This is a genomic window from Pseudomonas sp. IT-P100 (assembly GCF_949767185.1).
Classification (GTDB): domain Bacteria; phylum Pseudomonadota; class Gammaproteobacteria; order Pseudomonadales; family Pseudomonadaceae; genus Aquipseudomonas; species Aquipseudomonas fluorescens_B.
Map to the genome: position 1 here is coordinate 227605 of NZ_CATKQK010000022.1, position 227435 is coordinate 455039.

Here is a 227435-nt window from a genome sequence, read left to right on the forward strand (position 1 = left end):
ATGTGCGGCAAGCCGCGTGAGCAAGTCACGGATTTGCGAACCACCGTTGACGAGCAGGCTCGACGTCGCATCCCGCACATTGAGTTGCGGGTTGTGTTGCATGGTCTGGATGAAATCCAGCTCATCCTGGGTCAGGAGTGCGTCGCGTTGCATGATCTGCTCGAATGAAATAGTTACAAAGTCACCGGTGATTGTAGTTAATGACAATCAATTCTTGGATTTGTTTTCGCCGTTCGTCGCTTTTAGCGCGGCAAGCTCTTTTTCAAGCTCGGCGACTTGCGCCTCCAACTGTGTAACCCGCTGCTGCGCCTTGACCTGAACAGTCACGTCTTTTTGCACGCCGACAAAATAAGTCTGGCCGTCGCTCGGGTTTTTCACCGTCGAAAGCGACAGCTCATTCCAGAAGGGGGTGCCGTCCTTGCGGTAATTTCGCAGGATTTCCCGGCAGGAGCCGCCACTGTCCAGCGCCTCGCGAATCAACTGCAGTGCGTCCTGATCGCGGTCGCCTGACTGCAGGAAGCGGCAATCCTGGTAGAGGATTTCTTCGCTGGTGTAACCGGTCAGGCGTTCGAATGCCGGGTTGACGTAAATCAGAATGTTGTCTTGCTCGCCTTCTTTTTCGGCGATCACGATGCCGTCATTGGAGGCGTTGATGACCATTTGAAGCAATTGCGCGTTGATCATTGAAGAATCCCTTCCTGATTGATTGACGTTCTGCATTCTAAAAGAACAATGAGGTCTGTGCTGTTAATATCCCGGTCTTTTAAGCTTCAGGATCAGATTGATGAAAGTCGCCATCCTTTCCGGCTCGGTGTACGGCACGGCTGAAGAAGTCGCCCGCCACGCCGCGAACATTTTGAAAACTGCGGGATTCGAAACCTTTCACAACCCGCGTGCGAGCCTCGCCGATGTTCAGGCATTCGGCCCCGATGTCTTTCTGGCGGTGACGTCGACCACCGGCATGGGTGAACTGCCGGACAACCTGCAATCCCTGTATTTCGCCATTCGCGATCAGTTGCCAGCGGCCTGGCGTGGTTTGCCCGGTGCTGTCATCGGTCTGGGTGATGCGAGCTATGGCGACACGTTCTGCGGCGGCGGCGAACTGATGCGTGAACTGTTCGGCGAACTGGGCATCCGCGAAGTGCTGCCGATGCTGCGCCTGGATGCCAGCGAAAGCGTTACACCGGAAACCGATGCCGAGCCTTGGCTGGCGGAACTGGCCACGGCCCTGCGCGGCTGACTGGCCGTTCGCCCAGCCTTATAAGGCTCGGATTTTATGACGGTGAGGAGGGGGCGTTGTAGAGGCTCGCTGCGCCTTTGCTGGCGTCGGTACCTTGACATGGATCCATGCTTGTTCGCGCACTGACTCGTTAGGCCATCAAGCTGGCTGCCAATGCAACTACGCGAACCTCGAGGGCTGACTAGACTCGGTAGTCATTGGAAACACTCCATAATAAAAAAACGAGGTTCCCTGCCGTGAGCGTAGCCCCCCTCCAATCGTCCCCCAGCGTCAAGGACCAGGTCAGCGCCGCCGAGTGGCAGACCCGCGTCGATCTGGCGGCCTGTTATCGCCTGGTCGCCCTGCACGGTTGGGATGATCTGATTTTCACCCACATTTCCGCGAAGGTGCCCGGCACCGAAGACTTCCTGATCAACCCGTTCGGGCTGATGTTTCACGAGATCACGGCGTCGAGCCTGGTGAAGGTCGATCAGGCCGGCAACAAGCTGATGGACAGCCCTTACGAGATCAACCCGGCGGGGTACACCATCCACAGCGCCGTGCATGAAGTACGTCACGACGTGGTGTGCGTGCTGCATACCCATACGGCCTCAGGCGTTGCGGTTTCGGCGCAGAAGCAAGGCGTTCTGCCAATCAGCCAGCAGTCGTTGTTTGTCCTGTCCAGCCTGGCCTACCACGCCTACGAAGGCGTAGCGCTGAACCATGAAGAGAAGGCGCGGTTGCAAGCCGACCTCGGTGAAAACAATTTCCTGATGCTGCACAACCACGGCCTGCTGACCTGTGGCGGCTCCATCGCCGATACGTTCCTGATGATGTTCACCTTTCAGCGCGCCTGCGATATCCAGGTGATGGCGCAGAACGGTGGCGCGGAACTGATCGCCATCGAACCGCAGATTCTGGCGGGCGCCAAGGCGATGATCGCGGGTGTCACCAAAAGTGCACAAGGCATGGGCGGCGCACTGGCCTGGCCAGCGTTGCTGCGCAAACTCGATCAACAAGACCCGGGTTATAAACTCTGATGCCACTTGCCGAGATCCCTCTGTGTGTCTGGCGCAAACGCGGCCAGACGTTCGTGTTCCGTGGCCAGAACCTCCGTTACTGGACGGCGGGGCAGGGTGAGCCGCTGTTGCTCATCCATGGCTTTCCGACTGCCAGTTGGGACTGGCATTACCTGTGGCAGCCGCTGGCCCAGCGCTATCGGCTGATCGCCTGCGACATGCTTGGCTTCGGCGATTCCGCCAAACCGGTGAACCACGAATACAGCCTGCTGGATCAAGCCGATCTGCAACAGGCATTGCTGGCGCATTTGAATGTCGAACAGCCGGTGCACGTGCTGGCCCACGATTATGGCGACAGCGTGGCACAGGAACTGCTGGCCCGGCATTATGAATCGCGCATTCATCTTGCCAGCTGCGTGTTCCTCAATGGCGGCCTGTTTCCGGAAGCCCACCGCCCGGTACTCATGCAAAAACTGTTGCTCAGCCCGCTGGGCTGGATGATCGGCCGAGCCTTTTCCCGGGATGCGCTGGTGAAGAGTTTCCGGCAGATCTTCGGGCCGCAGAGCCGTCCTAGCGAGAGTGAGATGGATGACTTCTGGAGCCTGGTGGACAGCAATCACGGGCCCCGGATCATGCACAAGCTGATTGCCTACATTCCCGAACGTCGGGTCCAGCGCGAGCGTTGGGTCAGCGCGATGCAGCGCGGTGAGGTGCCGTTGCGGGTGATCGATGGCGAGGCCGATCCGATTTCGGGCCGGCACATGGTCGAGCGCTATCGGGAGTTGATCCCTGAGCCGGATACCGTGCTGTTGCCCGGCATCGGCCACTATCCGCAGACGGAAGCGCCCGCGCAGGTGCTGAAACACTATCTGGCGTTTCGCGACCGGTTGATTTCGCTGCCGTTGAAGGCGGCCTGCTCGTGAGTCAGGTCTGAAAAGATCGCAGCCTCGTTTCACTCGACAGCTCCTACACAACGATCCAAATGTAGGAGCTGTCGAGTGAAACGAGGCTGCGATCTTTCCCCTATCACCCCAATCCCCAGCGTCATCATCCCCCAGCCTTATCGCGCACCATTCAGCCTCCCCCGTGTTTATTGTGACCCGCGGCGCCTTGCCTGACACTCGGACTCATTGTCCCTTGGCCTGCTGGAGGTCCCCCAATGAATGAGCCTGTGCGCTTCGAAGATAAAGTCGTGATCATCACGGGAGCCGGTGGCGGCCTCGGGCGTGCCCATGCGCTGCTGTTCGCGAAACAGGGCGCGAAGGTGCTGGTCAACGACCTTGGCGGCTCGGCTCAAGGCGAAGGCGCCAACGCATCTGCGGCAGACCGTGTCGTGGCTGAGATCCGCGAGGCCGGTGGCACCGCCGAGGCCAACCATGACTCCGTCACCGAGGGTGACAAACTGGTGCAACACGCCCTCGACGCCTTTGGCCGTGTCGACGTGGTGGTCAACAACGCCGGGATCCTGCGGGACAAGACCTTCCACAAAATGGACGACGCCGATTGGGACGTGGTTTACCGCGTCCACGTCGAAGGCGCCTACAAAGTGACCCGCGCCGCGTGGCCGCACCTGCGCGAGCAAAACTATGGTCGTGTGATCTTCACGGCGTCGACCTCGGGCATCTACGGCAACTTCGGCCAGTCCAACTACGGCATGGCCAAGCTCGGCCTCTACGGCCTGACCCGCACGCTGGCTATCGAAGGCCGCAAAAACAACATCCTGGTCAACGCCATCGCCCCCACCGGCGGCACCCGCATGACCGAAGGCCTGATTCCGCCGCAAGTGTTCGAGCAACTCAAGCCGGAGCTGGTCAGCCCGCTGGTGGTGTACCTCGCAAGCGAAAACTGCCAGGAAACGTCCGGGTTGTTTGAGGTCGGCGGCGGCTGGATGGGCAAGGTGCGCTGGGAGCGTAGCCTGGGTGCAGGGTTCGATCCACGGGTCGGTTTTTCTCCGGAAGACGTCGCGGCGCACTGGCAGCAGATCTGTGATTTCGAAGGCGCGGCGCATCCGAAGGACAACATTGAAGCGCTGAAGGAAATGATGGGGAATTTGCAGAAGTACGCGCTCTGATTCCTTCGCTTTCGCCAGGGCTCGCCTGAGACCTGCCATCCCTCAAAAAACCATCGCCCATAAAAAAGGCCGCTGCAAACGCAGCGGCCAAGGTAAGACGTTGGATCAAGGAGCTACAAATCAACGTCAGTGAACACGGGGCGATGAGTCGAAACCTTCGATTCATCTGAAATCTGTCGCCAATGGGCGCGAACTGATCACACAGCTATCGCTGTGTGTCGTCAGGCCGTTTGCTGTGAAAGCCCGCGAAGAATAAGCGCTTGAACCCAAAGGAAAAATAGCGATTCCGAACATGCAGTGTTGCAGTCCGGGTAACAGTCTGGCGTTCATGCATCCGGCTGATGAGCCTCCATCCACTTCATCCATACCTCGCGCATCACTCCACGCGGCAAGGCCATTCATCCTTTAGAGGTACACAACGAATACCTCCTTCGTGCGCTTATCGCTCCCGAGCTGCGGCAGTAGGGTGGGGCCTTCTGTCACTCACCGGGGAAGACGCATGACAAAAACAACAATGCGCGCCATCTTCACACCGCAGGCGCTGGCCGCTGCGGTTGCCTTGGGTTGCTGTGCCCAGGCGCAGGCCGTTTCATTCAACATTGGCGAAATCGAGGGGACATTCGACTCCTCGCTGTCCGTCGGCGCGAGTTGGGGCATGCGTGATGCCGACAGGTCGCTGGTGGGCACCGTCAACGGCGGGACCGGCCAGGCGTCCACCGGTGACGACGGGCGGCTGAACTTCAAGAAGGGCGAAACCTTCTCGAAGATCTTCAAGGGTATTCACGACCTGGAGCTGAAGTACGGTGACACCGGGGTGTTCGTCCGTGGCAAGTATTGGTACGACTTCGAATTGAAGGACGAAGACCGCGAGTTCAAACCGATCAGCGACCACAATCGCAAGGAGGGCTCCAAGTCTTCCGGTGCGCAGATCCTCGATGCGTTCGTCTATCACAACTACTCCATCGCCGATTTGCCGGGCACTGTGCGCGCCGGTAAACAGGTGGTCAGTTGGGGCGAAAGTACCTTCATCGGCAACTCGATCAACAGCATCAACCCGGTCGACGTTTCAGCGTTCCGCCGTCCTGGTGCGGAGATCAAGGAAGGCCTGATTCCGGTGAACATGCTGTTCGCTTCTCAGGGGCTGACCGACAAACTGACGGTGGAAGGTTTCTATCAACTGGAGTGGGACCAGACCGTTCTCGACAACTGCGGCACCTTCTTCGGCGGGGACGTGGCGGCAGACGGCTGCACCACAGGCTATACAGTCGCCAGCCCGGCGATTGCGCCTTTGCAACCGATCGCTGCCGCTTTTGGCCAAGGGTTCCAGGTCGGCAGGGAAGGCGTGATCGTGCCTCGTGGCGGCGACCGCGATGCCCGCGACTCCGGGCAATGGGGCACCGCGTTGCGCTGGCTGGGCGACGACACCGAGTACGGCCTGTACTTCATGAACTACCACAGCCGCACGCCGAACGTCGGCACCACCACCGCCGGGCTGGGAACGCTTGCACGGATTCCGGCCATCGTCGGTACCGCCAACGCCATTGCCCCCGGCACCGGTTCGGCGCTGGCCCAGAGTGTGATGCTCGGTCGTGGCCAGTATTACCTCGAATATCCGGAAGACATCCGTCTCTACGGCGCGAGCTTCTCTACTACCTTGCCCACCGGCACCGCATGGACCGGCGAGATCAGCTATCGCCCCAACTTGCCGGTGCAGGTCAACAGCACCGATCTGACACTGGCCATGCTCAACCCGATTGCCGGCGGCGCGGCCTCGCCGATCGCCACGACGCCCGGCGCGGACAACAAAGGCTATCGCCGCAAGGAAGTGACGCAGATCCAGAGCACCCTGACGCACTTCATCGATCAGGTCGCGGGGGCGGACCGTCTGACGTTGGTCGGTGAAGCGGCCGTTGTTCACGTCGGCGGGCTGGAGGACAAAAGCAAGCTGCGTTATGGCCGCGATTCGGTCTACGGACAGTACGGTTTCCGTGGCGATACCGACGGTTTCGTCACCTCGACGTCCTGGGGCTACCGCGCCCGCGCAATCCTTGATTACAACAACGTCATCGCCGGGATCAATTTCAAACCCAACCTGTCGTGGTCCCACGATGTCGCCGGTTACGGCCCCAACGGTCTATTCAATGAAGGCGCCAAGGCGATCAGCGTCGGCGTCGATGCGGACTATCGCAACACCTATACCGCGAGCTTGAGTTACACCGACTTCTTCGGCGGTGACTACAACACTCTGGAAGATCGCGACTTCCTGGCGCTGAGCTTTGGCGTGAACTTCTGATCTGGCTGAGAAGGATGATTTCAATGCGCAAAATGATTCTGCAATGCAGCGTTCTGGCTCTGAGCCTGTTGGCCGTCGATGTAATGGCCGCAGTGTCGCCGGAAGAAGCCAACAAACTCGGCACCAGCCTGACGCCACTGGGCGGTGAAAAGGCTGGCAATGCCGACGGTTCGATTCCGGCCTGGACCGGCGGCCTGCCGAAAAACGCCGGTGCGGTGGACAGCAAAGGTTTCCTCGCCGACCCGTTCGCCAATGAAAAGCCGCTGTTCACCATCACCGCAGCAACCGTCGACAAGTACAAAGACAAACTCTCCGACGGTCAGATTGCGATGTTCAAGCGCTACCCGGAGACCTACAAGATCCCGGTCTACCCGACCCATCGTACGGTGGCCTTGCCAGCGGACATCTACGAGTCGGCCAAGCGCAGCGCGCTGAACGTGACGCCGATCAACGACGGCAATGGCCTGGCCAATTTCACCGGCAATCGCTACTACGCGTTTCCGATTCCGAAGAACGGCGTCGAGGTCATCTGGAACCATGTCACCCGTTATCACGGTGGCAATTTGCGTCGCACCATCACCCAGGCCACGCCGCAATCCAATGGCGACTTCACGGTGATCCGTTTCAAGGATGAGGTCGCGGTGCCTTCGCTGCTGGGGGATTTGAAACCGGGCAGCGACGAGAACGTCCTCAGCTATTTCAAACAGGAAGTGACCGCACCGGCGCGGCTGGCGGGGAACGTGCTGCTGGTTCACGAGACGCTCGATCAGGTCAAGGAACCGCGCAAGGCCTGGATCTACAACGCCGGCCAGCGTCGCGTGCGGCGTGCACCGCAAGTAGCCTATGACGGCGTCGGTACATCGTCCGACGGGTTGCGCACCACTGACAACTTCGACATGTTTTCCGGCGCACCGGATCGCTACGATTGGAAGCTGATCGGCAAGAAGGAAATGTACATCCCTTACAACAGCTACAAGCTCGACTCGCCCAACCTCAAGTACACCGATGTGATCAAGGCCGGGCACATCAATCAGGACCTGACACGTTACGAGTTGCACCGGGTCTGGGAGGTCGTCGCCACGGTCAAGCCCAACGAACGGCACGTGTATGCCAAGCGGCACATGTACATCGACGAAGACAGTTGGCAGGTGGCGCTGGCGGATCACTACGACGGTCGTGGCCAGCTCTGGCGTGTCGCCGAAGGGCATGCCCAGTTCTACTACGATCACCAGGTGCCGGCCTATACCGTTGAAGCGCTGTATGACCTGATTGCCGGTCGCTACATCGCACTGGGGATGAAGAACGAAGAGAAGCGCAGCTTCGAATTCGGTATTGATGCCAAGGCAGGTGACTACACGCCGGCAGCGCTGCGGAGTACAGGGGTAAGGTAATCATTCCTACAGCCCCTACGGAAAAAGGTGACTTTGCGGTCACCTTTTTTATAGGTGTCGATCAGCGTGTTGAATACTTCTTCAACAAGTCGTGTGGGGAGGACTAGGGTGGCGCCACAATTATAAAAAGGCGCACCACTATGACTGCCATGGCCCCGTGTCTGGACCGTACTGGACTCTTGCCCCGCTTGTCTTCCCATCACCTGACTCGCGAGCGGTTGATCGAGCCGTTACTGGCCTCGACAGCGCGGGTGAAACTGCTCTGTGCGCCGGCCGGCAGTGGCAAGAGTGCGCTACTCATCGAATGCCTGCTGCGGGCGCCCGAACCGTGTCACGTCTGTTGGCTGCCATTGGCGGGTGCGTCATTGAGTGTCGGCGAGTTTCTTCAGCGGTTGGCTCGGGCGTTGGGATCGAGCTCCGCGGACGAACAAGGATTGCTGGCGTATCTGGCGCAATTGCAAACGCCGACCTGGGTCTGCCTGGATGACTATTGCCGCACGCCCGACCCGGAGCTGGATCTTTTGCTCGACCGGCTATTGGCGATCAGTAACCCGGTGATTACCTGGTGGCTGAGTGGTCGCCGCCGCCCTCCCTGCAATTGGCCACGCCTGTTGCTCGCCGACGAACTGTACGACTGCGAGCGCGCCACGCTGGCTTTCACTCAAACTGAAATCGCCCGACTGTTGCATCACCTGGAGCCAGAGCAGGCCGCCAAGCGTGCCAGCAGGATCGTCGAACTGAGCGGCGGCTGGTGCGCGGGTGTGCGGATTGCGTTGCTGCAAAAATGCGACGGGTCGCGCAACGAGCCGCTGCATGCTCGGCCGGACACGCTGCACGATTACCTTGAGCACGAACTGTTCAGCATTCTGACCCCGGAGCTCACGGAAGCCTGGCGGGTGCTCGCCCATCTGCCGCGTTTCAATGCCCGGCTGTGCGACCACCTGTTCGGTGCGGGGGAGGGCGCGCAGTACCTGAATACGTTGCAGGCGTTGGGTTGCTTTATCGAGCCCTGGCAGGACTCGACAGACTGGCTGCAGATTTTCGCGCCACTCACGCATTTGATGCGCGAAGAACAATGGCCGGAGGGACGCTCCTGGCATCGCCGCGCCTGTCAGTGGTTCGCCGCTGAACTGGACTGGAAAGCGGCATTTGAACAGGCCTTGCTGGCGCAAGAGTTCGAAGTTGCGGTCAGCCTGTTGCAGCATTTCAGTTTCGAGCACCTGTTCGAGGAGCAGACAGTGGTGCTGTTGTTGCGTCTGCATGAACGGCAAGGCGAGGAGCTTACGCTGAGCTCGCCGCAACTGGTGGGGCTGATCACCGCAGCGTTGCTGTTCGCCGGGCGGTTCGAGCAGGCGGGCGAATGCATCGAGCACTTGTCGCGCTTCATGCCTCAGCCGTCGGCGCTCCAGCAACAGCAGCTGATCGCGCGCTGGCAAGCCTTGCAGGGTTGGCTCTTGCATTTGCAGGGGCGCATGGAGCCATCGCGGACGCATTTGCTGGAGGCGCTCAGCGAGCTCGGCCCCCCGCTGTGGGGCGCCCGGCTGATGTGCCTGTCCGGCCTGACCCAGCAAGCGTTGCTGCGGGGCGAGCTTGAGGTGGCGCAGGCCCTCAACCGTGAGGCGTTGTGCCTGGCGCGCGCGCACGATTCGCTGGTGTTCGAAGGGTTGCTGGAGCTCGATCACGCGCAAGTGCTCGAACAACGGGGAGCGCCCGGCAGGGCCGAGCACTTGCTGGCGAACATGAACGATTTGCTTGCCAAGCGGCAACCGCTGGCCGAACCGTTGCTCGGGCGGATTGCCTTGCGTCGCGGGCGTTTGAGCTTGTCTCAGGGACAGGATGCACAAGCGGCCGAGTACTTCGAAAGCGGGCTACAGATGTGCCTGCGCAGTCAGGACAAGCGCGTGCTTTATGGCTTTCTCGGCCTCGCGCAATTGGCCGCCAATCGCCAGGACTACGCGCAGGCCTTTGTCCTGCTGCGTGACGCCGAGCGGTTGATGCAACAGCGGCGGATTCCAGACTCGGTCTACCGCAGTGTCCTGCTGCAAATCAGCTGCCATTTCTGGCTACAGCAGGGCCGCCCGGAATTGGCCCATGAAGCCCTGACCCGGGTGCTGCGCCACTATCATGGTGCCCATGCACGACAGGCTCCGCCGGCGACGCTGGAGCTGATTCCCGGCCTTGAATACCTGCTGGTGCTGACCGAAGTGTATCGCGGGCAGGCGCAAGCCCCTCTGGTGCAGCTCGAGGCCCAGTTGAACTGGGCACGACAACGGGGAATGTCGGGGCTGCAAGCGCAATTGCACCTGGCACTGGCAGAAGTGGCCTGGCTGACGGGCGATACGCCTGCTGCCCGCCAGTCGTTGCAGGAAGGCCTGGCAATGGTCGAGCGTTGTAACCTTCAACAGGCTCTTCGCGACTTTCGATTACGCCAGCCACGCTTGCCGGAGGCGATGGGTCGTACTGATTCAGCGCTTACCCCTGAATCGGCGGCTTTGGGCCAGAACCGGTTAAGTCAGCGTGAAATAGAAGTCCTTGAGTTGGTTGCCCTGGGGAACTCCAATCAACAAATAGCCGATCTGTTGTTCATATCGTTACATACAGTTAAAACCCATGCGCGCCGGATTAACGGGAAATTGGGGGTTGCGCGTAGAACTCAAGCAGTGGCCAAGGCAAAAACGTTGGGTATCGTTGTTTGATGGGTGGTTATATGTTTACGAATGCATACAAGTTTTAGAGTTACTTGTGTTGTTGGAGTGTTTTATAAAGTGGGCGTCGGCCCGTCAATTTGTATTTGTCTTTTTGAATGTATCTTGGCCGATCCCTTATTTATGGAAAGGATGCTGTTTGTGAAAAATTATTTGTTGGAAGAAGTCAGTAAAAAGTTGGCTGAGGTTTTCGGTGATATGAGTATTGCGATCAATGCCGATGAAACCTACCTGAATTCGGTAGTGGTCAACGACGAAGGAAAGCAGATGGTTGATTATTCCGAGAGCTTGAGCTGGGCGATCATGGAGAAAGTGCAAGAGAATGAACTGCCGGCGTTCAATGATGAGTACGCAGGTATTTTCTTCAAGCGATGGACTTTTGATAAAAATGATCGAGTGACCGAGTTGGATATCGCCGACCTTAATAAAGCAGGTCGGGTTGTAGTCGAATCCTACCGAAACAAGTAATCGCTCCAGTAGGCGATCAACTTGATTAACCTGTGACGGCGGATGGCTCATATCCCATTCGCCAACTTACGGCCCGCGTCGTCGTCAGCAATCGCTGCGCCGCCGGGCCGTTTTCGTCGGCGTGAAACAATGATGCCGGACCAACGATGGTCATGACCGCCGCCACGTTGCCGACGGCGTTGAAAACAGGTGCCGACAAGGCATCGACGCCCGGCATCAACAAACCATGGACATGATGCAAACCGCGCTCACGGATCTGTTCGCACAGCGCGGCATACGCCTGATCGTCCGCCAGCGCATGGGGAGTAGCGTTGCGCAGTTCTTGCTCGCGCAGGTCTACGGTTTCTCGTTTCGGCAAATAGGCGCCGAACACCAATCCGGTCGACGAGCTGAGCAACGGCAACACCGAGCCCAATTGCGTCACCACCGTCACCGCGCGCACCGCCGGTTCGATATGCACCACGGTCGCGCCTTGATTGCCCCACACCGCCAAAAAACACGTCTCGTTCAATTCATCGCGCAACTCGGCCAGGGGCAGGGCGGCAACTTTGAGCACGTCCATACTGTTGAGTGCGGCCAACCCCACACGCAAGGCCTCGCGACCCAGGCCGTAATGATTGGTGGCGGTGTTCTGCTCGGCAAAACCGCTGGCGATCAAGGCCTGCAAATAGCGGTGGACCTTGCTCGCCGGCATCTGCACGTGCTCGGCCAGGCGCGACAGGGACGTCGACGGTGACAGCTCGGCCAGTGCCTTGAGAATGTCGGTGCCGACCTCGGCCGAGCGGACTTTCTGTTTGTCGTTGTTGCGCGGCGTTTCCATGGAGGCGGTCTGATTCCGGGACGAATGGGCGTCTTTATAGCTTGACGGTCAATACCAATCAAATTACGTTGTGCGTAATCGAATTACGACAAAAACAACCCAGGCGTGCCGGAACCTCTGAAACAGAGTGACAGGCCATTGCCTACTCCCTGTTCAGGAGGCTCCATGAACCTCGATTCAACGGCGCCAGCGCTGGCCTACCAGTCCGGCTTCGGCAACGAATTCAGCAGCGAGGCGTTGCCTGGCGCATTGCCCGTCGGCCAGAATTCCCCGCAGAAGGCGCCATACGGTCTCTACACCGAACTGTTCTCCGGCACTGCATTCACCATGGCCCGCAGCGAAGCGCGGCGCACCTGGATGTACCGCATTCAGCCATCGGCCAATCACCCGGCGTTCGTCAAACTGGATCGGCAACTGGCCGGTGGCCCGTTGGGTGAAGTGACGCCCAATCGCCTGCGCTGGAACCCGTTGGATATTCCGACCGAGCCCACCGACTTCATCGACGGGCTAGTGAGCATGGCGGCCAATTCGGCGGCGGAAAAACCGGCCGGAATCAGCATCTACAGCTACCGCGCCAACCGCTCCATGGAGCGTGTGTTCTTCAACGCCGATGGCGAGCTTTTGCTGGTGCCAGAACAGGGACGGCTGCGCATCGCCACCGAACTGGGCGTGCTGGAACTTGAACCGCTGGAAATCGCCGTGTTGCCGCGCGGTCTGAAATTCCGCGTCGAGCTGCTCGACCCGCAGGCGCGCGGCTACATTGCGGAGAACCACGGCGCGCCATTGCGCCTGCCGGACCTCGGCCCCATCGGCAGCAACGGCCTGGCCAATCCGCGGGACTTCCTGACCCCGGTCGCCCATTACGAAAACCTCCAACAGCCGACCACCCTGGTGCAAAAATTCCTCGGCCAGTTGTGGGGCTGCGAACTCAATCATTCGCCGCTCAACGTGGTCGCCTGGCACGGCAACAATGTGCCGTACAAGTATGACCTGCGCCGTTTCAACACCATCGGCACGGTCAGCTTCGACCATCCGGACCCGTCGATTTTCACCGTCCTGACCTCGCCGACCAGTGTCCACGGTCTGGCCAATCTGGACTTCGTGATCTTCCCGCCACGCTGGATGGTGGCCGAGAAAACGTTCCGGCCACCGTGGTTCCACCGCAATCTGATGAACGAGTTCATGGGCCTGATCAAGGGCGAGTACGACGCCAAGGCCGAAGGCTTCGTACCCGGTGGCGCGTCGCTGCACAGCTGCATGAGCGCCCACGGCCCGGACGGCGAAACCTGCACCAAAGCGGTCAACGCCGAGCTCGCACCCGCGAAAATCGACAACACCATGGCCTTCATGTTCGAGACCAGCCAGGTGCTGCGTCCAAGCCGATTCGCTCTCGATTGCCCGCAACTGCAAACCAACTACGACGCCTGCTGGGCCACGCTGCCCGCCACTTTCGACCCGACCCGGAGATAACCCATGACTCAGACTTCCATCACTCGTAGCTGGGTTGCCTCTGCCAACGGCCATGCGGATTTCCCGCTGCAAAACCTGCCGCTGGGCGTGTTCAGCGTGAAGGGCTCTGCTCCGCGCAGCGGTGTGGCGATCGGTGACCACATCTTTGATCTGGAGGCGGCACTCGATGCCGGGCTGTTCGACGGCGCGGCAAAAACGGCTGTCGAAGCCACCCGTGGCGGTCAGCTCAATGGGTTTTTCGAACTCGGTCGCGAGGCTCGCGTCGCCCTGCGTGAACGCTTGATCGAACTGTTCAAGGAAGGCAGCACCCTGCACGGCAAGATCGAAGCCCAAGGCGCGAAACTGCTGCCGCTGGCGGCAAACTGCGAAATGCACCTGCCAGCGAAGATCAACGATTACACCGACTTCTACGTCGGCATCGAGCACGCGCAAAACGTTGGCAAACTGTTCCGTCCCGATAACCCGTTGCTGCCGAACTACAAGTATGTGCCGATTGGTTATCACGGCCGTGCATCGACCATTCGCCCGTCCGGCACCGATGTTCGCCGGCCGAAAGGCCAGACCTTGCCGGCCGGTCAGACCGAGCCGACCTTTGGCCCGTGCGCACGCCTGGATTACGAACTGGAACTGGGTATCTGGATCGGCCAGGGCAACGAGATGGGTGACGCGATCGCCATTGGCGATGCCGCCGATCACATCGCCGGTTTCTGCTTGCTCAACGACTGGTCGGCCCGGGATATCCAGGCGTGGGAATACCAGCCACTGGGGCCGTTCCTGTCGAAGAGTTTCATCACCAGCATCTCGCCGTGGGTGGTGACGGCCGAAGCGCTTGAGCCGTTCCGTCGTGCGCAACCGGCGCGTCCTGAAGGCGATCCGCAGCCGCTGCCGTACCTGTTCGACAAACGCGATCAAGCCGCTGGCGCCTTCGACATCGAACTGGAAGTGCTGCTGCTCACCGAAGCCATGCGCGAGCAGAACCTGCCGGCCCATCGCCTGACCCTGAGCAACACCCGACACATGTACTGGACCGTGGCGCAACTGGTGGCGCATCACAGCGTCAACGGCTGCCAGTTGCAGGCCGGCGACCTGTTCGGTTCGGGCACGTTGTCGGGGCCGGAGAACGGTCAGTTCGGCAGTCTGCTGGAAATCACCGAAGGCGGTAAAAAACCGATCGAACTGGCCTCTGGCGAAGTGCGTAAATTCCTCGAGGACGGCGACGAAATCATTCTGCGTGCCCGTTGCAGCCGCGACGGTTTTGCCTCCATCGGTTTCGGCGAGTGCCGCGGCAAAGTGCTGCCGGCGCGTTAAGAGGATCGGGTCATGGAGCTCTATACCTACTACCGCTCGACCTCGTCTTACCGGGTGCGCATCGCGTTGGCGTTGAAGGGGCTGGATTACCAGGCACTGCCGGTCAACCTGATCGCACCGCCGGGTGGCGAACATCGCCAGCCAGCGTATCTGGGCATCAACCCGCAAGGCCGGGTGCCGGCCTTGCGTACCGATGAAGGCGAGTTGCTGATTCAGTCTCCGGCGATCATCGAGTACCTGGAGGAACGTTATCCACAGGTGCCGCTGCTGTCCAAAGACCTCGCCGCCCGCGCGCATGAACGGGGTGTGGCAGCGGTGATTGGTTGCGATGTGCATCCGCTGCACAACGTCAGCGTGCTCAACCGGCTGCGGCAGTCGGGGCACGATGAAACGCAGGTGGTCGAGTGGATTGGACACTGGATCGGCCAGGGCCTGGCGACGGTCGAGCAGTTGATTGGCGATGAGGGTTATTGCTTTGGTCCGACACCTGGCCTGGCGGATGTTTACCTGATCCCGCAGTTGTACGCGGCTGAGCGCTTTAGCATTTCCCTTGAGGCGTATCCGCGGATTCGTCGGGTGGCGGCACTTGCAGTGTCTCACCCGGCCTTCATCAAGGCTCACCCGGCGAACCAGCCAGACACCCCTTGAGTCATAAACAAGCGCAAAAGATCGCAGCCTTCGGCAGCTCCTGCCGGGTGTACACCCTCTCAATGTAGGCGCTGCCGAAGATCTGCGATCTTTTGCGTTTAATGGACGACCGAGTTGGGCGGCAGGTGGCCTAATCGCTCGGTCAGGCGAATCCGCTGAATCGGGTCGTCGCTGAGCAGCAGCGCATGCTCCAGATCGAAACGCTCGGCGTTCGGGCAGTCCAGCCGTTGATACAGGCTGGCCCGGGCCAGGTAATCGGAGGCGCTCGCGTTGCCCAGCTCCAGCACACGCTCGGCGTCGATCAACGCACCAATGTAATCATCGTGAGAAAGGTGCAACTGACGCAGGTTGCGCGACAGTCGCTGCAGCATCTGCACGGGCTCGGCGGTGAGTAAATGCTCGGCGTTGAGTTTCATGTTCGGGCCGTACTGGCGCTGCAACAGTTCACGGCAATCGTTGGGGTACAACCGGCGTCCACCGCAAGGGTCGAGCAAATGATCGGCTCCCGGAACCCGCAGCAGAAAATGCCCGGGAAAGTTGACCCCGACCATGGGGATTTCCAGGCCTCTGGCCAGTTCCAGCGCAATCAGCCCCAGTGCCAGCGGTTGCCCCCGCCGGCGTTCCAGCACTTTGTCGAGTAAGGCTGCTTGCGGGCGCAAGGGGGTAAAGTCGTCCTGGGCGAAGCCCAGGTCATTGAGGCGTCGCAGCAGCGGTTGGGCCAGTTCGCTCACGGGCAGCATCGGCAGACCGTAACTGACGCGTTGTTGCAGGTCCTTGAAATGGGCCAGGACCGCCGCTGGATTCACTTCCTTGTCATGCTCGACAGACATCCACAGCGCTGCCTCGAACAGCGCGGGCGGTGATCGTTGCAGACAATCGAAGAAGTGTTGGCGAGGCGTCATCAAAATCTCCGGGGAATGCCTCGTTTTAGCCTCGTCTGCGGCGTTCGTCCAGTGGCACGCCGGGTTATGTCCGAAAGCGCTGGATCGCGGCAATCCTTATTCCGGTGCGCTTCTGCAATTTTTGGGCGCGAGCCTATACTGGCGACTACAAGAAGTGATTCGGGAGCCCCTACGATGTTCGCTCTCATGCAAAGCACTCGCCTTGAATCGCTGCATCTGAGCGTCGACCCGGTCACCGGGTTGAAGGCGGTCATTGCCATTCATAACAGCCGTCTGGGGCCTGCCCTGGGAGGCTGTCGTTACCTTGCCTATCCCGATGACGAGTCCGCGGTCGAGGATGCCATTCGCCTCGCCCAAGGCATGAGTTACAAAGCGGCGCTCGCCGGTCTGGCGCAGGGCGGTGGCGTGGCGGTGATTGTGCGACCGGTCCATGTGGAAAACCGCGCGGCCCTGTTCGAAGCGTTCGGCCGCTGCATCAATCAACTCGACGGCCGCTACATCACGGCCATCGACAGCGGCACTTCGGTGGCGGACATGGATTGCATCGCCCAACAGACCCAACATGTCACCAGCACCACCTCGGCGGGCGACCCGGCGCCTCACGCGGCGATGGGCGTGTTCACCGGCATTCGTGCCACCGCCATGGCTCGCCTGGGCAGCGATAACCTAGAAGGCCTGCGCGTGGCCATTCAAGGCCTGGGCAATGTCGGTTTCGCCCTGGCCGAACAACTGCATGCCGCCGGAGCCGAACTGCTGGTCAGCGACATCGATCACGGCAAGGTGCAACTGGCCATGGAGCAACTTGGTGCTCATCCGATCGCCAACGACGCGCTGCTCAGCACGCCTTGCGATATTCTCGCGCCGTGCGGCCTCGGCGGCGTACTCAACAGCAATACCGTCACGCAATTGCGATGCTCGGCCGTGGCCGGTTCGGCGAATAACCAGCTGACTCATCTGGACGTTGCGGATCAACTGGAACGGCGGGGCATTCTTTACGCACCGGATTATGTGATCAATGCCGGCGGGCTGATCTACGTCTCGCTCAAACACCGCGGCGAAGAGCTGACGACCATTACCGCCCACTTGTCGAAAATCAGCTCGAGGCTGACCGAAGTCTTCGCCCATGCCCAGGCGGAGAAACGTTCCCCGGCGCGGGTGGCGGACGAGTTGGCGGAGAAAGTGTTGTACCAATGAAGGCTCACAGCGTCCTTCATGCCGCTGGCAAATTCTAGAGTCCTGACTACGCTGCAAGCGGGATGGCGCAACGCCACCCGCCCGGTTGATGAAGGCCTGCCTGCGTCTGGGGCAATCATGACTGGCGCAATGCTTTTTCGTGATTTCAAGGAGCGAATCATGTCTTCCAGTTCATCTCTCACCTGCAATTTCACGATCAACTCCAGTCTCGATATTGGCGTGTCGTTTGTCAGTGACGATAACGGCGCCAATTACGGCGGGCAGATCACTATTTTCACCCCTGGCACCGCAGGTCCGGTGAGCACCGGTTTATGGGACAGCGACGGCAACGTCTTCTTCACCCTCTACCAGTCTGAAAACCCGGCCATCAACTGCGTGATCAACTCGGGTTCGACGCCCGGTTCCTGGGACCCCTATATCGAGGTTGCCCAGCAAAACGGCCTGACCTGCACCATCACCGGCCCAGTGCCACAACCCGGTGAAAACACATTTGGCTATACCCTCGACGTAGTGCCGAGCGCCGGCGTTGGTCAGGGCCCCGTGACGGCTCAGACAGCCGGATCGCCGACGCCTCAACACGTAACGCGAATGTTGCTTCCTGCGGGCGGCAAAGAGGCATGGACGCTGATCATGCAGGGCAATGCTGCGGTGCCCGATGAAATCAGCGTTGGCTCACCGGTTGTCATGGCGTGGGCGCGGTTTGACGACGGGACACAGGTGGCCGGCGGGGTCTACAAGTCCGACACCCCGACGGATTACAACGTCAAGTTCATGTGGGTGCTGGACGCCAACGGTAATCAGTATCCCGGTTGGCCCATCGATGTCAGCGATCACGAGGACTTCCTCAACAATGGCTATCTGTTTTCACTGACGCCCGACAGTGATGAGGTCTACCTGCTGAACGTCGTTGAACGGCCATGGGTGAAATCATGACGACTACTTACACGTTCTCCGTCAGTCTGTTCGACGCGAGCGCCAACCCGAACGGGTTGCAGGTTTGGCAGAGCGGCACGTTGACGTTCGACACCGATTCGATGACGGGCGCATTGGCGCTACCGGGTTTTTACAAAGATCCGATCCCATACGAGGGAAGCGCCGTATCACCGTCAACGTCGGCAGGCACGACCATCAAGGCCTCGGGTAAAAGTACCGAGGCACAGATCACCTTCACCGTGACCTATAACTTTGATGGTTTTCTTTTCAACGGCAGCTATGTCGGCGGTTTGATCAGCATGCTCGACTACGGCGCACAAGAGACCTACCTCTACGTCATCCAGGGGCTTTCTTCGCAGGGGCCATCGGGGGCTTCATTCCGCGGAGGTTCGACAGCGGTGGACAAGAGAACCCCGCGAACGGCCTGATCCCCGGTTTTTCGCAGGCATGAAAAAGGCCCTGAGTCATTCGACTCAGGGCCTATTCAATTCGGGTGTCGCTTACTTGGGTGTCTTGGCTGCTTTAGCTGGCTTGGCAGGCTCAGCGGCTTCGACTGCTTCAACAACGGGTTCCGCTATTTCAGCCGGCGCACTCAGCAGTTCGGACAACGCATCCGGCTGGCTCTTGAATGCCTTGGCGAACACATCGCGGTTCTTCGCCATGTAGATCCCGGCTTCTTCCACTTGCTGCTCGGTCAGGGACGGAACGGCTTTTTGCAACACTTCAGCCAGCAATTCGGCCAGTTCGAGCATTTTGTCATGACGGTCAGCTTCGGCTTTATCCATGAACAAGCGCTCCAGATCTCGGCTGCTGCGGTATACCACTTCGACGGCCATTCACCACCTCACATGCCTTCACGATAGTTGTCTGTTTCGACCACTGTATTTATATACAGCGAAAAGGATAAGCGAATCCCTGCGCTTTGGGTAGTGGCTTTTTAATGTAGACCGAATTCAGGGTTTGTCAGGTGGGCCGTGGCGCTCCAATGGCGAGGGCTAGCCCCCACAGGGTGCGACCAAACGCCACGGAGCGCGTTTTAGAGCACCTCGCCATCATGTCGCAGGCGCCTCTGGCCTTTTTTCTGCATGCAGAACAACCGTCACGTCCAACCCGCATCATCCGCTCGAACCGAGCTAAGGAAGAATCATCGTGAAAATCAACTGGGCCGAGAACCTGCGGCAAAACGTGCACCAACTGGCCGAGTCCCTGGGCAATCTGTTCGTCGAGACTTTCCACTACCTGGCGCTGTTCGCCATAGGTGCAGTGACCGCGTGGGCAGCGGTGATGGAATTTCTGGGGATGATCGAAGAGGGGCACATCAAGATCGACGATATCTTGCTGCTGTTCATCTACCTCGAACTGGGCGCGATGGTCGGGATTTACTTCAAGACCAACCACATGCCGGTGCGCTTCCTGATTTACGTGGCGATCACTGCGCTGACGCGGCTGCTGATCTCCAACGTCTCGCACCACAACCCGCCTGACCTGGGCATCATTTACCTGTGCGGCGGGATTCTGCTGCTGGCGTTTGCGATTCTGGTGGTGCGTTACGCCTCGTCGCAATTCCCTTCGGTGAAGATCGAACACCCGCAACGCAAGATCGGTGCGGGTTCCGGTGAGCATCCCGAAGTGGAAAAGGGCGAGATTTAAAGGCGCATGGCGGGCCGCGGCTGGCCTTTGGCTGGCGGCGGCAGCTTGTGGTTGTCGCCGTCGGTCATGGCTTCGAGGATGGTCATGGCGCACTGGCCCTGTTCGATGGCAATGCCGAACTGGATGCTTTGCACCAAACGTTTGAGGCGCTTGGGGTCATTGCGTTGTTCGGCGCTGATCATCCGTTTGGCCACGATACGACCACTGTTGGAGAGGGTCAGCATGATGCTGCCGTCCAGACCCTGAATGCTCAGGTTGATCTGGTAATCCGGTGCAAAGGCATCGGTAATGAGCTGAAAGGGGTTGTCCATGATGCGTCACCGCCTGATTGAACGTGCAGTTGTTGACCGGCCATGGTCGGGTTGGTTCGCAATACCGGACCATCGGCAGGCGCTCGCTGAGGTTCTCAAAAAATCCTTTTTGCCTCGTCAGGGGTGTAGCAAGGGGCATGCCGGAAAAGTTGTCGGACAATGATCGCGGGATAAAAGAGGCGGGCTCTATGGCCCGCCTTCTTTTTGCCTGCCCGTTTCAGGGCATGAATGAGTCGATGATCGCTGACAGTGCAATCAGACCGATCAGCACTCCACCCAGCTGACAGCCAGGCCGCCTCGTGAAGTCTCTTTGTATTTATCGTGCATGTCGGCGCCGGTGTCGCGCATGGTGCGGATCACCCGGTCCAGGGAAATGAAGTGTTTGCCGTCGCCGCGCAGGGCCATTTGCGTGGCGTTGATCGCCTTCACGGCAGCGATGGCATTGCGCTCGATGCACGGCACCTGCACCAGGCCGCCGACCGGGTCGCACGTCAGGCCGAGGTTATGTTCCAGGCCGATTTCGGCGGCGTTTTCCAGTTGCTCCGGGGTAGCACCGAGTACGTCCGCCAAACCGGCGGCGGCCATGGCGCAGGCCGAGCCGACTTCGCCTTGGCAGCCAACTTCGGCACCGGAGATGGAAGCGTTTTTCTTGCAGAGAATTCCTACGGCTGCAGCGCCCAAAAAGAACGCCACGACATCATCGTCCGACGCGTCCGGGTTGAACTTCATGTAGTAGTGCAGGACGGCGGGAATGATCCCGGCCGCGCCATTGGTAGGCGCGGTGACCATCCGTCCGCCGGCGGCGTTTTCTTCGTTCACGGCAAGGGCGAACAGGTTCACCCATTCCATCGCCGACAGCGTCGAAGTGATGACATTCGGCTTTCCGATTTCCAACAGGCTGCGGTGCAATTTCGCCGCCCGACGCGGAACATTCAGACCGCCGGGCAGGATCCCTTCGTGGCGCAAGCCCTGCTCGACGCACTCGCGCATCACCGACCAGATATGCAGCAAGCCCTGACGGATGTCGGCTTCGCTGCGCCAGGCCAGTTCATTGGCCATCATCAACTCGGAAACCCTGAGTCCATGCTGATTGCACAGCTTGAGCAATTCGGCAGCGCTGGAGAAATCGTACGGCAGCACTACGTCGCTGGTCGGAGCGATGCCGGATTCGGCTTCGGCCGCTTCGATGATGAAACCACCGCCGATCGAGTAGTACGTTTGCTCCGACAGCTCACCGGTTTCGCCGAAGGCTGTCAGAGACATGGCGTTGGGGTGGTAGGGCAGGCTCTCATCAAGCAGCAGCAAATCGCGGTGCCAGTCGAAGGCAATGGTGGTTTGGCCGGCCAGATTCAGTTCGCCGGTCTCCAGCAATGTGTTGATGCGGCTGTCGATGCAGGTCGGATCGATGCTGTCCGGCCATTCGCCCATCAGGCCCATGACGCAGGCCCGGTCGGTAGCGTGACCGACTCCGGTTGCGGACAGGGAGCCGTACAGGCGGATTTCCACCCGACGGACGGCATTGAGCAGATTCTGCTCGATCAGTGCCTGGGCGAAGGTCGCGGCGGCGCGCATCGGGCCGACGGTGTGGGAACTGGACGGACCGATGCCGACTTTGAAAAGATCAAAAACACTGATAGCCATGCTAAAGCCTATACAAGCAATGGAAGAGAAATCGCCGCCATTTTTGTAGGACAAGCGCAATGTCAGCGATACTGCGCGTCTCGGTCCTACGTGACTAACGAAACTTCCTAAGACAGCCTTTAGCAGGACTAAACAATGAGTCGCCAATTGCACGCCCAGACTTACGTCTGGCTGCACGTGTTTTCCTGTGCCGCGCGGCACTTGTCGTTCACCCGTTGTGCCGAAGAACTGCACATCACACCGGGTGCGGTCAGTCAGCAAATCCGCCAACTGGAAGAACGGCTAGGGTTCCGACTGTTTCACCGGCGTGCGCGGGGGGTGGAGTTGAGCGCGCATGGCCAGCGACTGGCCATTACGGTCAACGAGGCTTACGGCAGCATTGACGCCGAATTGCGACGACTGGACGCCGGAATGATCAGCGGGATTTTGCGGGTGCGCTCGATTCCCTCGTTCCTGAGCAAATGGCTGACCCCGCGTCTACCGCGCTTGCAGCAGCGGTTTCCAGACATTCAATTGCGCCTGGTGGCGGAGGACAGCAGCGTGCCGTTGCACGAGGGCGACTTCGACCTGGCGATCGATCTGAACGATGGCAGCTACCCCGGCCTGTTATCCACAACCTTGCTCGATGAGCAGATCTTCCCGGTCTGCGCGCCAAGTCTGTTGCGCGGGCGGCCGCCGTTGCATGGCCCGGCAGACCTGTCGCACTTTCCGCTGTTGCACGACATCACGGCCTGGCGCGGCAGTTATGAGTACGCGGAATGGGAGTTCTATCTCAACGCCATCGGTTACGAAGGCGCGGATGTGCGGCGCGGGCACACCTTCAATCGCAACCACCTGACCATCGAGGCGGCGATTGCCGGTATGGGCGTGGCGATTGCGCGGCGCACCTTGCTGAATGATGAGCTGGAACGCGGAGCGTTGATTGTGCCGTTTGGTCTGGCGGTGCCGAATCACAAGCGTTACATGCTGCTGTATGCGCCGGGGGCGCTGAGCCATCCGGGCGTGCGTGCAGTGCATGACTGGCTGGTGGTGGAGGCGGGCGTTTTTCGAAGCCTGCACCCGCTGGCAGAGCGGCAGATGTGAGTATTTGTGACAAAGAAGTGAAGCGACCCAACTCCCGACCTTAACAGCGCTTTTGCTCCTTGTCCGGCTTTTTTTGCGAATGAAAATTTATCTTTTTTCAGGGGTTGAAATGTTCGGCGCACAGACCGATTGTGTAGGTAAGAGGTCACGGTGATGACGCCCAAGGGCCAGCCGAAGGGCCTCTCGCGAGCTAGCTGAAATAAGGGATGAACTATGCAAATCCAAGTCAACAGCGATAACCATATTCAAAGCAGCATCCGACTGGAGGAGTGGGTACGTACTACCATTGAGAGCACGCTCGAACGTTATGAAGAGGACCTGACACGCGTCGAGGTCCACCTGCGGGACGAGAACGGCGACAAGCCCGGTCCCCACGACATGCGCTGCCAGCTGGAAGCGCGGCCAAAAGGCCACCAACCGATTTCTGTTACCCACAAAGCCGCAAACCTGGAACTGGCGATCGACGGTGCGGCTGAAAAACTCGAACACGCGCTGGAACACCTGTTCGGCAAACTGCGGGGCAAACCACGTGCCGCTATAGTGCCGTTCGAAAGGCCCACTGCCGATGCGCTGCTGGAAGACGAGTTTCTCGAGAACGAACAGGCTGCACAAAACGGCTGACGCCTGAATCACTATTTGTCTTTCCACCTCTGAAAACGGGCCTGCTGATGCAGGCCCGTTCTTGTTTCAGGGGTTGGCTAATTCTCAGGTTGATCAATACCTGTGGCGAGGGGATTTATCCCCGTTCGGCTGCGAAGCAGTCGTAAATGGATATCAGGCACCCCGTGATTGCAGATTTTGGGGCCGCTTCGCAGCCCAACGGGGATAAATCCCCTCGCCACAGTGATGTTTGCCTCCAGGCATCGTTGGATCAAACGCAGGAAAAACCGGATCTTTTTTGCGTATGAGAATATTTATCATTAATATTGCGACCTTGTTGGCCCCCTGACTTTCTCGCGGCCTCACCCGTTTCAAGGTCGAAACATGAAAGCACTCCCCGTTTCCTATCGATTGGCCGTCACGTCGCGAGTGCTCGCTGCCGTGGTGGGCGGCTATATCGTTGCGGCGCTCGCCAGTGTCAGCCTGAGTCTGTGGGTGCCCATGGCCCGCGCCGACGCCGTGGTGACCGGGATGATGACCTCGTTTCTGGCCTACCTGTGCGCGGTGATCTGGTGCTTTGCCTGTCAGAGCGCGTGGCGAGCCTGGTTCGGGGTGATCGTGGCGAGCCTGATGCTGGCCGCGGTGTCAGGGCTGGCTTACTGGGTGGGCCACTCATGAAAGAAGGCTTTCGTCAGGCGATGGCCTGGCTGCATACCTGGGCCGGGTTGATCTTCGGCTGGTTGCTGTTCGCGATTTTCCTGACCGGCACACTGGCCTACTTCAAGGACGAGATCAGCCACTGGATGCAACCGGAAATTCCTGCCCGTTCGGTGACCTCCGAAGCCAGTCTGACCCTGGCGCAGAACTACCTTCAGCAACACGCCGCCGGTGCCTCGCGCTGGCTCATCGACCTACCCGATGCCCGCGAGCCCGGCCTGTCAGTACGCTGGCAGCAGACCCCGGCCAAGCGTGGCGAACGTGGCCAGTTCACGGAAAAACTCCTCGACCCGCAAACCGGCGCCGAAGTGCAGGGCCGCGAAACCATGGGCGGCGAGTTCTTCTACCGTTTCCACTTCCAACTGCAAATGCCCTATCCGTGGGGCCGCTGGTTGTCGACCATCGCCGCCATGGCGATGTTCGTCGCGCTGATCAGCGGGATCATCACCCACAAGAAAATCTTCAAGGACTTCTTCACCTTCCGTCCGCGCAAGGGCCAGCGCTCCTGGCTCGACGGGCACAACGCGGTGGGTGTGCTGGTGCTGCCGTTTCACCTGATGATCACCTACAGCAGCCTGGTGATTTTCATGTCGATGGTGATGCCGGCCAGCATTCTGGCTTCGTACAACGGTGATGTGCGGGCGTTTTTCGATGAGGTGTTCCCGGCATCTGCTACCCCGGAGCTGGCGGGCAAACCGGCTGAACTGGCGCCGCTGGCACCGCTGCTGGAAAAGGCTCGGGAGCAGTGGTCGGGCGGGCGGGTCGGGCGGCTCACCGTGAACAATCCTGGCGATGCGAACGCTTCGGTGGTGCTCGTGCGTGACGGTGCCGATCGCGTGGTCCATGACTTTGGCCGCGCGGCGACCTTCAACGGCGTGACCGGACAGTTGCTCGGCACCACGCCGGAGCAATCGCTGCCGAGGGCGATTGCCGGCAGTTTCTACGGGTTGCACATGGGCCGTTTCGCCGACCCGGTGCTGCGCTGGCTGTACTTCATCTGCGGGTTGGCCGGCACGGCGATGATCGGTACCGGGCTGGTGGTCTGGCTCGGCAAGCGTCAGCTCAAACATGCGAAAAGCGGCGTGATGCCCTTCGAGTTGCGGCTGGTGGAGGTGCTGAACATCGCCAGCATGTCCGGGCTGATGGTCGCCGTGGCCGCGTTCTTCTGGGCCAATCGCGGATTGCCGGTGGACATGGCCGGGCGGGCGGATTGGGAAGTGAACAGCTTCTTTATCGTCTGGGGCCTGAGCGTGTTGCATGCCATGGTCCGTCGTGGCCGTGCGGCGTGGGTCGAGCAGTTGGCGCTGGCGGCGCTGCTGTTTGGCGCGGTGCCGCTGCTGAACGCCCTGACCACGCCCTATCACTTGGGCGTCACGCTGGTGCAGGGCGATTGGGCGATGGCCGGTTTCGACCTGACGTGCCTGGGCAGCGGTGTGTTTTTCGCCTGGGCTGCGTGGAAAATGCAGCGCTCGGCACAGGCTGCAGTCGTCACCCGACAGCGTGCGCAACCGATCACCCTTGAGCGCGAGGCGAACTGAATGTTGCTGGCCCTGTTGCTCTGTTACGGTGGTTTCACCGCGCTGTGTTTATCGATGGACCGGCATCATGCCGAGCTGTTGGGCCGCAAGCCGTCGACCCGTCGCCGCCAACTGATGAAACTTGGTGGCTGGCTGTTACTGGCCTTGTCGCTGTGGGCGGCGGTGGCTTCGACCGGTTGGGGGCTTGGGTTGGTGGAGTGGTTTGCGGTGCTGATGCTCAGTGCATTGCTGCTGGTGCTATTGATGCCCTATCGACCGCGTCTGGTGTTGTCACTGGCCGGTCTGAGTCTGCTCGTCAGCCCTGTTGCCGCGTTTGCGCAGTATTGACCTGATGATCACCCGTCCTCCTGATTCCCACGACGAAGAGCCTCGCGGCGCGCGTGCGCATTTCCTGCAGGTGTTCTTGTCCCAGCGTTCGCAAATGGAAGCGCTGGTGAACCGTCGTGTCGGATGCCGGGCAACGGCAGCGGACCTGGTGCAGGACTTGTTTTTGCGCTTCTGGCGCCGGCCGCTGGTGCAGGTCGAAGAGCTCAGCACGTACCTGTTGCGCTGCGCCGGCAACATCGCCATCGACCACTTGCGCAGCGAGGGCGCGCGGGTTCGGGTCAATGAAGGCTGGCAACCGGATCAACCCGACAGCCATGGCAGTGAACCCCAGGCCGCACTGGAGGCCGGCAATGATTTGCGCCACGTCGAAGCCGCGTTGCGCGCGTTGCCCGAGCGCACGCGGCAGATTTTTCTGCTCAATCGCATCCACGGCCGTAAATACGCGGAGATCGCCAAGGCCATGGGGTTGTCCCAGAGTGCCGTGGAAAAACATATGATGCGCGCCCTCGAAGCCTGCAAGGCCAGCCTGCGGGATCCCGAACCGCGCATGCCAGGGAAAGCACCGTGAACCAGCTTGACCGCGTCACCCCGACGCTCGCTCAGGAGCAGGCCGCTTTCGCCTGGCTGAGTCTGTTACATGACCAGCCGAGCAGTGGCGACCAGGCCACGTTCAGCCATTGGTTGCAGGCCGATCCCGCGCATGCCGAGGCCTACGCCCGGGCGCAAGTGGTGTGGGAGTTGAGCGAAGGCCCGGCGCGCACGCTGGCCAACGAAGACGCATTCGCCTTGCAGCGCTACCTCAACAGCATGGGTCAATCGCGTCGCAGCGGTGTTCGGCGTTGGTCCGGTGCGCTGGCGATGGCGGCGTGCCTGTTGTTGATGCTCAGCCTCGGTTCAGGCTGGCAGCCGCTGCGCTGGGTCGATGATCTTGGCGCTGATTATGTGTCGGCACCGGGGGAAATTCGCACCGTCACGTTGGCGGATCAATCGCAAGTCACCCTGGATGCCGACAGTGCCATCGCCGTGGATTTCACTCGGGGCGAGCGCCGCGTCCAGTTGCGGCGCGGCGCTGGTTTCTTCAGCGTCACGCATACGGGCGAACCGTTTGTGGTTGCTGCGGAAAAGGGGCAGGCGCGGGTGCTGGGGACGCAGTTTGAAGTGCGTTTGCAACCTCACGGTGCACAAGTGACGGTGTTGTCCGGCCGGGTCGGTGTGACAGCGGACAATCACACCGAACAGCAGATTCTGACCGCCGGCCAGCAAGTGGCGTATGGCGAAGGCTCGGCGGACAAACTGCGAGCCGTGGACAGCGAAGCGCAGTTGGCGTGGCGCCAGGGCTGGCTCAATTACTACAAGGTGCCACTGGCTGATGTGGTGGAGGATCTGCGACGTTACTACCCGGGGCGGATTGTGCTGCTCAATGATGAACTGGCGGCGCGGCGCATCAGTGGCAGTTTTCCGGGCAAGGACCCGCAGGCGGTGTTGAGTTCGTTGCAGGGGGTGATGGGGTTTGAGCAGCACTCTGTGGGGCCGTTGATTATTTTGCGGTGAAGCAAAGTCAAAAGATCTTTTCAAATATTTTCAAAATCAGGGTGAGGTAAACCCGGGCGCCATCCGTGTAGTGACTGAAACTGCGAGTCATTCGCATCCGTACGGTTCTACACAGGTCATGAGCAATGAAGTCCAGGGCAAAATCGGGTTCGGTCAAACAGTGGTTGGGTGCCTCAGCACTGAGCATTTCGGCATTGGCGTTGTTGCCATTGAGCGTGGCATTGGCCGCTGAGGCCGGCACGGCGCAGCAGCGTTCGCAGTTCAATTTTGCGATGGACGCCAAACCGCTACCCCAGGCCTTGAGCGACTTCAGCCGGATTACCGGCATCAGCGTGGTCTACACCGACGAAGCACCGTACGGCATTACCGCGCCAGCGGTCAGCGGGCAGATGAGCGCCGAACAAGCGATCCAGCGTTTGCTCAGCGGTTCGGGATTGACCTTCCGTCGCACCGATGATCACACCCTGGCGCTGGAACCGCAGCCCACCGAAGGCGCGTTGAACCTGGGCGCGACCACCATCACCTCGGTGATGGATCAAACCATGAGTTACCAGCCGCCGCCCACCAGTTCGGTGATGCGCTCGTCGGCCTTGCTCCAGGAAATCCCCCAGACCGTCAACGTGATCCCGGCCCAGGTCATTCGTGATCAGGCGCCACGCAACCTCGACGACGCGCTGGCCAACGTCAGCGGCATCACCCAGGGCAACACGCTGGGCAGCACCCAGGATTCGGTGATGACCCGTGGCTTCGGCGATAACCGCAACGGCTCGATCATGCGCGACGGCATGCCGGTGATTCAGGGGCGAGGCCTCAACGCCACGGTCGATCGGGTCGAAGTGCTGAAGGGCCCGGCCTCGTTGCTCTACGGCATTCAGGACCCGGGCGGTGTGGTCAACATGGTCAGCAAGAAACCTGAACTCGAGCAGTACAACGCGTTGACCCTGCGCGGCTCGACCTACGGCGACGGCAAAAACGGCAGCGGTGGTGGCCTCGACAGCACCGGCGCACTCGGTGAGTCCGGGCTGGCGTACCGCATGGTGCTGGACCACGAAGACGAAGATTACTGGCGCAACTTCGGCACCCACCGCGAAACCCTGGTGGCGCCATCGCTGGCCTGGTTCGGCGAAAGCACCAAGCTGTTGTTCGCCTACGAACACCGTGAATTCCTGACCCCGTTCGACCGCGGAACGCTGATCGACCCGCGCGACAACCATCCGCTGGACATCTCCCGCAATCGACGCCTCGACGAGCCGTTCAACAATATGGAAGGGCGCTCGGACCTGTATCACTTCGAGGCTGACCACGAGCTCAACGACAACTGGAAAGCGCACTTCGGCTACAGCTGGAACCGTGAAACCTACGACGCCAGCCAGGTGCGCGTCACGGCCATCAACACCGCCAAAGGCACGCTGACCCGCAGCATGGACGGCACGCAAAACGCGATCAGCACCGACCGCTTCACCACCGCCAGCCTCGAAGGCAAGGTCAATGTGCTGGGCATGCAGCACGACCTGGTGTTCGGCGTCGATGACGAGTACCGCAAGATCTACCGCGAAGACCTGATCCGCCAGAAAAGCCTGACCACCTTCAGCTACCTCAACCCGGTCTATGGCCGTGAAGTCGCCGGCACCACCGTCAGCCCCGCCGACAGCGCGCAGACCGATAGACTGCGCAGCGATTCGCTGTTCCTGCAGGACTCGATCCACCTCACCGACCAGTGGATTCTGGTGGCTGGCGGCCGTTTCCAGGAGTACGACCAGTACGCCGGCAAAGGCGTGCCGTTCAAGGCCAACACCGACAGCAATGGTCAGAAATGGGTGCCACGTGCGGGACTGGTGTATCGCTACACCGACGCGTTGTCGTTCTACGGCAGCTACACCGAATCGTTCAAACCCAACTCGACCATCGCCCCGTTGAGCGGCAGCAGCACCGTACTCGACGGCAGCGTTGCGCCGGAAGAAGCCAAGTCCTGGGAAGTGGGGGCGAAGCTGGACATTCCGGGGCGTGTGACGGGTAACGTCGCGTTGTTCGACATCAAGAAGCGCAACGTGCTGGTGGCCAATTCCGAAGGACCGGTGACGATCTACAGCGCCGCCGGCGAAGTGCGTTCCCGTGGGCTGGAAGTGGATTTGACCGGCCAGCTCAGTGACCGCTGGAGCATGATCGGCAGCTATGCCTACACCGATGCCGAAGTCACTGAAGACCCGGATTACAAAGGTAAAAAACTGCAAAACGTCGCCAGGAACACCGGCTCGCTGTCGGCGGTCTACGACTTCGGCACCATTGTCGGTGGCGATCAGTTGCGGGTCGGCGCGGGCGCGCGGTATGTCGGTGAGCGGGCGGGCAACGCAGTGAATGATTTCGACCTGCCGAGCTATACCGTGGCCGATGCATTCGCCACCTACGACACCAAGGTCGAGGGGCAGAAGGTGAAGTTTCAGCTCAACGTGAAAAACCTGTTTGATCGCACTTACTACACGTCGGCGGCGAGCCGGTTCTTTGTGTCGATGGGGGATGCGCGGCAGATTTCGCTATCCAGCACTTTGGAATTCTGACCGTATACCGCGTCATCGTTCTTCGCGGGCCTGCCCGCGATGGCGGCCTCTCAATCAGCGCAAAAACGCCTGGCGATACTCGCCAGGCGTCCCGCCGAGAACCTGCCGAAACCGGTTGGTAAAGTGACTCGCACTGGCAAACCCGCAGGCCAGCGCAATCTCCCCCAACGGCTGCGATGTCGCGCGCAGTAAATCCTGCGCCCGGCTCAAGCGCCGCGCCAACACATACTGATGCGGCGGCAATCCAAAGCTCTCCCGAAACATTCGCGCAAAGTGATATTCCGACAGCGCACACAAGCCCGCCAACTGCCCCAGGCTGATGGCTTCGGCCAACTGATGGTCGATGAACTCGACCAACTGCCGTCGCTGATGTGCAGCCAAACCACCCTTGAGCCGCAAACCCTCGCGCATCCCGACCTGGCAGAGCAACACGTGGCTGAGCATCTCATGGGCCAGGCTGCTGGTGAGCAGGCGTTCGCCGGGTTCATCCCAGTTGAGCGTGAGCATCTGGTGAAAGCGTCGGGCTTGTTGCGGGTCGTCGAGAAACGTCCCTTCGCGCAATTGCAGCTCGCGAGGCTCGCGGTCCAGCAGGGTGACGCAGCCGAGGGCGAACTGTTCGGGGCTGAAATACAGGTGCGCCAGGCGAATGTCGCCGTTGATCACCCAGCCTGACTGATGGTCGGCGGGCAGGATACACAGTTTGTCCGGGCCGCCCTTGGTGCCGGGCTGGTCACGGCGAAAGGTACCGGTGCCGCCCGCGATGTAACAGGACAAGGTGTGATGGCTCGGCGCCTCGTAATCCTGGGCATCGTGATGGTTGCTCCACAAGGCTGCAGCCATGCCGTCACCGAGCTCGGCGCTGTGCTCGAGGCGAGCATTGGGCGAGCGGTTGAGGGCTTGAAAGACTTGCAGGGTTTCCAGTGCGGGCATGATCGTTTCTCCAACGCTTCGCATCCTACTCCGTAGACATTGGCCTGCCAGCCTCCGGGCCGACAAAAGCGCAAGTTTATGCAAGTGCGTGTGCGTTCGGCGCAGCACACTGGATCCTTAATCAGGCAATGCCCTGTGGCGAGGGAGCTTGCTCCCGCTTGAGTGCGCAGCACTCACAAAAAAGGGGTCGCTACGCAGCCCCGCGTCGGATCGCCGCCCGGAGCCAAGCTCGCTCGCCACAAAAGCAGACCGCATTGCACCATCCGGAGCCTTCGCCATGAACCTTTCGCTGTACCTGCTGACCGTACTGATCTGGGGCACCACCTGGATTGCCCTGAAATGGCAATTGGGGGTGGTGGCGATTCCGGTGTCGATCGTCTATCGCTTCGGCCTCGCCGCACTGGTGCTGTTCGTGCTGCTGTTGCTCAGCCGCAAGCTGCAAGTGATGAACCGTCGCGGGCACTTGATCTGCCTGGCGCAAGGGCTGTGCCTGTTTTGCATCAATTTCATGTGCTTCCTGACCGCCAGCCAGTGGATACCCAGCGGCCTGGTGGCCGTGGTGTTTTCCACTGCCACGCTGTGGAATGCCCTGAATGCGCGGGTGTTCTTCGGCCAGAAGATCGCCCGCAACGTTCTGTTGGGTGGTGCACTCGGTTTGCTGGGGCTGGGTTTGCTGTTCTGGCCAGAACTGGTTGGCCACACCGCCAGCCCCGAAACCTTGCTTGGCCTGGGGCTGGCGTTGCTTGGAACGCTGTGTTTCTCGGCGGGCAACATGTTGTCGAGCCTGCAGCAAAAGGCCGGTCTCAAGCCGCTGACCACCAACGCCTGGGGCATGGCCTACGGCGCGGCGATGCTGTCGGTGTGGTGCCTGGTCAAAGGCATTCCCTTCGACATGGAATGGAATGCACGTTATATCGGCTCGCTGCTTTACCTGGTCATTCCGGGTTCGGTGATTGGTTTCACGGCCTACCTGACGTTGGTCGGGCGCATGGGCCCTGAGCGTGCAGCCTATTGCACGGTGTTGTTCCCGGTGGTGGCGCTCAATGTGTCGGCGTTTGTCGAAGGCTACCAATGGACCGCACCGGCGCTGGCAGGGCTGGTGTTGGTGATGCTGGGTAACGTGCTGGTGTTTCGTAAACCCAAGGCGCCGATGGTGCAGGGGAACGGCAAGCTGGCGTAATTGGCCGGGCAGACGTCAACCACGTCTGCCCGTGTCAGTCAGCCTTTCCAGACTTGCGGATTGACCAGATCCTGCGGCCGCTCGCCCAGCAGTGCGCTGCGCAGATTGGCCAGCGCACGGTTGGCCATGGCCTCGCGGGTTTCGTGGGTCGCCGAGCCGATGTGCGGCAAGGTCACTGCGTTTTTCAGTTGATACAGCGGCGATTCGGCCAACGGTTCCTTCTCGTATACATCCAGCCCGGCGCCACGGATCTGATTGTTTTGCAGCGCTTCGATCAGCGCCGGTTCGTCCACCACCGGGCCACGGGCGATGTTGATCAGAATCGCACTGGGCTTCATCAACGCCAGTTCTCGGCGGCTGATCAGGTGTTTGGTTTTCTCGCTGAGCGGCACCACCAGGCAGACAAAATCGGCCTCGGCCAACAGCTCATCCAGGCTGCGGAACTGCGCGCCGAGTTCTTGTTCCAGCGCGGTTTTGCGGCTGTTGCCGCTGTAGATGACGGGCATGTTGAAGCCGAGCCGACCGCGACGGGCGATGGCCGCACCGATATTGCCCATGCCGACGATGCCCAGGGTTTTGCCATAGACGTCGGTGCCGAACAGCGGGGCGCCGACGGTCGCTTGCCATTGGCCGGCCTTGGTCCAGGCGTCCAGCTCGGCAACACGGCGGGCGCTGCTCATCAGCAGGGCGAAGGCCAGGTCCGCGGTGCTTTCGGTGAGGACATCAGGCGTGTTGGTCAGCATGATCCCGCGTTCGTTGAAATAGGCGACGTCGTAGTTGTCGTAGCCGACCGACACGCTGGACACCACTTCCAGTTTGCTCGCGTTCTCCAGTTGCGCCCGGCCAAGCTTGCGACCCACGCCGATCAGGCCATGGGCGTGGGGCAGGGCTTCGTTGAATTGAGCGTTGATGTCGCCGTTTTTCGGGTTGGGCACGATGACGTCGAAGTCCTGCTTGAGGCGTTCGATCATGTCTGGCGTGATGCGGCTGAAGGCGAGGACGGTTTTTTTCATGGGAGGAGGGCTCGTCGGGCGGGGAGAATGCCAAGCACGCTAACATTCTTCCCGGATAGTGTGCGAGTCCCCCGAAGCTACCGGGCGTCCGCAGCCCTTCATAGGCGCCAGCAAGCCGGCGCCTACGGGTGGGTGGGGTTAGTTCGCCAGTCGAGCCCCTGCCAGACTCCCGCTCAACTCATACGCCGCCAGTTCCGCCTGATGCGCCGCCAGGATATCCGGCAACGAACCGCGCAAATACTCGACCCAGGTCTTGATCTTCGCATCCAGGTACTGCCGCGAGGGGTAGATCGCGTACAGGTTCAGTTCCTGCGACCGGTAATTCGGCATCACCCGCACCAGCGAACCGTTACGCAACCCTTCAATCGCCGCATACACCGGCAACACGCCGACGCCCATGCCGCTGGTGATCGCGGTCTTCATCGCGTCCGCCGAGTTCACCAGAAACGGCGAGCTGTGGATGGTGACCATTTCCTGACCTTCAGGCCCGTCGAAGGTCCACTTCTCCAATGGGATCACCGGGCTGACCAGGCGCAGGCACGCATGGTTCAGCAAGTCGCTGGGTTTATGCGCGCAACCGTTGGCTTTCACATACGCCGGCGAGGCGCAGACGATGCTGTAGGTGATGCCCAGGCGTTGGGAGACGAATCCCGAATCCGGCAGTTCGCTGGCAAGGACGATCGACACGTCGTAACCCTCGTCGAGCAAGTCCGGCACACGGTTGGCCATGGTCAGGTCGAAGGTCACGTCAGGGTGAGTCTTGCGATAGCGGGCAATGGCGTCGATCACGAAGTGCTGACCGATGCCGGTCATGGTGTGCACCTTGAGTTGCCCGGCCGGGCGCGCGTGGGCGTCACTGGCCTCGGCCTCGGCTTCTTCGACGTAGGCCAGGATCTGCTCGCAGCGCAACAGGTAGCGCTTGCCGGCCTCGGTCAGGGCGATGCGGCGGGTGGTGCGGTTGAGCAGGCGGGTTTGCAGGTGGGCTTCCAGGTTGGAGACCGCGCGCGAGACGTTGGCCGTGGTGGTGTCGAGTTGCACGGCGGCGGCGGTGAAGCTGCCGGCCTCGGCCACGTAACTGAAGGCGCGCATGTTTTGCAAAGTGTCCATGGGGTGCTCTCGGGTGCGATGGCAAATTGTGACACAACGTTTCAGGATCTGAGACCCCGACCAAGGGATTATCGCGTGAACGGTAACAAAGATTCACAGGAATCCCGGCTTATCGCCAACAAACCCGCCCCCTAGAATTGCCCGCTCCCACAAGGTTCATCGTGCTTTCCCTCTTTCAGGAATTTTCAGCAGTGCCGCGTCGCATCAGCAGAGCGCTTCAGACGCTCAGTGTTTTGGCTTTAACCCTGGCAATCAGCGGCTGCATCGGAACCGGAGGTATTGCCCCGCAGGGCAAGGCACTGGAGGCCAATTCACTGGCCACCGACGAAGCCATCCAGAGCGCCGCGCAGGACGCTCACTGGCCCACCGCACAATGGTGGCAAGCCTACGGCGACCCGCAACTGAATCGCTGGATCGACCTCGCCCTGCAAGGCAGCCCGACCATGGCCATGGCGGCCGCGCGAGTGCGCCAGGCCAAATCCATGGCTGGCATCGCCGAATCCGCCGAGTCGCTGCAGATCAATGGCCAATCCACCCTCAAGCGCCACAACTGGCCCACCGATCAGTTCTACGGGCCGGGCGAGCTGGCCAATACGACGACCTGGGACAACAACGCTGCACTGGGCTTCAGTTACGCCCTCGACCTTTGGGGCCGCGAAAGCAATGCCACCGAGCGCGCCGTGGACATGGCGCACATGAGCGTGGCTGAAGCGCGCCTGGCCCAGCTCGAATTGCAGAACAACATCGTGCGCGCCTACATCGATCTGTCGCTGCATTACGCGCAACGGGACATCGTTGCTGCGACCCTGAAACAGCAACAGCAAATTCTCGACCTCGCACAGAAGCGTCTGAACGGCGGCATCGGCACGCACTTCGAAGTCAGCCAGGCTGAAACGCCGCTACCGGAAACCCACCGCCAGCTCGATGCCCTTGATGAGGAGATAGCCCTCAGCCGCAACCAGCTCGCAGCCCTTGCAGGCAAGGGGCCGGGCGACGGTGCGCAGTTGCAGCGGCCGACGCTGGCGTTGGCCACGGCGCTGAAATTGCCGTCGTCGCTGCCCGCGCAATTGCTCGGCCAACGCCCGGACGTGGTCGCCAGTCGCTGGCAAGTCGCGGCGCAAGCGCGGGGCATCGATGTGGCTCACGCCGGTTTCTACCCCAACGTCGATCTGGTCGGCAGCCTCGGCTACATGGCCACTGGCGGCGGAGCGCTGGAGTTTTTGACCGGCAGGAAACTCAATTACAGCGTCGGCCCGGCGATCTCGCTGCCGATTTTCGACGGTGGCCGTTTGCGGGCCGAACTGGGTGAAGCCTCCGCCGGTTATGACATCGCTGTGGCGAAGTACAACCAGACGCTGGTCAACGCGCTGAAGAACATCTCCGACCAGTTGATCCGCCGCGAGTCCATGGACAAGCAGCAAACCTTCGCCGCCGAGTCCGTGGCCACCGCGCAGAAAACCTACGACATCGCGATGATCGCCTGGCAACGCGGGCTCACCGATTACCTCAACGTGCTCAACGCCCAGACGTTGTTGTTCAAACAGCAGCAGGTGCAGCAACAGGTTCAGGCTGCGCGGCTCAGTGCGCATGCCGAACTGGTGACGGCGCTCGGCGGTGGACTCGGTACGGGCAACGATGTGCCGACTGCCGAACAGACCCAGGTCCCGAAAACCCCGAGCCTTTTACGTTGAACACACTACCTGTGGGAGCCAGCCTGCTGGCGATGAGGGGGCCACCACCAACATTGATGTCGACTGATACTCCGCTATCGCCAGCAGGCTGGCTCCCACAGGTTTTACTGAGCAGGATTCCATGACCCCCTTGCCCGCACCTCTGCGCTGGCTGTATTCCCTCGAATGGCGCCGGGGTTTCTTTGACTGGGCACGCAGTGACGGCGTGACCTGGGTCTACATTTTCAAGGTGTTGATCGCCGCGTTCATGACCCTGTGGCTGGCGATGCGTCTGGAATTGCCGCAGCCGCGGACGGCGATGATCACGGTGTTCATCGTCATGCAGCCGCAAAGCGGTCAGGTGTTCGCCAAGAGTTTCTACCGTTTTCTCGGCACCTTGACCGGGTCGGCCGTGATGGTCGCGCTGATTGCCTTGTTCGCGCAAAACACCGAACTGTTCCTCGGTTCGCTGGCGATCTGGGTCGGCATCTGCTCGGCGGGTGCCGCACGTTATCGCAACTTCCGTGCGTATGGTTTTGTCCTGGCCGGCTATACGGCGGCGATGGTCGGGTTGCCCGCGCTTGCACATCCGGACGGCGCATTCATGGCGGCGGTCTGGCGCGTGCTGGAAATCTCGCTGGGGATTCTCTGCGCCACCGTGGTCAGCGCCGCAATCCTGCCGCAAACCGCCAGTGCGGCAATGCGCAACGCCTTGTATCAGCGCTTCGGTGTGTTCGCCTTGTTCGTCACCGATGGTTTGCGCGGTCGTAGCAAGCGGGACGCTTTTGAAGCGAGCAATGTGCGCTTCATCGCTGAGGCGGTCGGCCTGGAAGGGCTGCGCAGCGTCACCGTGTTCGAAGACCCGCACATGCGTCGGCGCAACGGTCGACTCAGTCGTCTGAACAGCGAGTTCATGGGCATCACGACGCGCTTCAACGCCTTGCACCAACTGCTTGAACGCTTGCGCAGCAGCGATGCCGATCACGTGGTCGCGGCCATCAAACCGGGCTTGCAAGACCTGGCGGAAGTGCTCGACGGTTTCAGCGGTCGTGCCTTGACCAGCCCCGATGCGGCACGGTTGGTCATCGCGCTGAGCGTTTACAAGGAAGGGCTGCCGGCCAGGGTTCGCAGCCTGCGGGCGAGCTTTCAGGAGCGCAACCCGAGTGACGCCGAACTGCTCGATTTCCACACCGCGTACGAGCTGCTCTACCGTTTTGTCGACGACCTGCACAGTTATGCGCAGACCCACGCGTCCCTGGCCGATCACCGCCATGAACGCGAGCGATGGGACGAGCCATTCACCCCGCAAACCAACTGGCTGGCATCCGCCGCTTCGGGGATTCGCGCGGCATTCATTCTGGTTGTACTCGGCAGCTATTGGGTCGCAACGGCGTGGCCGAGCGGGGCGACCATGACCCTGATTGCAGCGGCGACTGTCGGGTTGTCCGCCGCAACGCCCAATCCAAAACGCATGGCGTTCCAGATGGCCTGCGGCACGTTCCTCGGCGCGCTGATCGGCTTCGTCGAGATGTTTTTCATCTTCCCGTGGATCGACGGTTTTCCCTTGCTGTGCGTGATGCTTGCGCCGGTGATCGTGCTCGGTTCGTTCCTGACCTCGCGCCCGCAATACGCCGGCGTCGGTCTCGGCTTGCTGATCTTCTTCAGCACCGGTTCGGTGCCGGATAACCTCACCGTCTACAACCCTTACGCCTTCATCAACGACTACATCGCCATGGTGCTCGGCATGCTGGTGTGCGCGGCGGCGGGGGCGATCATCCTGCCGCCCAACAGTCGCTGGTTGTGGCGTCGGCTGGAGCAGGATCTGCGTGGACAGGTGGTGTACGCGATCAGCGGCAAGCTCAAAGGCCTGGCCTCAAGTTTCGAAAGCCGCACGCGTGACTTGCTGCATCAGGCCTATGGTCTCGCGGCCGGCCAGCCGCAGGTGCAACGGGACTTGCTGCGCTGGATGTTCGTGGTGCTGGAAGTCGGTCACGCGATCATCGAACTGCGCAAGGAACAGGCGATTCTGCCGGTGCACCCGGCGTATGCCGAATCGCAGCCGTGGCGCCAGGCCATCCGCGTAATGGGCCGCTCGCTGGTGCGGCTGTTCCTGCAACCAAGCCAGAGCAATCTGGAGCGCGGCCTGATCGCGGTGGACCATGCGATCAGCCGCGTACAAGCCACCGACGAACCCTTCGCCCCGCACTTCGATACCTCGGCATTACGTCGGGTGAAGAGCTACCTGCACTTCATCCGCACTTCGTTGCTCGACCCGCAATCACCGCTCGCCGCCTACGTGAACATCCCGCCTCAAGGACTTGAACATGCCTCGTGAAATCGCCTTCCACGGCGTGTACATGCCGACCATGACGCTGATGTTTTTCATTGCCGCGGCGCTGGCCTGGGCGCTTGACCGGTTCCTGTCCGGGTTCGACCTGTACCGTTTTTTCTGGCACCCGGCGCTGCTGCGCCTGAGCCTCTTTACCTGTCTGTTCGGCGCGCTGGCGCTGACTGTCTACCGTTGACTCTCTATCACTGAAGAAGGCCCTGATGAAAAAGCTTTTCAGCCTGCTTGCGACCCTGCTGGTGCTGGCCCTCGCGCTATGGATCGGCCGGACCCTGTGGGTGCATTACATGGACACGCCGTGGACCCGCGACGGCCGGGTGCGCGCCGACATCATCAACGTCGCCGCCGACGTCACCGGTGAAGTGGTGGACGTGCCGGTGCGCGACAACCAGCAGGTGAAAAAGGGCGACCTGCTGATGCGCATCGACCCCGAGCACTACCGTATCGCGGTCAAACAGGCGCAGGCGATGGTGGCTTCACGCAAGGCGACGTGGGAGATGCGCAAGGTCAACGCCCATCGCCGCGCCGACATGGATGCCCTGGTGATCTCCAAGGAAAACCGCGACGACGCCAGCAACATCGCCGACTCGGCCCTCGCCGATTACCAGCATGCGCAAGCGCAACTGGAAGCGGCCGAACTGAACCTCAAACGCACCGAAGTGCGGGCGGCGGTGGACGGTTATGTGACCAACCTCAACGTCCATCGCGGCGACTACGCGCGCATCGGCGAAGCGAAAATGGCCGTGGTCGACATGAATTCGTTCTGGGTCTACGGCTTCTTCGAAGAAACCAAGCTGCCCCACGTGCGCGTCGGTGATAAGGCCGACATGCAGTTGATGAGCGGGGAAGTGCTCAAGGGGCATGTGGAAAGCATCTCGCGTGGTATCTACGACCGCGACAATCCGGAAAGTCGTGAGCTGATTGCGGATGTAAACCCGACCTTCAACTGGGTGCGCCTGGCACAGCGCGTGCCGGTGCGGATTCACATTGATGAAGTGCCGGAAGGGGTGCTGTTGGCGGCGGGGATTACGTGCACGGTGGTGGTTAACTGATCTTCGCACCGCCGCTCCCACACTTGACCGAGTTTTTCCTGGATAAATACGATCGAATGTGGGGGCGGGCTTGCTCGCGAAGGGCGCGATTCGGTCTCACGCCTTGCAGAAAGTTTCATGCAAATGCCGCCAAAGAATCTTGCCTTCCACCTTCTCGAACACCACGGTCGAGCGGCGATCGGAGTGCAGGCCTGTGGCATCGGTCTGTTGCTCGCGGTAACTCACGGTTGCACCACCGTCATGTAACGCGAGGCCACGCAATTCGCTCAGCTCGATCCGGAACCCGAGTTTCTTGCCGCCCGCCAGCGTGAACAACTCGTTCAACGCCGCAAAATCCAGCACCCGGCCCAACGGCGAGACCATGGAAAACTGCGGGGAAAAACGTGTCAGCAGGTGTTCAAGTTCAGTGGCATCCCGTTCTTCGGCCAGCCATTGTTCGATGGCCACATGGGCCTGGATCACTTCGTCAAAGTATTCGGTGTAGTCGGTCATGTTGTTTCCTGAAAAATGTGCAGAACCTGTTCTGACGCCATCGCCAGCCTGCTGGCGATGGCGTCAACTCGGTTTCAGAGCTGCCCACGCAACCCAAACCGCTTCATCAACCCCGACTCCAGCAACCCCTTGGGCAACAACCCCGCCAACAACGGCAACGCCCGGCTGCCATTGCCCAAACGAATCAGCCGCGGCGGCTTGCTCTGCTGCACGGCCTTGAGCAAACCGGCGGCAAATTCACTCGCCGGAGTGGGGTTGTCCTGAGACGCCTTGGCTCGCGCCCGGATGCCTTCTCGCAGTGGAAACCACGGCGACTGCTCGCTGATCAATTGCTCGGCCTCAGCCCCTGCATTCTTGGCAAAACTGGAGGCGATAGCACCCGGTTGTACCTCCATCACCCGCACGCCAAACGGCGCCAGTTCCATGCGCAACGCATCGCTCAAGGCGTGTACCGCCGCTTTCGACGCGCAATACGCGCCCGCGAACGGCGTGACCAACACGCCGGACACACTGCCGATATTCACCACGATCCCTTTGGCCCGGCGCAACACCGGAAACAGCGCGCGCGTCACGCCGACGATGGCAAACACATTGGTTTCGAACTGCCGTTGCATGGCCGGTACGCCGCCGTCCAGTAGCGGGCCCATCGCCCCATAACCGGCGTTGTTGATCAGTACATCGAGGCCGCCATGCCGTTGATTGATCTGTTCGCTCAACTGTTCGAGTGCCGCGCCATCGTTGACGTCCAGCTGCACGGCAGTGAACCCGGCGGCGGTCAAAACCGCCACGTCCTCAGCCTTGCGCGCACTGGCCCAGACTTCATAGCCGGCACCTTTGAAGGCATCGGCCAGGGCGCGGCCAATGCCGCTGGAACAACCGGTAATCAACGCAACGGGCATGGCGCGGTCCTTGTGCAGAAGAGAGAAAAGGGATCAGTCGGAGAAACTACCCTGCAAACGCTCGGCGCGAAACTCCAGGGTTTGCGGGCGATAGCCGGGGCGCAGCGGCGGCATGGGCAAACAGTCTTCCCAGTTCGCGCCGGCCTGCAATTCACCGGGACCGCGATAACGCGGCGCGGTGTATTGGTTGTCGGCCAGATTGACTGTGTCGCCCGGTGCGTACGCGGCGATGCGCCAACGCAGCTCGGTCAGCGGCACGTCGTTGCCGTTGTTCATTTTCAACAGCAGCGGGCGATCCGCCGGGCAGTGCTCCGGCGCATAAGTGATGCGCAACTCAAGCCGTGCCAGTTGCTTGACCTCGCGGTTGTCCATCCAGATCACCCAGGTGGCTACCACACCCAGTCCAATGGCGGCCGCCACCGAGACAGGCAAGGCCTTGGCCGGGTAACGCAGCAACAGGATCAGCCAGGTGATGACCAACAGGACGCCGATAAACATGTCGCACAACCTCGCAGGAGAGAGGCTCATCCTACCTAAGGGCGGGTGTGCTTGGCGATGGGCGTGGTGAGGGCGACCGTTTGTCGAGCCTGTAATTTGTGACAGTAGCCATGCGTGGGTTTTCAGCATTAGCTGGTGCAAATCGACATGAAGACGCCTGATGCGGCCTCACCTGGCTTTCATACATCGCGACACCCCAGAGATGACGGTCGTTGAACCGCGGGGGCTGGCTGTGCGTTCGGTGGATTACTACCGTGCCGTGGAGGGGGCGGATGCCGAAGCGCGGGTCAATCGCACGGTTCATGACCCGGTAGGCAGGGTGATTGCGCAGAGTGATCCGCGGTTGTTCCTGTATGCCACGGCACCGGCCAATCTGGTTACGATTCATGGACTCTCGGGCACGGCTTTGTGCACCCTCAGTGTCGATGCCGGTCTGCATGTGAGTCTGTTCGGCGAGGCGGGTCAGCCGGTTCACAGCTGGGATGGTCGGGGTTCGCAGCACTGGATGCACTACGATAATCAGCTGCGATTGACGGCGCTGTTCGAGCAAGCTGCGGAGGGCGAGGCGTTTTGCGCGGAACGTTTGACTTACGCGGCCAACGATCAGGCATTCGCCGATCACAACCAATGCGGCCGATTGATCTGCCACGAGGACCCGGCTGGGGCTGTGCTGTTCAATGACTACGGATTGAGCGGCGCGATACTCGAGCAAGAGCGGTGTTTTGCCAAGGAGTCGTCTCCCGGTTTCGCCACGCACTCACGATTCAATCCGTTGAACGATCTGCTGTCCCGAACCGATGCACAAGGTAACGAACAACGCTTCAGCCAGACCGTGGGCGGCCATTTATGCGCCGTGGACTTGCGCTTGAACAACACGCTGGAATGGCTGCCCATGGTCAGCGCCATCACCTGCAACGCCCACGGCCAGGTCGAAAGGGAAGTCGCCGGAAATGGCGTGATCACCACCCTCGAATACGGAGCCGAAGACGGGCGTCTGCAACGGCTGCTGTCCCGACTCGGTCAGGATGATCCGTTGCAGGACCTGCGTTATACCTACGACCCGGTCGGCAATGTGCGAAGCATCGAAGACGCCGCGCTGCCGATCCGCTACTTCGCCAATCAGCGCATCGAGCCGGTCAGTCATTACTTTTATGACACGCTTTACCGGCTGATCGAGGCCACAGGCTGGGAGGCCGGTTGGGTCAAACACGGCCCGTCATCGGCGATGACGGCGGACCCCGCCATGCCCGGCAACTACCGCCAGACCTACCGTTATGTCACCGGTAACAACCTGCTCGAACTGACCCACGTCGGCCCGCAAAACCACGGCCATCGGCTGGTTGCGGATGCCCACAGCAACCGCTGCCTGCCGGTGCGCGATGGTATCGAGCCGGGTGAGGAGGATTTCCGCAACAACTTCGACGCCAATGGCAACTTGCTGAAGCTGCAACCGGGGCGGACATTGCATTGGGATGTGCGCAATCAATTGTGTGAGGTCCGGCCGGTGGAGCGCGACGGTGCCGAAAGCGACAGCGAGCGCTATGTCTACGGTGCTGATGGAATGCGCGTTTGCAAGGTGCGCTCTCTGCAAACCAACGCCCGAACGGTTTTCGCCCAAACGCTCTATCTGCCCGCTCTGGAAATCCGCACCCACAGCGGCACTGGCGAAGTGCTGCACGTCATCGAGGTAGCGACCGGGCGCGGCAGCGTGCGGGTGTTGCACTGGGAGGTGGGAATACCGAATGAGATCACCAACAATCAGCAGCGCTACAGCCTGACGGATCATCTGGGCTCGAGCACGCTGGAGCTGGATCAGGACGCCAACGTCATCACCCAGGAACGGTATTACCCGTTTGGCGGCACGGCGTGGAGTAATGGCGCAGCGGTGCAGGTCAGTTACAAAACCGTGCGGTATTCGGGGAAGGAGCGGGACGCGACAGGGCTTTATTGCTATGGGTTCAGGTATTACATGCCGTGGTTGCAGCGGTGGTTGAATCCCGATCCGGCGGGAACTGTTGATGGTCTTAATTTATATCGGATGATTAGAAACGCACCGATAAATGAGATCGATGTCATGGGGTTGGCATCATCTGGAAATTTTAATGGTCTGAGAAGTACCTTTGCTAGTTTGCGTAAATGGGTTGTTTCAAAATGGAAGGGCGGGAGGGCTGACCAGTCAAGAAAGCCAAGTGCGCCAGGACCGAGTGCCTCTGTATATGACCGTGCAATCTTTACTCTTGCGCAAAGGGAGGGTAAGGCGAGCAGTATTGCGGATTTGAATGTATTTAAGGGGAATATTAACAATAACGTCGCGCAGCAGAACTTGAAGATTGAAGGTTTTCTTTATCGTAGTCACCACGTTGGTGCAATTAGTTCTACGGGGCTGATAAGAGCAAATGGAGCAGCAGAGCCAAGCGGTGACGAATTCTTTGCGCAGATTTTTCAGCACAGTGGAATGCAATCTGGGCTTGCAGGAAAGGTACTGTCTTTCACTCCTGATATTAATGTTGCTAGGCGATTCTCGAAAAGAGATGGGAATATTTTGGTTCGTGTTAATACCCGCTCGGATTCGGTAAAAGCGGGGTTTAGAACTACTGCCGATATAGTTCTGACAGACGCCGAGCGACTGATTGAAAATAGAGTAATTAGAATTCCCAGTCTGGTTAATGTGTTGGGGTATTTAGGGCAGGGGGAGATTGAGACTTTTTATATGGGAGGGGATATCCCGAGTGAGGCTGTTCAAGTTAATTATGAGGGTGGGTGGATCTCTGTTCAGGAATATGAAAATAAAAAGTCCAAGTTGTCAGCTCGGTTTGGAAAAGATTTACAAGTTGTGAAGTAAAAACTATCTACTTGGTGAGCCGTGAAAAAGCCCCCGCCCAACCCACTGCGGATAGGGAACGCAGTGGTCTGGACGGGGGCTTGTTTTTACCAACTACTTACTGCGCGATGGTTTTCACCGACACGCCGCGCTCGATCGGCGTAGACCGACCATAGATATCTTCAAACCGCTCGATATCGTCCTCACCCAGATAGCTGCCCGATTGCACTTCGATGATCTCGAGTGGAATCTTGCCCGGGTTGCGCAAACGGTGAACCGAAGCAATCGGAATGTAGGTCGACTGGTTTTCAGTCAGCAGAAACACATTCTCATCGCAGGTCACTTCGGCGGTGCCGCTGACCACGATCCAGTGTTCGGCGCGGTGGTGGTGCATTTGCAGCGACAGGCACGCGCCCGGTTTGACCGAGATGTGCTTGACCTGGAAGCGCCCGCCCATGTCGACCGAGTCGTAGGAGCCCCACGGACGATAGACTTCGCAGTGGTTCTGGGTTTCGCTGCGACCCTGTTCGTTGAGGGTGTTGACCATCTGTTTCACGCCTTGGACCGAGTCCTTGTGCGCGATCATCATGGCGTCCTTGGTTTCGACGACCACGATGTTTTCCAGGCCGATCACCGACACCAGTTTGCCATTGCCATGGATCATGCAGTTCTTGCTGTCCTGAATGACCACGTCGCCTTTGGTGACGTTACCGTTGACGTCTTTGTCATTCACTTCCCACAGCGACGCCCAGCAACCGACATCGCTCCAGCCTGCAGTGAGTGGTACGACGCAGGCGCGCTGGGTTTTTTCCATGACCGAGTAATCGATGGAGTTGTCCGGGCAGCAGGCGAAGGTGGCTTCGTCGATGGTGACCGTGTCGGCATCCTGTTCGCTGCGCTCAAGGGTCAGCAGGCAGGTGTCGTAGATGTCCGGATCGTGTTTTTTCAGCTCTTCCAGGAAGCGGCTGGCACGGAACAGGAACATGCCGCTGTTCCAGAAGTAACCGCCGGACTGGACGAACTCGGTGGCGCGTTTGACGTCAGGTTTTTCAACGAAGTGCGAGACGCGGCTGACGCCTTCAGGCAGCAGCGAGTCGTTGGTCGACTTGATGTAGCCGTAGCCGGTTTCCGGTTTGGTGGCCGGGACGCCGAACAGCACCATTTCGCCGTTTTCGGCGGCGACAGTGGCCAGGGCCAGGGCGCGTTGCAGGGCTTTCTGGTCTTCCAGGACGTGGTCGGCTGGCAGCACCAGCATCAGCTCGTCACGACCTTCATTGACCAGCATCATCGCGGTCAGGGCAACGGCCGGCGCGGTGTTGCGACCGAACGGTTCCATCAGGATGCGCTGGGTGTCCAGTTTACGGTTGGCCAGTTGCTCGTTGACGATGAAACGGTGGTCCTTGTTGCAGACCACGATCGGGGTGTCCATGCCTTCGAACACGAGGCGTTCCAGGGTTTGCTGGAACAGTGTGTGTTCGCCGGTCAGGGCGAGGAATTGCTTAGGGAACTGCTTACGGGAAAGCGGCCAAAGACGTGAGCCACTACCACCTGACAAGATCACCGGAATCATGTTGTTACTCCTTGAAAATCGTATGGGTCAGAGCTACTGCGTTCTGTCGTTTCACTCTTGTTCTTATTCCGTAGCCCGACTGACGACCCGGTCCCACAGGGGGACGGGGTCAATCAGGCAAATTTTTAGCGCGTCGAAACCGGGCGTTTTACCCAGACTGGCGACAGGCTGCTGCCGTTGCCGGTGACGTACAGCACCGCTGCTTCACCGCGTTCCAGGGCAACCGGCTTCACGTCGCCCACTTTCGTGGCGCCATCGTATAGCGCCAGGCTGACTTTGACCGGGTTGATTTCACGCTCGCCACGGCCCTTGGCGGCCACGGATGGCACCACTTCGGTCTTGCCGTCAGCGGTTTTCAGGGTCAAGGCCTTGTCGCTCAGGTTCTGCACGCGAACCAGGGATTTTTGCTTGTTCTTGAACGGCGGTTCTTCGATCAGTTGTGGTGCGCCGCTGGCGTTGTTGACCAGGGTGTAATAGTGATCACCGGCCAGTTTCACCGGCAGGGTCTGGCTGCCGACCTTGGCGCTGTAGTCGCCGCCCGGCATGAAGCTGAAGTCGGTGCTGGACAGCGGCGCGACGTCGGCCAGGTTGGTGCTGCCGACGGTGGCGCTGACTTCAGCGTTGCCGGCGTTGTAGACACGCACGAAGCTCGAGCCTTTCGGTGCAGTCGGGCCGTAGAGCGCGGAGTCACCCGCGAAGGCGGACATCGACAACACGCTCATGCCAGCAACAAGTGCAAAGGTCTTGGCGAGACGGCGAGGAGTAGTAGTGAAAGTCATGGTGTACCTCTCTTTCAGTTTTGCGCCCGGTCGGGCGTCTCGGATTTAGTGTTTGCGGCTACGTTTTGTTGGCGAGCGCCGGCTTCTTTGAGCTCTGCGACCCACTGTGGGTCGGCGTCGCCGATTTCGTTGTTCACAGGCAGATAACGTTCAGGAAACTCCCAGATCAGCACTTGTGGCGGGCTGTTCTTGAAAGCATCGCTTTTCAGGTAGCTGAGCATCGGCAGAATTGGGCCGTGGCCGTCTTCGGCGTAATTGACCACGTCGCTCTTCAGCGCTTGTTTCAACGCACCGACGAAGTTCCAGTTCGGGTTGGCGCTGTAGCTGGTGCCGATCAGGGCCACCGGCACTTCGGTGTTGGCGAACAGCGCGTCATCACCGCCAGCCTGATCGTCGGCCACCACGGTGTTGCGTTTCTGCAACGGCTCGGTCGCCGGCATCAGGTTTTCGAACAGCGGATCGAGCGGCAGGAACAAGCGCAGGTCACCCTTGTGGGTCACTGTCTCTGCCGGCTCGGTGACGAAACGTTGTGGCTCGCCGCTGAGCGGGGTTTTTTCGGCAATGGTCTTGGCCAGAGTCTCGGCGGCGATTTGTGCGCCTTCCGGGGTCCAGTGGGTGTCGGTGCGCAGGAACACTTGCTGACCGTCGAGCTTGGCCTTCAGCAACGGGCCGTACAGGTCGGGGGCGAGGATCTTGTTGGCCGCCACACGGGCGTGGAAGTCCTCATAGAGGTTGGCGTGAATGCTCGAAGGCTTCTCTTCGCCCAGGTGTTCCGGGTACAGGCGAGTCTTGGCCGGCACAATCGCCATCACCAGTTTCACGCCTTTGGCTTTCAGTGCCTGGCGTACGCCTTCGACCAGCGCGTAGTTGCCTTGCAGGTTCAGCTCTTCGTTGACGATCGGGTTGAATTCCTCATCGCTGTACAACCACTGGTCACGGCCGAGCACGACGCCCGGACGACCTTCGTTGAACAGTTTGAAATCCAGCGCGGCCCAGAGGTTGGTGCCCAGGCGCTTGATCGGGAACTCGTCGTCGTAATGCGTTTCCACGGCTTTCGCCCAGCGGCCGTTGAGCACCGTCGCGTCGGCGTTGGTGCTGAAGCCGAGGAAGCTGCGCGTCGACCACAGGCCCAGCACCAGCAGGGTCACCATGAACAAGGTGATGTAGAAGATACGTAATGAGCGGGTCATGGTCAGATCCCTCAGAACTGGAAGTAAAGGAACGGCGAGAAGCTTTGCGCCGAGAGTTTGAAAATCGAGGCGATGAATAGCACCAGTACCAGCGTGCGCATCACGTAACGCGACCAGTCCGCCGTCCAGTAGGCCGGTTGCACGGTGGCTTCAACGCCGACGGTGTAACCCGGTTCGTGGATGCTGGCCGGGTTGTCGCCCGGTACGGCTTTGATCATTCCAGGCGTCGCGGCAGCCGGGCCATCGGCCTCGACGTTCACAACAGGCTTGGTCTTCTCAGGCGGCAGGTTGCTGTAGAAGTCACGGATACCGAAGAACGCCAGGGTCATATAAGCCACCACCAGTGTCGCCACTTGCAGACCGGTGAGGCTGGCCTGGTTGAGTTCCGACAGCGACCATTCGCCAAAGCTGAACATCGCGCCGTACATACGGCCGGCGACGTGCAGGTTTTCCGAGCGGAAGATCACCCAGCCCATGACCACGAGCAGGAACGTCAGTGCCCAGCGGATCGGGTTGATGCTGCGTGGCGAGGTGTTCAGGCCCAGGGCTTTTTCAATTGCCAGCCACATGCCGTGCCATGCACCCCACACGATGTAAGTGATGTTCGCGCCGTGCCACAGACCACCGAGCAGCATGGTCAGGAACAGGTTGCGATAGGTCATCAGCGTGCCTTTGCGGTTACCGCCCAGCGTGATGTACAGGTAGTCACGCAACCAGGTGGACAGGCTGATGTGCCAGCGACGCCAGAACTCGGTGATCGACTGGCTGATGTACGGCTGCTTGAAGTTTTCCATGAAGCGGAAACCCATCATCAAGCCCAGGCCGATGGCCATGTCGCTGTAGCCCGAGAAGTCGAAATACAGTTGCGCGGTGTAGGCCAGGGCGCCGAGCCAGGCATCGCCCGTGGTCGGGTTCTGCAAGGCGAAGCAGTGGTCGGCCACCACCGCGAGGGTGTCGGCGATGAAGACCTTCTTGATGAAACCCTGCATGAACCGCGTGGCACCTTCGGAGAACTTGTCGAGGGTGTGGGTGCGGTTGTTGAACTGGTCGGCGAGGTCGCGGAAACGCAGCACCGGACCGGCAATCAGGTGCGGGAAGATCGCCACGAACGCCGCGAAGTCGATCAGGTTGCGCGTTGCCGGGGTGTCACCACGGTAGACGTCGATGATGTAGCTGATGGACTCGAAGATGTAGAACGAGATCCCGATCGGCAACAGCACATGGGTCAGGATGAACGGCGACAGACCGACCGAAGTCATCATCGCGTTGATGCTGTCGACGCCGAAGTTGGCGTACTTGAAGTAGCCGAGAATGCACAGGTCGACAGCCACGCCGAGCAGCAGCCAGCGCTGGGCCGGTTTGGTCCGAACGCCTGCGGCGCCGACTTTGAGGCCGATCCAGTAGTTCCACAGCGTGACGGCGGCGAACAGCGCGAGGAAGTCCACGCGCCACCAGGCATAGAACACATAGCTGGCGATCAGCAGCAGCAGGTTGCGATAGCGTATTCCGCTCAAGTAATACATGCCGAGAAAGATCGGCAGGAACAAGAACAGGAACACGTTGGATGAAAATACCATCCCGGTCTCTCCATGTTTAACCAACAGTCAAGGGCCGCAGCCCCCCCAAACCCCCCCATAGAATTCGGGACGGTTGTATTGCATGTTGCGCACTAGCCTGTGGCGAGGGAGCTTGCTCCCGCTGGGGTGCGAAGCGCCCCTGAACCTGATGAACGCGGTGTGTCAGTCAGTCCGCGTTTACTGGGTTACGACTGCTTCGCAGCCGAGCGGGAGCAAGCTCCCTCGCCACAGGGGAATACAGTGAACGTTAAGAGCCTTTACCTTTTTCGTTGGCCGGATCGTAGACCTTGGTCAGGTCACCCCCGAGGCGGAAGGTCTTGAATGGCTGCATCTCGTGCTTCTTCTCAAGCACATCCGGCGAGCAGGTGTAGAGCGTGCAGAACGGTTCGAGCCAGGCGAATTTCGAGTCGACCTTGAGGTCGGTCATGTCCTGTTCCTTACCGTTCTTCTTCTCGAATTCTTCCGGGTCTTTGACACCCGCGAGCACTCGGTCACCCAGGCGTTTCAATGCGCCGTTGTTTTCCTGACGCAAGTCCACACCGTTGACCTGAGCGAAACTGGCGATCATCGCCAATGGCGGCAGGGCATAGTTGTGATAGGCGAGGGCGCGTTGCTGGCGCTTGAGTTCGTTCGGCAGGAAACCCTGGGCGTCGATCTGATTGGCGCCGACCTTGAATTCCTTCACCGACCAGTCGAACAGGTCGCGGCGGTTGGTGGCGATGGACGTTGCCATCACCGACCAGGCGGACCAGTACGAGTGGTTGTTGGTTTTTTCCAGCGGCAGGTTGTCCCAGTCACTGACCACCTGATCTGCCATTTTGCTGAACCAGGCTTCAATCAACTGCGACTCTTGCTGATGGTTGGCCAACGGATGCGAGTCGGAGAATTTCAGGCGCAGGTACGAAGACGCCATGCTGCCCAGCGCCCATTTGCGCATGGACTTGCCGGTGTGGTTGAAGTCCTTGGACATCAACGCATCGGCCTTGGCCCACGCGGTCAACCAGTTCAGCGTGCATTCGAGCTGTTCCGGGCGACCGTCACGCATGTACTGCATCACGCGCTTGCTGGTGCCGCGCTCGATCTTGGTGATGTCGGCGGTGGTGTCGCGGAAGGCTTTTTCCGAGGCTTTGTTCAGGGTCGAACGTGCCTTGTCGGAGCCTTCGTATTTGCTGCGAAATTGCAGCGAACCGGTGTAGGGCGTCGGCATGGCGTCACAGCCTTCGCTCTTGTCGCCGGTTTTGATTTTTTCGATCGGCGCGAAGTAACCCTGGGGTGGACGCAGGGGCGCGGCGGCCTGGGTCGCACCGGCAAACATGGCCAGGCTCAACAGGGACGGTGCGATCAATCTTTTCAAAGTTCGGGTTTGCATGATTGCCTCATTGCCCGGCTTGAGCGGTACGTTGCTCAGCGCCTGGGAACACGTTGCGTTTGCAGATTTTCGCTTCGACTTTCTGTGGCGCGGCACCTGCTTCAGGGCCCTGGACTTCGACGGCCAGCAGATTCTGCGAGGCCCAGTCTTCGTCCGTGCGCAACTCGAAAGCGAAACGCCCGTCGGTTTCGGAGGTTTCCGGTTTTTCGATCTTGATGTCCTCGTGGCGACCGTTCATGTACCAGAGGGTGGCTTGCAGGGTTTTCACCGACGTATCGGCGAAACGGATGTCAACCTGGTGACCGCTGTTTTGCAGGTTCAGGTTCTTGCTGTTGACCATCAATTCGTTCTTGCCCGGTTTCAACGTGGCACTGCCGCTCATCTGTGCATCCTTTCCTTCGCAGCCGTTGTCCAGCAGCGCCATCATCTGGCGGTAGATGGTTTCCTGGTCGAGGCGATAGAGCGGCGAGAATTCCCAGATCAGAATCTTCGGCGGCTTGGTCTGGAACTCTTCGCTGCCCAGGTACTGCAGCATCGAACCTTCCAGGCCACCGCCAGGGAACGCCACGTTGAGGATGTCGGCGCCGATGGCCTCTTCGAGGAAACCGGCGAAGTTGTAGTTCTTGCCACTGTGGCTGGTGCCGACCAGGGTGATCTCGGGATTGCCGGAGTCACTGAACAGGTCGCCGTCCGCCGCTTCGCCTTTCGGCTCGGTGGTGAATTGATCCATGTACTGGATCGCGTAGCTGGTGCCACAGAGTTGACCGGCCATGTTGTGTAACGTTCCGGTCTTGCCCATGCGACCCGACTTATGGCTCTCGAATTCGCGTTTCGGAATGCCGGCAAACTCAGGCAGTTGCTTGATTTTCTCACCGACGATTTTCGCCGTGCGCTGGGCGCCATACGGCGTCCAGTGCTGATCGCCGCGGAAGTAGAAGTCGTGGGCGGGCAGGGTGTCGGGCAGCGATTCGTTGGTCAGCGGCGACAGGTCTGGCACTACGTAACCCATCTGCTCGAAACGGCCGAGCATGGTCTTGTAGTTCTTCAAAGCCTTGTCGAAATCGAATTTGGCCTTGTCTTCCGGATTGAGCTTGTTGCGGTTCACCAGGCCACGCGTGGGTTGATAAACAACGACGAGCTCCACGCCTTTGCTCTTGAACGCATCGTGCAGTTCTTTCATGCGTTTGTAGCCGGCGGGGGTGGTGTTGAATTCGGTGCGCAAGTCTTCCTGCGTACGGAACAGCCAGTCGCCCTGGGCCTGCACCAGCGTGGTGAAGTTCTGCTGATAACGCGTGGTGTAGTTCTTCGCGTCGTGGGCTTCGGGGCACAGGTTGCAGCACGGTTCGGCGCTGAAGTTCGGTGCCTTGACTTCATCGGCACGGACGCCAGCGCTGGCTGCGAGAATGCCGGCGGTCAGGGCCGACAAGCTGAGTAATTTGATCAAGTGTGGGTGCATAAGATTATCCTCAGTCCCGCATTTCGGTCTGGCGTTCGACAGGGTCGATCAGCACGGCTTTCTGCTGGCGTACCAGCAGGTCGAGAATTTCATCCTGACGCTCGCCGAGAATCCCGTTGAAGCTGATGCCGCTGGATTTCGTCGGGGCGAGCATGGACACGCGATACAGCTCGACGCTCAGCGGCGAGTCGATGGACAGCGGCCCGCTGCCGTTACCGGCCAGTTCGCCGCCGACGATGATCAGCGACACCTGGGCGTCGAACGGGTCGAGCTTGATGTCGCGGTCGGTGTCGGTCAGGTCCTTGATGTGGCCGTAGACGCCGGTCAGCCCGTTGGCCATGGCCAGGTTTTCGTAGAGGCGGATGTTCACGCTGTTACGAATACGGATGCCGTGGCGACGGTTGCTGATCACCTTGTTGGCCCACAGCAGGTTGTCGGCACTCTCGTAGAGGGTGATGCCGTCGGTGTGGTTCTTGTAGATCTCGTTGTAGGCGATGACGTTGTTGACGCTGTTACGGTCGATCACCAGGCCCGACAACTTGTTGTCGTAGCTGCGGTTGTTGAAGATGAAGCTGTCGTTGACCTCACGGGAAATGATGATCCCGTGCTTCTTCTTGGTCCCGTAGACGGTGTTGTCGGCGATGATCAGCCCGTGGGAACGGTCATGCGGGTCAATGCCGTAGACGATGTTGTCTTTGTAGGTGTTGCCCTTGACCACGAAGTCGCGGGTTTCGTAGCAGTAGAAGCCGTACCACATGTCCGAGAACTCGGAGCCGACGATCCAGCCGCTCGGTTCTGGGCGCTTGAGCACCTTGGCCATGTTCGGCGTGTACTGGGAAATACTTACGCCGTAGGACTTACTGTTGGCGTAACCGAAACTGGCGATCTTGCTATTGGCGATGTAAGTCTGGGTGCCGCCCCAGGACAGCAGGAACGGACGGAATTCCTTCGGCGACTTGAAGGCCGCCGGGCCGTTTGCTTTCTCGCTCCAGCCCGTGATTTTGGTATCACGCACAAACAGCTGACCGTCGTTGACCAGGAATGAACCGGCCTCTTGGGACAGGCGCAATTCCTGGGTCTGCTTGTCGATTTCCAGGATGCCTTTCTCACCGACCACGATCGGCAACTTCGCCAGGAACACGCCCGGCGAGGTTTCGCTGAAGTACTGCTTGGGCAGCTTCTTGGTCAGGTCCTTGAGGTTCATGTAGCCGTCGTCGATGAAAATCGCCTGCGGGATGCCGTGCTGACGCACCACCCATTCGGCCATTTTGTTATCGCCGCCGATGAAGTCCTTCAGGGCGTTTTCCTGCATCATCCGGCGTACGCTGATCTTGCCGGCCTTGGTGCGCACGACTTTCGCAGCGATGGCTTCGGCGGTGTAGCCGGAGGTGTCTGGCAGTTTCGGTTTTTCCAGCTCCAGCGGCGCGGTTGGCGCGCTGCTGACGGTGTAGGTCTTGGCCTGCTGCAATTCCTTGGCCGTGGTGACCGGCTTGACCGGTTCCACATTGGCGAAGCACGCCGAGCTTGCCAGCAGCATCGCGCCGGCCAGCAAGGTCAGTGAGCCTCTCTTCGGACTGTTCATGTCAGGAACTCCCTTAGCGGTTCGCATCAGAAGCGCCAGATCACGTCGACAAACGCGCGGTGCATGTACGAGTCGACTTCCTTGCCGTAGGCATCGCCTGGCTTGAACACACCGCCACGCAAGCGCACGAGGGCCGAAGGCTCATCGATCGACTGGCTCAACGCGGCAGGCAACAGGCCTTGCTTGAAGTACTTGGTGACCACGAGGTCCATTTCCTGGCCGAGGTCTTTGTTGCCATCTTCCAGCGGCAGGGACGTGCTGGAGAGAATCGCTCCGGTCGGGTCGGTGTCGTTCTCGACGGCGTTGATGCCGTTGCTGCCGACCGGCTTGTTGCCGTCGACGCGCCAGAACTTGTGGTAGATCACACTGGCGTCGTATTCGTCGTTGAGCATCCACGAACCGAACAACGTTGCGGTTTGCATGTTGTTCATTTCGCCACGGAACGCTTCGCCGAAACGGTGAACCCGCGAACGCGTACCGGTGTAGTTCGAACGGTTGCTTTCCAGGCCGTTCTGTTCGTAATCGGCACTGGCGCGGGCATAGGCTGCACCCACTTGCCATTGCGGATCGAGGCGCAGGCGCACGCCGATATCGGTGGCCCAGCCGTTGAGGTCTTCACCGCGCTTGGCTTCTGTCGGACGGGTACCGTCGGCGTTGAGCTGATTCACCGTGTCGGTGTCGCCGCTCATGCCGGTGACGCTGCCCCAGTAATTGACGGTGTTGGTGTTGCGGTAGTTGTAGGCGTCGCTGTCGGCGGTGAGGCCGAGCCAGCTGATGTCGCCGTTCTGTTTCTTGTCCAGCGAGTCGCCGGCCACACCCGGTTCCGGGTAGTCGAGCTTGCCGTCATCGTGGGTGTGATGACCGCGAATCCCGACCCAGTTGCCCGGCGTCCATTGGTACGCGGTATCGGCGTAGACGTGCAGGCGATCCTTGTCTTTCGGTGCCAGCTCTTTCAGGTCGGTGCGGTATTCGCTGAAGCGTTCGGCAATACCGACGTTGGCGCGCAACAGGGTGGTGTCGAAGGTCCAGTTCAGGGCTTCGATGTTGGTGTCGCGCCATTGGCCGTCGTCGTTGCGCAGACGTTGGCGACCGAGCTTCAACTGCTCGCCCGGGTACGGCGTGAGGCCGCTGTAGCCGACCCAGAATTCGCGCATGGCCAGGTAGTTTTTCTTGGTCTTGCGATCACCGTTGTCGGTGGTCTGGGTGCCGTCGTTGTCGGACTGCTGCAAGGTGTCGGTTTCGATGATGTCGGTGGACGTCACGGCCTGACCCATCGCGTAGGCGCTCCACGCGCCGCTCTCGCCATAGACCCAGGGGCGCAGGTCGAGGCCGACGCCGCTGACGTCGCCGCCACTGGCGGTGCCGAGGTCACGGTCGTCTTCGGACTGGCCGGTGACTTTCACGTCGAGACCGTGGTTCTTGGTGTCGGTCAAGGCCGCCAGGGTTGGGCACGACCACAAGAGGGCGAATGACAGGCCGATACCGGCCTTCACGAATGGATTCAACTTCATAGGGATTCCTCGCCGTCTTCTTCTTCCAGGGCATGCAGTTCCAGCGTGTTCTGACTCAAGGCACCACGAACGGCCTGTTCTTGTTTCAACAGGCGTTGGGCCTCGGCGAGCTGGGCAGGCGGCAGTTGGGTTTCGAGTGTTTGTGCAAGCTCGGTGGCTTGCGGCGTGTTCTGTGCCTTGGCCAATTGGCTGAAGACGTAAGCGTTAAGCGGGTTGGGCCGGGTGCCCTTGCCTTGGGAAAACAGCTGGGCGATGGCGAAGTCGGCACTGTTCTGGCCGTTGCGCGCAGCGGTCAGCAGGTGATCCAGGGCTTTCTGCGAATAGACCTTGCCCAGGTAACCGCGGCGGTAAATCTGGCCGAGGTAGTAATCGGCGGCGACTTCTTTGCCGACGGCTTTCTGGAAATGCTCTTCGGCGACTTTCGCGTCGGCCGGCACCCATTTGCCTTCGTAGTAAAGCTTGCCGAGCAACAGTTCGGCGCGCGGCTGGTCAGCGGCGCGGCCGTTGTCCAGGTACTTCATCATCGTGTCGACGTCACCGAGTTCCGGGAAGTCGTAGAGCAATTGCGCCAGGCTGACCCAGGAAGCGGGGTAGGCGGGGGCGATGTCTTCGAGCAGCGACTGAGCGGTTTTTTCGTCGGTCTTGCCCAGGCTTGCATCACCGAGCACGCGCGCGACGCTGTCCACGCGTTGAGCGGAAACGGTGCCGCGGGTATGCGCCGCTTGCATCTGCTTGATCAGCTCGGCCTGCTGTTCCGGCTTGCCTTGCTTCTGGTAAACCGTGGCCAGCTCGACATAGCAGATGTCGGTGGTGTTCAACGCGGCTTTGCAGATGGTGACGACTTCGTCGAGGTGCTGGTCGTAGGTGCCCTGGGTGCGATAGAGCAGCACTTGGGCCAGGCCCGCTTCCGGTTTGCCTTCGGCGCGCCATTGACTGATCTGCTGTTGCGCGTTGACGTTGGGGAAACTGTGCGGGTATTGCAGGTACAGCATCGCCAGCGGAATCAGGGTATTGCCTTCGCCATTGGCCGAGGCTTTTTTCAACAGGCCTTCGGCTTCGTGCTGTTCGGCTTCGGTGGAACCGGGCTTGGCCACCAGCAGGCGACCCAGGCGAGCCTGGGCGCGCGGCGAAACGTCGGCCGCGGCGCGATAAGTCGCCTCGGCCTGTTTGATCTGCGCCGGGTCGCGGCTGTCGACCTGGATATCGGCGAGGCCTACTTGCGCCTCGCTGTAGCCCAGGTCGGCCAGTTGCTTGTAGTTCTGCTGCGCCAGCGTGGTGTCGCCGCGCTTCAGGGCTTCATTGGCCAGGCGCTGGTCGGGCAGGCCAGCGCAACCGGCCAGGCTCACGGCCAGGGCCAAAGCACACACCGCACCCCTGTGGGAGCCAGCCTGCTGGCGATTCAAGCGGCTCGGTACATCAAACAAACCGCGGCGATCCCATCGCGAGCAGGCTCGCTCCCACAGGGACTGCGGCGTATTCGAGATTTTTGTGATGGTCACGGGCATGTCCTCTGCTTAGATACCGGAAGCCATGGCTTTATCGATCAGCCAGTTCAGGTTCGGGCCACGGTCGCTGTTCACTTCAACCGGGCGGCCAGCGAATTTGCTGTCCAGCGGCTCGTCAGGCTGGATCAGCACGCGGATGTCGGACGACAGGTCGGCGCTTTTCAGGCTGGTGCTGCTGACGATCTTGCCGGTGCGGGTTTTGTCTTCGCCGGCAATCTGGAAGCTGACGTTGGTGCCTGGACGCACGTCGCCGAACTGGCGATAGGAGAAGCGCGCTTCGACGTTGGCTTCGCTGTTGCGCGGCACCAGTTGGAAGATCACGTCGCCCTTGCTGGCGTACTGACCGTTGGCGACCAGCTGCTGGGCCACGGTGCAATCGCACGGCGACGTCAGGGTGCCGGTCATTTGCTTGCCGAACAGTTCTTCGACCTTGGCCGGTTGCAGTTGATTGTCGTCAAGATGGCCCTTGAGCACGTCGAGCATGCTGGTGCTGAAGGTTGCGAGCGGAGCGCCTTTGGCGGCAATGCCGTCAGCCTTGATCAGGCTCTGCACGGTGCCGTCACGCGGCATGGTGATGTTCATGCCCGGCACGCTGACCAGACCGGCCTGCGCATGGCTGACGAAGTACATGCCGTACACCGATTTGAAGATGAAACCGAACGCCGCCAGGCCGACGATGAAAATCGCCAGGCTGAAGGTCACTGCACGCAGACGACCGAACGCGGTCATGCCGTGGCCGCCATCCTTGACCTTGCGCGCCTTGGTGAAGTTGTCGCGCTGCAGGGTCGCCAGCACTTCACCCATGCTGACGATGTCGCCGGCCAGGTGAGAGGTGATCAGGTGACGCAGGGTCGAGATGTCTTGCGGTTCCAGGTTCTGGAACTGGCAGCCGGCACGACCGGTCTGGCGGTCGACGGAGCGCACTTGCAGCTCCACGTCCATGGCCAGGCCAAGGTTATCGATGACGAACTGCAGGCGAGCCTTGTACACGTCGCCGATTTTCAGTGGCAGTTGACCGGCGTTGAAGGCCAGGCCGCCGGCAGAGAGGTCGATCACTCGAGCTTCCATCGGGGTCCGGTCCGGACCGAAGAAGCGCAGCTTGGCCGGAATTTTCACTCGGGCGTGTTGGCGCTGGGCTTCTGACTCATGCACTACGTTGGCGTTGACGGCGGTATTCATAGGGGCGATTTCCTGGTTAATTCAATAAGGGGGCGGTCAGACCATCATCAGCAGCACGGCAACAAAAATGCTGCCGGCGGAGAAGGTCATGGTCCGAGACGACCAAGTGTTGAACCAACGTTGAAAGCTGGCGAGATCACGGGTCAGTTTGGTGTCCTGGCGAGTCCAGGATTGTTGGTCGAGGCGGAAGAACACGTAGATCTTCACCAGCGCGCCGACGATCTGGTTGTAATAGAGAATCGCCGGGTAGGCCGGGCCGATCCGGTGACCGGAGCAGGACAGCAGCAGGGTCAGGATCAGGCGGGTAATGCCGATCCACAGCAGGTACACCAGGATGAACGCGGTGCCGTACTTGAAGGACGCGATGATCGCGACCGTCAGGCCCAGCAGCGAGGTCCACATCGACACGCGCTGATCGAACAGCACCACCGAGGTGAACAGGCCGAGGCGTTTGACACCCAGGCCCAGAGCGCGGGCGTTCTGGCGCAGGTTGTTGCCGTACCAGCGGAACATCAGTTTGCGGCTGGCCTTGATGAAGCTTTTTTCCGGCGGGTGTTCCACGGTGTGGATGGCCGCGTCCGGCACGTAGAACGTGTCGTAGCCCAGGCGCATCAGGCTGAACCAGCTCGACTTGTCGTCACCGGTCAGGAACTTGAAGCGACCCAGGCGCCAGTGTTGCAGCGAGTCGCTTTCCACGTCTGCGATGAAGTCCGGGTCGGTGACCACGGTTGCGCGGAACACCGACATCCGGCCGGTCATGGTCAGCACGCGCTTGGACAGCGCCATCGAGCACATGTTGATGTGACGCTGGGCGAAGCGCAGTTTGTGCCACTCGCTCATGATGTAGCCGCCGCGCACTTCGCAGAACTCGTTGGTGGTCAGGCCGCCGACGTTGCTGAACAGCTTGAACCACGGCACGGTCTTGAGCACGACGCCTTCGGCAAGCACGGTGTCGCCATCGATCACGGCAACCACGGCACGGTCGTCCGGCAGGTGGCGGGAGATGGCGCGGAAACCGTAGGCCAGGCCGTCACGCTTGCCGGTGCCGGGAATGCGCACGAAGTCGAGCTTGACCCGCTCCGGTGGATTCATCTTGGTCCAGAGGCTCTTCACCAGCTTCTCATCGGACATTTCCACGATGGAGCAGACCATGGTGGTCGGCAGGCCGCAGTCGATCGCTTCGCGAATCACCGAGGCATAGACCTGGGCGGTGGTCAGCGCGTCGATACGAAAACTGGTGACCATCAAAAACACATGGGACGGGTCTGCCGCTTTACCCAGCTTGCGCACTTTGCGCCGCAGGTGCGGGTAGACCACGTACAGAAACAGCATGCCGCGCAGGAAGTGCGTGGCACCCATCGAATAGCGCCAGATCCCGATGAAGCCGATGAGGAAGATAAAGTCCTTCGAATCGGAATCGAATGTGGACGCAGGCAACGCCATGGCGATGCCCATCAATAAACTTAGGTAAAACAGCCAACCGGCGGCCTGAAGTAGGCCGTGCTTTAGCCTGTGCATAATCTGCATCCGTCTCGATCTCGGGCGAGCCTGTGGGGTGGCCCGATGGGGTTAAGGCAGGCGAAAAAGCCGGGAGGGTTTGCAGGCTGGGGAACGCCGCAAACCCTCCCGATGCCGCTTGTTACCAGCAGATGCCTTCAGTCCGGCCACTCACGCTGGTGGCTTGAGACATGAAGCCGACCAGGTCGATCACTTGCTTGCCGTGCGGAGCGTTCTGCGCCAGGGCGCGGAATTTCTCGTCACGGTTGCCGAGGATGATCACGTCGGAGTTGTTGATCACTTCGTCGAAGTCGGAATTGAGCAAGGACGAGACGTGAGGGATCTTCGACTCGATGTAGTCCTTGTTCGCGCCGTGAACGCGGGCGTATTCGACGTTGGCGTCGTAGATGCTCAGGTCGTAGCCTTTGCCGATCAGCATTTCTGCCAGATCAACCAGCGGGCTTTCGCGCAGGTCATCGGTGCCGGCCTTGAAGCTCAGGCCCAGCAGGGCAACTTTGCGTTTGTCGTGGCTGGAAACGATGTCGAAGGCGTTTTGCACCTGGGATTCGTTACTGCGCATCAGCGAGTTCAGCAACGGCGATTCCACGTCGAGGGCGCCGGCGCGGTAGGTCAGGGCCCGCACGTCTTTCGGCAGGCACGAGCCGCCGAACGCAAAACCGGGGCGCATGTAGTACTGGGACAGGTTCAATGTCTTGTCCTGGCAGACAACTTCCATCACTTCCCGACCATCGACGCCGCACGCCTTGGCGATGTTGCCGATCTCGTTGGCGAAGGTCACCTTGGTGGCGTGCCACACGTTGCAGGTGTACTTGATCATCTCGGCAACGGCGATGTCCTTGCGGATGATCGGCGCGTCGAGTTCTTCGTACAGCGATTGCAGAACGTCGCCCGATGCCTTGTCGAACTCGCCGATGACGGTCATCGGTGGCAAGTCGTAGTCGGCAATCGCGGTGCTTTCACGCAGGAACTCAGGGTTCACCGCCACACCGAAATCGACGCCGGCTTTCTTGCCGGAGCAATCTTCGAGAATCGGGATGACAACGTTTGCGACCGTGCCTGGCAGTACGGTGCTGCGAACCACGATGGTGTGGCGGGTGGTTTTGTCACGCAGGACAAAACCGATCTCGCGGCATACCGCTTCGATGTAGTTCAGTTCCAGATCGCCGTTCTTCTTGCTCGGCGTGCCGACGCAGATCATCGACAGGTCGGTGTCGCGAATCGCTTCTGCGAAGTCGGTCGTACCGCGCAGGCGGCCGGTTTCGATACCCTTGGCCAGCAGTTCGCCCAGACCCGGTTCAACGATCGGCGATTTGCCGGCGTTGATCATATCGATCTTGTCTTTGGCGACATCGACGCCAACGACGTCATGGCCCCGTGCAGACAGGCAACCGGCACATACTGCACCGACGTAACCCAAACCAAATATGCTGATGCGCATCGCATTTACCTCTGTATTTATCAAGCCATTACATGGCCGGAGTTAATGGTGTTCAGCGGTCATAGTGCACTCGGAAGTTTGGGCGACAGGCGCCGCAATGCCGTGTGCAGGCATACTAAGTTCCGAGTGTCTAAATAAGTGCACTCAAGGTGTGCGCAACTAGGCCTTATTATTATGGTCTGCCCTGTTATGCAGCCGAGTCCTCTGGTCAGAGGTCATCCGTGCAAAGGTCTTGCGCGCTCAATGCCAGGCCATAAGCCCGTAAATCAAGCGGTTCGGGTGCTCGGGAGAGCACGTTTATAGGGGCGCAGCCTTGGCCGTGTAGGGGATAGTAGTGATGCGTTATCTCCTGTCCTTCATGTGTTGCCCAAATCAGGGATTATTTAGCCGAAGTTATTGTGACAACTTCGCTACGTGGTCTCTTCTCTGCGTAAGTTATCTCGTACATGTTCAGAGATAATCGTTACCGGTGGTATGAGCTACGCATTTGGACATAGTTCCTGTCCGCCCATCGCGAATTCTGAAATTTCTTGAAATATTGAGAAAGATGGCACTACTTTCAAATTGATGGCACGTGCTGTCTCACCCTTGTTACACGGGGCGATAAGCAAGAAAGATAGTTTTGTGCCACTACCGATAAAAAATTTCAGTGCCACTACTGAAAAAATTCATCGGCGTCGAGTGAAACTAAAGTTAGGAAAGTGACCGATGGTTTTCTGGCGCCAAGAGGTTGGCGATTCGGGCGGGAAATTGTTGGACGATCAGACGCAGGCGCACGACGGAAAATTTGCGGTCGTGCGCCGATCAGGTGCGTTACTCGGGGGCGTGATCGCGAAGAAACACCAAGTTGTCCGGTTTGGATTGTTCGGCGCTGTATCGATAGCCCTGAATATCGAATTGCTTGAGGGCTGCCGGGTCGTTGATGCGTTCTTCGATGACAAAGCGGCTCATCATGCCCCGGGCTTTTTTCGCGTAGAAGCTGATGATTTTGTACTGGCCGTTTTTCAGGTCCTTGAACTCGGTATTGATGATGCGAGCCTTCAAGGCCGTGCGTTTGACCGCCGAGAAGTACTCGTTGGACGCCAGGTTCAGCAGTACGTCATCACCTTGGTCGGCCAGGGCTTCGTTCAACCATTCGCTGATGCGCGTGCCCCAGAAGGCATAGAGGTCCTTGCCGCGGGCGTTGGGCAATTTAGTGCCCATTTCCAGGCGATACGGCTGCATCAGGTCCAGTGGGCGCAACAGGCCATACAGGCCGGACAACATGCGCAGATGCTGTTGGGCATAATCGAAATCGGCTTCGCTGAAGGTTTGCGCGTTCAACCCGGTATAAACGTCACCCTTGAACGCCAGCAATGCCTGCTTGGCGTTTTCCGGTGTGAAGGCCGGGGTCCAGCTGCCGAAACGTGCGGCGTTGAGCCCACCGATCTTGTCGGAGACGTGCATCAGCTCGCTGATCTGCGCTGGCGTCAGGTCGCGCAACTGCAGGATCAGCTCTTGGGAATGGTCGAGGTATTGCGGCTGGGTGAAGCGCTGGGTCGCCGGCGGTGTTTCGTAGTCGAGGGTCTTGGCGGGGGAAATCACCATCAGCATGAAGTCGTCTCCTTTAATCGTGGGGGCGATTCTAGGGGGTTGTGCCTAATGACTCCAGCTATCAAGGCCATAGGTGATCGGCGGTGAGCCCGTTTTTCTTGGCCGGTGGGACGCACTGTATCGGCTATAGTGCCGCGCGGGTTTTGTTATGGAGACATCCCATTGCGTATCGTTTTTCTTTTATCAGCCTGGCTGTTGAGTTTCGGTGCCGTTGCGGCGCCGGGCGATGTCGCGACGCTCGATCGCAGCACCTGGCCTGAACAGCTCAGCAATCCGACGCTGTTCGATGTCGCCTCGCGCGCAGAGATTCTGATGTTCGCTCGCGTGCTGCTGGCCAGTGAATCGCTGGACGAGGCGAGTCTGGCCCAGCGCCTGGGCCTGCGCACGATCAACCTGGATTCGGTCAATAACCTGCGTCAGCGCCTGTGGCAACGCTTGCTGACCAACTACAACTTTGCCCAGCAAAGCTGCGATCAGGATGCTTCCTTCTGTTTTCTGGTCGAAGACATGGCCACCTTGCGCGAGCAAGCCGCCAAGTTTCAGGTCAGCGAGGACAGCTACTACATAAAGTGGGCGGAACCGAGCCGGCTGTTCCATGCGCAGTACCTCGACGAGCAGTTGCGCAAGGCTGCGCTGTTTCCGCAAACCAGTAGCGAAGTCGATCGTTTTGGCGACTACGAGCGCAACGGCGAACAGATGCATGACCGGCTGTTCCTGCTGACCTTCGACAGCGCCGCGAATGCCGCGCCGGACAACACGGAGTGGGTCACCGAGTACCTGCGCAAGGCGAAGATGACGGGTACGTTCTTCGTCCTCGGCAAGGATATTCAGGCGCGCTTGAGCGAGCGTTCAGTGGCGAGCCTGCAGGCCACTTATTCGACGCAGTGCATCGGCGTGCAAGGCTGGGAGTTTCGCTCCCACAGCCACTGGCAGGACTGGCAGGACTCGGTGCGGCGCAGTGCCGAACTGGTCAAAAGCAAATTGCCGGAGAACTATGTACCGCTGTTCCGTCCGCCCGATGGCCAGCGCCGTTCTGACGCGGAAGGCTTCTTCCGGTCCCAGGGCTTGCAGGTGGCGCTATGGGACATCGATGCCCAGGACGGCGCCGGCAAGCTCAAGGCCAACCAGAGCGCCCAGCGTGTGTTGACCCTGATGCTGTTGTGGCGGCACGGGGTGATCAACTTCAACATTAAGCAGGACGGGGTGAAAACGGCGATGCCCTGGCTCATTACGCAAACGGCGCCAAGCGGGATCGGTTGGGAAGACTGTCAGGACGCGTTTCGCTGAAACGGGAAAAGCCCGTAAACATTGGGCGAGGGGTGATTTCAGGCAAGAATTCGGTGCAGGCGGACTTCCGACTTTAACGGCACATTGCCTTCACGCCAAGGGCTATTCGTCACTCTGAAAAATAAACTTCAAAAAAGCGTCAAAGTGCTTTTTTCTGTCACAGGTTTTGGAGTATTACGAAGACAGACCGCCGAAACCTGCAACACAGGTGGCGTCTCCCAAGACCCCAGTTTGTGTGCAGTTCACTTGAATCATCACAGGTGGATTCGGCAGTCACTTCGAGGCGCAGCACCGCCAAGGTATTGCGTCGAATGGCTCCCACAAAGGTGACCGAGTATGGATGATCACGGACGTAGTTCTTCCTCCAACCAGCCAATCCTTTATGTACTCGATACCAACGTATTGATTCACGATCCAAACGCCCTGCTTAACTTCGAAGAACACCACGTCGCGATCCCGATGACCGTGCTTGAAGAGCTGGACAAGCTCAAGAGCGGGCATCACAGCGTGGCTGCGGAATGCCGCCAGGCGATTCGCCTGATCGACAAGACCCTGGGCGATGCCAGCCCTGAAGACGTTGAACTGGGCGTACCGATCCAGCGTGGCAAAAGTGGGCCGAAGGGTTTGCTGTCAATTCTGATGAGCAAACGTACTGAACCGAACATCATTCTTCCCGAGCACCTGAACGACAACATCATCATCAACCAGTTGATCGACCTGCACGCGCGCGAACCCAAGTTGCCCGTGGTGCTGGTCACCAAAGACATCAACATGCGCCTCAAGGCCCGTGCCTGCGGGATCGCGGCCGAGGACTACAGCACCGACCAACTGGTTGACGACGTATCGCTGCTGCCCAACGGCTATCACAACATGGTCGGGTCTTTCTGGGACCTCGTAAGGAATGTCGAAACCCGTCAGGATCACGGCCGCACCTGGCACCAGGTGAAGATGATCGACAATCTGCCGGCAGTGCATATCAACGAGTTCATCATTGACGAACAGGGTTTTGTCGGCTGGATCAAGGAGATCGACGAAGACAAACTGCTGATTCTCGACCTGCATCAGGAACCCCTGTTGCACCAGGAAGCCTGGGGCCTGAAACCGCGTGACATCTATCAGAGCCTGGCGCTGTACGCCTTGCTTGATCCGGATATCCACCTGGTCAACCTGTCGGGTGCGGCCGGTTCCGGTAAAACCATCCTGGCATTGGCGGCGGCCATCGAGCAGACCATGGTCAGCAAACGCTATCGCCGGATCATCGCGACGCGCAGCGTGCAGGGCCTGGACCAGGAGATCGGCTTCCTGCCCGGCACCGAAGCGGAAAAAATGGAGCCTTGGCTGGGCGCCATCACCGACAACCTCGAAGCCTTGCACATGGATGACGAAAACACCCATGGCAGCGTCGACTACATCCTCAGCAAAGTGCCGTTGCAGTTCAAATCCCTCAACTACATCCGGGGTCGCAGCTTCCAGCAGAGCCTGATCCTGATCGATGAATGCCAGAACCTCACGCCGCACCAGATGAAAACCATCATCACCCGTGCCGGCGCCGGTTCCAAAGTGGTGTGCCTGGGCAACCTGGCGCAGATCGACACCCCTTACCTGTCCGCGACCAGCTCCGGGCTGACTTACCTGACTGAACGCTTCAAGGACTTCCCGAACGGCGTTCACATCACCCTGCAAGGGGTGCCACGTTCGATTCTGGCCGAATACGCCGAATCGCATCTGTAACCACGTCACCGAAACCGGGCGGCCCCAAAGCCGCCCGGTTTTTTTATGCCTGACACAGCTCCTACAGGGGGATGTCAGCCAACGGATAATCTTGCGTGCGGAAATTTGACCCACAGGTTTACAATCGAGGCTCTTGATCAGGAGTAACCCTGTGCTGACTCATCTCGATTCCCAAGGTCGCGCCCACATGGTCGACGTCACCGAAAAAGCCGTGACGTTCCGTGAAGCGACGGCCCAGGCGCTGGTGCGCATGCTGCCCGAAACCCTGCAAATGATCGTCAACGGCGGCCATCCCAAGGGTGATGTGTTCGCCGTGGCGCGCATCGCCGGCATCCAGGCCGCGAAGAAAACCAGCGACCTCATTCCTCTGTGCCACCCGTTGATGCTCACTGGCGTCAAAGTCGAACTCAGCGCTGAAGGTGACGACACCGTGCGCATCGTCGCGCGCTGCAAGTTGTCCGGGCAGACCGGCGTCGAGATGGAAGCGCTGACCGCCGCGAGCGTTGCGGCGCTGACCATCTACGACATGTGCAAGGCCGTCGATCGCGGCATGACCATTGAAAGCGTGCGCCTGCTGGAGAAACTCGGCGGCAAGAGCGGCCATTTCCTGGCGGATCAACCATGAACGTTACCGTGAAGTTTTTCGCTCGTTATAGAGAGGCACTGGGCGTCGACTCGGTGAAGGTCGAAGGCGATTTCGCCACCGTCGATGACGTTCGCGCGCTGTTGGCCAAGCGTGATGGCGCCGAGGTGTTGAGCGAACAGAACCTGATGTGCGCCCGCAACGAAGACCTCTGCCAACTCGACGAACCGGTGAGCGATGGCGACGAAGTGGCGTTCTTCCCGACCGTGACCGGGGGCTGAGCCGTGGCCATTCGTGTGCAATCCACGGCGTTCGATCCGGGCGCCGAAGTCAACGCCATGCACGCCGCCAATGTCGGTGTCGGCGCGGTGGTGAGTTTTGTCGGCTACGTGCGCGACTTCAATGACGGGCTAGACGTTGCCGGGATGTTTCTTGAGCACTATCCGGGCATGACCGAAAAGGCCCTTGGCAAGATTGTCACCGAGGCCGAGCAGCGCTGGCCGTTGCTCAAGCTGGAAGTGCTGCATCGCATCGGCGCGCTGGAGCCTGGCGAGCCGATCGTCTTCGTCGGCGCCGCCAGCGCCCACCGCCAGGCGGCGTTCGACGCCTGCGCCTTTGTCATGGACTACCTGAAAACCCGTGCGCCGTTCTGGAAGAAGGAAAACACCAGCGATGGTGCGCGTTGGGTTGAAGGGCGTGACAGTGATCATGCGGCGGCGGATCGCTGGAAGCAGTGATCAAACGTTTTTGTCGGCTGCTCTGGCCCCATCGCGAGCAGGCTCGCTCCCACAGTTGATCTGCATGAACTCAAAATTTGTGTACGACGACGTTCCCCTGTGGGAACGAGCCTGCTCGCGACGGGCTCATTAGCTTCACCCAATACCTTCATTGCTCACCACCCGACTATCGGCCGGCACATTTTCCTTCCTCTAATTGACGCTTTATACATAAAAGTCCAGTATGGAATTATAAGTACAAAAAAACGCATTCCCCCGTTTCTGCTCTTTCTTCTGTCTTGCCAAACCAACAACAACCCGCGAGAGAACGAACATGAAGAAATTCCCCCTCATCACCGGTCTGGCCCTGAGCCTGTTGGCGTGCAGCACTTTGTTCGCCGCCGAGAAAACCCTGCGTATCGGCATCGAAGCGGCGTACCCGCCGTTTGCGTCCAAAACCGACAAAGGCGAAATCGTCGGTTTCGACTACGACATCGGCAATGCCTTGTGCGCGCAGATGCAGGTCAAGTGCGTCTGGGTCGAAGGTGAGTTCGATGGCCTGATTCCTTCCCTGAAAGTGAAGAAAATCGACATGGCGCTGTCGTCCATGACCATCAACGAAGACCGCAAGAAGTCGGTGGATTTCACCCACAAGTACTACTTCACCTCATCGCGTCTGGTGATGAAAGAAGGCGCAACCGTGGATGATCAGTACGCCAGCCTCAAGGGCAAGACCGTCGGCGTGCAGCGTGCGACCACCACCGATCGTTACGCCACCGAGGTGTTTGAACCCAAGGGCATCAACGTCAAGCGTTACGGCAACAACGAAGAGATCTACATGGACCTGGCGGCTGGTCGCCTCGATGCCATTTTTGCCGACACCATCCCGCTGAACGACTTCCTGTCGATGCCCCGTGGCAAGGGTTACGCCTTTGTTGGCCCGGAGCTCAAGGACCCGAAATACGTGGGTGAGGGGGCCGGGATTGCGGTGCGCAAGGGCAACACCGAGTTGGTCAGCCAGTTGAACACGGCCATCGACGGCATTCGCGCCAGTGGCGAGTACCAGAAGATTTCGGACAAGTATTTCAAGTCTGATATCTACGGCGACTGAGCAATCGCATCGCCAGCAGGCTGGTTCCCACAGTTGAATGCATTTCCAAGGTTGGCCAGCCTGTGAGTACATTCCAGGGTGAGAGCCCGCCACTGTGGGAGCCAGCCTGCTGGCGATGCGGTCGTGGGATCATGCAAATCTCTGGAAACAGCCCGAATTTAATCCCTTCTTAACCGCCTTATCGTTTATTTCCCGACATCTATTCCATGCGCCCCGGGCTCTCCAAGGTCCGGGCCAGCGTGTAGACTTCCGGTCAATCGATATCTAGAAGGGAAACGCAATGAGCGAGGAAACGATGCGGTTGGGCCGTGAGCGGCGCTACCTGGTGTTGCTGGGCATCATCTGCCTGGCGCTGATCGGTGGCGCGCTGTACATGCAAATCGTACTGGGCGAGGCACCGTGCCCGCTGTGCATCCTGCAACGCTATGCCTTGCTGCTGATCGCCATCTTCGCGTTCATCGGTGCGGCGATGCGCACCCGCCGCAGCATCACGGTGTTTGAAACTCTGGTGGTGATCTGCGCCTTGGCAGGCGTCGGCGTAGCCGGACATCACGTCTATACCCAGTTCTATCCGGCGGTCAGCTGCGGCATCGATGTGTTGCAGCCGATTGTCGATGGCCTGCCGCTGGCGAAGATCTTCCCGCTGGGGTTCCAGGTCGATGGTTTCTGCTCCACGCCGTACCCGCCGATCCTCGGTCTGTCGCTGGCACAGTGGGCGTTGATCGCTTTTGTACTGGTGGTGGTGCTGGTGCCGTTGCTCACTTCGCGTAACCGCAAGACGCTGCACTGAGGTCATTCGCCGCATCGCTGAATAACACCTGAAAACGCCCCGGCCCTCGTTGAGAGGGCCGGGGCGTTTTGCCTTTCAGGGGTGCGGAAAAAAAGACCTTGATGCGCGACAAGAACGGGTGCGGCACATGTGCGACATGTTGTCACAGTGCGAGTGTCGCAAGACGTTTCAACGAGTCGGATTGGTACGTGTAGACGCAATGAAATTGGTCTGATTATTTCGCTGCTGGCCTCAACGCTCTCAACCTGGAACAGGCCGTTTTAACAGGCTCTGGCAAATTGCCAGAACCCTTGTCACATGGGGGCTTGGGCTGGGTCGAAGGGGAGGGCAGAGCCTTCGATACTGTCTGAACTGCGTGCGGTAGACCTACTATTTTTGGTGTTTTTGTTGAGAATCAATTTCGATAACATGGCGCACTTTTGCAAAAAACGTCAAGGATTGTTGCTGGAATGGATAAAAATTATTTCGGGATGAGACATGGTTTATGAATCGTTACATATCTACAATCGCCCGCACTGAATTCCCGGCACTGCTCACCCTGATTCAGGTGCATGAGCAGCAATAGGACGTCGAGAAGCCGGATGGCTTCATGCGATGCCTCTGGTGTCGGTGCCTTCCAACTATCCGCACCAAATGGAATTGGTCTGTAACAAGGCCTTTGACCACGAATTCGAATAAGAACTCACCGCTGGCCCAGGATTTGTCGAGCAGCGTCTGACGCGCGACGGGCAGCCACTTATTCAATCCAAGAAAATGCCAACCCTTGGCAGGGTGAAGTGTTGGCGATCAAAACCCAACTGCATTGCGCAAGCTGCTTTAGAGGTCGTGAGATGAGTAAAAACAGGTACCCCAGACTACTAGGCTTATTGCCGCTGATCGGCACATTGCTGCTGTCAGGCTGCAACATGACCTTGCTCGATCCCAAGGGCCAGGTTGGCCTGGACGAGCGAAACCTGATCATCACCGCAACGCTGCTGATGCTGTTGGTCGTGGTTCCGGTCATCATCATGACGTTCCTGTTCGCCTGGAAATACCGCGCGTCCAACACTGACGCCGTCTACACGCCAAAGTGGTCGCACTCCACCAAGATCGAAATCGCGGTGTGGGCTGTTCCGGTGCTGATCATCATTGCCCTGGGTTACGTCACCTACAAGTCGACCCACGCGCTGGACCCGTACAAGCCGCTGGAATCCGACGTCAAGCCAATCACCATTGAAGTGGTCGCGCTGGACTGGAAGTGGATGTTCATCTATCCGGAGCAAGGCATCGCCACCGTCAACAAGATCGTGTTCCCGGCGCACACGCCGATCAACTTCAAGGTGACTTCGGACTCCGTGATGAACTCGTTCTTCATCCCGGCGCTGGGCGGCCAGATCTACGCGATGGCCGGCATGCAGACCAAACTGCACCTGATCGCCAACCAGAACGCTGAAATGGACGGTATCTCCGCCAACTACAGCGGTGCTGGTTTCACCGGTATGAAGTTCAAAGCTATCGCCACTTCCCAGGAAGATTTCGACGCCTGGGTCAGCGAAGTCAAAAAGGCACCTAAACAGCTTGAAAAAGCTGAATACGAAGCCCTTTCCAAGCCAAGCCAGAACAACCCAGTCGAGCTCTACTCCTCGGTCACGCCGAACCTGTTCCAGATCATCGTCGACAAGTACGAAGGCATGAAACCGGGCAAGCCGCTGCACCACGAGAAGAAAGAGCACGAAGTGGCCGCCACGGAAGGGATGGACATGAGTTCGCATTCAGCTGCCGGGGCAGAGGAGTAAACGATGTTTGGTAAATTAAGTTGGGAAGCGGTCCCGTTCCACGAACCGATCGTGATGGTGACCATCGCCATGATCGCGCTCGGTGGTCTGGCACTGTTCGCTGCAATCACCTATTTCAAGAAGTGGACCTACCTGTGGTCCGAGTGGCTGACCTCGGTCGACCACAAGAAAATCGGCGTGATGTACATCATCGTTGCCATGGTCATGCTGCTGCGCGGTTTTGCCGACGCCATCATGATGCGTACCCAGTTGGCCATGGCCACCGAGGGTTCGCCTGGCTACCTGCCACCTGAACACTATGACCAGATCTTCACCGCTCACGGTGTGATCATGATCATCTTCATGGCGATGCCATTCTTCACCGGCCTGATGAACCTTGCAGTGCCGCTGCAGATCGGCGCGCGTGACGTTGCCTACCCGTTCCTGAACTCCCTGAGCTTCTGGCTGCTGGTCTCCGGCGTCGTGCTGATCAACCTGTCCCTGGGCGTCGGCGAATTCGCCAAGACCGGCTGGGTTGCCTATCCACCGCTGTCGGGCCTGCAATACAGCCCGGGCGTGGGGATGGATTACTACATCTGGGCGCTACAGCTCTCCGGGTTGGGGACGACGCTGACGGGGGTCAACTTCCTGGCCACCGTGCTGAAGATGCGTACCCCTGGCATGAAGCTGATGGACATGCCGATCTTCACCTGGACCTGCACCTGGGCCAACGTTCTGATCGTGGCTTCGTTCCCGATCCTGACCGCTACCCTGGCACTGCTGACACTTGACCGTTACATGGATTTCCACATTTTCACCAATGAACTTGGTGGCAATCCGATGATGTACGTCAACCTGTTCTGGGCCTGGGGTCACCCCGAGGTTTACATCCTGATTCTGCCGGCGTTCGGGATCTTCTCCGAAGTCATCTCGACCTTCACCGGCAAGCGTCTGTTCGGCCACCACTCGATGGTCTATGCATCGGGCGCGATCTCGATCCTGGGCTTCATGGTCTGGCTGCACCACTTCTTCACCATGGGTTCGGGTGCCAGCGTCAACGCCTTCTTCGGTCTGGCGACGATGCTGATTTCGATCCCGACGGGGGTGAAGCTGTTCAACTGGCTGTTCACCATTTACCAAGGGCGTCTGCGTTTCACCAGCCAGGTTCTGTGGACCCTGGGCTTCATGGTGACCTTCGCCATCGGCGGCATGACCGGCGTACTGCTGGCCATTCCGGGTGCGGACTTCGTCCTGCACAACAGCCTGTTCGTGATCGCTCACTTCCACAACGTGATCATCGGCGGTGCGGTATTCGGTTACATCGCCGGCTTCGGCTTCTACTTCCCTAAAGCGTTCGGCTTCAAGCTGCACGAAGGTTGGGGCAAGGCAGCGTTCTGGTTCTGGATCTCGGGCTTCTTCGTCGCGTTCATGCCGCTCTATGCACTGGGCTTCATGGGCATGACCCGTCGTCTGAACGCCACCACCAACCCTGAGTGGGTGCCGTACTTGTACGTCGCCATGTTCGGTGCGGTGATGATCGCTGTGGGCATCGCCTGCCAACTGATTCAGCTGTACGTCAGCGTGCGTGACCGCAACAAGCCGGAAAACATGTGCGAACACGGCGACCCGTGGAATGCCCACACGCTGGAATGGTCGACCTCGTCGCCACCACCGTTCTACAACTTCGCCGTGCTGCCAAAAGCGGAAACCATCGATCCGTTCACCGAAGCCAAGGAAAACGGTACCGCGTACCAGGCTCCTGCTCGTTACGAACCGATCCACATGCCAAACAACACCGCGACCGGCCTGGTCATGGGTGCTCTGTTGACCGTGTTCGGTTTCGCGATGATCTGGCACATCTGGTGGCTGGCCATCGTTGGCCTGGTCGGCACCGTGGGCTACTTCGTGATCCACGCTGCCCGCGATGATCAAGGCTATATGGTGCCGGTCGACGTGATCGAGCGCATTGAAGCCGAGCAGCACAAGCGTCTGGTCGCGGCCGGGAAAATCCCAGCCTCCGCCACCCGTGTTGAAACCTCGTTGGAACAGGCTTAAACCATGTCGAACTTAGTGACCAATGCTGGACACACCCATGTCGATGGACATGGGCACGATGACCATCACCACGACTCGGGCGAGATGACCGTATTCGGTTTCTGGCTCTACCTGATGACCGACTGCATTCTGTTTGCGTCGATCTTCGCGGCGTACGCGGTACTGGTTAACAACGTAGCGGGTGGCCCGTCGGGCCACGACATCTTCGAGCTGCCATACGTACTGGGCGAAACCGCTCTGCTGCTGTTCAGCTCGATCACCTACGGCTTCGCCATGCTGGCGTTGTTCAAGGGCAAGAAGAACCAGGTCCTGGGCTGGCTGGCCATGACCTTCCTGTTCGGTGCCGGCTTCATCGGTATGGAGATCAACGAGTTCCACATGCTGATCTCCGAGGGCTTCGGTCCTAGCCGCAGCGGCTTCCTGTCCGGGTTCTTCACCCTGGTCGGCACCCACGGTCTGCACGTGACCAGCGGTCTGATCTGGATGGCGATCATGATGTACCAGGTGCAGAAAAACGGCCTGACGGCGACCAACAAGACCCGTCTGAGCTGCCTGAGCCTGTTCTGGCACTTCCTGGACGTGGTGTGGATCTGCGTATTCACCGTTGTTTATCTGATGGGGACTATGTAAATGGCTAACGCTCATTCCCACGATAGCCACGACGCTAGCCACGGCAGCGTCAAGTCTTACGCTATCGGCTTCATCCTGTCGGTGATCCTGACCGTCATTCCTTTCGGCCTGGTGATGTACCCGTCGCTGCCGAAATCGCTCACCCTGTGGATCGTCCTGGCGTTTGCGGTGATCCAGGTGCTGGTGCACCTGGTGTACTTCCTCCACTTGGACCGTTCCGCCGCGCAGCGTAACAACGTGATTGCATTTGTGTTCGCCGCGATCGTGATTGTCCTGCTGGTTGGCCTGTCGCTGTGGATCATGTTCAGCATCCACACCAACATGATGGCGAAGTGAGGTAAATCCGGATGTCCTTGAAGCACTTTATCCAAATCACCAAACCGGGGATCATTTTCGGTAACGTGCTTTCAGTGGCAGGCGGATTTTTCCTGGCCTCGAAAGGGCATGTCGATCTGGCCATCTTCCTGGCCGCCATGATCGGCACGTCCCTGGTGGTCGCTTCCGGTTGCGTGTTCAACAACTGCATCGACCGCGACATCGACCTGAAGATGGAACGTACCAAGAACCGGGTGCTGGTCCAGGGCCTGATCTCCCTGAAACTGGCCCTGGTCTTCGCGACCGTCCTGGGTGTTGCCGGCGTTGCGCTGTTGTACAAGGTGGCCAACCCGTTGGCTGCGCTGTTCGCGGTGATCGGTTTCGTCATCTACGTCGGCTTCTACAGCCTGTACCTCAAGCGCAAGTCGGTTCACGGCACGCTGGTGGGCAGTCTGTCGGGGGCGATGCCGCCGGTGATCGGTTACGTCGCTGTGACCAACAGCTTCGACATGGCCGCACTGACGCTGCTGGTGATGTTCAGCCTGTGGCAGATGCCGCATTCCTACGCCATCGCGATCTTCCGCTTCAACGATTACCTGGCCGCCTCGATTCCGGTGTTGCCGGTGAAGCGCGGGATTCAAGTGGCGAAGAAGCACATCCTGATCTACATCCTGGCCTTCCTCGTGGCGACCTTGATGCTGACCTTCAGCGGCTACGCCGGCATGAGCTACCTCGCCGTCGCCGCGGCCATGGGCATGTACTGGCTGTACATGGCCTGGACCGGCTACAAGGCAGTGGATGACACGGTCTGGGCACGCAAGCTGTTCGTGTTCTCGATCTTCACCATTACCGCGTTGAGCGTGATGATGTCCCTGGACTTCAAAGTGCCGAGCGAGTTGTTGCTGACGTACGCGCCTTAAGCGTCGGATGCTGTAACGAAAAACCCCGCCCTTTGAGAAAAGGCGCGGGGTTTTTTATTGAGGGTTTTCCAGTGGATTGAAAGCCAGGACAGCTCGTCAGGTAGATCATTCATCGGTTGCCTGACTATAAGCAAATTGCCTATAGTTTGTCAGTGCGAACCGTATTCTTCGAAACCTCTTCCTTCACTGCCACCGTTGGCAATTATCTGACGGACGATGCGTATCGCGCGTTGCAAACCCATATGCAGCTGAATCCGCAGGCCGGCGACGTCATGCCTCGAACAGGCGGCTTCCGAAAGTTGCGCTGGGCAGATGGCCGTCGAGGTAAAGGCAGGCGAGGTGGCTTGCGGGTTATCTATTATTGGCTTATGAATGATGGCCAGTTCTGGATGTTTGCAATTTATGACAAAGATGAGCTTGAGAATTTGAGCGCCGACCAAGAGAAAGCGCTCAAGAAAGCCATAGAGACAGAGTTGAAAGTACGGGGTACCCCATGAAAAAGCGCGACCTGTTTGCAGAATTGATGCAGGGCGTTGATGAGATGGCGGCTCAACGCGAAGGCAAGATCACGTTGCGCAATACGTCAATTGAGGACATCCCTGCGCCTGAGGTAGGGGCGCAAGAGATCGTTGCACTGCGAGAAAAGTTACATATGTCTCAAGCCGTTTTTGCCAAGCGTATTCGAACCAGTCCGAGCACCCTGAGGAATTGGGAGCAGGAAAAATCGAGACCTAATGCCCAAGCTGCCTTGCTGATCAGGCTGGTGGAGAAATTCCCAGACATGGTTGATCGACTGGCAGCTGTTTGAGCAAATGATGGAATTGCTAAAAAAGCCCCGCCCTTTGAGAAAAGGGCGGGGCTTTTTCATTTACGTCCCGTTGTTACACGGTGCATCGAGCACCTTCGCCACATCATCGATGATGGCCTTGCTCATATCCTGCAGAAAATGCGATGCCCAGGCATACCGGTCGCTATCGCGGGACGCCACGGTTGATGCGGAACAGCGGTTGGTTGGCGTGGAAGGAGAAGGGGTGATGCCGATGGTTTCCAGGTCTTGAGGGTTGGTCATTGGGCACCTCCTGTGGTTGGGAGGTGACGGGGGACAGCTGGCACAGATGCATAAATTTTGAACGGATTGTGGGCGTGCATAAAGGAGAACTCCGATGGGTGCCTACATCGTGTTTGAGTTATCAGGCCCGGTCGCTGAATTGGCAGCGATGCATCGAAGTTAGCGTGCGGGAGGCGGGGATCACAATCGTAGCGATCTGGCGGTGGATGTCATGCCGCCAGCAATTGCTATGTCCGACGCGGTCCCCTGTGGCGAGGGAGCTTGCTCCCGCTCGGCTGCGCAGCAGTCGCTTAGGCCTATAAATTCGGTATATCAGAAGAAAATGCAGGGGATCGCTTCGCACTCCAGCGGGAGCAAGCTCTCTCGCCACAGGGGAGTGATGCGGTTACTTTTTGCAATCGTCTAGCAACCGGAGAAACCGCTCCCGCACCTGAAGGTTATCGCTGTGCGCCACGTTGAAACGCAGAAAGTGACTGGCATCCGGCGCTTTGCTGAGCAGGGTGCCAGGCGCCAGCACCAGGTCGATGTCCAGACCCTTCCTCGCCAACGTTTCGGCATGATGCCCTTCGGGCAGACGCGTCCAGATGAACAACCCTTCATGCGGCAGCGAAGAAACGGAACAACCCGCCTCCACCAGCCAGCTCGACACCCGACTGCTCGATTCGTAAAGCCGATCCACCGTGCGCCGCGTGTGTTTGGCGTAGCTGCCATCACTGAGCATGGTGCAGATAATCTGTTCCGCCAGTTCCGACGTCATGCCACCGCAGGCCATTTTCAGGGTGACCATCCGGGCTGCCAGTTGCGGCGAAAGCACCGCATAGCTGACCCGACTGTTCGCCGTCAGGGTCTTGGAGAAACCGGAGACATAACTGACATTGTCCAGCCCACCTGCTGCCAGGCGCGGCGTGGTTCGTTGTTGCATATCGCAATACAAATCATCTTCGACGATGTGAAAGCCATAACGGTGGCTCAACTCCAGCAAGCGATAGACCTGCGCCGGGGAGAACGAGTGCCCGGTCGGGTTGTGCAGGGTGTTATTGGTCATGTAGAGCACGGGCCGATGGGTAATCAGCAATTGTTCCAAGGCGTCCAGGTCCATGCCCTCGGCGGCACGGGGAATGGTGATGACCCGAGCGCCATGCAAGGCCAGGTTGGTGTGCATGGTGAAGTAGCACGGATCGTCGAGCAGCACCGTGTCGCCGGGTTTGACCAGCAGACGCATCAGCATGTCGATGGCCTGCACGGTGTTGGCGGTGGTGATGATCTGGTCCACCGGCACTTCGATGCCCAAGGTCGCCAGTTTGACCCGCAACGCTTCGCGCAGTGGCAGGTAACCGGCAGCGACGCCGTATTCGCCCATGCGCAGGGAGGTTGCGCGCAGGGTGCCACGCACGGCTTTCAGCAATTCTTCTGCCGGTAGCCACGAGGAAGGCAGGAAACCGGCACCCGGGCGCAGCGCGCCATTGTCCTGCAGTACCGCGCGGCGGACCACGCTCAGTGTGTCTTGAGGTTGCAGGTCCGGGCCGGCATCGGTCTTGAGCGTGAGGCTGGAACGGTGCACGTAATGCCCCGAACCCTGGCGTGAAACCACCAGACCCTTGGCCCGCAGGCGATCCAGCGCATCCACCACCGTGGACTTGCCCACGTTCATCAGCTCGGAGAGTTCGCGAATCGGCGGCAGCCGCGAGCCGTGAGGCAGCCCGCCCTGGCTGATCGCCACCGACAATTGATCGACGATCTGCTGGACCAGCGGCACTCCCGGCTGGAACTCGATGGCGGCGATCACTGCTCGCTGAACCTGCATTTTACTGGTCTCTCCGGCAGTAAAGTTCGTTTGATTCTATACGAACTTGCTCTGATGAAAACAAGCGACTCTCTCTACCATCACCTTACAGACTTTCCTGATTGTTCGCGCTGGACGCCTGAACAGTCGCTGGTTCCAGAGGTGTTGCATGAGTGTTCAAACAACGGTCGCCGTCGCCAAACCGGTGATCAACATTCGCCTGTTCACGATCCGGATCATCACCGCCGTGTCGCTGTTTGCCGTGCTGGGCAAGGCCAACGTCTGGCTCGACACCGCCACCAACAGCATCCTCGCCCTCGGGTATCGGGCCTTGCTGTTGCTGCTGCCGCTGACATTGCTGGTGCTCGGCCGTCGGTCACTGAGCGTTACGCTCATGTGCGCCGCCCTCGGATTGGTGTTGCTGGCAGTCACCAGCAACCAGGGCATTGTGATGTTTGCCGCAGCGTTGTTCGCCTACGGCATTGCCATTGCCGGTTACCTGATCAAGAGCGAAGCCGCCCAGACCAAAGAGGGCGCGGCCTACAACCGTGTCGCCATGAACATGGGCAGTCTGGTGGCGGGGTTGATCCTGCTTTCCCCGCTGCTGACCCCAACCCTGTTTTTCCTCGGTGCCGCGGGTTTCGTCCTGCTGTGCCTGCCCATCGCCATGGGCGCGACCTTCACCACGCAGTCGGTAGTCGCCCAACCAAACACCCACGACGGCAGCGGCTGGCGCAACAAGCTGCCGTGGGTGATCGCTGGCGTCATCATGGGTATCAAGCTGTTCGGCGTGTTCTCGATCCTGCCCCAGGCGATCCTGCTCAAGACCGGTGAATTGCCGGCCTGGTACGGCTTGATGCTGATCCTCAACAGCGCCGTGGTGGTGTTCGCCCAGGTGCCGGTGATGAAACTGATCGAGCGTACCGGGCGCTTCAAAGTGGTTGCTGTCATCGGGATCATCATCGGCGGCTTCGCCGTGCTCTCGTCGCCGGATGCGTTCCACGTCGAAACCCTCGCCGGCGCGTTGATCTGGGTGGCGCTGCTGTCCATCGCCGAGTGCGCGTTCAGCTATCTCGATTACTTCTCCGTCAAACAAAACAACATGTTCGTCAAGGAAGTGTCCCTGGGCGTTGGCGCCGGGCTGACGGTGTTGATCATGCGAGTCATGCCACCGCCCTATAGCGCACTGGTACTGGCCGCTATCGGCGCGGGCGGCATCCTCGCCTGGTACTGGCTCAACCGTAGGGCCAACGCGTCACTGCACGACTGAGTCACCGCGTTTGCGTTTTTTACTCCACAGGTCGGAGGTTTCATGAACACCACGTCATGCGTAGTAGTGGTCGGGTACAACGGCAACCGGGTTCACGATATCCAGAAGCTGCGCGACCTCTGCAAGACACTCTATAACGCCAGGTTGATCCTGGTGGTCGAGCAGATTCAGCCCGATGACGATCAGGTCGCGGATCACGTCTGCACGGCCTCGATGGCGCCGCAGGACATCGCCGATTCCGTCGATCTGCTGGTCGGTTGCCTGGGTGCCGATCGCTGGAAGCTGATCGGCGTCCTGCCATTTTCCGACCGTGGTGTGTTGCTGGGTGCCGCGTTGGCCACCCGTTTCGACCTTCCCGGCATTACCCCCGGCGAGGCGCGGGCGGGGCTGGACAAACAGATCTTTCGCAAACTGGAAGCGGCCGCCGACACAGCGCCGGAGGACTACCGCCCGGTGTTTTCCGCACGTATCGAAAGCCTGGGGGAACTGCGTCAGCGGGTGGTCGAACTGGGCGGCAAGGCCTTCATCAAACCGGCCTGCGAAGGCGCCAGCCGAGGTTGCCGCGTTATCCATCATCCGTCCGAATGTGACGACGCCTGGCAGGCGCTCAAGCCCTATCGCGAAGGCGGCATCGTCCTCGAAGAGTTGATTCAGAACGCCCGTGAATACAGCTGGGATTACGTCGCGGGCAGCACCTGGGTCACCGAGAAAACCACCACCGAAGGCGCCTATCGCGCGGAGATCCAGCAAGTGGTGCCGGCGCCGCTGGCGGCTGACGTACAGGCGCGCCTGGCGGCTGCCGGCCGACATATGTCTGGACTGGTGTCGCTGGAAAACGGCGCCTATCACAACGAGGTCTTCCTGCGCCGCGACGGCCTGACCTCGGCGGTGGAAACCAACATGCGCCCCGGCGGCATGCACATCTGGGACCTGGCGCGTCTGGCGTTCATCGATTTCGATCCATGGGAACGCTGGGTCCGCTGGGCGGTGGAAGGCAAGGTCGACCATCACGACCCCGTTGCCCGTGGCTATTGCGGCATTCGTCTGCTCCGGGCGCCGGCCGGTGGTCTTTTGCGCTACGTGCCGGACATCGAAACCCTGGCCCGGGAGCTGGACATCGAGCTGGTCGAGGCGGTGTACGCCAAGCGCCTCAGTGATTCAGTCACCGCACTGGTGAAGGACAACACGTCGTTTATCGGCCACATCGTTTTGTTCGACGAAAACTACGGGCAGCTCAGCGACAACCTGCTGCGCCTGGCAGAGGCGATCGAGTCGCGCGTCGAAGTCACCTGCCTGGCGGCGCCGGCGAGAGCCGTGGGTTAAGCCTTCGGGATCAAAGTTCCAAGCATTATTGGTTTAAGAGGGTTGAGTGAATGATTGAGCAAAAAATGTCGTGTGACGAGCGGTTCATCGCCCTGGCGAAAGAACTCAACTACGACATCTACGGCGAGAACACCGTGGGCGGACGTTACGCACCGCTGGTGCGGCATCACGATGAAATCTACGTCAGCGGCCTGGTCCCGCGCATGAGCGGCAAAATGCAATACCCGGGCAGGGTCGGGCTTGAGCTCAGCCTGGCGGATGCCCAAGCGGCCGCCAGCATCAGCGCCATGCGCGGGCTGGCACTGATCGTCGATGCCATCGGTTCGCTGGACAAGATCAAGTCGTTGATACGGGTCACGGTGTACGTGAAGTGTACGGCGGACTTTGTTGATCTCAGTGAAGTGGCCAACGGTGCATCGGATGTCTTCAGTCATGTGCTGGGCGATGCGGGGAAACATACGCGAACCACTGTCGGCGTTTATCAGTTACCGAAAAATGCCGCCGTGGAAGTTGACATGATTGTGGCACTGCGGCCTTCGGTGTTGTGAGTGTTAGTTGCTCGGCTTTACAGTGATTGATTGTTCGCCTAGTGTCTGGTCACTCAAAGTCGATAATAAGTCGGTGTGTGCGGATGAATAACATTCAAGGTGGGTTTTTTTCATATAAGGACTTTCGCCAGAGTTTGAACCAACCGCCGGTCAATGCCCGGGTGTGGAAGGGGGATGAACTCACAGGCATGCGTCAGAACCTCAAGGACAGCGAGGTCGATATTGTCGCGCTGGCCCACGACGACAGCACCGAAGGCTGCAAGTTGACGCCAGGGATGGCGGTGTCCATGCAATGGTTGAAACCCGGCACGACGCTGAACGGCCATGCGCATTCGTGGTGGCACCTGTTCATCATTCAATCCGGCAGCGGCGCGTTGACCCTGGGCGATGCCGATGCAGTAAACGTCAGCCCCGGCGACGTGTTGCTGGTGCCAGCCTGGACCCGCCACGGTTTCGTCAACACCAGCGCCACTGAGCCGCTGGCGATGCTCAACATGAGCAACATGCCCCAGATGGCGCAGCTCTCCAGTGCGGCAGACGCCACGGTCTGACACGCTCGATCTTCCCCTCTGTTACCCACCAGGGAGTCCGCATTCGCAGACTCCCTTTTTTGTTTCTGTCCGCTGGATCTTTGAAGTTCTGTATCCGTAGAAACAGATAATTTCTGTATCTGTTCAGCGCTTAACCAACTAACTACGATCGTTTCCAATGCAACGGATTATTGTGGTTAAGCAAGGGAGCGTTCTATGGAAAGTACGAAGCTGAAACTTTATGTTGGCGCGGATTTTGTCAGTGCTTTTGCAATGTCGGCCTATGTGGCGTTGAAAGAAAAACAACTTTCGTTTGAACTTGTCACGCTGGACTTGAAAACGCGTGAGAACTATCAGGCGAGTTATCAAGATGTCTCGTTGACCTGCAAGATCCCCACCTTGGTTCACGAAGGTTTCGCATTGTCGGAATCGTCGGCCATTGCCGAATACCTGGATGAAATAGCGCCGGGGCATCCCAAACTGTTCCCGCTGGACATCAAGCAACGCGCCCGCGCCCGTCAGCTCCAGGCCTGGTTGCGCAGTGATCTGCTGGTCATTCGCAAAGAGCGTCCGGCCGACCTCATTTACTTCGGCAAGAAAGAAACCCCGTTGTCGGATGAAGCCCAGGCAGCTGTCGCAAGGCTGTTCTTTGTCGCCGACCGGTTGCTGGAGGAGGGCGCGGACCATCTGTTCGGAGACTGGAGCATCGCCGACACGGACCTGGCAATCATGCTCAACCGACTGGTCGCCAATGGCGATCGCGTTCCTGCGCGGCTCGCGGCCTATGTGCGCCGGCAATGGGATCGCGACAGCGTCCGGGCCTGGATGGACATAGAGCGCGTAGCGCCTGCCATTCAGTAAAAACCGCCAGGCAATCACCAGGAGCGCTGCCATGCAGGGACTGTCGGAGCAGGAAAGATACAAACCTTATAACTCACGCACCATTCGCGACACGCCGTACTGGCAAAAACTGACGCCAGCGCTGCAGGAGGCCATGACCGTAGTGGCCCGGGTCATGCCATTTCGCACCAATGACTACGTCCTCGGCACGCTGATCGACTGGAACAACATTCCGGATGACCCGATTTTCCGCATGACCTTCCCCCACAAGGACATGTTGCTGCCGGACGAGTACGCGTCGCTCAAGCAACTGATCGAACGGGATGACGCCGTCGCCATCAAGCGTCGGATCGAGGCGATCTGGCTGCGCATGAACCCGCATCCGGCCGGGCAGTTGACACACAACGGCGCGACCCTCGACGGAAAAGTCCTGCCAGGCATACAGCACAAGTACCGCGAGACCGTGCTGTTTTTCCCCGGTGCCGGTCAGACGTGTCACGCGTACTGCACGTTCTGTTTCCGCTGGGCGCAGTTCATCGGCGAGGAAGAACTCAAGTTCAACGCGCGTGAGTCCCAGGAGCTGGTGAACTACCTGCGGGTGCACACCGAGGTGACCGACGTGCTCATCACCGGGGGCGACCCGATGATCATGAACACCCGATCGCTGGCGGGGTACATCGAGCCGCTGCTGGAGCTGCCCCACCTCAAAAGCATCCGCATCGGCACCAAATCCGTGGCGTACTGGCCGCAACGGTTTGTCAGCGACAAGGACGCGCCGGAACTGTTGGAGCTGTTTAAACGGATCGTCGCGGCGGGCAAACACCTGTCGGTCATGGGGCACTACAACCACCCGGTGGAGATCCGCCAGGGCATCGCCCGCGAGGCCGTCGAGCGCATTCGCTCCACCGGGGCGACCTTGCGCATGCAGGCGCCGGTGATCCGCCACATCAACGAAAACCCCGCCGATTGGGCGGCGCTCTGGACTGAGGGCGTGCGGCTGGGAGCGGTGCCTTATTACATGTTTGTCGAGCGCGATACCGGGCCGAGCCACTACTTCGCGATGCCGCTGGCACGGGCTTTCGAGATTTTCCAGGCGGCTTACCGAACGGTGTCCGGGCTGGCGCGTACGGTGCGCGGGCCATCCATGAGCACGTTTTACGGGAAGGTGTTGATCAACGGCATCGAGACCGTGGCCGGGGAAAAAGTCTTCGTGTTGCAGTTTCTTCAGGCACGCGATCCGCAGTGGGTATTGCGCACCTTCTATGCGCGGTTCGATCCGCACGCGACCTGGTTCGATGAGCTGCGGCCGGCGTTTGGCGAGCGCTCGTTTTTCTTTCAGCCGGAGCCAGTAGCGGTGCCCGAATTGATACCGGTCCTGCTCGAAACGGCGTAGGACGATTAATCAGGAGATAGGGACATGAGCAGTATTCCGTTTGATCAGCGAGAAGGTTTTATCTGGCTCGACGGCGAGTTCGTCGAGTGGTCCGAGGCGCGCTTGCATGTGCTGACCCATGGTTTGCATTACGCGAGCACCGTGTACGAAGGGGAGCGTGTCTACAACGGCAAGATCTTCAAACTGCGTGAACACAGCGAGCGCCTGTATCGCTCGGCGCAGTTGATGGATTTCGCGATTCCCTACGAGCTGGCCGAACTGGAAGCGGCCAGCCATGAACTGCTGCAACGCAACAACGTGGTCGACGGTTATCTACGGCCGGTGGCGTGGCGCGGCAGTGAAATGATCTCCACGTCGGCGCGCTTCAACCGTGTGCACGTGGCGATCGCCTGCTGGCAATGGCCGAGTTACTTCGACCCGGCGGGGCACATGGGCGGCATTCGCTTGAAGACCGCCGAGTGGCGTCGTCCGCCACCCAGCAGCAGCCCGTTCGAAGCCAAGGCGTCCGGGCATTACCAGATCGCCACACTCAGCAAGCACGACGCGGAAAACAACGGCTATCACGATGCGCTGATGCTTGACTGGCGCGGCCACGTCGCCGAAGCCACCAGCGCCAACGTGTTCTTCGTCAAGGACCGGACGTTGCACACGCCGCTGCCCGATTGTTTTCTCAATGGCATCACCCGTCAGACCATCATCGAATTGGCCGGCGCGCTGGATTACCAGGTGGTGGAGCGCACGATTCTTCCTACGGAGCTTGGCGACTTCGATGAGTGCTTTCTGACGGGCACCGCAGCCGAAATCACGCCCGTGCAAAGCATCGACGAACAACGCTACCGACCGGGCAACGCCTGTCGCGAATTCATTGCCGCTTACACCTCAACCGTTAACGCCTGATAAACCGCCAGGAACACCACCATGTCAGATCAAGGGATTGTTGCGTCTACACCTTACGTTTCACTGGGCCATCGCCATGATGAATTGTCGTCCCGTGGCTGGACGGTGCTGACCCCAGCCGAATTTGCCTACGATGTCGTCGGCACGCTGCTGGAGTTCGGGCGGATCATTCCGCAATTCAACGGGCAGACGGCGTTCGCCATTACCCGCAAGCCGGGGTATGAAGCGTTGCCGTACTCCCAGAGCATGAACGGCATCGGCCCGCACACCGAAGCGCCGGTCTATGGACCGCCGCCGCGTTATCTGGCGTTGCATTGTCACCAACAAGCGACATGCGGTGGCGGGCATACGGGGCTGGTGGACGGGTATGAGCTCCTGCGGTTCCTTGAACGCACCGAACCCGAGCTGCGGGAATGGATCGACGACACACCCGTGGAGTTCGTCGCCACCGCCAAACCCGGCGAGGCGGCGCAAACCAGGGTCAAGGAGTACATCCTGACGCCTACAGAGGACGGGGACATTTTCCGCTTCAGCTACAACCAGTTTCACTACGGCGATGTGAATCCTTCCGAGGACGATTTGCAGCAATCGAAGGTGACGAGCAGTTCATCGCCCTTGGCCAGGTTCGCGCTGCTCGGCGAGGAATATTTCATCCAGCACAACACGCCGGTGCTGATTCCCGACGGCTGCATGCTGATTTGGGACAACTGGCGAATGATCCACGCCCGCAGTCGATACACTGACCCGGCGCGAAACCTGACCCGCTACTGGCTGGCCTGATTCATCCGTCGCTCACTATTTCATCGGCGTACCCCTCAGCGGGTACGCGTCCTACAGGTATCGCGTCATGCAAACAGCAATCGAGATCGCCAAGGTCGATCATCAACTGGTCGTGCGGCTTAATCAGGCCTGGACCAAAAGGGCCACGGTGTGCGCGCCGGACAAGGCCTCGGCCAGCGAAGCGTTCGATCCGGCACGCCCGGATTATCCAGAGTGCATGGTGCCGTTCTTCCATCACCCGAAATTCCAGGCCCTGAGCGACGAGCTCAAAAGCACCGTGGTGACCTGGGGCTGGATCGGCTACAACCTGCGCACGGTCACGGCCGAAGAGCACGTCGTGAATCCGGCGCTGAGCGTCATTGCCAATCAGTACCTGGGCAAAAACGACTGGCATTTTCGCGAGGCGATGCAGCAGACGTTGATCGACGAGCACTACCACACGCTCATGCATCTTCGGGCCATCGAGCGAACCAAAGAGGACCGCGCACTCGATCAGGATCTGGAATTGCCGCCCTCGGTGACCTATTTGCGGCTTGTCGCATTGCGTGAAGAATTGCCCGAGCAATGGCAGCGTGACCTGGCGGCGATCACCTTTGCGGTGGTGGCCGAGATCAGCGTCAACGCTTACCTGGATCTGCTGGCCGACGATCAAACCATTCAACCGCAAAACCGCCGCGTGGCAGAGTTGCACAACCGCGACGAATACGCTCACAGCAAGATTCTCGCTGAAGTGGCGAAGGTCATGTACACGAACATGCAGCCGACTCAGCGGGCATTTTTCGCACAGACGTTGTCGGTGGCGCTGAGTGCCTTTGTCGCCCAGGACTACTCGATGTGGGAGGCGATTCTGACGCAACTCGGTGTCGAGGATGCGGCGCTGATCATTGCCGACACCCGGGAGAGCAACAAGAACGCCACGATCATGCGTGACTACAGCGGCCTGCATCGTCTGGCGCAGGATCTGGGGATTAGCGACGAGATCGATTTCGACTTCCGTCCGACCCTCAAAACAGCGGCTGTGGCCTGATTCAGGAGGTGAAAATGTCCGTTCCTGTGTACGAAGTGTTCGCCATCCGTGTCGGCGCCAATGCCCAGCGCACCGCGCGGGAGAATTTTCTTTATGACGCCTGCTGCGGTGATCCCAATGCGTCGATGCCACTGGATTACTACTTCTGGGTCATTCGCAACGAGCAGCAGGTCATCGTGGTCGATACCTGTTTTCAACCGGCTACGGCGGATCGGCGCAACCGTCAGATGTATCGCCTGCCGGAAGAATCCCTGCGCCAACTGGACATCGATCCGGCGCAGGTCGAGAACCTGATTCTTACCCATTTGCACTGGGATCACGCGGGCAACCTGGGGCTGTTTCCAAAAGCCACGGTGCATTTGCAGGAAGCGGAACTGCGCTTCTGCACCGGCCCGAAAATGGCCCATCGGACGGTAAACAAAACCTACGAAGTCGAAGACGTCATGTCGGCGTTGCCACCGCTGTTCGAAGGCCGGTTGCGCTTGCATACCGGCACAGTCGAGGTCGTTCCCGGGGTGACGCTGCACCCGGTGGGCGGCCATACGCCGGGTAGCCAGGTGGTGCGGGTGAATACAGGGCGAGGGTGGATTGTTCTGGCGTCGGATGCGGCGCATTTGTGGGCGAACATTCGCCAGCGCAGTCCGTTTCCGATCATTGATGATCTGGCGCAGTCGCTTGAGGCGTTTATTGAAATCGACCGTTTGGCTGACAGCGAGGACCACGTTATTCCCGGGCATGACCCACTGATCGCCGAGCGATTCCCGCACTGGAATAACGATCCGCATATCATTTGCCTGCACCAGCCAGCGATTTGAAAATCCCCCCCGTGGGTGTCAGCCTTGCTTTGCCAGTAAGCGGCCAAGGGTTTGCAACGCCTCATCGATTTTCGGCGAATACGGTGCCCCACACCCAATCCGCACAAAGTGGCCAAAGCGCTGGGTATTGGAAAAGATATCCCCAGGTGAAATCTGAATGCCCTCATTCAGTGCCTCACGAAAAAGCGCCATGGCCGAACAGTGTCCAGGCAGTTCCACCCACAGCAATGTACCGCCCCGAGGGGCGGTCACGCAGGTGCCGGGTGGGAAATAGCGGGTGATCGCGGCACTCATCTGTTGGCGTTGTTGCGTCAGGGTTTTCCTCAGACGACGCAGGTAACGCTCATAGGACGGTGTTTTCATGAACGCACCTGCTGCCAGTTGCGACAACGTCTCACAGCCGCGGGTCTGGGTGTGTTTGAGCATTTCCACGCGCTCGTGCCATTTTCCCGCGCTGATCCAGCCCAGGCGCAGGCCCGGTGCCAGGGTTTTGTTCAGCGAGGCGCAATAGATCACGTTGTTACTGCAGTCCCAGTGTTTGAGCGTGGACAACGGCTGCTCGGTATCCACCAGGTCACCATAGGTGTCATCTTCGATCAGCACGGTGCCGTGCTCGGCACACAGTTGCACCAGCCGCGCCTTGTTGGCGTCGGGCATGATGCTGCCCAGGGGGTTTTGCAGGTTGGGAATGACGATCAGCGCCCGAATCCGTTCGGGGCTTTGCAGCAGTTGTTCCAGTGCGAACAGATTGATGCCCGCGTGGGCCGTTGCCGGGACTTCCAGTACCCGCAGGTTCAGGCTTTCGAGAATTTGCAGCAGGCCGTAGAAGGTCGGCGACTCCACGGCCACGGTGTCACCGGGTTGGGTCACGGCACGCAAGGCCAGGTTGATGGCTTCGGTTGCGCCGTTGGTGATCACAATCTTCTCGGCAGTCAAATTGGCTTTGGCGGTCAGCGCCCGTCGCGCCAGGATGCTGCGCAATGCGAGGTTGCCGCAGGTCGAGCCTTGAACACCCAGCAAATGATGATCCTGACGCAGCGCCTTGATCATATGCTCCTGCAAAATCTTCAACGGATAGAGCGCCGGCGCACAGTACGCGCTGGCGAAATTGACCTTGATCGTCGCACGCTGGCTGGCCTTGAGTACCGATGACACCTGCTCGTGAATGCCGAGATAGACGTCGGTGTCGAGAGGCAGGGGCGTGGTCGCGACAGGTTTGGGCAAGGTGTCCGGCTGGCGAATGTAGTTGCCGGAACGCGGGCGGGCTTCCAGCACGCCGTAGTCCTCCAGCTCCCGGCAAACCTGCACGGCGGTCGACAGGCTGACGGCGTGTTTTTCCATCATCAGCCGAATGGAGGGAAACCGTTCACCGGTTTTCAAGGTGCCGCTGCGGATCGCGTCGAGGTAGTGGTTGGCTAACTGACGGTACAAAGGGGTCGTGTGCATGATGACCTCAGCAATCGCACCACTGAAGTCTTGAGCTGGAAAGTGAGTTGACGCTCCCCGCAGGCGGACCCGTGGTGCTCAAGGGTGAAGGGAAGTGTTTATTCGGGTGTCGATACTGTGAGAGTAATCGTGCTTTTAGCGGAATCGCGGGCAATAAAAAGCCCCGCTCTAGGGCGGGGCTCTCAAGTGTGCAAGTGAGCTACCTGTGGCGAGGGAGCTTGCTCCCGCTTGAGTGCGTAGCACTCACAAAAATCGACAATTGCAGTCAGATTCTTGGGGCCGCTACGCAGCCCAACGTCGGAACGCCGTCTGGAGCAAGCTCACTCGCTACAATGAATCGTGTTACTGCGCGGCGATGCTGTAGCCATCGAATGCGGTTTGCTGCTGGAGCGCAGTAATGATGTTTTTGCGATTGACCGCTTGTTCTGTCCCGGCGCTGTCCAGGAACGTTTCGTTTTCCAGTTCGGCTTCATCGCCCTCGCCGACGAAAGTGAAGCCCAGGAATTCCAGTGCTTCACGGTCAACGTTCAGTCGCGAGCGTGGAGTACGCAGCGGCAGGGTGACGCTCACGCCATCCTTGCTGATGGTAAACACTTCGACTTCTTTCTTGGCTCGAGCCGTTTTGCTCTTGCCACTGGCCGGGTTGCTGATGGCTAGATGCGTCTGGTTCAGCACCTTCAATGCCAGGCCGTAGACGATTTCCTGAAACGCCGGATCGTCCTTGAAGCTGGAAAGAATGCGGCTGATCGAGAATTTGCTGCTCAGGTCTTCGAGGGCCGCGATGTCGGCGGCTTCGGCGTCCTTGAGTTGCTTGAGCTCGCCCATCAGTTCATAGGCTTTGTCGTCGTCGAAGCGGTCGTGGGCCTGGCGAATCGCGGCGCGCAGCTCGCGGATCTGATCGCTTTCACGAGTTGACTGGAAAGCATCCAGAACCATCTCGCTGATGGTCTTGGCCTGGGGCACGTGCTGTGAAAGATTGATGGAGTTTTCGTATTCCGCTTTGGACGACAAGGTGACTACGGATTCAGCGGTATTGGAATCGGACATTGAAATTTCACTACTTCTTTAAACTTGGGTTGAGGCGAGAAAGCGCTGGGCCTTTTCAGGCCGCCTAATCTATTGGACCGAGGCGGCGTTGTCACGGATTCCCGGCGGGCGCGGTCTTCAGGGACCGGAACACCTGATGAAACCGGATCGAACGTCCGCAGAACAAACCGCTCGCAAAGCCTGATGCACAGGCCTTGAGCAACACCATCGGCAGCGTGGCCGAGTGCTCCGGATCAACCTCGGCCTGATAGCCAAAGAAATAGTTAACAGCGAAAAACAAAAGGTAGAGCAACAGGGTTTTTGCGGTGCCCGGCACGATCAGCGCGGTTTGCGATTGATCCAGCTCGATACCCTTGTGAGAAAAAACCAGCAGTGCGACGCCGATACCTGCGATGACCGCAGCCAACCAGCAACTGATTGAAAGTGACGGGTTGAGCGTCAGATTCAGCGAATACAGCGACCAGCCCAACAAAATCGGCGGTGTGATCAGCAATGAAGTTTTGCTTTCGTGAGTCGGGGAGAGGGCTTTGATGCCGTAGTAACAGAGCAGTAAAAACAGTGCGTAAACCCACAGCGGGGTGTTTTGCAGGGTATTGAGCATCGAACAGCGTCCTTGCCGAAAAGTGATGTCGGGATCGGTTGCGGCAACTATTTCCCTGGCGAATTCAGATTCATGGAGCGCACCGCCCATTGCTCTGCGGTCTGTTGATCGACCGGTAACGTGAAGCGAAAGGTCGCGCCACGTCCGGGCACATCGATCAGCTGGATATCGCGACCGTGCAGTTGCAGGATCCGATGCACGATTCTCAGCCCGAGTCCGCCATCGCGTCGTGCACCGCCAATGTTGAACGGGCGCAGGAACAACCCTTCGCGCAGTTCCGGTGCGATGCCGGGGCCGGTGTCGCTGACGGTGACTTCGATAAACGATCCTTGTGGGCGCAGGCTCAGTTCGATGTCCCCACCTTGAGGGGTATGACGCAGGGCATTGTCGAACAGGTTGGTGAGAACCCGCTCGATCAGCCCCAGGTCTGCGCAAGCAGCCGCCACGTTGGGCGCGAAGCTGGCCTTCAGTTCAACCTGGCGCGCTTCGGCGGTGAGTTCGAATTTCTGGAAGATGTCCTGCACCAGGTCGGTCAGGGAGAAGCGCTCCAGCACGGGCTGCACGAAACCGTGTTCCAGGCGCACCAGCTCCAGTAACGATTGCGCCAGGCCACCGACCTTGCGGCTTTGGTCCAGCGCGATGCCCAGGTAGCGGCGACGGTCGGCGGGGGACAGCGTGGCGTCCTTGAGCGACAGGGTTTCCAGATAACCGTGCAACGACGCCAAAGGCGTACGCAGGTCGTGGGAAATGTTCGCCACCAGTTCGCGGCGTTCCTGATCCTGGCGGGTCAGCGAGCGCCATTGTTCGCTGAGGCGCGCCTGCATCTGCCGGAAGGTGGCGTCGAGGATGGCGATTTCGTCGTGGCTGGCGGTTTTTTCCGCCGGTGCTGGCACGGGTGGCGTCGCCGGGACGCCATCAATGTCGAACTGGCTGACGGTTTCGGTCAAACGGCGCAATGGCCGGGTGATCAGGGCAAATGCGGTGAGGCCGGCAATCAGGCAAAGCAATGCGACCAGTCCGATGGACAGCAGGGCCGTGTTGAGGGCTGCGCTGGTGGCGCCCCGTTCCGCCAGGCGATCGTGGTCTTCGCCGAGCAACACCACGTAAAGATAACCGACAGGTTTGCCGTCGACCTTCAGCGGTGCCGCGCTGAACACCTTGCGCGCATCGACGCTGCGCGGGTCGTCGCCGAGAATCGGCAGAGGATCACCCTTGAGCAGGCGCTGGATGGGCGCCAGATCGACCCGTTCCCGGTGAATCCGGCCTTCGGGCGCCGCGCTGCCGACAATCCTGCCCCCGATGTCGAGCAGATAGACCTCGACACTGGGATTGACCAGCATCAGCTTGCTGAACAGGTCTCGCACGGCGTCGGGCATCAGGCCCCGGGTGTCCATCAGCACCGTGTCGCTGGCGATATGTTGGGCCAGGTCCCGGGACAGCCCTTGCACCACTTCCTGTTCATGCATCTGGTTGGAACGCACCTGCATCCAGGCCGAGGTGCCGCAGCACACCAACAGCAACACGGCAAAAACCAGAGACAGCCGTTGCGTCAGGGTCAGCTTCATGGCTGTTCTTCCCGGGCGGCGAATTTGTAGCCACGGCCCCACACCGTGAGGATGCGCACCGGTTGTGCGGGATCGACCTCGATCTTTGCCCGCAGGCGGTTGATGTGGGTATTGACCGTGTGCTCGTAGCCTTCATGGCTGTAACCCCACACGGCATTGAGCAGGTCCATGCGCGAAAACACTTTGCCAGGCTGGCGGGCGAAGAAATACAGCAGGTCGAACTCCCGTGGCGTGAGGTCGAGACGCCGACCGTCAAGGGACACCTCGCGGGTGATCGGATCGATGGAGAGGCCGTCGATGATCAGGCTGCCGGCGTCCATTTTCAGGTTGCGCGCCATGGCGTCGACCCGACGCAGCAGCGCCTTGACCCGGGCGACCAGCTCGAGCATGGAAAAGGGTTTGGCCAGGTAATCATCGGCACCGAGTTCCAGGCCCAGTATCCGATGCACTTCGCTGGAGCGCGCACTGGTGATGATGATCGGCGTGTAGCGGGCCATGGCGCGGGCGCGGCGACAGATTTCCAGGCCGTCGACACCCGGCAGCATCAGGTCGAGGATCAGTGCGTCCCAGTTTCCCTGCTGCAGCAGTCGCATGCCTTCATTGCCATCGGCGCAGTGCACCACCTCGAACTGCTCATCGCGTAGATGCAGGCAGATAAGGTCGGCGATATGCAGGTCGTCCTCAACCACGAGGACGCGTTTGGTCGGTTCCATCAAGCTCAATCCTTCGGCGCAATGAGCGCATTGTGCGGGTTTTCCGGGGCCAGAGTTATCACGAATTGTTTAAGTTCCCGTGAGGATTTGGCGATCAACCCAAGCCTAGGCTGTGTTCCATGAAAGGCACTTTGGATTATTGGAGACGGCCATGTTTTCACGGCGACAATTTCTACTGGCGAGCGGCGGGCTGGGGGCTGCAGCCCTGGTGATCGGTGTATTGCCAAAATTTGCCGCCCGTTCCGCACTGGTCAGCGAGGCCAGTGCCGAGGAGATTTTCGAGGTGACCCACAGCGACAGCGAGTGGCGCGCCCTGCTCAGCGCCGAGCAGTACGAAATACTGCGCGAGGAGGGCACCGAACGGGCCTACAGCAGTGCGCTGAACAACGAGCACCGTGAGGGCCTCTTTGCCTGTGCCGGTTGCGACCTGCCGTTGTTTTCATCCACCAGGAAGTTTGACAGCCGCACCGGTTGGCCGAGTTTCTGGGCGCCGCTGGACAAGGCCGTGGCGACCCGTCAGGACCGATCCTTCGGCGTGCTGCGCGAAGAGGTTCACTGTCGGCGTTGCGGTGGTCATCTGGGGCATGTCTTCGATGACGGGCCCAAGCCCACCGGCCTGCGTTATTGCATGAACGGTCTGGCGATGACCTTCAAGCCACAGGCGGCTTAACCCTCTCTTTCATTTCATGCAGGTCGACGCAATGTGGCTTCTGGTTCTCGCTTATCTCGGTGGTGTGCTGACGATCGTCAGCCCGTGCATCTTGCCGGTACTGCCGTTTGTCTTCGCTCGCACCGGGCAGCCGTTCATGAAGAGCAGCTTGCCGCTGCTGGCGGGGATGGCACTGACCTTCGCGCTGGTCGCCTCGTTGGCAGCGGTGGGGGGCGGCTGGGTGGTGCAACTCAACCAGTACGGGCGCTGGCTCGCATTGGTATTTGTTGCATTGTTCGGCTTGACGTTGTTGCTGCCGCAACTGGCTGAGCGCCTGACGCGTCCGCTGGTGGCGGCTGGCAGTCGTTTGTCGGAAGCCGCCGGTGCCGATTCGCGGCCGCGTCCCGGCGCTTCGTTCCTGATCGGCGTTGCAACCGGCCTGCTCTGGGCGCCATGTGCCGGGCCGATTCTGGGGCTGGTACTGACCGGCGCCGCGCTGCAAGGGGCAAGCATCGCAACCACCCTGTTGCTGTTGGCCTATGCCGCCGGCGCCGCCACTTCCCTTGCGGTGGCATTGCTGTTGGGCGGCAAAGTCTTCGCCGCGATGAAGCGTTCCATCGGTGCTGGCGAGTGGGTCCGTCGAGGTTTGGGCGCGGCGATGCTGGCAGGTGTGGCGGCGATTGCCCTGGGGCTTGATACGGGGATTCTGGCGCGGGTTTCGACGGCGTCCACGGGCGGTATCGAGCAGGCGCTGGTTGGGCGGTTGGCCAGGTCACCCAATGAAACCGGGACAAATCCCGGTGGTGCAATGAAAGCGGCAGACCAAAAGCCGGGCGCGCTGCCGATCGAAGGCAACCTCCCACCGCTGGACGGCGCCGTGCAATGGCTCAACTCACCCCCTCTCACTGCTCAGGCGTTGAAGGGCAAAGTGGTGTTGGTGGATTTCTGGACCTACTCCTGCATCAACTGCCTGCGCACACTGCCCTATGTGAAGGCGTGGGCCGAAAAGTATCGTGATCAGGGCCTGGTGGTGATCGGCGTCCATGCGCCCGAATTCGCTTTCGAACGCAATGTTGGCAACGTCACCAAAGCCATGAAGGACCTGGGCATCACCTACCCGGTGGCCATCGATAACGACTACAAGATCTGGCGTGCCTTCAACAACGAATACTGGCCCGCCCACTATTTTGCCGACGCTCAGGGGCGCATTCGCTACCACCACTTTGGCGAAGGCGATTACGCCGAGTCGGAGCGGGTGATCCAGCAATTGCTGCGTGAGGCGGGCGCCGCCAAGGTGGCCGACGGGTTGATCAATGCCAATGCCGAGGGTGTTCAACGCGCGCCGGACATGAACGAAGTGCTGTCACCGGAAACCTATGTCGGCTACCAGCGCTCGGAGCATTTCGTCCCCGAAACCAGTCTGGTTCCCGACAAGTCGACGACCTATAACCCGCCGTCGCAACTGGCCCTGAATGACTGGAGCCTGGGCGGTCAGTGGACTGTCGGCTCGGAGCGAGCCACCTCAAGCGCGCCAGCCAGTCGCATCGTCTACCGCTTCCACGCTCGCGATCTGCACCTGGTGTTGGGGCCTGCCGCCGATGGTAAACCGGTGCGCTTCAAAGTCCTGATTGACGGAAAAGCCCCCGGTGATGCCCACGGTACGGACGTCGCCCCCGATGGCAGTGGCAGCGTGACCGAGCAACGTTTGTATCAATTGGTGCGCCAACCCGACGGTGTCACGGATCGAACCTTCAGCATCGAGTTTCTCGACCCCGGCGTCTCGGCGTATGCCTTTACCTTCGGCTGATAGCCGCTTCATTTACTCAGGAAACAGCCTCATGAAAACCCTGTTCACCTGGCGCCGCACCCTGTTGGGGCTGGCTGCCGCAGGCATCATCGGTCAATGTTCGGCATTCTCTTTCGGTGCAGCCGAAGAAGCGGTCATCATTCCCCCTCCGGCCCTCGACGAAACCAATCAGGCCCACAGCGAAACGGCGGTCTTCGCCGGCGGTTGCTTCTGGGGTGTGCAAGGGGTGTTTCAGCATGTCAAAGGCGTGAAGAAGGCGGTCTCAGGCTATGCCGGCGGTGCCGCCAACACCGCTCGATACGAACGCGTCAGCGACGGTGATACCGGGCACGCAGAATCTGTCGAGGTCACCTTCGACCCCACTCAAGTCAGCTACGGCACCCTGTTGCAGATCTACTTTTCCGTCGCGCACAACCCGACCGAACTCAATCGTCAGGGGCCTGACCGCGGTACTCAGTACCGATCGGCGATTTTTCCGGAAAACAGCGAACAGCAGCGTGTCGCCCAGGCTTACATTGCCCAGCTCGATGCTGCCAAATCCTTCAACAAACCCATAGTGACCAAACTGGAAACCTATAACGGTTTCTATCCGGCGGAGGAGGAACATCAGGACTTTCTGACCGAGCATCCAACCTACCCGTACATCGTGATCAACGACCTGCCGAAAGTGGCGCAGTTGAAACAGTTGTACCCGGAGCGGTATCAGGAAAAACCGGTGCTGGTGAAGTCGGGGATGTGAGAGGAGGGGCGAGCACAACGCTCACCCCGTAATCACATTCTTGCCCGCCACCTTTGACCGATACAACGACTGATCTGCCCTGGCCAGCAGTCCGGTCTGCTGTTCTTCATCGAAGCGCTGAACCACACCAAAACTGAGGGTCAGTTGAAAGTCTCCCACGGGCGGCAAGTCGGCGAGGCTTTGGCGGATGGTTTCGGCAAGGGTTCTGGCCTCGGCCAGCGGCGTGTTGGGCAGGACCATGATGAATTCATCGCCACCCCAGCGCGCCAGCAAATCGCCGTCGCGGACGCAGCGCTTCACACTCTCGACCACCTGCACCAATGCGGCATCACCCAACGCATGACCGTAGTGATCGTTGATGTTCTTGAAGTCGTCGATGTCCATCGCAATCAGCGACAGCGGCTGTCGAAAGCGTTGGGCGCGGTTACATGCCTGGGGAAGGGTTTTACTCAGGCGATATCGATTGGCGGTTAAGGTCAGCGCGTCGGTTTCCGCCAGTTTGCGGTTTTCTTCGAGTTGGATCTGTAGCTGCTGGTTGACCCGGGATAACTCTCGAGTGCGTTCTTCGACGATGGCTTCGAGGGATTGATTCCTTCGTTCAAGCGCTTCGAGCAGGAGTTTCTTGTCCTCAATGCTGCGGTGCGCACCGACCATGCGCGCGACCGAACCGTCGGCATTACGTGCAAGTACGTGGCCACGATCTTCGATCCAGATATAGCGCCCGTCCTGTGTGCGGCAGCGATACTCGGCTTGATAACCGGGAGCCCGTTGGCTCAGGTAGTCGTCAAACAGGGCCATGACCCGCGGGTAATCGTCGGGGTGCATCACGTTTTCCCAGGTCAACACCGTGTTGTCGAGGGAGTGAGGTGCGTAGCCAAGCATTTCGTACCAGCCGGGGTTGCGGTAAACGAAACCGGTATTGGCGTTCCAGTCCCAGATGCCGTCACTGACCAGTTCCATAATGGTATGAAGCATGTTTTCGTTCAAATCAGACAGATTGAACTTCAACGCTTCGATATCCGAGTCCCCACCCATCATTGCTCTCCCTGACCAAAGTGACCCGTCAGTCGAGGAGATTAGTCGATGGCACCTTCAGCCCGCTAGTGCTTGCCCCACATCCGCATGGCAAAGTCGACGAAACTGCGCAATTTCGGCAAACGGTAGCGATCCTGAGCGTACATCAGGCTCATCGGCCGGTTCGGCGGCAGGTAATCCGGCATCACGGCCACCAGTTTCCCGTCCTTGAGGTCTTGCTCCACCAAGGCGTCGGGCAACAACACGATGCCCATGCCGGTGCGTGCCGCCTGATGCAAGCCTGCGGAGCTGTTGATCAGCATGGGGCCACTGACCGCCACAGTTACCTCGCCTTCGGCCCCGGTCAGGCGCCATTCCTTTTCCACCGAGTGCCAGTCATCGCCGGCCGGGTAGGCAAAGGACAGGCAATCGTGGTGTCGCAGGTCATCCGGTTTTTCCGGGTTGCCCCGGCGCGCCAGGTAGCTCGGTGAGGCGCACATGGTCAGCGTGTAATCCTCGAGTGGGCGGGCGATCAGGTTGGTCGTTTCCATGTTGCCCAGCCGAAACGCTACGTCGAAACCGTTTTCCAGCAAGTCCGGGCGCCGATTGGTGAGGACCACGTCCAGTTTGACGCGCGGACAAAGCAGGGCGAACTCGCTTAACGCGGGCGCGAGTTTTTCGGTGCCGAACGTCAGCGGTGCGGTGAGGCGCAGGGTGCCGCTCGGCTCGTCCAGGGCTTGCTCGGCCAGGCGTTCGGAATCGGCCACCAGCCCCAGTACTTCGAGGCAGCGCTGATAGTACGCGGTGCCGAATTCCGTCAGCCGCTGGCGCCGCGTCGTACGGTTGAGCAAGCGCACGCCCAGGCGTTGCTCCAGTGCCCGCAGGTGATTGCCGACCATGGTGGTCGACATTTCGCAGTGAAAAGCGGCGGCGGTCATGCTGCCGGATTCCACCACTCGGACGTAAACGGTCATTGCCTGGAACAGGTCCATTATCAAGCCCGACTTTAAAATGATTGAAGTGTTGCAGCGTTTATCCAGCTCAGGTGGCTAACCATACTGCAAAAACACCGACTATTGATGGAGCTTGATGTCATGACCGCCGCTTGCCTGATGAGCACTTACCAACCACTGGCCTTGAGTTTCACCAAAGGCCTGGGCACACGCCTGTGGGATCAGGCCGGTCGTGAATACCTGGACGCGGTGGCGGGCGTGGCGGTGACCAATGTCGGCCACTCCCACCCCAGAATTGTTTCCGCCATCAGCGAACAGGCGGGGCTGTTGTTGCACACCTCCAACCTCTACAGCATCGACTGGCAGCAGCGGCTGGCGCAGAAACTGACCCTGCTGGCGGACATGGAGCGGGCGTTCTTCAACAACTCCGGGGCCGAAGCCAACGAGACCGCGCTGAAACTGGCACGGCTGCATGGATGGCACAAAGGCATCGAGCAGCCCTTGGTGGTGGTCATGGAAAATGCCTTTCATGGCCGCACGCTCGGTACGTTGTCCGCCAGCGATGGCCCTGCTGTACGCCTGGGTTTCAATGAGCTGCCGGGAGATTTCGTCAAAGTTCCGTTTGGCGATCTCAAGGCACTGGGCAAGGTGCAGCAGGCCCACGGCCCGCGCATTGTGGCGATCCTGATGGAACCGATTCAGGGTGAGAGCGGTGTGCAACTGGCCCCGCCGGGTTACCTCAAGGCCGTTCGTGAACTGTGCAACCGGCGCGGATGGCTGCTGATGCTCGACGAAATCCAGACCGGCATCGGTCGCACCGGCCAGTGGTTCGCGTTCCAGCACGAAGGCATCGTTCCGGACGTCATGACCTTGGCCAAGGGCTTGGGTAATGGCGTCCCCATCGGCGCCTGCCTGGCTCGAGGCAAAGCCGCCAACCTCTTCACCCCTGGCAGCCACGGCAGCACCTTCGGCGGCAATCCGCTGGCCTGTCGCGTGGGTTGCACCGTGCTGGACATCATCGAAGAACAGGGCTTGCTGGAAAACGCCAAAGTACAGGGCAAACGCTTGCTCGACAGATTGCACACAGAGCTGGCCGATGACCCGAACGTGCTGGCCATTCGTGGCCAAGGCCTGATGATCGGCATCGAACTCAAGCAACCGATTCGCGACCTGACCCTGATCGCCGCGCGGGATCACGGTTTGTTGATCAACGTGACGCGGGGCAAGACCATCCGCTTGCTGCCGCCGCTGACGATTGATGAGCGAGAGGTGGAGATGATTGTCAGAGGGGTTTGTCGGGCGGTGAGTGCAGCCTCAGTTTTTACTCAATAATGATATCTGCACGTCCGATTCAAACGCCATCCTTTGGCCGCTTCAGGCTTTTCACGAATGCCGCGACCTCATTCCCATTCATCAGTTTGATTTTTGAACCCGCGAAAGCTTCGTACAGCCGCTGATGCGCCAGAAAACCACTGGAGTCTTCGTGGGAGCGATAACTGCCGGCCCACGCCAGCAGCGCCATCAACAACTCATCCTCCTCCGGTCTGTGTTCTCGCTGGCGAATATTGGCAACGCACTGTTCATCATCAATACACAACCAGATCAACGCTGTAGCGCGGTGGATAATTTCGCTGACGATCCAGCCGTAAACACCTTCGATCACCCAGCGTTTTTCGTCTGCCGCGATCCGCGCCATGCCCAATGCTTCGGCGCGTGGGCGGGCGATGCTGTGTTCGTCGGACAACCAGTGGATCGAATCGAGATCGATCCACGGTGATCGCAGATGTCCAGCCAACCGCTCGGCCAGCCAGCTTTTGCCCGAGCCGGAGTTGCCGATGATCAGTGTCCGAGCGAGATTCATATCCAGTGGCCTGCGTTAACGTGGGGCGGGAGCGATGACCGTCAATCCTCAACCTCAGGCGCCACCATCCGCGTCTTCGGCGACCCATCCGAGTTGTGCTGGAAAATCTCCTGTGGCTGTCCTTTTTCATTAAAGAACACCTGCCCGATCCCCGCCGAATTCCACAACCGTTCACCCGCCTCGGCGTGCTCCGGAACGTGCGGCACGATGCGCATCCGCCGGCGCTTGGTCAGCCAGTTCAGCGGCGAGCGCGGCGAATACAGCCAGCGATTGAGCCGATCGAACCATTCCAGCAGCGCCGGTGGGAATTCGTTCTTGATGCCGCTGCTGGTGATCTGCCAGATCCTCGGCCCAGCCTTGCGATGTCGGATCAGTACTTCATAGACGAAGGAATAATGCACATCACCCGACAGCACCACATAGTTACCCGGTGTGCGCGAGTGTCGGAAAATGTTCAGGATCACCTGCGCCGCGCCGCGATGGGCCATCCAGTTTTCGGCGTCCACCAGCAACGGATAACCGAACCAGCTGAACACCCGTTGCACGGTTTCGATCAGCTTCACGCCGAATACCGGTGCGGGTGAAACAATGATCGCCGAAGGGTGATCGAGCAATTCCTGTTGCAGCTCGCTAAGGGCTTCCCAGTCCAGCAGGCCCGAGGGCTGCTTGAGCGTCATCTCACTGCGCCAGCGTCGGGTGCGGGTGTCGAGCACCACCATCGCAGGCGTGGTCGGCAACACGTAGTGCCAGTGCTGAAACTTCAGCAACTCATCGATCAAGGCGTCCTGCACGGGACTGTCGAGATAGCCATCCTCCCCGGTCGCGCTGAAACCGTCCGTCTTCTCCAGCAACGCACCGAACGCATCCGGATTGTTGCCCCAGCCCTGGCACAACATGTAAGCGATCAGCGCGTTGCCGATGATGCGCTTGGAGAACGGATGGCCGTAGGCCGTTTCTTCCCACTGCGCGGAAAGGTTCCAGTCATCGGTAATATCGTGGTCATCGAAAATCATCAGGCACGGCAGATGCGCGAAGGCCCGTGCAACACCGCCCAGGCCAGCCTTGAAACCATCGATGCGCGTCTGCTCCAGCGCATAACGCTCGCGTCGTTCGGGAATCAGTTTCGGCGGTTTCGGTGCGATCAGCGTCCAGGGTGTCGGCGACCACACCAGCAGGTACATCGCCATGACTTCAGCGAACGTCACCAGATGATTGTCGGCACTGCTGCTGGTGAAAATCGGCTTGCGCGCACCGCCGAAAAATCGCTCACGCAGGGTTTCGTTGCTCTGCAGCGCCGGTAACAAATCCGCACGGTGGTAATAACTCGCCGCATGCTCATAGAGCCTGGCGCTGTCGCTGACCACCGCGCCTTCCAGGTATTCGCCGAACAGTCCCAAGCGCGCGATCAAGGCATGAATGGCCCGCAACATCGGCCCCGCGACATCGTCGGCGTATACCTGATCGCCGCTCATCATCAGCAGTGCCGGGCGTTCTGTGGCTTCGTGCTCCGACTCCAGCAAGCGATCAACGCAAAGCAAACCGTCGGCGGCGGGATGGTGAGGTTTGCGACAGGAGCCATGCAGCAACTGATCGATCCGGGAACGCAAAACAAAATTCGGGCAACGTGCTTCGCCATACAACAGATGCGGCGCCCACTCGGCGATGCCCGTTGCAGCGTCACCTATCAGCAGGTCGTACTCGATCAGCGTGTCGCAGGGCAGGGGGGCGTCCAGTGGCACATCGATCAAATGAATGAAAGCGCGAGTACCGACCGGGATGATCGTGCATTGCCCGGCGTCGAGGCGAATGTCGCCCACACCTTGCAGACGTAACGTCAGCGACAGCGCTCGGGTTCCTACCAGCCAAAGCACCAGGCGCGACGGCTCCAGGCGCCGCAGCATTGGGCCGACGAGGACGGGTGGCAATGGGGTTTGATGGTCAGGCAATGGCTGCGGTTCGGACATCCGGGGTCAAGGCTCTTGGCGCGTAGGGGGGTGATGATAACGCTATACATCTTTGTTTGTGGGGGCAGGGTCTGATCCCGACAGAATTGCAGGGTGAAGCAATATTTTAAAAAAGAGCGAAAACTGACAGATAACTGCTATCTGGCGTTATAGGGTTTAAGTTAGTCACTTGTTTGGTGATGGTTTGTCTTTCTCGGTTGGTGAGTAAGGCTTTGTGCATTCAGTTGTTTTCAGGAAGGCTAGTAGTGAAGGTTTCGAATAATGCGGCTTCTTCATGTTCAATAAGCACCGATCGCAAAGATGCTCGCGCGGGCGATATAAACAAGTTGGCTGATAGGCTGATTGAGGTAAGTCAAGGCGTTTCCAAAATGGTCGTGAGTTTTAACGATCCGAGACTGTCAAATATGCAGAAAACCATGCTCGCTGAGCAGTCAAAGCCGTTGCTTACCAAGATGGCAGATGGCTTGACAGATATTAATAGTCATAAAGCTGAATCACCCAATGGGTCTAATCTCTACAACGACTTTAAGGAGCGGCAATTGGACTCATACGCGAAGAAGGTACAGGCGGATTTTTGTGAACTAAAAAATCTAAGTAATAATTATGAAAAAAAAGGTGTGAAATTTACTCCTGATACCAAAGGCGAAGACGGAGGACGGGCGTGGAATGATAAAACTAGAGAGTGGGAATAATTGAACTAGCTACTTGGTTGTTGCCTTTGCGGTGACCCAGCTTTAGTCAGTGATAGAGCGGCAAGATGAATGTCTTGCCGTACTTGAAATTCGATAAGCATCTGCTGCATGGCCAGGAAACCATCCTGTCGAGTAACATCCTCGGATGAACGTCAGTGTTTTACGAAACATCAACACACTGAAATCGCTCAATCCACCGACGATACTGACTGGCGATCACATCCAGCTCCGCCCCCGACAACTTATTCGCCCGATAAACCAGAAACGGTTCGCTCCAGGCCCACTGGCAGCGGTGCGCCGTCGCGCGCAAAGGCTGCAACAACTGCTCAAGGGCAAAGCCATTCGCCCCATTTTCGCTGTAAGCCTCAGGCGTATTACCAGCAGTGGCCGCGATCATGATCGGCATCCCCTCCAGCCGGCGACCCTCGGTTTCATAAGCGATGTAATACATCCGCGTCAGCACACTGTCCTGCCAGGTTTTAAGCAGCGCCGGTGTCGAGTACCACTGCACGGGAAATTGCAGTACCAGCCGTTTCGCCGATAGCAAACGTTGCGTTTCCAGCGTCGTATCCACTTGGTCGCTGGGGTAGACCCCATACAGATCGACGACGCTGATCCCCGGCAGATCCTTCACCGCCTCCAGCATCGAGCGGTTGGCTCGGGATTCGCTCAAGTCAGGGTGAAAACTCAAAATCAAAGTGGTGTCGTTCATGGCTTCTCCGGTTCAAGTGAAGGGAGCCACAGCGTGCCAGCCTGCTGTACATTGCTCCAATGGATGGTTTGTCTAATTAGGTATTGATTCAATGAATCTACGTTCAGTGGACCTCAACCTGTTGACCGTGCTCGATGCGTTGCTCGACGAAGCGCACGTCTCCCGCGCCGCCGAGCGTGTGGGCTTGTCGCAACCGGCGGCGTCCAATGCATTGGAGCGTTGCCGGCACCTGTTCCAGGATCGCTTGCTTGAGCGCGTACCGGGCGGCATGCAACTGACGCCAAAAGCGCAGGCCTTGCGCGGCCCGTTGAAACAGATCCTGGGCTCGGTCAGCACCTTGGTCGGCGCCGCCAGTGCCGACCTGAGCACCCTGCGCCAGACCGTACGCATCGTCATGGCCGACTTCCCGGCGATCGTCATCGCCCAGCGATTGCACCAACGACTGGCGGAACTGGCACCGGGCATCGACCTGGTAATCCAGCCCTGGCAGGGCGGTGAGGCGGCTCAGGAAAGTTTGAGTCGCGGCCAAAGCGATCTGGCCATGTCGGTGTTCCCGCCCCTCGGGCCGGACTTCACCCGACGCTTGCTGTTGCACGAACATTTCGTGGTGGCGATGCGCACCGGGCATCCGGCAATCGCGGACTTCGATCTCGACCGCTGGCTGAGTTATCCACACGTGCTGGTCTCCGGGCGGGGCGCCACCTGGGGCCCGCTCGATGAACAGTTGAAGGGCCGAGGACGGTCGCGGCGAATCGGTATTGTCGTGCCGAGCTTTGTCATGGTTCCGGATCTGCTGCTGGGCTCGGACCTGATTGCGATGCTGCCCAGTCAGTGCCTGTCGATGCCGATGGCCAAGGCGCTGCACACCGCGGAGCCGCCGATTGAGGTGGAGGGGTTTGCGTTGCATCTGGCCTGGCATAAACGACGCGATGAAGACGCGGCGGTGCAGTGTGTGGCGCGGGTGCTGGAGGCAGTGATAGCTGCTGACTGACATCCGCCTCGCCGTTGGCGACCAACCAGCGAAACACCTCGCTCACGGACACCGTATGGCTACGCTCGATCCAGCGCACCACGGCCGGGCCGTAGTGTTCGGTGTAACGAGTGAGCACCAGTTGGCGGCAATCTGCCGACAGGCGCAGGGTGATCTCCCGACAGCGCAGATTCGCCTCGGCGTCACGGGTCATCCTTTGTTGAAGAATCAGGCGTTCAGAAACCATCGGCCGGTGCTCCTGTGCATTGAGGCTTGGTGTTGTCGGGCGAGCCTTGTTTGCCATCGGCCACATAAGCCGACCGATGCTCGGCCACCACGTTGCGCAACGCGCTGTAGTAGTCCGGCAGTTTTTGCAGGCTGTCGGTCAGCGGCAAGGCTTCGGCTCGACCGTCGACGATGCCGCCGACCGTGTTGATCGTGGACAACGTGTCGGCGGTGTCGCTATGGCTGCCAAACGGATCGACGACGAAACCGAGCACGCGCCCGGCCGCATCGCGGCTGTTGGACGTGCCGAACAACGGCAACTCGACGATCGGGCCGTTACCGATGCCCCACACGCCGAAAGTCTGCCCGAAGTCTGCGTCGTGGCGCGGGATGCCAACCATGCCGGAAACGTCAATCAAGCCCACCACGCCCACCGTTGTGTTGAGCACGAAACGCCCCAGGGTATTGACCGAGCGCCGCGGGTTGCCTTGCAGCACGTCATTGATGAACACCTTGGGCTCACCGAAGTTCTCTACGAAGTTATGCACACCCGTCTGGAAAAAGTCCGGCAAGTAGCGATAGCCGCGAGCGACCGGTGCGAGGGCGTAGTTATCAACAACCCGGTTAAACGCAAAGACCCCGCGATTGAACGGTTCCGCCGGGTCGTTCACCGAATAGGCAATGTCGGCGCAGCTCACCTGGGCGGTGGACGACGGTTGGCTGCTGCAACCGGCCAACCCGGCGGCCAGCACGACAATCGAGGTGTTGCGGGCCAGCCAGGGAGCACATTTGAAAGGCAACATGGACGCGAGTCTCGGGAGGAATTCGCGCTGATGCTGGGCCCCGGGCCTTGCGCAAAGATGTCCGCTTTATTGCGCCGCTGTCGTTTTATTGCAGGATTGAAATATATGACGCGCTGCCGTGAATGGTTTTAGATGGCGGTTCCATTCGCTCTTAAGTGACCTTCGGTGAACAGCCTGCTAATTGTCGATGACGACCTCGAAGTCCTCGATTTGCTGAAAAAATTCTTCGTCCAGCACGGCTACCGTGTCGAGGTCGCCACCGATGGCGCATCGCTGTGGGCGGCCATCGAGCGCCAGGCGCCAGACTTGATCATCCTCGACGTGATGTTGCCCGGCGACAGCGGGCTGATCCTGTGCCAGCAATTACGCATCCGCCACGCGATACCGGTGATCATGCTCACCGCCATGGGCGAACTCAGTGATCGGGTGGTTGGCCTCGAGCTGGGCGCCGACGATTACCTGACCAAACCCTTCGACGCCCGTGAGTTGTTAGCCCGGGTCCGTGCCGTGCTGCGCCGCGTGGACGACCGCCGCCCACTGACACAGGAACGCCCGCGACCCTTGATCGACTTTGCCGACTGGCACCTCGACGTCACCCGCCGTGAACTGCGCTCGCCGGACAACGTGATGATTCCGCTCTCGGCCGGCGAGTTCGATTTGCTGCTGGTCTTCGTCGAACACCCGCAACGCATCCTCACCCGTGAACAACTGCTGGACCTGGCACGCGGGCATTGCCACGACGCGTTCGATCGCAGCATCGATGTGCAAGTCAGCCGCCTGCGACGCAAACTCGAGTCCGACACCAAGCGCCCGGCGATGATTCGCACCGTGCGCAATGGCGGTTACCTGTTCACCCCCAGCGTGACACGGCGATGAGCTGGCTGAAGCGGATTCGCCGCGACACGGTGGCGCGCTGGATCGCCCTGACCATCATCCTGGCGATGCTCATTTCGCTGGCGCTCAACGGGCTGTTTATCCAATTGGCCGGCGTCTGGGCACGACCGCCCCTGACCGAAATCGGTCTGCTGGAAAAAGCCGCCGCCATCACCCGCGTCATCGAGGCCGCGCCAGCGCCACTGCGCAACCCGTTGGCACAGGCCGCCAGCGAAAGCGGCTTCACCGTCAGTTGGCATCCCGACCGGCGCGATCTCAATCTGCCGGAAGCGGAAGATGCGAAGTCCGACATCGGCGCGCAGATCCTCCAGCCGATGCTCAAAGCCCCTGACCGGCGCATCGAGGCCTATGAGCCCGCCGACTGGGCCGAACACACTGAAGACGCGCATTACGCGCTGTTGATCGAACTGGCCGACTCGACCTGGCTGATGTTCTCCGCGCCCTCGCGCAGTTGGGGCCTCGACGAAACGCCGCGCTACCTGATCGTCATTGTGCTGGTGCTGATCTCTACCGCGCTGGTCGCGCTGATCGCCACCCGCCGTCTCGCCACACCCTTGCAACGCTTCGCCGAAGGCGCCCGACGCTTCGGTTCGGACTTCCGCGCCCCGCCCATCGAACCCTTGGGCCCCCAGGAAATCCGCCAGGCGATCCTCGCGTTCAACGCCATGCAGGCTCAGCTGCAACACTTCATCCGCGACCGCACGCAAATGCTCGCCGCCATCTCCCACGATCTGCGCGCACCGCTGACGCGGATGCGTTTGCGCGGTGAATTCATCGAAGACGCGCAGCAGCAACAGCGGCTGTTTCGTGACGTCGATGAAATGCAGGCGATGATCAATTCGGCGCTGGATTTTTTTCGCGATGACGCACGGCTTGAACCGGCGACCCAGTTTGATCTGGCGGAACTGCTCCAAACCTTGCTGGATGATTACCGGGATCAGGGGGTCGAGATTGCCTTCAGCGGGCCGTTGCGGCTGGTGTATTTCGGGCGGCCGTTGGGACTCAAGCGGGTGATGACCAACCTGTTGGATAACGCGATCAAATATGGACGCGAGCCGGCGATTGAACTGATGCCTGATGCCGGAGAAGTGCGGATCAAGGTACTGGATCGTGGGCCGGGCATTCCGGAGGCCAGCCTTGAGCAAGTATTTGCGCCGTTCTTCCGCATGGAAGGCTCGCGCAACAAAAGCACCGGCGGCGTGGGATTGGGATTATCGGCGTCGCGGGCGATTGTGTTGGAGCATGGCGGAGAATTCAAACTGCGCAATCGGTCAAAGGGCGGGCTGGAAGTACGGGTGATTTTGCCGGTATAACCGAGTACCGGGTTCGGACTACAGTGAATTATCCAGGGGCGCGCAAAGGCGCTGATCGAAGGAGAGAACTGATGAACAAAATCATCCTGCCAACACTGGCCCTGTTGATGCTGGTGCAATTCCCCGCCCACGCGATCAATGACAAATACCGCAAACAACTCGAGCAATCCGGTTGCACCCAAGTGAGCGAACTTCAGGGCTGCGATATCCACAAGAGCAAAGCGGAAAATGCCAAGGCCGGGTTCACCAACCCCGCGACGGACAGCGCCAATACACAAACGCCTTACGCCGGGCAGTGGGTTGCCAAGAGCGATGCCGGCGCGACCGTTGCCACGATTCGTATCGATGCCAAGGAGCAAGTCTGGGTTAATGGCAAACGGGTAAATGCCCAGCGCACCGATGGCACGCTGCAGTTTCGCCAGGGCAAAGTCACCTTCACGATTCAGGGTGATCGGCGGTTACAGAATGAAGACTATTGGACCGACAGCGATGCCGGGACCAAAGGGCCGATTCAGATCGAGTAACCATTACATCCTGGGACGCGGCATCGTTGAGGGCATGCGTTGTTGGGAGGGGATAATCCTGCCACTGTCTCCGTTGGCGGGCGGTCTCACCTGGCCGTCCTGGCTCGTGTCATGGCAGGACGATCCGCTGAGGGCCACGAACACGGCGAACAGGAGTGGCAGGATCAGGTGCTTGAGCATGGATATTCTCCCGTGCCGGATCATTACAGCTTAATCCCTGTTCCGCGCGTGCCACTTTCCGTTGGTCCGACCATCCATTCCCAATACTTGTGCCAAGCTGAAGAGTGTCAATCCGCCTGCCGCCCTCAGGAAACACACGACATGAAGCCTGCCAATACGTCGAACATCCGTCGAGAGTTCTACAAAGCTGTCGGCTACTACCTTCGAGTTGTCTGGCCCATCCTTTCTACCATGCTGATCGTCATCGTCCTGTGCGGCCTGATCATCAGCTATCTGGAAGGTTGGGATCCTTTTGATGGCATCTATTTCGGCTTCGTGACCGGCTTGACCATCGGCTATGGCGAGCTCGTGCCGAAGTTGCCGCTTTCGCGGATATTGGCAATATTGCTCGGGTTCAACGGCGTGCTGCTCACGGCGATCTTTGCGGCGATCAGCGTGCGTTCGATTGAGATCGCGGTGCGGGTGACCGATGGAGATAAATAAGGCGGAACACTACACAATCCCCTGTAGGAGCGAGCGGGCTCGCTCCTACAGGTTTTCAGCCAGCAGATGAAGAAACCTACGCCTCCCAACCGGCCCCACTGACCGCCTCTTGCGCCAACGGGTGCAAGTCCGCCCCGTGATGCTCGGTCTGCCAGGCCAGCAACTCCTTGCGCATCCCCGGCGTCCAGTACATCTGCAGATGATTACGCACACCGAGCACCGCCGCTTTCTGGTCCGGTTCGCTGGCGAAATACTGGGCGATCTGGTTGACCATCTTGATCAGGTTTTCAGTACTCATCGGCGCACCTCCGCTTTGGCGCCACGGGCCTGACGGCGTTCCCTGAGCAAACGGTCCTGTTCGTCGCTGAAGGCCTGATAGCGTTTTTGCCACTCGGAAGGGTGGTAGACGCGGCTGACTTCCACGGCCGTGACTTTGTACTCCGGACAGTTGGTGGCCCAGTCGGAGTTATCGGTGGTGATGACGTTGGCCCCCGACTCAGGGAAGTGGAACGTGGTGTACACCACGCCCGGCGCCACCCGTTCGGTGACCCGCGCACGCAGTACGGTCTGGCCGGCGCGGCTGCCGATGCCGACCCAGTCACCTTCGTTGATGCCACGGCTCTCGGCGTCGGTTGGGTGGATTTCCAGACGGTCTTCATCGTGCCAGGCCACGTTTTCGGTACGCCGGGTCTGCGCGCCGACGTTGTACTGGCTGAGAATGCGCCCGGTGGTCAGCAGCAGCGGATAGCGATTGTTGACCTTCTCCTCGGTCGGCACATAGCCGGTGAGCATGAAGCGCCCCTTGCCGCGCACGAACTCATCGATGTGCATGGTCGGCGTGCCGTCCGGTGCCGCAGCGTTGCACGGCCATTGCAGGCTGCCGTGGCGATCCAGTTCGGCGTAGCTGACGTTGGTGAAAGTCGGTGTCAGGCTGGCGATCTCATCCATGATTTCTGACGGGTGCTTGTAGTTCATCGGGTAGCCCAAGGCCTGGGCCAGCGCGACGGTGCCTTCCCAGTCGGCCTTGCCGCCCAGCGGTTCCATGACCTTGCGCACCCGGGAGATGCGTCGCTCGGCGTTGGTAAACGTGCCGTCTTTTTCCAGGAACGAAGCGCCCGGCAGGAATACATGCGCGAACCTGGCGGTTTCGTTGAGGAAAATGTCCTGCACCACCACACACTCCATGGCCGACAGCGCCGCGGTGACGTGCTGGGTATTCGGATCGCTCTGGGCGATGTCTTCACCCTGGCAATACAGACCCTTGAAGCTGCCGGCCAGCGCCGACTCGAACATGTTGGGAATGCGCAGGCCCGGATCAGGTTGCAGCGTGACGTTCCACGCCTGTTCGAACTGCGCCCGAACCACCTCGTTGGAGATATGCCGGTAACCGGGCAACTCGTGGGGGAACGAGCCCATGTCGCAGGAGCCCTGAACGTTGTTCTGCCCCCGCAGCGGGTTCACGCCCACGCCTTCGCGGCCGATGTTGCCGGTGGCCATGGCCAGGTTGGCGATGCCCATGACCGCGGTGCTGCCCTGACTGTGCTCCGTGACGCCGAGGCCGTAATAGATCGCCGCGTTGCCGCCGGTGGCATACAGGCGGGCGGCGGCACGGATGTCGGCAGGTTCCACGCCGCAGATGGCGCCAAGCACTTCCGGCGAGTTTTCCGGCCGGCTGACCAGCTCGCTCCAGCGGGCGAAATCACTGCCCTCGCAACGAGCGTCGATAAAGGCCTGATTGAGCAAACCTTCGGTGACGATCACATGGGCCAGTGCGTTGAGCATGGCAACGTTGGTGCCCGGACGCAGGGCCAGGTGCAGTTCGGCGCGGGCATGCACCGAGTCCACCAGATCAATGCGGCGTGGGTCGATGACGATCAGCCGCGCACCTTCACGCAACCGGCGTTTGAGCTGCGAGGCGAACACCGGGTGAGCATCACTCGGGTTGGCGCCCATCACCAGGATCACGTCGGCCTGCATCACCGAGTCGAAACTCTGGGTGCCGGCAGACTCGCCCAAGGTTTGTTTCAAGCCATAACCGGTCGGCGAGTGGCAAACCCGCGCACAGGTATCGACGTTGTTGTTGCCGAACGCGGCGCGCACCAGTTTTTGCACCAGATAGGTTTCTTCGTTGGTGCAACGGCTGGAGGTAATACCACCAATGGAATCGCGGCCATATTTTTGCTGCAACCGGCGGAATTCGCTGGCGGCGTAGGTCACTGCTTCATCCCAGCTGACTTCCTGCCACGGGTCGTTGATGTGCTGGCGGATCATCGGTTTGGTGATGCGATCCGGGTGAGTGGCGTAGCCCCAGGCAAAGCGCCCTTTGACGCACGAGTGGCCATGGTTGGCCTGGCCGTTCTTGTCCGGAACCATGCGCACCAGCTGGTCGCCTTTCATCTCGGCGCGGAACGAGCAGCCCACGCCGCAATAGGCGCAGGTGGTGATCACACTGCGTTCCGGCTGACCCAGCTCGACCACGCTTTTTTCCATCAGCGTCGCAGTCGGGCAGGCCTGCACACAGGCGCCGCAGGACACGCATTCCGAGTCGAGGAAGTTGTCACCCCCCGCGGCGGCCACGCGGGACTCAAAGCCGCGCCCGGTAATGGTCAGCGCAAAGGTGCCCTGGGTTTCTTCGCAGGCACGCACGCAGCGGTTGCAAACGATGCACTTGCTCGGGTCGTAGTCGAAGTAGGGGTTGGACGTGTCTTTCTTGTCGTCCAGATGGTTGTCACCTTCATAGCCGTAACGCACTTCCCGCAGGCCAACCTGACCGGCCACGGTTTGCAGTTCGCAGTTGCCGTTGGCCGAGCAGGTCAGGCAATCCAGCGGGTGATCGGAGATGTACAGCTCCATGACGTTGCGCCGCAGGGTCGCGAGTTTCGGCGTCTGCGTGTGCACGGTCATGCCTTCAGTGACCGGCGTGGTGCAGGACGCCGGATAGCCGCGCATCCCGTCGATCTCCACCAGGCACATGCGGCAGGAGCCAAAGGCTTCCAGGCTGTCGGTGGCGCACAGTTTCGGAATGGTGGTGCCCAGCAGCGCCGCGGCGCGCATCACCGAGGTGCCTTCCGGCACGCTGATGCTGCGGCCGTCGATGTTCAGGGTGACCTGCACGTCGCTTTCGCGGGCCGGGGTGCCCAGATCGATATCGGTTTTCGGGTCGAAGAGAGTAATCATTGCTCGGCCTCCGAGGCTTGCAGACCGAAGTCGGCGGGGAAGTACTTGAGGGCGCTGGCGACCGGAAAGGACACCATGCCGCCCAATGCGCAGAGCGAACCGTATTGCAGGGTGTCGCACAGGTCCTTGAGGATGATCACCTGCTGATCACGACCGGCCTGATCTGGCGCGGCCAGCAGGCGGTCGATCACCTCAACGCCCCGGGTCGAGCCGATGCGGCACGGCGTGCATTTGCCACAGGATTCCTCGGCGCAGAACTCCATGGCGAAGCGCGCCATGTGGGCCATGTCCAGCGTGTCGTCTGCCACCACCACACCACCGTGACCGAGCATCGCGCCCATGGCGGCGAAGGCTTCGTAATCCAGCGGTGTGTCGAATTGCGACGGCGGCACCCAGGCACCGAGCGGGCCGCCGACCTGCGCAGCCTTCAACGGCCGGCCACTCGCCGTGCCACCGCCGTAGTCTTCCACCAGCTCCCGTAGCGTCAGGCCAAAGGCCCGTTCCACCAGACCGCCGTGACGAACATTGCCCGCCAGCTGGAAAGGCATGGTCCCCAGCGAACGGCCCATGCCGTAATCACGATAGAACTGCGCACCCTTGGCCAGAATCAGCGGCACCGAGGCCAGGGTCAGCACGTTGTGCACCAGCGTCGGCAGACCAAACAGCCCCTTCAACGCAGGGATCGGCGGCTTGGCGCGGACGATCCCGCGCTTGCCTTCAAGCGAGTCCAGCAGCGCGGTTTCCTCACCGCAGATGTAAGCGCCGGCACCGACCCGCACTTCCATATCGAACGCCTGCCCGCTGCCGCCGACATTGGCGCCCAGGTAACCGGCGGACCGGGCAAGGCTCAGCGCCTGACGCAACGTGGCGACGGCATCCGGATATTCCGAGCGCACATAAATGTAGCCGTAAGTGGCGCCGACGGTGATGCCGGCGATGGCCATGCCTTCGATCAGCAGGAAGGGGTCGCCTTCCATCAGCATGCGGTCGGCAAAAGTGCCGGAATCTCCTTCGTCGGCGTTGCACACGATGTACTTCTGCGCCGCCTCGGTGGCGCGCACCGTGCGCCATTTGATTCCGGCCGGGAACGCCGCGCCGCCACGGCCACGCAGGCCCGAATCGAACACCGCCGTGGCAGTCTGCTCGCCACCAATGGCGACGGCCCTGGTTAAACCCTCGAAACCGCCATGGGCCCGATAATCGTCCAGCGACAGCGGCCGGGTAATACCGGCGCGGGCGAACAGCAGGCGTTGTTGAGACTTGAGATAAGGCAATTCTTCCACCAGCCCCAATGCCAGTGGATGCGATGACGGCTCACCTTGCAGCGCCTCGAGCACCGACGGCACATCGGCCGCCGTCAGCGGACCAAAGCCGATCCGGCCTTGCGGGCTGTCCACTTCCAGCAGCGGCTCCAGCCAATACAAGCCGCGCGAACTGGTGCGCTGCAACTCCAGCGGCACATTGCGTTCCCGGGCCTGAGTGATCAGGGCCACCGCCACCTCATCGGCACCCACGGCACGGGCAAGGGAATCAGTGGGCAGATAAAGAGTCGGCATCATGCGTCCTCCCGGCAAGCGTCGAGCAAGGCATCGAGACGCTCAGCGCTGAGCCGCGCATGCACCCGGCCATCGAGTTCCAGAGCGGGCGAGCAGGCACAGGCGCCGAGGCAATACACCGGCCGCAAACTGATGCTGCCGTCGGCGCTGCTGCCGTGGTCATCCAGTTGCAGCCGTTCGCGCAACTGCGCGGCAAGCGCTTCGGCACCACGGCTTTTGCAGGACTCAGCCCGGCACAGCCGCAGGATATGCTTGGCCGGCGGCGCGGTACGGAAGTCATGGTAAAAGCTGATCACCCCGCGAACCTCGGCCTGACTCTGATTGAGGGCGTGAGCAATCTCGGGAACGGCCGCATCGGGGATGTAACCGATGCGTTCCTGAATATCATGAAGGATGGGCAACAGTGCACCCGCAGAGCCCTTATGGCGCTCCAGCAGACTGTTGACCAAAGGCAGGTGCAAACTCTCATCAGGCATTCAGCAATCCTCACGGTCACGGACAAACCAGATGGTTGTCGGTCGTCCGAAAGTGTCGGCTGCGGCACTCACACCACGTCACGGAATCGTGGCAATTTCAGGCCGTTGGCCAGGGCACCCTTGGCGGGCATCTTGTTGTGCCCGGCACGGTCTTCGCCGCACCTCTACTGGGCATAAAGGGCAGCTTGCCACGGCGCTTTTGATTGAACTGCACCAAAGCGACGTGTTCGGTTCTGCCTACGACTATCCCTTAAGTCTAGATGAGTGCGGCGTGGGGCGTTCACTCACCGGCCTAATGCCCGGAGGGCCTGTCGATGGATGATGTATAGCAAGCATTACAGATAAGAAACAGCATCAGATCCGTGGCCAATTCAGGGCGCAGATGCGTTGATCTGTCTCGCCGTAAACCGAAAGCCATTCACCCGAGCCCAATACCTCAAGGCCAATCCCAAACCCCAACCACCACACAAAATCCCTGTGGGAGCCAGCCTGCTGGCGATAGCGCCAGAACAATTCACGCAAAACACGGATCAGAAACACAACCCCTGTAGGAGCGAGCTCGCGAAAAGCCCAGGAAACAAGCTCTGTCCCCTTCGCTGCCAGTGGACGGCAAGACGGCAAAACAGTAGCGTTGCGCCACTTATTTCATCTATGTAACGGACTACACATGCCCACTGTCGCTCGAACCTCGCGCCTGTTCTGCGCAATCGCCGTCGCCGTCGTGACGACCCCGGCGCTCGCCGCCGAATGGGATGAATCCCCGGAGTATGCCAGGAAGGCCTACCTCGCCGATTGCCAGCAATTACAGCGGGCAGTGACCGAGGTGCAGAGCGGGCGCCAGACGCCCAAGGATGCTTTGCCCACTATCGAGAGTTACCTGCGGACCTTTACTGTACATCGCGAGAACCTCCCCCAGGCAAACCTCGGCTCCCCCGATTACGCCCGCTGTGAGAGCGTCTTTCCCCAAGCGAAAGAGCTCGCGATCAAGGGCCGTATTGAAACCGGCGAGGAGGTAGATCAGCAGCTCCAGCAAGCCCAGACCCAACACCTGAAATCCTCGGATTACGAGCGCGCTCGCTCTCTGGGCTTCAGCGACGTCGGCGAAATCGGGGAACTCGACCAGCACGCCGAGCTGGATGGTGAAGCAAATCTGAAGACCTTGATGATCCGCGTCGACTCTGGTTGCGGCCGCCATTTCCGCGCTGCGAAATACGTCGAACCTTATGTGATCTACACCGTCGGTCCTTCGGATGGCAGATGCGCCATTAACAGGAACGTCGCTGTGCTGGGCGGCAAAGCCGCGGAGTGGGGCGAGTACATTGATGAGGAAGAGGTTTTTCAGTACGTGGGATGGAAAAAACTGCCCGGACAGGATGGATTTCCCATCAACATTCGAGTCGTAAAGGTGCTGAAGTAACCCGCAGGGATTTTTCTTCGAACGGAGGATGGACAGATGATCGACTTCAACAACAAAGGCTTCTTCAAACTCAAGCAAAACGAAGAGTACGCAGAACGCGTCAGCGCACTGCTGCTGGACGGCGAGCACGTCATCGACTCGTACAAATCCATGCGCGACGGCGTCGTCTTCACCAACAAACGCATCATCGCCGTCAACGTCCAGGGCCTCACCGGCAGCAAAAAAGACTTCACCTCGCTGCCCTACAAAAACATCGTCGCCTACTCGGTAGAAACCTCCGGCACCTTCGACCTGGATTCGGAACTGGAAATCTACTTCTCGTCGCTGGGCAAAGTGAAATTCGAATTCACCGGCCGGACGTCGATGGTGGAAATCTCAAAACTGATCTCCCAGCACCTGCTCTGACCCGCGCACCCAAAGGCCCCGAAACCCCGGGGCCAACAACGGGCCTCAGATACCCGAAATCCCTGTGGGAGCGGGCTTGCCCGCGAAGGCGCCAGCTCACTCACCACAAAACCGGCATGGCCGAGTGGGACATTGTGGGTACAGGTCCTGATCGCCGCAGTAGATAGCGGGTGTCAGGCCGACGGATTTGAGCTCAGCGTGCCAAGAACGAGTTTGGCATCAAGTGTTTCGAGCAGATCGAATGCGCTCATGTAGGGCACATTGAACTGCTGGCAAATATTTGGGATTTTGATTTTCTGACTTGTTGGAGGTACCAACACTTCGTGGGTTACAACGGTCTGTCCAGTTGCGCCGGCTTTAGCAATCAACCATGGATCGGCGCCTTCAAGAAAGCGTATTTTTTCTGTTTTTTTAGGCAGCGGCAGGTCCATGACAAACGTAGCGATCTGCGCGAATGTTATCTGTGTACTGGCGTCATTTACCGACAAGAAATGGTTTGTTCTTTCTTTCGCCCATTCCGATAATTCGTCCCCATAGTCAACCAGTTCCTTGTACACCGACGTTACGCTGGATATTTTCCCCGCATCAGAGGCGCTGTCCAGCCAGTCCCAGAAGCCGGGGCAGAAAACCATGCGGTAGTGAGTGTTTTTCGCCTGTATGTAGGAGTTCGCATCCAGCAGATAACTCAAAATCCAAGTTCCTTCTTAGAATAATCAGAGAGTTTGTGCGGCTTCACACCAATCAGACGTGCTGCGTCTCGATAAAGCATTCTTCCGCTTAACGCTTCACTTGCCACCGCTATGGCGAGCGTTTTGCTAACTCTGGCGGTCTGCAGCCTGTTGTAGGGAGGGGCTCCATCTTTGTCGCGAGCTTTGTACTCGGTGATTTTTCTGGCAACAAATGCTTCATATTCGAATGCCGTTATGAGGTTAAAAGTCAGGGCTCTCCTGGCGATCACCCAGCCGCTCACATGGAAAATATTTGTTAAACGAGGAATGTTTTCTTGCCACTCGATCTCAGCATCCCAAAAGGAAAGGAATTCACGGCCAGGCGTTAACAGCTCTGCTGCGACTGCGTTGCACAGGATTTCCTCCGATCTATGGTTCGCAGGGTCACCATCAGACACACCAGAATGACCTAACCAGATATGAGACAGCTCATGAGCTAAAGTGAACAGCCTTGCCTCGGGGCAATCGGCGGTGTTGATAAAAATGACGGGTGCCAATTTGTCGCTGATTGCGAAGCCTCGAAATTCTTCAACAAGCAATGGCCTGCTCGTATTGTTGTTGACAACGCTATTGCGCATCACAAGTATCCCGGTGCTTTCAATGTTGCCGACTAAACTTTTAAAGTAGTCTTCAAAATCGCCGCGCTTGGGTATGTTGGATAAGCCTAAGACTGCACGAATGTCCGCAACGATTTCTTCGAAGCTGTCACTCACCGAAAACTTCCCGACAACGCTATTTTCTGTGATGCCTTGGCTGATCAGGTAGTCGCGATACCATTCCTGTCGTTCCGCCGCCCACCTGATGGTGTCCATGAGGGCGAGACTGTATCCGCGGCTACGTCTGCCATTGATCGTTCTGAGATCCGGCAGAGAAAGGTTTTCCTCCGGCGGCTGAGGCAGGTAAAGGTACCCAAACGGGATGTATGTCTGCCGGGCGTAATTCATGGCCTGGTTGAAGGAGGGCCTTTTCGTGCCTTGCTCCCACGCCAACACGTTGTCTTCCTGCGTACCCAGACTTTTGGCCAGGGCGCTCGTGCTCAGGGAGGCACGCTCCCTCGCCCATCGCAGCAGGTCCGGATTAATCAGCGCTTCCATGTGTGATTCCATTTGGGTGTCATAACCGTTTCCGAAAATGCCCCTACACAGCCAATTCAAACGATAGCCGTATCTGACTACAAGGGCGGGGGGCTGTCTCGGGTATTTGGTCGCCAAACGTTACGTATCTGAGAGCCCCACTAACTCGGGGTCCGTGTCCTAGGCGCAAGCCACATCATTGATCCCTGCAGTAGACCGAGGATGAAAGCCCTCACGCCGGTTCTCCAATGCACCACCACTGAACGGCGACCTCATCGTCTGCTTGAGTGACGTCATGCCCATGCTCGATGAAATTCGCTGGCGTGTGCAACGCAAGATCGAGGCTGATCCGATCTGGCTTGAGGGCGTTGGTTTTACCGAGAAAACCCATGTAATAGTCCCGGTCATAGAAGAGGGTGACCTCGCTCTGATGGACCCATGGCCACGTCAGCAGGCAAGCGACCCGATAGTAACCCTGTGAGTGGTCAGCCGCGTTGGACAGGTGGCTAGCGGCTTCGAGCAGTTGCTGGATACAGAAGGCCTGAACTTCGATCCTGGCTTGAGGGCCTTCAACAAGAGCCTCGTGCACCGGAATCTTCCAATGTGTGTAGCGCTCCATGCGCCCGGATCGCGGATAAAACTCGTCGCGAAAACTGGCAGCCCAACGTTCCAAAGCGCGAAGGCGGCGGGGAATGCCTCTGAGTTTATTGTTGCTGAGAGCGATTTGCCGCATTGATACATCCTTGCGATACCGAAAAAACTTTCGTTGTTGTCTGCTGGCGCTGAATGTCCCTTCAGTGCACCAGAGCCGGTGATATTGCAGGTGGGAAGGACAGCCATCAAAGAGGAAACCGTTGCGATATCTTTCCGTGGCGCACACATCTTGCGCTACCGGCCAGGGGGCTCATTCCTCGCTGAGAGGTACGCAACAGCCGCAGCAATCTGTTAGGTTATTTGCCACATCAGGATCCAATGACAGGAGGTCATCTTGGCTAAGCCAGCCGCGCGTAAAACCGACCCTTCAAGTTGCCCGCTACCGGGGCACGGCACCAATCCCATCGCGACAGGATCGCCAGACGTTTTCTTCGATGGGCTCTCAGCTGCACGCCAAGGTGATACCTGTACGTGTGGCAGTGCATTGTCCTCTGGTCTGTCCTCCACTGTTTTCATCAATGGCAAGAATGCCGCGACGATTGATACAGGCGGAACCCACGGCAGTGTTGTCATTGGTGGTTCCGGGACGGTGATAATTGGTGATTCTCATACAGCCTGCCCATTTTTTCCCCCAGTGCCTCTCGTTCTTGGCGCTAGCTGGATCGGCTTCTAAATCCCTGCCACCGAAAGTTACGAAGGTTTATCGTGCACGGCGCATTTTGAGGACGGATCAACCCTTCCAGGCGTATTTAACAGGGACAACGCTGTTAAATTTAATAGCCCCTCAGGGAAAGTTTGTTTGATGCTCAAGTTCGAGGAGGGATCGACTACCGCCACTTCGACTCTTACAGAAAGCCTTTTGAATAAAATATTGGGATAAGGAGCATCCTATGACCGAGCCGTACCTTGTCACCGGTAGCTATGTCATTCAACGTGAGCACGCGTTGATGGACTCTCCGCTCGACAGAGCACTGGAATTGATGGAGGGGACAGCACTCAGATTTTCGCTGGATGCTATCTCAGACGAAAAGGTCCGGGCCAGCTACATGAAAAATATCAAGCGCATGTCTCAGCAGGCATTGGCAGACGTCAAGGCAGGAATAATTACTGCACATGAAGGCGTACAGTTCAGTCATGAATTGAGAAACAAGATCATGATGGAACATCGCAAATTCACATCCGCTCAAGGCCTGGCTATCGTCCAAAAAAAGAAGCCCGACGGCAGGACGCTTGACTCACTGTTCGATCGCTACTCCGAGCGCCTCTTTAAAAAGAAATACAACAGCCTTTCGCCAACAGAACAAACCAAAATCCACTACACAATCCTGGAAGCGGCCGGTCGGGACGATGCCTCGTTCACGAAAGGCACCCAAAAAATGCGCATGATGGGGAAGCTCGGAATTCTAGTCAGCGCCGCCCTTGCGACCTATCAAATCCTGAATGCTGATAACAAACCGAAGGAAACCGCGCGGCAGGGCATCATAGTGGGCAGTGGTGCAGTGGGAGGTTTGCTCGCGGGGCTTGGCGTGAGCGCTCTCTGTGGTCCGGGTGCTCCCATTTGTGCAATTGCTGTTGTTTTGGTGGGAAGCATTGCAGGGGGTGTGGCTGGTGAAGCAGTCGCCCATTCTCTCGATGAGGAGCTAGAGGAGTTTTCGCATTGGGATATCTTTTGAGTCGATCCGAACTGACCAAAATCAGAGCCGCACTCTCGGATCCGTTCAATGACTCGCCGGTCGATTACGACTACATAGCAGAGCAGGTGAAGGGTGTTGATCGTCAGACGCTACACGAAATTCTTTACTCAGAAGTCGCGCCTGTTTGCTTTACCAATATTGAATCGGCCGTCCCATCGGTCTGGACAGGTTTCGATCCTGACGCGCTCAACGCCATGATTGAAGAAAGACTTGCAGCCAGGGAAAACAATTGGTTTCGCAGGCAATTCGATAAGCTGCTTGTTCGCTGGCTGAGTTATCACTACGGGTATGTCTGGAAGGAAATCGTCAGCCGTCTCTAGTTCGAATTTCAGACCTGAAGCCTTAGCCTCGTGAGCGAGCTTCGCGCCGAGCTCGATATCAAAAGCCCCGAAAAAATTCGGGGCTGACAGCCGCTGTCAATTCCCCGCAACCCCTGTAGGAGCGAGCTCGCTCGCGAAAAACGAAAGCCAACCACCATTCCCGCAGAATGGCCGCAATCTTCGCGAGCAAGTGCCTACATAGTTTCAAACGCCAGGCAGAGTGAGGCCCTTCTGCTCGCTACCCCTCAGCCATCCCCTCCGCCCGCTTATTCGCCACCTCATTATCCCGATCCCGCGTCATCGCCTTCGCCACATCATCCATCACCGCCTTACTCATCGCCGTCAAATAATGTGCAGCCCAGGCGTGGTAATCCGTGTCCTTGGCATAAGCCGCATCCTTGGTCAGCGCCTTGGCGAGAAACAGAAAATCCGAAGCCATGGCCAACGCATCGCCGACGGGCACGTTGCGGGTGACATGGAACAGTGCTTGATCGCCGCAGTAGATGGCGGGGGTGAGGCCGATGGTTGTGAGTTCGGGTTGATTGGTCATTGGCCACCTCCGATGAGGGAGAGGTGGTGGGGGAGGGCGTTACGCGATTGGGAATTGCGTAGAGGGGAAAGCCAAATTTTGTACGGATTTGTTCTGTTCATGGGTCAACGTCCTTGATTTGAGGAGCTGCCACGAGCCTTCTCACGGGCTTGGGTGACAGCCGTGCGCGGGGTGAGAAACCGGCAATCAAGGCAACCGGTAGACCCGAAGGTCTCCCACGCACAGCCGCCATAAAGCCATATCGCAGGCGAAAAAAAACGCCACGACAGGTTTTGGGGCGCTTTGCGCCTTGATTGTTTCGGGCTCTCACACCCGGTCGCTGAATTGGCAGCGACGGTGGGAGGGTAACGCGCAGATTCCCTTCGTGCAACCTCGAACGAATCGTCCCCAAACCTCCCGACCTGGGAAAAAAGGCCCTGCGAAGCAAGACCTCTCTTAACTTTAGTGTCCGTGGAAGACTAAAGTTTTCGATACAAACTGAGGTCTCCAAATGGTTTGATATTTAGGAATAAATATAGGGATGCACGTTCGTTGGGGCTGGATAAATTCGATCCGGGACGTAAATCTTGGAAAACAAAATTCTCCCCTTCTTTAACCCTTAAGGCTGGCTCGGATGCGACAGGCGGTAGGTGGTAAATACAGTGGCCAGCATTGCGATGATGCCCACTATGCAAATCAGCGTCATCCCGATATTGCTAAGCATGAATGTAAGAATTTCATTCATCTTTGGCGTTTTCTGATCGATGCGTTCGAGGGCGGTCGCGCGGAGCTTGACGCCTATCTCAACCTTCATCGCTCCATAGGCTGAGCGCTTGATGTTCTCTTCAACCTTGCTGTTGGGTTGTCCTTCAAAGGCGTCTTTGTAAAACGCAACAGCGTCTTGGCAGTAATAGTCTTTGTTGGCGTCATTGCTTTTACTAGCGTCAATACAACACCCACTGTCCACTTATATGCGCGACGCGTCGGAAAGAACATTACAGCTGCGAGGATATGCTCGGTATGCGCGCCGAATCATTCATTGAATATCTTTCAAATAATCCTTGAGCGGGATGAGAGGTGGCTGAAGCTGCTCGATCGATTGCGCAGCGCTGAAATCTGCCGCCAACCTATGCAGCTCGAGCCCCAGGACTGTATCAACACCGCCAACGGCGTTCAGTGCCAAACTCAGACATTCACGATTGTGGGCGTGTCCTGGTGATTCTCGAGCACGGCATATCCTCCTATCTTCGTAACAAGTGAAATAGGCTGTGAGGATTCGCCCCCATCAATAGAAATGCGGACCTCCAGACTCTGATCCTCGAAAGAGCGAAGTTCTTGTATCAACTGTGCGACGGTTTTGCCGCGACCGATCCATTCTGGGGTCATACATATTCCAACTGAAGGTATGCGCTGCTGGGGAAATCAGCTGTTGAACGAAGGCTTTAGCGGGGCTTGCAGGATTAAGTAGGAAAAATCCCATGGTCCTCGGCCCACTTTTCGTACGCGCTCGCACCCATATTCACAAAATCTGGGAAAACGCCGACCTCGACGGATTGAAAAAAGGCGAGGCAATGACTCCAGTCGGAGTCGCTCGGATCGTCCACGACCCAGCACTCGTAACCCAACGACTTCCAGTCAAGCTTAGGGTCTGAGTTGGATGCCCGCAGGAGTTCCTCAGCAATACGCTCTGCCCATGCAATTGCTTCACCAGCAGTGGAGGCCACGACGTAAATACCTGTGGATGACTCGCAGTCTTCAATGATGCCTTTTTGAAACAAGGCCCACCGTTCTGGCTCGTGGTAGGTGAATCCTACGAGGAATTTATTCATGTTGAATCCTTGTGGTTCTGTCGCTGCCAGCAACGTTACCGTGCTTTCGCGGACCTCAGTAATCGGGTAAAGCTGGAAATCGCGAGATGTATGTCATCTTGGGTATCTCCGTCCCACTCCTCAACCGTTTCCAGCTCTGCACGTAACCTGGCAATACACTGTTCGATCTCTTCGATTTCGGGGGCGCCACATTGCTTAGCGATTGCCTGCCAACCGTCATCAGAGATTTTTTCCTGAAAAGATAAGCCGGACAGGGCATCTGCGATTAGCTTCTGGAGGTTACTCATCTGAGATCTCGGGTGGGTTACAGAAAAAGGCGCTGGGGACCCTGACGATATCCTGAGGATACGGGGTCGGAAACCCGCGACATCTTGCTAGCGACAGACATCCCACCTTACTGAAATTTCAACGTTGAAATTGAAAGGATCCTGACGAAAAAGTGGCATCGTTACCGCGATGGTAAAGATGCCCCTTTGTGTTGCTGATTGGCAGAGAACGGCCAAAGGCGGACACTTCGGTCTGGTTTGCGTCGGAAAATAAGTCGAGATTATTAGAATGCCGGTTGAGTGCAAAAGATGCGGTCAAGGTTCAGTCCGCGCTATGCGTATCCGCTCTACGAATATCTTGCTGTGGGTCTGTGAGGAATGTGAAGCGACCTGGAAAAGACAAGAGGAAGTCAACGTCGGTAAGTTTGAAGACTACGGAACGCTAATGAGGGGGATCGGGCGCAGTATTTTGTGGTCGGAGCTAGTGCCTCAGTAAAAAGCGCGCAAAATTCGCTTTACACTTTCTGTGAACCGTCCGCTTGGGGTTGTGGATTCAACCGGTCGACGCAACAGATTGGCTAAGGACTTAACACGTCAATGAATCGATTGCGCCGGATGGTTTACTCGGGAATTCCGGTCACCGTATGCACTACGCGCATTGCACAAGGAGGTCGGGTCCCTTCTGGGTCCAACTGTTCGCATTTCTTCAGCAGCGGATAGGCATCGGCAAACTTCATGGCCGCCACCTGCTCAGCGTGTTGCTGCGAAACAAAGCAGTGCTCGAACCGATAGGCCGCATACACCTCGGGTAGCAGAGCCGGATGATCGTAAACCTCGTCGACGATATTGTTTAACAGCTGGGACATCTGCCCGTTGAGCCCTGGCGACATCCTGGTGAGCAGATCATCCTTAGCGACACCGGCGTGTCTGGCCTCGATGACCTGCTTCGATGCGCCGATAGACGCCTGCATCCCCTCTGGGAACGGACAACTAGACGCCCCCAATGCCGAGGCCGAAGCCATACAACTCAGTAAAGTGAAAACAGCGGCCATCCTTGTCATGGAACTCCCTCGTTTAAAGTCGGCATTGTCGAAAAGACGTTGAGGATCTTAACCGATGCCAGCTCAGACCGCTGCTATGGGTCGTTCTCTACCGGTCATGTCGACGGCTCGCACTGGTCAAATCCGATGCAAATGACTGGTCAGGTCGAATGCAAATGGGTGGGCAAGTCTGTGCAATTACCCAATTGCACTGGTGAACTGTGAGTTCACCCGGTTCACCTGTTCACTAAGATGGGTACCTTTTCGCTAGCACAGTCCCGCGGGTTTCCGACCCCGTACCCACCGAACATCCCCAGGGTCCCAGGAGGTGTCGATGCCCGTCGTGCATCTTGCCTGTTCGTTGTTGGCAGAAGGCACCTCCAAAGCATCCTGGCGTTCGGCAACCCAGCGTTCGAATGCTGCATTAGTCGATACCAAGCCAGCATTGCTTTCGCTGGCGGCGCTATCACCGATGGGGTGTGGGGGGGGCGAAAAGACGTGTTACAGGTGTTGCGGGTGTTACGAACGATGTTAACTAATTGAATTTACAAGATTTTGTTGGTGTTACACACCGTTCATCTGTCACGTGCGTCGGGTGTTACAAGCCATATAGGTGTTACAGCAGCGTTTACAAATTCGGGCTCCTTCATTGAATGTCTTTCAGATAATCCTTGAGCGCGATTAGCGGCTCTTCAAGCTGCTCCATCGCCCGCGCATTGCTGAAATCATCTGCCAACCTGTGCAACTCACGCCCCAGTGGCGTATCAACACCGCCTAAAGCTTCCATCGCCAAACTCACGCAGTGCGCCACTCTGAACTGGATCGCGTCGACATCGCCCCTGCGCACTAGCAAGCCGAATACCTCCCGCTCATAGTCGCTCATGATCGGATCGTCCCGCAAAATCGGACTTCCACCTTCCGTCTCATAAGCCAGCTTGAGGGCGAAAAGGGCAACGGTTTCCAGTGGCAATTCCATTGTGTGAATCCTTGATTCGTAAGCCGAGCGGTTTCGGATTGTGGCGTTGAAAAGCAAGATCAAAAGATCGCAGCCTTCGGCAGCTCCTACAGGCTGGCGGGGTGCCGACCACTTTATCGCAGGCGAAAAAAAAGGCCTTGCAAAGCAAGACCTTTCTTAATTTTGGTGCCCCGAGGGAGACTCGAACTCCCACTCCTTTCGAAAACGGATTTTGAATCCGCCGCGTCTACCAATTCCGCCATCAGGGCTCAATGGCGGCGAAGTATAGAGATGAGATAACCGTCGGTCAATCAGGTACATGGAGAATTTTCACTATTTCCGCTAGACTTCCGGGCCCTGCTAGACGAACCCCATCATGCGCGTTGCTGACTTTACTTTCGAACTCCCTGATTCGCTGATTGCTCGCCACCCTTTGGCCGAGCGTCGCAACAGTCGCCTGTTGACCCTTGATGGGGTCAGCGGCGCCCTGGCACACCGTCAATTCACTGATTTGCTTGAGCATTTGCGCCCGGGCGATTTGATGGTGTTCAACAATACCCGGGTGATTCCGGCGCGGCTGTTTGGCCAGAAGGCTTCCGGCGGCAAGCTGGAAATTCTGGTGGAGCGGGTGCTGGACAGCCATCGCGTGCTGGCCCATGTACGCTCCAGCAAGTCGCCGAAACCGGGTTCGAAGATCCTCATCGACGGCGGTGGCGAGGCCGAGATGCTGGCGCGTCACGATGCGTTGTTCGAGCTGGGGTTTAGCGAAGAGGTGTTGCCGCTGCTCGACCGTGTCGGGCACATGCCGTTGCCTCCTTATATAGACCGCCCGGATGAAGGCTCGGACCGCGAGCGTTATCAGACGGTGTACGCCGAGCGCCTGGGCGCGGTGGCGGCGCCGACGGCGGGGCTGCATTTCGATCAGCCGCTGATGGAGGCGATTGCCGCCAAGGGCGTCGAGACGGCGTTCGTGACTTTGCACGTGGGCGCGGGCACGTTCCAGCCGGTGCGGGTCGAGAAGATCGAAGATCACCACATGCACACCGAGTGGCTGGAAGTCGGCCAGGACGTGGTCGATGCCGTCGCCGCTTGCCGTGCTCGCGGTGGTCGCGTGGTGGCCGTGGGGACCACCAGCGTGCGTTCCCTGGAAAGTGCCGCGCGCGATGGCGTGCTCAAGCCGTTCAGTGGCGACACGGACATCTTTATCTACCCGGGCCGGCCGTTTCATGTGGTCGATGCCCTGGTCACCAACTTTCATTTGCCCGAATCCACGCTGTTGATGCTGGTTTCGGCGTTCGCCGGTTATCCCGAAGCCATGGCCGCCTATAAAGCCGCCGTGGAGCATGAGTACCGCTTTTTCAGCTACGGTGATGCGATGTTTATCACCCGTAACCCCGCACCACGTGGCCCTGAGGACAAAGAATGAGTCGCCAAAGTCGTATGTCGTTTGAGTTGCTTGCTACCGACGGCAAGGCTCGTCGCGGTCGTTTGACCTTCCCGCGCGGTACCGTCGAGACCCCGGCCTTCATGCCGGTGGGCACGTACGGCACCGTCAAGGGCATGCTGCCGCGGGATATCGTCGCGACCGGCGCGGAAATCATTCTGGGCAACACCTTCCACTTGTGGCTGCGTCCGGGCACCGAAGTGATCAAGAAGCACGGCGACCTGCACGATTTCATGCAGTGGAAAGGCCCGATTCTGACCGACTCCGGCGGTTTCCAGGTGTTCAGCCTGGGCGCGATGCGCAAGATCAAGGAGGAGGGCGTGACCTTCGCCTCTCCGGTGGATGGCGCCAAAGTGTTCATGGGGCCGGAAGAGTCGATGCAGGTCCAGCGTGACCTGGGCTCGGACATCGTGATGATTTTCGACGAATGCACGCCGTACCCGGCCGATGAAGACGTTGCTCGCGTGTCGATGGAGCTGTCGTTGCGCTGGGCCAAGCGTTCGAAAGAAGCCCACGGCGACAACACTGCGGCGCTGTTCGGCATCGTTCAGGGTGGCATGCACCAGGATTTGCGCATGCGTTCGCTGGAAGGCCTCGACCAGATCGGTTTCGATGGCCTGGCCATCGGCGGCTTGTCTGTAGGCGAGCCGAAGCACGAGATGATCAAGGTGCTGGATTACCTGCCGGGCCAGATGCCGGCTGACAAACCTCGTTACCTTATGGGCGTTGGCAAACCGGAAGATCTGGTTGAGGGTGTGCGCCGCGGTGTGGACATGTTCGATTGCGTGATGCCAACCCGTAATGCCCGCAATGGGCATCTGTTCATTGATACTGGTGTGCTGAAGATCCGTAACGCGTTCCATCGCCATGATGATTCGCCGCTCGATCCGACCTGCGATTGCTATACCTGCCAGAACTTCTCCCGCGCTTATCTGCATCACCTGGACAAGTGCGGCGAAATGCTGGGAAGCATGCTCAATACCATCCATAACTTGCGTCATTATCAAGTGCTTATGGCTGGTTTGCGCGAGGCTATTCAACAGGGTACATTGGCCGCCTTTGTCGATGCCTTCTACGCCAAACGCGGGTTACCTGTTCCGCCTTTGGACTGAGTTTTCTGACCCCAAGATTCAACATTTGCAACTGGAGTGCTAAATGAGCTTTTTTATCTCGAATGCCATGGCTGACGCTGCTGCACCGGCCGCTGCCGGCCCTATGGGTGGCGGTTTTGAGTGGATTTTCCTTGTCGGTTTCCTGGTCATCTTCTACCTGATGATCTGGCGTCCACAGGCCAAGCGCGCCAAAGAGCAGAAGAACCTGCTGAGCAGCCTGCAGAAAGGCGACGAAGTTGTGACCACCGGCGGCATCGCCGGCAAGATCACTAAAGTGGCTGATGATTTCGTGGTTCTGGAAGTTTCCGACACCGTCGAAATGAAGTTCCAGAAAGGCGCTATTGCCGCCACGCTGCCAAAAGGCACGCTGAAAGCGATCTAAGTTTCAACTTCTACTCAATCGACGGGGCGCGCAAGGCGCCCCGCGTCATAAGCGGGCGGCGTGATGCTGAACAAATACCCTCTGTGGAAATACATTCTGATCCTGGCGGTGCTGGCGGTCGGTCTGATTTATTCCGCTCCCAATTTATATCCTGATGACCCGGCCATTCAGGTCAGCGGCGCAAGCACTGCGCTGCAAGTCAATCAGGCTGATCTGGATCGTGTGAGCGCTGCGCTCAAGGAATCCGGGATCAACGTCAAGGCAGCCACGCTGGCGGCCAACGGCAAGGGCGGTCTGATTCGTCTGACCAAGGCTGAAGACCAGCTGCCGGCCAAAGACGTCGTGCGCAAGGCATTGGGTGATGACTACGTCGTTGCACTGAACCTGGCACAAACCACTCCGCAGTGGCTGCGCAGCCTCGGCGCGCACCCGATGAAGCTGGGTCTGGACTTGTCCGGTGGTGTGCACTTCCTGCTGGAAGTGGACATGGACAAAGCCCTCGACGCACGCTTGAAAGTGTACGAAGGCGATGTAAAGAGCCTGTTGCGTAAAGAGAAACTGCGCTATCGCAGCCTGCCGCAACTCAACGGTGCCATCCAGCTGGGCTTCGCTGATGAAGCTTCCCGCGAACAGGCCCGTGCACTGATCCGCAAGAACTTCAACGATTTCGACATTGTGCCGGCCGACCTGAATGGTCAGGCGGTGCTGCGTCTGGCGATGACCCCGGCGAAGCTGGCGGAAATCCGCGAATACTCCATCAAGCAGAACTTGACCACGGTCCGTAACCGCGTCAACGAGCTGGGTGTTGCCGAACCGATCGTTCAGCGTCAGGGCGCCAACCGCATCGTGGTTGAGCTGCCGGGCGTGCAGGACACCGCAGAAGCCAAGCGTATCCTCGGCAAGACGGCCAACCTTGAATTCCGTCTGGCTGCAGAGCCTGGCGCTTCGAAAGCCACTTCCGAGACGTTCGAGTTCCGTGAAGGCAACCGTCCTCCGGCACAGATCGAGCGTGGCCTGATCATCACTGGTGACCAGGTGACTGACGCCAAGGCTGGCTTCGGCGAGCACGGCACGCCAGAAGTGAACATCCGTCTGGATGGCCACGGTGGCGAACTGATGAGCCGCGCAACGCGCAGCAACGTCGGTCGCAGCATGGCGGTAATCTTCATCGAGCAGCGTCCGGTTACCACTTACGTCAAGCAAGTGGTTAACGGCGTCGAGAAAGACGTACCGGTTCAAACCTTCAAGGAAGAGAAGAAGATCATCAGCCTGGCGACCATCCAGTCGCCGCTGGGTGCTCAATTCCGCATCACTGGCCTGAACGGTCAGGGCGAGTCGTCCGAACTGGCGCTGTTGCTGCGTGCCGGTGGTCTGGCTGCACCGATGTACTTCGCTGAAGAGCGCACAATTGGCCCGAGCCTGGGTGCCGACAACATCGTCAAGGGTATCGATGCATCGCTGTGGGGCATGCTGTTTGTCTCGCTGTTCATCATCGCCATCTACCGCTTCTTCGGCATCATCGCCACCGTCGCGCTGGCGGTGAACATGGTGTTGCTGCTGGCCCTGATGTCGCTGCTGGGTGCAACGCTGACCCTGCCGGGTATCGCCGGTATCGTGTTGACCATGGGTATGGCGGTCGACGCCAACGTCCTGATCTTCTCGCGGATTCGTGAAGAGATCGCGGCGGGCATGACCGTGCAGCGGGCAATCAACGAAGGCTTCGGCCGGGCATTCACCGCGATTCTCGACGCCAACCTGACAACGTTGTTGGTCGGCGGGATTCTCTTTGCGATGGGCACAGGTCCAGTCAAAGGCTTCGCAGTGACCATGTCCCTCGGGATCTTTACCTCGATGTTCACGGCCATCATGGTGACCCGCGCGATGGTCAACCTGATCTTCGGCGGTCGTGACTTCAAGAAGTTGTGGATTTAAGGGGCTGCCATGTTACGTACAATCAACTTCATGGGCGTTCGCAACTTCGCGTTCGGCGTCACATTGTTCCTCACGGCATTGGCATTGTTCAGCGTCGCCACCAAGGGCATGAACTGGGGCCTGGACTTCACCGGCGGTACGCTCATCGAGCTGACCTACGAGCGTCCGGCCGACGTCACCAAGGTGCGTGAGCAACTGGTTACTTCGGGTTATCACGAGGCGATCGTGCAGAGCTTCGGTGCAACCACCGATTTGCTGGTGCGCATGCCGGGTGAAGACCCGCAGCTGGGCCATCAAGTGGCTGAAGCGCTGCTGAAAGTCGGCGGCGACAACCCGGCGACGGTCAAGCGCGTCGAGTTCGTCGGCCCGCAGGTCGGTGAAGAGCTGCGCGACCAGGGCGGCCTCGGCATGCTGATGGCGCTGGGCGGCATCCTGATCTACCTGGCTTTCCGCTTTCAGTGGAAGTTTGCGGTCGGTGCCATTGTTTCGCTGATCCACGACGTGATCGTGACCATCGGTATCCTGTCGTTTTTCCAGATCACCTTCGACCTGACGGTACTGGCGGCGGTGCTGGCGATCATCGGTTACTCGCTCAACGACACCATCGTGGTATTCGACCGGGTTCGTGAGAACTTCCGGGTGCTGCGCAAGGCCAGCCTGATCGAGAACATCAACATCTCGACCACGCAAACCCTGCTGCGGACCATGGCGACGTCGATCTCCACCTTGCTGGCGATCGCGGCCCTGCTGTTCTTCGGCGGCGACAACCTGTTCGGCTTCTCCATCGCCCTGTTTATCGGTGTTCTGGCGGGTACTTACTCGTCGATCTACATCGCCAACGTGGTGCTGATCTGGCTGAACCTGAGCACCGAAGACCTGATTGCTCCAGTGGCCACTGACAAGGAAATCGACGACCGTCCATAACGGCCATCGTTTCCCGGCTGTCAGCCCGAAAAAGGCGCGAGTTGAACTCGCGCCTTTTTTTGTGCTCCAAGGCTGGGAGAAGCGCGGACATGTTCCGCGGGTGATGGTCAGGAGGTTCATGTGAACAAGTCGTTGCTGGTTGGTGCGGTATTGGGTGCTGTCGGTGTGACTGCCGGGGGTGCTGTTGCCACCTACAGCCTGGTTAAAAGCGGCCCTGAGTATGCGCAAGTTCTAGCCGTTGAACCGGTCAAGACACAAATCAAGACGCCACGTGAAGTGTGCAAGGACGTCACGGTAACCCGGCAAGCGCCGGTGAAAGATCAACACCAGATCGCGGGTACGGTGGTAGGTGCACTGGCAGGTGGTCTGCTTGGTAACCAGATCGGCGGCGGCACCGGCAAGAAAATTGCCACGGTTGCGGGCGCGGTCGGTGGTGGTTACGCCGGTAACAAGGTTCAGGAAGGCATGCAGGAGCGTGACACCTACACCACGACTCAAACTCGCTGTAACACCGTGAATGACATCAGCGACAAGGTTGTGGGTTATGACGTTCGTTATTCGCTGGATGGCAAGGAAGGCAAGGTGCGGATGGACCGTGATCCGGGCAACCAGATTCCGGTCGATAAGGAAGGCAAGTTGATCCTGTCGCAGAATCAGCAGGGTCAATAAATCGCTCGGATTCAAAAAGAAGCACCCTTCGGGGTGCTTTTTTGTGCCCGAAACTCATGCATCACCACAAATCCCCTGTGGGAGCGAGCCTGCTCGCGATAGTGGTGTGTCAGCCTCCATCAATGTTGAATGTGGCTCAGCCATCGCGAGCAGGCTCGCTCCCACATTTGGTTTGCGGTGTTCTTGAGGTTGGATTCCAGGCATAAAAAAAGCACCCCGAAGGGTGCTTTTTTGTGGCCGGTCGCTTAGCGCTTCAGCGAGGCCGGCAGGTGCGGCTGGATCGCCGTCAGCACTGCCTTGAAGCATTTGGTGTTACCTGCAACGATGTGGCCTTTCTCAAGGAAATCGTGACCGCCGGTGAAGTCGCTCACCAAACCGCCGGCTTCCTGGATCAGCAGGGCGCCTGCAGCCATGTCCCACTCGGACAGGCCCGACTCCCAGAATGCATCGAAACGGCCCGCTGCCACGTAAGCCAGGTCCAGGCTCGCCGCGCCGGCACGGCGGATGCCGGCGGTCTGGCCAACCAGGGCGCGGAACATGCCCAGGTAGTTGTCGAGGTTGTCCATCTGGTCGTCGCGGAACGGGAAGCCGGTACCCAGCAGGGCGCCGTCGAGGCTGGTGCGACCGCTGACGCGCAGGCGACGACCGTTCAGTTGAGCGCCGCGACCACGGCTGGCGGTGAATTCTTCCTGGCGAACCGGGTCCAGGACAACAGCGTGTTCCAGGCGACCGCGGTATTTGCAGGCGATGCTGACAGCGAAGTGAGGAATGCCGCGCAGGAAGTTGGTGGTGCCGTCCAGCGGATCGATGATCCACAGGTATTCTTCGCCTTCGATCCCGGTGCCGGCGTGCATGCCGGTTTCTTCACCCATGATCGAGTGGTTCGGGTAGGCCTTGCGCAGCGCGTCGATGATTTTCTGTTCAGCGGCGCGGTCCACCTCGGATACATAATCCTTGGCGTCTTTTTCGTCGACCTTGATGGTATCCAGGCGCTCGATGGAGCGGAAGATCAATTCACTGGCGCTGCGGGCGGCGCGCAGCGCGATATTCAGCATGGGCTGCATGGATGTGTCACCTAAGGTTGTTAAAGAAAGCCGGGCATTCTATCAGAACTTTTCTACAGGTGAAGGTCGGTGTTCGCTTTCGTAGCTTAACGGTAGTCGGCGCTGTAAGATTCGGCTCCCCTTTATTGTGTTCGAGAACGCCTCCCGTGCTGCAAAATATTCGTGTCGTCCTGGTCAATACCAGCCACCCCGGCAATATCGGAGGGGCTGCGCGCGCCATGAAGAACATGGGCCTGTCGCGGCTGGTGCTGGTCGAACCACGGCTGTTCCCGCACCACGAGGCGGATGCCCGTGCCTCCGGCGCCGGGGACATCCTTGAAAACGCGCAAGTCGTCGCCACCTTGGAAGATGCGTTGGTTGGCTGCAATCTGGTGCTCGGTACCAGCGCCCGTGACCGACGCATTCCCTGGCCGCTGCTCGATCCACGCGAATGCGGGACGAAAGTGGTCGAGGAGGCGGGGCAGGGCGCCGAAATCGCTTTGGTCTTTGGTCGTGAAGATTCCGGCCTGACCAATGAAGAGCTGCAGCGATGTCATTATCACGTGCACATCCCATCAGACCCTGAGTTCAGCTCGCTGAACCTTGGGGCAGCGGTGCAGGTGTTGAGTTATGAAGTGCGTATGTCCTGGCTCGCGGCCCAAGGCCAGCCGAGCAAGGTCGAGAAGGAAGAAGTGGCCTCCGTCAAAAGCGCTGAGCTGGCGACCATGGATGAGCTGGAGCGATTCTATGAACACCTGGAGCAAACCCTGGTGGCCATCGAATTCCTCGATCCGGAAAAGCCACGGCACTTGATGGCGCGCCTGCGTCGGTTGTACGGACGAAGCTCGGTCAGCCGGGCGGAAATGAATATATTGCGTGGCATCCTCACGGAAACCCAGAAAGCGGCCCGTGGCGAGCTTCTAAAGCGGAAGGATTAATGATGTTCGAGCGTTTGCGTGAAGATATCCAGAGTGTTTTCCATCGTGACCCGGCGGCGCGTAACGCTTTTGAAGTCCTGACTTGCTACCCGGGCATGCACGCCATCTGGATCCATCGTTTGTCCTCGATGTTGTGGCGGGCGGACTTGAAATGGCTGGCGCGGCTGGTGTCGAACTTCGGTCGCTGGTTGACCGGGATCGAGATTCATCCGGGGGCCAAGGTGGGGCGTCGTTTCTTTATTGACCATGGCATGGGCATTGTCATCGGTGAGACTGCCGAGATCGGCAATGACGTCACCCTTTATCAGGGTGTGACGCTCGGTGGCACCAGCTGGAATAAAGGCAAGCGCCACCCGACGCTGGAAGATGGCGTTGTGGTGGGGGCGGGTGCCAAGGTGCTCGGCCCGTTCACCGTCGGAGCCGGGGCCAAGGTCGGTTCCAATGCTGTGGTGACCAAGGCTGTGCCGGCCGGTGCGACAGTGGTCGGTATTCCGGGGCGGATCATCGTCAAGTCCGATGAAGAGCAGGACGCCAAGCGCAAGGCCATGGCCGAGAAGATCGGCTTTGACGCTTACGGTGTCGGCGAAGACATGCCGGACCCGGTGGCTCGCGCCATCAATCAGTTGCTCGATCACTTGCAGGCGGTTGATGGGCGTCTGGAGGGGATGTGCGGGGCGCTGAAGGACCTGGGCAGTAATTATTGTGCGAAAGATCTGCCTGAGCTGCGCGAAGAAGACTTTGCGTGTGTGAAGGACAAGGATCAGAGCCAGGCCAGCTGATTCTCCGTAGGAGCTGCCGAAGGCTGCGATCTGTTGATCTTGAAAAACAAAAGATCGCAGCCCCCGGCAGCTCCTGCAGGGGGTCGTATTCAGAAAGGTGCAGTACGCCGGCCGGTGTGCCATTAAGCCGCGGACCCTGCTATGATGCTGCCGCTCTTTTGCGGGTAAACCTGACTAAAGTACTAGGTCTTATAGTTGACTTAAATACTCGGGAATTGCATACTCGCCCCATTCCGAACTCCGTGGTAATTGTCCATGCGACTGACTACAAAAGGCCGATACGCCGTGACCGCCATGCTCGATCTGGCGTTGCACGCGCAGCACGGGCCGGTGTCCCTGGCTGATATCTCCGAGCGCCAAGGCATCTCCCTGTCCTACCTCGAACAGCTGTTCGCCAAATTGCGCCGCAGCAATCTGGTGTCCAGCGTCCGCGGTCCCGGCGGCGGCTATCAGCTGTCCCGCGACATGCAGGGCATCCAGGTCGCCCAGGTGATCGATGCGGTAAACGAATCGGTCGATGCGACCAAGTGCCAGGGCCAGGGCGATTGCCATCAAGGCGACACCTGCCTGACTCACCACTTGTGGTGCGACCTGAGCCTGCAGATTCACGAGTTTCTGAGCGGTATCAGCTTGGCTGATCTTGTCACTCGCCGTGAGGTACAAGAAGTAGCCCAGCGTCAGGACCAGCGCCGTTGCAACAGCAAGGCGCCACGCCTGGACAAGATTGAAGCGTCCGCCGTCGAATGACAGCCAAAGAGCTAGCGGCACGCCAGCCAGCCTGATTTAGGAGATAGTCCATGAAATTGCCGATTTACCTTGATTACTCTGCGACCACCCCGGTTGATCCGCGTGTTGCGCAAAAAATGAGTGAATGCCTGCTGGTCGACGGAAACTTCGGTAACCCGGCGTCCCGTTCCCACGTGTTCGGCTGGAAAGCTGAAGAGTCCGTCGAAAACGCTCGTCGTCAGGTCGCAGACCTGGTCAACGCCGACCCGCGTGAAATCGTCTGGACCTCCGGCGCCACCGAGTCCGACAACCTGGCAATCAAGGGTGCGGCGCATTTCTATGCGACCAAAGGCAAACACCTGATCACCACCAAGATTGAGCACAAGGCTGTCCTCGACACCATGCGCCAACTGGAGCGTGAAGGCTTCGAAGTGACCTACCTCGAGCCGCAGACCGATGGCCTGATTACGCCAGCGATGATCGAAGCAGCGCTGCGTGACGACACCATCCTGGTTTCGGTCATGCACGTGAACAACGAAATCGGCACCATCAACGACATCGCAGCCATCGGCGAACTGACCCGCTCCAAGGGCATCCTGTTCCACGTCGATGCCGCTCAGTCCACTGGCAAGGTCGAGATCGACCTGCAGAAACTGAAAGTCGACATGATGTCGTTCTCCGCCCACAAGACCTACGGCCCTAAAGGCATCGGCGCGCTGTACGTCAGCCGCAAGCCGCGTGTGCGCATCGAAGCGACCATGCACGGCGGCGGTCACGAGCGCGGCATGCGTTCCGGCACCCTGGCGACCCACCAGATCGTCGGCATGGGCGAAGCCTTCCGCGTAGCCAAGGAAGACATGGCTGCCGAGAACGTACGCATCAAAGCCCTGAGCGACCGTTTCTTCAAGCAGGTCGAAGACCTGGAAGAGCTGTACGTCAACGGCAGCATGACCGCCCGCGTTCCGCACAACCTGAACCTGAGCTTCAACTACGTTGAAGGCGAGTCGCTGATCATGGCGCTCAAGGATCTGGCAGTTTCGTCCGGTTCGGCCTGCACCTCGGCTTCGCTGGAGCCTTCGTACGTACTGCGCGCCCTGGGCCGCAACGACGAACTGGCACACAGCTCGATCCGCTTCACCTTCGGTCGTTTCACTACCGAAGAAGAAATCGACTACGCCGCGCAGAAAGTCTGCGAGGCCGTTACCAAGCTGCGCGCTCTGTCGCCGCTGTGGGACATGTACAAAGACGGTGTCGACATTTCGAAAATCGAGTGGGCGGCACACTGATTTCAAGTCGCCGCAAACCGGCCCTGTCGAACCCCGGTTCCCAGGGCCTCAAGAGCGACTCTCTGATGAGTGAGGATTAAGAATCATGGCTTACAGCGAAAAGGTCATCGACCACTACGAAAACCCGCGTAACGTCGGCAAGATGGACGCCGAAGACCCGGATGTCGGCACCGGCATGGTCGGCGCCCCGGCGTGCGGCGACGTAATGCGCCTGCAGATCAAGGTCAACGAGCAAGGCATCATCGAAGACGCCAAGTTCAAGACCTACGGTTGCGGTTCGGCTATCGCCTCCAGCTCCCTGGCGACCGAGTGGATGAAAGGCAAGACTCTGGATGAAGCAGAGACCATCAAGAACACTCAACTGGCCGAAGAGCTGGCCCTGCCGCCAGTGAAAATTCACTGCTCCGTACTTGCTGAAGACGCTATCAAAGCGGCCGTTCGCGACTACAAGCAGAAGAAAGGCTTGATCTGATTTTTGGCGACGAGTAAGGAGTCACCGATGGCTATCAGCATGACAGAAGCGGCTGCTCAACACGTGCGACGCTCCCTCAACGGGCGCGGCAAAGGTGAAGGGATTCGTCTGGGTGTTCGCACCACGGGCTGTTCCGGCCTTGCCTATGTGCTGGAGTTTGTCGACGAGGTGGTTGCAGAGGATCAGGTGTTCGAAAGTCACGGCGAAAAAGTGATCATCGACCCGAAAAGCCTGGCCTACCTGGACGGCACCGAGCTCGATTTCGTCAAGGAAGGGTTGAACGAAGGCTTCAAGTTCAACAACCCCAACGTACGCGGTGAATGTGGCTGCGGCGAAAGCTTCAATATCTGAGGCTTCTTGTGGGTACTCCTTGTCATTTCGCTTTATTCGAGCTGCAACCGAGTTTCGATCTGGACCTCGAGCAGCTGGCTACGCGCTACCGTGAGTTGGCGCGCAGTGTTCATCCGGACCGTTTTGCGGACGCTTCCGAGCGCGAGCAACGGCTGGCGCTAGAGCAATCCGCGAGCCTCAACGAGGCCTACCAGACGCTCAAAAGCCCCCCGAAGCGCGCGCGATACCTGCTCGCCCTGAATGGTGGCGAGCTGCCGCTGGAGGTCACGGTGCATGATCCGGCGTTTCTCCTGCAGCAGATGGAGCTGCGTGAAGAGCTCGAAGACCTGCAAGACAGTGCCGACATGGCCGGTATTGCAGCGTTCAAGCGTCGCCTGAAAACCGCTCAGGAAGAACTGAACCAAAGCTTCGCAGCCTGTTGGAATGACGCAGCGCAACGTGAGCAGGCCGAACGCCTGATGCGGCGCATGCAGTTCCTCGACAAGCTCACCTACGAAGTGCGCCAGTTAGAAGAGCGCCTCGACGATTAACCCAGTGCCGCTCCGGTCGCACGCCTGATATACAGATAAGTCCTGATCACGATGGCCCTACTGCAGATCGCCGAACCCGGCCAAAGTCCTCAACCGCACCAGCGTCGTCTGGCTGTGGGGATCGACTTGGGCACTACCAATTCGCTGGTCGCTGCATTGCGCAGTGGTCTTTCCGAGCCCCTGGCCGACGCTGACGGGCAAGTCATCCTGCCGTCTGCCGTGCGCTATCACGCCGATCGCGTCGAAGTGGGCGAGTCCGCCAAGCTGGCTGCCGCTACCGATCCGTTGAACACCGTGCTGTCGGTCAAGCGCTTGATGGGTCGTGGTCTGTCCGACGTCAAGCAATTGGGCGATCAACTGCCGTACCGCTTTGTCGGCGGCGAATCGCACATGCCGTTCATCGACACCATCCAGGGGCCGAAAAGCCCGGTCGAAGTCTCCGCCGATATCCTCAAGGTGCTGCGTCAGCGCGCTGAAGCGACCTTGGGTGGCGAGCTGGTCGGTGCGGTGATCACCGTCCCGGCCTATTTCGACGATGCCCAGCGTCAAGCCACCAAGGATGCGGCCAAGCTGGCCGGCCTGAACGTGCTGCGTTTGCTCAATGAGCCGACCGCTGCGGCGGTGGCCTACGGTCTGGATCAGCATGCTGAAGGCCTGGTCGCGATTTATGACCTGGGCGGCGGTACTTTCGATATTTCGATTCTGCGCCTGACCGGCGGTGTGTTCGAAGTGCTGGCCACCGGCGGCGACAGTGCCCTGGGCGGCGATGACTTTGACCACGCGATCGCTGGCTGGATCATCGAGAGCGCCGGTTTGTCCGCCGACCTCGACCCGGGTGCACAGCGCAACCTGCTGCAAACCGCTTGCGCGGCCAAAGAAGCGCTGACCAATGCTGCTGCCGTAGAAGTCGCTTATGGCGACTGGAAAGCCGAACTGACCCGCGAAGCCTTTAATGCGCTGATCGAGCCGATGGTCGCTCGCAGCCTGAAAGCCTGCCGCCGTGCAGTGCGTGATTCCGGCATCGAGCTGGAAGAAGTGCACGCTGTGGTCATGGTCGGCGGTTCGACCCGCGTACCTCGCGTTCGCGAGGCGGTCGCTGAAGCCTTTGGTCGCCAGCCGCTGACTGAAATCGATCCGGATCAAGTGGTGGCCATCGGTGCCGCGATCCAGGCCGATACGCTGGCCGGTAACAAACGCGATGGTGGCGAACTGTTGTTGCTTGACGTGATTCCGTTGTCCCTGGGGCTGGAAACCATGGGCGGCCTGATGGAGAAGGTGATTCCGCGCAACACCACCATCCCCGTCGCTCGTGCCCAGGACTTCACCACGTACAAAGATGGCCAGTCGGCCATGGCGATTCACGTATTGCAGGGCGAGCGCGAGCTGATCAGTGATTGCCGCTCCCTGGCGCGCTTCGAATTGCGCGGTATTCCGGCGATGGTGGCCGGTGCGGCGAAGATTCGCGTGACCTTCCAGGTCGATGCCGACGGTCTGCTCAGCGTGTCGGCCCGTGAATTGGGTTCGGGCGTTGAAGCCAGCATTCAGGTCAAGCCGTCCTACGGCCTGACCGACGGCGAAATCGCCAAGATGCTCAAGGATTCGTTCCAGCACGCCAATGACGACAAGGTCGCTCGCGTATTGCGGGAGCAGCAGGTTGATGCCCAGCGACTGATCGAAGCGGTGCAAGCCGCCCTCGAGGCTGACGGCGAGCGTTTGCTCGACGCCGAAGAGCGCATGGTCATCGAGCTGCAGATGCAGGAGCTGACCGAACTGATGAAAGGTACCGATGGTTACGCCATCGAGCAGCAGACCAAGCGTCTGTCGCAAGTGACCGATGCCTTTGCTGCCCGCCGCCTGGACTCGACGGTGAAAGCCGCGCTGGCGGGGCGCAACCTGAATGAAATCGAGGATAACTGATGCCGCAGGTCATTTTTCTGCCCCACGAGAAGTTCTGCCCGGAAGGCATGGTTGTCGAGGCTGAGCCCGGCATCTCCATTCTCGAGCTGGCCCATGAACACCACATCGAGATGGAAAGTGCCTGCGGTGGCGTCTGCGCCTGCACCACTTGTCACTGCATCATCCGCGAAGGTTTTGACTCGCTGGAAGAGGCTGATGAGCTGGAAGAAGACTTTCTTGATCGGGCCTGGGGTCTGGAAGCGCATTCGCGTCTAGGCTGTCAGGCGATCGTCGGGACTGAAGACCTGACTGTCGAAATTCCGAAATACTCGCTCAACCATGCCGCCGAAGCGCCGCACTGATTCAAGGAACTGTCATGAGTCTGAAATGGGTTGATGTGCTGGAAATCGCGATCCAGCTGGCTGAATCCAAGCCGGAAGTGGACCCGCGTTATGTGAACTTCGTCGATCTGCACAAATGGGTGCTGGCATTGCCGGAGTTCAGTGATGATCCGACACGCGGTGGCGAGAAGGTGCTTGAAGCCATTCAGGCCGCCTGGATCGAAGAAGCAGACTGAGTCTGCACCGTACGCAGTTAGGCAATACCCAAGAACCCGCGTATAATTCGCGGGTTTAATTTTTCACAAATTACCGTTTCTGGAGTTACACCATGGCTGTTCAACGTACTTTCTCCATCATCAAGCCTGACGCTGTTGCAAAAAACGTCATCGGCGAGATCACCACTCGTTTCGAAAAAGCAGGCCTGCGCGTTGTAGCTTCGAAACTGAAGCAACTGTCCAAAGCCGAAGCTGAAGGCTTCTACGCTGAGCACAGCGCTCGCGGTTTCTTCGGCGACCTGGTTGCTTTCATGATCTCCGGCCCGGTTGTCGTTCAGGTTCTGGAAGGCGAAAACGCTATCGCTCTGAACCGTGAGCTGATGGGCGCTACCAACCCTAAAGAAGCTGCTGCCGGCACCATCCGTGCTGACTTCGCTGATTCCATCGATGCCAACGCTGTACACGGCTCGGACTCCGAAGCCGCTGCTGCTCGCGAAATCTCGTACTTCTTCGCAGCTACTGAAGTAACCACTCGCTAAGCATTGGCTTAAGAGTGAAGGTGAATCCATGACTACATCGACTGTAAAAACCAACCTGCTGGGTCTGACTCAACAGGAAATGGAAAAATTCTTCGACTCGATCGGGGAGAAGCGTTTCCGTGCCGGTCAGGTAATGAAATGGATTCACCACCTTGGCGTCGATGATTTCGACGCCATGACGAACGTCAGCAAGGCCTTGCGCGACAAGCTCAAGGCTATTGCCGAAGTTCGCGGTCCTGAAGTCGTCAGCGAGGACATTTCGACCGACGGCACCCGTAAGTGGGTGGTGCGCGTGGCGTCCGGCAGCTGCGTCGAGACCGTTTACATTCCCCAGGGCAAACGCGGCACGTTGTGCGTTTCGTCCCAGGCAGGCTGTGCCCTGGATTGCAGCTTCTGCTCCACCGGCAAGCAAGGTTTCAACAGCAACCTCACCGCCGCCGAAGTCATCGGCCAGGTGTGGATTGCCAATAAATCGTTCGGCAGCATCCCGGCGACCGCCGACCGTGCCATCACCAACGTGGTGATGATGGGCATGGGCGAGCCGCTGCTGAACTTCGACAACGTCGTTGCGGCCATGCATCTGATGATGGACGACCTGGGCTACGGCATTTCCAAGCGCCGCGTGACCCTGTCGACCTCCGGCGTGGTGCCGATGATCGATGAGCTGTCCAAGCACATCGACGTCTCCCTGGCGTTGTCCCTGCACGCACCGAACGACGCATTGCGTAACCAATTGGTGCCGATCAACAAGAAATATCCGCTTAAGATGCTCCTCGAGTCGTGCCAGCGCTACATGTCGTCCCTGGGCGAAAAACGCGTGCTGACCATCGAGTACACCTTGCTCAAGGACATCAATGACAAGGTCGAGCACGCGGTCGAGATGATCGAGCTGCTCAAGAACATCCCGTGCAAGATCAACCTGATTCCGTTCAACCCGTTCCCGCATTCCGGTTATGAACGCCCGAGCAACAACGCGATTCGCCGGTTCCAGGATCAGCTTCACCATGCAGGTTTCAATGTCACCGTACGCACTACCCGCGGTGAAGACATCGATGCCGCGTGTGGCCAATTGGTAGGGCAGGTGCTGGATCGCACCCGTCGCAGCGAACGTTATATTGCCGTGCGCGAGTTGAGCGCCGACAGCGATATGGCGCAAAACGCCGCGAAATAACTCAAGAGAGGATCTCTATGTCCCTGCGCTTCGCGCTGCTTGTGCTGTTGGCCAGTCTTTGTACTGGTTGCGTCCTGTCGGGCGATTTCAACCCGATGAAGACCAGCAAGGGCCGCGACGAAGCGCGTGTCGCCTATGTGCAACTGGGCCTGGGCTACTTGCAGCAGGGCATGACCGAACGCGCCAAGGTCCCACTGAAAAAGGCCTTGGAGCTGGACAGCTCGGACCCTGACGCCAACGCCGCTTTGGGTCTGGTGTTTCAGGCCGAGATGGAGCCGGAGCTGGCGGACGAGCATTTTCGCAAGGCGCTGTCCTCCCGTTCTGGCGATGCACGCATCCTGAATAATTACGGCAGTTTTCTTTTCGAGCAGAAACGTTACAAAGAGGCTTACGAGCGCTTCGAACAGGCCGCCGCCGATACCCTGTATCCTGAGCGTTCAAGGGTGTTCGAGAACCTGGGCATGACCGCTTCCAAGCTTGGCCAGCGTGATCTGGCCCGGCAGCAACTGGAAAAAGCCCTGCGTTTGAACCGCCAACAGCCACGTGCATTGCTGGAAATGGCTGAGTTGTCTTACGAAGACAGGCATTATGTGCCCGCGCGTGACTATTACGACCGTTTTAGCCTGCTCACCGAGCAAAATGCACGTAGTCTATTGCTCGGCGTTCGGCTGGCAAAAGTGTTCGAAGATCGCGACAAGGCCGCCAGTTTTGGCCTGCAACTAAAACGACTCTATCCCGGTACGCCGGAATATCAGCAATACCTGTCGGAGCAATGATGAAAGCGGCGCATCCCGAAGTTGTAGCAGCGAATCGCGTTAACCCCGGTGAGACTTTGCGCCAGGCCCGCGAAAGCAATGGCTGGTCGCTGGCCGAAGTGGCCCTCAAGCTCAACCTCACCGTCAATTCCCTGAGCAATCTTGAAGCCGGCGCTTTCGACAAGCTGCCTGGGCATACCTTTGCCCGCGGTTATATTCGCGCCTATGCCAAATTGCTGGGCATGGACCAGACCGTTCTGGTTCAGCAGTTCGACCAATCCACCGGCACCGACTCCCAGGGCAGCAACGTCCATAGCCTGGGCCGCATCGAAGAACCCGTCCGCGTTTCCCACACCATTTTGCGAATCGTCAGCCTGTTGCTGCTGATTGCGGTGATCGGTGGTGGTTTTGTCTGGTGGCAGGATCAGACCTCCTTGCGCAGCAAAGAGCAGGTCAGCCTGAGCCCGGAACACGTTGAAGTCGAAGGCGCCGACGGCACCACCCAGATCCATCCGCTGGACGAGCCGGAAGACCAGGCTGTCGTGGAAGGTCAGGCGCAAGGCACGACGTCGCTGGCATTGCCGCAAGTCGAGAATTCCACTGAAGCAACAGCCGAACCTGAAGCCACTGCGCCAGCAACTGCTCCAACCGCACCGGTTGCCCCGGCCCCCGCTGCACCGGCGCACAGCACCGCGCCGGTTGTCTCGACGCCGGTAGCGCCAGCTCCGACGGCACCTGTGGTATCGACCCCGCCTGCGAGCGCTTCTGTCACGCCGACCATTCCCGCTCCTGCGGCGGCTGCTCCAGCTGCCGGCCAGGGTCAGGTTCAACTGCAATTCACTGCCGATTGCTGGACCCAGGTTACCGACGGCACTGGCAAAGTGCTGCTCAGTGGTCTCAAGCGTAAAGGCGAAAACGTTACCGTCAGCGGCAAGCCGCCGTTTGCCGTGCGCCTGGGCTTCGCCCGTGGCGCGCAGGTCAGCTACAACGGGCAGGTGGTCGATGTCGCTCCGTTCACCAGTGGCGAGACTGCTCGCCTGAAGTTGGGTCAATAAGTCATGCACGGCGAATCTCCAATCAAGCGTCGCGAATCCCGGAAAATCTGGGTCGGTAACGTGCCTGTTGGCGGCGATGCGCCCATCGCTGTGCAGAGCATGACCAACAGCGACACCAATGACGTCGCCGCCACCGTGGCCCAGATCAATCGTCTGGAAGCCGCTGGTGTCGATATCGTGCGGGTTTCCGTGCCGGACATGGACGCCGCCGAAGCCTTCGGCAAGATCAAGCAACTGGTCAAAGTGCCGCTGGTGGCCGACATTCACTTCGACTACAAGATCGCGCTGCGCGTCGCCGAACTGGGCGTTGACTGCTTGCGGATCAACCCGGGCAACATCGGTCGTGAAGACCGCGTGCGTGCGGTGGTCGATGCCGCCCGTGACCGCGGGATTCCGATCCGCATCGGCGTCAACGCCGGTTCCCTGGAAAAAGACCTGCAAAAGAAATACGGCGAGCCGACCCCGGCCGCGCTGGTCGAGTCCGCCCTGCGCCACGTCGAACACCTTGAACGCTTGAACTTCCAGGACTTCAAGGTCAGCGTGAAAGCCTCCGACGTGTTCATGGCCGTCGCCGCTTACCGCTTGCTGGCCAAGGAAATCGTCCAGCCGCTGCACCTGGGCATCACCGAAGCCGGTGGTTTGCGTTCCGGCACGGTGAAATCTGCCGTGGGCCTCGGTATGCTGCTCGCCGAAGGGATTGGCGATACTATCCGCATCTCGTTGGCGGCCGACCCGGTCGAGGAAGTGAAAGTCGGCTACGACATTCTCAAATCCCTGCACCTGCGTTCCCGTGGCATCAACTTCATCGCCTGCCCGAGCTGCTCGCGGCAGAACTTCGATGTGGTCAAAACCATGAACGAGCTGGAAGGGCGCCTCGAAGACTTGCTGGTGCCGCTGGATGTCGCGGTCATCGGATGCGTGGTCAACGGGCCGGGCGAAGCCAAGGAAGCCCATATCGGCTTGACCGGCGGCACGCCAAACCTGATTTACATCGACGGCAAGCCGTCGCAGAAACTGACGAATGACAATCTGGTGGATGAGCTCGAACGCTTGATCCGCCAGAAAGCGGCCGAAAAGGTCGAAGCCGACGCTGCCGTTATTGCGCGTGGCTGAGCCTGACTAAAGAGCCGGACAAATTTAAGGATTGATAGTGAGCAAGTCTCTGCAAGCCATACGTGGCATGAACGACATCCTGCCCGAACAGACTCCCCTGTGGCGTCATTTCGAGGGCGCCGTTTCGCGTCTGCTGGATAACTACGGTTACAAGCAGATCCGCATGCCGATCGTCGAGTTCACCGAGCTGTTCAAGCGCTCGATCGGCGAAGTGACGGACATCGTCGAAAAAGAGATGTACACCTTCGAAGACCGCAACGGCGATTCGCTGACCCTGCGTCCCGAAGGCACGGCGGCCTGCGTGCGTGCGGTGCTCGAGCACGGCATCACCGGGGGGGGGCAGGTGCAGAAACTCTGGTACATCGGCCCGATGTTCCGCCACGAACGTCCGCAGAAAGGCCGTTATCGCCAGTTCCACCAGATCGGTGTCGAGGTGTTCAACCTCGACGGTCCGGACATCGACGCCGAGCTGATCGTGCTGACCTGGCGCCTGTGGGGCGAGCTGGGCATCCGTGATGCGGTCAAGCTCGAGCTCAACAGCTTGGGCACCAGTGAATCCCGCGGTCGTTATCGCGAAGCGCTGGTCGAGTTCCTGTCCGCTCACCTGGACAAGCTCGACGAAGACAGTCAGCGCCGTCTGAAGACCAACCCGCTGCGGGTTCTGGACACCAAGAACGCCGACACTCAAGCGATCCTGGTCGACGCGCCGAAAATGGCCGACTACCTCGACGACGAATCCCGCGTGCACTTCGAGGGCCTCAAGTCTCGCCTGGACGCCGCCGGCATTCCTTATGTGATCAACCCGAAGCTGGTTCGCGGGCTGGATTACTACAGCAAGACCGTTTTCGAATGGGTCACCGACAAGTTGGGCGCTCAAGGCACCGTGTGTGCCGGCGGTCGTTACGACGGTCTGGTGGAGCAGATGGGCGGCAAGCCGACCCCGGGCGTTGGTTTCGCCATGGGCATCGAGCGCCTCGTGCTGCTGCTGGAAACCCTGGAGCAGATCCCGGAAGAGATCTCCCGTCAGGTCGACGTCTATCTTTGCGCATTCGGCGAGGCTGCCGAGTTGGCTGCGCTGACGTTGAGCGAAAAGGTTCGCGATCAATTGCCCAACCTGCGCCTGCAGATCAATGCCGGCGCCGGCAGCTTCAAAAGCCAGTTCAAGAAGGCCGACAAGAGCGGTGCGCTGTACGCGCTGATCCTCGGTGACGACGAAATGGCCCAGCAAGTGGTAGGTTTCAAACCCCTGCGTGGCCAGGGCGAACAACAAAGCATTGCCTGGGATGCGCTTGCTGCACACCTGGCCACCTGCGTCGTGCAGGGTTGAAGCTGTCAAACAGCCGATTTAGCGATTAAGGAGTATTGGGGTGTCGAGTACCGAAGACGAACAGCTGGCGGATTTTAAGGACTGGTGGTCACGCAACGGCAAGCCCCTGGTCACTGGCGGCCTGTTGGCGCTGGTCATCGTGTTCGGCTGGCAGGCCTATCACAAGTATCAGAGCAATCAGTCGCAAAGCGCCTCGATTCTCTATCAGCAATTGCTCGAAACCACGCTGACGCCTGACGGCAAGCCTGACGCCGCCCGTGTTTCGGACCTGGCCGGCAAGCTTAACAGCGAGTTCGGCGGCACCGCCTACGCGCAGTACGGCAGCCTGTTCGTGGCGAAAGTCGCGGTCGACAGCGGCAAGCTGGACGACGCTGCCACCGAGCTGAAAGCCATCGTTGCCAAACCGGCCAACCCGGCACTGGGTGAAATCGCCCGTCAGCGCCTGGCGCAGGTACTGGCCGCGCAGAACAAGGCCGATGAAGCCCTGAAACTGCTCGAAGGCGATGCCGATAAAGCATTCCTCGCCACTCGCGAAGAACTCAAGGGCGACCTGCTGGTGCAGTTGGGTCGTACCGATGAAGCGAACGCTGCGTATCAAAAAGCCAAGGCGGCACTGTCGGATGAAGCGGCAGTCGGTGGCCTACAAATCAAGCTGGACGATCTGGCCAAAGGGGATGCGTGACGTGATCCGTTGGAAACATGCAGCATTGCTGGCTCTGGCCGTATTGGCCGCGGGTTGCAGCAGCAACAGCAAAAAAGAATTGCCGCCTGCCGAGCTGGTCGACTTCAAAGAAGAAGTGGTCCTGCAAAAGCAGTGGAGTCGTTCGATCGGTGACGGTCAGGGCGAAACCTACAACATGCTGGTTCCGGCGATCGATGGCGATACCATCTATGCCGCCGACGTCACCGGCGTGGTGATGGCGATGGATCGCAGCAATGGCGACGTCAAATGGAAGAAAGACCTCGAACTGCCTGTTTCCGGCGCCGTTGGCGTGGGTTACGGCTTGCTCGTGATCGGTACGACCAAGGGCGAAATCGTTGCCATGGACGCTACCAACGGTGAAGAGAAATGGCGCGCTCGCGTGTCCAGCGAAGTCCTCGCACCGCCGGCCAACAACGGTGACGTGGTGGTGGTCCAGACTCAGGACGACCGTCTGATCGGTCTGGATGCCGCTACCGGCAACCAGCGCTGGTTGTATGACAGCACGCCTGCCGTCCTGACCCTGCGTGGCACCAGTGCGCCGATCGTCACCAACCGCCTCGCGGTGGCTGGTTTGTCGACCGGTAAAGTGGTCGCGCTCGATATCTCCAACGGCGTGCCGGTGTGGGAACAGCGGGTAGCGATTCCACAAGGTCGTTCGGAGCTGGAGCGTGTTGTCGATATCGACGGTGGCTTGCTGCTGTCCGGCGGTACGCTGTATGTCGCCAGTTATCAGGGTCGCGTTGCGGCACTGGACCTGGAAAGCGGGCGTCAACTCTGGCAGCGTGATGCTTCCAGCTACGCCGGCGTGGCCCAGGGTTTCGGCACTGTTTATGTGAGCCTGTCTTCGGGCACCGTTGAAGGCGTCGACGAGCGTTCCACCACGGCTTTGTGGAGCAACGATTCGCTGGCTCGCCGTCAACTGTCGGCTCCGGAAGTGTTCTCCAGCTATGTTGCGGTCGGTGACATGGAAGGCTACGTGCACCTGCTGAGCCAGGTGGACGGTCGCTTTGTCGGCCGCGAGCGCATCGACAGCGACGGCCTGCGTGCCCGTCCGCTGGTGGTGGGTGACACGATTTATCTGTATGGCAACAGCGGCAAACTGGAAGCCCTGACCATCAAGTAAAGACTATGCTTGGGGTTTAACCCCCAAGCGGCCCCGTTCTGCGGGGCTCGCAGCGTTTTCAAACGCTGCCCCGAGCACCAGCCGCTGCCTCGCAGCGGCTTTTGTATTTTCTGAAATAACGAAGTGGAGAGCCGCATGGTTCCCGTAATCGCCCTGGTGGGCCGACCGAACGTCGGCAAGTCCACCTTGTTCAACCGCCTGACCAGGACTCGCGACGCCATCGTCGGCGACTTGTCCGGTCTGACCCGTGATCGCCAATACGGTGAGGCCAAGTGGCAAGGGCGTTCCTACATTCTGGTCGACACCGGCGGTATCTCCGGTGACGAGCACGGTATGGACGAAAAAATGGCCGAGCAGTCGCTGCTGGCCATTGAAGAAGCCGATGTCGTTCTGTTCCTGGTAGATGCCAAGGCCGGTTTCACCGCCGCCGACCAGATGATCGCCGAGCATTTGCGCAAACGTAACAAGCGTTCCTACGTGGTTGCCAACAAGGTCGACAATATCGACCCTGAAATGGCCCGCGCCGAATTCGCTCCGTTGGGCATGGGCCACGCGATCCCGATCGCCGGTGCTCATGGTCGTGGCATCACCCAGATGCTGGAAATCGCCCTGAGCGATTTCCCGAAAGACGAAGAAGAACCGGAAGACGGCGAAGAAGAGATCGTTGCCGAAGGCGAGGAAGCCAAGCGCATTCCTGGCCCGAGCGAAAAAGACGGGATCAAGATCGCCATCATCGGCCGCCCGAACGTCGGCAAGTCGACCCTGGTCAACCGCATGCTCGGTGAAGACCGGGTGATCGTGTATGACCAGCCCGGCACCACCCGCGACAGTATCTACATCCCGTTCGAACGTAACGACGAGAAGTACACGCTGATCGACACCGCCGGTGTGCGCAAGCGCGGCAAGATCCACGAAGAAGTCGAAAAATTCTCCGTGGTCAAAACCCTGCAGGCGATCAAAGACGCCAACGTCGTGATCTTCGTGATGGACGCCCGCGAAGGCGTGGTGGACCACGACCTGAACCTGCTGGGCTTTGCCATCGAATCGGGTCGTGCGCTGGTGATCGCGATCAACAAGTGGGACGGCATGACGCCGAGCGAGCGTGACTTCGTGAAGGTCGAGCTGCAACGTCGACTGTTCTTCGTTGACTACGCCGACATCCACTTCATCTCGGCCCTGCACGGCACTGGCGTGGGCAACCTCTACGCTTCCGTACAGAACTCGTTCAAGTCCGCGGTCACCCGCTGGCCGACCAACCGCCTGACCCAGATCCTGGAAGATGCGGTCGGTGAGCACGCGCCACCGATGGTCAACAACCGCCGGATCAAGCTGCGTTACGCCCACTTGGGTGGCGCGAACCCGCCGATCATCGTGATTCACGGTAACCAGATCGAGAAGGTGCCGAAGTCTTACGTTCGTTATCTGGAAAACACTTACCGTCGTGTTTTGAAGCTGGTCGGTACGCCGATCCGCATCGAGTTCAAGGGCGGCGAGAACCCGTACGAAGGCAACAAGAACTCGCTGACAGACCGCCAGGTCAACAAGAAGCGTCGCTTGATGTCGCACCACAAGAAGGCCGACAAGAAGCGCCGCGACAAGCGTTGATTTGCAGCCTTGCACTATCTTGTGTGTAGGGCTGTTGTGGCGAGGGGATTTATCCCCGTTCGGCTACGAAGTAGTCGTTAACCCAGCGCCGCGGTTTATCTGACAAACCGCAGTGAATGGTTTTGGGGCGGCTACGCCACCTAACGGGGATAAATCCCCTCGCCACAGGTAATGCGGTGATGTTGAGAAAGAAGGGTGCCGTTTGGCGCCCTTTTTTTATGGGCGCCGTTTGGGCTATCCTCGGGCTCTCCCGCGCCGCCGTTAGAGCCGGGTGTAGAGCAGGGAATCACCGATGATCACCAGTAAGCTGCCGAATGTCGGCATCACTATCTTCACGCAGATGTCTCAGCTCGCGGCGCAAACCGGGGCGATCAACCTGTCCCAGGGTTTTCCCGATTTCGATGCACCCAAGGGCCTGTGCGATGCGGTCGGTCGGCATGTTGCCAATGGCCATAACCAGTATTCGCCGATGACCGGCCTGCCGGCGCTGCGTCAGCAAGTGACAGCGAAAATCGCTCGCAGCTATGGCGTCAATGTCGATGCCGACAACGAAGTGACCATCACGCCCGGCGCCACCCAGGCGATCTTCTGCGCGATTCAGGCGGTGATCCACAGCGGCGACGAAGTGATCGTGTTCGATCCGTGCTACGACAGTTACGAGCCGTCGGTGGAGCTGGCCGGTGGTCGTTGCGTGCATGTGCAGCTCGGGCTGAATGATTTCTCCATCGACTTCCAGAAACTGGCCGAGGCCATTACGCCGCGCACGCGGATGATTGTGCTGAACGCTCCGCACAACCCGAGTGGCGCACTGATCAGCCGTGCCGAACTGGATCAGTTGGCGGATCTGATTCGTGATCGCGACATCTACCTCGTCAGCGACGAAGTTTATGAACACCTGGTGTTCGACGGTGTACCTCACGTCAGCGTGCTGAACCACGAAGAGCTGTATCAGCGAGCCTTTGTGGTCAGCTCGTTCGGCAAGACCTATCACGTCACCGGCTGGAAAACCGGCTACGTGGTTGCACCGCCGGCCCTCACAGCGGAACTGCGCAAGGTGCACCAGTACGTCAGTTTCTGCGGCGTGACCCCGCTGCAATTTGCCTTGGCCGATTTCATGGCCGAGCACCCGGAGCATGTCGAAGAGCTGCCGGCTTTTTATCAGGCCAAGCGCGACCTGTTCTGCGACTTGCTGACGCCATCGCGCTTCAGTTTTACCCGCGTGACCGGCACCTATTTCCAGTTGGTCGATTACTCGCAGATCCGCCCGGACCTCAACGACGTCGAGATGGCGCTGTGGATGACCCGCGAACACGGTGTGGCGAGCATCCCGATCTCGGTGTTCTACCAGACGCCACCCGAAGGCCAGCGCCTGGTGCGTCTGTGCTTTGCCAAGCGTGAGGAGACCCTGCGTGAAGCAGCGGAAAAATTATGCGTGATCTGAGTGCACTGCCGAATCTGAACATTGCGCTGGTCCAGACGACCCTGGCCTGGCATGACCGCCAGGCCAACCTGGAGCATTTCGAACAACTGCTGGAACAGGCTCGCGGTGCTGACCTGATCATCCTGCCGGAGATGTTCACCACCGGTTTCTCCATGGAATCCGAGACGCTCGCCGAGCCGGAAAACGGTCCTGCGAGCAAATGGTTGAGCGCCCAGGCTGCGCAACTCGATGCGGTGATCACCGGCAGCGTCATCATTCAGGCCGCTGATGGCAGTCATCGCAATCGCCTGTTGTGGGCACGGCCGGACGGTGAAGTCTGGCACTACGACAAGCGTCACCTGTTCCGCATGGCGGGCGAGCACAATCACTACACGCCGGGCGAGCGCCAGGTGCAGTTCGAACTCAAAGGCTGGCGTGTGCGGCCGCTGATTTGCTACGACTTGCGCTTTCCGGTGTGGAGCCGCGATGCCCAGGACACCGACCTGTTGCTGTACACCGCGAATTGGCCGGGCGCGCGGCGTCAGCACTGGAACCGTTTGTTGCCGGCACGGGCGATCGAAAACCTTTGCTATGTGGCCGCAGTGAATCGCATCGGGACTGACGGAAAAGGCTTCGCGTATACCGGTGACAGTCAGGTGCTCGATTTCCAGGGCGAGACGTTGCTCAGTGCCGGCGAAGCCGATGGCGTGTTTCAAGTGGTTCTGAATGCCGCCGACCTTCAGGCTTATCGCACGCGCTTTCCGGCGAATCTGGATGCTGACACGTTTGAGTTCACCTGATCGGATAGGTCTTGATGATTTATGAGTGCAGATTTTTCCAGCCTGGCCGATAGCAAGGTCAACCAAGGAGGAGTGACCCATGATCAACGTGAGCACCATCACTATTAACGCGTACGCTGTGTCGTCGCCGAACGTCGCGACCGGTCAACCTGACGAACGCAAGCTGGTCCCGGTTGAAGACGCGACTGGCGAGGATGGCAAGCTGCGCGTCAACAGTGCCGGAGCCAACATTGATTCGGTCGGCAGCGCCAGCGACCCGGTTACCGCGTTGAAAAAGCAGATCGAAGAAATGCAAAAATTGCTGGCCGAACAGCAAGCTCAACTGGCGAGTGCGCAGAAGAGTCAGGACAACGAGCAGGAGGCGCAGCAGGTGATGGAAATCCAGAACCAGATCGCCGTGACCAGCAGCAACTTGCAGGTGCTGCAGGCGGCGTTGTTGCAGGCGATGTTTAGCGTTGATACTCATGCCTGACATTGTTGTTGCCTGAGCGGGCCCCATCGCGGGCTTGCTCGCGAAGAGGCCATAACAGGCAACACAAAAACAGCAGGCAAACAAAAAGGCCCCGAGGTTTACACCCCGGGGCCTTTTGCATTTCAGCGAATGCTTACGCCGCTTTCGCTTCCGGCTGGCTCAACGAGCGGTTCAGCGCGCTGAACAGGGCCTTGAAGCTGGCGGTGGTGATGTTTTCATCGATGCCGACGCCATGCACGGCACGTTCACCGTTCACGCGCAGCTCGATGTAGGCCGCTGCCTTGGCGTTGGTGCCCGCGCCGATCGCGTGTTCGTTGTAGTCCATGATTTCCACCGGAATCGGCAGGCCGGCCACCAGCGCTTCCAGCGCGCCGTTGCCCTTGCCGCGCCAGTGCAGGTTGGTTTCGCCCTGGCCTTTGCCGGAAACTTCCACTTCCACGGCGCTGTGACCGTTTTCTTCCTGCAGGCGATGGCTGACCAGCGCGTACGGGGTATTGGCCTGCAAGTACTCGCTGTGCAGCAACGCGTGGATTTGCTGGGCGGTCATTTCGAGACCCAGGCGATCGGTTTCGCGCTGCACGACCTGACTGAACTCGATCTGCATGCGACGCGGCAAGCTGATGCCGTATTCCTGTTCCAGCAGGTAAGCGATACCGCCCTTGCCCGACTGGCTGTTGACGCGGATCACTGCCTCGTAGCTGCGGCCGATGTCGGCCGGGTCGATCGGCAAGTATGGCACTTCCCACAGGGCGTCCGGTTTCTGCTGGGCGAAGCCCTTGCGGATGGCGTCCTGGTGGGAGCCGGAGAACGCGGTGTGAACCAGGTCGCCGACGTACGGGTGGCGCGGATGCACCTGGATCTGGTTGCACTCTTCGACGACTTTGCGCACGCCGTCGATGTCGGAGAAGTCCAGCTCAGGGTGAATGCCCTGGGTGTACAGGTTCAATGCCACGGTCACGAGATCGACGTTGCCGGTACGCTCGCCGTTGCCGAACAGGCAGCCTTCGACACGATCCGCGCCAGCCATCAGGCCCAGCTCGGTGGCGGCCACGCCAGTGCCACGGTCGTTGTGGGTGTGCAGGCTGATGATCACGCTGTCACGACGGTTGATATGACGGCCGAACCACTCGATCTGGTCGGCGTAGATGTTCGGGGTCGCGCATTCGACGGTGGCTGGCAGGTTGAGGATCACCTTGTGCTCAGGCGTCGGGTTCCAGACGTCGATCACCGCGTCGCAGACTTCCTTGGCGAACTCCAGTTCGGTGGCGCTGAAGGTTTCCGGCGAGTATTCGAAAGTCCACTGCGTGTCCGGCTGAAGGGCGGCGTATTTGACGAACAGCTTGGCAGCGTTGACCGCGATGGCCTTGATCCCGTCCTTGTCCTGGTTGAAGACAATGCGGCGGAAGGAAGGGGAGGTCGCGTTGTACAGGTGAACGATGGCTTTCTTCGCTCCACGGAGGGATTCGAAGGTGCGCTCGATCAGGTCTTCACGGCCCTGGGTCAGCACCTGAATGGTGGTGTCGTCCGGGATGTGGTTGCCTTCGATCAGGGTGCGCACGAAGTCGAAGTCGGTTTGCGACGCCGCCGGGAAGGACGCTTCGATTTCTTTCACGCCGACCTGCACCAGGGTTTTCCAGAAACGCAGCTTCTTGACCGCGTCCATTGGCTCGATCAGCGACTGGTTGCCGTCGCGAAGGTCGGAGCTGCACCAGATCGGCGCGGCGGTAATGGTCTTCGACGGCCAGGTGCGGTCCGGAATGTCGATGGTCGGGAACGCGCGGTATTTCGAAGACGGGTCTTTGAGCATGCTCATCGGGAAATCCTTATTGTGTGGGCCGAAAAAAGGCGGCCTGCCGGTGGATCAAATGTTCTTGGGGAAAAGCGTAAGACGAGGCGCCGCAATTCAGCCCGGCAGTCGTGCACTGACGAGGCACAGGCTGCGGTGCTGGCGAAGCTGAATGAGGGTGTGAGAGGTTTTCATGCCTTCAACCCTAACCGCGAGGGTGAAGGATGGCAAGCAGTCGAAAAAAATTGAGAGGAATACTCGAATGGAGAGATTTATCGAGATTTTATTGCGGTGAAATAGCGTGATTGTGTGGATGTTTGCGTGGGGGGTGAGGGATGCGCAATTGAGGAAGTTGGACTGTGTCGATTCCAATTGCGCGATTTATCCGGCGGCGATTCGGCAACTATGAGGCCGTCTTCGCGGGCTTGCTCGCGAAGAGGCCAGTCGCCTCACAAATGCCTTAAGGTTGAAACGCGCCAATGAAAATCGCCGGATCCACCCGCGCATCATTCAGGCTGACATTCCAGTGCATATGCGGCCCGGTCGCCCGCCCGGTGGCGCCAACCTTCCCGACCACTGCGCCACGCGCCAATTGCTGGCCAACCTTCACATCGATTTTCGACATGTGGCAAAACATGCTGATAAAGCCCTGCCCATGGTCGACAAATACCGTGTTGCCATTAAAGAAGTAGTTACCGATCAGAATCACCTTGCCCGCGGCCGGGGTCTTGATCGGTGTGCCAGCGCCTACGGCGAAGTCCAGGCCCGAGTGTGGATTGCGCTCTTCACCATTGAAGAAGCGGCGCACACCGAACTTGCTCGACAGCGGGCCGTTGACCGGTTTGTCCAGCAGCAGGTTGCTTGGGGTATTCGGGCTGAACGTGCGGTACGCGGCGATCTGCTCCGCCAGTTCGCGCTCGATGCGCTTGAGATTGTCCGGGTCCGGATTGACCTGTTGAGTGTTTTTCAAAGTGATGCGTTGTTCCGGATACTTCTTGTTGCCGACGGTGAAACTCAACGTGCGACCGCCGCTGCTGACCTGCTGTGTGCCCGGCTTGACCGTCAACGGCACACCGACAATCGCCAGCCAATTGTTCTGCTCCTTGACCACCAACACCGGTTTGCCTTGATAACTGGCTTTCGGCGCCTGGGCAGCGCTGCCCAGATCCAAGACCGCCACGCCGCCCGGCACCGGTTTGTTCAACAGGCGGGTGATGTAGCTGTCGGCGTGGGCGTTAAAGGTCAGGCACAACAACAGCAGTGGAGCTAAAAAACGCGGCATGGATCAATCCAGTAAAGAAAGGGTGACGGGCGTCAGGTGATTGTCTTCGACCCGCACTTGCAGTTCGCCTTCGCCCAGTTTGGCTTTCAGGCGCTGGCCGTTGTGGGTTTGCGCGGCGTTGCGGATCGCATTGCCGCGCTCGTCGAGCAAAATGCTGTAGCCACGGCCGAGGGTCGCCAGCGGGCTAACCACGTGCAGCGTCTGCACCTGACTTTGCAGTTGCAGACGACGGGATTTGAGGCCTTCGCGGATGGCCCGGGGCAGACGTTCGGCGAGGCTGTCGAGACGCTGGCGCAGCATTGCCAGTTGGCGCCCCGGATGTTGCGCCGCGAGGCGGGTCTCCAGGCGGATCAGGCGTTCGCGACGGGTATTGAGGCTGCGTTCGAAGGCGCGGCGCATGCGCATGTCCAGATCATCCAGCCGTTGCGCCTGCTGGCGCAGGCGTTCGCCGGGATGACGCAAGCGGCGAGAGATGCCTTCAAGGCGCAGGCGATCACGCATCAGGCGGTCGCGCATGCGCATCACCAGCCGTCGATGCAGGCTCTCGACCCGACGCACCAGGTCGCTGGAATCCGGCGCCAGCAGCTCAGCGGCGGCGGAAGGGGTCGGGGCGCGAACGTCGGCGACGAAGTCGCTGATCGAGACATCGGTTTCATGGCCGACGGCGCTGACAATCGGCGTCACGCAAGCGTCCACGGCGCGGGCCACGGCTTCTTCGTTGAAACACCACAGGTCTTCCAGCGAGCCGCCGCCACGGGCCAGGATCAATGCATCGAAACCACGGGCGTCCGCCAGTTTCAGCGCACGGACAATCTGCGCCGTCGCTTCGCGGCCCTGCACCGCGGTGGGGATCAGTGTCAGCTGCACCTGCGGCGCACGGCGGCGGAACACGCTGATGATGTCGCGGATCACTGCGCCGGTCGGTGAACTGATGATGCCAATGCGCTGCGGATGCGCCGGCAGCGGTACTTTGCGTTCGGCGCTGAACAGGCCTTCGGCGCTGAGTTTTTCTTTCAAGGCATCGAACGCCAGGCGCAGCGCGCCATCACCGGCCGGTTCGACGGTGTCGAGGATCAGTTGATAGTCGCCACGCCCTTCGAACAGCGAAACCTTGCCGCGCACCTTGACCGCCAGGCCGTCCTTCAGCGCCTGGCGAACCCGTGCCGCGTTCTGCCGGAACAATGCGCAACGCACCTGGGCACCGCTGTCCTTGAGGGTGAAATACACGTGGCCGGACGCCGGACGGGCGAGGTTGGAGATTTCGCCTTCGACCCAGATATTGCTGAACACGTCTTCGAGCAACACCCGCGCGCGGCCGTTGAGCTGGCTGACAGTCAGGACTTCACGGTCCAGGCCGAGTCTTGCAAAGGGATCTTTAATCATGGGGCGCAGTTTAAAGGCATTCGCATGCGAATCTCCATGAGCCAACGCAAATCCCCCTGTGTGCGGGCTTGCTCGCGAAAGCGGTTTAACATTCAACCTTCATGTCGACTGACACACCACCTTCGCGAGCAAGCCCGCCCCCACAATGATCTGTGCAGGTGTTGATGAAGTGTTGAACCAGCGTCGTCGGATTCTGGCGGCAGGCGAGGGCGACGGTGCTGTGGCAATCCGGGTCGGCCAAGGGCAGGAAATGAATGTCGGGTGGCGCAATGTCCTGCATCGACTCCGGCAGCAGGGCGATGCCGAACCCGGCCTGAATCAACTGCAGTTGCGTGGTTTTGCGCGACACCACTCGGGCCGCTTTTGGAAAGAAACCCTGACGCATGCACAGCTCGGCGGACAAATAACTCAGCCCGCCGCGTTGGGGATGGGGAATAGAGATAAACGCCTCATCCTTCAGTTGCGCCAGGTCGATGCCCTGAGCGGACTTATCCACAGCCAGCCGGTGATTGGGCGGAACGGCCAGCAGCAATCGTTCGTTGTACAAAGGAACAATCTGCACGCCTTCACGTTGGCGCAACACCGGCAGGCGCAGCAGCCCGACATCAAGCCGGTTGTCGGCCAACGCTTCAAGTTGCGCTTCGGAAGACAGCTTGGCGATGTCCATGGACACACCGACATGCTGGCTCAAATAGTCGCTGATGCCTCGCAGCAGACGGCCACTCATGGGGACGGTGCTGGAATGGCTTAGGCGCAAGGTGCCGAGTTCTCCATTGCCGACCTGGGTGGCCATCTCGCTGGCTTTGGCCAATTCGTTCAGCAGGTTTCTGGCCCGGGGCAGGAAGGCTTCACCGGCGGCCGTCAGTCGAGGCTGGCGTGCAGTGCGCTCGAACAAGGGTGTCTGCAGGCGGGTTTCCATGTCCTTTATCTGCCGGCTCAACGCTGACTGCGCAACAAACAAACGCTCAGCGGCTGCACTGAAACTCCCGCACTCGGCGATCTCCACGAAGTAACGCAATTGACGGGTTGAAAGCATGAGGCATGCCTTTTTGAGATGAGAGAGGGGCTTTGAAGATATTAGTCGCAAGGCTCCGCGCTGGCTAAAGTCATCACAAGTATTTAATGAAGGCGTGCCGATGAACGCGTTTGAGTTGTTGCACCAATGGCCATTTGGCGCGACGGATTGGCTGGTGATCGGGTTGGGCATTGCCCTGGCTTACATCGTGTTTGGCATTGCCGGGTTCGGTACCGCACTGGTGGCCGGGCCGATTCTGATTCTGTTCATGCCGCTATCGAAGATCGTGCCGTTGCTGGTGCTACTGGATTTTGTCGCGGCGTTCGGCAATCTGCTGCCCTCGCGACGGGATGTGGCCAAGCCGGAACTGCTGCGGCTGCTGCCGTGCATGGCGGTGGGTTGCACGGTGGGTGTGATCTTTCTGCTGAACCTGAAATCCGATCTGTTGTTGCTGTTGATGGGGGTGTTTATCAGCGCCTATGCGGTTTACAGCCTGTGGGTCAAAACCCGCCCGACGCAGTTGTCGGCAGGTTGGGCGGTGCCGATGGGCACGGTCGGCGGGATGTTCGGTGCGCTGTTTGGCAGTGGCGGCTTTTTATATGCGATCTATTTGAACAGTCGGTTACCAAAAGACGCGGCGCGGGCGACCCAAAGCGCTCTGATCAGTTGCAGCACCGTGGTGCGCCTGAGCCTGTTTGCTGTCGCGGGTGTGTACGCCGAGCTACCCTTGTTGATGTTGGCGCTGTGTTTGTTGCCGGCCATGGCGTTGGGGCTGTGGATTGGCCGGCGGCTGACCATGAGATTGTCCCGCGAGGCATTCGTGCGGCTGGTGACCTGGTTGGTGCTGGCCAGCGGGATTGCGTTGGTCGGCCGGTATTTGAGTACTTGACCGGATTTCGTCAGGGATTAAGCTGCCCGCCGCTCCGACGCCTTCGCGGGCAAGCCCGCTCCCACAGTGAGCGGGGTGAACATGATTGTTATGTCCGCGAAGGCGTCAAACGGTACGCCGCAGAACCCCCATTTCGACGCAGCAGGCTTGCACCCATGAATTCGCAAAGCATCATCGTCCCTAAAATCTCCACGCTGCCGGTGCACGAACCCCGGGCAAGGGCGGTCGTGCGGTGGCTGGTGCGCAAGAACATCGTCAAGGAAGAGCTGACCACCTGCGGCCGAACCGGCAACCGCATGGGCCACGCGATCGCTGACGGTGCCCGTGCCGTGGTCCTGCACCCGGAAGCGTTGCCGTTCGGCGAGCCGATCAATGGCCTCGAGATCATTACCAAACGCTGCATCTACACGCCGGCCAAGGGTTTCCTTGAAGAAGCGGGCTGCGCCGAGTGCCGCAAGGAAGTCGGCGAAGCGCTGTTCGAAAGCCTGGAAGACTGGATGCCGGGGCGCACCGATAACTTCACCTGCCCGGAGTGCGGGCATGAAGACGACATCAACGGCTTTCTTTTCCTGCAGGAGTGCGGCTTTTCCAACCTGGGATTCATTTTCAACAACTGGGCCGAGGCGGGGTTCAAGCAGAGCTTTATCGATGAGTTCGCCGATTGGCTGGATCAACCGGTCAGTTGGGTGAAAGTCGAGTTGTAGGCGGCGACAATCCCCGTATATCAGTAATGCCAATAATAGACAGAGTTTTACATTGAACCCGAGGGGGTGTCTGACTATAATGGCGCGCTTCCATTTTCCCGCTCGGGAGCCCCCGCGATGCTGCGTATCAGCCAAGAAGCTCTGACATTCGACGACATTCTACTAGTGCCTGGTTATTCCGAGGTGCTTCCTAACGAAGTCAGTCTCAAGACCCGCCTTACCCGTGGCATCGAGCTGAATATTCCTCTGGTTTCTGCCGCCATGGACACCGTTACTGAAGCCCGTCTGGCAATTGCCATGGCTCAGGAAGGTGGCATCGGTATCATCCACAAGAACATGACCATCGAGCAGCAAGCTGCCGAAGTGCGCAAGGTCAAGAAGTTCGAAGCCGGCGTGGTCAAGGACCCGATCACCATCGAGGCTGACGCCACGGTTCGTGATCTGTTCGAACTGACCCGCATGCACAACATCTCCGGCGTTCCGGTACTGCACGATGGCGACCTGGTCGGCATCGTCACTTCCCGTGACGTGCGCTTCGAAACCCGTCTGGAAGCCACCGTACGTGAAGTGATGACGCCTAAAGAGCGTCTGGTCACCGTCCGCGAAGGCGCCAACAAGAACGAAGTCCGCGAGTTGCTGCACAAGCACCGCCTGGAAAAAGTCCTGATCGTCGACGACAAATTCGCCCTCAAAGGCATGATGACCGTCAAAGACATCGAGAAAGCCAAGGCTTACCCGCTGGCCAGCAAGGACGATCAAGGTCGTCTGCGAGTTGGCGCTGCGGTCGGCACCGGTAAAGACACCGGTGACCGCGTAGCTGCACTGGTCAATGCCGGCGTTGACGTGGTGGTGGTCGACACCGCACACGGTCACTCCAAAGGCGTGATCGACCGCGTTCGTTGGGTCAAACAGAACTTCCCTGAAGTGCAGGTCATCGGCGGCAACATCGCCACCGGCGCTGCCGCCAAGGCCCTGGCCGAAGCTGGCGCCGACGCCGTCAAGGTCGGTATCGGCCCTGGCTCGATCTGCACCACCCGCATCGTCGCCGGTGTCGGCGTCCCGCAAATCAGTGCCATCGCCAACGTCGCCGCTGCCCTTGAAGGCACTGGCGTTCCGTTGATCGCCGACGGCGGCATCCGTTTCTCCGGTGACCTGTCCAAGGCCATCGTTGCCGGTGCTTCCTGCGTGATGATGGGCTCGATGTTCGCCGGTACTGAAGAAGCGCCGGGCGAGATCGAACTGTTCCAGGGTCGTTCGTACAAGGCTTACCGCGGCATGGGTTCGCTGGGCGCCATGTCCCAGGCCCAAGGTTCCTCCGACCGTTACTTCCAGGACTCCTCCGCGGGTGCCGAGAAGCTGGTTCCGGAAGGCATCGAAGGGCGTGTTCCTTACAAGGGCTCCCTGAGCGCCATCATCCATCAACTGATGGGCGGCCTGCGTTCCTCGATGGGCTACACCGGCAGTGCCGACATCGAAGAGATGCGCACCAAGCCTGAGTTCGTGCGGATCACCGGCGCTGGCATGGCCGAGTCCCACGTCCACGACGTGCAGATCACCAAAGAAGCGCCAAACTACCGCGTAGGTTGAGGCTTCAAGCAAAACGTTAAGTAACCCGGGGCTGTTCGATTCAGCCCCGAGTTGTTTCTGAATCACGACTGTTTCTGAATTACTTAGACGAGACTGAATCATGGCCCTCGACATTCACGCTCACCGCATCCTGATCCTCGATTTCGGTTCCCAGTACACCCAGCTGATTGCCCGCCGCGTGCGTGAAATCGGCGTGTACTGCGAACTGCATCCGTTCGACATGGATGAAGAAGCGATTCGCGAATTCGCTCCAAAAGGCGTCATTCTCGCCGGCGGCCCCGAGTCCGTGCACGTAGCCGACAGTCCGCGCTGCCCGCAAGCCGTATTTGACCTGGGCGTACCGGTCTTCGGTATCTGCTACGGCATGCAGACCATGGCTGAACAGCTGGGTGGCAAGGTTGAAGGTTCCGAACTGCGTGAGTTCGGTTACGCTCGCGTTGACGTGGTCGGCAAGAGCCGCCTGCTCGACGGCATCGAAGACCATATCGACGCCGACGGCCTGTTCGGCCTCGACGTGTGGATGAGCCACGGTGACAAAGTCACCCGGATGCCAGAGGAATTCCACATCCTGGCCAGCACCCCGAGCTGCCCGATTGCCGGCATGTTCGACGACGCTCGCGGCTACTACGGCGTGCAGTTCCACCCGGAAGTGACCCACACCAAACAGGGCGGTCGCATCCTCTCGCGCTTCATCCTCGACATCTGCGGTTGCGAAGCGCTGTGGACGCCGTCGAAGATTGCTGAAGACGCCATCGCTCAGGTTCGCGCCCAGGTCGGCACCGACAACGTCCTGCTCGGCCTGTCCGGCGGTGTCGACTCCTCGGTGGTTGCCGCGCTGCTGCACAAAGCCATCGGCGACCAGTTGACCTGCGTCTTCGTCGACAACGGCCTGCTGCGTCTGCACGAAGGCGAGCAAGTGATGGCCATGTTCGCCGAGAACATGGGCGTCAAGGTGATCCGCGCCAATGCTGAAGACCAGTTCCTGAACAACCTGGCCGGCGAAAGCGATCCAGAGAAAAAGCGCAAGATCATCGGTCGTACCTTCATCGACGTCTTCGATGCCCAGTCCAACAAACTGGACAACATCAAGTACCTCGCCCAAGGCACTATCTACCCGGACGTGATCGAGTCGGCTGGCGCGAAAAGCGGCAAGGCCCACGTGATCAAGTCGCACCACAACGTGGGCGGCCTGCCGGAAGAAATGAACCTCAAGCTGGTTGAACCCCTGCGCGAGCTGTTCAAGGACGAAGTCCGTCGTCTGGGCCTGGAACTCGGCCTGCCGTACGACATGGTCTACCGTCACCCGTTCCCGGGCCCGGGCCTGGGCGTGCGGATCCTCGGTGAAGTGAAGAAGGAATACGCCGACCTGCTGCGTCGCGCCGACCACATCTTCATCGAAGAACTGCGCAAGGCCGACTGGTACCACAAGGTCAGCCAGGCGTTCGTGGTGTTCCAGCCGGTGAAATCCGTTGGCGTTGTAGGCGATGGCCGTCGTTACGCCTGGGTCGTGGCCCTGCGTGCCGTGGAAACCATCGACTTCATGACCGCGCGTTGGGCGCACCTGCCTTACGAACTGCTGGAAACCGTCAGCGGCCGCATCATCAATGAAATCGAAGGCATCTCCCGCGTCACCTACGACGTGTCGAGCAAGCCGCCGGCGACGATTGAGTGGGAATGATCCCGGTCTGATTGATCGTCTGTAACACCCGAAAGGCCCCGTGAATGTGAGTTCACGGGGCTTTTTTTTCGATCAGGCCGCTACAGTGGGCAGGCGTCCTTCCAGCGTCAGGCCCATGCGGTTGAGTGCGTGGACAAGGCTGATCAGATTCGCGTAGGTCACCTGATGCACGGCGGCCCAGGCCGGACGGTCGATGCGGAAGCCGCCATCCGCTGTGCGCTCGATCATCGTTCGCATAATCAGGTTGGTCCGGCTGCGATGGATCAGCGTCAAGGTTTCGTCTGACCTTTCAATGGTAAACATGCCCTGGCGGAACAGTAGCTGATTGATTTGCTGTTGCGTTCTTGGAATGGCCTGAGTCGGCACCTGCAGGCTGATGTCGGCGTACAACGTGTCGACATTGCCGCGCATCTGGGTGGTAACCTCTGCAAAGTCACGGCCTACGTCGATGCCTTGGTCGATGTCCAGATGCAGGTTCTGGTCAGGGCCCACTTCTTCGATGCGTAAGCCGATCCCTCCCTCTGTTTCGCTGATGCCGGCCATTCCCCTGAACGTGTTGGTACTCTCCTGATCGGTGAGCACCACCCATTTTCCGCCGCCGTTGCGGGCTTGAGTGGCTCGCATGATGGTATGGGTGAGGTAGGTCTTGACGGATTGTCGTGACAGGGCGCGGAAGTTCGAGTCGGTGTGGCGATAGCTTGCCAGGCAATCGGTGGCCTGGATTCGAATGCCGTTCTGTTGGGCTGTCCTGACGACTTCCAGAGGCGTGTACTGTCCGGCAGGATCGCCCGGCAGTTTTTGCAGATACTTTTCCAGCATGCCATGCATCTGCCCGGTATCGGCGAAGTCGTTCAGGTCGACTTGATTGAAGTCGTTGAGCAGCCGATGCATGTAGATCGTCTTGACGCCTTGCCTGGCCAGTGTCGGCATGTTTTCGATCAGGAACCGCATACTGGCGATGCGATCCTGGCTTTCACCGACCACCAGCCCCGGCGCTGCGTCGAATACTTTCTCGATGAGTTCTGTAACGGTGGTGGAGGGTGTGATCACGGGCTGAGTCGGGCGAGGGGGCAGCGAAGCGAAAAAGCCCTCCGGACGCTGGAAACCGGTCGCATCCCTGACCAGTACCGTGCGACGTCCTGCGACGAACTCTTCATAAGGGGTGACCCCTTTGAGATACCCGTTAGGCAACGTGATGATTTTTATGTGAGTCTCTTGCTCTCCCAACGCCAGGAAGTTCAGCGAACGTCCATTGGGGGCGTCGTATCTCGTCAAGTGTTCGACGGAATGACGTGGCCGGACATGGGGGAGCGGCCTGGATGGCCCGGGAACAGGCTTGCTCAGGCCTTTGCCGCCACCGGTCAACCCTCGTTTCGCCGCCAGCTCCCATTCCCCCTCGGCATTCAGGCGTACGGGAATCGATCCGGTAAAGGCATTCGGGTTCTCCGGGTCGATGATGGCCCAGGTTCCGCCGCCGTTGACGTCTGCCTCATAACGCACGTAGTAGGCCTGATCGTTTATCAGGATAGCGTTGGAAGGCTGTGAATCCAGCGTGTAGACACCCTGGAATTTGCCACTGGTGGCCATGGGGTAGCTTTCGAGGATTTCATTGCTTTGCCAGTGTTCCGGCACTTCCAACGCTTGCTCGGTTTCATCGGGCAGGGTGGGCAACAGACCCGCTGGCAGAGGACTTTCCTCTGGCTCTACGGGCGCCTGCGGGTCGACGGTTTCTTGCGGGTCGAGCGTCTTGTTCAAATCCGCCATCTCGGCCGCTTCTGCCGCCTCGGCCGCCGCCCCGACGTCGTCCAATACGTTGATTTCCTTGAGTAACGGGATATTGAACAGGGTGTTGACGCCGGCGAGCACCGCGCCGATGACCCCCGCCTTGCGTTCCGCTGCCGTCTTGCCATTGACGGCCTTGTCGATGTTCAAACCCATCGCTGCGATGCTGGCTCCGATCACCGGCAGGGCGATCGGCCAGCCGAGTACTGCCAACGGGCCGAAGACCTTCAGGCCGACGGTCAGATAACCCAGCCACAGGTGTTCGCGCATCTGTCCATTGGTCACCAGGGTCAGATTGGCCTCTTCCAGCATCGCGCTCTTGACCGCCTGGCTCTGCCAGGTGAATACGTCACCGCTGAGGGTGATGTCTTTTTGATTGATCAAATGGTGGTCGTACTTGCCCCAGGTACCGACCAGCTGATTCATCAACGGGGTGATGTTGTCCTGCACTTCCTTGCGCACCGACAGCGGGAAATGGGTCATGAACTCGGTACGGGGCTTTTCTTCGTTCATTTGCAGCAACATCCACCAGTGCATGTCCGTCACTGTCGGGTGCACGTGGAAGGGCTCAGCGGCGCCGGGAACGTACGTGATCTGCCGACCGTTGCTCTCAACGATGCGCAGAATATCGGTGGCGACATGCCCGGCGACATCCAGCGCGCAGACACGAAGATCCGCAGGCGTAGCGGTTTGCGCTTGCAGGGTCGCCAGGGTGATTGGCCAGGATGCGCCATCGACGACGGCCCTGATGGCGGTCTGGAAATCCTCTTCCCCCAGCTGACCGCTTTCGCGGGCCTCGATGGCTTTGCTCAGGTAATTACATTTGGCCAGGGTCCGGTAGTCATCGAAATGGGTGGCCCAAAAGGCATTGAGTTTATGCAGATAGCGCTCACTGAGGTTCTTCTCCCACAGGTCGGCGAGCACCTTGCTGGGGTACATCCGCACTTCATTGGTTTCGTTGTAAATGCTGGCGTCGGCATCCGCGGTGTAAAAACCGCCATTGCTGTTCAGTTCGAGGGCGTCGTCCTGGTCGGTCACGCGGTACCGATGGATCACCAGTTGCGTCAGGGTGAAGGATTCACTGGGTTTTGGCGCGTGCTCCCAACCCAGAAAGGCCTTGCTGCTGCTGGCCGAGACATTGTCGAAGCGATGCCACCAGACCTGATCGGGGTCCAGGTGGGTGATGCCGTGTTTTTGCAGGATTTCACGGGCTACCGCATGGGCTTCCTCCTGCAAACCGGGGCAGGCTGTCACAACGACCGGCGCGATGAGTTTGAGTTTTTCCTGGTCGGCGGCATTGCTTGATGCGGGGGTATTTTGTTCGGTGGACATGCTCTCGCTCCTTGAGAAATGGGCAGCGATGATCGCCCGCTTGCTCAAAGGAAGTGCACTACATAGTTATGCCCAAACGCATTTTTCAACCGTGCAGGGTCAGCGCCGTGCCACATCCGAAAAATAGAACTTGTCGAGGGTGTGCCGTGATTCCGTGTACTCGAACTGCCGGCCGTCCTGCAGAAACGTCTGGTTGCTGACCACGATCACATGGCTCTGGCCGTCGAGGTCGAGGTGTTGCTGGTCATCCTTGCTGCAGGGCACGGCTTCGATGGTGCGCTGGGCGTAGGCGATTTGCAGTTGCAGGGTCTGCTCGATGAAGGCGTAGATCGAGTGTTCGGCGATGTCCCGCGAGAGTCCGGGAATGACGTCGCTGACGAAATGGTTGATGTCGAGGATCACTCGTTTTCCATCGATCCGCCGTACGCGTTTGATCCTCGTGATCAGGCTGCCTTCTTCCGCCTTGATATGTTCCAGCAACGCACCTTCGAGCGGGATCTGGCTGAACTCGACCACCTCGGTGCTGACGTTGTTGCCCAATCGCGGATGGGTTTCCTGAAAGCTGACGATGCCACCCAACTGAAATTCGATCGGGTCGGTCGACAACACAAAGGTGCCTTTTCCGTGGACTTTCTGGGCGAAACCGCGCTCCTGTAATTGTTCGATGGCTTTGCGCACGGTGCCGCGACTGGCCTGATAGCTGTCCATCAATTCGGTTTCGGAGGGCAACCGGGCGCCGCGCTCCAGACGTTCGGTCGTGATGCTGGCAAGCAGATCGCTGTAGATCTGGTTGTATTTACTCATGGGGATGGCTCTGTGCCGCAATGTACTCAAGGTTTCGAACCTTAAGGGCAGGGTAGGGGTTTGTCCATGCGGCTTTGGGATTTCAGCATGTGTGAGGGTAGGAAAAATCGCCGCCTGTCGGGTTGTAAATAAACAAATTCAAACTCGTCTGTACGAGTTGTTGATTTAACTCGTACAGACGAGTACTTTTCGCTTCGGCGTGCTGCCAATAACAAAAAACCACAGCGGAAAAACAAGCATGAGCCACGACTATCCGAACATCGTCAGCGAGCTGCTGCAAAGCCTCGGTGGCAGCGACAACCTCGAGCAGGCCGCGCATTGCGTCACACGCCTGCGCCTTGCCCTCAAGGACCCGAGCCGGGTCAACAGCGCCACGCTTAACCAGATTGATCTGGTCAAAGGCTCATTCTTTACCGGCGGTCTGTTCCAGGTGGTCATCGGTCCTGGCGAGGTGGAGAAGGTTTACGCAGAACTGCGCCAACAAACCGGTCTTGCTGCGTCAACGATCGCCGACGTCAAACAGAAAAGCGCCGACAAGATAAATGCCGTGCAACGTCTGGTGCGGGTGTTTTCCGATGTGTTCATGCCGATCCTGCCGGCGCTGATCATTGCGGGCCTGCTGATGGGCATCAACAACCTCATCGGCGCCAAGGGCATGTTCATCGAAGGCCAGACCCTGCTGGATGCTTACCCCAGGCTTGACGGGCTCTGGAGCCTGATCAACCTGATGGCCAACACGTCGTTCGTGTTCCTGCCTGCATTGGTGGGCTGGTCAGCCGCCAAGCGGTTTGGCGGCAGCGAAATTCTCGGCATCGTGCTCGGCCTGATGCTGGTTCACCCCGACCTGCTCAATGCCTGGAACTACGGCAAGGCCGTCGCAGGTCTCGACGGCCAGAGCCTGCCGTATTTCGACATCCTCGGTTTGTTCCAGATCGAAAAGGTCGGCTATCAGGGGCAGATCCTGCCGATTCTGCTGGCGGCCTACGTGATGAGCGTCATCGAAAAATGGCTGCGGGCGCGAGTGCCTAATGCCGTGCAATTGCTGGTGGTGCCGATCACCACCATCGTGGTCACCGGCGTGCTGGCCCTGGCGGTCATTGGCCCGGTGACCCGGCATCTGGGGATTCTCATCACTGAAGGTGTGGTCACCCTGTTTGATCTGGCGCCGATGGTCGGCGGTGCAATCTTCGGCCTGCTTTACGCGCCCTTGGTGATCACCGGCATGCACCACATGTTTCTCGCGGTCGACTTGCAGCTCATCTCGACCCAGGGCGGCACCTTTATCTGGCCGATGATCGTCATGTCCAACCTCGCCCAAGGCAGCGCGGCGCTCGCGGTGTTCTACATGACCCGTAATGCGCGGGACAAATCCATGGCGTCGACTTCAGCGATTTCGGCCTATTTTGGCATCACCGAACCGGCGATGTTCGGGGTCAACCTGCGCTACAAGTTTCCGTTTTACGCCGCACTGATTGGTTCGGCGCTGGGGTGCATCTTCCTGTCGCTGAACAAGGTCCAGGCATCGGCCATCGGTGTCGGCGGCTTGCCCGGATTTATCTCGATCATCCCGCAGTTCATCCCGATGTTTGTGATCGGAATGATCATCGCCATGGTCGTGCCGTTTGTTTTGACCTGCGGGTTGAGCATGAAGATTGTTCGGCCTGGGTATCGGGTCGCCTGATAGATCGCATCGTCGCACCGCCGCTCCCACATGGAATGCGGTCACTGTGGGAACGGGCTTGCCCGCGAAGAGGCCCGAAAGGCCAGTACAAATCTTACTGAAGGAATCCGCCATGCAAGACTGGCAACGTTCGGTGATTTACCAGATCTACCCGAAGAGTTTTCACAGCCACGCGGGCAACCCCACGGGTGATTTGCTCGGCGTCGTGGCCAAGCTCGATTACCTGCACTGGCTGGGCGTCGATTGCCTGTGGATCACGCCGTTCCTGCGTTCACCCCAGCGCGACAACGGTTACGACATCAGCGATTACTACGCCATCGATCCGAGCTACGGCACCATGGCCGATTGTGATTTGCTGATTGCCGAGGCCGGCAAGCGCGGGATCAAGTTGATGCTCGATATCGTGGTCAACCACACCTCGATCGAACACGCCTGGTTCCAACAGGCCCGCAGCAGTCTCGACAACCCGTACCGTGACTTCTACATCTGGCGCGATCAGCCAAACAACTGGGAATCCAAGTTCGGCGGTTCGGCGTGGGAATACGAGGCGCAGACCGGTCAGTACTTCCTGCACCTGTTCGATCACACCCAGGCCGACCTGAACTGGGACAACCCGAAGGTACGCGCCGAAGTCTTCAAAATGATGCGTTTCTGGCGCGATAAAGGCGTGGGCGGTTTCCGTCTGGACGTGATCAATCTGATCTCGAAACCGGCGGACTTTCCCGACGACGATAGCGACGGCCGACGCTTCTATACCGACGGCCCGAATGTTCACGAATACTTGCAGCAAATGTACCGCGAAGTGTTCGAGGGCCATGACCTGATCAATGTCGGCGAGATGTCGTCTACCAGCCTCGAACACTGCATTCGCTACTCGCGACCGGAGTCGAAGGAGCTGTCGATGACCTTCAATTTCCATCACCTGAAGGTCGATTACCCGAACCTGCAGAAGTGGATTCGCGCTGATTTCGACTTCCTTGAACTCAAGCGCATCCTCTCCGACTGGCAAACCGGCATGCAGGCCGGCGGAGGCTGGAATGCGCTGTTCTGGTGTAATCACGACCAACCGCGGGTGGTCTCGCGGTTTGGTCATGACGGCGAGCATCGTGTGGTGTCGGCGAAGATGCTCGGCACTGCGCTGCATTTTCTCCAGGGCACGCCATTTGTGTATCAGGGCGAAGAACTGGGCATGACCAATCCGGGTTTCGATCACATCGATCAATACCGCGATGTCGAGACCCTGAACATCTTCCGCCTCAAGCGCGAGGCGGGTGCGAGCGATGCCGACAACATGGCGGCGATCATGCAGAAGTCCCGCGACAACGGCCGTACGCCGATGCATTGGAATGGCGAACCGAACGCCGGTTTCAGCGCGGTGGAACCCTGGATCGGCGTGCCGGCCAACTCGGCGCAGATCAACGTCGCCACTCAACTCGACGACCCGGATTCAGTGCTGCATCACTACCGTCTGCTGATCAACTTGCGGCGTACCGAAGCGCTGATGTCCGATGGTATTTACCGTCAGTTGCTGCCTGAGCATGCGCATGTCTGGGCGTATGTACGGGAAGGAAACGGCGAACGTTTGCTGGTACTGAACAACTTCTACGGGACGCCTTGCGAAGTTGAATTGCCGGATGGAGTGATCACCGAACTCATGACCCAGCGCCTGGTCATCTGCAACTACCCGGACTGTCCGCCGCGAAATCGACAGGTGTTTTTACGACCGTATGAATCGTTTGTTTTGCACCTGACCGACCACTAAAAACACCGACTTCGAAAAAACACGCAGAACGCTGCGCGGGGGAGTTTTGCGCGCTGATTTTGCGGAACAACACAATAAAAATAATGGGGTGGTTCTTGAAAACAACAATAAATCGCAGCCTTGTCGCCGCGAGTGTCTGCCTGGCATTGCCTTGGTCGGCCCATGCGCTGGAGTTCGGCGGTTACCTGCGCAGCGGTGTCGGGACATCGGTCAACAGTGGTAAACAACAGTGTTTCCAGCTGCCCGGAGCACAGACCAAATACCGCCTCGGTAACGAGTGCGAGCACTATGGGGAACTGGAACTTCGTCAGGACGTGTACACCCTGGATGACGGTTCGGTGCTCAGTGTCGATGGCATGGCCTCGCTGTATAACCAATACGACAAGGACCTGACGTTAAAGGGCGACAACGGCTCGGTGCGCCTGCCGCAGCTGTACGGGCAATGGTCGAACATGCCCGGCCTCAACGGCGGCTCGCTGTGGGCCGGTCGACGCTATTACAAACGGAACGACATCCACATTTCCGACTTTTACTACTGGAACCAGAGCGCCACCGGCGGCGGCATCGAGGATGTGCTGATCGGCGATCTGAAATACAGCTACGCCTTTTCGCGCAAGGACAACCTGTACCAGAAGGATTACATCAATCGTCACGACTTCAACGTGGCTGGATTCAACACCAACCCCGGCGGTGAGCTGGAGTTTGGCCTGAGCTACATCGACAAACCTGACAGCCGCGACGCTCATCGCGGCTGGGCAATCACCACCCAGCATGTGCAAAAGGGTTTTCTGGGAGGCAAGAACAAACTGGCTTTCCAGTATGGCGAAGGCCCAGGCACCGGATTGGGTTATACCGGTAACGTAAAGCTGGACGACAGCAACAAAAGTTACCGGGTGGTGGAGTTCTTCGACTGGCAAGTGACGCCACGATTTGGTGGGCAGGTCGAGGCGGTTTACCAGAAAGACATTCGCCCGGACGGTGCCGACCAGAACTGGATTTCCCTGGGGATTCGCCCTGCGTACGCGATCACCGAGCAGTTCAAACTGGTGACCGAACTGGGCCACGATCAGGTCGACGCCACGGGTGGCACGCGCAAACTGAGCAAGTTCACCTTCGCCCCGACCTGGTCGCCCAAGGGCCCTGAATTCTGGGCGCGACCCGAAGTGCGCTTGTATTACACCTATGCCAGCTGGAACGAGGCGGCCAAGCGTGCGGCCAATGAACTGGCAGCGGGTTCAGCGTTGTCCGACACCGGAGCCTTCGGCACGGCGCGGCACGGTGCGAACGTCGGATTGCAGGTCGAGTACTGGTGGAAATAAGCGATGCTGTCGGGGCGTCGCGCTCCATCGGCACTTCAGAGAACAAAACAGCAGGTGACGTCATGGCCATACCCCAACAATTGCAGCTCCACGCACCCCTGTCCGGCGTACTGATGCCTCTGGACCTTGTGCCCGATCCGGTGTTTTCCAGCCGGATCATCGGCGATGGGCTGTGCATCGATCCGGCTTCAACAACATTGTGTGCGCCGCTGGCGGGGGTTGTCAGCAATGTGCAGGCCAGTGGGCATGCAGTCAGCATCACCAATGAAAATGGCGTGCAGGTGTTGATGCATATCGGGCTCGACACGGTGAACCTTGCCGGGAAAGGGTTCACGCGATTGGTGGAGGAGGGGCAGCAGGTTGACGTCGGGCAGGCGCTGATCGAGTTCGATGCCGATTTTGTTGCGTTGAATGCACGCAGCCTGCTGACCTTGATGCTGGTGGTCAGCGGCGAGCCGTTCACTTGGCTGGCGGCGCAAACGGGGTGGGTAGACAGTGGTAAGCCGCTGCTGGGGTTGAACGCTGTCGAGCAGACAACCGGTGTGTCCGTGGCGCAAGAGGGCGAGGCGCTGTTCTCCAAACCGGTGACGTTACCCAACCTGAACGGTTTGCACGCCCGTCCTGCGGCGGTGTTCGCCCAGGCGGCGAAAGGGTTCTCGGCCAGCATTCATCTGCATAAACAGCAGGCGAGTGCGAACGCGAAATCCCTGGTGGCGATCATGGCGTTGCAGACAGCTCACCACGACGTTGTGCAAGTCAGTGCAGTCGGCCCGGATGCCGAGGCGGCGATCAAGACGCTGGCGGAGCTGCTGGCCGCGGGTTGTGGCGAGACAGTGACTGTGATGGCGGATGTTGCGCCGGTGCCTCTGGAGATTTCATCGCCCAAGGTGCTGCGTGGGGTGTGTGCTTCGGCGGGGGCGGCATTTGGCCAGGTGGTGCAGATCGCCGAGCAGGCCCTTGTGGTGAGCGAATGGGGTGAGGGTTCGCAGGTTGAGCGCGATCATCTGTCCGCCGCGTTGACCGAGGCCATTTCAGCTTTGCAGCAGATGCGCGACAACGCCGCGGGCGATGCCCAGGCAGAGATTTTCAGGGCTCATCAGGAACTGCTCGAAGACCCGGGTTTGTTGGAAGTGGCTCAGGTGCTGATCGACGAAGGCAAAAGTGCCGGATTCGCCTGGCGCGCGGCCACCGAATCGACAGCGACCTTGTTCAAAAGCCTGGGCAATGCGTTGCTGGCCGAACGGGCGGCAGACCTGGCCGATGTCAGTCAGAGAGTGCTCAAGTTGCTACTCGGCGTGCGGGAACGCGAGCTGGAGTTGCCTGATGGGGCCATCCTGATTGCTGAACAACTGACGCCGTCCCAGACCGCCGGGCTTGATACCCGAAAGGTGCTGGGTTTTGCCACGGTCGGTGGTGGCGCCACCAGCCACGTCGCGATCCTGGCGCGGGCATTCGGTTTGCCGGCGATTTGCGGGTTGCCGGTGCAAGTGCTGGCGCTGGTCAACGGCACCCAGGTGTTGCTCGATGCCGATAAGGGAGAGTTGCAGATCGACCCGGACCTGGCCGCCATCGAACACCTTCAAGCCAGACGCAAGCTTGCACAGCAACGCCAACACCAGGAGTTGGCGCAGGCGTCACTGGCTGCCTGTACCCGCGACGGACACCCTGTCGAGGTGACGGCCAACATCGCTTCGCTGGCGGAAGCCGAACAGGCCATGGCGCTGGGAGGGGCGGGTGTCGGTTTGCTGCGTTCGGAGTTTCTCTATCTGGATCGCCATCATGCGCCGAGCCATGACGAGCAGGCATCCACCTACAGCGCCATCGCCCGAGCCCTCGGGCCTGCGCGGAACCTGGTGGTGCGCACCCTGGATGTTGGCGGTGACAAGCCGTTGGCCTATGTCCCGATGGACAGTGAAACCAACCCCTTTCTGGGCGTGCGCGGGATTCGTCTGTGCCTGGAGCGTCCGCAACTGTTGCGCGATCAATTCAAGGCAATCCTGAGTTGTGCGGGCCAGACCCGTTTGCACATCATGCTGCCGATGGTGACGCAACTGTCGGAGTTGCGTGTGGCCCGGCAACTGCTCGAAGAGGAGGCGCTGGCCCTGGGCCTCACGGAACTGCCGAAGCTGGGGATCATGATCGAAGTGCCAGCGGCCGCGTTGATGGCGGACCTGTTTGCGCCCGAAGTGGATTTTTTCTCCATCGGCACCAACGACCTGACCCAATACACCCTGGCCATGGACCGTGATCATCCGCGGCTCGCCAGTCAGGCTGACAGTTTTCATCCCGCGGTGCTGCGACTGATCGCCAGCACCGTGAAAGCCGCTCATGCCCACGGCAAGTGGGTGGGCGTTTGCGGCGCGCTGGCCTCGGAAACCTTGGCCACGCCGCTCTTGCTGGGCCTGGGGGTGGACGAGTTATCGGTGAGTGTGCCGTTGATTCCGGCGGTCAAAGCGACGGTTCGCACAGTGGACCTGGTGGATTGCCAGGCCATCGCCCAACAGGTTCTGGGCCTGGAAAGTGCCGGGCAAGTGCGCGAGGCCTTGCGGCTGTATTGCGACGCGGCGGTCGAAACCTCATTGGTGATGGAGAACTGAACATGTTCGAGAAAATGCAGCAGGCATTCTGGAAAGCCTTGACGCCGGATCTGATCGTGGATGAACCGAAGGTGGCTGTGCCATCGGCGCCTGGCCTGGCAGCGAATGTGGTGGCCGCGTTGGGTGGTGTGGATAACCTCACGTCGCAGCAGCCTGTGGCGCTGACCCGGGTTCGCGTGGAATTGCGCGACGTGGCGCGGATGAACAGGCAGGCGTTGAATCTGGCCGGTGTGCCCGGCGTCATGATGCTGGAGGGCGGGGTGGTGCACCTGATCATTGGCCTTCAGCCATAACCGATCTTTCGCCACCGATGATGTGCGTCTCTCGGTCGCCCTTACTGTTTCTCATCCGCAGGTGTATCGTATTCGCCTTTTGCAGGTCTGCGGACCTGTCGCTGATACGTGAGGTAGTTGAGTTCATGTCCTTTACCCGTCGCCAAATCCTCGGTGGCCTGGCCGGTCTTGTTGTCGTTGGCGTCGGTGCGGGGGGCGCGTCGCGGTACTGGCTGGGCAAGATGGCCGATGCCGATGCGGGCCACGACTATGAGCTGATCGCCGCGCCGCTGGACGTCGAACTGGTGGCCGGGCACAAGACCGAAGCCTGGGCGTTCGGCCCATCGGCGCCGGGCACCGAGTTGCGGGTTCGTCAGGGTGAATGGCTGCGGGTGCGTTTCATCAATCACCTGCCGGTGGCGACCACCATTCACTGGCATGGCATCCGTTTGCCGCTGGAAATGGATGGCGTGCCCTACGTGTCGCAACTGCCGGTGCTACCGGGTGAATACTTCGATTACAAATTCCGCGTGCCGGATGCCGGCAGCTATTGGTATCACCCGCACGTGAACAGCAGCGAAGAACTCGGTCGCGGGCTGGTTGGCCCATTGATCGTCGAAGAACGCGAGCCGACCGGTTTCAAGTACGAAAAGACCCTGAGCCTCAAGAGCTGGCACGTTGATGAAGAAGGTGCGTTCGTCGCGTTCAGTATTCCTCGCGAGGCGGCCCGAGGCGGCACGGCGGGGCGCCTGTCGACCATCAATGGTGTCGCGCAAGCGGTGATCGACTTGCCCGCCGGGCAGATCACCCGCGTGCGTCTGCTCAATCTCGACAATACGCTGACCTATCGCCTCAACATCCCCGGCGTCGAAGCGCAGATCTACGCGCTGGATGGCAATCCTGTCGAGCCACGTCCGCTGGGCAAGGAGTACTGGCTTGGCCCGGGCATGCGTATTTGCCTGGCGATCAAGGCGCCGCCGGCCGGCGAAGAATTATCACTGCGCAACGGCCCGGTGCGTTTGGGCACATTCCGCTCAGTGACGAACAGCGATGCACCGACCCAGTGGCCGCCCGCATTGCCCGCCAACCCGGTGGCCGAGCCGGACCTGGCCAATGCCGAGAAACTCAACTTCAATTTCGAATGGGTCGGCTCGGTGTCGGTCAACGTCGACAACGGCAAGCCGCCAAGCCTGTGGCAGATCAACGGCAAGGCCTGGGACATCACCGACAAGACCTGCGCCGACCGCCCGATTGCCAAACTCGAGAAGGGCAAGAGCTACATTTTCGAATTGAAAAACATGACTCAGTATCAGCACCCGATTCACCTGCACGGCATGAGCTTCAAGGTCATTGCCTCGAACCGGCACAAGGTCATCCCGTATTTCACCGACACGTACCTGCTGGGCAAGAACGAGCGTGCACAAGTGGCGCTGGTGGCGGATAACCCTGGGGTGTGGATGTTCCATTGCCATGTGATCGACCACATGGAAACCGGCCTGATGGCCGCCATCGAGGTGGCGTGATGCGACAGATTCGTCCCGCGGCGATCATTGACCGCAGTCGTGATCGCGACTTCATGCGTGAAGCCCTGGCGCTGGCTGCTCAAGGCGCGGCGCTGGGTGAAGTGCCGGTGGGCGCGGTGCTGGTGCAGGACGGTGAAATCATCGGTCGCGGCTTCAATTGCCCGATCAGCGGCAACGACCCGAGTGCGCATGCCGAGATGGTCGCCATCCGCGCCGCAGCGTTGGCGGCCAGCAATTATCGCCTGCCGGGCAGTACGCTGTACGTGACGCTTGAACCGTGCAGCATGTGCGCCGGGCTGATCGTGCATTCGCGGATTGCGCGGGTGGTGTATGGCGCGCTGGAGCCCAAGGCGGGGATTGTGCAGAGCCAGGGACAGTTCTTCACCCAAGGCTTTTTGAATCATCGGGTGTTGTATGAGGGCGGTGTGTTGGCGGAAGAATGCGGGGCGGTTTTGAGCGAGTTCTTCAAGGCCCGAAGAGCCAAGCCTTCAGACTCAACACAAAACTAATCTGGGGGCTTGCTGGCGAATGCAGATTAACATTCAACAGATCTGTTGACTGATCCACCGCTTTCGCGAGCAAGCCCCACATTTTGATCTCCAGTGGCAGGGAGCTGGTGTTTACTTGCGGGCGACGATGACAGCACGCATCGGCGCCGGCAGCCCTTCAATCGTCTTGCTGTGGTCTTCCGGATCGAGGAAATCACTCAACGACTGATACTTCATCCACTCCGTCCCGCGCTGTTCCTCGACGGTCGTCACGCTGACATCCACGCACTTCACGTCCGTGAAGCCGGCACGCCGCAACCAGAGCATAAGCGCCGGCACCGACGGCAAAAACCACACGTTACGCATCTGCGCGTAACGATCTTCCGGCACCAGCACCTGCTGCTGATCGCCTTCGATCACCAGCGTTTCCAGCACCAGTTCACCGCCCTTGACCAGGCAGTCCTTCAAGGCCAGCAAATGCTCGATCGGTGAGCGGCGGTGATAGAACACGCCCATGGAAAACACCGTGTCGAAGCCTTCGAGCTCTGGTGGCAGGTCTTCGAAGGGGAAGGGCAGGTGCCAGGCATTGGGCTCGGACAAATAGCGCTGAACGGCCTGGAATTGGCAGAAGAACAGCCAATTGGGATCGACGCCGATCACGCTGTCTGCACCGGCGCCAAGCATGCGCCACATGTAGTATCCGTTGCCGCAACCGACATCGAGGATGCGTTTGCCCTTCAGGTCCAGATGCGGAGCAACGCGCGACCACTTCCAGTCCGAACGCCATTCAGTGTCGACGTGAACGCCAAACAGATCGAACGGACCCTTACGCCACGGCGACAAACCCATCAGCGCCGTACGCATTTGCGCACGGGTTGCATCGTCGCAATCTGTGTCCAGGCTCAGGCCGTTGAGCAAGTCGACCTCGCTCGGCTGGATCTTCGGCAAGGCGTCCAGCGCACTTTGCCAGCGCTCAAGGTCGCCATGACCCTTTTCCATTTTCTTGTCGAGTTGCGCTTGCAAGGTATTGGCCCAGTCGGCCAGCGGTGTGCCGGCCAGACGGCGGGCGAGAGGGGACAGATCAATCATGGCAAGGCAATCAACGAGGCAAAGTTAAGACACTGGAACCACGGCACGACTTTCGAAAACCCGGCGGCCAGCAGGCGCTCGCGGTGTTCTTCGAGGCTGTCGGGCTTCATGACGTTTTCGATGGCGCTACGCTTCTGGGCGATTTCCAGTTCGCTGTAGCCGTTGGCGCGTTTGAACGCGACGTGCAGGTCGGTGAGGAGCGCGTGCTCTTCGGGGTCGTTGAAGCGCAGCTTCTCCGAGAGGATCAACGCGCCGCCGGGTAACAGCGATTGGCGGATGCGACTCAGTAGCGCGGTACGCTGCTCGGGGGCGATGAATTGCAGCGTGAAGTTCAGCGCCACTACCGAAGCTGGCTGGAATTGCAAAGCGAGGATGTCGCCTTCGATCACTTCGACCGGCAGCAATTCCTGGAACATCGAATCCTGGCCGTTGAGGTACTCGCGGCAGCGCTCGACCATCGCCACGGAGTTATCCACAGCGATGACGCGGCAGCCATCGGTGCGCACGTGACGGCGCAACGCCTGAGTCACTGCGCCGAGGGACGAGCCGAGGTCGTAGAGCACGCTGTTGGGCTGGGCGAATTGCGCAGCGAGCACGCCGAGGTTTTCAACGATGGTCGGATAGCCGGGCACCGAGCGCTTGATCATGTCCGGGAACACCCGCACCACGTCCTCGTTAAAGGCGAAGTCGGGCACCTGGGCCAAAGGCTGGGCGAAAAGGCGATCGGGTTCTTTGCTCACGGCGGTTCCAGCGGCGTAGGTGGAAAAGGCCGGCATTTTAGCCAACTTGGCGCGGGGATGCGCGGGTTGTCTGATAAACCGCCTGGCTCATGCAGTTTGAGTGGTGAAAGGGCTGTTGTGGCGAGGGAGCTTGCTCCCGCTGGGCTGCGCAGCAGCCCCAAAACCATTCAATCGCGTTTCAATCGATGCACCGGAGTAGCCGGGTTTGCGACTGCTGAGCAGCCGAGCGGGAGCAAGCTCCCTCGCCACAGGGATCAGCGTTGTTTTTGAGAAAACGCCGACGCCGTAATCCCCCATTGCCCCAGCCAATAGCTGAGGATGATCACGTAGGGCGCGGCATGAAACGGCGCGACAAATCGATTGATGCCAATCACGCTATCGGAAAACACAAACGCCAGCGCACCGGCCGCCGCCAGCAGCGCCGAGCGTTTGGGCACATCGGTGCCCAGGCGAGCCAGCGCCCGCCAAAGCATCGCACTGATGGCCAGGCCATAGACAATCACCGGGATCAGCAGGGGGCCCAGACCATTGGCAATCAAAATCCCCAGCAGCAAAGCGCCAACGCCCAGCGCGAGGATCAATGGCAACACCGCCAATCGTCGGCAATCACTCAAATACGCTTTCAGATACGCCAGATGCGCGACCAAAAACGCCCCGAGGCCGAACACGAACAAATCCCCCGGCCACGCCAGCAACACATCGCCAAGCAGGGAAAAAATCAGGCCCAGGCTGATCCAGCGCCGATATTCGCTGGGCGGCGCGTCGTGCAGCCAGCCGAGCAAGGCCAGCACGGGCAGCGGTTTGACCAGCAGGCAAAGCAACGCAGCATGCACGCTCAGGCCGTAGAGAAAAGTCACCGCGCCCATCAGCGCCAGAATCAGCCAGCCCACGATCAGTTAACCGAAATCGCGCAGTCGAAGGTTTCCACCGCCGGCACTTCCGGGGCCCAAGGCTGTTGAGAAGTCAGGCGCAAGCGCCCCGAACCGGCGGCAAACGCCTGAAAGCGCCAGGTCGATACGCCGGCCGCACCCACGACACCGGCATCTTCCGGGTTGCGATACACCTCCGGCCCCAGCGAGCGCAATACGCCACCGGCCGAATCCTGGATCGCCCAACGGTAACCCGTGGTCGGGTTGCTCGGCAGGGTCAGGATCAGGTTTTGCCCACTGGTGAGTTTCACCGGGCATTCGCTTTGTTTTTCCACGGTCACGTTCTGTTTCGGTTGCGTGGCGCAGGCGGCCAGCAAAGCGAGGGCGAGGGGGACAAACAAGCGGGTGGGGGACATAAGGTCAGTGGCTCCGGCATTCACGACGAACGGCGAGCATAACTGAAGATGAGACAAATTGTGACGGGAGGAGCTACGGGCGCGATCCTCTGGTACCTGTTTAGCGCCCGTAGATGTGCAGTCAGGTCTACTTCGCAGAGGAGTAAGTCATTTGACTTAGAAAATTTCCTAAAATCCCGAAGGTTTTACCGGTCGTCAACGACTCTACGGTGAGTTCGAAGGAGTTGACCAGATAATCCATTTGATAAGGCAAGTTGCCCAAAACGGTCAGGACTACTTTGCCTTCGATTGCTTTGTAATGCTCGAGGGATTTAGGGCCCAGTATATCGTTAAGCCTTTCATGGAAGTTCGCTGCACGGAACGGTGATCCCTCTTCCCCGAGGGTGTGAGTGCCACTCTTGATGTCTTTGCTGAAAGTAAACGACAGTTGCTTTTCGCCAGGTAAGCCCCGGTTCTGAAAACCCGCAATCGTTGTTTCGTCCGGGATTAAAAGACGATACTCCAAATCAGGTGAGTCGACTGCAATCCGGCCGGCGCTGAATTTCATCCTGCCATCTACGGCGAACAGGTCCTGGGCAGCGGGGCTGATTTCATCTACCGTCATGTGCTAATTCCTTTTGATAGTGAGCCATTGTCGAGTTGGAGTTTGGCGATCAATTCAATAGGAGGTAACTGTCACATCTGACAGTTACTTAGCTTTATTAGGAATAAGAGTAGTTCGCCAGCACACTTGCAGTGCATGCATGATGGCGAACATCCTGTCAGAACAAAATTTTCGCCACATCCGCAAAACGCTTGGCGAAATGCACGGTAATCCCTTCCTTCAGGTAATCCGGCAACTCATCAAAGCTTCCACGGTTAGGCTCCGGCAAGATCAATTCAAAAATTTTCTGCCGCCGCGCCGCAATGACCTTTTCACGCACCCCGCCAATCGGCAAGACATGCCCGGTCAGCGTCAGTTCGCCGGTCATGGCCACGCCTTTTTTCGGCGGCTGATTGCGTGCAAGCGAAAGCAAGGCACTGGCCATGGTCACGCCGGCACTTGGGCCGTCTTTCGGAGTGGCGCCTTCCGGGACGTGCAGGTGGACGAAGGCTTCGTCGAAGAACTTCGGATCCCCGCCAAACGACTTCAGGTTGGAGCTGACATAGCTGTAGGCGATTTCCGCCGACTCTTTCATCACGTCGCCCAGTTGCCCGGTGAGTTTGAAGCCCCGGTTGAGCGTGTGAATCCGCGTCGCTTCGATCGGCAGGGTCGCGCCGCCCATACTGGTCCAGGCCAGGCCTGTGATCACACCGGTACCCGACAGCACTTGCTCGTTACGGAACACCGGATGGCCGAGTGAGGCTTCGAGGTCTTTCGGTCCGATTTTGATCACTGCTTTTGGTTCGTCGATCAACTTCACCACGGCTTTACGCACCAGTTTGCCCAGTTGTTTTTCCAACTGGCGCACCCCGGCCTCACGGGCGTAGCCATCGATCAGGGCTTTCAAGGCACTGTCACTGATGGCCAGGCTGCCTTTCGACACGCCGGCCTTCTCCAGTTGCTTGGGCCACAAGTGGCGCTTGGCAATGGCGATTTTTTCTTCGGTGATGTAACCCGACAGGCGAATCACTTCCATCCGGTCCAGCAACGGGCCGGGGATTGAATCGAGGGTGTTGGCAGTGCAGACGAACAGCACTTTCGACAGGTCCAGACGCAGGTCCAGGTAGTGGTCGAGGAATTCGACGTTCTGTTCCGGGTCGAGGGTTTCCAGCAGCGCCGAGGCCGGGTCGCCCTGGTAGCTCTGGCCCATCTTGTCGATCTCGTCGAGCATGATCACCGGGTTCATCACTTCGACGTCTTTCAACGCCTGCACCAGTTTGCCCGGTTGCGCGCCGATGTAGGTGCGGCGGTGGCCCTTGATCTCGGCTTCGTCGCGCATGCCGCCGAGGCTGAAACGATAGAACGGCCGGCCAAGGGATTCGGCGATGGATTTACCGACGCTGGTCTTGCCCACGCCGGGCGGACCCACCAACAGCACGATGGAGCCGCTGATTTCACCTTTATAGGCACCGACCGCGAGGAATTCGAGGATGCGGTCCTTGATGTCGTCCAGGCCGGCGTGGTGTTTGTCCAGGACCTTGCGCGCGTGCTTGAGGTCGAGTTTGTCCTCGCCGTACACGCCCCATGGCACCGAGGTGGCCCAGTCGAGGTAGTTGCGGGTGACCGCGTACTCCGGCGACCCGGTTTCGAGGATCGACAGCTTGTTCATTTCCTCCTCGATGCGCTTCTGCGCTTGCGTCGACAGGACCTTGCCTTCCAGACGCTGCTCGAACTGTTCGATGTCAGCGCTGCGGTCATCTTTGGTCAGGCCCAGCTCTTGCTGGATGACCTTCAGTTGTTCCTTGAGGAAGAACTCGCGCTGGTGCTCACCGATCTTGCGGTTCACTTCGGCGGAAATCTCTTTTTGCAGACGCGCGACCTCGACTTCCTTGCGCAGCATCGGCAGGACTTTCTCCATGCGCTTGAGCATCGGCACGCAGTCGAGCACTTCCTGCAACTCGCTGCCAGTCGCCGAGGTCAGGGCGGCGGCGAAGTCGGTCAGGGGTGACGGATCGTTGGGGCTGAAGCGGTTGAGGTAGTTTTTCAGCTCTTCGCTGTACAGCGGGTTGAGCGGCAGCAGTTCCTTGATCGCGTTGATCAGCGCCATACCGTAGGCCTTGACCTCATCGGTCGGCTCGGTCGGCTGGTGCGGGTATTCGACTTCCACCAGGTACGGCGGGCGATGGTGCTTGAGCCAGGTGCGGATGCGCACGCGGGTCAGGCCCTGGGCGACGAATTGCAGTTTGCCGTTTTCGCGGCTGGCGTGATGCACCTTGACCAGCGTGCCGTAGAGGGGCAGGGCCGAGGTGTCGAAATGACGCGGGTCTTCCTGGGGCGTGTCCATGTAGAACAGGGCCAGGGAGTGGTGATCGGATTTGCTCACCAGATCCAGCGTTTCAGCCCACGGTTCTTCATTGACGATGACCGGCAGCACCTGGGCCGGGAAGAACGGGCGGTTGTGGATCGGGATGATGTAGACCTTGTCCGGCAGGTTCTGGCCGGGCAGGGCGAGGCCTTTGCCGGTGGAGTGGTGTTCGGCGTTCTCGGGGTCGGCGTACTCGCTCGGGTCTTCGGGGAATTCTTGCTGGTCGCTCATGGGGCACCTGCGCAATGGGGTATGGGTCTTAGATGGGGCAGGTGGGGGGTGGTTTCAATGGCAGGCGATTGTCAGCGGGTATTTCGTGATCGGCGTTCAGGTTTGAACAGGCTGATTTTTGGCTGGGTGATGAATCGTGAATCGGTGCCTCTCTCTGAGGTTAGTCACTGCATACCGTGTATCGGAAAATGATCCCATCCTGTTACTTCTGACAGTTGTTAGAAATGTAAGCAAAGGATTTGATACGGCTTCCATATAAAACATTCAAGGACTCTTACCATGGCTACCAAAAATTCAATTTCTATGCACGATTCCAACGGGAAGGAAATTCCTGACGGCGCCACTGCCCCTGCAGGCGATGTAAGTTTTAGTGGTACGACGAAATCCGACGAAGAAGTTTATGTGGAGGTTGGTGATCGTAAATTCAGCTTCAGCAGTCCGGATGGACAACTTCCAGTGACTACCATTCCACTAAAGGCAGGGCGCTATACCGCGCAGTTCCATTTTGTCCATTTGGATGAAAAGCAAAGCCGCACTTTTACATTGAAGTAATTGATGATGGACTGAAGCATCAAGTCTGTCGGGGTAAAAAGACACCGCTGCGCGTATCCCTCAGCGGTGTCATCCGTTCCGTTCCGTTCCGTTCCGTTCCGTTCCGTTCCGTTCCGTTGCGTCATGCGGATTCGATAATAAACGTGGCAGTTCCGCTCAAACCTTGGCGCTCACCTCGCTGCGATTGACCAATACCTCCAGTGCATCACTCAGACTCGCGGCCCTGTCGCCAACCAACAGATGCCAGACGCCGCCCTCCAATTGACTGACCCCCTGGCAACCCAGCGCCTTCAAATCACACTCTGAGAGCGCCTTGCCATCCGCCAGTTGCAGGCGAATCCGGGTCATGGCCACGCAATCCATCTGCAGCACGTTATCCCCGCCACCCAGCGCGTTCAGCCATTGCTGTGCTTCCGGCGTCGCCACGGCGGCCGGTGCAGGCGCGTCAATCGCGGCTGGCGGCGTGGAAATCACCGCGCGGCCCAGCGCCGGCATTGCCAAGCGAATTTCGTCGGCAATGCTGTCGGCCATCGGCCCGACGACCACCTGCAAACTCCCGCCCTTGCCCGGGCGCACCACGGCCATCGCGCCCAGGGCTTTCAACTCTGCATCGTTGGCCTTGGTGCGATCGACCATGTCCAGCCGCAACCGGGTGGTGCAGGCCCCCACGGTGATCAGGTTTTGCGCACCACCCAGCGCCTTGATGTACGCCCCGGCCCGTTCGTTTTCGGCCACCACCGCTTTCTCGGCCGTGGCGACCTCTTCACGGCCCGGCGTTTTCAGATTGAACCGACGAATGCAGAAATCAAACACCACGTAATAGATCACCGCATACGCCAACCCGACCGGAACCACCAGCCAGCCGTTGGTGGATTTGCCCCAGCCGAGAATCATGTCGATGAAGCCGCCGGAGAAGGTGAAACCGAGGTGGATGTTCAGCAGGTTGGTGATCGCCATCGACAGCCCCGTCAGCAGCGCATGCAGCAGGTACAAGAGCGGCGCGAGGAACATGAAGGCGAATTCGATCGGCTCGGTCACGCCGGTCAGGAACGAGGTCAGCGCCATCGACAGGAAAATCCCGCCCATGACTTTGCGCCGTTCCGGCAAGGCGTTGCGATACATCGCCAGGCAGGCGGCGGGCAGGCCGAAGATCATCACCGGGAACATGCCAGTCATGAACTGGCCGCCTTTCGGGTCACCGGCAAAGTAGCGCGTCAAGTCGCCGGTGATGACCGCGCCCGTGGTCGGGTCGGTGAAGTTGCCGAAGACGAACCACGCCATGTTGTTGAGGATATGGTGCAGCCCGGTGACGATCAGCAGGCGGTTGAACACGCCGAAGATGAAAGCGCCGAAGCTGCCGCTCTCCATCATCAAGGTGCCGAAGCTGTTGATGCCGTGCTGGATCGGTGGCCAGATCAAGCCGAAAACCACGCCCAGGCCGACAGCGGCGAACCCGGTGACAATTGGCACGAAACGCCGACCGCCGAAGAACGCCAGGTATTCCGGGAGCTTGATGTCCTTGAAGCGGTTGTACAGCGCGCCCGCCATCAAGCCGCTGACGATCCCGGCGAGCATGCCCATGTTGATGCTCGCGTCGAGCACCTTGAGGGTGGAGATCATCACCAGGTAGCCAATCACCCCGGCGAGGCCGGCGGTGCCGTTGTTGTCCTTGGCAAAACCGACCGCGATGCCGATGGCGAAGATCATCGCCAGGTTAGCGAAGATGACCTGGCCGGCGTCGTGGATGATTGCGATGTTCAGCAGATCGGTGTCGCCCAGACGCAGCAACAGGCCGGCGATCGGCAGGATCGCGATCGGCAGCATCAGCGCCCGGCCGAGGCGTTGCAGGCCTTCGATGAAATATTGGTACATGGCGGATCTCCCTGGATTCTTTTTGTTGTTCAGCTCAGAGGCCATTGCTGGTGACAGGCATGACGCACAGCTGCGGCGCTGCTCAGCTTGAGCAGGCTTTGGCTGATGCGTCGGCATTCGGCGGCGTCGAGGTGACGGACGCGGTCCTTGATTTCGCCAACCTGCACCGGGCTGACCGACAGCTCGCTGACGCCCAGGCCGATCAGGACCGGCGTGGCCAGCGGGTCAGAGGCGAGCGCACCGCACACGCCGACCCAGCGCTTATGCACCGCCGCACCGGCGCAGGTCTGAGCGATCAAGCGCAGCAGCGCTGGGTGCATCGCATCGACCCGCGAAGCGAGACCCGCGTGGTCGCGGTCCATGGCCAGGGTGTATTGCGACAGGTCGTTGGTGCCGATGGACAGGAAGTCCGCATGCTCGGCCAATTGCTCGGCCAGCAACGCGGCGGCCGGGACTTCGATCATCACCCCCAGCTCCGGGCGTTCACTCACACCCAGTTCAGAGCACAAGGCGTCGAGGCGCTGGCGGATGTGCAGCAGCTCGTCGACTTCGGTGATCATCGGCAGCAGGATCCGGCAGCGCGACAGCGGGCTGACGTGCAGCAGCGCTCGCAGTTGCTCATCGAGGATTTCCGGGCGGACCTGCGCCAGGCGAATGCCGCGCAGACCGAGCACCGGATTGGCTTCGGCGGGGAGCGGCAAATAGTCGAGTTGCTTGTCGCCACCCACGTCGATGGTGCGGATGATCACCGACTTCTCGCCCATGGCGTCGAGCACGGCTTGATAGGCGCTGCGCTGTTCTTCTTCGTCCGGTGCGGTGTTGCGGTCCACAAACAGAAACTCGGTACGCAGCAGGCCGACGCCATCGGCGCCATGGGCCAGCGCGTCGGCGGCCTCAGTGCTGGAAGCGACATTGGCGGCGACTTCAATGGTCAAGCCGTCGCGGGTCAATGCCGGGTGATGTGCCTGGGCTTGTTGCTCGGCGCGGCGCTGCTGATGGTCGAGTTGTGCCTGACGCACTTGAGATAAACGTTCGGCAGTCGGCAGCAGTTCCAGGCGACCGCTGTCGGCATCCAGCACCACCGCTTGGCCCTGTTGCTGATCCAGCAGTGTCGAACCCAGCGCGACCATGCACGGCAAGCCTTTGCCGCGGGCGAGAATCGCTACGTGGGACGTTGCCCCGCCCTCGGCCATGCACACCCCGGCGACGCCTTGATGGCTCAGTTGCAACAGATCGGATGGAGTCAGTTCATGGGCGGCGACGATGGCGCCGGCCGGTACTTCGTAATGCCAGGTTTCGCCGAGCAAGGCTCGCAGCACCCGTTGCTTGAGGTCGCGCAGGTCGTTGGCGCGTTCGGCCAGCAGCGGACTGCCGAGTTGCGCAAGCACCTCGCATTGCAGGTCGATCGACTGGCTCCAGGCGTGCGTCGCGGCCATGCCCCGGTCGATGGAGGCGTTCGCCGCATCCAGCAGCGCGGGGTCTTCGAGCAGCGCGAGGTGGGCAGCGAAAATCGCTTCTTCGTCGGTACGCTTGTGCTTTTTGGCTTGGGCCAGGGTGCTGCCGATTTCGCTGCGCACGACGGTCAGCGCGGTATCGAGGGCATGCAGTTGTTGTGCGGGGACGTGGCTGCCGGCATCCATCGGCAGGCTGATGGCGTTCAAGCGAAACAATGGCCCGCTGACCAGGCCGGGAGCGGCGCAGACACCATGCAGTACACCCGCTTCAGCCGTCCGGTTGCGTCGGTCAACCGGTGCTGGCGCAACCGAGTGACTGTCTTCGGCCAGCGCGGTGGATAACGCGATCAACAACGCTTGTAGCGCCGCTTCGGCGTCCGTGCCCTGGCAGCTGACCTGCACTTCATCCTGCTCGCCGACGGCCAGGCCCATCAGCCCGATCAGACTGTCGCAGGTCGCCGATTTACCGGCGAAGTGCAGCTGCGATTTGCTTTTGAAACCCTGAGCGGTCTGGCGAATCAACGCTGCCGGGCGAGCGTGGAGGCCGCCGCGATGCGCGATACGAATGTGGCCGACAAACGCTTCCCCGGACAAATCCGTTTCAGCCTGCGCCCCCGGTGCCTGCCGACGAATGATGTGCAGCAACGGCTCGCCGACCTTCACTGATTTCAGCGTGATCGGCCGGGCCTGGAAGTCCTGGCTGTTGGTCAGGATCATCAGGCTGACCAGGCTTTTGCACTGCTGCGCGACCCTGTCCAGGTCATAGCGCAACAGCGGTTGGCCGTTGCTGACCCGTGCGCCTTCCTTGACCAGCATCGAGAACCCTTCGCCCTGCAACTCGACGGTGTCGAGGCCCAGGTGCAGTAGCAGTTCGGCACCGTTGTCGGCGCGCAGGGTGATGGCGTGGCCGGTGCGGGCGACATGCACCACCACGCCGGCGCAGGGCGCATGAAGGGTGTCGTTCAGCGGATCGATGGCGATACCGTCGCCCATGGCGCCGCTGGCGAACACCGGGTCCGGGACTTTGGCAAGTGTAAGCACCGGGCCGCTGAGCGGGGCGCTGAGGGTCAGCTCTTTATTATTGTTGTGCATGGCTCGGTCTCATTAAAAATGCGGTTCTTCGCTTAGTGCGTGCGCGTCACTTTGCTTAAATGCCGTGGCTGATCCGGGTCCATGCCACGGGCGACTGCCAAACCGGCGGCCATGACATAGAAACTCTGGATCGCCAGAATCGGGTCAAGGGCGGGGTGTTCGGCGCGGGTCAGGGTCAGGTCGCGTTCGGCGATGTCATCCGGCGCGGCCAGCAACACACAGGCGCCGCGTTGGCGCATGTCGGCGGCGAGGCTGAGCAAACCCGCCTGTTCGGCGCCGCGTGGGGCGAACACCAGCAATGGATAGTTCTCGTTGATCAGCGCCATCGGCCCATGACGGACTTCGGCACTGCTGAAGGCTTCAGCCTGGATCGCCGAGGTTTCCTTGAATTTGAGCGCCGCTTCCTGGGCGATGGCAAAACCGGCACCCCGACCGATCACCATCAGACGCTGGCAGTCGCGCAGTGCATCGATGGCGAGGCTCCAGTCCTGTCGGGCGGCCTCGCGCAAACCGTCCGGTAGCGCAAGGCCGGCCTCCAGCAATTCCTCGTCGTGTTTCCAGTGCGCGATCAGGCGGGCGCTGGCACTGAGGGTGGCGATAAAACTCTTGGTCGCGGCGACGCTGCTTTCCGTCCCTGCGCACAGCGGCAGGCTGAACTCACACGCGGCTTCCAGCGGCGAGCTCTCGGCGTTGACCATGGCAATGCTCAAGGCGCCGCGCTTGCGCAGCAAGCGCAGGCTATTGACCAGATCGGGACTCTGACCGGACTGCGAGAACGCGAACGCCACCTGCCCGCTGACCTTCAAGGGCGCTTGCTGCATGGTCACCACCGACATCGGCATCGACGCCACGGGAATCCCGAGTTGCTGCATGGTCAGGTAGGCGAAGTAACTGGCGGCATGGTCGGAGCTGCCGCGAGCGACCGTCATCGCCACTTGCGGCGGCTGACGGCGCAGGCGTCCGGCGATCTCGATCATCTGCGGGTCGAGCTGCTGCAATTGCGCTTGCACGGCTTCGAACGAGGACAGCGCCTCTTCAAGCATTTTTGAAGTCAATGTCTTCTCCTTCGACCATGACGGCGGTCAGTGTGAGTGAGCGATCAAGCCGCACGCAGTCGGCCCAGGCGCCGGGTTGCAGGCGTCCGCGTTCAGTGAGGCCGAGGTAGTCGGCGGGAAATTGCGAAAGACGTTGCGAGGCCTCGCTGATCGGCAAACCGATCTTCACCAGATTGCGCAAGGCCTGATCCATGGTCAGCGTGCTGCCGGCCAGGGTGCCGTCGGGCAAGCGCACGCCGCCCAGGCATTTGGTCACGGTGTGGCTGCCGAGTTTGTATTCACCGTCGGGCATGCCGGCAGCGGCGGTGGAATCGGTGACGCAATACAGGCACGGGATCGAACGCAGGGCCACCCGCATCGCACCGGGGTGCACGTGCAGCAAGTCCGGAATCAGTTCCGCATATTGGGCATGGGCGAGCGCCGCGCCGACGATGCCGGGTTCGCGGTGGTGCAGCGGGCTCATGGCGTTGTAGAGGTGGGTGAAGCTGGTCGCGCCGGCGTTCAGCGCCGCCACGCCTTCCTCATAGCTGCCGAGGGTGTGACCGATTTGCATGCGCACGCCGCGAGCGCTGAGGGCACGGATCAAGGCGTCATGGCCGGCGATTTCCGGGGCAATGGTGATGACGCGGATCGGCGCCAGCGCCAGGTACTCTTCGACTTCGGCCATCAACGCGGTGTGGGCGAAATTCGGTTGGGCGCCGAGTTTTCCGGGGTTGATGTACGGGCCCTCCAGATGCACGCCGAGCACCCGGGCGCTGCCGCCGGGACGTCGCTCACAGAATTCGCCGACGGCTTTGAGCACGCTCGAAATCTCTTCGCTTGGCGCGGTCATGGTGGTCGCGAGCAGCGATGTCGTGCCGAAACGTACGTGGGTCCGGGTGATGGTTTCGAAGGCGGTCGCGCCTTCCATGATGTCTTTGCCGCCGCCGCCGTGAACGTGCAGGTCGATGAAACCTGGCAGCAGGTAAGGCAGGTCGTTGTCTGCCGGATCGCAGGGCTCGCCCTGGATCGACACGACCTTGCCGTGTTCGTGAATCAGCCGGCCGCGTATCCAGCCGCCGGCGGTGAGGATGTTGTCTTCGGGCATGATCGGTTCTCGGTTTGAGCAGCGAAGCGCTTTATCTACGAAGCTCTGCGACAAAGTCGTAGTAGTCGTTGCGGCAATAGGTGTCGGTGACTTCGATCGGCGTGTTGTCTTCGAGGTAGCCGACCCGGGTCATCAGCAACATGGCGGTGCCGGGGGCGATGCCGACCAGCGCGGCGAATTCGTCCGAGGCGTTGATCGCCTGAATGTGCTGCAAGGCGCGGACGATCGGTTTGCCGATGCCGTCGAGGTATTCGTAAAGGGAATCGCCCACGGCTTGCGGCTGGGGAATGATCGAGGCGGGCAGGGTGCTCATCTCGATCGCCATCACCGTGTCGTCGGCTTTGCGCAGGCGTTTGAGCCGCGCGACCTTGTCATTCGGTGACAGGCCGAGGCGGATCAGTTCTTCGTGGGTCGGCGGGGTGATTTCACGCTCCAGCCATTGCGAGCCGGGGACAAAACCCTTGAGCCGCAACATCTCGCTGAAACCCGAGAGGCGCGACAGCGGTTGTTCCAGGCGTGGGGTGATGAACGTGCCGGAGCCCTGATTGCGACGGATCAGTCCTTGATCGAACAGAACCTCCAACGCCTTGCGCGCGGTGACGCGGGAGATGCCCAGCAGTTCGCTCAGGTTGCGCTCCGACGGCATCGCCTGCTCGGCTTTCCACTGGCCGGCATGGATCGCCGCTTCCAGATTGCGCGCCAGTTGCAGGTACAGCGGCGTGGGCTGGGTGTCGTCAGGACGGAGTGCCTGGAGGTCATTCATGTGAGGTGTCCGATGCGGATATTGGAATGTTGTCGCCCGGTAGTGCAGCGAAAACTAATACCACTTAAATACCATGTCAATGCCAGTACTTTGCTCTGGACGTGGGGAGGCCCGCCCCGTTGTGCGGCGTAAATGCGCTTTGGTTTCAAGTGGTATTAGGGGTGGGTTTTTTTAAAGCAAAGATCGCAGCCTTCTGCAGCGCCTGCGGGGGGGAATGGTATCTACCCTGCAGGCGCTGCCGAAGGCTGCGATCTTTTGAATTTATTTTTCGAAGGCGACCGAAGGTAGCGGTCAGAACACGAAGCCGCCAGCGATGCGATCCACTGTGGCGAGGGAGCTTGCTCCCGCTGGGTCGCAAAGCGGCCCTACAACCAGAAAATGCGGTGTCAGACAGAATTTGGGGCTGCTTCGCAGCCCAGCGGGAGCAAGCTCCCTCGCCACAGGGGTTACGGGCGGATTTCGATCATCGTGCCGTCAGGCACCAACCCCCAGACTTCACGCATGTCCATGTTGCGCATGGCGATGCAGCCGTCGGTCCAGTCCAGCGTGTGGAACAGGTTTTCCGGGTAGTCGTAGGTGTCGGGCGTGCCGTGGATCATGATCATGCCACCAGGCTCGACGCCTTCGCGCCGGGCGCGGGCAGAGTCGCTGACGTTCGGATAGGAAATGTGCATCGCCAGGTTGAACCGGTCACTGACCTTGCGCCAGTCTACCCAGTAAAACCCCTCGGGCGTGCGCTTGTCGCCTTCCATCAGCTTGGCACCCTTGGGCTGTTTGCCCAGGGAAATGCGGTAGGTGCGCAGCGGTTTGCCGTCGGCGATCAATTGCAATTGATGGGCGGATTTGAGCACCAGTACTTTTTCGATGGATTTGCCATCCAGGGTGACCACGGTGGACGCCTGGGACACGACAGCGAACGACAGGCAAAACAGGGCAAGCAACCAGCGCATTGAAACGATATCCCTAAGAGTGTCGCGACTATATTAGTTATAGATGTCTTTGCAGGAGCTGCCGCAGGCTGCGATCTTTTGGCGACCTGCAGAAGTTCCGAATTGAAATCAAGTAATGGCAGGCTGAGCAAGCGGCGGGATCGACTCGGACCGTACGGGGTAGACCTCGGTCCGCCGGTCAGCGAAGAAGCATTCTAAGGTACGGCCCACCGTGCGGAAAGCCAGGTCGGACCACGGGATGTCAGCTTCGTCGAAAAGTCCCACTTCCAGGCTCTCGGGGCCGGCGGAAAAATCCAGGTCGACCAGTTCGGCGCGGAAGAACACATGCACCTGACTGATGTGCGGCACGTCGATGAGCGTATAGATGCTCAGGTTGCGCACCCGCGCACAGGCTTCTTCAGCCGTTTCGCGAATGGCCGCCTGCTCGATGGTTTCGCCGTTCTCCATGAAACCGGCGGGCAGGGTCCAGTAACCGAGCCGTGGCTCGATGGCGCGTCGGCACAGCAACACTTTCGAGCCCCAGGTCGCCACGCAGCCGGCGACGATATTGGGGTTCTGGTAGTGAATGGTGTGACAACTGTCACAGACAAAACGCAGACGCGAATCGCCTTCCGGAATGCGTTGGGCCACCGGGTTGCCGCACTGACTGCAAAATTTCATGCTTGGGTTCCTGAATGCTGCGCCTATCTTGGCGTGCGGCGGTGTCTGTCGGCAAGTTGTCGTTTCGCGACACGCGGCAGTTCGGGGGTTGGGCGGTCGATGTGATTGGTGCATGATGCGAGGTAGAGAATAAATCGAGAAGACTCATGCTGGACGAGATACTGCATCGAGTAAGCAACCACACCCCCCGCACACTGGAAACCGACAAGCGTTTCCCTGAGGCTGCGGTACTGGTGCCCATTACTCGCAGTGATGAACCGGAACTGGTTCTGACCCTGCGCGCCAGCGGGCTCTCGACCCATGGCGGTGAAGTCGCCTTCCCGGGCGGACGACGGGACCCCGAAGACCCTGACCTGATTTTCACCGCACTGCGCGAAGCCGAAGAAGAAATCGGCTTGCCGCCGGGGCTGGTCGAAGTGATCGGCCCGTTGAGCCCGCTGATCTCCCTGCACGGCATCAAGGTCACCCCTTATGTCGGCGTGATTCCGGATTTCGTCGAGTACCTGGCCAACGACGCCGAGATCGCTGCGGTGTTCAGTGTTCCCTTGGAGTTCTTCCGCAAGGACCCTCGTGAACATACCCACCGCATCGATTACCAGGGCCGCAGCTGGTACGTGCCGAGTTATCGTTATGGCGAGTACAAGATCTGGGGCCTGACGGCGATCATGATCGTCGAGTTGATCAACCTGCTCTATGACGCCAAAATCAGCCTGCACCAGCCGCCCAAGAATTTTATCAACACCTGAAGCCATCATATGGCGTGAGACGCGGCTGCCTGAGCCTTGAGGACAACAAGATGAAATACCGCCTGGGCGACGCCCGCGTCGAGACCCATCCACAGAGCTGGGTCGCCCCCAATGCCGTGCTGGTGGGCAAGGTCAAACTGGAAGAGGGCGCCAACGTCTGGTTTAACGCCGTGTTGCGTGGCGACAATGAACTGATCCTGATCGGCAAGAACAGCAACGTCCAGGACGGCACTGTGATGCACACCGACATGGGCTACCCGCTGACCATCGGCACCGGTGTGACCATCGGCCACAACGCCATGCTTCACGGCTGCACCGTGGGTGATTACAGTCTGATCGGCATCAATGCGGTGATTCTCAACGGTGCGAAGATCGGCAAGAACTGCATCATCGGCGCCAACTCTCTGATCGGTGAGGGCAAGGAAATCCCGGACGGTTCGCTGGTCATGGGCTCGCCCGGCAAGGTCGTGCGCGAACTGACCGAGCCGCAAAAGAAAATGCTGGAGGCCAGCGCTGCGCACTATGTGCATAACTCGCAGCGTTATGCCCGCGATCTGGTCGAGCAGGAAGAATGAGCACGCCAGAACGCCCGGTCCTATCGCCCTGCGTGAATATCTGTGCGCTGGACGACGATGACATTTGCACCGGGTGTCAGCGCACCGTGGAAGAGATCACGCGCTGGAGCCGGATGAGCAACGAAGAGCGCCGGGTGGTGTTAGGGTTGTGCCATGAACGGGCCAAGTCCAGCGGATTGCTCTGGATGCTGCCTTCCAAATCCGATTCCTGAGCCTTGTTGGTTTCTTTGCTCAACGAGGTCCTTGTGGCGAGGGAGCTTGCTCCCGCTGGGCTACGAAGCAGCCCCAAACGATCTCTGACACCGCATTCTCTGATTTCAGGGCCGCTTCGCGCCCCAGCGGGAGCAAGCGCCCTCACCACAGGTTATTTGTAAACCCGAGATGGTAATCTGTGCGCCAAATTGACAGGTATCCCCCCGCCCCATGTTCTTCCTGATCGCCTACATCAGCAGCGTCGTACTGATCAACTACGCCTTCTCCACCGCGCCGCACCTGGACATCATCTGGTCCGCCTGGGGCGGTTTGGTGTTTGTGCTGCGCGACATGGTGCAAACCCGCTTCGGCCATGGTGCGATCGTGGCCATGCTGGCGGCGCTGGTGCTGTCGTACGTCACGTCCGATCCTTCCATCGCACTGGCCAGTGCCACGGCCTTCGCTGTGTCCGAATGCATCGACTGGCTGGTATTCAGCATCACCAAGCGTCCGCTGCACGACCGCCTGTGGATAAGTTCGGCCCTGAGCATTCCCCTCGATACCTTCATCTTTTTCGGCATGATCGACGCCTTCACCCCGGCCGTGATCCTCACCGCCATGGGTTCGAAGTTCGCCGGCGTGACCGCAGTGTGGCTGATCATGGCCTGGCGCTTGCGCAAACAGGCTGTCGCCAGCTGAAGCCAAACCCTCAGGTTCATGTAAAATGCCGCGCTTTCTCCCCATGGGAAGCGTGCCAGGCACTGCTCCCTCGATGATCCGCTCCTTTGAGGACCTGAGATGACCCGTATCGGAACTCCATTGTCGCCAACCGCGACCCGCGTATTGATGTGTGGCTGTGGTGAGTTGGGCAAGGAAGTGGTAATCGAGCTGCAACGCCTGGGCGTTGAAGTGATTGCCGTCGACCGTTACGCCAACGCGCCGGCCATGCAAGTCGCTCATCGCAGCCATGTGATCAACATGCTCGACGGCGCCGCCCTGCGTGCAGTGATCGAAGCCGAGAAACCGCACTTCATCGTGCCGGAAATCGAAGCCATCGCCACCGCGACCCTGGTCGAACTGGAAGCCGAAGGCTTCACCGTGATCCCGACCGCGCGCGCCGCGCAACTGACCATGAACCGTGAAGGCATCCGTCGCCTGGCGGCTGAAGAGCTGGGCTTGCCGACGTCGCCATACTACTTCGCCGACACGTTCGAGGATTACAGCAAGGCCGTTCAGGATCTGGGTTTCCCGTGCGTGGTCAAGCCGGTCATGAGTTCGTCGGGCAAAGGCCAGAGCCTGCTGCGCAGCACCGACGATGTGAAAACCGCGTGGGACTACGCACAAGAAGGCGGTCGCGCCGGTAAAGGTCGCGTGATCATCGAAGGCTTCATCGACTTCGACTACGAAATCACCCTGCTGACCGTGCGTCACGTCGGTGGCACCACATTCTGCGCGCCGGTCGGTCACCGTCAGGAGAAGGGCGACTACCAGGAATCCTGGCAGCCGCAAGCCATGAGCCCGGTTGCCCTGGCGGAATCCGAGCGTGTGGCCAAAGCGGTCACTGAAGCCTTGGGCGGTCGTGGTCTGTTTGGCGTCGAGCTGTTCATCAAAGGCGATCAGGTGTGGTTCAGCGAAGTCTCGCCGCGTCCGCACGACACTGGCCTGGTGACCCTGATTTCTCAGGACCTGTCACAGTTCGCGCTGCACGCGCGGGCGATTCTGGGGCTGCCGATTCCATTGATCCGTCAGTTCGGGCCTTCGGCTTCGGCAGTGATCCTGGTGGAAGGGCAATCGACCCAGACCGCCTTCGCCAATCTGGGTGCTGCGTTGAGCGAGCCGGATACGGCGTTGCGTCTGTTTGGCAAGCCTGAGGTGAATGGCCAGCGGCGGATGGGTGTGGCGCTGGCGCGGGATGAGTCGATCGAGGCTGCTCGCGCTAAAGCGACCCGTGCTTCTCAGGCTGTTGTTGTAGAGCTGTAAACCCAGGCGCGACTATCGCCAGCAGGCTGGCTCCCACATGGAAAATTGGTCTACACAAATCTGTGACCACAATAACCCTGTGGGAGCCAGCCTGCTGGCGATGCTTCCGATTCAGGCAACCCGATTCAAATCGTTATTACGCGTCTCCTTCAGGCACAGCACCGCAATCAGACTCAGCACCGCCGCCCCCGACACATACCCGCCGACATAACTCAAACCGCCCATCGCCACCAGCTTCTGCGCAAAGAACGGCGCTGCCGAGGCTCCGACAATGCCGCCCAGGTTGTAGGCCGCTGACGCGCCGGTATAGCGCACGTGTGTCGGAAACAGCTCCGGCAGCAGCGCCCCCATCGGCGCGAACGTCACGCCCATCAGAAACAACTCGATGCACAGGAACAGCGCCACGCCCCAGGTCGAGCCTTGGGTCAGCAGCGGCTCCATCAAGAATCCGGACAGAATCGCCAGAACTCCCCCGATGATCAGTACCGGTTTGCGCCCGTAACGGTCACTGGCCCATGCCGACAACGGCGTCGCAGCGGCCATGAACAGCACGGCGAAGCACAGCAGCGCGAGGAAGGTTTCACGGGTGTAGCCGAGCGTCGACACGCCATAACTCAGCGAAAACACCGTCGAAATGTAAAACAGCGCATAGCACACCACCATCGAGCCCGCGCCCAACAGCATCGGTGCCCAATACTGGCTGAACAGCTCGACCAGGGGGATCTTGACCCGTTCCTGACGGGCCATGGCATTGGCGAAAACCGGGGTTTCGTGGAGTTTCAAGCGTACATACAGGCCGACCATCACCAGGGCGGCGCTGAGCAGGAACGGAATTCGCCAGCCCCACGAACGGAACTGTTCATCGTCCAAAGTCATTGCCAGCGTCAGGAACAAACCGTTGGCGGCGAGAAAGCCGATCGAAGGGCCGAGCTGTGGAAACATGCCGAACCAGGCGCGCTTGCCCTTGGGCGCATTCTCCGTCGCCAGCAATGCCGCGCCGCCCCATTCGCCGCCCAGCCCCAAACCCTGGCCGAAGCGCAGCACGCAGAGCAGGATCGGCGCCCAGGCTCCGATGCTGTCGTAACCCGGCAGCACGCCGATCAGCGTGGTGCACACGCCCATCAGTAGCAAGGAGGCGACCAGGGTCGATTTGCGCCCGATGCGGTCACCGAAGTGGCCGAACAGCGCGGAGCCCAGCGGTCGAGCCAGGAAGGCGATACCGAAGGTGAGAAACGCCGAGAGCATCTGGGCGGTGCCGGAGGTCTGCGGAAAGAACACCGGCCCGATCACCAACGCAGCGGCAGTGGCATACACGTAGAAGTCGTAGAACTCGATGGCGGTGCCGATGAAACTCGCGGTCGCCACGCGGGTGGCGGAGTTGGTCGGTTGGGCGGGCGTGGTTTCGGTGTAAGTCGTGCTGGTCGTCATGCGGTTATCCCTGACAGTCATGTGCCCCAGTGGAGCGAATTATTATGGTCAAACACCCAGGGATGTGGGTTTGAAGCGAAGTGCGGGTAGCACGGGGGTGGGGCGGGGCTTGGGTAAGCTGGATCGATTATAGGAAGGAGGCTAACGATCAAACAAGGGCCAGAGGCGGGTGATGGCTTTCGTGGCGAGGGAGCTTGCTCCCGCTCGGGCGCGCAGCGGCCGCAAAATGGCTGGATGCGTTTTATCAGGATAATTCTGCTGTTGTGATTGGGTCTGCTTTGCAGTCCGGCGGGAGCAAGCTCCCTCGCCACGGAGGTCTGAGTCAGGCCTTAGATGACAACCGGCACTGAGCTGGTATGCCAGATCAAAACCCGAGTGACGCGATTGTCCTCGGTCTCCAGAATCTCCAGCCGGTAACGCCCGATCTTCAGGCACACCGCGCTGTCCGGAATCGTCTCCAGCGCCTCGGTCACCAGCCCGTTGAGGGTTTTCGGGCCATCACTGGGCAAGTGCCAGCCGAGGCTTTTGTTCAGGTCGCGAATCGATGCCGCACCATCGATCACCAGGCGTCCGTCGGCCTGCGGATGAATGTGCGGGTTGTGCAGGCTGTGCTGGCTTTCGAATTCGCCGACGATTTCTTCGAGAATGTCTTCCAGGGTGACGATGCCCAGCACCTCGCCGTACTCGTCGACCACCATGCCCAGGCGGCGCTGTTGCTTGTGGAAATTCAGCAGTTGCAGCTGCAGTGGCGTGCTTTCAGGTACGAAATACGGGTCGTGACACGCGGCCAGCAGTGCTTCGCGAGTGAGTTGGCCATCGGGCAGCAGGTGGCGGATCTGTCGGGTGTTGAGCACCGCCTCGACCTGATTGATGTCGCTGTGGAAAACCGGCAGGCGCGTGCGCCGATTGGCCCGCAGCTGTTCGATGATCTCTTCGATCGAGTCGTCGAGGTTGATTCCGTCGACATCACTGCGCGGCACCAGAATGTCGTTGACCGTAATGTTGTCCAGCGCATGGATGCCCGCCACCGGATGCGGGCGACAGACAGGGTGTTCAAGGTCGTCGCGACGATCATTCGGCGTTTCGTCTTCGCTCTGCTGCACCACGTTGGCTTTGCGCGCAAACGGTCGCATCAGCAACTGGCTGGTGCCATTGAGTAGCCAGGCGGCCGGGTAAATGATTTTCAGTGGTGCGCCGAGCAGGGTGTTGCCCAGGGACAGGATCGCGTCAGGGTAGCGGCTGGCGAGGGTGCGAGGCAGGTAGTCGGCGAATATCAGAAGAATCACGCCGGCGCCGACGCAAGCCGCCCATGGACCATTTTCGGCCCAGGTGAAAATCGCCAGCAAGGTGCTGATGACCACCACTAGCGCGCGGCACAGGGTGTTACAGAAAATCAGGCTGTTGAGCGGAAAACTCAGCCTCGCCACCGGCTTGTCACTGGCGCGCGAGGCCGTGCGTTGGGCCAGCAAGTGCTGATGTGCCGCTTCGATGGCGGTGAACAGCCCCGCCCATAAAATCAACAGGGCCACTACAGCGAGCATCGGCCCTATGGGCAAGTCGTCCATTAATGCCGCCCGTCAGATGTGCAGGATGTATTCACGGACCAGCTTGCTGCCGAAATACGCCAGCATCAGCAGGCAGAAACCGGCGAGGGTCCAGCGAATGGCCTTGTGTCCGCGCCAGCCGAGGCGGTTTCGACCCCAGAGCAGCACGCTGAAGACAATCCAGGCCAGGCACGCCAGCAGGGTTTTGTGCACCAGATGCTGGGCGAACAGGTTGTCGACAAACAGCCAGCCAGAGATCAGTGACATCGACAACAGCGTCCAGCCGGCCCAGAGGAAACCGAACAGCAGGCTTTCCATGGTTTGCAGCGGCGGGAAGTTCTTGATCAGTCCGGACGGATGCTTGTGCTTGAGTTGATGGTCCTGAACCAGCAATAGCAAGGCCTGGAACACCGCGATGGTGAACATGCCGTAAGCCAGGATCGACAACAGGATGTGCGCGAGGATGCCCGGCTCTTCGTCGATGATCTGCACCGTACCGGCCGGGGCAAACTGCGCCAGCAGCACGGTCGCGGCGCCCAGCGGGAACAGCAGTGTCAGCAGGTTTTCCACCGGGATCCGCGAGCAGGCCAGCAGGGTCAGGGCGATGACCGCGGCGGCGATCAGGCTGGCGGCACTGAAGAAGTCCAGGCCAAGGCCTATGGGCGTCAGCAGATGGTTGAACAGGCTGGCGCTGTGAGCCAGCACGGCCAACACGCCGAGCGTCACCAGCAGGCGCTTGTTCGCCTTGGCGCCGGTGGCCAAGCGAGTGCCTTGATAGAGGGTCGCAGCGGCATATAAGCAGGCGGCGGCGAGAGTGGTCAGTAAACTGGGTGACAAGGGGAGCATAAATCCTGTTAGGCAAGCCCGAAAGGCGCTGAGTTTGGCATAGAACCGACGCGTCACGAAAGTGCGAGGTGTCCGCCAGTCGCAGTCTTCGCTATAATCCGCGACCTGCCCACGCCGCAGGCTCGCCGAGCACATGTTGATTCCGGTCTGGGCCGCCATTATCCCGGTCTACACAGGGCCTGAAAGGATCGCGCAATGTTTGAAAACTTAACCGACCGTCTCTCGCAGACGCTGCGCCATGTCACCGGCAAGGCCAAGCTGACCGAGGACAACATCAAAGACACCCTGCGCGAAGTGCGTATGGCGTTGCTCGAAGCCGACGTCGCCTTGCCGGTGGTGAAGGACTTCGTCAATTCGGTCAAGGAACGCGCCGTCGGCACCGAGGTGTCGCGCAGCCTGACGCCGGGCCAGGCCTTCGTGAAGATCGTCCAGGCCGAACTCGAAAGCCTGATGGGCGCGGCCAACGAAGACCTGAACCTGAGCGCCGTTCCGCCCGCCGTCGTGTTGATGGCCGGTTTGCAGGGTGCGGGTAAGACCACCACCGCCGGCAAACTTGCGCGCTTCCTTAAAGAGCGCAAGAAGAAGTCGGTCATGGTCGTGTCCGCGGACGTTTACCGTCCTGCGGCAATCAAGCAGCTGGAAATGCTCGCCGGTGAAGTGGGTGTTACCTTCTTCCCGTCCGACCTGAGCCAGAAGCCGGTCGAGATCGCGCAAGCGGCCATTAAAGAAGCAAAGCTCAAGTTCATTGATGTGGTCATCGTCGATACCGCCGGTCGCCTGCACATCGACGAAGAAATGATGGGCGAGATCAAGGCGCTGCACGCCGCGATCAACCCGGTCGAAACGCTGTTCGTGGTCGACGCCATGACCGGCCAGGACGCCGCCAACACGGCCAAGGCCTTCGGCGATGCACTGCCGCTGACCGGTGTGATCCTGACCAAGGTCGACGGCGACGCCCGTGGCGGTGCCGCGCTGTCGGTTCGCGCCATCACCGGCAAGCCGATCAAGTTCATCGGTATGGGCGAGAAGAGCGAAGCGCTCGAACCGTTCCACCCTGAGCGTATCGCGTCGCGCATCCTCGGCATGGGCGACGTGCTCAGCCTGATCGAACAGGCCGAAGCGACTCTCGACAAGGACAAGGCCGACAAACTGGCCAAGAAGCTGAAGAAGGGCAAGGGCTTCGACCTCGAAGACTTCCGTGATCAGTTGCAACAGATGAAGAACATGGGCGGCCTCGGTGGCCTCATGGACAAACTGCCGAATATCGGTGGCGTGAACCTGGCGCAGATGGGCAATGCCCAAGGTGCGGCAGAGAAACAATTCAAGCAAATGGAAGCCATCATCAATTCCATGACCCCGGCCGAGCGCCGCGACCCTGAGCTGATCAGCGGTTCGCGCAAGCGCCGGATCGCCATGGGTTCCGGCACCCAGGTGCAGGACATCGGTCGCTTGATCAAGCAGCACAAGCAGATGCAGAAGATGATGAAGAAGTTCTCCGCAAAAGGCGGAATGGCCAAAATGATGCGCGGCATGGGCGGTATGTTGCCCGGCGGCGGCATGCCGAAAATGTAAAGAATCCGCGCCGGCAGTCATGTCGGCGCAGACCCGCAGGGATGCGGGATCTCCAGCAAACCCGCACTTGGCGGGAGCTGACTGGCCGTTTTCAACGACGGCTCTATAGCAAATCTGGATGGCGGCCGATAGACCGCCGGAAAAAGTCATTTGCAAAAGTCCGGATATTCCTTAGAATATGCGGCCTTTCGGGCACCTATGCCCGCTGTGCCTTTAGATTTGCAGCACCGACTACAGGAACGATGTTCACATGCTAACAATCCGTCTTGCCCTTGGCGGCTCCAAAAAGCGCCCGTTTTACCACTTGACCGTAACCGACAGCCGCAACCCGCGCGACGGTTCGCACAAGGAACAGGTTGGTTTCTTCAACCCTGTTGCTCGTGGTCAAGAAGTTCGTCTGTCCGTGAACCAAGAGCGCGTAGCCTACTGGCTGAGCGTTGGTGCACAACCTTCTGAGCGCGTTGCTCAGTTGTTGAAGGAATCTGCTAAGGCTGCGGCCTGAGCAATATGAACGCGACGCCAGCTGTTGCTGATGATTTGATCGTTATCGGCAAAATTTATTCTGTTCATGGCGTTCGCGGCGAAGTGAAGGTGTATTCCTTTACTGATCCAATCAAGAACCTGCTGGACTACAAAACCTGGACGCTCAAGCGTGACGGCAATGTAAAGCAGGTCGAGCTGGTCAGCGGACGCGGGAATGACAAGTTCCTGGTCGCAAAGCTCAAGGACCTCGATGATCGTGAAGAAGCTCGTCTTCTGGCCGGTTATGAGATCTGCGTGCCGCGCAACCTGTTCCCTGAACTGACCGACGGCGAGTACTACTGGTACCAGCTGGAAGGTCTCAAGGTCATCGACACCCTCGGGCAACTGTTCGGGAAGATCGATCACCTGCTGGAGACCGGCTCGAACGATGTCATGGTGGTCAAGCCTTGCGCTGGCAGCCTGGATGATCGCGAACGCCTGTTGCCCTATACGGAGCAATGCGTGTTGGCCATCGACCTGGCAGCAGGCGAGATGAAGGTGGATTGGGACGCGGACTTCTAAACGTGGCTAATTTGCGCGTAGAAGTGATCAGTTTGTTTCCCGAGATGTTCTCCGCCATCAGCGAGTACGGCATCACCAGTCGGGCGGTGAAACAGGGGCTCTTGCAGCTCACCTGTTGGAATCCGCGAGACTACACGACGGATCGACATCACACTGTGGATGATCGCCCATTTGGCGGTGGTCCGGGCATGGTGATGAAGATCAAGCCCCTGGAAGATGCTCTGGTTCAGGCCAAGGCAGCAGCCGGGGAGGCGGCGAAGGTGATTTACCTGTCCCCCCAAGGCCGTCAACTGACTCAGTCGGCGGTACGCGAGTTGGCGAATCTGGATGCATTGATCCTGATTGCCGGCCGCTATGAAGGCATTGACGAGCGTTTTATTGATGCTCATGTCGATGAAGAGTGGTCGATTGGCGACTATGTACTGTCTGGCGGCGAGCTGCCGGCGATGGTCCTGATCGATGCGGTTACACGACTGCTGCCTGGAGCTTTAGGGCATGCGGACTCCGCCGAGGAAGATTCCTTTACGGATGGTTTGCTGGATTGCCCGCACTACACCCGACCGGAGGTGTATGCGGATCAGCGTGTTCCCGACGTATTGCTAAGTGGCAATCACGCGCACATCCGGCGTTGGCGTTTACAGCAGTCCCTTGGTAGGACCTTTGAACGACGCGCCGATCTTCTGGAAAGCCGCTCGCTTTCTGGAGAAGAGAAGAAGCTGCTCGAGGAATACATCCGCGAGCGGGACGATAGTTAACAACGTATCGATGGTAGATCCGACGATTTACCTTAGGAGCACAGCATGACTAACAAAATCATCCTTGCACTCGAAGCAGAGCAGATGACCAAAGAAATCCCTACCTTTGCCCCGGGCGACACCATTGTCGTTCAGGTGAAAGTGAAGGAAGGCGACCGTTCGCGTCTGCAAGCGTTCGAAGGTGTTGTTATCGCCAAGCGTAACCGCGGCGTAAACAGTGCTTTCACCGTTCGTAAAATCTCCAACGGTGTTGGCGTAGAGCGTACTTTCCAGACCTACAGCCCGCAAATCGACAGCATGGCCGTTAAACGTCGCGGTGACGTACGTAAAGCCAAGCTGTACTACCTGCGTGACCTGTCCGGTAAAGCAGCTCGCATCAAGGAAAAACTGGCTTAAGTCCAGCTTCCGATGCAGAAAAAAGCAGCCTACGGGCTGCTTTTTTGTTGCCTGCGATTTATCTTCCATGGCCGTACTGTCGGTCTTGCCTGAGTCTTTATGCCCGCCATCGATCATCCTTTGATAGACCAGTTTCTCGACGCGCTGTGGCTGGAGAAAGGTCTCTCCGATAACACCCGGGATGCCTATCGCAGTGACCTGGCCCTGTTCAACGGCTGGTTGCAGGAGAAGGGGCTGGAGTTGATCAACGCCGGCCGCGAATTGATCCTCGATCACTTGGCCTGGCGTCTGGAGCAGAACTACAAACCCCGCTCCACCGCGAGATTTCTCTCGGGCGTGCGTGGTTTTTATCGCTACCTGCTGCGGGAAAAGTTGATCGCGGTTGATCCGACCTTGCGCGTCGATATGCCTCAACTTGGTAGGCCGTTGCCAAAATCTCTGTCGGAAGCAGACGTGGAAGCGCTGTTGAAGGCTCCGGACTTGAGCGAAGCGATCGGCCAGCGAGACCGCGCCATGCTGGAAGTGCTTTACGCCTGCGGCCTGCGGGTGACGGAGCTGATCAGCCTGACGCTGGAGCAGGTCAACCTGCGCCAGGGCGTGTTGCGAGTGATGGGCAAGGGCAGCAAGGAGCGGCTGGTGCCGATGGGCGAGGAGGCGATTGTCTGGGTCGAGCGTTATATGCGCGACGCCCGTGGCGAACTGCTCGGTGGACGTCCCAGCGACGTACTGTTTCCCAGCCAGCGCGGCGAGCAGATGACGCGCCAGACCTTCTGGCACCGTATCAAGCACCAAGCCAAGGTCGCCGGAATCGGCAAATCACTGTCGCCGCACACCCTGCGCCATGCCTTCGCCACGCACCTGCTCAACCACGGCGCCGATTTGCGGGTGGTGCAAATGCTCCTCGGCCATAGCGATTTGTCGACCACTCAGATCTACACCCACGTCGCCCGTGCGCGTTTGCAGGATCTGCATGCCAAACACCACCCGCGCGGATAGTGGTTTCCCAATGGATGAGCGGTGGCCTCTGTGGCGAGGGAGTTTGCTCCCGCTGGGTCGCGCAGCGGCCCCAAACCATATCTATCGGTCATTCAGAAGCATGGGGTGTCCGTTCAGCGACTGCTGTGCCCGGGCGCGGATCGGTCGACGGGAGCAAGCGAGTATTGCCAAATTGCACCGTGAGATGTCCTGCGTCACCCGCATTCGGCCCCACGGGCCTTATGTGGTAGGCTTTGCCGGTTTGCACGATGGGCGGTTATGACCCGGTGTTTCGGCACGGGCGTTCTGATCGTCCCATTTGTCCGCCTTCAGGAGTTCTCATGCGTCTGACCCAGATTTTCGCCGCCGCAGCCATTGCGTTGGTCAGCACCTTTGCCGTCGCCGATGACGCGGCCGACAAAGCCATTCGTAAAAGCCTGGAAACCCTCCAGCTCGAAGTGCCGGTAGAAAGCATTTCCGCCAGTCCTCTGCCCGGACTGTATGAAGTCAAACTGCAAGGCAGCCGCGTGCTCTATGCCAGCGCCGATGGCCAGTATGTCGTCCAGGGCTACATGTTTCAGCTCAAGGACGGTAAACCGGTCAACCTGACCGAAAAAACCGAACGCCTGGGCGTTTCCAAACTGGTCAACGCGATTCCGGTCGCGGAAACCGTGGTCTACCCGGCCATCGGCGAAACCAAATCGCACATCACCGTCTTCACCGACACCACCTGCCCGTACTGCCACAAACTGCATGCCGAAGTACCTGAGCTGAACAAGCGCGGCATCGAGGTGCGTTACGTCGCGTTCCCGCGCCAGGGCCTGGGCTCGCCGGGTGACGAACAGCTGCAAGCGGTCTGGTGCTCGAAAGACAAGAAAGCCGCCATGGACAAAATGGTCGACGGCAAGGAAATCAAGGCCGCCAAGTGCGATAACCCGGTTTCCAAGCAGTTCGCCCTCGGTCAGTCGATCGGCGTGAACGGTACACCGGCCATCGTTTTGGCCGACGGTCAGGTCATTCCGGGCTACCAGCCTGCGCCACAAGTCGCCAAACTGGCGCTGGGCGCGAAGTAAATTCGCATCGTCACGGCCAGCCTTTGACGATCATGGTCCGGCGGCAACATTTGCCGGGTCATCAATAGAGAGCCGCGAGCATGCGGCTGTTTTCACGGCCGGCCTTGAGTCGGCCGTTTCATGGGGAGTTCACAGTGAAACCGGTCAAAGTAGGCATCTGTGGGTTAGGGACCGTCGGTGGCGGTACCTTCAACGTACTTCAGCGCAACGCCGAGGAAATTGCTCGTCGTGCCGGGCGTGGAATCGAAGTGGCACAAATTGCCATGCGCACGCCAAAGCCTCAGTTCCAAACGACCGGTATTGCGATTACCAACGATGTCTTCGAAGTGGCCACGAACCCAGAGATCGACATCGTTATAGAGCTGATGGGCGGCTATACCGTTGCCCGCGAGCTGGTACTCAAGGCCATCGAGAATGGCAAGCATGTGGTCACCGCGAACAAGGCACTGATTGCCGTTCACGGTAATGAGATTTTCGCCAAGGCTCGCGAGAAAGGCGTGATCGTGGCATTCGAAGCGGCTGTAGCCGGCGGCATTCCGGTGATCAAGGCGATCCGTGAAGGCCTGTCCGCCAACCGTATCAACTGGGTCGCCGGTATCATCAACGGCACCGGCAACTTCATCCTCACCGAGATGCGCGAGAAGGGTCGCCCCTTCGAAGACGTACTCGCCGAGGCGCAAGCCCTGGGGTACGCCGAAGCCGATCCGACCTTCGACGTTGAAGGCATCGACGCGGCCCACAAGCTGACGATCCTGGCCTCCATCGCGTTCGGCATCCCGCTGCAATTCGACAAGGCTTACACCGAAGGTATCACCAAGCTGACCACGGCTGACGTGAATTACGCCGAAGCGCTGGGCTACCGCATCAAGCACCTGGGCGTGGCGCGCAGCACCGCGGCCGGTATCGAACTGCGCGTGCACCCGACGCTGATCCCGGCCGATCGCCTGATCGCCAACGTCAACGGCGTGATGAACGCGGTAATGGTCAACGGTGACGCTGCCGGTTCGACCCTGTTCTACGGCGCCGGCGCCGGCATGGAGCCGACCGCATCGTCGGTGATCGCCGACCTGGTGGACGTGGTTCGCGCCATGACCTCCGACCCGGAAAACCGCGTGCCGCATCTGGCGTTCCAGCCGGATTCGCTGTCGGCGCATCCGATCCTGCCGATCGAAGCCTGCGAAAGCGCTTACTACCTGCGCATTCAGGCCAAGGACCATCCGGGCGTGCTGGCTCAGGTCGCGAGCATCCTGTCGGAGCGCGGCATCAACATCGAATCGATCATGCAGAAAGAAGTCGAAGAGCATGACGGTCTGGTGCCGATGATCCTGCTGACTCACCGTGTGCTGGAACAGCACATGAACGACGCGATCGCCGCCCTCGAAGCCCTGACAGGTGTAGTCGGTCCGGTTGTACGGATCCGCGTCGAGCACCTGAACTAAGCCGTTATCGTTCACCGGGCCTGCGTGCGGGCCCGGGTTTGCGAACACTGTCTATTGGAGCCAGTCATGCGTTATATCAGTACCCGCGGCCAGGCACCGGCCCTGAATTTCGAAGACGTCCTGCTGGCCGGTCTCGCCACCGACGGCGGTCTGTACGTCCCGGAAAACCTGCCACGTTTCACCCAGGAAGAAATCGCTTCCTGGGCCGGCCTGCCGTATCACGAGCTGGCCTTCCGGGTAATGCGCCCGTTTGTCACCGGCAGCATTCCTGATGCCGATTTCAAAAAGATTCTCGAAGAAACCTACGGCGTGTTCTCGCACAGCGCCGTCGCACCGCTGCGTCAGTTGAACGGCAACGAATGGGTGCTGGAGCTGTTCCACGGCCCGACCCTGGCGTTCAAGGACTTCGCTCTGCAGCTGCTCGGTCGTTTGCTCGACTACGTGCTGGAAAAACGCGGTGAGCGCGTGGTGATCGTTGGCGCGACGTCCGGCGACACCGGTTCGGCCGCCATCGAAGGCTGCAAGCACTGCGAAAACGTCGACATCTTCATCCTGCACCCGCACAACCGCGTGTCCGAAGTGCAGCGTCGCCAGATGACCACGATCTTCGGCGAGAACATCCACAACATCGCCATCGAAGGCAACTTCGATGACTGCCAGGAAATGGTCAAGGCGAGCTTCGCCGACCAGAGCTTCCTCAAAGGCACCCGCCTGGTGGCGGTGAACTCGATCAACTGGGCGCGGATCATGGCCCAGATCGTTTACTACTTCCACGCAGCCCTGCAGCTGGGTGGCCCGGCGCGCTCGGTGTCGTTCTCGGTGCCGACCGGCAACTTCGGCGACATCTTCGCCGGTTACCTGGCGCGCAACATGGGCCTGCCGATCAACCAGTTGATCGTCGCCACCAACCGCAACGACATCCTGCACCGCTTCATGAGCGGCAACCAGTACGTCAAGGAAACCCTGCACGCCACACTGTCGCCGTCGATGGACATCATGGTGTCGTCGAACTTCGAGCGTTTGCTGTTCGACCTGCACGGTCGTAACGGCGCGGCGATCGCCGGGTTGATGGATTCGTTCAAACAAGGCGGTGGTTTCAGCGTTGAACAAGAGCGTTGGACCGAAGCGCGCAAACTGTTCGATTCGCTGGCTGTGGATGATGCGCAAACGTGCGAAACCATCGCCGAGGTTTACGAGCAGACGGGTGAATTGCTGGATCCGCACACGGCTATCGGCGTGAAGGCTGCGCGTGAATGCCGTCGCAGCCTGGATATCCCGATGGTGATTCTTGGCACTGCTCACCCGGTCAAATTCCCGGATGCGGTGGAGAAGGCTGGCGTCGGTAAAGCGCTGGAGTTGCCTGTTCACCTCGCTGATCTGTTTGAGCGGGATGAGCGGTGCACCGTGTTGCCGAATGACTTGAAGGCTGTTCAGGCGTTTGTCAGTCAGCATGGCAATCGTGGAAAGCCGCTTTAACCAGGCCTTTTACATATCCATTGCTTCGGTAACGGCGGAACCCATAGCCGCCGTTACCGAAGAAACGGAAATACACCCAATCCCAATCCTCACTGCCCACATACACAAACCTGTCATCTCCCCCATGCATGCTCCATCAACCAGAGACGCCGACGCGTCTGCATCTGGAATCCAGAACTTTCTTCTCGGGCCGGTGGTCATTTACTGTAGACCTGCCCCAGGCACTTCGTTTTCGGACTATTGAGTGGTGATCGAGATGGAAAGTATCAGTCTATTGCTCGGTGAGGCGCTGAGCCCGTATCAGGTAACGTTGACCCCATCAGGCACCCACGGCGAATACCTGGTGACACTGAAGAGCTCGACCGGCGCCATCGTGGTCGAACGGGAATTCAATCAGGCTCAGTTGAGCGACAAACGTCTGCTCACGGATGTGGTCGACGGTTTGCATCGCGACCTGATGATTGCCGAAGGACGCCTGGAACCCTGCGTTATCGCGGCGTTGCGCAATGCGGCACAGGACAAGGTCCTGGGCCGGCCGTAAGTGAATTATGTTTTAAGGGAACCTTACGGGCCCAAGGTCAGTCAGAGGATGTAACAGCAGGATCAAGCATTGTGCTCCGGTGCTTGCCGTCCTGTTGCTACTGGTCTTTTTGTAGACCACGTTTAACCCCGAGTCGTCTCCCCACTTCTCGGGGTTTCTTTTTGCTCGCGATTTGTCATTGCTGGGCCTGTTGCTCGAAATACTTCCTGGATTCCTCCAGGTAGGCACCGCGACTTTCCGGGTCGAGCCACGCAGCGTAAGCCTCGCTCAAGCGTTCATGGGGCATTTTGCGCAGCAGTTGATTGATCTCGATAATCGCTTGCCGGCCTTTTGGCGTGTCGGTGCAGCCGATGTATCCAGACAAGAATTTCTCGGCGCCGCGAATCGGGTAGAACTGCAATTCATCCTCGGCGATCCCTTGCTGTTGGGCCTGGTAGCGGATTTCCGGACGGTATCCCAGCAGCAACCGCAAGCGCCCCAGGCGCTGCATCTGCAACAGACTGCCCAAGGCGTCATTGCCGTAGTGCGAGGTAAGAGAGTCAGCCGGTGCTTGCTTGAGCAGTGTGTCGAGGTAATCGCCGTAGTTACGCTCGGCGATAATGCCCAGCTTCTCGCCACCATTCGCCAGGAAGGCTGCCAGGTCCAGTTCACCGTCCTGGATGAAGGGCGCGAGCGTTTCGCGGTCAACGCGTCGCACGGCCACGCCGTTACCCATGGCTCGAAACACTGGAGTGGAAAACGCGATCCAGCGTTCGCGTTCCTTGCTTCGGTTCAGCGCCGCATCGCAGGTAAGGGACGGCTCGTAGAGCATTTGCAAGGCGCGAGCACGGTTGACCCGCATCAAGGTGTGTTCGTATTGCGGCATCCCCGCGATCAACAGCGGCAACAGTTGATCGATGACGCCCTGGCTCTTTTTCGGTCCTTCGAAAATCGTCAGCGGTGGCAGATCCCGCAACAGCCAGATTATGGTTTCCTTGGGCTGCGCCATCGCCGACGAGGTCGAACCGACGAGCAGAACTGTTGTCGCGAACGCGCACATCACCCTCCTGCTGTGCGACAGGCTGTCTGTGATATGCCGCGAAAGCAGGCGCTTGAGCCTAGATGGCCCCGTCTTCACGCAGCTTTGCGATCTGTTCCTTGTCATAGCCAAGATCGGTGAGTACCTGCGCATTGTGTTCGCCCAACTGCGGCCCGACCCATTCCGAACTGCCGGGTGTCTCTGAGAGTTTCGGCACGATTCCCGGCATCTTGAAATCTTTGCCGTCCGGCAGCTTCGCTTTCAGGAACATTTCCCGCGCCAGGTACTGCGGATCACTGAACATGTCTTCGGCGCTGAAGATCCGGCTGGCGGGGACATCGGCCTGATTCAACCGCTCGATGACGGTGTCCAGCGGCAATGCGTTGACCCACCGATCAATCACCCCATAAATCTCGTCGCGCCGGCTGTCACGTCCGTCGTTACTGGCCAGGGCCGGGTCATTGGCCAGGTCTTCGCGGCCAATGATCAACATGAATCGCTTGAAAATCGCATCGCCATTGGCGCCGATCTGCACATGTTTGCCATCAGCGCTGGTGTGAATCGAGGAGGGGGTGATGCCGGGCATGATGTTGCCGGTGCGTTCACGGATGAAGCCGAACACGTCGAACTCCGGGACCATGCTTTCCATCATGGCGAAGATCGCTTCGTACAGCGCCACATCCACCACTTGACCCAGACCGCCGTTGACCTCGCGATGACGCAAGGCCATCAACGCGCCGATCACGCCCCAGAGCGCGGCAATCGAATCGCCGATGGAAATCCCGGTGCGAACGGGTGGGCGATCCTCGAAACCGGTGATGTAGCGCAGGCCGCCCATGGATTCACCGACGGCGCCAAACCCCGGCTGATCCTTCATCGGCCCGGTCTGGCCGAAACCTGAAAGGCGCACCATGACCAGTTTCGGGTTCAGTGCGTGCAAGACATCCCAGCCCAGACCGAGCTTTTCCAGCACGCCGGGGCGAAAATTCTCGATCAGGATGTCGGCTTCACCGAGCAGCTTTTTCAGGATCGCCAGCCCGTCCGGGTGTTTCAGGTTCAGGGTCAGGGACTTCTTGTTACGCGCCTGAACGAACCACCAGAGCGACGTGCCTTCATACATTTTTCGCCATTTACGCAACGGATCGCCGCCGTCGGGGGACTCGATCTTGATCACTTCGGCACCGAATTCGCCGCAGATGCGCGAGGCAAACGGCCCGGCGATCAAAGTGCCCAATTCGATGACTTTCAGACCTGAGAGTGGTTTGGCGGTGAACGGCATACTGGATCCTGTAGGACAAAGGCTTGGCTGATAGAGCGTTTTAGCACAGCCCGCTGTCAGTCGCTCAAGGTTGATGGCCGCGAAGCCTGTCGCATCGGTTAGACTTGCCGCCTTTCCACGTATCAAGAAGCCCGTTCATGGCCCAGCCGTCCACGACCTACAAGTTTGAACTGAACCTCACCGACCTCGACCGCAGCGTTTACGAGACGGTGAAGCAGACCATCGCCCGTCACCCGTCGGAAACCGAAGAGCGCATGACCGTGCGGCTGCTGGCCTACGCCTTCTGGTACAACGAGCAGCTGTCGTTTGGCCGTGGTCTGTCAGACGTGGATGAACCCGCCCTGTGGGAAAAGAGCCTGGATGATCGCGTCCTGCACTGGATCGAAGTCGGCCAGCCAGACGCCGATCGCCTGACGTGGTGCTCGCGCCGCACCGAGCGCACCAGCCTGCTGGCCTACGGCAGCCTGCGTGTCTGGGAAACCAAAGTCATCCCGGCGATCAAGAACCTGAAAAACGTACACATCGCCGCGGTTCCCCAGGAAGTCCTGGAAACCCTGGCCAAAGACATGCCGCGCGTTATCAAGTGGGATGTGATGATCAGCGAAGGGACGATTTTCGTCACCGACGACCGTGGTCAGCACGAAGTCCAGTTGCAGTGGCTGAGCGGCGAACGCGGCTGAGTGTTCACCGCGTCATCCGGTTTTATCCTACGTATTCAAGAGAAGCACCTGTCACCCCATGCGCATCGAACCTCGCCTGTTGCCCGATACCCTGCCATTCCTCGGTGATCTGCCGCCGCTGCTGACCCGCCTGTATGCGGCGCGGGGCGTGCTGTCCGAGGCTGAACTGGACAAGAGCCTGGCGCGGCTGATTCCGTTCCAGCAGCTCAAAGGCATCGATGCCGCGGTGGATTTGCTGGTGACGGCGCTGGAGCAGCGGCAGCGGATTCTGATCGTCGGCGACTTCGACGCTGACGGCGCGACGGCCAGTACGGTCGGCATGTTGGGCTTGCGCCTGCTGGGCGCGGCGCATGTCGACTACCTGGTGCCGAACCGTTTCGAGTACGGCTACGGCCTGACGCCGGAAATCGTTGAAGTGGCGCTGACCCGCACACCGCAGCTGCTGATCACCGTGGACAATGGCATCTCCAGCGTCGAGGGTGTGGCGGCGGCGAAAAAGGCTGGCCTCCAGGTGCTGGTCACCGATCACCACTTGCCCGGCGACGAACTGCCGCTGGCCGATGCGATCGTCAATCCCAACCAGCCGGGTTGCGGGTTTCCGAGCAAGGCCTTGGCGGGTGTCGGGGTGATTTTCTATGTGTTGATGGCCCTGCGCGCGCGTCTGCGCAGCCTTGGCTGGTACGAGAGCAAACCGCAGCCGAACATCGGTGAGTTGCTGGATCTGGTAGCGTTGGGCAGCGTCGCCGACGTGGTGCCGCTGGATGCCAACAACCGGATTCTCGTCCACCAAGGCCTGGAGCGAATTCGCGCCGGGCGTGCACGACCGGGTATCAAAGCCATCCTCGAAGTCGCCAAGCGCGACCACACGCGTATTACCTCGACCGATCTCGGGTTCATCGTCGGCCCGCGCCTGAACGCGGCAGGGCGGCTGGATGACATGAGTCTGGGCATCGAATGCCTGCTCACCGAAGATGCCGCTCTCGCCCGGGAAATGGCCGTACAGCTCGACGGCATGAACCAGGACCGCAAATCCATCGAGCAAGGCATGCAGCGCGAGGCGCTGGCCCAGCTCAAGGACTTGCCGGTTGAATCGATGCCGTTCGGCTTATGCCTTTTTGACCCCGAGTGGCACCAGGGCGTCATCGGAATCCTCGCTTCTCGTATGAAAGAGCGCTATTTCCGTCCGACGATTGCCTTTGCCGACGCAGGCGATGGCATGCTCAAGGGCTCGGGGCGTTCGGTTCAGGGCTTCCACATTCGCGACGCCTTGAGCGTGGTGGCGGCGCAGCACCCAAACCTGATCAGCAAGTACGGCGGCCATGCCATGGCGGCAGGGTTGACCTTGCCGGAGGCGAATTTTCCGCTGTTTGCCGAAGCCTTTGACGCCGAAGTGCGTAGGCAATTGCGCGAAGAAGACCTGACCGGGCGTTTGCTGTCGGACGGGACTTTGGCCGTCGAGGAATTTCATCTCGAACTGGCGCGTGCGCTGCGGCATGCCGGGCCGTGGGGACAGCACTTCCCGGAGCCATTGTTCCATGGGGTGTTTCAGTTGGTCGAACAACGGGTTGTCGGCGAACGGCACCTCAAAGTGGTGCTGAAAAGCGAATGCGGCTCGGTGAAGCTGGACGGCATCGCTTTTGGAATCGACCGCGATATCTGGCCGAACCCGACGATCAAATGGGTGGAACTGGCCTACAAACTCGACCTTAACGAGTTTCGCGGGAATGAGACGGTTCAGCTGATGATTGCCCACATCGAACCGCGTTGACCCCATCGCCAGCAAGCCGGCTCCTGGGGGATTTGCGCACACCCTGCAGGGGCCTGTTTGCTGGCGATAGCGATTTCTCGGTCGCCGAATCTCTCGGAACCCTCCCTCATCCCCCATTGTCGACTAGGCTCTAAGCACTGCTTGATAATCCTTGTGACGTCTTGTCAATTTTTTGCCCGCGGGGGCGGGTGCTGCACCTTTTTCCTGTCACTCGTCGACTTTTCAAACAGAACCCTGGAGCCTGCCCACTGAGACGAGAGGTGCCCCATGAGTCTGCTGCTTGAACCCTATACCCTTCGCCAACTGACCTTGCTGAACCGCATTGCCGTATCACCAATGTGCCAGTATTCAAGTGTCGATGGCCTGGCCAATGACTGGCATCTGGTACACCTCGGCAGCCGTGCTGTCGGCGGCGCCGGTCTGATTTTTACCGAAGCCACGGCCGTCACCGCCGATGGACGCATCACCGCCGAAGACCTCGGCTTGTGGAATGACGAACAGATCGAGCCGCTGCAACGCATCACTCGCTTCATCGCCGCCCAAGGCGCCGTCGCCGGCATTCAGTTGGCCCACGCCGGGCGCAAGGCCAGCACCCATCGGCCTTGGATTGGCAAGCACGGTAGTGTCAAACCTGAAGACGGCGGCTGGACACCCGTTGGCCCTTCGCCGATTGCGTTCGACCCGCAGCACACACCACCGAAGCAGCTCGATGAGGGCCAGATCGCCGAGGTCATTCAGGCGTTCGTTGACTCAGCGAAGCGCGCGCTGACCGCCGGTTTCAAAGTCGTCGAAGTCCACGCCGCCCACGGTTACCTGCTGCACCAGTTTCTATCGCCCTTGAGCAATCAGCGGCGCGATCAATATGGCGGTTCGTTCGAGAATCGTATTCGGCTGGTGCTGCAAGTCACCGAAGCAGTGCGTGCGGTGTGGCCAGAGGAGTTGCCGGTGTTCGTGCGCGTGTCGGCCACCGATTGGGTGGAAGACGGCTGGAATCCTGATGAAACCGTTGAACTGGCGCGACGCCTCAAAGACCTGGGCGTGGACCTGATTGACGTCTCCTCGGGCGGCACGGCGGCCAACGCGGAAATTCCTACAGGTCCCGGTTATCAAACCCGCTTCGCCGAACGTGTGCGCAAAGAGTCAGGCATTGCGACCGGCACGGTAGGAATGATCACCGAACCGGCGCAGGCCGAGCACATTCTGCGCACCTGTCAGGCCGACATCATCTTCCTCGCCCGTGAGCTCCTGCGCGACCCGTACTGGCCGTTGCATGCCGATGACGACCTGGGAGGGCGCAAGGCCATTTGGCCGGCGCAGTATCAACGGGCGACGCACAGGGATCAGCCGATTCATGAGTCGGATTTGCGTGACTGAGTGATGCGGTAAAAGCAAAAAGCCCCGATCAGGTTGATCGGGGCTTTTGTTTGTCTGGGGGGTATTCATTGACTGTGCTGCAGTCTTCGCGAGCAGGCTCGCGAAAAGACCTGCCCAGACAACCCTCTTGCTTCAGGTGTACTTACGCTTCTCCGGCGCCGGCGGGAAGTACTGATACAACCAGGTCTCGCTCAGCGTCCGGTCATTGGTGCGAATGAACAACCGCAGCTCCACCGGGGCCACACTGTCATTGGTCGGGAACCAGTCAAACGTAATCCGGTAGCCCTTGATGTCATCCAGCACCAGCACGTTGAAGTCTTTGACCTCACCGTTGGAGCACGTCACTACCGGCTCAATGCCTGTGCCTTCAGGCAAGCGGTCCAGACCGCCGCCAGTGAAGTCCACCGCAAACCGGCGTGCCCAGACCTCCGGATAATGTTCGCCCGGTGCCCAGCCCTCAGTGAAGCCGCCCATGCCCGAACGGGTCGCGGCGACCCGCGCCAGTGGCGTACCGACCGGCGGCAGCGCGCTCCAGTACAGCTTGTAGCCGTAATTCAGGGAATCGCCGGCGGCGACCGGTTTTTTCGGGGTCCAGAACGCGACGATGTTATCGAGGGTTTCGCCGGTTGTAGGAATTTCCAGCAGATCGATAGAGCCTTCGCCCCACGCGGTTGTAGGTTCTACCCACAGGCTTGGGCGTTTGCTGTACCAGTCGACGGTGTCCTGATAATTGGCGAACTCGTGATCGGTCTGCACCAGACCGAAACCTTTCGGGTCGGTGTCGGCGAAGGCGTTGAATTGCAGGGTGGCCGGATTGTTCAGTGGACGGCAGATCCACTCGCCATTGCCACGCCACATCGCCAGGCGATCCGAATCATGGATCTGCGGGTGAATGGTGTCGCACATGCGCCGCTCGTGGGTGCCGCAGCTGAACATGCTGGTCATCGGTGCGATGCCCAGTTGTTCGATGGCGGTGCGTGCATTGATGTGAGCGTCAACCTCCATCACCACGCGTTCGGCCTGGCAATCGATGTCGAACCGGTAGGCACCGGTCGCGCTCGGCGAGTCCAGCAGGGCGTACACCACGAAACGGGTGCTGTCCTTGTCCGGGGTCTCGAACCAGAACTTGGTGAAGTCCGGGAATTCCTCACGTTTCTTCGCGTAGGTATCGACCGCCAGACCACGGGCCGACAGACCGTACTGGCCCGTAGCATCTACCGCGCGGAAATAACTGGCGCCGAGGAACGACAACACGTCATGCCGGTCCAGCTCAGGCGCTTTGAACAGCTTGAAACCGGAAAAACCCAGGTCACCCGTGAGCTGCTTGGTATCGACGGTGGTTTTTTCATAGTTGAACAGCGAAGGGCGGAAATGCACCTCGCGCGATTGACGCGTCTTGGGGTCGACGCTGTACATGCGCACCGGCTGCTTGAAACCCATGCCGACGTGGAAAAAATGCACGTCCAGCTGACCTTTCAAATCCTTCCACAAGGAATGATTGGCGTCGTAGCGGATCGCGTTGAAATTTTGCGGGGTCATGGTCGCCAGCGTCGGCGGCAGCACCTGCTTGGTGTCCTGATAGCGGTTGCCGGCAAGTTGCTTGGCCTGGATTTTCAGGGTTTCGAAGTCGAAGGCCTGAGCCTTGCCATCCGCCGTTTCATTCCCGGCCCAGGCGCGGGCAGCGAGCAAGCCAGTGGCGGACAAACCAGTGTAGGCAGCGATGGCCATGGACGCTTTGAGCAAATTCCTGCGGTGCATAAGTACAACCTGTCGTGAACAATCCCGCGCCGTTCCTGGCACGTGCTGGATCAGAAATGGAGGTTCGGACATGCCTTCGGCCAAACGCAACGGACTTTAAACAGATGCCAAATAGCTTAAACCGTTCGGTGGCAGAGCAAAAATGATTGATGGCGTGACGATAGCATCGCAATGAAACAAGACGTTTCGGTTAACGTTTCCCACAGAGATTTCTGATTTACAGGGCATTTCTGCTTTTTTCGACTAATTACTCTAAAAACCGCTTTTCAGCGCCAATTTACTTCCTATCCTATGGGCATGACCGGTTTCTGCCCTCAGGCCGGTGGGATTCAGTTGTACAAGGACGCGGCTGAAAAAGAGAAGGGCGATGCGGTATCTGAAGTTTTCTTTGACGTAAAGAGGGACATCGTCCATGTCGAAAGTACAAGGCATTACCGAAATGTTGGGGATCTTCCCTTGCCTGGGTATCGGGCGGCGAAGGCGTCGGCTTAATTCCGAGGAGTTGAAACTGGTGGAGCGGTATCGCGAGTTGTCGGAGAGTGACCGGATCGCGATGCGGTATCTGGTGGATGCGATGCGTAGTGTTTCGCGGTTTTGAGTCGAGGTGGTTACCGTGAAAGCCATTTAATAGATGTACCCAAACTGAAGGGGCGGACTGTGAAGTCTGCCCCTTTTCATTGGCTGTGCTTCAGCTGCAAGTGCCCATGATTGGAAACGGCCGCTGTGCCTGGACCAGATCCGGCATGTCCCGCCACTTGATCCAGGCCGACTGTTGCCAGTGCAGCAGCGGCACCGAGAGCCCGCCCCATTGCAACGAACTCAGGCTAGGCATGTTTTCCACAGGTGCCGCGTTCGACTCACGCAGCGCAGGTATGACTTCGTTACTCAGCCATTGGCGCAGGTTGCGGTTTTCCGGGACAAAATGGTGGACCAGCAATGCGTACATTCCAGACTCGCTGACCATGAGTGATTCGACGGTTTTGCCGTTTTTCAGCAGCCAGACATATCGACGCTGATCGGGATCGAGTTTTTGGGTGAGTCGCTGGTCCAGCGGGCGGCCCATCAAACGTCCCAGGTCGTGGACACAGAACCAGGCTTGGTTTGCTTGGATGACGGCGTGGAGGAAACGGTTGTGGCGGGGGAAGATGGTTGGGGTGAAGTAGGAGACGGCTGCGGTTTTTGTGTGCTCTGACATGACTTAAATTCCGTTTTGAATTGGAAAGTCACCACCAACCCTTCGACAGGTTGGGTGGCGAACCGAGTGGCGTTCGAAGTCGGGACACTTCCAGGTCAAAACGGAAGCCGAAAGGCCCGCGCCACACGGCCCGCCATAAAGCAGAACTAGAGGTAGAAAAGCAGCCACAGTTCTATGGGGGCACGTAAGCACCGTTCTGACATTTCCCGGCTTCGACTCCGGATCGCTGATTTTGCAGCGACGGGACAAAGCCTATCGGTCAGGCGCTCGCAGCGGCAAGTCTACTCTGGCGACGCGTGTCGTAGGAATTAGAGCCTTTGCGAGAAGGCTTGGTCTGTAGGATTTTCCTGTTTTTGCACGAAGCGTAAAACTGGAGTCTGAGGCGCCAAGCTTGCCCCGGGAACCCACAGAATCCCGGGGCAATCGTTCTTAGCGACTAACCTTCCACGCATCCCCCGCAGGCGCCGCGCCATGGTCATACGGCTTGGCAATCCACATATAAAGCAGCCCCAACCCAATCACGATCGCCGTACTCAACACCATCGCATAGTTGATGTACCACGCTGCATCCGGCGTGCGCGGCCAGGCCATGTTGATGATGGCGCCGACACCATAAACCAGCGCGCCGATGTTCACCGGCCAACCCCATGCGCCGAGGGTGAATTTGCCGCTCGGTTTCCAGCCCTTCAGGCGTGCATACAGCGCGGCGAGGACGATCATCTGGAACGCCAGGTAGATGCCGATGGCGGCGAAGCTGACGATGGTGGCCACCGCGTCTTGCAGGAAGAAGCCGAGAATGATGATCAGCGCCGGCAGGACGCCGGAGACGAACAACGCGGCAACCGGAACCTGGGTTGTAGGGGAAATCTTCTTCAACAGTGAGCTGCCGATGACCATTTCATCCCGGGCGTAGGAATACAGCAGACGACTCGCCGCCGCTTGCAGGCTGATGACGCAGGAGATGAAGGAAATCATCACCACGCCCATCACCACTTTCGAACCGACCGGGCCGAAGGCGTTGTTGAGGATGGTGGTGACCGGGTCTTTGTCGGTGCCGTTGATCACCGCTTGCATGTCCGGCACGGCGAGGATCAGCGCCAGGCAGGCGAACATCGCCGCGATGCCGCCGATGTAGATGGTCATGCGCATGGCCACCGGGATCTGCTTGCTCGGGTTCGGGGTTTCTTCAGCCACGTCGCCGCAGGCTTCAAAGCCGTAGTACAGGAACATCCCCGCCAGCGAGGCGGTCAGGAAGGCCGGCAGGTAGGAACCATCAATGCTGATGTCGAAGGTGTTGAACAGCACGCTGATCGGTTGATGGCGTTCGAAAATCAGCAGGTACACGCCGACGATCACCGCGCCGACCAACTCGCAGAGAAAGCCGAACATGGCGATCCGCGCCAGCACTTTGGTGCCGCTGAGATTGACCAGTGTGGCGAACAGCGTCAGCACCAGAGCGATGACGATGTTGGTGTTACCGCTGGGTTCAAAACCCATCATCGCGGCCAGGTAAGGTCCTGCACCCACGGCAACGGCAGCGATGGTGACGCACAGGGCGATGGAGTAGATCCAGCCGACCATCCACGCCCAGCGTTTGCCCACCAAGCGGCGAGCCCATGGGTAGACGCCACCGGAAATCGGGAACTGCGAGACCACTTCACCGAAGATCAGGCACACCAGCAACTGGCCGCAACCGACCAGCAAATAGGCCCAGAACATCGGTGGCCCACCGGCGGCCAGGCACAGGCCGAAGAGGGTATAAACCCCTACGACCGGCGAGAGGTAAGTGAAGCCCAGGGCGAAGTTTTCCCACAGGCTCATGCTGCGGTTGAAGTTGGACGTGTAACCCAGCTTGAGGAGTTGCTCGGCATCGCTGTCGGCAGCGGCTGCAGAGAGTTCGGGGATGGCGTTCATGGTGTGTTAGCTCCGGAAAATCGGCAGATTTCGGATGTCCGAAACCGTGGCGGGGCCTTGGCGGCGCTGCCCGGATCGGTGGTTATTGTTTTGGTTGTCTGCGTTGAAACCTGGTGGTGCGTGTTGCCGGTTTCGGCCCTGAAACCGAGTTGACGCCATCGCTGGCAAGCCAGCTCCCACAGGTCCGCGTCGTGCACAAAAACCTTTGTAGGAGCCGGCTTGCTCGCGAAGCTTTTAGTGCTTGAACATCACATGCCGCACAACGGTGTAGTCCTCCAGCCCGTACATCGACATGTCCTTCCCGTAGCCGGACAATTTCTGACCGCCGTGGGGCATTTCGCTGACCAGCATGAAGTGCGTGTTCACCCAGGTGCAGCCGTACTGCAAGCGCGCCGACAGGCGATGCGCACGACCGACGTCGGCGGTCCACACCGACGACGCCAGGCCGTAGTCCGAATCGTTGGCCCAGCCCAGCACCTGCGCTTCATCGGCGAACTTGGTCACCGACACCACCGGCCCGAACACCTCGCGACGGACGATTTCGTCGTCCTGCAGCGCGTCGGCCAGCACCGTCGGCTCGAAGAAGAAACCATTGCCTTCAACCGCCTTGCCGCCGGTGATCAAACGGATGTGCGATTGCGCCATGGCGCGTTCGACAAAACCGGCCACCCGGTCGCGGTGCTGCGCGGTGATCAGCGGCCCGAGTTCGGTCGACGGGTCATCCTGCAGGCCGTACTTGATGCTACTGACCGCCGCGCCGAGCTTCTCGACGAATCTGTCGTAGATGCCTTCCTGCGCATAGATGCGGCAGGCCGCGGTGCAGTCCTGCCCGGCGTTGTAGAAACCGAAGGTGCGAATGCCTTCCACGGCGGCGTCGATGTCGGCGTCGTCGAAGATGATCACCGGGGCCTTGCCGCCCAGTTCCATGTGCATGCGTTTGACGCTGTCGGCGGTGCTGGAAATGATGTTCGAACCGGTGGCGATGGAGCCGGTCAGCGACACCATGCGCACTTTCGGGTGGGTGACCAATGGGCTGCCGACGGAAGGACCACGGCCGAACACCAGGTTGAGTACGCCGGCCGGGAAGATTTCCGACGCCAGTTGCGCCAGGCGCAGCGCGGTCAGCGGGGTCTGCTCCGACGGCTTGAGCACCACGGTATTACCGGCGGCGAGGGCCGGGGCGATTTTCCAGGCGACCATCATCAGCGGGTAGTTCCACGGCGCGATGGAGGCGATCACGCCCACCGGATCGCGGCGGATCATCGAGGTGTGGCCGGCCAGGTATTCACCGCCGGCCGAGCCGCTCATGCAACGGCTGGCGCCGGCGAAGAAACGGAACACGTCGGCAATCGCCGGAATCTCGTCGTTCAACGCGGCGCTGTAGGGTTTGCCGCAGTTGTCGGATTCGAGTTTGGCCAGCTCTTCGCCGTGGGCTTCGATGGCGTCGGCGAGTTTGAGCAGCAGCAGCGAGCGCTCCTTGGGCGGAGTCTGCGACCAGCTGTCGAACGCGGCGTCGGCGGCGCGCACCGCGGCATCGACCTGGGCTTCGCTGGCTTCGTTGATTTCCACCAGCACGCGACCGAGGGCCGGGTTGAACACCGGTTGGGCGGGGCCTTCGCCGTCGAGCAGTTGGCCGTTGATCAAGAGTTGGGTTTGCATGGTTCTGTCCTCTTCGGAACTGTTGTTTTCTTCTGTAGGAACCGGCCCAAATGTGGGCGCGGGTCCCTACAGTGAGTAGTCGTTGTCAGTTATTTCCCGCCACTGCCCGCCACGCTCTCACCACCACGGGTCAGGTAATAGGCGCCGAGAATCGGCAGCATGGTCACCATCATCACCAGCATCGCGACGACGTTGGTCACCGGCACGTCCCGTGGGCGGCTGAGCTGGTTGAGCAGCCACAGCGGCAGGGTGCGTTCATGGCCGGCGGTGAAGGTGGTGACGATGATTTCGTCGAACGACAGCGCAAACGCGAGCATGCCGCCGGCGAGCATCGCCGAGCCCAGGTTCGGCAGGACGATGTAGCGGAAGGTCTGCCAACCGTCGGCGCCGAGGTCCATCGAGGCTTCGATCAAACTGTGCGACGTGCGGCGCAACCGGGCGATGACGTTGTTGTAGACGATCACCACGCAGAAGGTCGCGTGGCCGACGATGATGGTGAACATCCCCGGCTCGATGCCCAGCGTCTTGAACGTCGCCAGCAGCGCGATCCCGGTGATGATTCCTGGCAACGCGATGGGCAAAATCAGCATCAGCGAGATGCCCTGCTTGCCGAAGAAATCCCGCCGGTACAACGCGGCCGATGCCAGCGTGCCGAGCACCATCGCAATCAGCGTCGCCACGGAGGCGATCTGCAGCGACAGTTTGATCGCTTCCAGAACGTCCGGCCGTGAGAACGCCACGCCGATCCACTTCAGGGTGAAGCCCCTGGGCGGAAAGCTGAACGCTGCGTCTTCGGTGTTGAAGGCGTAGAGGAAGATGATCAGGATCGGGAAGTGCAGGAACACCAGTCCGCCCCAGGCTGCGATTTTCAGGCCTAAAGAAGCTTTCTCAGAGTGCATCGAAGGCCCCCAGTCGTTTGACGATGGTCAGGTAAATGGCGATCAGCACAATCGGCACCAGCGTGAAGGCCGCGGCCATCGGCATGTTGCCGATCGCGCCTTGCTGGGCGTAGACCATGCTGCCGACGAAGTACCCCGGCGGGCCCACCAGTTGCGGCACGATGAAGTCGCCCAGGGTCAGCGAAAACGTGAAGATCGAACCGGCGGCGATGCCCGGAATCGACAGCGGCAGAATCACCTGCATGAAGGTCTGGCGTGGCTTGGCACCCAGGTCGGCGGAGGCTTGCAGCAGCGAGGGCGGCAGACGTTCCAGCGAGGCCTGAATCGGCAGGATCATGAACGGCAGCCAGATGTAGACGAACACCATGAAACGTCCCAGGTGCGATGTCGACAAGGTGCTGCCGCCCACGCCCGGAATGCCCAGCACGAACTGCAAGACCGGCTCCAGTCCAAGGTGTTGAACGAACCACTGCGCCACGCCGCCCTTGGCCAGCAGCAAGGTCCAGGCATAGGCCTTGACGATGTAACTGGCCCACATCGGCATCATCACCGCGATGTAGAAAAACGCCTTGGTTTTGCCCGTGGTGTAGCGCGCCATGTAGTAGGCAATCGGGAACGCGACGATGGCGCTGGCGATCGACACCACGACTGCCATGCTCAAGGTGCGCAGGATGATGTCGAAGTTCGAGGGCTGGAACAGCGCGGCGAAATTGGCCAGGGTCAGGTCCGGCGTGACCGCCATGGTGAAGTCGTCGAAGGTGTAGAAGCCTTGCCACAACAGCACCAGCAGCGAACCGAGGTAGATCGCGCCGAACCACAACAGTGGCGGCACCAGCAGCAGCGCCAGGTAAAAATTCGGTCGGCGATACAGCAGGTTGGAAAACCTGCGCAACGGCGAGCCGCCGGCCGGCGTTTGAGGGAGAGCTACGCTGGTCATCTCACACCCCGCCGGCAACGGTGTCGTGCAGCGGGATCATCGCTTCCCGCGCCCAGCGTGCGCTGAGGCGTTGCCCGGTCTGATGCTGCGCGCTGACGTCCAGCCACTGGTTGTTGGCCTGGCTGATGTTCAGTGTCTGGCCGTTTTCCAGTTTCAGTTCATAGCGCGTGGCGCTGCCCTGGTACTGAATGTCGTGGAGTAAACCGCTGACTTCGATTTCGTGACTGGCCAGCGGGCCTTCGGCGAAACGCACGTGTTCCGGGCGGATCGAAAACGGCTGCGGATTGCCGCTGAGTTGCTGCGCCAGATCGCCGCGAATCACGTTGGAGGTGCCGACGAATTCCGCGACAAAGGTGGTCGCCGGTTTCATGTAGAGATTGCGTGGCGTGTCGACCTGCTCGATGCGCCCCTTGTTGAACACGGCCACGCGGTCAGACATCGACAGCGCTTCGGTCTGATCGTGGGTGACGAAAATGAACGTGATGCCGAGCTGGCGTTGCAGCTTCTTCAGCTCGCTCTGCATTTGCTCGCGCAGCTTCAAGTCGAGGGCGCCGAGGGGTTCGTCGAGCAGCAACACCCGTGGGCGATTGACCAATGCGCGGGCCAGGGCCACACGCTGGCGTTGACCGCCGGAGAGCTGCACCGGCTTGCGCTCGCCGTAGCCGCCGAGGGCGACCATGTCGAGGGCTTCTTCGGCGCGTTTGCGGCGTTCTGCCTTGCCGACGCCTTTGACTTTCAACCCGTAGGCCACGTTGTCGAGCACGTTCATGTGCGGGAACAGCGCGTAGTCCTGAAACACTGTGTTGACGTCACGCTCATACGGCGGCAGCCCGGCGGCTTCGTGACCATGAATCCGGATCGAGCCTGCGCTCGGTTGTTCAAAACCGGCGATCAGGCGCAAACACGTGGTTTTGCCCGAGCCGGAAGGGCCCAGCATGGAAAAGAACTCGCCGTCCTGGATGTCGATGGAAACCCGGTCTACGGCTTTCACTTCGCCGAATAGACGGGAAACGTTGGTGAACTGGACTGCAAGCGTCATGGTGCGGTGCTCCGAAAAGGCGAGGGCCGTCACAGCGGCCCCGCCAGGACATCTGAAAAATCTGAATCAGTTGGCGTGTGTGGCGAGGGAGCTTGCTCCCGCTGGGTGGCGAAGCCGCCCCAAAACCAGTCATGCGGCCTGTCATGCAGACCGCATCAGCCCTTTTGGGAGTGCTCCGCACTCCAGCGGGAGCAAGCTCCCTCGCCACGGGGGGCGGTGTGTTATCTGCCGCCCATGATCGCGATGTAGTCCTGGGTCCAGCGGCTGTATGGCACGAACTTGCCGCCTTCAGCCTGCGGGGTTTTCCAGAAGGCGATTTTTTCGAACTGGTCGAAACCGTTGGTCTTGCAGCCTTCGGCGCCGAGCAATTCACTCTCTTTGCAGCCCGCCGGAACCGACGGCAACGAACCGAACCAGGCGGCCAGGTCACCCTGGACCTTCGGTTGCAGCGAATGGTCCATCCACTTGTAGGCACAGTTCGGGTGTTTGGCGTCGGCGTGCAGCATGGTGGTGTCGGCCCAACCCGTGGCACCTTCTTTCGGAATGACCGAGGCCACCGGCTGCTTGTCCGCCACCAGACCGTTGACCATGTAGCCCCAGGTACTGGACGCCACGACGCCTTCGTTCTTGACGTCACTCATCTGCACGGTCGCGTCATGCCAGTAGCGGTGAATCAACGGCTGCTGTTTGCGCAGCAGGTCCAGCGCGGCTTTGTATTGTTCTTCGTTGAGCTGGTACGGGTCCTTGATCCCCAGTTCCGGCCGTTTCGCCTTGAGGTAGAGCGCCGCATCGGCGATGTAGATCGGACCGTCGTAAGCCTGGACCCGGCCCTTGTTGGACTTGCCGTCCGGCAGGGTCTGCTCTTCGAACACCACGCTCCAGCTGTCCGGGGCAGTCTTGAACACGTTGGTGTTGTACATCAGCACGTTCGGCCCCCACTGGTACGGAGTGCCAAAGGTTTGTTTGTTGACGACGTACCACGGGCCATCCTTGAGACGCGGGTCAAGGTTCTTCCAGTTCGGAATCAACGCGGTGTTGATCGGCTGTACGCGCTTGCCGACGATCAACCGCAGCGACGCATCGCCCGACGCGGTCACCAGGTCGTAGCCGCCCTTGGACATCAGGCTGACCATCTCATCGGAAGTGGCGGCCGTTTTCACGTTCACCTTGCAGCCGGTTTCCTTCTCGAAATCGGTCACCCAGTCGTAGGCCTTGTCGCTTTCGCCACGTTCGATGTAGCCGGGCCAGGCGACGATATCCAGCTGACCTTCGCCGGCACCGACGGCTTTCAGCGGTTCGGCGGCCTGGATGCTGGCGCTCGCCAGCAGCGCCGTGGTGATTGCACTGAGCAGTGCGGTCTTGTGCACGAACATGGGAATTCCCTCTTCTTTAATTATGGTCGGGGCAGTTGTGAACGTGGTGAAGCATGCCGTTGGCGGCTTGTTATTAGCGTAGTCAGAGATGTTGTCCGTGGCGCGCCATGATGTGCCGCACCACGCTGTAGTCCTGAAGCGAATCGCTGGAGAGGTCTTTGCCGTAGCCCGAGCGTTTCAGGCCACCATGGGGCATTTCGCTGACCAGCATGAAATGGCTGTTGATCCAGGTGCAGCCGTACTGCAGGCGCGCGGCGACCTGCATGGCTTTGTCGAGGTTCTGGGTCCAGACCGACGATGCGAGGCCGTATTCCGAGTCGTTGGCCCAGTCCACGGCTTGTTCGAGTTGGTCGAAACGGGTCACGGTCACGACCGGCCCGAACACTTCGCGCTGGACGATTTCATCGCTCTGTTTGCAACCGGCGAGCAACGTCGGTTGGTAATAGAAGCCGGCGCCGGAATGCACGGCCGCGCCGGTCACCCGCTCGATGTGCGGCTGGCCGAGGGCACGTTCGACGAAACTGGCCACGCGGTCGCGCTGGCGGGTACTGATCAATGGACCAATTTCGTTGTCGGCGTCGCGTTTGCCGGCGAAGCGCAGGCTGCTGACCGCTGCGCCGAGTTCGGCCACCAGTCGGTCGTGAATCCCGGCCTGTGCATAAATCCGGCAGGCGGCGGTGCAGTCCTGGCCGGCGTTGTAATAACCGTAGGTGCGCACGCCGTCGACCACGGCTTGAATGTCCGCATCGTTGCAGACGATCACCGGCGCCTTGCCGCCGAGTTCGAGGTGCGTGCGCTTCAGGGTTTTCGCAGCGGCTTGCAGGATTTTTTGCCCGGTGACGATATCGCCGGTCAGCGACACCATGCGGATTTTCGGGTGACTGACCAAGTGGCTGCCAACGCCTTCACCACCGCCACAAATGATGTTGATCACGCCGCGCGGCAGGATCTCCGCCAGTGCGGGCGCCAGGGCCAGAATCGACAGCGGCGTGTGCTCGGACGGTTTGAACACCAGCGTATTGCCGGCGGCGAGGGCGGGGGCGATTTTCCACGCGGCCATCATGATCGGGTAATTCCACGGCGCGATGGACGCAACCACCCCAATAGGATCGCGGCGCACCATGCTGGTGTAACCCGGCAAGTATTCGCCACTGAGCTGGCCGGTCTGGCAGCGCACGGCACCGGCGAAGAAGCGGAACACGTCGACCGTCGCGCTCAAGTCGTCCTGACGGGCCAGGTGCAAGGGTTTGCCGCAGTTCAGGGATTCGAGGCGGGCGAGCAGGTCGGCTTGTTTTTCGATGGCGTTGGCAATGTCCAGCAGCAGGTTCGAGCGCTGCTGCGGCGTGGTCCGCGACCAACTGGCGAACGCACGATGGGCCGCGAGGATCGCGGCTTCGACTTGCTCGGTGCTGGCTTCGGCGATGTGCGTCAGCACCTCGCCGGTGGCCGGATTGAGGATCGGTTCGACAAAACCCTGACCCGCGACCAGTTCGCCATCGATCAACAACGCGGTGAACAACGGGGTCTGCGTGCCAGCCATTTTTCGGGATCTCTTTTCTTGTGTGGCCATGCTGCTCCCAGTGACTGGGGCCGGCCGTCTTATAGATGCACCAAGACTAGTGCCCGGACCCGAGGTCGACAAATACTAAATACTGAAGGTGGCGTTCGATTAAATAGATGGCTTGCGCCCGCCGTGGGGTTGCTCGCGAGCGACCGTCAGAAACGGGTCCACCAGCGCCGGGCGCGCCGTGCCACGGCGCCAGGCCAGGCCGACGTCGAGGGTCTGGCTGAGATCGGCGATGGGCCGCGCTTCGATGATGTCGCCCTCCAATGACCATGGGCGGTACGTCATGTCGGGCTGGATCGACACGCCCAATCCGGCGGCGACCAGGCTTCGCACCGCCTCGGTCGAAGCGGTCCTGAGGGTGATGCGCGGTTGAAGCGACGCCGCCGACCACATGCGCTGGGCATTGCGATCCATTTCATCGACGTTCAGCTGTATCAGTGGCTCACGGGCGACGTCGGCGAGGTTGATGCTGTCGTGTTCCAGCAGCGGATGCTGGGCCGGCAACCATAATCGATGGGGCGAATGGGTCAGCACTTCCGTTTGCAGGGCGTGGCGGTCCTCGAGGTTGGAGAGGATCAGCACGCCGACATCGATCTCGCCGCTGACCAGCAAATGCTCGATGTACGGGCGCTCGTCCTCCATCACGCGGATCTCGACGTTGGGGTAGGCGCGTTGAAAACGGGTGAGCAAATCCGCGAGATAGTAACCGGCGACGAGGCTGGTCACGCCGATGATCAATTGCCCGGCGACCTGGTCGGTGCTTTGTTGCAGGCTGCGCTTGGCGTTGTCCACCGTCGCCAGAATCAAGTGCGCCTGGCGTAGGAATTGATGTCCTTGGTGGGTCAGAGTCATGCCCTTGGCATGACGGTTGAACAGTCCGACGCCGATTTCCTGCTCCAGTTGCTGGATGGCCAGGGTCAGTGTCGATTGGGAAATGAACGCAGTTTGCGCGGCGGCCGAGATCGAGCCGGTCTCAGCCACGGCGATGAAATGGCGAATCTGACGCAAGGTCATCATGAAGAATTACCCGGTGGGCGGTTTTTATAGATTCACTCGAGTGTATATCTTTTTATTCGATAGGCATTTTTGCGTTACAGGAGATGAGCAACATCTGGAAGCACTCTCACCGGGAAGGGATGGGCACTTTCGATCTAGGCTGGTGGCCTTAAGTGTCGGTAAACCCCTTTCGTGGAGGTGGCAAAAATGATTACCCGTGGATTGCTCGATCAACTACTCAAGTCCGGCCAGGACCTGCTGCAGAACAAGGCGGGTGGTGCACAGAACAAGGCTTCCAGCGGCGGCCTGGGTGGGCTGCTCGGCGGCAGCGGTGGCTCGGGCGGCCTTGGCAGTTTGCTCTCGGGCGCCGGTGGAGGTGCACTGGCGGCGGGCGCCATGGGGCTGTTGATCGGCAACAAAAAGGTTCGCAAAGTCGGCGGCAAAGTCGCCATTTACGGCGGCCTCGCAGCGCTGGGCGTCA

212 protein-coding genes, 1 tRNA gene and 3 pseudogenes (2 of these 216 only partly in view) are annotated in these 227435 nt (G+C 59.6%); 128 read left to right on the forward strand and 88 right to left on the reverse strand.

Annotated elements, in window-relative coordinates; all coding sequences use genetic code 11:
• Both ACM6IQ_RS17175 and ACM6IQ_RS17180 read right to left on the reverse strand, forming a co-directional pair.
• Window positions 1–153 carry the 5' end (the start) of a hypothetical protein gene (locus ACM6IQ_RS17175; RefSeq protein ID WP_017336578.1) on the reverse strand. Its footprint begins 453 nt before the window's first position, so 153 of the gene's 606 nt are visible here — the first part of the coding sequence; the start codon lies at window positions 151–153; its stop codon lies beyond the left edge, outside the window.
• Window positions 154–207: 54 nt separating this feature from the next.
• The gene (locus tag ACM6IQ_RS17180; RefSeq protein ID WP_414879382.1) at window positions 208–684 is read right to left on the reverse strand and encodes a PAS domain-containing protein; all 477 of its coding nucleotides are present in this window, start codon (window positions 682–684) and stop codon (window positions 208–210) included.
• A gap of 100 nt (window positions 685–784) precedes the next feature.
• Here ACM6IQ_RS17180 and ACM6IQ_RS17185 point away from each other — a divergent pair, with 100 nt between their 5' ends.
• From ACM6IQ_RS17185 to ACM6IQ_RS17220, 8 genes are all read left to right on the forward strand, one after another.
• The gene (locus ACM6IQ_RS17185) at window positions 785–1240 is read left to right on the forward strand and encodes a flavodoxin (protein WP_414879383.1); all 456 of its coding nucleotides are present in this window, start codon (window positions 785–787) and stop codon (window positions 1238–1240) included.
• Window positions 1241–1476: 236 nt separating this feature from the next.
• Entirely contained in the window at window positions 1477–2259 is a 783-nt protein-coding gene (locus ACM6IQ_RS17190) for a class II aldolase/adducin family protein (RefSeq protein ID WP_414879384.1), read from the forward strand.
• Window positions 2259–3161 carry an alpha/beta fold hydrolase gene (locus ACM6IQ_RS17195; protein ID WP_017336582.1) on the forward strand — a complete coding sequence of 301 codons (903 nt, stop codon included), beginning with the start codon at window positions 2259–2261 and terminating at the stop codon, window positions 3159–3161. Before ACM6IQ_RS17190 ends, ACM6IQ_RS17195 begins: the two co-directional genes overlap by 1 nt.
• A 236-nt stretch (window positions 3162–3397) precedes the next feature.
• Window positions 3398–4309 (forward strand): SDR family oxidoreductase, encoded by a 912-nt coding sequence (locus tag ACM6IQ_RS17200; protein ID WP_414879385.1) that lies wholly within the window; start codon window positions 3398–3400, stop codon window positions 4307–4309.
• 499 nt (window positions 4310–4808) lie between these two features.
• Window positions 4809–6602, forward strand: a complete 1794-nt coding sequence (locus tag ACM6IQ_RS17205) for a DUF1302 domain-containing protein (protein ID WP_414879386.1) — start codon at window positions 4809–4811, stop codon at window positions 6600–6602.
• A gap of 23 nt (window positions 6603–6625) precedes the next feature.
• Window positions 6626–7993 carry a DUF1329 domain-containing protein gene (locus ACM6IQ_RS17210; RefSeq protein ID WP_017336585.1) on the forward strand — a complete coding sequence of 456 codons (1368 nt, stop codon included), beginning with the start codon at window positions 6626–6628 and terminating at the stop codon, window positions 7991–7993.
• 140 nt (window positions 7994–8133) lie between these two features.
• Window positions 8134–10689, forward strand: coding sequence for a LuxR C-terminal-related transcriptional regulator (locus ACM6IQ_RS17215; RefSeq protein WP_414879387.1), 2556 nt, complete (start codon window positions 8134–8136; stop codon window positions 10687–10689).
• 141 nt (window positions 10690–10830) lie between these two features.
• Window positions 10831–11166 (forward strand): hypothetical protein, encoded by a 336-nt coding sequence (locus ACM6IQ_RS17220; protein WP_414879637.1) that lies wholly within the window; start codon window positions 10831–10833, stop codon window positions 11164–11166.
• A gap of 25 nt (window positions 11167–11191) precedes the next feature.
• Here ACM6IQ_RS17220 and ACM6IQ_RS17225 read toward each other — a convergent pair whose 3' ends face one another.
• The gene (locus tag ACM6IQ_RS17225; protein ID WP_414879388.1) at window positions 11192–11986 is read right to left on the reverse strand and encodes an IclR family transcriptional regulator; all 795 of its coding nucleotides are present in this window, start codon (window positions 11984–11986) and stop codon (window positions 11192–11194) included.
• A 165-nt stretch (window positions 11987–12151) separates the two neighbouring features.
• Between ACM6IQ_RS17225 and hmgA the strand changes: the two genes are divergently transcribed.
• Genes hmgA through maiA form a run of 3 tightly spaced genes read left to right on the forward strand, consistent with a single transcriptional unit; the run spans window position 12152 to window position 15412 of the window.
• Entirely contained in the window at window positions 12152–13456 is a 1305-nt protein-coding gene (hmgA, locus tag ACM6IQ_RS17230) for a homogentisate 1,2-dioxygenase (RefSeq protein ID WP_414879389.1), read from the forward strand.
• A gap of 3 nt (window positions 13457–13459) precedes the next feature.
• Window positions 13460–14764, forward strand: coding sequence for a fumarylacetoacetase (gene fahA, locus ACM6IQ_RS17235; protein ID WP_414879390.1), 1305 nt, complete (start codon window positions 13460–13462; stop codon window positions 14762–14764).
• Between the two features lie 12 nt (window positions 14765–14776).
• A complete protein-coding gene (maiA, locus tag ACM6IQ_RS17240) occupies window positions 14777–15412 on the forward strand; it encodes a maleylacetoacetate isomerase (protein WP_414879391.1) in 636 nt (211 codons plus the stop codon).
• A gap of 98 nt (window positions 15413–15510) precedes the next feature.
• Here the strand turns inward: maiA and ACM6IQ_RS17245 are convergent, their stop codons facing one another.
• A complete protein-coding gene (locus ACM6IQ_RS17245; RefSeq protein ID WP_017336592.1) occupies window positions 15511–16314 on the reverse strand; it encodes a SirB1 family protein in 804 nt (267 codons plus the stop codon).
• Window positions 16315–16488: 174 nt separating this feature from the next.
• Between ACM6IQ_RS17245 and ACM6IQ_RS17250 the strand changes: the two genes are divergently transcribed.
• The 3 genes from ACM6IQ_RS17250 (at window position 16489) to ACM6IQ_RS17260 (ending at window position 18869) form a co-directional block, all read left to right on the forward strand.
• Window positions 16489–17508: a Glu/Leu/Phe/Val dehydrogenase family protein gene (locus tag ACM6IQ_RS17250; RefSeq protein WP_017336593.1), complete on the forward strand. Its 1020-nt coding sequence runs from the start codon at window positions 16489–16491 to the stop codon at window positions 17506–17508.
• A 117-nt stretch (window positions 17509–17625) separates the two neighbouring features.
• Window positions 17626–18441 (forward strand): hypothetical protein, encoded by an 816-nt coding sequence (locus tag ACM6IQ_RS17255; protein ID WP_414879392.1) that lies wholly within the window; start codon window positions 17626–17628, stop codon window positions 18439–18441.
• Window positions 18426–18869, forward strand: coding sequence for a hypothetical protein (locus tag ACM6IQ_RS17260; RefSeq protein ID WP_414879393.1), 444 nt, complete (start codon window positions 18426–18428; stop codon window positions 18867–18869). Before ACM6IQ_RS17255 ends, ACM6IQ_RS17260 begins: the two co-directional genes overlap by 16 nt.
• A gap of 153 nt (window positions 18870–19022) precedes the next feature.
• Here the strand turns inward: ACM6IQ_RS17260 and ACM6IQ_RS17265 are convergent.
• Window positions 19023–19277: pseudogene (locus tag ACM6IQ_RS17265) on the reverse strand (YebG family protein); the annotation flags it as partial.
• A gap of 313 nt (window positions 19278–19590) precedes the next feature.
• Between ACM6IQ_RS17265 and ACM6IQ_RS17270 the strand changes: the two are divergent.
• Entirely contained in the window at window positions 19591–20091 is a 501-nt protein-coding gene (locus ACM6IQ_RS17270; RefSeq protein WP_017336597.1) for a phosphate-starvation-inducible protein PsiE, read from the forward strand.
• On the opposite strand, the gene ACM6IQ_RS17275 is transcribed toward ACM6IQ_RS17270, so the two are convergent.
• Both ACM6IQ_RS17275 and ACM6IQ_RS17280 read right to left on the reverse strand, forming a co-directional pair.
• Window positions 20088–20402: a DUF3509 domain-containing protein gene (locus ACM6IQ_RS17275; protein WP_017336598.1), complete on the reverse strand. Its 315-nt coding sequence runs from the start codon at window positions 20400–20402 to the stop codon at window positions 20088–20090. The genes ACM6IQ_RS17270 and ACM6IQ_RS17275 overlap by 4 nt on opposite strands.
• 264 nt (window positions 20403–20666) lie before the next feature.
• Window positions 20667–22043, reverse strand: a complete 1377-nt coding sequence (locus ACM6IQ_RS17280) for an L-serine ammonia-lyase (protein ID WP_017336599.1) — start codon at window positions 22041–22043, stop codon at window positions 20667–20669.
• Window positions 22044–22178: 135 nt separating this feature from the next.
• On the opposite strand from ACM6IQ_RS17280, the gene ACM6IQ_RS17285 reads away from it, so the two are divergent.
• The 8 genes from ACM6IQ_RS17285 to ACM6IQ_RS17320 all read left to right on the forward strand — a co-directional run bounded on the left by ACM6IQ_RS17285 (window position 22179) and on the right by ACM6IQ_RS17320 (window position 30414).
• The gene (locus ACM6IQ_RS17285) at window positions 22179–23126 is read left to right on the forward strand and encodes a LysR substrate-binding domain-containing protein (RefSeq protein WP_414879394.1); all 948 of its coding nucleotides are present in this window, start codon (window positions 22179–22181) and stop codon (window positions 23124–23126) included.
• A 213-nt stretch (window positions 23127–23339) separates the two neighbouring features.
• A complete protein-coding gene (locus ACM6IQ_RS17290; RefSeq protein WP_017336601.1) occupies window positions 23340–23747 on the forward strand; it encodes an HPF/RaiA family ribosome-associated protein in 408 nt (135 codons plus the stop codon).
• A gap of 363 nt (window positions 23748–24110) precedes the next feature.
• Window positions 24111–24404 carry a DUF3649 domain-containing protein gene (locus ACM6IQ_RS17295; RefSeq protein WP_414879395.1) on the forward strand — a complete coding sequence of 98 codons (294 nt, stop codon included), beginning with the start codon at window positions 24111–24113 and terminating at the stop codon, window positions 24402–24404.
• A complete protein-coding gene (locus ACM6IQ_RS17300) occupies window positions 24401–25981 on the forward strand; it encodes a PepSY-associated TM helix domain-containing protein (protein WP_414879396.1) in 1581 nt (526 codons plus the stop codon). The genes ACM6IQ_RS17295 and ACM6IQ_RS17300 overlap by 4 nt, the downstream gene beginning before the upstream one ends.
• On the forward strand, window positions 25982–26308 hold the full coding sequence (locus ACM6IQ_RS17305) for a DUF3325 domain-containing protein (RefSeq protein ID WP_414879397.1): 327 nt from the start codon (window positions 25982–25984) through the stop codon (window positions 26306–26308).
• 4 nt (window positions 26309–26312) lie between these two features.
• On the forward strand, window positions 26313–26876 hold the full coding sequence (locus tag ACM6IQ_RS17310; RefSeq protein ID WP_414879398.1) for an RNA polymerase sigma factor: 564 nt from the start codon (window positions 26313–26315) through the stop codon (window positions 26874–26876).
• Entirely contained in the window at window positions 26873–27859 is a 987-nt protein-coding gene (locus ACM6IQ_RS17315; RefSeq protein WP_414879399.1) for a FecR family protein, read from the forward strand. Before ACM6IQ_RS17310 ends, ACM6IQ_RS17315 begins: the two co-directional genes overlap by 4 nt.
• Before the next feature lie 125 nt (window positions 27860–27984).
• On the forward strand, window positions 27985–30414 hold the full coding sequence (locus ACM6IQ_RS17320) for a TonB-dependent siderophore receptor (protein WP_414879400.1): 2430 nt from the start codon (window positions 27985–27987) through the stop codon (window positions 30412–30414).
• Between the two features lie 54 nt (window positions 30415–30468).
• Here ACM6IQ_RS17320 and ACM6IQ_RS17325 read toward each other — a convergent pair whose 3' ends face one another.
• Window positions 30469–31344, reverse strand: a complete 876-nt coding sequence (locus tag ACM6IQ_RS17325; RefSeq protein WP_414879401.1) for a helix-turn-helix domain-containing protein — start codon at window positions 31342–31344, stop codon at window positions 30469–30471.
• 277 nt (window positions 31345–31621) lie between these two features.
• Here ACM6IQ_RS17325 and ACM6IQ_RS17330 point away from each other — a divergent pair, with 277 nt between their 5' ends.
• The gene (locus tag ACM6IQ_RS17330; RefSeq protein WP_017336612.1) at window positions 31622–32524 is read left to right on the forward strand and encodes a DMT family transporter; all 903 of its coding nucleotides are present in this window, start codon (window positions 31622–31624) and stop codon (window positions 32522–32524) included.
• 38 nt (window positions 32525–32562) lie between these two features.
• Here ACM6IQ_RS17330 and ACM6IQ_RS17335 read toward each other — a convergent pair whose 3' ends face one another.
• Both ACM6IQ_RS17335 and ACM6IQ_RS17340 read right to left on the reverse strand, forming a co-directional pair.
• Window positions 32563–33537 carry a 2-hydroxyacid dehydrogenase gene (locus ACM6IQ_RS17335; RefSeq protein ID WP_414879402.1) on the reverse strand — a complete coding sequence of 325 codons (975 nt, stop codon included), beginning with the start codon at window positions 33535–33537 and terminating at the stop codon, window positions 32563–32565.
• Window positions 33538–33675: 138 nt separating this feature from the next.
• Window positions 33676–34644, reverse strand: coding sequence for a LysR family transcriptional regulator (locus ACM6IQ_RS17340; RefSeq protein ID WP_017336614.1), 969 nt, complete (start codon window positions 34642–34644; stop codon window positions 33676–33678).
• 191 nt (window positions 34645–34835) lie between these two features.
• Between ACM6IQ_RS17340 and ACM6IQ_RS17345 the strand changes: the two genes are divergently transcribed.
• The 4 genes from ACM6IQ_RS17345 to ACM6IQ_RS17360 all read left to right on the forward strand — a co-directional run bounded on the left by ACM6IQ_RS17345 (window position 34836) and on the right by ACM6IQ_RS17360 (window position 39713).
• On the forward strand, window positions 34836–36335 hold the full coding sequence (locus tag ACM6IQ_RS17345) for an efflux transporter outer membrane subunit (RefSeq protein WP_414879403.1): 1500 nt from the start codon (window positions 34836–34838) through the stop codon (window positions 36333–36335).
• Between the two features lie 121 nt (window positions 36336–36456).
• Window positions 36457–38649 (forward strand): FUSC family protein, encoded by a 2193-nt coding sequence (locus ACM6IQ_RS17350; protein ID WP_414879404.1) that lies wholly within the window; start codon window positions 36457–36459, stop codon window positions 38647–38649.
• Window positions 38639–38839, forward strand: coding sequence for a DUF1656 domain-containing protein (locus ACM6IQ_RS17355; protein WP_007896379.1), 201 nt, complete (start codon window positions 38639–38641; stop codon window positions 38837–38839). The genes ACM6IQ_RS17350 and ACM6IQ_RS17355 overlap by 11 nt, the downstream gene beginning before the upstream one ends.
• A gap of 25 nt (window positions 38840–38864) precedes the next feature.
• Complete coding sequence (locus ACM6IQ_RS17360) at window positions 38865–39713, forward strand: efflux RND transporter periplasmic adaptor subunit (RefSeq protein ID WP_414879405.1); 849 nt, start codon at window positions 38865–38867, stop codon at window positions 39711–39713.
• A gap of 96 nt (window positions 39714–39809) precedes the next feature.
• On the opposite strand, the gene ACM6IQ_RS17365 is transcribed toward ACM6IQ_RS17360, so the two are convergent.
• The 3 genes from ACM6IQ_RS17365 to ACM6IQ_RS17375 all read right to left on the reverse strand — a co-directional run bounded on the left by ACM6IQ_RS17365 (window position 39810) and on the right by ACM6IQ_RS17375 (window position 41602).
• Window positions 39810–40205 (reverse strand): DUF4440 domain-containing protein, encoded by a 396-nt coding sequence (locus ACM6IQ_RS17365; RefSeq protein ID WP_414879406.1) that lies wholly within the window; start codon window positions 40203–40205, stop codon window positions 39810–39812.
• 74 nt (window positions 40206–40279) lie between these two features.
• Entirely contained in the window at window positions 40280–41104 is an 825-nt protein-coding gene (locus ACM6IQ_RS17370; RefSeq protein WP_017336619.1) for an SDR family oxidoreductase, read from the reverse strand.
• 33 nt (window positions 41105–41137) lie between these two features.
• Entirely contained in the window at window positions 41138–41602 is a 465-nt protein-coding gene (locus ACM6IQ_RS17375) for a hypothetical protein (RefSeq protein ID WP_017336620.1), read from the reverse strand.
• A 202-nt stretch (window positions 41603–41804) separates the two neighbouring features.
• On the opposite strand from ACM6IQ_RS17375, the gene ACM6IQ_RS17380 reads away from it, so the two are divergent.
• A complete protein-coding gene (locus ACM6IQ_RS17380) occupies window positions 41805–44444 on the forward strand; it encodes an RHS repeat domain-containing protein (RefSeq protein WP_414879407.1) in 2640 nt (879 codons plus the stop codon).
• 97 nt (window positions 44445–44541) lie between these two features.
• On the opposite strand, the gene ACM6IQ_RS17385 is transcribed toward ACM6IQ_RS17380, so the two are convergent.
• The 13 genes from ACM6IQ_RS17385 to yaaA form a co-directional block, all read right to left on the reverse strand.
• Window positions 44542–45993 carry a mannose-1-phosphate guanylyltransferase/mannose-6-phosphate isomerase gene (locus tag ACM6IQ_RS17385; protein ID WP_017336622.1) on the reverse strand — a complete coding sequence of 484 codons (1452 nt, stop codon included), beginning with the start codon at window positions 45991–45993 and terminating at the stop codon, window positions 44542–44544.
• 125 nt (window positions 45994–46118) lie between these two features.
• Window positions 46119–46772, reverse strand: a complete 654-nt coding sequence (locus tag ACM6IQ_RS17390; RefSeq protein WP_414879408.1) for an alginate O-acetyltransferase AlgF — start codon at window positions 46770–46772, stop codon at window positions 46119–46121.
• A gap of 14 nt (window positions 46773–46786) precedes the next feature.
• The gene (locus ACM6IQ_RS17395; protein WP_017336624.1) at window positions 46787–47962 is read right to left on the reverse strand and encodes an alginate O-acetyltransferase; all 1176 of its coding nucleotides are present in this window, start codon (window positions 47960–47962) and stop codon (window positions 46787–46789) included.
• 11 nt (window positions 47963–47973) lie between these two features.
• A complete protein-coding gene (locus ACM6IQ_RS17400) occupies window positions 47974–49539 on the reverse strand; it encodes an MBOAT family O-acyltransferase (protein WP_017336625.1) in 1566 nt (521 codons plus the stop codon).
• A 247-nt stretch (window positions 49540–49786) separates the two neighbouring features.
• Window positions 49787–50908: a mannuronate-specific alginate lyase gene (locus ACM6IQ_RS17405; RefSeq protein ID WP_017336626.1), complete on the reverse strand. Its 1122-nt coding sequence runs from the start codon at window positions 50906–50908 to the stop codon at window positions 49787–49789.
• Between the two features lie 7 nt (window positions 50909–50915).
• Window positions 50916–52364: an alginate O-acetyltransferase gene (locus tag ACM6IQ_RS17410; RefSeq protein ID WP_414879409.1), complete on the reverse strand. Its 1449-nt coding sequence runs from the start codon at window positions 52362–52364 to the stop codon at window positions 50916–50918.
• 10 nt (window positions 52365–52374) lie between these two features.
• A complete protein-coding gene (algG, locus tag ACM6IQ_RS17415; protein WP_017336628.1) occupies window positions 52375–53946 on the reverse strand; it encodes a mannuronan 5-epimerase AlgG in 1572 nt (523 codons plus the stop codon).
• A 26-nt stretch (window positions 53947–53972) separates the two neighbouring features.
• Window positions 53973–55457: an alginate export family protein gene (locus ACM6IQ_RS17420; RefSeq protein WP_414879410.1), complete on the reverse strand. Its 1485-nt coding sequence runs from the start codon at window positions 55455–55457 to the stop codon at window positions 53973–53975.
• A complete protein-coding gene (gene algK / locus ACM6IQ_RS17425; protein ID WP_414879411.1) occupies window positions 55454–56956 on the reverse strand; it encodes an alginate biosynthesis TPR repeat lipoprotein AlgK in 1503 nt (500 codons plus the stop codon). Before algK ends, ACM6IQ_RS17420 begins: the two co-directional genes overlap by 4 nt.
• A 15-nt stretch (window positions 56957–56971) precedes the next feature.
• Entirely contained in the window at window positions 56972–58141 is a 1170-nt protein-coding gene (locus tag ACM6IQ_RS17430) for an alginate biosynthesis protein Alg44 (protein ID WP_017336631.1), read from the reverse strand.
• 36 nt (window positions 58142–58177) lie between these two features.
• Window positions 58178–59659, reverse strand: coding sequence for a mannuronan synthase (gene alg8 / locus ACM6IQ_RS17435; RefSeq protein ID WP_414879412.1), 1482 nt, complete (start codon window positions 59657–59659; stop codon window positions 58178–58180).
• Window positions 59660–59780: 121 nt separating this feature from the next.
• Window positions 59781–61097, reverse strand: coding sequence for a nucleotide sugar dehydrogenase (locus ACM6IQ_RS17440; RefSeq protein ID WP_017336633.1), 1317 nt, complete (start codon window positions 61095–61097; stop codon window positions 59781–59783).
• Between the two features lie 813 nt (window positions 61098–61910).
• A complete protein-coding gene (gene yaaA, locus ACM6IQ_RS17445; protein WP_017336634.1) occupies window positions 61911–62690 on the reverse strand; it encodes a peroxide stress protein YaaA in 780 nt (259 codons plus the stop codon).
• 162 nt (window positions 62691–62852) lie between these two features.
• On the opposite strand from yaaA, the gene ACM6IQ_RS17450 reads away from it, so the two are divergent.
• The 14 genes from ACM6IQ_RS17450 (at window position 62853) to ACM6IQ_RS17515 (ending at window position 75390) form a co-directional block, all read left to right on the forward strand.
• Entirely contained in the window at window positions 62853–63977 is a 1125-nt protein-coding gene (locus ACM6IQ_RS17450) for a polysaccharide deacetylase family protein (protein WP_414879413.1), read from the forward strand.
• 336 nt (window positions 63978–64313) lie between these two features.
• The gene (locus ACM6IQ_RS17455; RefSeq protein ID WP_052909687.1) at window positions 64314–65708 is read left to right on the forward strand and encodes a PhoH family protein; all 1395 of its coding nucleotides are present in this window, start codon (window positions 64314–64316) and stop codon (window positions 65706–65708) included.
• A gap of 151 nt (window positions 65709–65859) precedes the next feature.
• Window positions 65860–66333, forward strand: a complete 474-nt coding sequence (gene moaC / locus ACM6IQ_RS17460; RefSeq protein ID WP_414879414.1) for a cyclic pyranopterin monophosphate synthase MoaC — start codon at window positions 65860–65862, stop codon at window positions 66331–66333.
• The gene (moaD, locus tag ACM6IQ_RS17465) at window positions 66330–66572 is read left to right on the forward strand and encodes a molybdopterin converting factor subunit 1 (protein ID WP_017340380.1); all 243 of its coding nucleotides are present in this window, start codon (window positions 66330–66332) and stop codon (window positions 66570–66572) included. Before moaC ends, moaD begins: the two co-directional genes overlap by 4 nt.
• A gap of 3 nt (window positions 66573–66575) precedes the next feature.
• The gene (gene moaE / locus ACM6IQ_RS17470; protein WP_017340379.1) at window positions 66576–67028 is read left to right on the forward strand and encodes a molybdopterin synthase catalytic subunit MoaE; all 453 of its coding nucleotides are present in this window, start codon (window positions 66576–66578) and stop codon (window positions 67026–67028) included.
• 313 nt (window positions 67029–67341) lie between these two features.
• The gene (locus ACM6IQ_RS17475; protein WP_017340378.1) at window positions 67342–68118 is read left to right on the forward strand and encodes an ABC transporter substrate-binding protein; all 777 of its coding nucleotides are present in this window, start codon (window positions 67342–67344) and stop codon (window positions 68116–68118) included.
• A 280-nt stretch (window positions 68119–68398) separates the two neighbouring features.
• The gene (locus tag ACM6IQ_RS17480; RefSeq protein WP_017340377.1) at window positions 68399–68908 is read left to right on the forward strand and encodes a disulfide bond formation protein B; all 510 of its coding nucleotides are present in this window, start codon (window positions 68399–68401) and stop codon (window positions 68906–68908) included.
• An 830-nt stretch (window positions 68909–69738) separates the two neighbouring features.
• Entirely contained in the window at window positions 69739–70683 is a 945-nt protein-coding gene (gene cyoA, locus ACM6IQ_RS17485; protein ID WP_017340376.1) for a ubiquinol oxidase subunit II, read from the forward strand.
• 3 nt (window positions 70684–70686) lie between these two features.
• Window positions 70687–72717: a cytochrome o ubiquinol oxidase subunit I gene (gene cyoB / locus ACM6IQ_RS17490; protein WP_017340375.1), complete on the forward strand. Its 2031-nt coding sequence runs from the start codon at window positions 70687–70689 to the stop codon at window positions 72715–72717.
• 3 nt (window positions 72718–72720) lie between these two features.
• The gene (locus ACM6IQ_RS17495) at window positions 72721–73347 is read left to right on the forward strand and encodes a cytochrome o ubiquinol oxidase subunit III (RefSeq protein ID WP_008010573.1); all 627 of its coding nucleotides are present in this window, start codon (window positions 72721–72723) and stop codon (window positions 73345–73347) included.
• Window positions 73348–73683, forward strand: coding sequence for a cytochrome o ubiquinol oxidase subunit IV (cyoD, locus tag ACM6IQ_RS17500; RefSeq protein WP_017340373.1), 336 nt, complete (start codon window positions 73348–73350; stop codon window positions 73681–73683).
• An 11-nt stretch (window positions 73684–73694) separates the two neighbouring features.
• Window positions 73695–74582 carry a heme o synthase gene (gene cyoE, locus ACM6IQ_RS17505; protein ID WP_017340372.1) on the forward strand — a complete coding sequence of 296 codons (888 nt, stop codon included), beginning with the start codon at window positions 73695–73697 and terminating at the stop codon, window positions 74580–74582.
• 152 nt (window positions 74583–74734) lie between these two features.
• Window positions 74735–75079, forward strand: a complete 345-nt coding sequence (locus ACM6IQ_RS17510; protein WP_031319086.1) for a toxin — start codon at window positions 74735–74737, stop codon at window positions 75077–75079.
• Window positions 75076–75390 carry a helix-turn-helix domain-containing protein gene (locus tag ACM6IQ_RS17515; protein ID WP_017340370.1) on the forward strand — a complete coding sequence of 105 codons (315 nt, stop codon included), beginning with the start codon at window positions 75076–75078 and terminating at the stop codon, window positions 75388–75390. The genes ACM6IQ_RS17510 and ACM6IQ_RS17515 overlap by 4 nt, the downstream gene beginning before the upstream one ends.
• 60 nt (window positions 75391–75450) lie before the next feature.
• On the opposite strand, the pseudogene ACM6IQ_RS17520 reads toward ACM6IQ_RS17515, so the two are convergent.
• Both ACM6IQ_RS17520 and ACM6IQ_RS17525 read right to left on the reverse strand, forming a co-directional pair.
• Window positions 75451–75651, reverse strand: a pseudogene (locus ACM6IQ_RS17520) (DUF3077 domain-containing protein).
• A gap of 385 nt (window positions 75652–76036) precedes the next feature.
• Window positions 76037–77455 carry a PLP-dependent aminotransferase family protein gene (locus tag ACM6IQ_RS17525; protein ID WP_017340369.1) on the reverse strand — a complete coding sequence of 473 codons (1419 nt, stop codon included), beginning with the start codon at window positions 77453–77455 and terminating at the stop codon, window positions 76037–76039.
• 148 nt (window positions 77456–77603) lie between these two features.
• On the opposite strand from ACM6IQ_RS17525, the gene ACM6IQ_RS17530 reads away from it, so the two are divergent.
• From ACM6IQ_RS17530 to ACM6IQ_RS17575, 10 genes are all read left to right on the forward strand, one after another.
• On the forward strand, window positions 77604–78704 hold the full coding sequence (locus ACM6IQ_RS17530) for a hypothetical protein (RefSeq protein WP_017340368.1): 1101 nt from the start codon (window positions 77604–77606) through the stop codon (window positions 78702–78704).
• Window positions 78705–78746: 42 nt separating this feature from the next.
• Window positions 78747–80027 (forward strand): ATP-grasp domain-containing protein, encoded by a 1281-nt coding sequence (locus ACM6IQ_RS17535; RefSeq protein WP_414879415.1) that lies wholly within the window; start codon window positions 78747–78749, stop codon window positions 80025–80027.
• A 50-nt stretch (window positions 80028–80077) separates the two neighbouring features.
• Window positions 80078–80575 (forward strand): RidA family protein, encoded by a 498-nt coding sequence (locus ACM6IQ_RS17540; RefSeq protein WP_017340366.1) that lies wholly within the window; start codon window positions 80078–80080, stop codon window positions 80573–80575.
• A gap of 83 nt (window positions 80576–80658) precedes the next feature.
• Window positions 80659–81126: a cupin domain-containing protein gene (locus ACM6IQ_RS17545; protein WP_017340365.1), complete on the forward strand. Its 468-nt coding sequence runs from the start codon at window positions 80659–80661 to the stop codon at window positions 81124–81126.
• Window positions 81127–81321: 195 nt separating this feature from the next.
• The gene (gene yfcF, locus ACM6IQ_RS17550) at window positions 81322–81966 is read left to right on the forward strand and encodes a glutathione transferase (RefSeq protein WP_414879416.1); all 645 of its coding nucleotides are present in this window, start codon (window positions 81322–81324) and stop codon (window positions 81964–81966) included.
• A gap of 31 nt (window positions 81967–81997) precedes the next feature.
• A complete protein-coding gene (locus ACM6IQ_RS17555) occupies window positions 81998–83338 on the forward strand; it encodes a KamA family radical SAM protein (protein ID WP_414879417.1) in 1341 nt (446 codons plus the stop codon).
• A 24-nt stretch (window positions 83339–83362) separates the two neighbouring features.
• Window positions 83363–84235 (forward strand): branched-chain amino acid aminotransferase, encoded by an 873-nt coding sequence (locus ACM6IQ_RS17560; RefSeq protein WP_414879418.1) that lies wholly within the window; start codon window positions 83363–83365, stop codon window positions 84233–84235.
• Window positions 84236–84256: 21 nt separating this feature from the next.
• Window positions 84257–85015: a TauD/TfdA family dioxygenase gene (locus ACM6IQ_RS17565; protein ID WP_414879419.1), complete on the forward strand. Its 759-nt coding sequence runs from the start codon at window positions 84257–84259 to the stop codon at window positions 85013–85015.
• A 67-nt stretch (window positions 85016–85082) separates the two neighbouring features.
• A complete protein-coding gene (locus tag ACM6IQ_RS17570) occupies window positions 85083–86042 on the forward strand; it encodes a diiron oxygenase (RefSeq protein ID WP_017340360.1) in 960 nt (319 codons plus the stop codon).
• A 14-nt stretch (window positions 86043–86056) separates the two neighbouring features.
• Window positions 86057–86857: an N-acyl homoserine lactonase family protein gene (locus ACM6IQ_RS17575; protein WP_414879420.1), complete on the forward strand. Its 801-nt coding sequence runs from the start codon at window positions 86057–86059 to the stop codon at window positions 86855–86857.
• An 18-nt stretch (window positions 86858–86875) separates the two neighbouring features.
• On the opposite strand, the gene ACM6IQ_RS17580 is transcribed toward ACM6IQ_RS17575, so the two are convergent.
• The 5 genes from ACM6IQ_RS17580 to ACM6IQ_RS17600 form a co-directional block, all read right to left on the reverse strand.
• On the reverse strand, window positions 86876–88303 hold the full coding sequence (locus ACM6IQ_RS17580) for a PLP-dependent aminotransferase family protein (protein ID WP_414879421.1): 1428 nt from the start codon (window positions 88301–88303) through the stop codon (window positions 86876–86878).
• A gap of 342 nt (window positions 88304–88645) precedes the next feature.
• Entirely contained in the window at window positions 88646–89350 is a 705-nt protein-coding gene (locus ACM6IQ_RS17585; protein ID WP_017340357.1) for a hypothetical protein, read from the reverse strand.
• 91 nt (window positions 89351–89441) lie between these two features.
• Window positions 89442–89951 (reverse strand): DUF6622 family protein, encoded by a 510-nt coding sequence (locus ACM6IQ_RS17590; RefSeq protein WP_414879422.1) that lies wholly within the window; start codon window positions 89949–89951, stop codon window positions 89442–89444.
• Between the two features lie 47 nt (window positions 89952–89998).
• The gene (locus ACM6IQ_RS17595) at window positions 89999–91516 is read right to left on the reverse strand and encodes a sensor histidine kinase (protein ID WP_414879423.1); all 1518 of its coding nucleotides are present in this window, start codon (window positions 91514–91516) and stop codon (window positions 89999–90001) included.
• A complete protein-coding gene (locus ACM6IQ_RS17600; protein ID WP_017340354.1) occupies window positions 91513–92229 on the reverse strand; it encodes a response regulator transcription factor in 717 nt (238 codons plus the stop codon). Before ACM6IQ_RS17600 ends, ACM6IQ_RS17595 begins: the two co-directional genes overlap by 4 nt.
• A 151-nt stretch (window positions 92230–92380) precedes the next feature.
• Between ACM6IQ_RS17600 and msrB the strand changes: the two genes are divergently transcribed.
• Genes msrB through msrA form a run of 3 tightly spaced genes read left to right on the forward strand, consistent with a single transcriptional unit; the run spans window position 92381 to window position 95424 of the window.
• Window positions 92381–92899 carry a peptide-methionine (R)-S-oxide reductase MsrB gene (gene msrB, locus ACM6IQ_RS17605; RefSeq protein ID WP_414879424.1) on the forward strand — a complete coding sequence of 173 codons (519 nt, stop codon included), beginning with the start codon at window positions 92381–92383 and terminating at the stop codon, window positions 92897–92899.
• A gap of 31 nt (window positions 92900–92930) precedes the next feature.
• On the forward strand, window positions 92931–94685 hold the full coding sequence (locus tag ACM6IQ_RS17610; RefSeq protein WP_414879425.1) for a cytochrome c biogenesis protein DipZ: 1755 nt from the start codon (window positions 92931–92933) through the stop codon (window positions 94683–94685).
• Between the two features lie 31 nt (window positions 94686–94716).
• Entirely contained in the window at window positions 94717–95424 is a 708-nt protein-coding gene (gene msrA / locus ACM6IQ_RS17615; RefSeq protein WP_414879426.1) for a peptide-methionine (S)-S-oxide reductase MsrA, read from the forward strand.
• A gap of 21 nt (window positions 95425–95445) precedes the next feature.
• Here the strand turns inward: msrA and ACM6IQ_RS17620 are convergent, their stop codons facing one another.
• Both ACM6IQ_RS17620 and ACM6IQ_RS17625 read right to left on the reverse strand, forming a co-directional pair.
• Window positions 95446–96459: a sensor domain-containing diguanylate cyclase gene (locus tag ACM6IQ_RS17620; RefSeq protein ID WP_017340350.1), complete on the reverse strand. Its 1014-nt coding sequence runs from the start codon at window positions 96457–96459 to the stop codon at window positions 95446–95448.
• Window positions 96460–96524: 65 nt separating this feature from the next.
• Entirely contained in the window at window positions 96525–97430 is a 906-nt protein-coding gene (locus ACM6IQ_RS17625; protein WP_017340349.1) for a LysR family transcriptional regulator, read from the reverse strand.
• A gap of 102 nt (window positions 97431–97532) precedes the next feature.
• Here ACM6IQ_RS17625 and ACM6IQ_RS17630 point away from each other — a divergent pair, with 102 nt between their 5' ends.
• On the forward strand, window positions 97533–98723 hold the full coding sequence (locus ACM6IQ_RS17630; protein WP_414879427.1) for an aspartate aminotransferase family protein: 1191 nt from the start codon (window positions 97533–97535) through the stop codon (window positions 98721–98723).
• Between the two features lie 19 nt (window positions 98724–98742).
• Here ACM6IQ_RS17630 and ACM6IQ_RS17635 read toward each other — a convergent pair whose 3' ends face one another.
• The gene (locus ACM6IQ_RS17635; protein WP_414879428.1) at window positions 98743–99252 is read right to left on the reverse strand and encodes an adenylate kinase; all 510 of its coding nucleotides are present in this window, start codon (window positions 99250–99252) and stop codon (window positions 98743–98745) included.
• A 41-nt stretch (window positions 99253–99293) separates the two neighbouring features.
• Complete coding sequence (locus tag ACM6IQ_RS17640) at window positions 99294–101216, reverse strand: alkaline phosphatase D family protein (protein ID WP_414879429.1); 1923 nt, start codon at window positions 101214–101216, stop codon at window positions 99294–99296.
• 245 nt (window positions 101217–101461) lie between these two features.
• Here ACM6IQ_RS17640 and ACM6IQ_RS17645 point away from each other — a divergent pair, with 245 nt between their 5' ends.
• Window positions 101462–101908, forward strand: coding sequence for a hypothetical protein (locus ACM6IQ_RS17645; protein WP_414879430.1), 447 nt, complete (start codon window positions 101462–101464; stop codon window positions 101906–101908).
• A 160-nt stretch (window positions 101909–102068) separates the two neighbouring features.
• On the opposite strand, the gene ACM6IQ_RS17650 is transcribed toward ACM6IQ_RS17645, so the two are convergent.
• Complete coding sequence (locus tag ACM6IQ_RS17650) at window positions 102069–102620, reverse strand: NAD(P)H-dependent oxidoreductase (RefSeq protein ID WP_414879431.1); 552 nt, start codon at window positions 102618–102620, stop codon at window positions 102069–102071.
• A 91-nt stretch (window positions 102621–102711) separates the two neighbouring features.
• Here ACM6IQ_RS17650 and ACM6IQ_RS17655 point away from each other — a divergent pair, with 91 nt between their 5' ends.
• On the forward strand, window positions 102712–103611 hold the full coding sequence (locus ACM6IQ_RS17655; protein WP_017340343.1) for a LysR family transcriptional regulator: 900 nt from the start codon (window positions 102712–102714) through the stop codon (window positions 103609–103611).
• Between the two features lie 215 nt (window positions 103612–103826).
• On the opposite strand, the gene ACM6IQ_RS17660 is transcribed toward ACM6IQ_RS17655, so the two are convergent.
• The gene (locus ACM6IQ_RS17660; protein WP_414879432.1) at window positions 103827–104618 is read right to left on the reverse strand and encodes a VacJ family lipoprotein; all 792 of its coding nucleotides are present in this window, start codon (window positions 104616–104618) and stop codon (window positions 103827–103829) included.
• 165 nt (window positions 104619–104783) lie between these two features.
• Between ACM6IQ_RS17660 and ACM6IQ_RS17665 the strand changes: the two genes are divergently transcribed.
• The 4 genes from ACM6IQ_RS17665 (at window position 104784) to ACM6IQ_RS17680 (ending at window position 108012) form a co-directional block, all read left to right on the forward strand.
• Complete coding sequence (locus tag ACM6IQ_RS17665) at window positions 104784–105494, forward strand: response regulator (RefSeq protein WP_414879433.1); 711 nt, start codon at window positions 104784–104786, stop codon at window positions 105492–105494.
• Window positions 105491–106825, forward strand: a complete 1335-nt coding sequence (locus tag ACM6IQ_RS17670) for an ATP-binding protein (RefSeq protein ID WP_414879434.1) — start codon at window positions 105491–105493, stop codon at window positions 106823–106825. The genes ACM6IQ_RS17665 and ACM6IQ_RS17670 overlap by 4 nt, the downstream gene beginning before the upstream one ends.
• A gap of 71 nt (window positions 106826–106896) precedes the next feature.
• Window positions 106897–107349 carry a hypothetical protein gene (locus ACM6IQ_RS17675; protein WP_414879435.1) on the forward strand — a complete coding sequence of 151 codons (453 nt, stop codon included), beginning with the start codon at window positions 106897–106899 and terminating at the stop codon, window positions 107347–107349.
• A 321-nt stretch (window positions 107350–107670) separates the two neighbouring features.
• On the forward strand, window positions 107671–108012 hold the full coding sequence (locus tag ACM6IQ_RS17680) for a potassium channel family protein (RefSeq protein WP_414879638.1): 342 nt from the start codon (window positions 107671–107673) through the stop codon (window positions 108010–108012).
• Window positions 108013–108088: 76 nt separating this feature from the next.
• Here ACM6IQ_RS17680 and ACM6IQ_RS17685 read toward each other — a convergent pair whose 3' ends face one another.
• From ACM6IQ_RS17685 to ACM6IQ_RS17700, 4 genes are read right to left on the reverse strand one after another with little or no spacing between them, the layout of a single operon-like run.
• Window positions 108089–108310 (reverse strand): formate dehydrogenase subunit delta, encoded by a 222-nt coding sequence (locus ACM6IQ_RS17685; protein WP_414879436.1) that lies wholly within the window; start codon window positions 108308–108310, stop codon window positions 108089–108091.
• Window positions 108307–111189, reverse strand: a complete 2883-nt coding sequence (gene fdhF / locus ACM6IQ_RS17690; protein WP_414879437.1) for a formate dehydrogenase subunit alpha — start codon at window positions 111187–111189, stop codon at window positions 108307–108309. Before fdhF ends, ACM6IQ_RS17685 begins: the two co-directional genes overlap by 4 nt.
• Window positions 111186–112748: a formate dehydrogenase beta subunit gene (locus ACM6IQ_RS17695; protein WP_017340336.1), complete on the reverse strand. Its 1563-nt coding sequence runs from the start codon at window positions 112746–112748 to the stop codon at window positions 111186–111188. The genes fdhF and ACM6IQ_RS17695 overlap by 4 nt, the downstream gene beginning before the upstream one ends.
• The gene (locus ACM6IQ_RS17700) at window positions 112745–113221 is read right to left on the reverse strand and encodes a formate dehydrogenase subunit gamma (RefSeq protein WP_414879438.1); all 477 of its coding nucleotides are present in this window, start codon (window positions 113219–113221) and stop codon (window positions 112745–112747) included. The genes ACM6IQ_RS17695 and ACM6IQ_RS17700 overlap by 4 nt, the downstream gene beginning before the upstream one ends.
• A gap of 667 nt (window positions 113222–113888) precedes the next feature.
• On the opposite strand from ACM6IQ_RS17700, the gene ACM6IQ_RS17705 reads away from it, so the two are divergent.
• Both ACM6IQ_RS17705 and ACM6IQ_RS17710 read left to right on the forward strand, forming a co-directional pair.
• The gene (locus tag ACM6IQ_RS17705; protein ID WP_414879439.1) at window positions 113889–114638 is read left to right on the forward strand and encodes a hypothetical protein; all 750 of its coding nucleotides are present in this window, start codon (window positions 113889–113891) and stop codon (window positions 114636–114638) included.
• A gap of 36 nt (window positions 114639–114674) precedes the next feature.
• A complete protein-coding gene (locus ACM6IQ_RS17710) occupies window positions 114675–115043 on the forward strand; it encodes a PH domain-containing protein (protein ID WP_017340333.1) in 369 nt (122 codons plus the stop codon).
• 173 nt (window positions 115044–115216) lie between these two features.
• Here ACM6IQ_RS17710 and ACM6IQ_RS17715 read toward each other — a convergent pair whose 3' ends face one another.
• The 3 genes from ACM6IQ_RS17715 to ACM6IQ_RS17725 all read right to left on the reverse strand — a co-directional run bounded on the left by ACM6IQ_RS17715 (window position 115217) and on the right by ACM6IQ_RS17725 (window position 117577).
• Window positions 115217–115732 carry a DUF4411 family protein gene (locus tag ACM6IQ_RS17715; protein ID WP_414879440.1) on the reverse strand — a complete coding sequence of 172 codons (516 nt, stop codon included), beginning with the start codon at window positions 115730–115732 and terminating at the stop codon, window positions 115217–115219.
• Window positions 115729–116865: an ImmA/IrrE family metallo-endopeptidase gene (locus ACM6IQ_RS17720; protein ID WP_414879441.1), complete on the reverse strand. Its 1137-nt coding sequence runs from the start codon at window positions 116863–116865 to the stop codon at window positions 115729–115731. Before ACM6IQ_RS17720 ends, ACM6IQ_RS17715 begins: the two co-directional genes overlap by 4 nt.
• Window positions 116866–117076: 211 nt before the next feature.
• Window positions 117077–117577, reverse strand: coding sequence for a DUF3916 domain-containing protein (locus ACM6IQ_RS17725; protein WP_414879442.1), 501 nt, complete (start codon window positions 117575–117577; stop codon window positions 117077–117079).
• Window positions 117578–117832: 255 nt separating this feature from the next.
• Here ACM6IQ_RS17725 and ACM6IQ_RS17730 point away from each other — a divergent pair.
• From ACM6IQ_RS17730 to ACM6IQ_RS17740, 3 genes and pseudogenes are all read left to right on the forward strand, one after another.
• Window positions 117833–118378 (forward strand): annotated as a pseudogene (locus tag ACM6IQ_RS17730) (PAAR domain-containing protein).
• A gap of 10 nt (window positions 118379–118388) precedes the next feature.
• A complete protein-coding gene (locus ACM6IQ_RS17735) occupies window positions 118389–119171 on the forward strand; it encodes a hypothetical protein (RefSeq protein ID WP_414879443.1) in 783 nt (260 codons plus the stop codon).
• A complete protein-coding gene (locus ACM6IQ_RS17740; RefSeq protein WP_031319083.1) occupies window positions 119156–119512 on the forward strand; it encodes a hypothetical protein in 357 nt (118 codons plus the stop codon). Before ACM6IQ_RS17735 ends, ACM6IQ_RS17740 begins: the two co-directional genes overlap by 16 nt.
• A gap of 238 nt (window positions 119513–119750) precedes the next feature.
• Here the strand turns inward: ACM6IQ_RS17740 and ACM6IQ_RS17745 are convergent, their stop codons facing one another.
• The 7 genes from ACM6IQ_RS17745 to ACM6IQ_RS17775 form a co-directional block, all read right to left on the reverse strand.
• Complete coding sequence (locus tag ACM6IQ_RS17745; protein ID WP_414879444.1) at window positions 119751–120062, reverse strand: DUF3077 domain-containing protein; 312 nt, start codon at window positions 120060–120062, stop codon at window positions 119751–119753.
• A gap of 598 nt (window positions 120063–120660) precedes the next feature.
• A complete protein-coding gene (locus ACM6IQ_RS17750; protein WP_414879445.1) occupies window positions 120661–121008 on the reverse strand; it encodes a hypothetical protein in 348 nt (115 codons plus the stop codon).
• A gap of 493 nt (window positions 121009–121501) precedes the next feature.
• The gene (locus tag ACM6IQ_RS17755) at window positions 121502–121870 is read right to left on the reverse strand and encodes a hypothetical protein (protein WP_414879446.1); all 369 of its coding nucleotides are present in this window, start codon (window positions 121868–121870) and stop codon (window positions 121502–121504) included.
• A gap of 35 nt (window positions 121871–121905) precedes the next feature.
• Complete coding sequence (locus tag ACM6IQ_RS17760) at window positions 121906–122157, reverse strand: hypothetical protein (protein WP_414879447.1); 252 nt, start codon at window positions 122155–122157, stop codon at window positions 121906–121908.
• Window positions 122158–122756: 599 nt separating this feature from the next.
• Window positions 122757–123197, reverse strand: a complete 441-nt coding sequence (locus ACM6IQ_RS17765) for a hypothetical protein (protein ID WP_414879448.1) — start codon at window positions 123195–123197, stop codon at window positions 122757–122759.
• Window positions 123198–123822: 625 nt separating this feature from the next.
• A complete protein-coding gene (locus ACM6IQ_RS17770; RefSeq protein ID WP_253436850.1) occupies window positions 123823–124152 on the reverse strand; it encodes a hypothetical protein in 330 nt (109 codons plus the stop codon).
• A gap of 163 nt (window positions 124153–124315) precedes the next feature.
• A tRNA-Leu gene (locus ACM6IQ_RS17775) sits at window positions 124316–124400 on the reverse strand.
• Between the two features lie 107 nt (window positions 124401–124507).
• On the opposite strand from ACM6IQ_RS17775, the gene queA reads away from it, so the two are divergent.
• The 6 genes from queA (at window position 124508) to ACM6IQ_RS17805 (ending at window position 130594) form a co-directional block, all read left to right on the forward strand.
• Window positions 124508–125557: a tRNA preQ1(34) S-adenosylmethionine ribosyltransferase-isomerase QueA gene (gene queA, locus ACM6IQ_RS17780; protein WP_414879449.1), complete on the forward strand. Its 1050-nt coding sequence runs from the start codon at window positions 124508–124510 to the stop codon at window positions 125555–125557.
• 14 nt (window positions 125558–125571) lie between these two features.
• Window positions 125572–126687 carry a tRNA guanosine(34) transglycosylase Tgt gene (gene tgt, locus ACM6IQ_RS17785; protein WP_162491076.1) on the forward strand — a complete coding sequence of 372 codons (1116 nt, stop codon included), beginning with the start codon at window positions 125572–125574 and terminating at the stop codon, window positions 126685–126687.
• A 43-nt stretch (window positions 126688–126730) separates the two neighbouring features.
• Complete coding sequence (gene yajC / locus ACM6IQ_RS17790; RefSeq protein ID WP_007916913.1) at window positions 126731–127069, forward strand: preprotein translocase subunit YajC; 339 nt, start codon at window positions 126731–126733, stop codon at window positions 127067–127069.
• Between the two features lie 63 nt (window positions 127070–127132).
• Entirely contained in the window at window positions 127133–129001 is a 1869-nt protein-coding gene (gene secD, locus ACM6IQ_RS17795; protein WP_414879450.1) for a protein translocase subunit SecD, read from the forward strand.
• A gap of 9 nt (window positions 129002–129010) precedes the next feature.
• Window positions 129011–129925 (forward strand): protein translocase subunit SecF, encoded by a 915-nt coding sequence (secF, locus tag ACM6IQ_RS17800; RefSeq protein ID WP_414879451.1) that lies wholly within the window; start codon window positions 129011–129013, stop codon window positions 129923–129925.
• Between the two features lie 120 nt (window positions 129926–130045).
• Window positions 130046–130594, forward strand: a complete 549-nt coding sequence (locus tag ACM6IQ_RS17805; RefSeq protein ID WP_017340321.1) for a glycine zipper 2TM domain-containing protein — start codon at window positions 130046–130048, stop codon at window positions 130592–130594.
• 245 nt (window positions 130595–130839) lie between these two features.
• On the opposite strand, the gene suhB is transcribed toward ACM6IQ_RS17805, so the two are convergent.
• Window positions 130840–131658 carry an inositol-phosphate phosphatase gene (gene suhB / locus ACM6IQ_RS17810; protein WP_123582276.1) on the reverse strand — a complete coding sequence of 273 codons (819 nt, stop codon included), beginning with the start codon at window positions 131656–131658 and terminating at the stop codon, window positions 130840–130842.
• A 146-nt stretch (window positions 131659–131804) separates the two neighbouring features.
• Here suhB and trmJ point away from each other — a divergent pair, with 146 nt between their 5' ends.
• The 22 genes from trmJ to ACM6IQ_RS17920 all read left to right on the forward strand — a co-directional run bounded on the left by trmJ (window position 131805) and on the right by ACM6IQ_RS17920 (window position 151254).
• Window positions 131805–132575: a tRNA (cytosine(32)/uridine(32)-2'-O)-methyltransferase TrmJ gene (gene trmJ / locus ACM6IQ_RS17815; RefSeq protein WP_008025492.1), complete on the forward strand. Its 771-nt coding sequence runs from the start codon at window positions 131805–131807 to the stop codon at window positions 132573–132575.
• A 2-nt stretch (window positions 132576–132577) separates the two neighbouring features.
• Entirely contained in the window at window positions 132578–133354 is a 777-nt protein-coding gene (gene cysE, locus ACM6IQ_RS17820) for a serine O-acetyltransferase (protein ID WP_031319081.1), read from the forward strand.
• A 255-nt stretch (window positions 133355–133609) separates the two neighbouring features.
• The gene (gene iscR, locus ACM6IQ_RS17825) at window positions 133610–134101 is read left to right on the forward strand and encodes a Fe-S cluster assembly transcriptional regulator IscR (protein ID WP_007903581.1); all 492 of its coding nucleotides are present in this window, start codon (window positions 133610–133612) and stop codon (window positions 134099–134101) included.
• Between the two features lie 50 nt (window positions 134102–134151).
• Window positions 134152–135366, forward strand: a complete 1215-nt coding sequence (locus tag ACM6IQ_RS17830; RefSeq protein ID WP_017340318.1) for an IscS subfamily cysteine desulfurase — start codon at window positions 134152–134154, stop codon at window positions 135364–135366.
• 85 nt (window positions 135367–135451) lie between these two features.
• The gene (gene iscU / locus ACM6IQ_RS17835) at window positions 135452–135838 is read left to right on the forward strand and encodes a Fe-S cluster assembly scaffold IscU (RefSeq protein ID WP_003443374.1); all 387 of its coding nucleotides are present in this window, start codon (window positions 135452–135454) and stop codon (window positions 135836–135838) included.
• 27 nt (window positions 135839–135865) lie between these two features.
• A complete protein-coding gene (gene iscA / locus ACM6IQ_RS17840; RefSeq protein ID WP_007903589.1) occupies window positions 135866–136189 on the forward strand; it encodes an iron-sulfur cluster assembly protein IscA in 324 nt (107 codons plus the stop codon).
• A gap of 8 nt (window positions 136190–136197) precedes the next feature.
• Window positions 136198–136719, forward strand: a complete 522-nt coding sequence (hscB, locus tag ACM6IQ_RS17845) for a co-chaperone HscB (RefSeq protein WP_017340317.1) — start codon at window positions 136198–136200, stop codon at window positions 136717–136719.
• Window positions 136720–136770: 51 nt separating this feature from the next.
• Window positions 136771–138636: a Fe-S protein assembly chaperone HscA gene (hscA, locus tag ACM6IQ_RS17850; RefSeq protein ID WP_017340316.1), complete on the forward strand. Its 1866-nt coding sequence runs from the start codon at window positions 136771–136773 to the stop codon at window positions 138634–138636.
• Complete coding sequence (gene fdx, locus ACM6IQ_RS17855; RefSeq protein ID WP_123719422.1) at window positions 138636–138977, forward strand: ISC system 2Fe-2S type ferredoxin; 342 nt, start codon at window positions 138636–138638, stop codon at window positions 138975–138977. The genes hscA and fdx overlap by 1 nt, the downstream gene beginning before the upstream one ends.
• A 14-nt stretch (window positions 138978–138991) precedes the next feature.
• Window positions 138992–139192, forward strand: a complete 201-nt coding sequence (gene iscX / locus ACM6IQ_RS17860; RefSeq protein WP_017340315.1) for a Fe-S cluster assembly protein IscX — start codon at window positions 138992–138994, stop codon at window positions 139190–139192.
• Window positions 139193–139284: 92 nt separating this feature from the next.
• Entirely contained in the window at window positions 139285–139710 is a 426-nt protein-coding gene (ndk, locus tag ACM6IQ_RS17865; RefSeq protein ID WP_007916882.1) for a nucleoside-diphosphate kinase, read from the forward strand.
• Window positions 139711–139738: 28 nt separating this feature from the next.
• Window positions 139739–140881, forward strand: coding sequence for a 23S rRNA (adenine(2503)-C(2))-methyltransferase RlmN (gene rlmN, locus ACM6IQ_RS17870; protein ID WP_017340314.1), 1143 nt, complete (start codon window positions 139739–139741; stop codon window positions 140879–140881).
• 17 nt (window positions 140882–140898) lie between these two features.
• Window positions 140899–141657 (forward strand): type IV pilus biogenesis/stability protein PilW, encoded by a 759-nt coding sequence (gene pilW, locus ACM6IQ_RS17875; protein ID WP_017340313.1) that lies wholly within the window; start codon window positions 140899–140901, stop codon window positions 141655–141657.
• A complete protein-coding gene (locus tag ACM6IQ_RS17880) occupies window positions 141657–142691 on the forward strand; it encodes a RodZ domain-containing protein (RefSeq protein ID WP_414879452.1) in 1035 nt (344 codons plus the stop codon). Before pilW ends, ACM6IQ_RS17880 begins: the two co-directional genes overlap by 1 nt.
• A 3-nt stretch (window positions 142692–142694) precedes the next feature.
• Window positions 142695–143804 (forward strand): flavodoxin-dependent (E)-4-hydroxy-3-methylbut-2-enyl-diphosphate synthase, encoded by a 1110-nt coding sequence (gene ispG / locus ACM6IQ_RS17885; protein ID WP_007903603.1) that lies wholly within the window; start codon window positions 142695–142697, stop codon window positions 143802–143804.
• A 37-nt stretch (window positions 143805–143841) separates the two neighbouring features.
• Complete coding sequence (gene hisS, locus ACM6IQ_RS17890; RefSeq protein ID WP_414879453.1) at window positions 143842–145131, forward strand: histidine--tRNA ligase; 1290 nt, start codon at window positions 143842–143844, stop codon at window positions 145129–145131.
• Window positions 145132–145171: 40 nt separating this feature from the next.
• Complete coding sequence (locus ACM6IQ_RS17895; protein WP_017340311.1) at window positions 145172–145813, forward strand: tetratricopeptide repeat protein; 642 nt, start codon at window positions 145172–145174, stop codon at window positions 145811–145813.
• The gene (gene bamB, locus ACM6IQ_RS17900; protein ID WP_017340310.1) at window positions 145806–146957 is read left to right on the forward strand and encodes an outer membrane protein assembly factor BamB; all 1152 of its coding nucleotides are present in this window, start codon (window positions 145806–145808) and stop codon (window positions 146955–146957) included. The genes ACM6IQ_RS17895 and bamB overlap by 8 nt, the downstream gene beginning before the upstream one ends.
• Before the next feature lie 135 nt (window positions 146958–147092).
• Complete coding sequence (gene der, locus ACM6IQ_RS17905) at window positions 147093–148562, forward strand: ribosome biogenesis GTPase Der (protein ID WP_017340309.1); 1470 nt, start codon at window positions 147093–147095, stop codon at window positions 148560–148562.
• Between the two features lie 292 nt (window positions 148563–148854).
• Window positions 148855–150003: a pyridoxal phosphate-dependent aminotransferase gene (locus tag ACM6IQ_RS17910; RefSeq protein ID WP_414879454.1), complete on the forward strand. Its 1149-nt coding sequence runs from the start codon at window positions 148855–148857 to the stop codon at window positions 150001–150003.
• Window positions 149991–150782, forward strand: coding sequence for an amidohydrolase (locus ACM6IQ_RS17915; RefSeq protein WP_414879455.1), 792 nt, complete (start codon window positions 149991–149993; stop codon window positions 150780–150782). Before ACM6IQ_RS17910 ends, ACM6IQ_RS17915 begins: the two co-directional genes overlap by 13 nt.
• 79 nt (window positions 150783–150861) lie before the next feature.
• A complete protein-coding gene (locus ACM6IQ_RS17920; RefSeq protein ID WP_414879456.1) occupies window positions 150862–151254 on the forward strand; it encodes a hypothetical protein in 393 nt (130 codons plus the stop codon).
• 133 nt (window positions 151255–151387) lie between these two features.
• Here ACM6IQ_RS17920 and leuA read toward each other — a convergent pair whose 3' ends face one another.
• The 4 genes from leuA to ACM6IQ_RS17940 form a co-directional block, all read right to left on the reverse strand.
• Complete coding sequence (leuA, locus tag ACM6IQ_RS17925; RefSeq protein WP_017340305.1) at window positions 151388–153067, reverse strand: 2-isopropylmalate synthase; 1680 nt, start codon at window positions 153065–153067, stop codon at window positions 151388–151390.
• Window positions 153068–153500: 433 nt separating this feature from the next.
• Window positions 153501–154322, reverse strand: a complete 822-nt coding sequence (locus tag ACM6IQ_RS17930; RefSeq protein ID WP_017340303.1) for a M23 family metallopeptidase — start codon at window positions 154320–154322, stop codon at window positions 153501–153503.
• 3 nt (window positions 154323–154325) lie between these two features.
• Window positions 154326–155705, reverse strand: a complete 1380-nt coding sequence (xseA, locus tag ACM6IQ_RS17935) for an exodeoxyribonuclease VII large subunit (RefSeq protein WP_017340302.1) — start codon at window positions 155703–155705, stop codon at window positions 154326–154328.
• Window positions 155706–155790: 85 nt separating this feature from the next.
• Window positions 155791–156741: a LysR family transcriptional regulator gene (locus tag ACM6IQ_RS17940; RefSeq protein ID WP_414879457.1), complete on the reverse strand. Its 951-nt coding sequence runs from the start codon at window positions 156739–156741 to the stop codon at window positions 155791–155793.
• Window positions 156742–156841: 100 nt separating this feature from the next.
• Between ACM6IQ_RS17940 and ACM6IQ_RS17945 the strand changes: the two genes are divergently transcribed.
• The 4 genes from ACM6IQ_RS17945 (at window position 156842) to guaA (ending at window position 161578) form a co-directional block, all read left to right on the forward strand.
• Window positions 156842–157609 (forward strand): sulfite exporter TauE/SafE family protein, encoded by a 768-nt coding sequence (locus tag ACM6IQ_RS17945; protein WP_017340300.1) that lies wholly within the window; start codon window positions 156842–156844, stop codon window positions 157607–157609.
• A gap of 155 nt (window positions 157610–157764) precedes the next feature.
• Complete coding sequence (locus tag ACM6IQ_RS17950; protein WP_017340299.1) at window positions 157765–158313, forward strand: hypothetical protein; 549 nt, start codon at window positions 157765–157767, stop codon at window positions 158311–158313.
• A 117-nt stretch (window positions 158314–158430) separates the two neighbouring features.
• Window positions 158431–159900, forward strand: coding sequence for an IMP dehydrogenase (guaB, locus tag ACM6IQ_RS17955; RefSeq protein ID WP_017340298.1), 1470 nt, complete (start codon window positions 158431–158433; stop codon window positions 159898–159900).
• Between the two features lie 100 nt (window positions 159901–160000).
• Window positions 160001–161578 carry a glutamine-hydrolyzing GMP synthase gene (gene guaA, locus ACM6IQ_RS17960; protein ID WP_017340297.1) on the forward strand — a complete coding sequence of 526 codons (1578 nt, stop codon included), beginning with the start codon at window positions 160001–160003 and terminating at the stop codon, window positions 161576–161578.
• 72 nt (window positions 161579–161650) lie between these two features.
• Here the strand turns inward: guaA and ACM6IQ_RS17965 are convergent, their stop codons facing one another.
• Together ACM6IQ_RS17965 and treR are read right to left on the reverse strand one after the other, a co-directional pair.
• Window positions 161651–164692, reverse strand: a complete 3042-nt coding sequence (locus ACM6IQ_RS17965; protein WP_414879458.1) for a dermonecrotic toxin domain-containing protein — start codon at window positions 164690–164692, stop codon at window positions 161651–161653.
• A 99-nt stretch (window positions 164693–164791) separates the two neighbouring features.
• Window positions 164792–165496, reverse strand: coding sequence for a trehalose operon repressor (gene treR / locus ACM6IQ_RS17970; RefSeq protein WP_017340295.1), 705 nt, complete (start codon window positions 165494–165496; stop codon window positions 164792–164794).
• 238 nt (window positions 165497–165734) lie between these two features.
• On the opposite strand from treR, the gene treP reads away from it, so the two are divergent.
• The 7 genes from treP (at window position 165735) to tadA (ending at window position 175159) form a co-directional block, all read left to right on the forward strand.
• Window positions 165735–167177, forward strand: a complete 1443-nt coding sequence (gene treP / locus ACM6IQ_RS17975) for a PTS system trehalose-specific EIIBC component (RefSeq protein ID WP_017340294.1) — start codon at window positions 165735–165737, stop codon at window positions 167175–167177.
• 112 nt (window positions 167178–167289) lie between these two features.
• On the forward strand, window positions 167290–168939 hold the full coding sequence (gene treC / locus ACM6IQ_RS17980) for an alpha,alpha-phosphotrehalase (RefSeq protein WP_414879459.1): 1650 nt from the start codon (window positions 167290–167292) through the stop codon (window positions 168937–168939).
• A gap of 95 nt (window positions 168940–169034) precedes the next feature.
• Window positions 169035–170258, forward strand: coding sequence for a maltoporin (locus ACM6IQ_RS17985; protein WP_414879460.1), 1224 nt, complete (start codon window positions 169035–169037; stop codon window positions 170256–170258).
• Window positions 170259–170320: 62 nt separating this feature from the next.
• Window positions 170321–172855, forward strand: coding sequence for a phosphoenolpyruvate--protein phosphotransferase (gene ptsP, locus ACM6IQ_RS17990; protein ID WP_414879461.1), 2535 nt, complete (start codon window positions 170321–170323; stop codon window positions 172853–172855).
• A 2-nt stretch (window positions 172856–172857) separates the two neighbouring features.
• Complete coding sequence (locus ACM6IQ_RS17995) at window positions 172858–173148, forward strand: PTS glucose transporter subunit IIB (RefSeq protein WP_414879462.1); 291 nt, start codon at window positions 172858–172860, stop codon at window positions 173146–173148.
• 125 nt (window positions 173149–173273) lie between these two features.
• On the forward strand, window positions 173274–174650 hold the full coding sequence (locus tag ACM6IQ_RS18000; protein WP_414879463.1) for a multicopper oxidase family protein: 1377 nt from the start codon (window positions 173274–173276) through the stop codon (window positions 174648–174650).
• Entirely contained in the window at window positions 174650–175159 is a 510-nt protein-coding gene (gene tadA / locus ACM6IQ_RS18005) for a tRNA adenosine(34) deaminase TadA (protein ID WP_017340288.1), read from the forward strand. The genes ACM6IQ_RS18000 and tadA overlap by 1 nt, the downstream gene beginning before the upstream one ends.
• Before the next feature lie 111 nt (window positions 175160–175270).
• Here the strand turns inward: tadA and cmoB are convergent, their stop codons facing one another.
• The 6 genes from cmoB to lon form a co-directional block, all read right to left on the reverse strand.
• Complete coding sequence (gene cmoB / locus ACM6IQ_RS18010; protein ID WP_017340287.1) at window positions 175271–176227, reverse strand: tRNA 5-methoxyuridine(34)/uridine 5-oxyacetic acid(34) synthase CmoB; 957 nt, start codon at window positions 176225–176227, stop codon at window positions 175271–175273.
• Complete coding sequence (cmoA, locus tag ACM6IQ_RS18015; RefSeq protein WP_017340286.1) at window positions 176224–177003, reverse strand: carboxy-S-adenosyl-L-methionine synthase CmoA; 780 nt, start codon at window positions 177001–177003, stop codon at window positions 176224–176226. Before cmoA ends, cmoB begins: the two co-directional genes overlap by 4 nt.
• A gap of 218 nt (window positions 177004–177221) precedes the next feature.
• On the reverse strand, window positions 177222–177857 hold the full coding sequence (locus ACM6IQ_RS18020; RefSeq protein ID WP_017340285.1) for a lysoplasmalogenase: 636 nt from the start codon (window positions 177855–177857) through the stop codon (window positions 177222–177224).
• 2 nt (window positions 177858–177859) lie between these two features.
• A complete protein-coding gene (locus ACM6IQ_RS18025; protein WP_017340284.1) occupies window positions 177860–178252 on the reverse strand; it encodes a protease inhibitor I42 family protein in 393 nt (130 codons plus the stop codon).
• Window positions 178253–178379: 127 nt separating this feature from the next.
• Window positions 178380–178856 carry a hypothetical protein gene (locus ACM6IQ_RS18030; protein ID WP_017340283.1) on the reverse strand — a complete coding sequence of 159 codons (477 nt, stop codon included), beginning with the start codon at window positions 178854–178856 and terminating at the stop codon, window positions 178380–178382.
• Between the two features lie 157 nt (window positions 178857–179013).
• A complete protein-coding gene (gene lon, locus ACM6IQ_RS18035; RefSeq protein ID WP_414879464.1) occupies window positions 179014–181431 on the reverse strand; it encodes an endopeptidase La in 2418 nt (805 codons plus the stop codon).
• A gap of 279 nt (window positions 181432–181710) precedes the next feature.
• On the opposite strand from lon, the gene ACM6IQ_RS18040 reads away from it, so the two are divergent.
• A complete protein-coding gene (locus ACM6IQ_RS18040) occupies window positions 181711–181983 on the forward strand; it encodes a hypothetical protein (protein ID WP_414879465.1) in 273 nt (90 codons plus the stop codon).
• A 156-nt stretch (window positions 181984–182139) separates the two neighbouring features.
• On the opposite strand, the gene nagE is transcribed toward ACM6IQ_RS18040, so the two are convergent.
• The 7 genes from nagE to ACM6IQ_RS18075 form a co-directional block, all read right to left on the reverse strand.
• Entirely contained in the window at window positions 182140–183855 is a 1716-nt protein-coding gene (gene nagE / locus ACM6IQ_RS18045) for an N-acetylglucosamine-specific PTS transporter subunit IIBC (protein WP_017340281.1), read from the reverse strand.
• 29 nt (window positions 183856–183884) lie between these two features.
• Window positions 183885–186401, reverse strand: a complete 2517-nt coding sequence (ptsP, locus tag ACM6IQ_RS18050) for a phosphoenolpyruvate--protein phosphotransferase (protein WP_414879466.1) — start codon at window positions 186399–186401, stop codon at window positions 183885–183887.
• 32 nt (window positions 186402–186433) lie between these two features.
• On the reverse strand, window positions 186434–187444 hold the full coding sequence (locus ACM6IQ_RS18055) for an SIS domain-containing protein (RefSeq protein ID WP_414879639.1): 1011 nt from the start codon (window positions 187442–187444) through the stop codon (window positions 186434–186436).
• The gene (gene nagA, locus ACM6IQ_RS18060; protein ID WP_414879467.1) at window positions 187437–188543 is read right to left on the reverse strand and encodes an N-acetylglucosamine-6-phosphate deacetylase; all 1107 of its coding nucleotides are present in this window, start codon (window positions 188541–188543) and stop codon (window positions 187437–187439) included. Before nagA ends, ACM6IQ_RS18055 begins: the two co-directional genes overlap by 8 nt.
• Window positions 188544–188574: 31 nt before the next feature.
• Window positions 188575–189306, reverse strand: a complete 732-nt coding sequence (locus ACM6IQ_RS18065; protein ID WP_017340277.1) for a GntR family transcriptional regulator — start codon at window positions 189304–189306, stop codon at window positions 188575–188577.
• A 446-nt stretch (window positions 189307–189752) separates the two neighbouring features.
• Window positions 189753–190256: a L,D-transpeptidase family protein gene (locus tag ACM6IQ_RS18070; protein WP_017340276.1), complete on the reverse strand. Its 504-nt coding sequence runs from the start codon at window positions 190254–190256 to the stop codon at window positions 189753–189755.
• Between the two features lie 108 nt (window positions 190257–190364).
• Window positions 190365–190916, reverse strand: coding sequence for an NUDIX hydrolase (locus ACM6IQ_RS18075; RefSeq protein WP_017340275.1), 552 nt, complete (start codon window positions 190914–190916; stop codon window positions 190365–190367).
• Between the two features lie 146 nt (window positions 190917–191062).
• Between ACM6IQ_RS18075 and ACM6IQ_RS18080 the strand changes: the two genes are divergently transcribed.
• From ACM6IQ_RS18080 to purT, 5 genes are all read left to right on the forward strand, one after another.
• Window positions 191063–191662 carry a CoA pyrophosphatase gene (locus ACM6IQ_RS18080; RefSeq protein ID WP_017340274.1) on the forward strand — a complete coding sequence of 200 codons (600 nt, stop codon included), beginning with the start codon at window positions 191063–191065 and terminating at the stop codon, window positions 191660–191662.
• Window positions 191663–191712: 50 nt separating this feature from the next.
• Entirely contained in the window at window positions 191713–192237 is a 525-nt protein-coding gene (locus ACM6IQ_RS18085; RefSeq protein ID WP_007954617.1) for a gamma carbonic anhydrase family protein, read from the forward strand.
• Complete coding sequence (locus ACM6IQ_RS18090) at window positions 192234–192449, forward strand: DUF1289 domain-containing protein (RefSeq protein WP_414879468.1); 216 nt, start codon at window positions 192234–192236, stop codon at window positions 192447–192449. Before ACM6IQ_RS18085 ends, ACM6IQ_RS18090 begins: the two co-directional genes overlap by 4 nt.
• A gap of 211 nt (window positions 192450–192660) precedes the next feature.
• On the forward strand, window positions 192661–193128 hold the full coding sequence (locus tag ACM6IQ_RS18095) for a preQ0 transporter (RefSeq protein WP_017340272.1): 468 nt from the start codon (window positions 192661–192663) through the stop codon (window positions 193126–193128).
• Window positions 193129–193227: 99 nt separating this feature from the next.
• Window positions 193228–194409 (forward strand): formate-dependent phosphoribosylglycinamide formyltransferase, encoded by a 1182-nt coding sequence (purT, locus tag ACM6IQ_RS18100; RefSeq protein ID WP_414879469.1) that lies wholly within the window; start codon window positions 193228–193230, stop codon window positions 194407–194409.
• A gap of 111 nt (window positions 194410–194520) precedes the next feature.
• Here purT and ACM6IQ_RS18105 read toward each other — a convergent pair whose 3' ends face one another.
• The 3 genes from ACM6IQ_RS18105 to ACM6IQ_RS18115 all read right to left on the reverse strand — a co-directional run bounded on the left by ACM6IQ_RS18105 (window position 194521) and on the right by ACM6IQ_RS18115 (window position 198227).
• The gene (locus tag ACM6IQ_RS18105; protein ID WP_017340270.1) at window positions 194521–195837 is read right to left on the reverse strand and encodes an MFS transporter; all 1317 of its coding nucleotides are present in this window, start codon (window positions 195835–195837) and stop codon (window positions 194521–194523) included.
• Between the two features lie 329 nt (window positions 195838–196166).
• Window positions 196167–197402, reverse strand: coding sequence for a transporter associated domain-containing protein (locus ACM6IQ_RS18110; protein WP_414879470.1), 1236 nt, complete (start codon window positions 197400–197402; stop codon window positions 196167–196169).
• A 12-nt stretch (window positions 197403–197414) separates the two neighbouring features.
• Window positions 197415–198227 (reverse strand): inner membrane protein YpjD, encoded by an 813-nt coding sequence (locus ACM6IQ_RS18115; protein ID WP_017340268.1) that lies wholly within the window; start codon window positions 198225–198227, stop codon window positions 197415–197417.
• A gap of 195 nt (window positions 198228–198422) precedes the next feature.
• Between ACM6IQ_RS18115 and ffh the strand changes: the two genes are divergently transcribed.
• The 10 genes from ffh to ACM6IQ_RS18165 all read left to right on the forward strand — a co-directional run bounded on the left by ffh (window position 198423) and on the right by ACM6IQ_RS18165 (window position 207498).
• Window positions 198423–199799, forward strand: a complete 1377-nt coding sequence (gene ffh / locus ACM6IQ_RS18120; RefSeq protein WP_017340267.1) for a signal recognition particle protein — start codon at window positions 198423–198425, stop codon at window positions 199797–199799.
• 250 nt (window positions 199800–200049) lie between these two features.
• Window positions 200050–200301 (forward strand): 30S ribosomal protein S16, encoded by a 252-nt coding sequence (rpsP, locus tag ACM6IQ_RS18125; protein WP_003198088.1) that lies wholly within the window; start codon window positions 200050–200052, stop codon window positions 200299–200301.
• Window positions 200302–200306: 5 nt separating this feature from the next.
• Window positions 200307–200843 carry a ribosome maturation factor RimM gene (gene rimM / locus ACM6IQ_RS18130; RefSeq protein WP_017340266.1) on the forward strand — a complete coding sequence of 179 codons (537 nt, stop codon included), beginning with the start codon at window positions 200307–200309 and terminating at the stop codon, window positions 200841–200843.
• A 2-nt stretch (window positions 200844–200845) separates the two neighbouring features.
• Window positions 200846–201598 carry a tRNA (guanosine(37)-N1)-methyltransferase TrmD gene (gene trmD, locus ACM6IQ_RS18135; protein WP_007897583.1) on the forward strand — a complete coding sequence of 251 codons (753 nt, stop codon included), beginning with the start codon at window positions 200846–200848 and terminating at the stop codon, window positions 201596–201598.
• A gap of 45 nt (window positions 201599–201643) precedes the next feature.
• Entirely contained in the window at window positions 201644–201994 is a 351-nt protein-coding gene (gene rplS / locus ACM6IQ_RS18140; RefSeq protein WP_003175895.1) for a 50S ribosomal protein L19, read from the forward strand.
• A gap of 99 nt (window positions 201995–202093) precedes the next feature.
• The gene (gene xerD / locus ACM6IQ_RS18145; protein WP_008025604.1) at window positions 202094–202990 is read left to right on the forward strand and encodes a site-specific tyrosine recombinase XerD; all 897 of its coding nucleotides are present in this window, start codon (window positions 202094–202096) and stop codon (window positions 202988–202990) included.
• A gap of 320 nt (window positions 202991–203310) precedes the next feature.
• Window positions 203311–204042, forward strand: coding sequence for a bifunctional protein-disulfide isomerase/oxidoreductase DsbC (gene dsbC, locus ACM6IQ_RS18150; protein ID WP_017340265.1), 732 nt, complete (start codon window positions 203311–203313; stop codon window positions 204040–204042).
• A gap of 134 nt (window positions 204043–204176) precedes the next feature.
• A complete protein-coding gene (locus ACM6IQ_RS18155) occupies window positions 204177–205481 on the forward strand; it encodes a homoserine dehydrogenase (protein WP_414879471.1) in 1305 nt (434 codons plus the stop codon).
• 66 nt (window positions 205482–205547) lie between these two features.
• Window positions 205548–206957: a threonine synthase gene (thrC, locus tag ACM6IQ_RS18160; RefSeq protein ID WP_414879472.1), complete on the forward strand. Its 1410-nt coding sequence runs from the start codon at window positions 205548–205550 to the stop codon at window positions 206955–206957.
• 256 nt (window positions 206958–207213) lie between these two features.
• On the forward strand, window positions 207214–207498 hold the full coding sequence (locus tag ACM6IQ_RS18165; protein WP_414879473.1) for a DUF3509 domain-containing protein: 285 nt from the start codon (window positions 207214–207216) through the stop codon (window positions 207496–207498).
• Between the two features lie 175 nt (window positions 207499–207673).
• On the opposite strand, the gene ACM6IQ_RS18170 is transcribed toward ACM6IQ_RS18165, so the two are convergent.
• Complete coding sequence (locus ACM6IQ_RS18170; protein WP_017340261.1) at window positions 207674–208537, reverse strand: TIGR02285 family protein; 864 nt, start codon at window positions 208535–208537, stop codon at window positions 207674–207676.
• 58 nt (window positions 208538–208595) lie between these two features.
• Complete coding sequence (locus ACM6IQ_RS18175; RefSeq protein WP_017340260.1) at window positions 208596–209795, reverse strand: CaiB/BaiF CoA transferase family protein; 1200 nt, start codon at window positions 209793–209795, stop codon at window positions 208596–208598.
• Window positions 209796–209932: 137 nt separating this feature from the next.
• Between ACM6IQ_RS18175 and ACM6IQ_RS18180 the strand changes: the two genes are divergently transcribed.
• The 3 genes from ACM6IQ_RS18180 (at window position 209933) to ACM6IQ_RS18190 (ending at window position 213617) form a co-directional block, all read left to right on the forward strand.
• Window positions 209933–210475: a YaeQ family protein gene (locus ACM6IQ_RS18180; RefSeq protein ID WP_007944886.1), complete on the forward strand. Its 543-nt coding sequence runs from the start codon at window positions 209933–209935 to the stop codon at window positions 210473–210475.
• A 58-nt stretch (window positions 210476–210533) separates the two neighbouring features.
• Window positions 210534–212243, forward strand: a complete 1710-nt coding sequence (gene recJ, locus ACM6IQ_RS18185; RefSeq protein WP_150630870.1) for a single-stranded-DNA-specific exonuclease RecJ — start codon at window positions 210534–210536, stop codon at window positions 212241–212243.
• 267 nt (window positions 212244–212510) lie between these two features.
• The gene (locus ACM6IQ_RS18190; protein WP_150638931.1) at window positions 212511–213617 is read left to right on the forward strand and encodes an NADH:flavin oxidoreductase/NADH oxidase; all 1107 of its coding nucleotides are present in this window, start codon (window positions 212511–212513) and stop codon (window positions 213615–213617) included.
• A gap of 132 nt (window positions 213618–213749) precedes the next feature.
• On the opposite strand, the gene ACM6IQ_RS18195 is transcribed toward ACM6IQ_RS18190, so the two are convergent.
• Window positions 213750–215375: a glucan biosynthesis protein D gene (locus ACM6IQ_RS18195; protein ID WP_414879474.1), complete on the reverse strand. Its 1626-nt coding sequence runs from the start codon at window positions 215373–215375 to the stop codon at window positions 213750–213752.
• 412 nt (window positions 215376–215787) lie between these two features.
• Between ACM6IQ_RS18195 and ACM6IQ_RS18200 the strand changes: the two genes are divergently transcribed.
• Complete coding sequence (locus ACM6IQ_RS18200) at window positions 215788–215973, forward strand: hypothetical protein (protein ID WP_017340256.1); 186 nt, start codon at window positions 215788–215790, stop codon at window positions 215971–215973.
• Between the two features lie 90 nt (window positions 215974–216063).
• Here the strand turns inward: ACM6IQ_RS18200 and ACM6IQ_RS18205 are convergent, their stop codons facing one another.
• The 9 genes from ACM6IQ_RS18205 to ACM6IQ_RS18245 form a co-directional block, all read right to left on the reverse strand.
• Window positions 216064–216570 carry a Bro-N domain-containing protein gene (locus ACM6IQ_RS18205; RefSeq protein WP_414879475.1) on the reverse strand — a complete coding sequence of 169 codons (507 nt, stop codon included), beginning with the start codon at window positions 216568–216570 and terminating at the stop codon, window positions 216064–216066.
• A gap of 429 nt (window positions 216571–216999) precedes the next feature.
• The gene (locus tag ACM6IQ_RS18210; protein ID WP_414879476.1) at window positions 217000–218484 is read right to left on the reverse strand and encodes an APC family permease; all 1485 of its coding nucleotides are present in this window, start codon (window positions 218482–218484) and stop codon (window positions 217000–217002) included.
• Window positions 218485–218718: 234 nt separating this feature from the next.
• On the reverse strand, window positions 218719–220143 hold the full coding sequence (locus tag ACM6IQ_RS18215; RefSeq protein ID WP_414879477.1) for a gamma-aminobutyraldehyde dehydrogenase: 1425 nt from the start codon (window positions 220141–220143) through the stop codon (window positions 218719–218721).
• Between the two features lie 89 nt (window positions 220144–220232).
• Window positions 220233–221042, reverse strand: coding sequence for an ABC transporter permease (locus ACM6IQ_RS18220; RefSeq protein WP_414879478.1), 810 nt, complete (start codon window positions 221040–221042; stop codon window positions 220233–220235).
• On the reverse strand, window positions 221032–221979 hold the full coding sequence (locus tag ACM6IQ_RS18225; RefSeq protein ID WP_017336648.1) for an ABC transporter permease: 948 nt from the start codon (window positions 221977–221979) through the stop codon (window positions 221032–221034). Before ACM6IQ_RS18225 ends, ACM6IQ_RS18220 begins: the two co-directional genes overlap by 11 nt.
• Window position 221980: 1 nt before the next feature.
• A complete protein-coding gene (locus ACM6IQ_RS18230) occupies window positions 221981–223018 on the reverse strand; it encodes an ABC transporter ATP-binding protein (RefSeq protein ID WP_017336649.1) in 1038 nt (345 codons plus the stop codon).
• 221 nt (window positions 223019–223239) lie between these two features.
• The gene (gene ydcS / locus ACM6IQ_RS18235; protein WP_017336650.1) at window positions 223240–224391 is read right to left on the reverse strand and encodes a putative ABC transporter substrate-binding protein YdcS; all 1152 of its coding nucleotides are present in this window, start codon (window positions 224389–224391) and stop codon (window positions 223240–223242) included.
• An 82-nt stretch (window positions 224392–224473) separates the two neighbouring features.
• Window positions 224474–225931, reverse strand: coding sequence for a gamma-aminobutyraldehyde dehydrogenase (locus tag ACM6IQ_RS18240; RefSeq protein WP_017336651.1), 1458 nt, complete (start codon window positions 225929–225931; stop codon window positions 224474–224476).
• Window positions 225932–226060: 129 nt separating this feature from the next.
• Window positions 226061–226975: a LysR family transcriptional regulator gene (locus tag ACM6IQ_RS18245; protein ID WP_008072897.1), complete on the reverse strand. Its 915-nt coding sequence runs from the start codon at window positions 226973–226975 to the stop codon at window positions 226061–226063.
• A 186-nt stretch (window positions 226976–227161) separates the two neighbouring features.
• Here ACM6IQ_RS18245 and ACM6IQ_RS18250 point away from each other — a divergent pair, with 186 nt between their 5' ends.
• Window positions 227162–227435, forward strand: partial view of a tellurite resistance TerB family protein gene (locus tag ACM6IQ_RS18250; protein WP_414879479.1) — the start only. Its footprint extends 449 nt past the window's final position; 274 of the gene's 723 nt are visible here — the first part of the coding sequence; its start codon is at window positions 227162–227164; its stop codon lies beyond the right edge, outside the window.

Bases quoted from the DNA above. Each gene is read 5' to 3' on its own strand.
- ACM6IQ_RS17350 (WP_414879404.1), top strand. From the start codon at position 36,457: ATGACCCCCTTGCCCGCACCTCTGCGCTGGCTGTATTCCCTCGAATGG.
- ACM6IQ_RS17630 (WP_414879427.1), top strand. From the start codon at position 97,533: ATGACCGCCGCTTGCCTGATGAGCACTTACCAACCACTGGCCTTGAGT.
- ACM6IQ_RS17325 (WP_414879401.1), bottom strand. From the start codon at position 31,344: ATGCCCGCACTGGAAACCCTGCAAGTCTTTCAAGCCCTCAACCGCTCG.
- ACM6IQ_RS17675 (WP_414879435.1), top strand. From the start codon at position 106,897: ATGAACAAAATCATCCTGCCAACACTGGCCCTGTTGATGCTGGTGCAA.
- ACM6IQ_RS17575 (WP_414879420.1), top strand. From the start codon at position 86,057: ATGTCCGTTCCTGTGTACGAAGTGTTCGCCATCCGTGTCGGCGCCAAT.
- ACM6IQ_RS17640 (WP_414879429.1), bottom strand. From the start codon at position 101,216: ATGTCCGAACCGCAGCCATTGCCTGACCATCAAACCCCATTGCCACCC.
- treC (WP_414879459.1), top strand. From the start codon at position 167,290: ATGCAAGACTGGCAACGTTCGGTGATTTACCAGATCTACCCGAAGAGT.
- ACM6IQ_RS17220 (WP_414879637.1), top strand. From the start codon at position 10,831: ATGCTGTTTGTGAAAAATTATTTGTTGGAAGAAGTCAGTAAAAAGTTG.
- ydcS (WP_017336650.1), bottom strand. From the start codon at position 224,391: ATGTTCGTGCACAAGACCGCACTGCTCAGTGCAATCACCACGGCGCTG.
- ACM6IQ_RS17565 (WP_414879419.1), top strand. From the start codon at position 84,257: ATGTCAGATCAAGGGATTGTTGCGTCTACACCTTACGTTTCACTGGGC.
- ACM6IQ_RS17300 (WP_414879396.1), top strand. From the start codon at position 24,401: ATGAAAGAAGGCTTTCGTCAGGCGATGGCCTGGCTGCATACCTGGGCC.
- ACM6IQ_RS17585 (WP_017340357.1), bottom strand. From the start codon at position 89,350: ATGTCCGATTCCAATACCGCTGAATCCGTAGTCACCTTGTCGTCCAAA.
- iscA (WP_007903589.1), top strand. From the start codon at position 135,866: ATGGCTATCAGCATGACAGAAGCGGCTGCTCAACACGTGCGACGCTCC.
- ACM6IQ_RS18195 (WP_414879474.1), bottom strand. From the start codon at position 215,375: ATGCACCGCAGGAATTTGCTCAAAGCGTCCATGGCCATCGCTGCCTAC.
- ACM6IQ_RS18095 (WP_017340272.1), top strand. From the start codon at position 192,661: ATGTTCTTCCTGATCGCCTACATCAGCAGCGTCGTACTGATCAACTAC.
- ACM6IQ_RS17620 (WP_017340350.1), bottom strand. From the start codon at position 96,459: ATGGGTGGGGACTCGGATATCGAAGCGTTGAAGTTCAATCTGTCTGAT.
- ACM6IQ_RS17205 (WP_414879386.1), top strand. From the start codon at position 4,809: ATGACAAAAACAACAATGCGCGCCATCTTCACACCGCAGGCGCTGGCC.
- ACM6IQ_RS17355 (WP_007896379.1), top strand. From the start codon at position 38,639: ATGCCTCGTGAAATCGCCTTCCACGGCGTGTACATGCCGACCATGACG.
- nagE (WP_017340281.1), bottom strand. From the start codon at position 183,855: ATGTACCAATATTTCATCGAAGGCCTGCAACGCCTCGGCCGGGCGCTG.
- ACM6IQ_RS17405 (WP_017336626.1), bottom strand. From the start codon at position 50,908: ATGCAAACCCGAACTTTGAAAAGATTGATCGCACCGTCCCTGTTGAGC.
- ACM6IQ_RS18025 (WP_017340284.1), bottom strand. From the start codon at position 178,252: ATGTCCCCCACCCGCTTGTTTGTCCCCCTCGCCCTCGCTTTGCTGGCC.
- suhB (WP_123582276.1), bottom strand. From the start codon at position 131,658: ATGCAGCCCATGCTGAATATCGCGCTGCGCGCCGCCCGCAGCGCCAGT.
- cyoB (WP_017340375.1), top strand. From the start codon at position 70,687: ATGTTTGGTAAATTAAGTTGGGAAGCGGTCCCGTTCCACGAACCGATC.
- ACM6IQ_RS17545 (WP_017340365.1), top strand. From the start codon at position 80,659: ATGAATAACATTCAAGGTGGGTTTTTTTCATATAAGGACTTTCGCCAG.
- ACM6IQ_RS17770 (WP_253436850.1), bottom strand. From the start codon at position 124,152: ATGGAATTGCCACTGGAAACCGTTGCCCTTTTCGCCCTCAAGCTGGCT.
- ACM6IQ_RS18030 (WP_017340283.1), bottom strand. From the start codon at position 178,856: ATGACGGTAGATGAAATCAGCCCCGCTGCCCAGGACCTGTTCGCCGTA.
- yajC (WP_007916913.1), top strand. From the start codon at position 126,731: ATGAGCTTTTTTATCTCGAATGCCATGGCTGACGCTGCTGCACCGGCC.
- ACM6IQ_RS18075 (WP_017340275.1), bottom strand. From the start codon at position 190,916: ATGAAATTTTGCAGTCAGTGCGGCAACCCGGTGGCCCAACGCATTCCG.
- ACM6IQ_RS17595 (WP_414879423.1), bottom strand. From the start codon at position 91,516: ATGAAGCTGACCCTGACGCAACGGCTGTCTCTGGTTTTTGCCGTGTTG.
- ACM6IQ_RS18175 (WP_017340260.1), bottom strand. From the start codon at position 209,795: ATGCCGTTCACCGCCAAACCACTCTCAGGTCTGAAAGTCATCGAATTG.
- rimM (WP_017340266.1), top strand. From the start codon at position 200,307: ATGAACGCGACGCCAGCTGTTGCTGATGATTTGATCGTTATCGGCAAA.
- ACM6IQ_RS17275 (WP_017336598.1), bottom strand. From the start codon at position 20,402: ATGGACAACCCCTTTCAGCTCATTACCGATGCCTTTGCACCGGATTAC.
- xseA (WP_017340302.1), bottom strand. From the start codon at position 155,705: ATGATTAAAGATCCCTTTGCAAGACTCGGCCTGGACCGTGAAGTCCTG.
- ACM6IQ_RS18065 (WP_017340277.1), bottom strand. From the start codon at position 189,306: ATGAATGACCTCCAGGCACTCCGTCCTGACGACACCCAGCCCACGCCG.
- ACM6IQ_RS17280 (WP_017336599.1), bottom strand. From the start codon at position 22,043: ATGGCTATCAGTGTTTTTGATCTTTTCAAAGTCGGCATCGGTCCGTCC.
- ACM6IQ_RS17830 (WP_017340318.1), top strand. From the start codon at position 134,152: ATGAAATTGCCGATTTACCTTGATTACTCTGCGACCACCCCGGTTGAT.
- hscA (WP_017340316.1), top strand. From the start codon at position 136,771: ATGGCCCTACTGCAGATCGCCGAACCCGGCCAAAGTCCTCAACCGCAC.
- ACM6IQ_RS17395 (WP_017336624.1), bottom strand. From the start codon at position 47,962: ATGACCCGCTCATTACGTATCTTCTACATCACCTTGTTCATGGTGACC.
- ACM6IQ_RS17530 (WP_017340368.1), top strand. From the start codon at position 77,604: ATGAGTGTTCAAACAACGGTCGCCGTCGCCAAACCGGTGATCAACATT.
- ACM6IQ_RS17555 (WP_414879417.1), top strand. From the start codon at position 81,998: ATGCAGGGACTGTCGGAGCAGGAAAGATACAAACCTTATAACTCACGC.
- lon (WP_414879464.1), bottom strand. From the start codon at position 181,431: ATGAGCGACCAGCAAGAATTCCCCGAAGACCCGAGCGAGTACGCCGAC.
- ACM6IQ_RS17940 (WP_414879457.1), bottom strand. From the start codon at position 156,741: ATGCTTTCAACCCGTCAATTGCGTTACTTCGTGGAGATCGCCGAGTGC.
- ACM6IQ_RS18040 (WP_414879465.1), top strand. From the start codon at position 181,711: ATGGCTACCAAAAATTCAATTTCTATGCACGATTCCAACGGGAAGGAA.
- ptsP (WP_414879461.1), top strand. From the start codon at position 170,321: ATGGCCATACCCCAACAATTGCAGCTCCACGCACCCCTGTCCGGCGTA.
- recJ (WP_150630870.1), top strand. From the start codon at position 210,534: ATGCGCATCGAACCTCGCCTGTTGCCCGATACCCTGCCATTCCTCGGT.
- bamB (WP_017340310.1), top strand. From the start codon at position 145,806: ATGCGTGACGTGATCCGTTGGAAACATGCAGCATTGCTGGCTCTGGCC.
- guaA (WP_017340297.1), top strand. From the start codon at position 160,001: ATGGCCCTCGACATTCACGCTCACCGCATCCTGATCCTCGATTTCGGT.
- ACM6IQ_RS17705 (WP_414879439.1), top strand. From the start codon at position 113,889: ATGCCCACTGTCGCTCGAACCTCGCGCCTGTTCTGCGCAATCGCCGTC.
- ACM6IQ_RS17255 (WP_414879392.1), top strand. From the start codon at position 17,626: ATGACTGGCGCAATGCTTTTTCGTGATTTCAAGGAGCGAATCATGTCT.
- iscR (WP_007903581.1), top strand. From the start codon at position 133,610: ATGCGACTGACTACAAAAGGCCGATACGCCGTGACCGCCATGCTCGAT.
- hmgA (WP_414879389.1), top strand. From the start codon at position 12,152: ATGAACCTCGATTCAACGGCGCCAGCGCTGGCCTACCAGTCCGGCTTC.
- treR (WP_017340295.1), bottom strand. From the start codon at position 165,496: ATGAGTAAATACAACCAGATCTACAGCGATCTGCTTGCCAGCATCACG.
- ACM6IQ_RS18055 (WP_414879639.1), bottom strand. From the start codon at position 187,444: ATGCTTGAAGAGGCGCTGTCCTCGTTCGAAGCCGTGCAAGCGCAATTG.
- ACM6IQ_RS17440 (WP_017336633.1), bottom strand. From the start codon at position 61,097: ATGCGCATCAGCATATTTGGTTTGGGTTACGTCGGTGCAGTATGTGCC.
- ACM6IQ_RS17495 (WP_008010573.1), top strand. From the start codon at position 72,721: ATGTCGAACTTAGTGACCAATGCTGGACACACCCATGTCGATGGACAT.
- ACM6IQ_RS18115 (WP_017340268.1), bottom strand. From the start codon at position 198,227: ATGCTCCCCTTGTCACCCAGTTTACTGACCACTCTCGCCGCCGCCTGC.
- ACM6IQ_RS17720 (WP_414879441.1), bottom strand. From the start codon at position 116,865: ATGGAAGCGCTGATTAATCCGGACCTGCTGCGATGGGCGAGGGAGCGT.
- ACM6IQ_RS17310 (WP_414879398.1), top strand. From the start codon at position 26,313: ATGATCACCCGTCCTCCTGATTCCCACGACGAAGAGCCTCGCGGCGCG.
- msrB (WP_414879424.1), top strand. From the start codon at position 92,381: ATGTTTTCACGGCGACAATTTCTACTGGCGAGCGGCGGGCTGGGGGCT.
- cyoD (WP_017340373.1), top strand. From the start codon at position 73,348: ATGGCTAACGCTCATTCCCACGATAGCCACGACGCTAGCCACGGCAGC.
- ACM6IQ_RS17695 (WP_017340336.1), bottom strand. From the start codon at position 112,748: ATGATGCCGACTCTTTATCTGCCCACTGATTCCCTTGCCCGTGCCGTG.
- cyoE (WP_017340372.1), top strand. From the start codon at position 73,695: ATGTCCTTGAAGCACTTTATCCAAATCACCAAACCGGGGATCATTTTC.
- algG (WP_017336628.1), bottom strand. From the start codon at position 53,946: ATGAACAGTCCGAAGAGAGGCTCACTGACCTTGCTGGCCGGCGCGATG.
- ACM6IQ_RS17580 (WP_414879421.1), bottom strand. From the start codon at position 88,303: ATGCACACGACCCCTTTGTACCGTCAGTTAGCCAACCACTACCTCGAC.
- ACM6IQ_RS18170 (WP_017340261.1), bottom strand. From the start codon at position 208,537: ATGTGCGCGTTCGCGACAACAGTTCTGCTCGTCGGTTCGACCTCGTCG.
- ACM6IQ_RS17635 (WP_414879428.1), bottom strand. From the start codon at position 99,252: ATGAATCTCGCTCGGACACTGATCATCGGCAACTCCGGCTCGGGCAAA.
- cmoB (WP_017340287.1), bottom strand. From the start codon at position 176,227: ATGATTGATCTGTCCCCTCTCGCCCGCCGTCTGGCCGGCACACCGCTG.
- ACM6IQ_RS17480 (WP_017340377.1), top strand. From the start codon at position 68,399: ATGAGCGAGGAAACGATGCGGTTGGGCCGTGAGCGGCGCTACCTGGTG.
- ACM6IQ_RS17950 (WP_017340299.1), top strand. From the start codon at position 157,765: ATGAATTCGCAAAGCATCATCGTCCCTAAAATCTCCACGCTGCCGGTG.
- alg8 (WP_414879412.1), bottom strand. From the start codon at position 59,659: ATGCACAGGCTAAAGCACGGCCTACTTCAGGCCGCCGGTTGGCTGTTT.
- ACM6IQ_RS17660 (WP_414879432.1), bottom strand. From the start codon at position 104,618: ATGTTGCCTTTCAAATGTGCTCCCTGGCTGGCCCGCAACACCTCGATT.
- ACM6IQ_RS18085 (WP_007954617.1), top strand. From the start codon at position 191,713: ATGAAATACCGCCTGGGCGACGCCCGCGTCGAGACCCATCCACAGAGC.
- ACM6IQ_RS17330 (WP_017336612.1), top strand. From the start codon at position 31,622: ATGAACCTTTCGCTGTACCTGCTGACCGTACTGATCTGGGGCACCACC.
- tadA (WP_017340288.1), top strand. From the start codon at position 174,650: ATGCGACAGATTCGTCCCGCGGCGATCATTGACCGCAGTCGTGATCGC.
- ACM6IQ_RS18240 (WP_017336651.1), bottom strand. From the start codon at position 225,931: ATGGCTGGCACGCAGACCCCGTTGTTCACCGCGTTGTTGATCGATGGC.
- ACM6IQ_RS17320 (WP_414879400.1), top strand. From the start codon at position 27,985: ATGAAGTCCAGGGCAAAATCGGGTTCGGTCAAACAGTGGTTGGGTGCC.
- msrA (WP_414879426.1), top strand. From the start codon at position 94,717: ATGAAAACCCTGTTCACCTGGCGCCGCACCCTGTTGGGGCTGGCTGCC.
- cysE (WP_031319081.1), top strand. From the start codon at position 132,578: ATGTTCGAGCGTTTGCGTGAAGATATCCAGAGTGTTTTCCATCGTGAC.
- moaD (WP_017340380.1), top strand. From the start codon at position 66,330: ATGAACGTTACCGTGAAGTTTTTCGCTCGTTATAGAGAGGCACTGGGC.
- ACM6IQ_RS17215 (WP_414879387.1), top strand. From the start codon at position 8,134: ATGACTGCCATGGCCCCGTGTCTGGACCGTACTGGACTCTTGCCCCGC.
- ACM6IQ_RS17525 (WP_017340369.1), bottom strand. From the start codon at position 77,455: ATGCAGGTTCAGCGAGCAGTGATCGCCGCCATCGAGTTCCAGCCGGGA.
- ptsP (WP_414879466.1), bottom strand. From the start codon at position 186,401: ATGCACAACAATAATAAAGAGCTGACCCTCAGCGCCCCGCTCAGCGGC.
- pilW (WP_017340313.1), top strand. From the start codon at position 140,899: ATGTCCCTGCGCTTCGCGCTGCTTGTGCTGTTGGCCAGTCTTTGTACT.
- ACM6IQ_RS18000 (WP_414879463.1), top strand. From the start codon at position 173,274: ATGTCCTTTACCCGTCGCCAAATCCTCGGTGGCCTGGCCGGTCTTGTT.
- ACM6IQ_RS17570 (WP_017340360.1), top strand. From the start codon at position 85,083: ATGCAAACAGCAATCGAGATCGCCAAGGTCGATCATCAACTGGTCGTG.
- ACM6IQ_RS17390 (WP_414879408.1), bottom strand. From the start codon at position 46,772: ATGACTTTCACTACTACTCCTCGCCGTCTCGCCAAGACCTTTGCACTT.
- iscU (WP_003443374.1), top strand. From the start codon at position 135,452: ATGGCTTACAGCGAAAAGGTCATCGACCACTACGAAAACCCGCGTAAC.
- ACM6IQ_RS17515 (WP_017340370.1), top strand. From the start codon at position 75,076: ATGAAAAAGCGCGACCTGTTTGCAGAATTGATGCAGGGCGTTGATGAG.
- ndk (WP_007916882.1), top strand. From the start codon at position 139,285: ATGGCTGTTCAACGTACTTTCTCCATCATCAAGCCTGACGCTGTTGCA.
- yaaA (WP_017336634.1), bottom strand. From the start codon at position 62,690: ATGCTGATGGTGATTTCCCCCGCCAAGACCCTCGACTACGAAACACCG.
- ACM6IQ_RS18205 (WP_414879475.1), bottom strand. From the start codon at position 216,570: ATGTCAGAGCACACAAAAACCGCAGCCGTCTCCTACTTCACCCCAACC.
- ACM6IQ_RS17340 (WP_017336614.1), bottom strand. From the start codon at position 34,644: ATGGACACTTTGCAAAACATGCGCGCCTTCAGTTACGTGGCCGAGGCC.
- ACM6IQ_RS17375 (WP_017336620.1), bottom strand. From the start codon at position 41,602: ATGTTTATCGGCGTCCTGTTGGTCATCACCTGGCTGATCCTGTTGCTG.
- ACM6IQ_RS17600 (WP_017340354.1), bottom strand. From the start codon at position 92,229: ATGGAACCGACCAAACGCGTCCTCGTGGTTGAGGACGACCTGCATATC.
- cyoA (WP_017340376.1), top strand. From the start codon at position 69,739: ATGAGTAAAAACAGGTACCCCAGACTACTAGGCTTATTGCCGCTGATC.
- xerD (WP_008025604.1), top strand. From the start codon at position 202,094: ATGCCCGCCATCGATCATCCTTTGATAGACCAGTTTCTCGACGCGCTG.
- ACM6IQ_RS17245 (WP_017336592.1), bottom strand. From the start codon at position 16,314: ATGACGCCTCGCCAACACTTCTTCGATTGTCTGCAACGATCACCGCCC.
- ACM6IQ_RS18165 (WP_414879473.1), top strand. From the start codon at position 207,214: ATGGAAAGTATCAGTCTATTGCTCGGTGAGGCGCTGAGCCCGTATCAG.
- ACM6IQ_RS17475 (WP_017340378.1), top strand. From the start codon at position 67,342: ATGAAGAAATTCCCCCTCATCACCGGTCTGGCCCTGAGCCTGTTGGCG.
- ACM6IQ_RS17225 (WP_414879388.1), bottom strand. From the start codon at position 11,986: ATGGAAACGCCGCGCAACAACGACAAACAGAAAGTCCGCTCGGCCGAG.
- ACM6IQ_RS17735 (WP_414879443.1), top strand. From the start codon at position 118,389: ATGACCGAGCCGTACCTTGTCACCGGTAGCTATGTCATTCAACGTGAG.
- leuA (WP_017340305.1), bottom strand. From the start codon at position 153,067: ATGAGCATGCTCAAAGACCCGTCTTCGAAATACCGCGCGTTCCCGACC.
- rplS (WP_003175895.1), top strand. From the start codon at position 201,644: ATGACTAACAAAATCATCCTTGCACTCGAAGCAGAGCAGATGACCAAA.
- ACM6IQ_RS17410 (WP_414879409.1), bottom strand. From the start codon at position 52,364: ATGCACCCACACTTGATCAAATTACTCAGCTTGTCGGCCCTGACCGCC.
- dsbC (WP_017340265.1), top strand. From the start codon at position 203,311: ATGCGTCTGACCCAGATTTTCGCCGCCGCAGCCATTGCGTTGGTCAGC.
- ACM6IQ_RS17260 (WP_414879393.1), top strand. From the start codon at position 18,426: ATGGGTGAAATCATGACGACTACTTACACGTTCTCCGTCAGTCTGTTC.
- ACM6IQ_RS17945 (WP_017340300.1), top strand. From the start codon at position 156,842: ATGAACGCGTTTGAGTTGTTGCACCAATGGCCATTTGGCGCGACGGAT.
- ACM6IQ_RS18105 (WP_017340270.1), bottom strand. From the start codon at position 195,837: ATGACGACCAGCACGACTTACACCGAAACCACGCCCGCCCAACCGACC.
- ACM6IQ_RS17560 (WP_414879418.1), top strand. From the start codon at position 83,363: ATGAGCAGTATTCCGTTTGATCAGCGAGAAGGTTTTATCTGGCTCGAC.
- ACM6IQ_RS17610 (WP_414879425.1), top strand. From the start codon at position 92,931: ATGTGGCTTCTGGTTCTCGCTTATCTCGGTGGTGTGCTGACGATCGTC.
- ACM6IQ_RS17535 (WP_414879415.1), top strand. From the start codon at position 78,747: ATGAACACCACGTCATGCGTAGTAGTGGTCGGGTACAACGGCAACCGG.
- ACM6IQ_RS17965 (WP_414879458.1), bottom strand. From the start codon at position 164,692: ATGTCCACCGAACAAAATACCCCCGCATCAAGCAATGCCGCCGACCAG.
- ACM6IQ_RS17365 (WP_414879406.1), bottom strand. From the start codon at position 40,205: ATGACCGACTACACCGAATACTTTGACGAAGTGATCCAGGCCCATGTG.
- ACM6IQ_RS17285 (WP_414879394.1), top strand. From the start codon at position 22,179: ATGAGTCGCCAATTGCACGCCCAGACTTACGTCTGGCTGCACGTGTTT.
- maiA (WP_414879391.1), top strand. From the start codon at position 14,777: ATGGAGCTCTATACCTACTACCGCTCGACCTCGTCTTACCGGGTGCGC.
- ACM6IQ_RS17930 (WP_017340303.1), bottom strand. From the start codon at position 154,322: ATGCCGCGTTTTTTAGCTCCACTGCTGTTGTTGTGCCTGACCTTTAAC.
- ACM6IQ_RS17760 (WP_414879447.1), bottom strand. From the start codon at position 122,157: ATGAGTAACCTCCAGAAGCTAATCGCAGATGCCCTGTCCGGCTTATCT.
- fdx (WP_123719422.1), top strand. From the start codon at position 138,636: ATGCCGCAGGTCATTTTTCTGCCCCACGAGAAGTTCTGCCCGGAAGGC.
- ACM6IQ_RS18215 (WP_414879477.1), bottom strand. From the start codon at position 220,143: ATGCAAACCCAACTCTTGATCAACGGCCAACTGCTCGACGGCGAAGGC.
- ACM6IQ_RS18080 (WP_017340274.1), top strand. From the start codon at position 191,063: ATGCTGGACGAGATACTGCATCGAGTAAGCAACCACACCCCCCGCACA.
- ACM6IQ_RS18225 (WP_017336648.1), bottom strand. From the start codon at position 221,979: ATGACCAGCGTAGCTCTCCCTCAAACGCCGGCCGGCGGCTCGCCGTTG.
- ACM6IQ_RS17210 (WP_017336585.1), top strand. From the start codon at position 6,626: ATGCGCAAAATGATTCTGCAATGCAGCGTTCTGGCTCTGAGCCTGTTG.
- fdhF (WP_414879437.1), bottom strand. From the start codon at position 111,189: ATGATTACTCTCTTCGACCCGAAAACCGATATCGATCTGGGCACCCCG.
- ACM6IQ_RS18230 (WP_017336649.1), bottom strand. From the start codon at position 223,018: ATGACGCTTGCAGTCCAGTTCACCAACGTTTCCCGTCTATTCGGCGAA.
- ACM6IQ_RS17335 (WP_414879402.1), bottom strand. From the start codon at position 33,537: ATGAAAAAAACCGTCCTCGCCTTCAGCCGCATCACGCCAGACATGATC.
- ispG (WP_007903603.1), top strand. From the start codon at position 142,695: ATGCACGGCGAATCTCCAATCAAGCGTCGCGAATCCCGGAAAATCTGG.
- ACM6IQ_RS18220 (WP_414879478.1), bottom strand. From the start codon at position 221,042: ATGCACTCTGAGAAAGCTTCTTTAGGCCTGAAAATCGCAGCCTGGGGC.
- ACM6IQ_RS17540 (WP_017340366.1), top strand. From the start codon at position 80,078: ATGATTGAGCAAAAAATGTCGTGTGACGAGCGGTTCATCGCCCTGGCG.
- fahA (WP_414879390.1), top strand. From the start codon at position 13,460: ATGACTCAGACTTCCATCACTCGTAGCTGGGTTGCCTCTGCCAACGGC.
- ACM6IQ_RS17655 (WP_017340343.1), top strand. From the start codon at position 102,712: ATGAATCTACGTTCAGTGGACCTCAACCTGTTGACCGTGCTCGATGCG.
- purT (WP_414879469.1), top strand. From the start codon at position 193,228: ATGACCCGTATCGGAACTCCATTGTCGCCAACCGCGACCCGCGTATTG.
- ACM6IQ_RS17625 (WP_017340349.1), bottom strand. From the start codon at position 97,430: ATGGACCTGTTCCAGGCAATGACCGTTTACGTCCGAGTGGTGGAATCC.
- ACM6IQ_RS17430 (WP_017336631.1), bottom strand. From the start codon at position 58,141: ATGAATACCGCCGTCAACGCCAACGTAGTGCATGAGTCAGAAGCCCAG.
- ACM6IQ_RS18110 (WP_414879470.1), bottom strand. From the start codon at position 197,402: ATGGACGACTTGCCCATAGGGCCGATGCTCGCTGTAGTGGCCCTGTTG.
- ACM6IQ_RS17400 (WP_017336625.1), bottom strand. From the start codon at position 49,539: ATGGTATTTTCATCCAACGTGTTCCTGTTCTTGTTCCTGCCGATCTTT.
- ACM6IQ_RS17910 (WP_414879454.1), top strand. From the start codon at position 148,855: ATGATCACCAGTAAGCTGCCGAATGTCGGCATCACTATCTTCACGCAG.
- secD (WP_414879450.1), top strand. From the start codon at position 127,133: ATGCTGAACAAATACCCTCTGTGGAAATACATTCTGATCCTGGCGGTG.
- ACM6IQ_RS18070 (WP_017340276.1), bottom strand. From the start codon at position 190,256: ATGCGCTGGTTGCTTGCCCTGTTTTGCCTGTCGTTCGCTGTCGTGTCC.
- ACM6IQ_RS17765 (WP_414879448.1), bottom strand. From the start codon at position 123,197: ATGACAAGGATGGCCGCTGTTTTCACTTTACTGAGTTGTATGGCTTCG.
- rlmN (WP_017340314.1), top strand. From the start codon at position 139,739: ATGACTACATCGACTGTAAAAACCAACCTGCTGGGTCTGACTCAACAG.
- der (WP_017340309.1), top strand. From the start codon at position 147,093: ATGGTTCCCGTAATCGCCCTGGTGGGCCGACCGAACGTCGGCAAGTCC.
- ACM6IQ_RS18090 (WP_414879468.1), top strand. From the start codon at position 192,234: ATGAGCACGCCAGAACGCCCGGTCCTATCGCCCTGCGTGAATATCTGT.
- thrC (WP_414879472.1), top strand. From the start codon at position 205,548: ATGCGTTATATCAGTACCCGCGGCCAGGCACCGGCCCTGAATTTCGAA.
- ACM6IQ_RS17180 (WP_414879382.1), bottom strand. From the start codon at position 684: ATGATCAACGCGCAATTGCTTCAAATGGTCATCAACGCCTCCAATGAC.
- secF (WP_414879451.1), top strand. From the start codon at position 129,011: ATGTTACGTACAATCAACTTCATGGGCGTTCGCAACTTCGCGTTCGGC.
- ACM6IQ_RS17995 (WP_414879462.1), top strand. From the start codon at position 172,858: ATGTTCGAGAAAATGCAGCAGGCATTCTGGAAAGCCTTGACGCCGGAT.
- ACM6IQ_RS18180 (WP_007944886.1), top strand. From the start codon at position 209,933: ATGGCCCAGCCGTCCACGACCTACAAGTTTGAACTGAACCTCACCGAC.
- tgt (WP_162491076.1), top strand. From the start codon at position 125,572: ATGTCGTTTGAGTTGCTTGCTACCGACGGCAAGGCTCGTCGCGGTCGT.
- ACM6IQ_RS17685 (WP_414879436.1), bottom strand. From the start codon at position 108,310: ATGAGTACTGAAAACCTGATCAAGATGGTCAACCAGATCGCCCAGTAT.
- ACM6IQ_RS17755 (WP_414879446.1), bottom strand. From the start codon at position 121,870: ATGAATAAATTCCTCGTAGGATTCACCTACCACGAGCCAGAACGGTGG.
- ACM6IQ_RS17380 (WP_414879407.1), top strand. From the start codon at position 41,805: ATGACGGTCGTTGAACCGCGGGGGCTGGCTGTGCGTTCGGTGGATTAC.
- cmoA (WP_017340286.1), bottom strand. From the start codon at position 177,003: ATGCCGGCCTTTTCCACCTACGCCGCTGGAACCGCCGTGAGCAAAGAA.
- ACM6IQ_RS17385 (WP_017336622.1), bottom strand. From the start codon at position 45,993: ATGATTCCGGTGATCTTGTCAGGTGGTAGTGGCTCACGTCTTTGGCCG.
- ACM6IQ_RS17920 (WP_414879456.1), top strand. From the start codon at position 150,862: ATGATCAACGTGAGCACCATCACTATTAACGCGTACGCTGTGTCGTCG.
- ACM6IQ_RS17195 (WP_017336582.1), top strand. From the start codon at position 2,259: ATGCCACTTGCCGAGATCCCTCTGTGTGTCTGGCGCAAACGCGGCCAG.
- ACM6IQ_RS17725 (WP_414879442.1), bottom strand. From the start codon at position 117,577: ATGCGGCAAATCGCTCTCAGCAACAATAAACTCAGAGGCATTCCCCGC.
- ffh (WP_017340267.1), top strand. From the start codon at position 198,423: ATGTTTGAAAACTTAACCGACCGTCTCTCGCAGACGCTGCGCCATGTC.
- ACM6IQ_RS18245 (WP_008072897.1), bottom strand. From the start codon at position 226,975: ATGATGACCTTGCGTCAGATTCGCCATTTCATCGCCGTGGCTGAGACC.
- rpsP (WP_003198088.1), top strand. From the start codon at position 200,050: ATGCTAACAATCCGTCTTGCCCTTGGCGGCTCCAAAAAGCGCCCGTTT.
- ACM6IQ_RS17360 (WP_414879405.1), top strand. From the start codon at position 38,865: ATGAAAAAGCTTTTCAGCCTGCTTGCGACCCTGCTGGTGCTGGCCCTC.
- nagA (WP_414879467.1), bottom strand. From the start codon at position 188,543: ATGCCCGAAGACAACATCCTCACCGCCGGCGGCTGGATACGCGGCCGG.
- guaB (WP_017340298.1), top strand. From the start codon at position 158,431: ATGCTGCGTATCAGCCAAGAAGCTCTGACATTCGACGACATTCTACTA.
- ACM6IQ_RS18200 (WP_017340256.1), top strand. From the start codon at position 215,788: ATGTCGAAAGTACAAGGCATTACCGAAATGTTGGGGATCTTCCCTTGC.
- ACM6IQ_RS17370 (WP_017336619.1), bottom strand. From the start codon at position 41,104: ATGCCCGTTGCGTTGATTACCGGTTGTTCCAGCGGCATTGGCCGCGCC.
- ACM6IQ_RS17185 (WP_414879383.1), top strand. From the start codon at position 785: ATGAAAGTCGCCATCCTTTCCGGCTCGGTGTACGGCACGGCTGAAGAA.
- ACM6IQ_RS17420 (WP_414879410.1), bottom strand. From the start codon at position 55,457: ATGAAGTTGAATCCATTCGTGAAGGCCGGTATCGGCCTGTCATTCGCC.
- ACM6IQ_RS17200 (WP_414879385.1), top strand. From the start codon at position 3,398: ATGAATGAGCCTGTGCGCTTCGAAGATAAAGTCGTGATCATCACGGGA.
- ACM6IQ_RS17710 (WP_017340333.1), top strand. From the start codon at position 114,675: ATGATCGACTTCAACAACAAAGGCTTCTTCAAACTCAAGCAAAACGAA.
- queA (WP_414879449.1), top strand. From the start codon at position 124,508: ATGCGCGTTGCTGACTTTACTTTCGAACTCCCTGATTCGCTGATTGCT.
- ACM6IQ_RS18190 (WP_150638931.1), top strand. From the start codon at position 212,511: ATGAGTCTGCTGCTTGAACCCTATACCCTTCGCCAACTGACCTTGCTG.
- ACM6IQ_RS17305 (WP_414879397.1), top strand. From the start codon at position 25,982: ATGTTGCTGGCCCTGTTGCTCTGTTACGGTGGTTTCACCGCGCTGTGT.
- yfcF (WP_414879416.1), top strand. From the start codon at position 81,322: ATGGAAAGTACGAAGCTGAAACTTTATGTTGGCGCGGATTTTGTCAGT.
- ACM6IQ_RS17680 (WP_414879638.1), top strand. From the start codon at position 107,671: ATGAAGCCTGCCAATACGTCGAACATCCGTCGAGAGTTCTACAAAGCT.
- ACM6IQ_RS18210 (WP_414879476.1), bottom strand. From the start codon at position 218,484: ATGAACGCCATCCCCGAACTCTCTGCAGCCGCTGCCGACAGCGATGCC.
- ACM6IQ_RS17590 (WP_414879422.1), bottom strand. From the start codon at position 89,951: ATGCTCAATACCCTGCAAAACACCCCGCTGTGGGTTTACGCACTGTTT.
- ACM6IQ_RS17250 (WP_017336593.1), top strand. From the start codon at position 16,489: ATGTTCGCTCTCATGCAAAGCACTCGCCTTGAATCGCTGCATCTGAGC.
- ACM6IQ_RS17290 (WP_017336601.1), top strand. From the start codon at position 23,340: ATGCAAATCCAAGTCAACAGCGATAACCATATTCAAAGCAGCATCCGA.
- ACM6IQ_RS17455 (WP_052909687.1), top strand. From the start codon at position 64,314: ATGGATGATCACGGACGTAGTTCTTCCTCCAACCAGCCAATCCTTTAT.
- iscX (WP_017340315.1), top strand. From the start codon at position 138,992: ATGAGTCTGAAATGGGTTGATGTGCTGGAAATCGCGATCCAGCTGGCT.
- ACM6IQ_RS17915 (WP_414879455.1), top strand. From the start codon at position 149,991: ATGCGTGATCTGAGTGCACTGCCGAATCTGAACATTGCGCTGGTCCAG.
- ACM6IQ_RS17745 (WP_414879444.1), bottom strand. From the start codon at position 120,062: ATGACCAATCAACCCGAACTCACAACCATCGGCCTCACCCCCGCCATC.
- ACM6IQ_RS17295 (WP_414879395.1), top strand. From the start codon at position 24,111: ATGAAAGCACTCCCCGTTTCCTATCGATTGGCCGTCACGTCGCGAGTG.
- ACM6IQ_RS17670 (WP_414879434.1), top strand. From the start codon at position 105,491: ATGAGCTGGCTGAAGCGGATTCGCCGCGACACGGTGGCGCGCTGGATC.
- ACM6IQ_RS17880 (WP_414879452.1), top strand. From the start codon at position 141,657: ATGAAAGCGGCGCATCCCGAAGTTGTAGCAGCGAATCGCGTTAACCCC.
- ACM6IQ_RS17650 (WP_414879431.1), bottom strand. From the start codon at position 102,620: ATGAACGACACCACTTTGATTTTGAGTTTTCACCCTGACTTGAGCGAA.
- treP (WP_017340294.1), top strand. From the start codon at position 165,735: ATGAGCCACGACTATCCGAACATCGTCAGCGAGCTGCTGCAAAGCCTC.
- ACM6IQ_RS17700 (WP_414879438.1), bottom strand. From the start codon at position 113,221: ATGCCTGATGAGAGTTTGCACCTGCCTTTGGTCAACAGTCTGCTGGAG.